Origin of the sequence: Mesorhizobium sp. ESP-6-2 (genome assembly GCF_020164675.1) — a bacterium.
In the GTDB taxonomy this organism is placed as follows: domain Bacteria; phylum Pseudomonadota; class Alphaproteobacteria; order Rhizobiales; family Rhizobiaceae; genus Mesorhizobium.
Genome location: NZ_JAIUGT010000002.1, coordinates 674,425 through 873,141, shown reverse-complemented (window position 1 = coordinate 873,141; position 198,717 = coordinate 674,425). Strand labels below are relative to the sequence as shown.

The 198,717-nt window shown below is 63.3% G+C and carries 181 protein-coding genes, 4 tRNA genes, 1 pseudogene and 1 riboswitch (1 of these 187 only partly in view); of the genes and pseudogenes, 73 read left to right on the top strand and 113 right to left on the bottom strand.

Annotated features, from left to right (window positions below):
• Positions 1–3,540: pseudogene (locus LB532_RS09335) on the top strand (kinesin); the annotation flags it as partial.
• A gap of 96 nt (positions 3,541–3,636) precedes the next feature.
• Entirely contained in the window at positions 3,637–4,251 is a 615-nt protein-coding gene (locus LB532_RS09330; protein ID WP_140638839.1) for a 3'-5' exonuclease, read from the top strand.
• A gap of 31 nt (positions 4,252–4,282) precedes the next feature.
• On the opposite strand, the gene LB532_RS09325 is transcribed toward LB532_RS09330, so the two are convergent.
• From LB532_RS09325 to LB532_RS09310, 4 genes are all read right to left on the bottom strand, one after another.
• Positions 4,283–4,882 carry an ABC-type transport auxiliary lipoprotein family protein gene (locus LB532_RS09325; protein ID WP_224518948.1) on the bottom strand — a complete coding sequence of 200 codons (600 nt, stop codon included), beginning with the start codon at positions 4,880–4,882 and terminating at the stop codon, positions 4,283–4,285.
• A 94-nt stretch (positions 4,883–4,976) separates the two neighbouring features.
• Positions 4,977–6,350: an MCE family protein gene (locus tag LB532_RS09320; protein ID WP_140564477.1), complete on the bottom strand. Its 1,374-nt coding sequence runs from the start codon at positions 6,348–6,350 to the stop codon at positions 4,977–4,979.
• 14 nt (positions 6,351–6,364) lie between these two features.
• Positions 6,365–7,183 carry an ABC transporter ATP-binding protein gene (locus LB532_RS09315; protein WP_140638840.1) on the bottom strand — a complete coding sequence of 273 codons (819 nt, stop codon included), beginning with the start codon at positions 7,181–7,183 and terminating at the stop codon, positions 6,365–6,367.
• Between the two features lies 1 nt (position 7,184).
• On the bottom strand, positions 7,185–8,372 hold the full coding sequence (locus tag LB532_RS09310; RefSeq protein ID WP_140638841.1) for an ABC transporter permease: 1,188 nt from the start codon (positions 8,370–8,372) through the stop codon (positions 7,185–7,187).
• A gap of 77 nt (positions 8,373–8,449) precedes the next feature.
• Here LB532_RS09310 and dgcA point away from each other — a divergent pair, with 77 nt between their 5' ends.
• Positions 8,450–9,433 carry an N-acetyl-D-Glu racemase DgcA gene (gene dgcA / locus LB532_RS09305; RefSeq protein ID WP_140638842.1) on the top strand — a complete coding sequence of 328 codons (984 nt, stop codon included), beginning with the start codon at positions 8,450–8,452 and terminating at the stop codon, positions 9,431–9,433.
• Here the strand turns inward: dgcA and LB532_RS09300 are convergent.
• Both LB532_RS09300 and LB532_RS09295 read right to left on the bottom strand, forming a co-directional pair.
• Entirely contained in the window at positions 9,404–10,618 is a 1,215-nt protein-coding gene (locus LB532_RS09300) for an MFS transporter (protein WP_140638843.1), read from the bottom strand. The two genes, dgcA and LB532_RS09300, sit on opposite strands and share 30 nt — an antisense overlap.
• 129 nt (positions 10,619–10,747) lie before the next feature.
• Positions 10,748–11,530, bottom strand: coding sequence for a UDP-2,3-diacylglucosamine diphosphatase (locus tag LB532_RS09295; RefSeq protein WP_181169328.1), 783 nt, complete (start codon positions 11,528–11,530; stop codon positions 10,748–10,750).
• A gap of 151 nt (positions 11,531–11,681) precedes the next feature.
• On the opposite strand from LB532_RS09295, the gene LB532_RS09290 reads away from it, so the two are divergent.
• From LB532_RS09290 to LB532_RS09280, 3 genes are all read left to right on the top strand, one after another.
• The gene (locus LB532_RS09290; protein WP_140638845.1) at positions 11,682–12,461 is read left to right on the top strand and encodes an SDR family oxidoreductase; all 780 of its coding nucleotides are present in this window, start codon (positions 11,682–11,684) and stop codon (positions 12,459–12,461) included.
• 161 nt (positions 12,462–12,622) lie between these two features.
• Positions 12,623–14,947 (top strand): NADP-dependent malic enzyme, encoded by a 2,325-nt coding sequence (locus tag LB532_RS09285; RefSeq protein ID WP_140638846.1) that lies wholly within the window; start codon positions 12,623–12,625, stop codon positions 14,945–14,947.
• Positions 14,948–15,026: 79 nt separating this feature from the next.
• A complete protein-coding gene (locus LB532_RS09280; protein WP_140638847.1) occupies positions 15,027–16,223 on the top strand; it encodes a DUF2865 domain-containing protein in 1,197 nt (398 codons plus the stop codon).
• On the opposite strand, the gene gltX is transcribed toward LB532_RS09280, so the two are convergent.
• Positions 16,141–17,514 (bottom strand): glutamate--tRNA ligase, encoded by a 1,374-nt coding sequence (gene gltX, locus LB532_RS09275; RefSeq protein ID WP_140638848.1) that lies wholly within the window; start codon positions 17,512–17,514, stop codon positions 16,141–16,143. The genes LB532_RS09280 and gltX overlap by 83 nt on opposite strands.
• A gap of 199 nt (positions 17,515–17,713) precedes the next feature.
• Positions 17,714–19,519 (bottom strand): ABC transporter ATP-binding protein, encoded by a 1,806-nt coding sequence (locus LB532_RS09270; protein ID WP_140638849.1) that lies wholly within the window; start codon positions 19,517–19,519, stop codon positions 17,714–17,716.
• Here LB532_RS09270 and LB532_RS09265 point away from each other — a divergent pair.
• On the top strand, positions 19,416–19,868 hold the full coding sequence (locus LB532_RS09265; RefSeq protein ID WP_181169335.1) for a hypothetical protein: 453 nt from the start codon (positions 19,416–19,418) through the stop codon (positions 19,866–19,868). The two genes, LB532_RS09270 and LB532_RS09265, sit on opposite strands and share 104 nt — an antisense overlap.
• Positions 19,869–19,895: 27 nt before the next feature.
• Here the strand turns inward: LB532_RS09265 and LB532_RS09260 are convergent, their stop codons facing one another.
• From LB532_RS09260 to LB532_RS09250, 3 genes are all read right to left on the bottom strand, one after another.
• The gene (locus tag LB532_RS09260; RefSeq protein WP_140638850.1) at positions 19,896–20,309 is read right to left on the bottom strand and encodes a GNAT family N-acetyltransferase; all 414 of its coding nucleotides are present in this window, start codon (positions 20,307–20,309) and stop codon (positions 19,896–19,898) included.
• A 47-nt stretch (positions 20,310–20,356) separates the two neighbouring features.
• The gene (locus tag LB532_RS09255; RefSeq protein ID WP_140638851.1) at positions 20,357–22,033 is read right to left on the bottom strand and encodes an NAD+ synthase; all 1,677 of its coding nucleotides are present in this window, start codon (positions 22,031–22,033) and stop codon (positions 20,357–20,359) included.
• A 62-nt stretch (positions 22,034–22,095) separates the two neighbouring features.
• The gene (locus LB532_RS09250; protein WP_140638852.1) at positions 22,096–22,812 is read right to left on the bottom strand and encodes a DNA-3-methyladenine glycosylase I; all 717 of its coding nucleotides are present in this window, start codon (positions 22,810–22,812) and stop codon (positions 22,096–22,098) included.
• Between the two features lie 89 nt (positions 22,813–22,901).
• Here LB532_RS09250 and LB532_RS09245 point away from each other — a divergent pair, with 89 nt between their 5' ends.
• Both LB532_RS09245 and LB532_RS09240 read left to right on the top strand, forming a co-directional pair.
• The gene (locus tag LB532_RS09245) at positions 22,902–23,462 is read left to right on the top strand and encodes a DUF1003 domain-containing protein (protein ID WP_140548156.1); all 561 of its coding nucleotides are present in this window, start codon (positions 22,902–22,904) and stop codon (positions 23,460–23,462) included.
• The gene (locus tag LB532_RS09240; RefSeq protein ID WP_140638853.1) at positions 23,459–24,046 is read left to right on the top strand and encodes a DedA family protein; all 588 of its coding nucleotides are present in this window, start codon (positions 23,459–23,461) and stop codon (positions 24,044–24,046) included. Before LB532_RS09245 ends, LB532_RS09240 begins: the two co-directional genes overlap by 4 nt.
• A 22-nt stretch (positions 24,047–24,068) precedes the next feature.
• Here the strand turns inward: LB532_RS09240 and LB532_RS09235 are convergent, their stop codons facing one another.
• On the bottom strand, positions 24,069–24,428 hold the full coding sequence (locus tag LB532_RS09235) for a diacylglycerol kinase (protein WP_140548152.1): 360 nt from the start codon (positions 24,426–24,428) through the stop codon (positions 24,069–24,071).
• Positions 24,429–24,505: 77 nt separating this feature from the next.
• Positions 24,506–24,925: a GFA family protein gene (locus LB532_RS09230; protein ID WP_140548150.1), complete on the bottom strand. Its 420-nt coding sequence runs from the start codon at positions 24,923–24,925 to the stop codon at positions 24,506–24,508.
• 328 nt (positions 24,926–25,253) lie between these two features.
• Between LB532_RS09230 and LB532_RS09225 the strand changes: the two genes are divergently transcribed.
• On the top strand, positions 25,254–26,324 hold the full coding sequence (locus LB532_RS09225) for a GGDEF domain-containing protein (protein ID WP_140638854.1): 1,071 nt from the start codon (positions 25,254–25,256) through the stop codon (positions 26,322–26,324).
• A 46-nt stretch (positions 26,325–26,370) separates the two neighbouring features.
• Here the strand turns inward: LB532_RS09225 and LB532_RS09220 are convergent, their stop codons facing one another.
• The 3 genes from LB532_RS09220 to LB532_RS09210 all read right to left on the bottom strand — a co-directional run bounded on the left by LB532_RS09220 (position 26,371) and on the right by LB532_RS09210 (position 31,677).
• A complete protein-coding gene (locus tag LB532_RS09220) occupies positions 26,371–27,744 on the bottom strand; it encodes a class II 3-deoxy-7-phosphoheptulonate synthase (RefSeq protein WP_140638855.1) in 1,374 nt (457 codons plus the stop codon).
• 136 nt (positions 27,745–27,880) lie between these two features.
• Entirely contained in the window at positions 27,881–31,378 is a 3,498-nt protein-coding gene (gene mfd, locus LB532_RS09215) for a transcription-repair coupling factor (protein ID WP_140638856.1), read from the bottom strand.
• Between the two features lie 11 nt (positions 31,379–31,389).
• Positions 31,390–31,677, bottom strand: coding sequence for a succinate dehydrogenase assembly factor 2 (locus LB532_RS09210; protein WP_140638857.1), 288 nt, complete (start codon positions 31,675–31,677; stop codon positions 31,390–31,392).
• A gap of 92 nt (positions 31,678–31,769) precedes the next feature.
• Here LB532_RS09210 and recG point away from each other — a divergent pair, with 92 nt between their 5' ends.
• A complete protein-coding gene (gene recG / locus LB532_RS09205) occupies positions 31,770–33,878 on the top strand; it encodes an ATP-dependent DNA helicase RecG (protein ID WP_140638858.1) in 2,109 nt (702 codons plus the stop codon).
• Here recG and LB532_RS09200 read toward each other — a convergent pair.
• The 4 genes from LB532_RS09200 to LB532_RS09185 form a co-directional block, all read right to left on the bottom strand.
• Positions 33,830–34,582 (bottom strand): DUF502 domain-containing protein, encoded by a 753-nt coding sequence (locus tag LB532_RS09200; protein ID WP_140638859.1) that lies wholly within the window; start codon positions 34,580–34,582, stop codon positions 33,830–33,832. The two genes, recG and LB532_RS09200, sit on opposite strands and share 49 nt — an antisense overlap.
• A gap of 93 nt (positions 34,583–34,675) precedes the next feature.
• Positions 34,676–36,499, bottom strand: a complete 1,824-nt coding sequence (gene glmS / locus LB532_RS09195; RefSeq protein ID WP_140638860.1) for a glutamine--fructose-6-phosphate transaminase (isomerizing) — start codon at positions 36,497–36,499, stop codon at positions 34,676–34,678.
• 172 nt (positions 36,500–36,671) lie between these two features.
• Positions 36,672–38,030, bottom strand: coding sequence for a bifunctional UDP-N-acetylglucosamine diphosphorylase/glucosamine-1-phosphate N-acetyltransferase GlmU (gene glmU / locus LB532_RS09190; protein ID WP_140638861.1), 1,359 nt, complete (start codon positions 38,028–38,030; stop codon positions 36,672–36,674).
• Positions 38,031–38,168: 138 nt separating this feature from the next.
• The gene (locus LB532_RS09185) at positions 38,169–38,915 is read right to left on the bottom strand and encodes a cytochrome c biogenesis CcdA family protein (protein ID WP_140638862.1); all 747 of its coding nucleotides are present in this window, start codon (positions 38,913–38,915) and stop codon (positions 38,169–38,171) included.
• A gap of 157 nt (positions 38,916–39,072) precedes the next feature.
• Here LB532_RS09185 and LB532_RS09180 point away from each other — a divergent pair, with 157 nt between their 5' ends.
• From LB532_RS09180 to rpmG, 8 genes are all read left to right on the top strand, one after another.
• Complete coding sequence (locus tag LB532_RS09180) at positions 39,073–39,450, top strand: hypothetical protein (protein ID WP_140525400.1); 378 nt, start codon at positions 39,073–39,075, stop codon at positions 39,448–39,450.
• Positions 39,451–39,795: 345 nt separating this feature from the next.
• Positions 39,796–42,417: a type I DNA topoisomerase gene (topA, locus tag LB532_RS09175; RefSeq protein WP_140638863.1), complete on the top strand. Its 2,622-nt coding sequence runs from the start codon at positions 39,796–39,798 to the stop codon at positions 42,415–42,417.
• Between the two features lie 6 nt (positions 42,418–42,423).
• Positions 42,424–44,742, top strand: coding sequence for a ribonuclease R (rnr, locus tag LB532_RS09170; protein ID WP_140638864.1), 2,319 nt, complete (start codon positions 42,424–42,426; stop codon positions 44,740–44,742).
• Positions 44,742–45,188: a DUF983 domain-containing protein gene (locus LB532_RS09165; RefSeq protein ID WP_140638865.1), complete on the top strand. Its 447-nt coding sequence runs from the start codon at positions 44,742–44,744 to the stop codon at positions 45,186–45,188. The genes rnr and LB532_RS09165 overlap by 1 nt, the downstream gene beginning before the upstream one ends.
• A 73-nt stretch (positions 45,189–45,261) precedes the next feature.
• Entirely contained in the window at positions 45,262–46,002 is a 741-nt protein-coding gene (locus LB532_RS09160) for an NUDIX hydrolase (RefSeq protein WP_140638866.1), read from the top strand.
• A 23-nt stretch (positions 46,003–46,025) separates the two neighbouring features.
• Complete coding sequence (locus LB532_RS09155; RefSeq protein ID WP_140638867.1) at positions 46,026–47,201, top strand: MFS transporter; 1,176 nt, start codon at positions 46,026–46,028, stop codon at positions 47,199–47,201.
• 149 nt (positions 47,202–47,350) lie between these two features.
• Positions 47,351–47,809, top strand: a complete 459-nt coding sequence (locus LB532_RS09150) for a hypothetical protein (RefSeq protein WP_140638868.1) — start codon at positions 47,351–47,353, stop codon at positions 47,807–47,809.
• 152 nt (positions 47,810–47,961) lie between these two features.
• A complete protein-coding gene (rpmG, locus tag LB532_RS09145; protein WP_006201775.1) occupies positions 47,962–48,129 on the top strand; it encodes a 50S ribosomal protein L33 in 168 nt (55 codons plus the stop codon).
• Positions 48,130–48,216: 87 nt separating this feature from the next.
• Here the strand turns inward: rpmG and LB532_RS09140 are convergent, their stop codons facing one another.
• The 9 genes from LB532_RS09140 to LB532_RS09100 all read right to left on the bottom strand — a co-directional run bounded on the left by LB532_RS09140 (position 48,217) and on the right by LB532_RS09100 (position 58,419).
• Positions 48,217–49,284 (bottom strand): ABC transporter ATP-binding protein, encoded by a 1,068-nt coding sequence (locus LB532_RS09140; RefSeq protein WP_140638869.1) that lies wholly within the window; start codon positions 49,282–49,284, stop codon positions 48,217–48,219.
• 3 nt (positions 49,285–49,287) lie between these two features.
• Positions 49,288–50,136, bottom strand: a complete 849-nt coding sequence (locus tag LB532_RS09135; RefSeq protein WP_140638870.1) for a carbohydrate ABC transporter permease — start codon at positions 50,134–50,136, stop codon at positions 49,288–49,290.
• On the bottom strand, positions 50,136–51,059 hold the full coding sequence (locus LB532_RS09130) for a carbohydrate ABC transporter permease (RefSeq protein WP_140548113.1): 924 nt from the start codon (positions 51,057–51,059) through the stop codon (positions 50,136–50,138). Before LB532_RS09130 ends, LB532_RS09135 begins: the two co-directional genes overlap by 1 nt.
• A gap of 178 nt (positions 51,060–51,237) precedes the next feature.
• Positions 51,238–52,515: an ABC transporter substrate-binding protein gene (locus LB532_RS09125; RefSeq protein WP_140638872.1), complete on the bottom strand. Its 1,278-nt coding sequence runs from the start codon at positions 52,513–52,515 to the stop codon at positions 51,238–51,240.
• A 29-nt stretch (positions 52,516–52,544) separates the two neighbouring features.
• Positions 52,545–53,732 (bottom strand): PLP-dependent transferase, encoded by a 1,188-nt coding sequence (locus LB532_RS09120; RefSeq protein WP_224556632.1) that lies wholly within the window; start codon positions 53,730–53,732, stop codon positions 52,545–52,547.
• Positions 53,729–54,463, bottom strand: a complete 735-nt coding sequence (locus LB532_RS09115) for a FadR/GntR family transcriptional regulator (protein WP_140501544.1) — start codon at positions 54,461–54,463, stop codon at positions 53,729–53,731. Before LB532_RS09115 ends, LB532_RS09120 begins: the two co-directional genes overlap by 4 nt.
• A 157-nt stretch (positions 54,464–54,620) precedes the next feature.
• Complete coding sequence (locus LB532_RS09110) at positions 54,621–56,114, bottom strand: FAD-dependent monooxygenase (protein ID WP_140638874.1); 1,494 nt, start codon at positions 56,112–56,114, stop codon at positions 54,621–54,623.
• A 526-nt stretch (positions 56,115–56,640) separates the two neighbouring features.
• Entirely contained in the window at positions 56,641–58,014 is a 1,374-nt protein-coding gene (locus tag LB532_RS09105) for a PleD family two-component system response regulator (protein ID WP_140638875.1), read from the bottom strand.
• Between the two features lie 33 nt (positions 58,015–58,047).
• Positions 58,048–58,419: a response regulator gene (locus tag LB532_RS09100; RefSeq protein WP_140501538.1), complete on the bottom strand. Its 372-nt coding sequence runs from the start codon at positions 58,417–58,419 to the stop codon at positions 58,048–58,050.
• 235 nt (positions 58,420–58,654) lie between these two features.
• Between LB532_RS09100 and LB532_RS09095 the strand changes: the two genes are divergently transcribed.
• Entirely contained in the window at positions 58,655–58,954 is a 300-nt protein-coding gene (locus tag LB532_RS09095; protein ID WP_140501536.1) for a DUF3572 domain-containing protein, read from the top strand.
• A 160-nt stretch (positions 58,955–59,114) separates the two neighbouring features.
• Here the strand turns inward: LB532_RS09095 and LB532_RS09090 are convergent, their stop codons facing one another.
• Together LB532_RS09090 and LB532_RS09085 are read right to left on the bottom strand one after the other, a co-directional pair.
• Positions 59,115–60,617: a hypothetical protein gene (locus LB532_RS09090; protein ID WP_140639217.1), complete on the bottom strand. Its 1,503-nt coding sequence runs from the start codon at positions 60,615–60,617 to the stop codon at positions 59,115–59,117.
• A 94-nt stretch (positions 60,618–60,711) separates the two neighbouring features.
• Positions 60,712–61,299, bottom strand: a complete 588-nt coding sequence (locus tag LB532_RS09085) for a GNAT family N-acetyltransferase (protein WP_140638876.1) — start codon at positions 61,297–61,299, stop codon at positions 60,712–60,714.
• A 65-nt stretch (positions 61,300–61,364) separates the two neighbouring features.
• Between LB532_RS09085 and LB532_RS09080 the strand changes: the two genes are divergently transcribed.
• Positions 61,365–62,693 (top strand): DNA polymerase IV, encoded by a 1,329-nt coding sequence (locus LB532_RS09080; RefSeq protein WP_140638877.1) that lies wholly within the window; start codon positions 61,365–61,367, stop codon positions 62,691–62,693.
• A gap of 232 nt (positions 62,694–62,925) precedes the next feature.
• Here LB532_RS09080 and LB532_RS09075 read toward each other — a convergent pair whose 3' ends face one another.
• Positions 62,926–63,432, bottom strand: a complete 507-nt coding sequence (locus tag LB532_RS09075) for a hypothetical protein (protein ID WP_140638878.1) — start codon at positions 63,430–63,432, stop codon at positions 62,926–62,928.
• 179 nt (positions 63,433–63,611) lie between these two features.
• Between LB532_RS09075 and LB532_RS09070 the strand changes: the two genes are divergently transcribed.
• Positions 63,612–64,493 carry a DMT family transporter gene (locus tag LB532_RS09070; RefSeq protein ID WP_140562437.1) on the top strand — a complete coding sequence of 294 codons (882 nt, stop codon included), beginning with the start codon at positions 63,612–63,614 and terminating at the stop codon, positions 64,491–64,493.
• Between the two features lie 28 nt (positions 64,494–64,521).
• Here LB532_RS09070 and LB532_RS09065 read toward each other — a convergent pair whose 3' ends face one another.
• The 3 genes from LB532_RS09065 to LB532_RS09055 all read right to left on the bottom strand — a co-directional run bounded on the left by LB532_RS09065 (position 64,522) and on the right by LB532_RS09055 (position 71,045).
• On the bottom strand, positions 64,522–65,325 hold the full coding sequence (locus LB532_RS09065; protein WP_140638879.1) for a potassium channel family protein: 804 nt from the start codon (positions 65,323–65,325) through the stop codon (positions 64,522–64,524).
• Between the two features lie 67 nt (positions 65,326–65,392).
• On the bottom strand, positions 65,393–68,920 hold the full coding sequence (gene dnaE, locus LB532_RS09060; RefSeq protein ID WP_140638880.1) for a DNA polymerase III subunit alpha: 3,528 nt from the start codon (positions 68,918–68,920) through the stop codon (positions 65,393–65,395).
• Positions 68,921–69,032: 112 nt separating this feature from the next.
• Positions 69,033–71,045: an acetyl/propionyl/methylcrotonyl-CoA carboxylase subunit alpha gene (locus LB532_RS09055; protein ID WP_140638881.1), complete on the bottom strand. Its 2,013-nt coding sequence runs from the start codon at positions 71,043–71,045 to the stop codon at positions 69,033–69,035.
• 202 nt (positions 71,046–71,247) lie between these two features.
• Here LB532_RS09055 and LB532_RS09050 point away from each other — a divergent pair, with 202 nt between their 5' ends.
• From LB532_RS09050 to gcvP, 9 genes are all read left to right on the top strand, one after another.
• Positions 71,248–72,375: an S-(hydroxymethyl)glutathione dehydrogenase/class III alcohol dehydrogenase gene (locus tag LB532_RS09050; RefSeq protein WP_140638882.1), complete on the top strand. Its 1,128-nt coding sequence runs from the start codon at positions 71,248–71,250 to the stop codon at positions 72,373–72,375.
• 63 nt (positions 72,376–72,438) lie between these two features.
• Positions 72,439–73,008: an S-(hydroxymethyl)glutathione synthase gene (gene gfa / locus LB532_RS09045; RefSeq protein WP_140638883.1), complete on the top strand. Its 570-nt coding sequence runs from the start codon at positions 72,439–72,441 to the stop codon at positions 73,006–73,008.
• Between the two features lie 63 nt (positions 73,009–73,071).
• Positions 73,072–73,539, top strand: a complete 468-nt coding sequence (locus tag LB532_RS09040; RefSeq protein WP_140638884.1) for a YaiI/YqxD family protein — start codon at positions 73,072–73,074, stop codon at positions 73,537–73,539.
• Between the two features lie 25 nt (positions 73,540–73,564).
• Positions 73,565–74,242 (top strand): DUF1345 domain-containing protein, encoded by a 678-nt coding sequence (locus LB532_RS09035; RefSeq protein ID WP_140638885.1) that lies wholly within the window; start codon positions 73,565–73,567, stop codon positions 74,240–74,242.
• A gap of 116 nt (positions 74,243–74,358) precedes the next feature.
• Positions 74,359–75,237, top strand: coding sequence for a cytochrome b/b6 domain-containing protein (locus tag LB532_RS09030; protein WP_140639218.1), 879 nt, complete (start codon positions 74,359–74,361; stop codon positions 75,235–75,237).
• Between the two features lies 1 nt (position 75,238).
• Positions 75,239–76,030 (top strand): molybdopterin-binding protein, encoded by a 792-nt coding sequence (locus tag LB532_RS09025; protein ID WP_140638886.1) that lies wholly within the window; start codon positions 75,239–75,241, stop codon positions 76,028–76,030.
• A 222-nt stretch (positions 76,031–76,252) separates the two neighbouring features.
• A riboswitch (glycine riboswitch) is annotated at positions 76,253–76,339 on the top strand.
• Positions 76,340–76,487: 148 nt separating this feature from the next.
• Positions 76,488–77,585 carry a glycine cleavage system aminomethyltransferase GcvT gene (gene gcvT / locus LB532_RS09020; RefSeq protein WP_140638887.1) on the top strand — a complete coding sequence of 366 codons (1,098 nt, stop codon included), beginning with the start codon at positions 76,488–76,490 and terminating at the stop codon, positions 77,583–77,585.
• Positions 77,586–77,592: 7 nt separating this feature from the next.
• Positions 77,593–77,961: a glycine cleavage system protein GcvH gene (gene gcvH, locus LB532_RS09015; RefSeq protein ID WP_140495853.1), complete on the top strand. Its 369-nt coding sequence runs from the start codon at positions 77,593–77,595 to the stop codon at positions 77,959–77,961.
• Between the two features lie 17 nt (positions 77,962–77,978).
• Positions 77,979–80,789 (top strand): aminomethyl-transferring glycine dehydrogenase, encoded by a 2,811-nt coding sequence (gene gcvP / locus LB532_RS09010; protein WP_140638888.1) that lies wholly within the window; start codon positions 77,979–77,981, stop codon positions 80,787–80,789.
• Positions 80,790–80,798: 9 nt separating this feature from the next.
• On the opposite strand, the gene LB532_RS09005 is transcribed toward gcvP, so the two are convergent.
• The 10 genes from LB532_RS09005 to cpaB form a co-directional block, all read right to left on the bottom strand.
• The gene (locus LB532_RS09005) at positions 80,799–81,974 is read right to left on the bottom strand and encodes a GGDEF domain-containing protein (protein ID WP_140638889.1); all 1,176 of its coding nucleotides are present in this window, start codon (positions 81,972–81,974) and stop codon (positions 80,799–80,801) included.
• A gap of 174 nt (positions 81,975–82,148) precedes the next feature.
• Positions 82,149–82,619 (bottom strand): tetratricopeptide repeat protein, encoded by a 471-nt coding sequence (locus tag LB532_RS09000; RefSeq protein ID WP_140638890.1) that lies wholly within the window; start codon positions 82,617–82,619, stop codon positions 82,149–82,151.
• A gap of 161 nt (positions 82,620–82,780) precedes the next feature.
• Positions 82,781–83,626 (bottom strand): hypothetical protein, encoded by an 846-nt coding sequence (locus LB532_RS08995; RefSeq protein ID WP_224556630.1) that lies wholly within the window; start codon positions 83,624–83,626, stop codon positions 82,781–82,783.
• A gap of 51 nt (positions 83,627–83,677) precedes the next feature.
• Positions 83,678–84,640 (bottom strand): type II secretion system F family protein, encoded by a 963-nt coding sequence (locus tag LB532_RS08990; protein ID WP_140638891.1) that lies wholly within the window; start codon positions 84,638–84,640, stop codon positions 83,678–83,680.
• A gap of 1 nt (position 84,641) precedes the next feature.
• On the bottom strand, positions 84,642–85,607 hold the full coding sequence (locus LB532_RS08985; protein WP_140638892.1) for a type II secretion system F family protein: 966 nt from the start codon (positions 85,605–85,607) through the stop codon (positions 84,642–84,644).
• 4 nt (positions 85,608–85,611) lie between these two features.
• Positions 85,612–87,033 (bottom strand): CpaF family protein, encoded by a 1,422-nt coding sequence (locus LB532_RS08980; protein WP_140638893.1) that lies wholly within the window; start codon positions 87,031–87,033, stop codon positions 85,612–85,614.
• Positions 87,030–88,244: a CpaE family protein gene (locus tag LB532_RS08975; protein ID WP_140638894.1), complete on the bottom strand. Its 1,215-nt coding sequence runs from the start codon at positions 88,242–88,244 to the stop codon at positions 87,030–87,032. The genes LB532_RS08980 and LB532_RS08975 overlap by 4 nt, the downstream gene beginning before the upstream one ends.
• A 24-nt stretch (positions 88,245–88,268) precedes the next feature.
• Positions 88,269–88,538, bottom strand: a complete 270-nt coding sequence (locus tag LB532_RS08970; RefSeq protein WP_140638895.1) for a hypothetical protein — start codon at positions 88,536–88,538, stop codon at positions 88,269–88,271.
• Between the two features lie 4 nt (positions 88,539–88,542).
• A complete protein-coding gene (locus LB532_RS08965; protein WP_140638896.1) occupies positions 88,543–89,982 on the bottom strand; it encodes a type II and III secretion system protein family protein in 1,440 nt (479 codons plus the stop codon).
• Between the two features lie 62 nt (positions 89,983–90,044).
• The gene (gene cpaB / locus LB532_RS08960) at positions 90,045–90,971 is read right to left on the bottom strand and encodes a Flp pilus assembly protein CpaB (protein ID WP_246674427.1); all 927 of its coding nucleotides are present in this window, start codon (positions 90,969–90,971) and stop codon (positions 90,045–90,047) included.
• Between the two features lie 235 nt (positions 90,972–91,206).
• Between cpaB and parE the strand changes: the two genes are divergently transcribed.
• Both parE and LB532_RS08950 read left to right on the top strand, forming a co-directional pair.
• On the top strand, positions 91,207–93,267 hold the full coding sequence (parE, locus tag LB532_RS08955; protein WP_140638897.1) for a DNA topoisomerase IV subunit B: 2,061 nt from the start codon (positions 91,207–91,209) through the stop codon (positions 93,265–93,267).
• A 38-nt stretch (positions 93,268–93,305) separates the two neighbouring features.
• Positions 93,306–95,372: an FUSC family protein gene (locus LB532_RS08950; protein WP_140638898.1), complete on the top strand. Its 2,067-nt coding sequence runs from the start codon at positions 93,306–93,308 to the stop codon at positions 95,370–95,372.
• Positions 95,373–95,387: 15 nt separating this feature from the next.
• On the opposite strand, the gene LB532_RS08945 is transcribed toward LB532_RS08950, so the two are convergent.
• Complete coding sequence (locus tag LB532_RS08945; RefSeq protein WP_140638899.1) at positions 95,388–96,512, bottom strand: DUF2336 domain-containing protein; 1,125 nt, start codon at positions 96,510–96,512, stop codon at positions 95,388–95,390.
• A gap of 150 nt (positions 96,513–96,662) precedes the next feature.
• Between LB532_RS08945 and LB532_RS08940 the strand changes: the two genes are divergently transcribed.
• Together LB532_RS08940 and LB532_RS08935 are read left to right on the top strand one after the other, a co-directional pair.
• Entirely contained in the window at positions 96,663–97,115 is a 453-nt protein-coding gene (locus tag LB532_RS08940; RefSeq protein ID WP_140551514.1) for a MaoC family dehydratase, read from the top strand.
• The gene (locus tag LB532_RS08935) at positions 97,115–97,996 is read left to right on the top strand and encodes an HpcH/HpaI aldolase/citrate lyase family protein (protein WP_140638900.1); all 882 of its coding nucleotides are present in this window, start codon (positions 97,115–97,117) and stop codon (positions 97,994–97,996) included. The genes LB532_RS08940 and LB532_RS08935 overlap by 1 nt, the downstream gene beginning before the upstream one ends.
• 3 nt (positions 97,997–97,999) lie before the next feature.
• On the opposite strand, the gene LB532_RS08930 is transcribed toward LB532_RS08935, so the two are convergent.
• The 3 genes from LB532_RS08930 to LB532_RS08920 all read right to left on the bottom strand — a co-directional run bounded on the left by LB532_RS08930 (position 98,000) and on the right by LB532_RS08920 (position 100,070).
• Entirely contained in the window at positions 98,000–98,674 is a 675-nt protein-coding gene (locus tag LB532_RS08930) for a methyltransferase family protein (protein WP_140638901.1), read from the bottom strand.
• 202 nt (positions 98,675–98,876) lie between these two features.
• On the bottom strand, positions 98,877–99,485 hold the full coding sequence (locus LB532_RS08925; RefSeq protein ID WP_224556627.1) for a flavin reductase family protein: 609 nt from the start codon (positions 99,483–99,485) through the stop codon (positions 98,877–98,879).
• Entirely contained in the window at positions 99,486–100,070 is a 585-nt protein-coding gene (locus LB532_RS08920) for a nitroreductase (RefSeq protein ID WP_140638903.1), read from the bottom strand.
• A gap of 154 nt (positions 100,071–100,224) precedes the next feature.
• Here LB532_RS08920 and LB532_RS08915 point away from each other — a divergent pair, with 154 nt between their 5' ends.
• Positions 100,225–101,184 carry a hypothetical protein gene (locus tag LB532_RS08915; RefSeq protein ID WP_140638904.1) on the top strand — a complete coding sequence of 320 codons (960 nt, stop codon included), beginning with the start codon at positions 100,225–100,227 and terminating at the stop codon, positions 101,182–101,184.
• Between the two features lie 55 nt (positions 101,185–101,239).
• Here the strand turns inward: LB532_RS08915 and LB532_RS08910 are convergent, their stop codons facing one another.
• The 4 genes from LB532_RS08910 to yidD all read right to left on the bottom strand — a co-directional run bounded on the left by LB532_RS08910 (position 101,240) and on the right by yidD (position 105,755).
• Positions 101,240–102,178, bottom strand: a complete 939-nt coding sequence (locus LB532_RS08910) for a lysophospholipid acyltransferase family protein (RefSeq protein ID WP_140638905.1) — start codon at positions 102,176–102,178, stop codon at positions 101,240–101,242.
• A 101-nt stretch (positions 102,179–102,279) separates the two neighbouring features.
• On the bottom strand, positions 102,280–104,256 hold the full coding sequence (gene thrS / locus LB532_RS08905; protein ID WP_224556624.1) for a threonine--tRNA ligase: 1,977 nt from the start codon (positions 104,254–104,256) through the stop codon (positions 102,280–102,282).
• 165 nt (positions 104,257–104,421) lie between these two features.
• Positions 104,422–105,240: a class D beta-lactamase gene (gene blaOXA, locus LB532_RS08900; RefSeq protein ID WP_140638907.1), complete on the bottom strand. Its 819-nt coding sequence runs from the start codon at positions 105,238–105,240 to the stop codon at positions 104,422–104,424.
• Between the two features lie 140 nt (positions 105,241–105,380).
• Positions 105,381–105,755: a membrane protein insertion efficiency factor YidD gene (gene yidD / locus LB532_RS08895; RefSeq protein WP_140638908.1), complete on the bottom strand. Its 375-nt coding sequence runs from the start codon at positions 105,753–105,755 to the stop codon at positions 105,381–105,383.
• 326 nt (positions 105,756–106,081) lie between these two features.
• Between yidD and LB532_RS08890 the strand changes: the two genes are divergently transcribed.
• A complete protein-coding gene (locus tag LB532_RS08890; protein WP_140638909.1) occupies positions 106,082–106,987 on the top strand; it encodes a LysR substrate-binding domain-containing protein in 906 nt (301 codons plus the stop codon).
• 16 nt (positions 106,988–107,003) lie between these two features.
• On the opposite strand, the gene LB532_RS08885 is transcribed toward LB532_RS08890, so the two are convergent.
• The gene (locus tag LB532_RS08885; protein ID WP_140495827.1) at positions 107,004–107,450 is read right to left on the bottom strand and encodes an iron-sulfur cluster assembly scaffold protein; all 447 of its coding nucleotides are present in this window, start codon (positions 107,448–107,450) and stop codon (positions 107,004–107,006) included.
• A 241-nt stretch (positions 107,451–107,691) separates the two neighbouring features.
• On the opposite strand from LB532_RS08885, the gene folE reads away from it, so the two are divergent.
• The 3 genes from folE (at position 107,692) to LB532_RS08870 (ending at position 109,945) form a co-directional block, all read left to right on the top strand.
• A complete protein-coding gene (gene folE / locus LB532_RS08880) occupies positions 107,692–108,327 on the top strand; it encodes a GTP cyclohydrolase I FolE (RefSeq protein WP_140517057.1) in 636 nt (211 codons plus the stop codon).
• 90 nt (positions 108,328–108,417) lie between these two features.
• Positions 108,418–108,876, top strand: a complete 459-nt coding sequence (gene hisI / locus LB532_RS08875) for a phosphoribosyl-AMP cyclohydrolase (protein ID WP_140639221.1) — start codon at positions 108,418–108,420, stop codon at positions 108,874–108,876.
• Positions 108,877–108,973: 97 nt separating this feature from the next.
• Positions 108,974–109,945, top strand: coding sequence for a patatin family protein (locus tag LB532_RS08870; protein ID WP_140638910.1), 972 nt, complete (start codon positions 108,974–108,976; stop codon positions 109,943–109,945).
• Between the two features lie 11 nt (positions 109,946–109,956).
• On the opposite strand, the gene recJ is transcribed toward LB532_RS08870, so the two are convergent.
• The 7 genes from recJ to LB532_RS08835 all read right to left on the bottom strand — a co-directional run bounded on the left by recJ (position 109,957) and on the right by LB532_RS08835 (position 116,739).
• Positions 109,957–111,741, bottom strand: coding sequence for a single-stranded-DNA-specific exonuclease RecJ (gene recJ / locus LB532_RS08865; RefSeq protein WP_140638911.1), 1,785 nt, complete (start codon positions 111,739–111,741; stop codon positions 109,957–109,959).
• A 60-nt stretch (positions 111,742–111,801) separates the two neighbouring features.
• Complete coding sequence (gene glpX / locus LB532_RS08860; protein ID WP_140638912.1) at positions 111,802–112,785, bottom strand: class II fructose-bisphosphatase; 984 nt, start codon at positions 112,783–112,785, stop codon at positions 111,802–111,804.
• A gap of 177 nt (positions 112,786–112,962) precedes the next feature.
• A complete protein-coding gene (locus LB532_RS08855; protein ID WP_140551503.1) occupies positions 112,963–113,130 on the bottom strand; it encodes a Thivi_2564 family membrane protein in 168 nt (55 codons plus the stop codon).
• A gap of 65 nt (positions 113,131–113,195) precedes the next feature.
• The gene (locus LB532_RS08850) at positions 113,196–113,564 is read right to left on the bottom strand and encodes a hypothetical protein (protein ID WP_140639222.1); all 369 of its coding nucleotides are present in this window, start codon (positions 113,562–113,564) and stop codon (positions 113,196–113,198) included.
• A gap of 128 nt (positions 113,565–113,692) precedes the next feature.
• Positions 113,693–115,006 (bottom strand): homoserine dehydrogenase, encoded by a 1,314-nt coding sequence (locus tag LB532_RS08845; protein WP_140638913.1) that lies wholly within the window; start codon positions 115,004–115,006, stop codon positions 113,693–113,695.
• Positions 115,007–115,054: 48 nt separating this feature from the next.
• Entirely contained in the window at positions 115,055–116,272 is a 1,218-nt protein-coding gene (locus LB532_RS08840; RefSeq protein WP_140638914.1) for an LL-diaminopimelate aminotransferase, read from the bottom strand.
• A 74-nt stretch (positions 116,273–116,346) separates the two neighbouring features.
• On the bottom strand, positions 116,347–116,739 hold the full coding sequence (locus LB532_RS08835) for a hypothetical protein (RefSeq protein WP_140638915.1): 393 nt from the start codon (positions 116,737–116,739) through the stop codon (positions 116,347–116,349).
• 98 nt (positions 116,740–116,837) lie between these two features.
• On the opposite strand from LB532_RS08835, the gene LB532_RS08830 reads away from it, so the two are divergent.
• From LB532_RS08830 to LB532_RS08815, 4 genes are all read left to right on the top strand, one after another.
• Entirely contained in the window at positions 116,838–118,673 is a 1,836-nt protein-coding gene (locus tag LB532_RS08830; RefSeq protein ID WP_140638916.1) for a PHA/PHB synthase family protein, read from the top strand.
• 216 nt (positions 118,674–118,889) lie between these two features.
• Positions 118,890–120,137: a YcbK family protein gene (locus tag LB532_RS08825; protein ID WP_140638917.1), complete on the top strand. Its 1,248-nt coding sequence runs from the start codon at positions 118,890–118,892 to the stop codon at positions 120,135–120,137.
• Between the two features lie 222 nt (positions 120,138–120,359).
• Positions 120,360–120,434, top strand: a tRNA-Glu gene (locus tag LB532_RS08820).
• Between the two features lie 168 nt (positions 120,435–120,602).
• Positions 120,603–121,745 carry a hypothetical protein gene (locus LB532_RS08815; RefSeq protein WP_140638918.1) on the top strand — a complete coding sequence of 381 codons (1,143 nt, stop codon included), beginning with the start codon at positions 120,603–120,605 and terminating at the stop codon, positions 121,743–121,745.
• A 42-nt stretch (positions 121,746–121,787) separates the two neighbouring features.
• On the opposite strand, the gene LB532_RS08810 is transcribed toward LB532_RS08815, so the two are convergent.
• The 4 genes from LB532_RS08810 to LB532_RS08795 all read right to left on the bottom strand — a co-directional run bounded on the left by LB532_RS08810 (position 121,788) and on the right by LB532_RS08795 (position 123,407).
• Positions 121,788–122,147, bottom strand: a complete 360-nt coding sequence (locus tag LB532_RS08810; protein WP_224556621.1) for a DUF6074 family protein — start codon at positions 122,145–122,147, stop codon at positions 121,788–121,790.
• A gap of 43 nt (positions 122,148–122,190) precedes the next feature.
• Positions 122,191–122,487: a DUF982 domain-containing protein gene (locus tag LB532_RS08805; protein ID WP_140551494.1), complete on the bottom strand. Its 297-nt coding sequence runs from the start codon at positions 122,485–122,487 to the stop codon at positions 122,191–122,193.
• Positions 122,488–122,664: 177 nt separating this feature from the next.
• Positions 122,665–122,901, bottom strand: coding sequence for a hypothetical protein (locus LB532_RS08800; RefSeq protein WP_140638919.1), 237 nt, complete (start codon positions 122,899–122,901; stop codon positions 122,665–122,667).
• A 107-nt stretch (positions 122,902–123,008) separates the two neighbouring features.
• Positions 123,009–123,407 (bottom strand): hypothetical protein, encoded by a 399-nt coding sequence (locus LB532_RS08795; RefSeq protein ID WP_140638920.1) that lies wholly within the window; start codon positions 123,405–123,407, stop codon positions 123,009–123,011.
• A 209-nt stretch (positions 123,408–123,616) separates the two neighbouring features.
• Here LB532_RS08795 and map point away from each other — a divergent pair, with 209 nt between their 5' ends.
• The 9 genes from map to LB532_RS08750 all read left to right on the top strand — a co-directional run bounded on the left by map (position 123,617) and on the right by LB532_RS08750 (position 132,590).
• Positions 123,617–124,444, top strand: coding sequence for a type I methionyl aminopeptidase (map, locus tag LB532_RS08790; protein ID WP_140638921.1), 828 nt, complete (start codon positions 123,617–123,619; stop codon positions 124,442–124,444).
• A 49-nt stretch (positions 124,445–124,493) separates the two neighbouring features.
• The gene (radC, locus tag LB532_RS08785; protein ID WP_140638922.1) at positions 124,494–125,282 is read left to right on the top strand and encodes a RadC family protein; all 789 of its coding nucleotides are present in this window, start codon (positions 124,494–124,496) and stop codon (positions 125,280–125,282) included.
• A gap of 230 nt (positions 125,283–125,512) precedes the next feature.
• The gene (locus tag LB532_RS08780) at positions 125,513–126,694 is read left to right on the top strand and encodes a carbohydrate kinase family protein (protein WP_140521013.1); all 1,182 of its coding nucleotides are present in this window, start codon (positions 125,513–125,515) and stop codon (positions 126,692–126,694) included.
• A gap of 36 nt (positions 126,695–126,730) precedes the next feature.
• On the top strand, positions 126,731–127,507 hold the full coding sequence (locus LB532_RS08775; protein ID WP_140638923.1) for a glutamine amidotransferase: 777 nt from the start codon (positions 126,731–126,733) through the stop codon (positions 127,505–127,507).
• 27 nt (positions 127,508–127,534) lie between these two features.
• Complete coding sequence (locus LB532_RS08770) at positions 127,535–128,305, top strand: ATP-binding cassette domain-containing protein (RefSeq protein ID WP_140638924.1); 771 nt, start codon at positions 127,535–127,537, stop codon at positions 128,303–128,305.
• A gap of 31 nt (positions 128,306–128,336) precedes the next feature.
• On the top strand, positions 128,337–129,323 hold the full coding sequence (locus LB532_RS08765; RefSeq protein WP_140638925.1) for an autoinducer 2 ABC transporter substrate-binding protein: 987 nt from the start codon (positions 128,337–128,339) through the stop codon (positions 129,321–129,323).
• Positions 129,324–129,370: 47 nt separating this feature from the next.
• Complete coding sequence (locus LB532_RS08760; RefSeq protein WP_224556619.1) at positions 129,371–130,318, top strand: ABC transporter permease; 948 nt, start codon at positions 129,371–129,373, stop codon at positions 130,316–130,318.
• Positions 130,315–131,271, top strand: a complete 957-nt coding sequence (locus LB532_RS08755; RefSeq protein ID WP_140638926.1) for an ABC transporter permease — start codon at positions 130,315–130,317, stop codon at positions 131,269–131,271. The genes LB532_RS08760 and LB532_RS08755 overlap by 4 nt, the downstream gene beginning before the upstream one ends.
• A gap of 2 nt (positions 131,272–131,273) precedes the next feature.
• On the top strand, positions 131,274–132,590 hold the full coding sequence (locus LB532_RS08750) for a M20 family metallopeptidase (protein WP_140638927.1): 1,317 nt from the start codon (positions 131,274–131,276) through the stop codon (positions 132,588–132,590).
• 67 nt (positions 132,591–132,657) lie between these two features.
• Here the strand turns inward: LB532_RS08750 and LB532_RS08745 are convergent, their stop codons facing one another.
• From LB532_RS08745 to LB532_RS08715, 7 genes are all read right to left on the bottom strand, one after another.
• Positions 132,658–133,536: an SMP-30/gluconolactonase/LRE family protein gene (locus LB532_RS08745; RefSeq protein ID WP_140638928.1), complete on the bottom strand. Its 879-nt coding sequence runs from the start codon at positions 133,534–133,536 to the stop codon at positions 132,658–132,660.
• Positions 133,537–133,577: 41 nt separating this feature from the next.
• Entirely contained in the window at positions 133,578–134,540 is a 963-nt protein-coding gene (locus LB532_RS08740) for a 3-keto-5-aminohexanoate cleavage protein (RefSeq protein WP_140638929.1), read from the bottom strand.
• Positions 134,537–135,484, bottom strand: a complete 948-nt coding sequence (locus tag LB532_RS08735; protein WP_140638930.1) for a 3-hydroxyacyl-CoA dehydrogenase — start codon at positions 135,482–135,484, stop codon at positions 134,537–134,539. The genes LB532_RS08740 and LB532_RS08735 overlap by 4 nt, the downstream gene beginning before the upstream one ends.
• Before the next feature lie 10 nt (positions 135,485–135,494).
• The gene (locus tag LB532_RS08730; RefSeq protein ID WP_140638931.1) at positions 135,495–136,301 is read right to left on the bottom strand and encodes an SDR family oxidoreductase; all 807 of its coding nucleotides are present in this window, start codon (positions 136,299–136,301) and stop codon (positions 135,495–135,497) included.
• A gap of 13 nt (positions 136,302–136,314) precedes the next feature.
• Positions 136,315–138,381: an ABC transporter permease gene (locus LB532_RS08725; protein ID WP_140638932.1), complete on the bottom strand. Its 2,067-nt coding sequence runs from the start codon at positions 138,379–138,381 to the stop codon at positions 136,315–136,317.
• Positions 138,378–139,919 (bottom strand): sugar ABC transporter ATP-binding protein, encoded by a 1,542-nt coding sequence (locus LB532_RS08720; protein ID WP_140639225.1) that lies wholly within the window; start codon positions 139,917–139,919, stop codon positions 138,378–138,380. The genes LB532_RS08725 and LB532_RS08720 overlap by 4 nt, the downstream gene beginning before the upstream one ends.
• Positions 139,920–139,995: 76 nt before the next feature.
• Positions 139,996–141,123: a sugar ABC transporter substrate-binding protein gene (locus LB532_RS08715; protein WP_140638933.1), complete on the bottom strand. Its 1,128-nt coding sequence runs from the start codon at positions 141,121–141,123 to the stop codon at positions 139,996–139,998.
• A gap of 216 nt (positions 141,124–141,339) precedes the next feature.
• Between LB532_RS08715 and LB532_RS08710 the strand changes: the two genes are divergently transcribed.
• The gene (locus tag LB532_RS08710) at positions 141,340–142,020 is read left to right on the top strand and encodes a GntR family transcriptional regulator (protein WP_140638934.1); all 681 of its coding nucleotides are present in this window, start codon (positions 141,340–141,342) and stop codon (positions 142,018–142,020) included.
• A 44-nt stretch (positions 142,021–142,064) separates the two neighbouring features.
• Here LB532_RS08710 and LB532_RS08705 read toward each other — a convergent pair whose 3' ends face one another.
• Both LB532_RS08705 and tig read right to left on the bottom strand, forming a co-directional pair.
• Positions 142,065–142,583 carry a hypothetical protein gene (locus tag LB532_RS08705; protein WP_140638935.1) on the bottom strand — a complete coding sequence of 173 codons (519 nt, stop codon included), beginning with the start codon at positions 142,581–142,583 and terminating at the stop codon, positions 142,065–142,067.
• 163 nt (positions 142,584–142,746) lie between these two features.
• Entirely contained in the window at positions 142,747–144,222 is a 1,476-nt protein-coding gene (gene tig / locus LB532_RS08700) for a trigger factor (RefSeq protein WP_140551476.1), read from the bottom strand.
• Between the two features lie 436 nt (positions 144,223–144,658).
• Between tig and LB532_RS08695 the strand changes: the two genes are divergently transcribed.
• Positions 144,659–144,743 (top strand) — tRNA-Leu (locus tag LB532_RS08695).
• A gap of 67 nt (positions 144,744–144,810) precedes the next feature.
• On the opposite strand, the gene LB532_RS08690 is transcribed toward LB532_RS08695, so the two are convergent.
• From LB532_RS08690 to LB532_RS08680, 3 genes are read right to left on the bottom strand one after another with little or no spacing between them, the layout of a single operon-like run.
• Positions 144,811–145,221: a hypothetical protein gene (locus tag LB532_RS08690; RefSeq protein WP_224556618.1), complete on the bottom strand. Its 411-nt coding sequence runs from the start codon at positions 145,219–145,221 to the stop codon at positions 144,811–144,813.
• A gap of 13 nt (positions 145,222–145,234) precedes the next feature.
• Positions 145,235–145,819 carry a GDYXXLXY domain-containing protein gene (locus LB532_RS08685; RefSeq protein ID WP_140638936.1) on the bottom strand — a complete coding sequence of 195 codons (585 nt, stop codon included), beginning with the start codon at positions 145,817–145,819 and terminating at the stop codon, positions 145,235–145,237.
• Positions 145,816–146,934, bottom strand: a complete 1,119-nt coding sequence (locus LB532_RS08680) for a DUF2157 domain-containing protein (RefSeq protein ID WP_140638937.1) — start codon at positions 146,932–146,934, stop codon at positions 145,816–145,818. The genes LB532_RS08685 and LB532_RS08680 overlap by 4 nt, the downstream gene beginning before the upstream one ends.
• Before the next feature lie 235 nt (positions 146,935–147,169).
• On the opposite strand from LB532_RS08680, the gene LB532_RS08675 reads away from it, so the two are divergent.
• From LB532_RS08675 to LB532_RS08655, 5 genes are all read left to right on the top strand, one after another.
• Complete coding sequence (locus tag LB532_RS08675; protein WP_013531315.1) at positions 147,170–147,310, top strand: DUF1127 domain-containing protein; 141 nt, start codon at positions 147,170–147,172, stop codon at positions 147,308–147,310.
• A gap of 48 nt (positions 147,311–147,358) precedes the next feature.
• Complete coding sequence (locus LB532_RS08670; protein WP_013531314.1) at positions 147,359–147,499, top strand: DUF1127 domain-containing protein; 141 nt, start codon at positions 147,359–147,361, stop codon at positions 147,497–147,499.
• Between the two features lie 569 nt (positions 147,500–148,068).
• Positions 148,069–149,481, top strand: a complete 1,413-nt coding sequence (gene trmFO / locus LB532_RS08665) for a methylenetetrahydrofolate--tRNA-(uracil(54)-C(5))-methyltransferase (FADH(2)-oxidizing) TrmFO (RefSeq protein WP_140638938.1) — start codon at positions 148,069–148,071, stop codon at positions 149,479–149,481.
• A gap of 72 nt (positions 149,482–149,553) precedes the next feature.
• Positions 149,554–149,844: a type II toxin-antitoxin system ParD family antitoxin gene (locus tag LB532_RS08660; RefSeq protein ID WP_140638939.1), complete on the top strand. Its 291-nt coding sequence runs from the start codon at positions 149,554–149,556 to the stop codon at positions 149,842–149,844.
• The gene (locus LB532_RS08655; RefSeq protein WP_140638940.1) at positions 149,828–150,160 is read left to right on the top strand and encodes a type II toxin-antitoxin system RelE/ParE family toxin; all 333 of its coding nucleotides are present in this window, start codon (positions 149,828–149,830) and stop codon (positions 150,158–150,160) included. Before LB532_RS08660 ends, LB532_RS08655 begins: the two co-directional genes overlap by 17 nt.
• 17 nt (positions 150,161–150,177) lie before the next feature.
• Here LB532_RS08655 and LB532_RS08650 read toward each other — a convergent pair whose 3' ends face one another.
• The 6 genes from LB532_RS08650 to yajC form a co-directional block, all read right to left on the bottom strand.
• On the bottom strand, positions 150,178–151,128 hold the full coding sequence (locus LB532_RS08650; RefSeq protein WP_140638941.1) for a sterol desaturase family protein: 951 nt from the start codon (positions 151,126–151,128) through the stop codon (positions 150,178–150,180).
• The gene (locus LB532_RS08645; protein WP_140638942.1) at positions 151,128–151,562 is read right to left on the bottom strand and encodes a type II secretion system protein; all 435 of its coding nucleotides are present in this window, start codon (positions 151,560–151,562) and stop codon (positions 151,128–151,130) included. The genes LB532_RS08650 and LB532_RS08645 overlap by 1 nt, the downstream gene beginning before the upstream one ends.
• Before the next feature lie 82 nt (positions 151,563–151,644).
• Positions 151,645–152,463: a phytoene/squalene synthase family protein gene (locus LB532_RS08640; RefSeq protein WP_140638943.1), complete on the bottom strand. Its 819-nt coding sequence runs from the start codon at positions 152,461–152,463 to the stop codon at positions 151,645–151,647.
• Between the two features lie 25 nt (positions 152,464–152,488).
• Positions 152,489–152,878: an Mth938-like domain-containing protein gene (locus LB532_RS08635; RefSeq protein ID WP_140638944.1), complete on the bottom strand. Its 390-nt coding sequence runs from the start codon at positions 152,876–152,878 to the stop codon at positions 152,489–152,491.
• 29 nt (positions 152,879–152,907) lie between these two features.
• Positions 152,908–155,460 carry a protein translocase subunit SecDF gene (secDF, locus tag LB532_RS08630; protein ID WP_140638945.1) on the bottom strand — a complete coding sequence of 851 codons (2,553 nt, stop codon included), beginning with the start codon at positions 155,458–155,460 and terminating at the stop codon, positions 152,908–152,910.
• 51 nt (positions 155,461–155,511) lie between these two features.
• Complete coding sequence (yajC, locus tag LB532_RS08625; RefSeq protein ID WP_027024896.1) at positions 155,512–155,850, bottom strand: preprotein translocase subunit YajC; 339 nt, start codon at positions 155,848–155,850, stop codon at positions 155,512–155,514.
• Between the two features lie 278 nt (positions 155,851–156,128).
• On the opposite strand from yajC, the gene LB532_RS08620 reads away from it, so the two are divergent.
• The gene (locus tag LB532_RS08620; RefSeq protein ID WP_224556617.1) at positions 156,129–157,004 is read left to right on the top strand and encodes an ATP-binding protein; all 876 of its coding nucleotides are present in this window, start codon (positions 156,129–156,131) and stop codon (positions 157,002–157,004) included.
• 83 nt (positions 157,005–157,087) lie between these two features.
• Here LB532_RS08620 and LB532_RS08615 read toward each other — a convergent pair whose 3' ends face one another.
• From LB532_RS08615 to LB532_RS08550, 14 genes are all read right to left on the bottom strand, one after another.
• Positions 157,088–157,393 (bottom strand): hypothetical protein, encoded by a 306-nt coding sequence (locus LB532_RS08615; protein ID WP_140638947.1) that lies wholly within the window; start codon positions 157,391–157,393, stop codon positions 157,088–157,090.
• Between the two features lie 237 nt (positions 157,394–157,630).
• Positions 157,631–159,160: a LysM peptidoglycan-binding domain-containing M23 family metallopeptidase gene (locus LB532_RS08610; RefSeq protein WP_140638948.1), complete on the bottom strand. Its 1,530-nt coding sequence runs from the start codon at positions 159,158–159,160 to the stop codon at positions 157,631–157,633.
• Between the two features lie 177 nt (positions 159,161–159,337).
• Positions 159,338–159,991 (bottom strand): protein-L-isoaspartate(D-aspartate) O-methyltransferase, encoded by a 654-nt coding sequence (locus tag LB532_RS08605; RefSeq protein WP_140551462.1) that lies wholly within the window; start codon positions 159,989–159,991, stop codon positions 159,338–159,340.
• Positions 159,988–160,746 (bottom strand): 5'/3'-nucleotidase SurE, encoded by a 759-nt coding sequence (gene surE, locus LB532_RS08600; protein WP_140638949.1) that lies wholly within the window; start codon positions 160,744–160,746, stop codon positions 159,988–159,990. Before surE ends, LB532_RS08605 begins: the two co-directional genes overlap by 4 nt.
• Positions 160,746–162,050: a serine--tRNA ligase gene (gene serS, locus LB532_RS08595; protein WP_140638950.1), complete on the bottom strand. Its 1,305-nt coding sequence runs from the start codon at positions 162,048–162,050 to the stop codon at positions 160,746–160,748. Before serS ends, surE begins: the two co-directional genes overlap by 1 nt.
• Before the next feature lie 375 nt (positions 162,051–162,425).
• Positions 162,426–163,289 (bottom strand): twin-arginine translocase subunit TatC, encoded by an 864-nt coding sequence (gene tatC, locus LB532_RS08590; protein ID WP_140495766.1) that lies wholly within the window; start codon positions 163,287–163,289, stop codon positions 162,426–162,428.
• On the bottom strand, positions 163,286–164,020 hold the full coding sequence (tatB, locus tag LB532_RS08585) for a Sec-independent protein translocase protein TatB (RefSeq protein ID WP_140638951.1): 735 nt from the start codon (positions 164,018–164,020) through the stop codon (positions 163,286–163,288). The genes tatC and tatB overlap by 4 nt, the downstream gene beginning before the upstream one ends.
• 88 nt (positions 164,021–164,108) lie before the next feature.
• Positions 164,109–164,330 (bottom strand): twin-arginine translocase TatA/TatE family subunit, encoded by a 222-nt coding sequence (locus LB532_RS08580; RefSeq protein ID WP_015317533.1) that lies wholly within the window; start codon positions 164,328–164,330, stop codon positions 164,109–164,111.
• A 179-nt stretch (positions 164,331–164,509) separates the two neighbouring features.
• Entirely contained in the window at positions 164,510–165,289 is a 780-nt protein-coding gene (gene scpB, locus LB532_RS08575) for an SMC-Scp complex subunit ScpB (protein ID WP_140638952.1), read from the bottom strand.
• Positions 165,286–166,089 carry a segregation and condensation protein A gene (locus tag LB532_RS08570; RefSeq protein WP_140639226.1) on the bottom strand — a complete coding sequence of 268 codons (804 nt, stop codon included), beginning with the start codon at positions 166,087–166,089 and terminating at the stop codon, positions 165,286–165,288. The genes scpB and LB532_RS08570 overlap by 4 nt, the downstream gene beginning before the upstream one ends.
• A 60-nt stretch (positions 166,090–166,149) precedes the next feature.
• Positions 166,150–167,169, bottom strand: a complete 1,020-nt coding sequence (gene nagZ, locus LB532_RS08565) for a beta-N-acetylhexosaminidase (protein ID WP_140517130.1) — start codon at positions 167,167–167,169, stop codon at positions 166,150–166,152.
• Positions 167,170–167,295: 126 nt separating this feature from the next.
• Positions 167,296–170,634, bottom strand: coding sequence for an SPOR domain-containing protein (locus LB532_RS08560; RefSeq protein WP_140638953.1), 3,339 nt, complete (start codon positions 170,632–170,634; stop codon positions 167,296–167,298).
• Between the two features lie 103 nt (positions 170,635–170,737).
• On the bottom strand, positions 170,738–172,495 hold the full coding sequence (gene argS, locus LB532_RS08555) for an arginine--tRNA ligase (RefSeq protein ID WP_140638954.1): 1,758 nt from the start codon (positions 172,493–172,495) through the stop codon (positions 170,738–170,740).
• A 62-nt stretch (positions 172,496–172,557) separates the two neighbouring features.
• Entirely contained in the window at positions 172,558–173,772 is a 1,215-nt protein-coding gene (locus LB532_RS08550; RefSeq protein WP_140638955.1) for a deoxyguanosinetriphosphate triphosphohydrolase, read from the bottom strand.
• A 140-nt stretch (positions 173,773–173,912) separates the two neighbouring features.
• Here LB532_RS08550 and erpA point away from each other — a divergent pair, with 140 nt between their 5' ends.
• From erpA to LB532_RS08530, 4 genes are all read left to right on the top strand, one after another.
• Positions 173,913–174,260: an iron-sulfur cluster insertion protein ErpA gene (erpA, locus tag LB532_RS08545; RefSeq protein WP_140551452.1), complete on the top strand. Its 348-nt coding sequence runs from the start codon at positions 173,913–173,915 to the stop codon at positions 174,258–174,260.
• A gap of 7 nt (positions 174,261–174,267) precedes the next feature.
• Complete coding sequence (locus tag LB532_RS08540; RefSeq protein ID WP_140638956.1) at positions 174,268–174,660, top strand: VOC family protein; 393 nt, start codon at positions 174,268–174,270, stop codon at positions 174,658–174,660.
• A 7-nt stretch (positions 174,661–174,667) separates the two neighbouring features.
• Positions 174,668–175,462, top strand: coding sequence for an exodeoxyribonuclease III (xth, locus tag LB532_RS08535; RefSeq protein ID WP_140495757.1), 795 nt, complete (start codon positions 174,668–174,670; stop codon positions 175,460–175,462).
• A 69-nt stretch (positions 175,463–175,531) separates the two neighbouring features.
• Positions 175,532–175,849, top strand: coding sequence for a hypothetical protein (locus tag LB532_RS08530; RefSeq protein WP_210239872.1), 318 nt, complete (start codon positions 175,532–175,534; stop codon positions 175,847–175,849).
• A gap of 36 nt (positions 175,850–175,885) precedes the next feature.
• Here the strand turns inward: LB532_RS08530 and LB532_RS08525 are convergent, their stop codons facing one another.
• The 5 genes from LB532_RS08525 to LB532_RS08505 form a co-directional block, all read right to left on the bottom strand.
• Positions 175,886–176,734, bottom strand: a complete 849-nt coding sequence (locus LB532_RS08525) for a tetratricopeptide repeat protein (RefSeq protein ID WP_140638958.1) — start codon at positions 176,732–176,734, stop codon at positions 175,886–175,888.
• A complete protein-coding gene (gene ilvD, locus LB532_RS08520; RefSeq protein WP_140638959.1) occupies positions 176,721–178,445 on the bottom strand; it encodes a dihydroxy-acid dehydratase in 1,725 nt (574 codons plus the stop codon). The genes LB532_RS08525 and ilvD overlap by 14 nt, the downstream gene beginning before the upstream one ends.
• Before the next feature lie 307 nt (positions 178,446–178,752).
• Complete coding sequence (locus LB532_RS08515; protein ID WP_140638960.1) at positions 178,753–179,982, bottom strand: OmpP1/FadL family transporter; 1,230 nt, start codon at positions 179,980–179,982, stop codon at positions 178,753–178,755.
• 361 nt (positions 179,983–180,343) lie between these two features.
• A complete protein-coding gene (locus tag LB532_RS08510; protein ID WP_140638961.1) occupies positions 180,344–183,127 on the bottom strand; it encodes a valine--tRNA ligase in 2,784 nt (927 codons plus the stop codon).
• A gap of 252 nt (positions 183,128–183,379) precedes the next feature.
• Positions 183,380–183,877, bottom strand: coding sequence for a MarR family winged helix-turn-helix transcriptional regulator (locus tag LB532_RS08505; protein WP_140638962.1), 498 nt, complete (start codon positions 183,875–183,877; stop codon positions 183,380–183,382).
• A 44-nt stretch (positions 183,878–183,921) separates the two neighbouring features.
• Between LB532_RS08505 and LB532_RS08500 the strand changes: the two genes are divergently transcribed.
• Positions 183,922–185,442 (top strand): FAD-dependent oxidoreductase, encoded by a 1,521-nt coding sequence (locus LB532_RS08500; RefSeq protein ID WP_140638963.1) that lies wholly within the window; start codon positions 183,922–183,924, stop codon positions 185,440–185,442.
• Between the two features lie 216 nt (positions 185,443–185,658).
• On the opposite strand, the gene LB532_RS08495 is transcribed toward LB532_RS08500, so the two are convergent.
• The 4 genes from LB532_RS08495 to LB532_RS08480 form a co-directional block, all read right to left on the bottom strand.
• Entirely contained in the window at positions 185,659–186,498 is an 840-nt protein-coding gene (locus tag LB532_RS08495; RefSeq protein ID WP_140638964.1) for a PopZ family protein, read from the bottom strand.
• Positions 186,499–186,747: 249 nt separating this feature from the next.
• Positions 186,748–188,127, bottom strand: coding sequence for a TolC family outer membrane protein (locus LB532_RS08490; RefSeq protein WP_140639227.1), 1,380 nt, complete (start codon positions 188,125–188,127; stop codon positions 186,748–186,750).
• Positions 188,128–188,305: 178 nt separating this feature from the next.
• On the bottom strand, positions 188,306–188,974 hold the full coding sequence (locus tag LB532_RS08485; protein ID WP_140638965.1) for a protein-L-isoaspartate O-methyltransferase family protein: 669 nt from the start codon (positions 188,972–188,974) through the stop codon (positions 188,306–188,308).
• 89 nt (positions 188,975–189,063) lie between these two features.
• Positions 189,064–189,137: transfer RNA gene (locus LB532_RS08480), tRNA-Cys, on the bottom strand.
• A 158-nt stretch (positions 189,138–189,295) separates the two neighbouring features.
• Here LB532_RS08480 and LB532_RS08475 point away from each other — a divergent pair.
• Positions 189,296–189,613, top strand: a complete 318-nt coding sequence (locus LB532_RS08475) for a hypothetical protein (RefSeq protein WP_140638966.1) — start codon at positions 189,296–189,298, stop codon at positions 189,611–189,613.
• 48 nt (positions 189,614–189,661) lie between these two features.
• Here LB532_RS08475 and LB532_RS08470 read toward each other — a convergent pair whose 3' ends face one another.
• A complete protein-coding gene (locus tag LB532_RS08470; RefSeq protein ID WP_140638967.1) occupies positions 189,662–189,922 on the bottom strand; it encodes a hypothetical protein in 261 nt (86 codons plus the stop codon).
• 221 nt (positions 189,923–190,143) lie between these two features.
• On the opposite strand from LB532_RS08470, the gene LB532_RS08465 reads away from it, so the two are divergent.
• The 4 genes from LB532_RS08465 to LB532_RS08450 all read left to right on the top strand — a co-directional run bounded on the left by LB532_RS08465 (position 190,144) and on the right by LB532_RS08450 (position 191,615).
• Positions 190,144–190,218 (top strand) — tRNA-Asn (locus tag LB532_RS08465).
• A 365-nt stretch (positions 190,219–190,583) separates the two neighbouring features.
• On the top strand, positions 190,584–190,829 hold the full coding sequence (locus LB532_RS08460) for a hypothetical protein (RefSeq protein WP_140638968.1): 246 nt from the start codon (positions 190,584–190,586) through the stop codon (positions 190,827–190,829).
• Between the two features lie 60 nt (positions 190,830–190,889).
• Positions 190,890–191,039 carry a hypothetical protein gene (locus tag LB532_RS08455; protein ID WP_224556616.1) on the top strand — a complete coding sequence of 50 codons (150 nt, stop codon included), beginning with the start codon at positions 190,890–190,892 and terminating at the stop codon, positions 191,037–191,039.
• A gap of 129 nt (positions 191,040–191,168) precedes the next feature.
• Positions 191,169–191,615 (top strand): hypothetical protein, encoded by a 447-nt coding sequence (locus LB532_RS08450; protein WP_140639228.1) that lies wholly within the window; start codon positions 191,169–191,171, stop codon positions 191,613–191,615.
• A gap of 70 nt (positions 191,616–191,685) precedes the next feature.
• Here LB532_RS08450 and LB532_RS08445 read toward each other — a convergent pair whose 3' ends face one another.
• Both LB532_RS08445 and LB532_RS08440 read right to left on the bottom strand, forming a co-directional pair.
• Positions 191,686–192,141, bottom strand: a complete 456-nt coding sequence (locus LB532_RS08445) for a carboxymuconolactone decarboxylase family protein (protein ID WP_140638969.1) — start codon at positions 192,139–192,141, stop codon at positions 191,686–191,688.
• Positions 192,142–192,264: 123 nt separating this feature from the next.
• Positions 192,265–192,678 carry an SRPBCC family protein gene (locus LB532_RS08440; protein ID WP_140638970.1) on the bottom strand — a complete coding sequence of 138 codons (414 nt, stop codon included), beginning with the start codon at positions 192,676–192,678 and terminating at the stop codon, positions 192,265–192,267.
• 199 nt (positions 192,679–192,877) lie between these two features.
• Between LB532_RS08440 and LB532_RS08435 the strand changes: the two genes are divergently transcribed.
• Together LB532_RS08435 and LB532_RS08430 are read left to right on the top strand one after the other, a co-directional pair.
• Positions 192,878–193,636: a copper homeostasis protein CutC gene (locus LB532_RS08435; protein ID WP_140638971.1), complete on the top strand. Its 759-nt coding sequence runs from the start codon at positions 192,878–192,880 to the stop codon at positions 193,634–193,636.
• Positions 193,633–194,127 (top strand): GNAT family N-acetyltransferase, encoded by a 495-nt coding sequence (locus LB532_RS08430; RefSeq protein ID WP_140638972.1) that lies wholly within the window; start codon positions 193,633–193,635, stop codon positions 194,125–194,127. The genes LB532_RS08435 and LB532_RS08430 overlap by 4 nt, the downstream gene beginning before the upstream one ends.
• A 155-nt stretch (positions 194,128–194,282) precedes the next feature.
• On the opposite strand, the gene LB532_RS08425 is transcribed toward LB532_RS08430, so the two are convergent.
• From LB532_RS08425 to LB532_RS08410, 4 genes are all read right to left on the bottom strand, one after another.
• On the bottom strand, positions 194,283–195,662 hold the full coding sequence (locus LB532_RS08425; protein WP_140551427.1) for an OFA family MFS transporter: 1,380 nt from the start codon (positions 195,660–195,662) through the stop codon (positions 194,283–194,285).
• A gap of 239 nt (positions 195,663–195,901) precedes the next feature.
• On the bottom strand, positions 195,902–196,924 hold the full coding sequence (locus LB532_RS08420) for an acyltransferase family protein (RefSeq protein ID WP_140638973.1): 1,023 nt from the start codon (positions 196,922–196,924) through the stop codon (positions 195,902–195,904).
• Positions 196,925–197,116: 192 nt separating this feature from the next.
• The gene (locus LB532_RS08415; protein WP_140638974.1) at positions 197,117–197,914 is read right to left on the bottom strand and encodes an FAD binding domain-containing protein; all 798 of its coding nucleotides are present in this window, start codon (positions 197,912–197,914) and stop codon (positions 197,117–197,119) included.
• Between the two features lie 106 nt (positions 197,915–198,020).
• Positions 198,021–198,717, bottom strand: partial view of a xanthine dehydrogenase family protein molybdopterin-binding subunit gene (locus LB532_RS08410; RefSeq protein WP_140638975.1) — the 3' portion only. 1,652 nt of this gene lie beyond the right edge of the window; 697 of the gene's 2,349 nt are visible here — the last part of the coding sequence; its start codon lies beyond the right edge, outside the window — the gene reads right to left on this strand; it ends in the stop codon at positions 198,021–198,023.

The window sequence follows — 198,717 nt, the reverse complement described above, 5'->3', positions numbered from 1 at the left end:
CTGGCCGAAAGCCGCTCGAGCATCGACGGCCTTGTCGCCGGCCAGGTCGAGAAGCTGGCCGAAGGCCGCGACATCCTGCGCCGTGCGCTGGAAGCCGATCTCAATACGATCAAGAGCACCGTCGCCGACCAGTCCCAGAAACTGGTCGAAGATCGGGGACAATTCGCCCGGGCGCTCGAAGCCGATCTCGAAAACGTCAACACTCTTGTCAACAGCCACTCCGAAAGGCTTGTCCAGGACCGTTCGGCGCTGTCGAAGGCACTCGAAGACGATCTCGAAAACGTCAACGGATTGGTCAACAGCCACTCCGAGCGGCTTGTCCAGGAGCGTTCGGTGCTGTCGAAGGCGCTCGAGGACGATCTCGCCAAGCTGGCCGAAAGCCGCTCGAGCATCGACGGCCTTGTCGCCGGCCAGGTCGAGAAGCTGGCCGAAGGCCGCGACATCCTCAAGCGCGCGCTGGAGGCCGATTTGCAGAAGCTGTCGGAGAGCCGTGGCGATCTCGACGGCATCATCGCCGGACATGTCGGCAAGCTGGCCGAAGGCCGCGACGTGCTCAGCCGCGCGCTGGAAGACGATCTCGGCAGGCTCGCCGAGACCCGCAAGGATATCGATCGTTCGCTGTCGGGTCACATCGACCAGATCGCGGCGAGGAGCACCGACATCTCCGCTGCGATCGCCGCCGACGTGGACAAGATCGAGCAGGCGTTCAGTCGCCAGACCGGCATCATCGAGGAGCGTGCGGGCACCATGGAGCGTGCGCTGTCGACAGGCGTCGACAATGTGCGCAACGTGCTCGAGAAGAGCGCCGTCTTCGTGGCCGGCGCCTTGCGCGAAAAGGTCCTGGAAGTCACCAGCGTCCTGCATGAGCAGGCGGGCCAAGCCTTCTCCGATGCGGATCGCAAGATTGCCGAGCGCGCCGAGCAGACCTCGGCCGCCCTGCTGGCTCGGGCCGAAGACATCGCCCGCACCTTCGAGGAGGCGGATCGCCGTCTCCACGCCCGTGCGGAAGACACGTCGAGCGCCTTGCTTGCCCGCGCGGACGATGCGTCCAGTTCCTTGCTGGCGCGAGCCCATGAAACCGCCGATCAACTTGCCGCCCGGGCAAGCGAAATCGCCGGCACGTTCGACGCGGCCGACCAGAAGCTGGCCGCCCGCGCCAAGGAAACCGCCGACCAGTTGGCGGCTCGGGTGAGCGAGATTGCCGGCACCTTCGACGCGGCCGACCAGAAGCTGGTTGCCCGGGCCGTCGAAACGGCACAGTCGCTGGCCGCGCGCGCCGGCGATATCCTGCGCAATTTCGAAGGCGCCGATCAGCGGCTCGGCATGCGCATCGGCGAATCGGCCGAAGCTCTTGCCGCGCGTGCAGCGGATCTCGGCCGCATCTTCGATGCCGCCGACCAGCACTTGGTCTCGCGCATCGCCGAAGGTTCGGAAGCGCTGTCAGGCCGCGCCTCCGAAATCGCCCGCATCTTCGACGATGCCGATCAACGTCTGGTGTCGCGCATCGCCACCAGCACCTCGACCATCGGCGAACATGCGCAGAGCATCGTTGGTGCCTTCACCAGCACAGAGCAGAGGGTCGCCGACCGTGCGCGCCAGACCGGCCAGGAACTGGCCGCGCATGCCCGTGAAATCGAGCAGGCGCTCGCCGGCGCCGACGAGCGGCTCGCATCCACCGCCGCAACGGCTGCTGCCCGCGTCGAAGAGCAGATCGCCAGCGTCGAGAACCGACTCGCCCATACCGCCGAGACGATGGGCCAGAAGCTTAACGAGCAGGTGTCAAGCGCCGAGGCGCAACTCGTGTCGCGCGCCAATGTCATCGCGGAGACCTTCACCGCGGTCGGCCAGCATATCGGCCAGAGCACCAACGACGCCGCCAAGACGATCGGCGCCAACACCCGCGAGCTCAACACTATGCTTGCGGCACGGTCGGCGGAGATGTCGAAGATCCTCGACGAGACCGCGCGGCCGCTGGTCGAGCGTTTCGCCCAAGGCGGCTCGGAACTGCAAAAGAGCATGGAAGAGGTCACCGAACGTGCCGCCGAGAAGCTGCGCAGCGAAAACGCAGCCCTCGTCAACGCGCTCGCCAGCCGCACCGCCGAGACCCTGTCCGCGGTCGAAGGTGCCCGCTCGTCGCTGTCCGACAGTGTCGCCGACCTGATCGGCCGCATGACCACGTCGAGCGCGCAGCTCGGTCAGCTGATCGAACAGGCCGCGCTCAATCTCGGCCAGGTCGACGAACGCCTGACCGGCAGCACGCAAAGCTTCGCGGCAACCACCGAGAAAGCGGCGCAGACCTTCGCCAGCTCGGCAAGGCTGGTCGATTCGAACACGACAAGGCTGACGGAACTGTCGTCGTCGACCTTGCGCGAAGTCGCGTCGATCGCCACCAAGTTCGATGAACACAGCCGCCTGCTCGCCGGTGCTTCGGACCTCCTGAGCTCGGCCCAGAGCAACCTCGAACACACGCTCGAAAGGCAGTCTTCGCTCGAGGATCTCGCCGTCGGCCTGGTCAAGAAGTCCGAAGACCTGGAAAAGGTCATGCGTTCGTTCGAGAATCTGGTCGGTCAGACGCTGCAGAACGCCGAAGGCAAGACGCTGGAATCGGCCGACAAGATCCGCAACGCCATCACCGACGTCGTCGATTCGGCCACCAAGCGCTTCGCCGACGCCACCGAGGAGATGCGGCGCACCGCGAGTTCGATCAAGAGCGAGCTCGACCTCACCCGCGCCGAGCTCAAGAAAGGCGTCATCGAGATGCCGGAAGAGGCCAAGGAATCGACCTCGGCCATCCGCCGCGCGGTTTCCGAGCAGATCAACGCCCTGAAGGAGCTTTCGGACATCGTTGCGAAGTCCGGCCGCAGTGGTGGAGAGCCCTCGGAATCGCGCAATTTGCGCCCGGCGCCGCAAGTCCCGGCCGCGCCGCGCGCGGCAGAGCCGCCGCGCCGCGCTCCCGCGCCACAGCCGGAACTTCGCGCGCCGCAGGCGCCGTCGGGCGGCACGGCGCTACGCGGCACACTTGACCTGGAGCGTCCAGCCGACACGGCGCCGCGCCCGCGTTCCGACGCCGGCGCCCGCACGCAACAGGGCGGCTGGGTGCGCGATCTCCTGAGCGGGGCGTCACGCGAGGACGAAGCCAAGCCGGCAACACCCGCCGACGCACCGCGCGCCGCCCCTGCCCAGCGCTCGCCGCTTCACGTCGTGGAATCGCTGAACTCGCTGTCCGTCGACATCGCACGGGCCATCGATCACGATGCGTCGATCGAATTGTGGAACCGGTACCGGCGCGGCGAGCGTGACGTGTTCACGCGGCGGCTCTATACGCTGAAGGGCCAGCAGACGTTCGACGAGATCCGTCGCAAGTACCAGACGGAGGCAGAGTTCCGCGCCGCCGTCGACCGCTATTGCGATGATTTCGAGAAGCTGCTGAAGGACGTGTCGCGCAACGACCGCGACAACATCATGGCGCAGACCTACCTGACATCGGATACAGGCAAGGTCTACACCATGCTGGCCCACGCCAGCGGCCGCCTGCACTAGCCAGCGGCAGACAGTCAATGAAAAAAGGCGGGGGACTTGTCTCCCGCCTTTTGGCTTGGAAGGGTGGACGTCGCATCCGGAACTGGATCCTGACCTGTGAAGACGGCGATCATATTCGACTGCGAGTTTCTTTGTCTTGAGGGCTCGCAACGTCGATTCTGGTGCGCGGCCCACGATCCGGATCCGGTCATCGCGCAGATCGGCGCGGTCAGGCTTGGGCTCGAAGACGACTTTCCTGTCCTGGGCACGCACAAGGCCTATGTCAGACCGATCGACCGGTTTGGCAGGAGATACGCGCTCGACCCTTTCTTCACCGAACTGACTGGCATCACAGAAGAAAAGCTGGAGATCGAGGGGATCGCGTTAGGAGAAGCCCTTGTTGATCTCGATCGTTTCTCGGGTGGGGCGCGATTCTGGTCCTGGGGCAAGGACGAACTGAACATGATGGGCATCAGCTGCTATATCGCAGGCATTCCTGCTCTCATCCCGGCGGTCCGTTTTGACAATGCCGTAAAGCTGCTGATCTCGGCCGGGATGCCGATCGAGGACCTGGCAAGGACGCCGAGCAACAAGCTTGCCGACTATTATGACGTTCAACACCCGCCATTGCAGGGACACGATGCGCTCGATGACGCGCTGTCCGTAGCCTACACCCTGCAGTACCTGATGAAGGCCGGAAAGCTGCGGCCGGACGCCTTCGACCGCTTGTAGCCTGGTGGCTGGCGCCGCCCGGGATCGCCGCTCAGATCGCCGAATCGGTCCAGCGCACGATCTGTTTGGCCGCGTCGCCGAAGGCAGCATCGAGCGCACCGACATAGCCTTGGTTGCCGCTGCCCGAGACGGGCGCGGTCGCCGTAAAGCTCTTGGACGCACGCACCTCGCCATTGCGGTCGTTGAGGATGCGCACGAACAGGTCGACTTCGGCATGATCGCCGCCGTCGACACGGACTTCGAACGAACGGATCTCGACGATGACCTGGTAGTCGATCGCCAGCCCCTCGCCCGGCTTGCCCACGCCGGCGAAGCTGCCAGAGCGCTGGAACGTCTCCGCCAGCCGTGCCTGCACGATCAGCGGCAGCCGGTCCGCCCATTGCGCGCCCTTGAGGTACTGGATCGAGCGTGGGGACGGTTTTATGACGATGTTCTGGCTGTCCAGCGCCTTGAGCGCGGACGGCTGGGCGATCAGGATCTGGCGGCGGCTGTGGCCATGCGCCTCGACCGACGGCGCCGACAGTTCGAACGTGTCAAGCGGCGCAGGCCCGCCGCCCGGCAGCGCGGCACAACCGGCAAGGGTCAAGGCAAGCAAGGCCACGCCCGATCTGAACACAATCGTCGACTTCACGCGCGATCCCTGCTGTCCCCGGCCTCACTATCCCTGGATTGTAAAAACAACCCGCGGATGCAGACACTGTTTCTGGGGCGAGCCGAGACCGAAGTCAACGCCGCGCCCTGCCATCATACTGCCGAACCTCGCCCTCGCCGCCCGACAGGATGCGCTGCGGATTGCGGCTGAGGTCGGTAACCGCCTCCTCGATGCGGCTGATCGAACGGCGGCTGTCCTGAACCAGCGCCTCGACATTCGAAAGGCCTTGGCCGGAAAACCGGGCTATATTGTCGGTGATGACGCCAAGCCGCGAATTCAGCGTATCGGCAACCTGCTTGAACGACCTCAGCGTGTCCCTGGCGTCGGCCATCACGCCGTCCGCCTGGCCCGAGCCGAGCAGCTTATCGACTTTGGCCAGGATGCCGTCGACGCGCACCGAGGCGTCGTTGAGCCGCTGCGCGAGCTGCCTCGCATCCTTGATCGTCTCGTCTATGTCGTCCGCCCTGTTCGCGAATTTGCCGGTCACCTCGGCAATGTCCGAGGCGGCCTTGTCGGCGCTTTCGCTTGCCTTCTGGATGTTGGCCAGCGCCGTGCGCACTTGCGCCGGATCGATGCCGTCGAGCACGCCGTCGACCTTGGCCAGCGTACCTTGCGTCTGCTTGGCGAAATCATTGACCGATCCCACGGCCGTATCGACGTTCCTGATCACCCCATCGAGCTGTTTGGACGTTTCCTTGAGGTTGCCGGTCACCGTATCGACATTGGCGACGATGCTCTTGATCTTGTCCTTGTCGACGGCATTGAGCAGCCCTTCGGCCGCCTTCAGCGTGCCGTCGAGCTTGCCCGAGACGCCCTTCAGCTCATCGGACAGCGCGCTGACCGCGGACAGGAACTTGTCGACGCCGTCGGAATTCCTGGCCAGCGCGTCGGAGAACGTCTGCACATTCTGCACGGTCTGCGTCAGCGGCCCGCGCACATCCTTGGTGAACCCCTCCAGCTGCGTCAGTACCGTGTCGGCGCGCGTGAAGATGTTCTGCGCCGTCTGCAAAAGATTGGTCACCGCCGAAGGGTTGGCCACGATCTCGGCGACCTTGCCTTCCTTCTCGGCCTGGTCGAGAAGTTTCACTTCCTTGGGGTCGGCGCCCTTGAGTTCGATATTGGCCTGTCCGGTCAGGCCCGCCAGGCCGATATCGGCCTGCGTCGATTTGGTGATCGGCGTCATGCGGTCGATCTCGGTATCGGCGATGGCGACCGTCGGATTGTCGACATCGATATAGACGCGCCTGACGTCGCCGACCTTGACGCCGTTGAACAGCACGAAGCTGCCGCGGCCAAGTCCGGAAGCCGAGCCAGGGATGCGCACGCGCAACAATGTGGTCTCGCCTTTGTCGCCGATCGCCGCCGTCCAATAGACGAAGCCGAACGCCGCCAGGATCGCCACCAGCGTGAAGATGCCGACAATAACGTAGTTGGCTCTGGTTTCCATTGCTTCACTTATGGCTATGCGCGCGCGGCAAGATCAAGTTGCCGGGCTCGTTTTCCGCGGAAATACGATTTTACCCACGGTTCTTCACTCTTCAGCATGTCGTCGATGGTGCCTTCGACCAGCACTTTCTTCTTGCCGAGCACGGCCACGCGGTCGCAAGCGGTAAAAAGCGTGTCTAGATCGTGGGTCACCATGTAGACGGTCAGGTCCATCGTATCGCGCAGCTTGACCACCAGCTCGTCGAATTCCGCCGCGCTGATCGGATCGAGACCCGACGTCGGCTCGTCGAGGAAGACGATGTCGGGATCGAGCGCCAGCGCGCGAGCCAGTGCCGCGCGCTTGATCATGCCGCCCGACAGCTCGGACGGGAATTTCTGCGCCGCGTCCGGCGGCAGCCCGACCAGTTCGACCTTGAGCATCGCCAGTTCGTCCATCAGCTTGCGCGGCAGGTCGAGATATTCGCGCATCGGCACCTGCACGTTTTCCAGCACCGTCAGCGCCGAGAACAGCGCGCCGTGCTGGAACAGCACCCCAAGACGCATGTCGATGCGCAGCCGTTCCGCATCGTCGGCCTTTTCGATATCGACGCCGAACAGCTTGATCGTGCCGGACTGCTTGCGCGTCAAACCAAGGATGGTGCGTAGCAGAACTGATTTGCCGGCGCCCGAAGCGCCGACGAAACCGAGGATCTCGCCGCGCCAGATATCGAGCGACAGTTTGTCGAGGATCAGGTTGTCGCCGAAGGAAACGGTGATGTCATGCGCCGAAAGCACGACCTCGCTGTCATCCGCGCCCTCCTTCGCCCTGGTCTCGATGCCGTTTCCCACCGCCATTTCAGAACTCGATCGCTGCATAGAACATGGCGAAAAGCCCGTCGAGGATGATGACGACGAAGATCGATTTCACCACCGAGGCGGTCACGTGCTGGCCGAGCGATTCGGCGCTGCCGCCGACCTTCATGCCCTCGACCGAGGCGATGGTGCCGATGATCATGGCCATGAACGGCGCCTTGATCAGGCCGGCGAAAATGGTGCTGAGGTCGATGGCGACGCGCAGCCGGTCGATGAAGGCGGCGGGTGCGATGTCGGAATAGAGCCAAGCCGCGAGGATACCGCCGCCGAGTGCGGCAAAATTAGCGATGATGGTCAAGCAAGGCAGGGCGATCACCAGCGCAACCAGGCGCGGAAAGACCAGCACGCCGATGGGGTTGAGCCCGATGACCTTCAGCGCATCCACTTCCTCGCGCATCTTCATCGAGCCGATTTCGGCAGTGATGGCGCTGCCCGAGCGGCCGGCGATCATGATTGCCGTCATCAGCACGCCGAGTTCGCGCAGGATCAGCACGCCGACGAGGTCGACGACGAAAATGTCGGCGCCGAAATAGCTGAGCTGGTAGGCGCCCTGCTGGGCAACGATGGCGCCGACGATCGCCGACATCAGCACCACCACCGGAATGGCTCCGACGCCCATGCGGTCGATCTGGTTGAAGATCGCCGCCGGATTGACGGCATGGCCGCGGCCGAGCTTCATCTGCGCGCCACGGATCGTGGCGCCCAGTATGTTCATCGAGGCGAGAAAATCGTCGCGCATTTCGTAGACGCGGCGCCCGACCGCCTCCAGCGCGCGAATGACGATGTTGGGCGGCCCGACCGGTCCCGATTCGGGCTCGCGCCGCACCGCGTCGCCGACCGCGCCGAGCAGGATCGAGGCAACGTCGCTCTGGCCCTGCAGCCTGACCTCGACACCCTTCTTCTCGAAAGCGCTGACCAGGCGGTCGATCAGCCAGGCACCGGCGGTGTCGATCTTCTCGATATGCGAAAGATCGAGCGCCAAGGTCTTGAAACCGCTTCGTTTCTCGATTTTGCGCATCTCTGCGTCGATCACGGCCACGGTGCGCGTCGTCCAGATTCCTGAGAAGGCGCACCCGAGAACGCCTGCTTCCTCACCGACCGCCACGCGCGGTTCGTGGTCAGCCTCCGAGGCGGTCTTGCCGCTTGCGTCGCGCTTGCCGATGGTCAACATGGCGTCCTGTTTAGCCTGACGGGTCCGGCCTTGTCGATTTGCCGACGACCCTTCTCGCACAGCCGGAGCAGAAAATTATGGCGCGTGTCATTTCGGTCGAGGCCGAGCGTTTTCCGATCGCCGGCACCTTCACCATCTCGCGTGGTTCGAAGACCGAAGCCGAAGTGATCACCTGTACGATCAGCGAAGGCGATTACACGGGCCGTGGCGAATGCGTGCCGTACAAACGCTATGGCGAAACCATGGATGGGGTTCGCGCCGCGATAGAGGCCATGCGCGGGCAAATCTCCGCCGGCATCGATCGGACCGCCCTGCTCGGCGCCATGCCGGCGGGCGCGGCGCGCAACGCCATCGATTGCGCTTTGTGGGACCTGGAAGCCAAGATCGGCGGCAAGGCGGTGGCGGACGTAGTCTGGCCGGCTCCTTTGCATCAGCTCGAGACGGCCTACACGCTGTCGCTGGGCGAACCCGAGGCGATGGCGGCGCAGGCCCGTGCCAATGCGGCGCGGCCGCTGCTCAAGGTCAAGATCGGCGGCGACAACGACATTGCCCGCATCCGCGCCGTCCGGCAGGCCGCGCCCGACAGCCGCATCATCCTCGACGCCAACGAGGGCTGGAACGACGACACCATCGCCGCGAACCTCGCCTTTGCCGCCGAGCAAGGCATCGCGCTTATCGAACAGCCGCTGCCGGCGGGCCATGACGGCATCCTGCGCCACATCGCCCATCCGGTGCCGATCTGCGCGGACGAGAGCGTGCATGAGGCGGGGGATCTGGCCGCGCTCGCCGGTCTCTACGATGCCGTCAACATCAAGCTCGACAAGTCGGGCGGGCTGACGGCGGCGCTCGTGCTGCGCGACCGCGCCCGTGAACTGGGCTTCGGTGTCATGGTCGGCTGCATGGTCGGCACGTCGCTGGCGATGGCGCCGGCGGTGCTGCTCGCCCAGGACGCCGACTTCGTCGACCTCGACGGACCGCTGCTGCTTGCGCGGGATCGTGTGCCCGGCCTCGCCTATGAGGGATCGCTGGTTTCACCGCCCGATCCGGCGCTTTGGGGCTGAGCGCGCCGCGAGCCCGATCAGCACCAGGCCGATGATCGCGATCGGGATCATGGCCAGGAAGCCGTCGACTCCGAAACGGTCGTAGAGCGGGCCGGAGGCGAGCGTCACGGCGGCCATGAAGAAGCCGTTGAAGAAATAGGCAATGCCTTGCGCGGCACCGGTGCGCTCTTCCGAGACCGTTTCGCCGATCATCTTCTGCAGGCCGATCAGCACCATGGCCACCGACACCGAATGCAGGGTCTGGACGCCGAAAAACCCGGCGACGCCGAGGCCAAGCGGCCAGATCAGCGGAAAGGCGATCCAGCGCACGACCGCGCCGACGCCGGCAATCACCATCACCCTGACGACCGACACGGAGGCGAATATGCGGTTGAAAAACACGAACATGCAGACTTCGGCCACCACGCCCCAGGCCCACAGAAGCCCGACGACGGTGTCGCCGATGCCGATCGACTTCCAGTAGATCGACACGAAGCCATAAAGGAAGGCGTGGCTGGCGGTGAGGATGCCGACGCCGAGGGTGAAATAGACGAAATAGGCATTGAAGAGACTTGGTGCCGAGTGCTGGATCTCCGCGGCCGAAAGCGGCGAGGCAAGGCGGGGCCGGCCAAGGCGCGGTGCCAGCAGCGCGGCAGCGAGCGCGGCACCCAGTGCCGCGAAAATGATCGCCGGAACGGCCTGCGCCCCAGCCGCGGTCAGGATGAAACCACCGGCCACGTTGGCGCAGAGATAGGAGATCGAACCCCACTTGCGCATGCTGGTGTAGTTGGAACCGAAGCGGCGCACGCCCGAAAGCGCGAGCGAATCGGCCATCGGCGAATGCGGCGTCCATACGATCGTCAGCGCCAGAGATACCGCAAGCACGACGGCGTAGGAGGCCGGCAGAAAATAGCCGGCGGAAATGATCATCGATGCCGCGACGAGCGCGATATAGACGTCGGCGCGGTCCCTCGCCCGGTCCGCGAGCGCGGTGAGCAGCGGCGTCGTCACGACGCGCAGGAACATCGGAGCCGCCAGGATGACGGCGATCTGCTCGGCGTGAAAACCTTTCGCCTGCAGCCACAGCGGGAAGTAGGGCAGATGCGTGCCCTGCGACACGAACAATGTCGCGAAAATCAGGCTCATGCGCAGTTCGAAATGGCGTGGTTTGACGAGCTGTTCGGGTGGAAGCGGCGGCAGCGGCATGAATCGATCCAATATCGCTGCCGTCCACGAACGGCGAGCAGTGTGGATTGACCCTTAACATGAGGAAAAACCGGACGAAACCGATTGGCCTGATCGATTAACACCGGAATCTGTGCCTGGCACCGGCAGTCAGGCGGCCTGCACCACCCGGTCCTCGATCAGCATCGGGATGAAGGGTTCGTCCGGCGCCTCGGGCAAGACATGCGCCCAGGTCAGGATTTCCATCCGGCCGTCGAAATGCTCGACCACCGCCGTGCAGCTTTCCACCCAGTCGCCGGTGTTGATGTACTGGACGTCGCCATAGCTTTCGATCGCGGCATGATGGATATGGCCGCAGATGACGCCGTCGACATGCGAGCGACGCGCCTCTTCGCTGAGTACCGTCTGGAACGAGCCTATGAAGTTCACCGCCTTCTTGACCTTGACCTTGGCCCAGGACGAAAACGACCAGTAAGGCAGGCCGAGCAACTGGCGCAGCCGGGTGATCACCCGGTTGACCTGCATGGCGGCGTCGTAGGCATGGTCGCCGAGATAGGCGAGCCAGCGCTGATTGTGCACGACCGTGTCGAACTGGTCGCCATGGATGACGAGCAGCCGCCTGCCGTCGGCGGTTTCGTGAATGGCGCGGTCGGCGACGACGATGCCGCCGAAATGCACGCCCTGGAACTGGCGGGCGAATTCGTCGTGATTGCCGGCGATGTAGGTGATGGTGGCGCCCTTGCGCGCCTTGCGCAGCAATTTCTGCACGACGTCATTGTGGCTCTGCGGCCAATGCCAGTTGCGCCTCAGGCGCCACCCATCGACGATATCGCCGACGAGATAAATGATGTCGGCATCGTGATGTCTAAGGAAATCGATCAGGAAATCGGCCTTTGCCGCCTTCGATCCGAGATGGACGTCGGAGATGAACATGCTGCGGAACGTGCGGGGCTCTTGGCCGGACATCGCGAATTCACCGTTGCTTTCGCCAGCCTATGCCCCGATTCATGCAACAATCGTATGACGGTTGCGGTTGGTCCAGCCCAAGAGCTAGCCTGCCGGGCGAATCACAGGAGAAATCGTCATGGATCTCGGTATCCGCGGAAAGAAGGCCATCGTCTGCGCTTCGAGCAAGGGGCTCGGAAAAGGCTGCGCCATGGCGCTGGCCGAGGCTGGTTGCGACGTCGTCGTCAACGGGCGCAACGCCGAACTGGTGGCCAAAACCGCTGCGGAGCTGCGTGAGCGTTACGGGGTAACTGTCACGGAAGTCGTCGGCGACGTTTCGAAGCCCGAGGTGCAGAAAGCGCTTCTCGCCGCCTGTCCCGAACCCGACATCCTCGTCAACAACAATGGCGGCCCGCCGTTCCGCGATTTCCGCGAACTCGATCGCGCCAAAATCCTCGAAGGCGTCACCCAGAACATGGTGACACCGATCGAGTTGGTGCAGGCCGTGATCGACGGCATGGCCGCGCGCGGTTTCGGCCGCATCGTCAACATCACTTCGCTCTCGGTCTATGTCCCCATTCCCGGCCTTGATCTGTCGTCCGGCGCGCGCGCCGGCCTGACCTCCTTTCTTGCCGGCGTGGCGCGCACGGTGGTCGACCGCAACGTGACCATCAACAGCCTGATGCCCGGCAAGCTGGATACCGACCGGCTGCGCGGTCCGCACGAGGCCGGCAGCGTTGAAGACTCGGCCGCGGCAGCCGCCCGCAAGGCGCGCATCAGTGCCGATGTGCCGGCCAAGCGGCTCGGCACGCCGGAGGAATTCGGCCAGATCTGTGCCTTCCTGTGCTCGGTCCATGCCGGCTACCTGACCGGCCAGAACATACCGGTGGACGGCGGCCTCTATGTCAGCGCCTTCTGAGACCCGGTAGCGCCGGCGCCGACGAAATTCCGCTCAAGCCGTTGAAATAGATCGCTTATCCCTGCTTCGTCGATGTGAATGGCGATTGCGTCATTTGGCGTCGCGAAAAACCTTGGACGCATGCTAAGAAGGCGGCACGCAGGATCGCAGGGAGGCCCGGAATGAACGGCGAGAGCAAGAAAACGGCACGTTCGGACCTCGACGAAGCCGCGCTCTACTTCCACAAGCACCCGACGCCGGGCAAGCTCGAAATCCAGGCCACCAAGCCGCTCGGCAACCAGCGCGACCTGGCGCTCGCCTATTCGCCGGGCGTGGCGGCCCCTTGCCTCGAAATCCGCGACGATCCGGCGACCGCGGCCGACTACACGGCGCGCGCCAATCTGGTCGGCGTCGTTTCCAACGGCTCGGCCGTGCTCGGCCTGGGCGATATCGGCCCTCTGGCTTCCAAGCCGGTCATGGAAGGCAAAGCGGTCCTGTTCAAGAAATTCGCCGGCATCGACGTCTTCGACATCGAGATCGACGCGCCCGAGATCGATCGCATGGTCGAAACGGTGGCGGCGCTGGAACCGACCTTCGGCGGCATCAACCTCGAGGACATCAAGGCGCCGGAATGCTTCGAGGTCGAAGAGCGACTGAAGGCCCGGATGAGCATACCGGTTTTCCATGACGACCAGCACGGCACCGCCATTATCGTCGCCGCCGCCGTGCTCAACGGCCTGGAATTCGCCGGCAAAACCATTGCCGACATCAAGATCGTCACTTCAGGCGCCGGCGCGGCGGCATTGGCCTGCCTCAATCTGCTGGTCTCGCTCGGCGCCAAAGTCGAGAACATCTGGGTCACCGACCGTTTCGGCGTCGCTTATAGGGGGCGCACGGATGAGATGGACCGCTGGAAAGATCCTTATGTGAAGGACACGGAGGCACGCACGCTGGCCGACGTCATATCGGGCGCAGACGTGTTCCTCGGACTTTCGGCCGCCGGCGTGCTGAAGCCGGAATTGCTCCAGCACATGGCGCCGAAGCCGTTGATCCTGGCGCTGGCCAATCCCAATCCGGAAATCATGCCGGAAGTGGCGCGGGCGGCGCGCCCCGACGCGATGATCTGCACGGGCCGGTCGGATTTTCCCAATCAGGTCAATAACGTACTGTGTTTTCCTTACATCTTCCGCGGCGCGCTGGACTGTGGCGCCAGCGCCATCAATGAGGAGATGAAGATGGCCGCGGTGCGGGCCATCGCCGCCCTCGCCCGCGAAGAACCTTCGGATGTCGCCGCGCGCGCCTATTCCGGCGAGACGCCGGTGTTCGGACCCGAATTCCTGATCCCCTCGCCCTTCGATCCGCGCCTCATCCTGCGCATCGCCCCGGCCGTCGCCAAGGCGGCCTGCGACACCGGTGTCGCGACAAGGCCGATCAGCGACTTCTCCGCCTATATCGACAAGCTCAACCGCTTCGTCTTCCGCTCCGGCCTGGTGATGAAGCCGGTGTTCTCCTCGGCCAAGGCGTCGAGCGCCAAGCGCGTCATCTACGCCGACGGCGAGGACGAGCGCGTGCTGCGCGCCGCGCAGGTGGTTTTGGAGGAAGGCATCGCCGAGCCGATCCTGATCGGCCGTCCGCACGTCATCGAGGTGCGCTTGAAGCGCTACGGACTGCGCATCAAGCCAGGCGTCGACTTCGGCCTGATCAACCCGGAGGACGATCCGCGCTACCGCCATTACGTCGACCTCCTGATCGAGCTGGCCGGCCGGCGCGGCGTGACAACGGAGGCTGCGCGCACCATGGTGCGCACCGACAACACCGTGATCGCGGCCCTCGCATTGAAGCGCGGCGACGCCGACGCCATGGTCTGCGGCCTCGAAGGGCGTTTCGAGCGGCACCTGCGCAACGTCACGCTGATCATCGGACCACGAACCGGCATCAAGGACCGGGATCTGTCGACGCTGTCCATGCTGATCTCGCAACGCGGCATCATCTTCCTGACCGACACTCATGTTTCCGTCGACCCCACGGCCGACGAGATCGCCGAAATGACCGTGCTGGCGGCCGAGGAGATCCAGCGCTTCGGCATCGAGCCCAAGGCGGCACTGCTGTCGCATTCGGATTTCGGCTCGCGCGATTCGCCGAGTGCGCTCAAGATGCGGCAGGCGGCGGCGATCCTGGCGCGCATCGCGCCAGAGCTGCAATGCGATGGCGAGATGCATGCCGATTCCGCGCTGTCGGAACATCTGCGCCAGCGTGTTTATCCGCATTCGCGCCTGAAGGGCGAAGCCAATCTCCTAGTATTCCCCAACCTCGATTCCGCCAACATCACGCTGACCGCGCTCAGGACCATGATGGATGCCCTGCATGTCGGCCCGATCCTGCTCGGCACCGACAAGCCGGCGCATATCCTGACGCCCTCGGTGACCTCGCGCGGCGTCGTCAACATGACAGCGCTGGCGGTGGTCGAGGCCGCCCACAAGGCGCAGGCAGTCGTCGATCTGGGCTGAACGCCGATTCGGGGGTAAACTGCGGTTTAACCACGAGCACGTAGCGTGCGGCGGAACAACCAAGCAGGGTTTCGGGCGGATGATGGGCGAAGGGTGGAAGCAGGCGCATCTTGCCGTGCTGCTTGGCCTGCTGCTTTCGGGCGCCGCCGTCTCCGAGCCGCAGGCTGCCTCGCGTGTCTGCCGCCAGCTCGAGGCCGATCTTGCCGCGACCTCGCGCGGCAGCGGCGGTCCGGCCCTGATCCGGAAATATGACGCCGCGATCGACCGACAACGCGAGCAGATTTCAAAGGCGCGCGGCCAGTCCAGCAGCGCCGGCTGCGGCTTCTCTCTGTTCAGCCGCAATGTCAGCCAATGCGCCGGGTTCAACGCCACCATCGATCGCATGAACGCCAATCTCGATAGCTTGCAGGCCAAGCGCGCCCGCCTCGCCGGCGGCGGATCGCGCCGCGATCGCGCACGCATCCTGGCCGCGCTCGACGCCAATGGCTGCCGCGGGGACGCGGGGGCGCCGCGCCGCGAACCCCTGCGCGAAGCGAAACGGGAACAAGGCAACGGCAATCTGTTCGATCAGCTGTTCGGCGGCGACACACACCGGCTCGACACGCTCGACCATGCTGACGATCCCGGTGAGGAGCGCAATGTCCGCCGCGTGCCGGGCCGGTCCGGCATACCGGACTTTCCAGGCGTCGGCGGCGAGTTCCGTACCACCTGCGTGCGCACCTGCGACGGCTACTTCTTCCCGATGTCGAATGCCGCCTCGGTCGGCGATTTCGAGCGCGACCAGAAGAACTGCGAATCGAGCTGTCCCGGCACCGAGATCCAGGTCTTCTATTCGCGCGGCATGGGCGACGATTCGGCCGACATGACATCGTCGGTCACCGGCCGGCCCTACAGCGAGCTGCCGACGGCCTATCTTTACAAGCAGCCCAACCTGTCGCGGCCGCCGGCCTGCGGCTGCAACGCCGCGCAGAACTTCCAGATCATCGGCGGCAATCCGCCAAGCCAGCAACAGTCGCAGCCGCAAACGGAGGGCGCCCCGTTCATTCCGGTGCCTGCCTCCAAACCCGATCCAGGTGCCGATCCCGAGACGCTGGCAAACGCCGCGGGCGGGCTGGACCGCGACGCCATCAAGCGGCTTGCGGTCAAACCGGTCACATCGCCGGTCTCGGTGTTGCCGCCGGAACAGCGGAAGGTCAGGGTCGTCGGGCCAACGTTCCTTCCCGACCCATCAGCGGCAATAGATCTGCAAGCTCCGGTCCCGAAGTCAGTCCGGTAAGGGCAAGCCTCAGCGGCATGAACAGCGCCTTGCCCTTGCGGCCGGTCGCTTCCCTGATCCTGGCCGTCCAGTCCTTCCAGACGGTCCCGCTCCAAGGCTCCTCGGGCAGCAGATCGATGGCCTGGTGAAGAAAATCTCGATCGGCGTCGGAAAATTCCGGCTTCTCCTGCGGCCCTTCGCGCAGGATGCGCCACCAGCCGACAGCATCGGCCAGCCTGTCGAGATTGCCGCGCACAGCCAGCCAGAACGGTTCCGCCTGCTCGCCCGATATGCCGAGCACCACCAGCCGATTCTGCGCTTCGGAGAAGGGCATTTGATGCAGCAGCGTCCGGTTGAGCACGAAAAGCTCGTCCGGATCGAATTTTGCCGCCGACTTCGAGGTCGCAGCCGGGTCGAAACGGCTGGCGAGTTCGGCCAGGTCATGCGCGGCGGCGACATTTTCCGACGTGCCGACCAGCACGGCCAGCGAAGCGACCGCCATCGGCTCGATGCCGTCCTCGCGCAGGCTTTCGATGGAGAGTGCGCCAGTGCGCTTCGACAGCCCCTCGCCCGACACCGTGGTCAGCAGATTGTGGTGGCCGAATTCCGGCGGCTCGACACCCAGCGCCCGGAACAGCGCGATCTGCACGCCGGTGTTGGTGACGTGGTCGTCGCCGCGGATGATATGGCTGACGCCCATCTCGATATCGTCGACGACGGATGGCAGCGTATAGAGATAGGTGCCGTCCTCGCGCACCAGCACCGGGTCCGACAGCGAGGCGAGATCGACGGTTTCCTGCCCGCGCACCAGGTCGTTCCAATGGATTTCGGTGCGCTCCGGCTGCTGCGGATCGCCGGTGAAATTGGGCAGCAGGAAACGCCAGTGCGGCCGGCGGCCATCGGCCTGATATTCGGCGATCTGTTCCGACGTCAGCGTCAGCGCCTCGCGGCCATAGACCGGCGGCAGGCCGCGCGTGCGGCGCACCTTGCGCCTGAGGTCGAGCTCCTCCGGTGTTTCATAGCAGGCATAGAGAACGCCCGCCGCCTTCAGCCGCTCGACCGCCGCGTCATAGATATCGAAGCGACGCGACTGGTATTCGGTGGTGTCGGGAAAGATGCCAAGCCAATGCAGGTCGTAAAGGATGGCGTCGGAAAATTCCTGCTTCGAGCGCGCGACATCGGTGTCGTCGAAGCGCTGGATGAAGCGCCCCTTATGGTTCATGGCGAACAGCCAGTTGAACAGGGCGGTGCGCGCATTGCCGATATGGATGCGGCCTGTCGGTGAAGGAGCGAAACGAACGGTAACTGTCATGAGCGGGGCGTACCGGATGCTTTTGTAATTGACAAGACGCGTCCCCGTGCCGTGCCGCAGACATAGAACATGGCGCAAGCAATGAAAAGACTTGGCGGACGCGGCTCCGCCAGCGATCGCATGTCCCGCACCGCCCGCCCGTCAGGCCGCCGGCGCCTGACGGGATGGCCTCCGGGCCAGAGCCGGAGGCCATCCCCGATCAGGTGACAAGTCCCTTGGTCAATTCGAGCGCCTGACGCTCGAACAGGCGGCGGTAGATGCCGCCCGGCAGCCGGATCAGCGCGTCATGCGAGCCTTCCTCGGCGATCTTGCCGCGATCGAAGACCAACAGCCTGTCGAGCGCCCGCACCGTCGAAAGCCGGTGCGCGATGACCAGCGTGGTGCGGCCGACCATCAGCCGCTCCATCGCCTGCTGGATCAGCACCTCCGATTCCGAATCGAGGCTCGACGTCGCTTCGTCCAGGATCAGGATGCGCGCATCGGCGAGGAACGCACGTGCGATCGCCACGCGCTGGCGCTCACCGCCCGACAGTTTCACGCCGCGCTCGCCGACGAGCGTGCCGTAGCCCTTCGGCAGGTTGACGATGAAGTCGTGCGCGCTCGCCAGCTTCGCGGCGTGCTCGATCTCGGCCTGCGTGGCGCCGGGCCGGGCATAGGCGATGTTTTCGGCCAGCGAGCGGTGGAACAGGATCGGCTCCTGCTGCACGATGGCGATCTGCGCACGCAGCGACGCCTGCGCCACCTCGGAAATGTCCTGGCCGTCGATCAGGATCCGGCCGGCGTTTACGTCATAGAGCCTCTGGATCAGCTTGACGAAAGTCGTCTTGCCCGACCCGGAATGGCCGACCAGCCCGACCCGCTCGCCCGGCGCGATATCGACCGAGAAATCGCGATAGAGCGGCGAACGGTGACTGCCGTAATGGAAGGTAACGTCGTCGAAGGCGATGCCCCCTTGCGTGATACGGATCGGCCCGGCGCCGGGCCGGTCCTCGATGCCAAGCGGTTCGGACTGGAAATCGACCAGTTCTTCCATGTCGTTGATCGAGCGCTGCAGGTTGCGGATATGCGTTCCGATATCCCTGAGATAGCCTTGCAGGACGAAGAAAGAAGTCAGCACGAAGGCGACGTCGCCGGCGGTTGCCTGTCCCCACGACCACAGCATCAGCGCCAGCCCGATGACCGCCGCTCTCATCACCAGCAGCAGCGCCCCTTGCGTGGTTCCGTTGATGGTGCCGCGAACCCAGGTGCGCCGCGTGCGGGCACGCCATTTGGCGACGACCTTGGCAAGCCGGTTCTCCTCGCGCTCCTCGGCGCCAAACCCTTTGACCACGGCGTTGCAGCTCACCGCGTCGGCCAGCGAGCCGCCAAGGCGTGTGTCCCAGGTGTTGGCGAGCCTGGCCGCCGGCGCGACATAGCCCAGCGACAGCATCGCCGTGACGGCGATGAACAGCACCGAGCCGGCGGCGACAACCGCTCCCATCAGCGGCCAGAACCAGCCCAGCAGCAGCGTCGAGCCGACCAGCATGACGACGGACGGCAGCAGCGCAATCAGGATCGTGTCGTTGAGCAGGTCCAACGCCCACATGCCGCGGGTCACCTTGCGCACGGTCGAACCGGCGAAGCTGTTGGCATGCCAGTCGGTGGAAAAGCGCTGGACACGATGAAAGGCGTCGGCGGCGATGTCGGCCATCATCTTCAGCGTCAGTTCGACGATACCCATGAAGGCCAAATTGCGCAGGACAACACCTGCCAGCGCCAACGCCATCAGCATGGAAAACGCGGTTATCGCGGCATTCCAGGCGATCTCGTCGGCGCCGGCGCTGCTGGCGACGGCATCGACCAGCCGGCCGGAATAGAGCGGCGTCAGCACATCGGCCAGCGTCGACAGCAGGAAACCAGCCATGATCAGCGAAAGCCGCCAGGGCTGGCGCCGCCAATGGGTGAAAGTAAAGCCAAGAACGCTGCGAAAGGCGCTCGCGCGCAAATCGATTCGAAAACGAGCCATGATGTCATTCGGGCGCAAAAAGCCCGATCCCGGTAAGGTCGAAAATGAAAAAACCGCGCAAGGGGCTCAATGCCCGGGAATGCGGAGGTTCGGTTATGAATGGCCGCTTGCCCGAAGGCGGCGACCGGCATCGGCAAAGGCCTGTTCTCGATCCGGCTTCGTTCCGAGGGTGAAAACCCTGCGGCGCGCCGGTCGGGACCTAGGCTTCGCGGCCTCGCATAACGATGTCAAATCCTGGCATTCGGTCCTCCCTAAAGGGAATCGCGGAGAGGCCCTTATAGAGATGCCTCATCGCATCGCCAAGGCTGGCGGTCACCAAAAACGCCATCTGGTCCAAGCACTGGGATAAATTTGCAACAACGGCAATGGCGCTTGGTCAGGGGATTGGCTTACGATCGAGGCGCATGTACCGGCCGTCGGTCGACGGCTTGAATCCCAGTCTTTCATAAACCCCATGCGCGTCGTTGGTCGACAGGCTCCAGTGCGAAACGCTACCGAGCTCGGGGTGATCGATCAGCGCCTGCACCAGCCGCGAGCCGATGCCCTGCCCGCGATGCTGCGGCCAGACGATGATATCGGCCAGATAGGCAAACACCGTGCGGTCGGTGATTGCCCTGCCGAATCCCACCTGGCTGCCGTCGATATAAGCCGCGGCGCAGAGCGAATTGGCAAAGGCGCGGCGGTGCGTTTCGTCGCTGCGCCCGCCGCCCCAATAGCTTGCCATCAACAGGTCGGATGTCGCCCTGAAGTCGATCCGTGACAGGTCGAAGCTGATTTCACACTCAGGCATCGCTACCCTCGCCTGCGGCATGACAAGACCTTTCGGCGGAACCGTGTCTAGCCGCGATCCCGGAACCGGTTGGTGATGGGATAGCGGCGGTCGCGGCCGAAATTCTTCCTGGTGATCTTCACACCGGGGGCCGCCTGCCGGCGCTTGTATTCGGCGACGTAGAGCAGGTGCTCGATGCGCGTCACCGTCGCCCGGTCATGGCCGCGCGCGACGATGTCGTCGACGCCCATCTCGTTCTCGACCAGGCATTCGAGGATGTCGTCCAGCACCGGATAGGGCGGCAGCGAATCCTGATCGGTCTGGTTCTCCCGCAGTTCCGCCGAAGGCGCCTTGTCGATGATGTTCTTCGGGATCACCTCGCCCGACGGTCCGAGCGCGCCCGGCGGCACATGGCTGTTGCGCCAGCGCGACAGCGCGTAGACCTGCATCTTGTACAGGTCCTTGATCGGATTGAAGCCGCCGTTCATGTCGCCGTAGAGCGTGGCATAGCCGACCGACATCTCGCTCTTGTTGCCTGTCGTAACCACCATCGAGCCGAATTTGTTGGAAATCGCCATCAGGATGGTGCCGCGGGCGCGGCTCTGCAAATTCTCCTCGGTAATGCCTTCCTTGGTGCCCTCGAAAAGCTGCGTCAGCGCATGAAGGAAACCTTCGACCGGCTCGAAGATCGGCACTATGTCATAACGGCAGCCGAGTGCGCGGGCACAGTCTTCAGCGTCCTTGAGCGAATCGTTCGACGTATAGCGGTAAGGCATCATCACCGCGCGCAGCCGCTCCTCGCCCAGCGCGTCGACGGCAAGGGCCGCGCAGATGGCCGAATCGATGCCGCCCGACAGGCCGAGCACGACGTTCTTGAACCCGTTCTTGTTGACGTAGTCGCGCAAGCCCAGCATGCAGGCGCGGTAATCGGCCTCCTCCCGTTCGGGGATCTTCGACATCGGTCCTTCCGAACAGACCCAGTCTTCGCCCTGTCTCCTCCAGGTGGTGATGTCGACCGCCTCCTCGAACTGGCTCATCTGGAAGGCGAGCCGCTTGTCGGCACCTATGGCAAACGACGCGCCGTCGAAGATCAGCTCGTCCTGGCCGCCGAGCTGGTTTGCATAGATCATCGGCAGCCCGCATTCGATAACCTGGCGGATGACGACCTGGTGGCGCACATCGATCTTGGCGCGGTAATAGGGCGAGCCGTTCGGCACAAGCAGGATTTCCGCGCCGCTCTCGGCCAGCGTCTCGCAGACGCCGACCTCGCCCCAGATGTCCTCGCAGATCGGGATTCCCAGACGCACGCCGCGGAAATTGACGGGCCCCTGGATCTCCGGTCCGGCCTGGAAGACGCGCTTCTCGTCGAACTCGCCATAGTTCGGCAGATCGAGCTTATAGCGCTCGGCGATGATCTTGCCGCCATCGGCGAAGACGATCGAATTGTGGGTGCCCGTCTTGCGCTTCAGCGGCGTGCCGATAATGATGCCGGGACCGCCATCGGCGGTGTCGGCGGCGATCTCCTGCGCCGCCCGCTCGCAGGCCTTCAGGAAGGCCGGCTTCAGCACCAGATCCTCCGGCGGATAGCCGGCGAGGAAAAGCTCGGTGTAGAGCACGAGGTCGGCGCCTTGACGCGCGGCATCCGCCCTCGCCTCGCGGGCCTTGGCGAGATTGCCGGCGACGTCGCCGACTGTCGGATTGAGCTGGGCAACGGCGATGCGCAGTATGTCGGGCTTCTTGGTCATGCTGCTGACTTAGCGCGGCAAAATTCGCCCCGCAATGGCGTTTGCTTGGGCCAATTTCGGTATCAGTCGTCGCCCATATAGTCGCGCAGCGCTTGAGGCGAATGGTTCTCGCCGATTGACATCGCCAGAATGCGCGAAATGTGCCGGCGCGGCAGACCGGTATCCGCAACCCATCGGTTGACCTGGGCCTGGATCTTGTCGAGATCCTTCTTCGACGTCGGGCTTTCGGCGATATCGAGCCCGGCGTCGCGAAGGGCGGCCGCCATGTCGGCCGAAATGACGAAGGCGTCCCAACCCAGCCAGCGCATGAAATACTGGCCGGTATTGCCGCCGAGCCGGCTGCCATGCTTGCCGAGATAGGCCATCAGCCCGACCTGGTCGTCGGCGGGCCACTCGGCGAGGAATGTGCCGAAGCCGCCATGCTCTTTCGACACGCGCTCGACGAAGGCAGCGTTGTCGCGAACGGATTTGATCTTCTGCGGATTGCGCACGATGCGCTGGTCGGACGCCAGTTCGTGCCAGAAATCGTCAGGCTGGAACAGCAACCGCTTGGGCTCGAAGCGCAGGAACGCCTCTTCGAATCCGGGCCATTTCTGCTCGATGACGCGCCAGACGAAACCGGCGGCGAAGACGCGCTCGGCCATCGCCGACAGAATACGGTCATCCCCGATATCGGCCACGGCGGCGTTGTCGGGAATCGGCCCGAGCAGCGAGACCAGCTCCTCCTCGCCGCCCTTGCGCTTTGCGGCGCGAGCGCGAATTTTCTTGAAGTCGGCCATAAGTCCCTCCGGTTCCCATCAAATCTAGCACTTCCCGCGCGGGCCGGCAGCCTCTACCTCTATCGCCAGCCAAGCCCTTGGAGACGGCCATGAACAAGACGATCGACGATCTAGCGAACCGCTGGCTGAGACGAAAGCCGGACGGTCTCAGCGCCCTGGAGAATCGGGTGCTGCAGTCGACGCTTGAGCGCACCACAATCTCGAGGGACACCAACAAGGCCGTCGCCTTCCATCAGACCTTTGGCGACCGCCTTGCCGATACCATCGCCCGCATCGGCGGTTCCTGGACCTTCATCCTCGGTTTCATTGCCTTCCTGATCGTCTGGACATCAGGTAATGCCTGGCTTCTGACGCGCGACGCCTTCGATCCCTACCCCTTCATCTTCCTCAATCTCGTCCTGTCCATGGTCGCGGCGCTGCAGGCGCCGGTGATCATGATGGCGCAGAACCGCCAGACCGAGCGCGACCGCATCGATGCTGCCCACGACTACGAGGTCAATCTGAAGGCCGAGATCGAGATCATGGCGCTGCACGAAAAGCTGGACGAAATGCGCCACGGCCAGATTATAGGCATGCGCGACGAAATCGTGCGGTTGGCCGAGCTGGTCAAGCGGATCGACGACAGGCTGTCGCAGCAATCGCCGTCATGAGCGACGCGATCCATCATTTCATCGAACAATACGGGCTGATCGCCGTTTTTCTGGGCTGTGTCGCCGAGGGCGAGAGTGCCGCCATACTCGGCGGCTTCTTCGCCCATCAGCATATCTTCGTCCTCTGGCAGACTATCGTCGTGGCAGCGCTTGGGGCCTTCGCCGGCGACACCTGCTTCTTTATCCTGGGGAGAAGTTTCGCGGACCATCGCTATGTCGTCGGGTTGCGCAAGCGGCCCGGCTTCCGCCGCGCCTATCGTCTGCTCAACACCCATCCCAACATCTTCGTGCTGTCGAACCGCTACGTCTATGGCATGCGCCTGGTCGGTGGTATCGCGGCCGGCCTGTCGAACATCGCAGCACCCCGCTTCATCGTCTTGAACGCCATTTCCTCGGCGGTCTGGGCGGTGTTGTTCAGCACCATCGGCTATGTCTTCGGGTTGGGCGCCGAGCATTTCATCGGCCAGGCGCTGCTTCGCCATGAGCGGATATTGGTGGGCCTAGCTATCGGCCTGGCCGTGGCCGTACTCGCCTGGCTCATCGCCCGCCATTTCGCCCGAAAGGAACGCGCCAGGGAAAACTGACCGCCGGCCGGCGGTCGAAAGCTCAGATCGGCAGCCCGACGATACGCTCGATGATCGCGATGCCCCAAACGCCGGCGACGATCGCCACGGAGATCAGTACCGCCAGCGAACCGCAGTCTTTGGCCAGCTGAATGTCGACATTGAATTCGCGGCTGAAGGCATCGCAGGCCGCTTCGATGCCCGTGTTCAGCACCTCGACCATGATCAACAGCAGCACCGCTCCGATCAGCAGCGCGTAGCCGCGCCACGACACCGAAACGAACCAGCCGAGCGGAAAGGCAAGGGCGAGCAGCGCCAGCTCCTGCTGGAAGGCTTTTTCAGTTGCAGCCAGCTTGCGGAACGCCCGCAGCGAGTTGAAATAAGCGTCGATCAGCCGCTGCATGCCAAACCCCTTTGCGAATCACCGGCACGGGATAAAGCAATGGCCCGATCAATGGAATAAGCTGGCTCACCCAAAATTCATTCGTCGGCGACCTTCACCGAAGGGGTCGACTTCTCGAATTGAGGCAGCGCGTCGTCGATCGAATAATAATCGCCCTTGTCACCCACGAAGATGTGGCATTGGCCTTCGAGCCCTGTCGGTTCATCGAACGATCCCGCCAGAACCGAAACATAGGCGTCGTCCCGTGGTTTCCAGAAAAGCAGCGATCCGCATGTCTTGCAAAAACCGCGGCCGGCGAAGGCGGACGCCTCATACCAGGTGATGTTGTCGGCGCCGTCGATATCGATATTGGCGTCCGGGACATTGGTTGCGGCATAGAAATGTCCACTCTGCTTGCGACATTGCGAGCAATGGCAATAGATGACGCCGCGCAACGGCCCTCGCGTCCTGAAGCGAACCGCTCCGCAGAGACACGATCCCGTATGATTTTCACTCATCGCACCATCCCAAAAGAAATCGCTGCTGACAGGATCCCAGCTTTTCGGTGGCTGTGCGCAAGAAAATGCGACATGCATTTGGCGCGCTCGGGAATTGTTTGTTCACAGATGAAGGCCTGTACAGCCGGAATCAGCGGAAAACAGGCCGGATTCAGCGGATTAAGGAAACTTTAGCGCTGCTGCATTTATGATCCTCACAAGCGAAAGTCGTGAGTGGGGACGCGCCTTTTTTTCGCAAGATGGACTGGTATGGCCAGCGTCCCCCAGGTCGGCGACATTGGATGCCTGCGAATGTCGCAGCGTGTTCCCGGGGAAGAGTGAACAGAACATGCAGCCGGCAGCCGTCCAGAGCGAACGAAGCACCGATATTGCGAGCACCGTCCTCGCCACAATGCGCCAGCTCGGCGTGCTCGGCCTGCCACGCAATTACGAGATCTTCTACGAGGCCTTGAGCGGATCCAATCGCGAGCTCAGCCTTGCCGTCGTGTCGCTGAGCGGCCGACCGACGCAGGACGACCTCGACCGAATCGGACGCGCTTTCTTTGCCCAGAACCATGGCTCCGGCATCGTCGAGCACGCCAGGGAAGTCATCGCCAACGAGCTCGAGGACATCGCTTCGCTGCTGAGGAGCGAGCGCAGCCACATCGAGAAATATGGTAGGATCCTCAACGAAACGTCGAGCGGACTCGGCAGAAACAGCCTGCTGTCGCCGGATGTTCTGCAGAAGATCGTCAACGCCATGGCGGTCGCCACCAATTCGACGATCGATCATGGCCGGCAGGTTGCCTCGACGCTCAGCGACAAGACCGCGGAACTGGAAAGCGTCAAGTCGAAGCTCGAGGAATATAAGCGCCTGGCCGACACCGATCCCCTGACGCAAATCTGGAACCGTCGCGCCTTCGACAAGGAAATCACCAGGATCTACAACAGCAACAAAGGCATCCTGTTCAACGCATTGATCCTCGCCGACATCGATCGGTTCAAGGACATCAACGACAGGTACGGCCATCCTGTCGGCGACAAGATCCTTCAGATCATCGCCGATATATTCCAGTCCAGCATTCGCGCCGACATGTTCGTCGCCCGCACCGGCGGCGAGGAATTCGCGCTGATCGTCGAGGGCGCAAGCGAGGACGCCACCTACGAAATCGCCGAACGCCTTCGCGCGCTGATCGAACAGTCGCCTTTCACCAGCAGCCAGACCGGCATGAACTACGGCACCGTCACCGTCTCGATGGGCATCTGCATGGCATCCGAAGCCGAGGGCCCTGAAGACCTCTACAGCAAGGCAGACCGGGCGCTTTACCGCTCAAAGGTCAGCGGACGTAACCGCGTGACCAGGCATTCGACAATGGCGGGCCGCGCCGGCAAGAGCTGGCTGCTCTACAAGCAAGACTGATTTTTCGGCAGGAAGCGCTTTTCCTGTGAACTGCTTTGGACGAGGTTCAGCCGTTGGCGACCTGCTTGTGTTGCACCGGGTGGCTTTTCTTGAGCAGGTCCGACACCAGGAACGCCAGTTCGATGGCCTGGTCGGCATTGAGACGCGGATCGCAATGGGTGTGGTAGCGGTCTTGCAACTCCTCGGCCGTGATGGCGCGGGCCCCACCGGTGCATTCCGTCACGTTCTTGCCGGTCATCTCGACATGGATGCCGCCCGGATGCGTGCCTTCGGCGCGGTGCACCTCGAAGAAAGTCTGCACCTCCTTCAGGATGCGGTCGAACGGCCGCGTCTTGTAGCCGGCCGCCTCGATCGTGTTGCCATGCATCGGGTCGGACGACCAGACGACGCTGCGGCCCTCCTTCTGCACGGCCCGCACCAGCTTCGGCAGATGGTCGGCGACCTTGTCGGAGCCGAAGCGGGCGATCAGCGTCAGCCTGCCCGGCTCGTTCTCGGGGTTGAGCAGATCGATCAGTTCCAGCAAGCCGTCAGGCGTCAGCGATGGGCCGCATTTCAGGCCGAGCGGGTTCTTGATGCCGCGGCAATATTCGACATGCGCATGGTCCGGCTGGCGGGTGCGGTCGCCGATCCAGATCATGTGGCCAGACGTCGCGTACCAGTCGCCCGAGGTGGAATCGACACGCGTCAGCGCCTCCTCATAGCCGAGCAGCAGCGCCTCATGGCTGGTATAGAAATCGGTCTCGCGCAGCGCGAAATTGGTTTCGGAGGTGATGCCGACCGCGCGCATGAAATCCATCGTCTCGGTGATGCGATTGGCGAGCGACTCGTATTTCTCGCCTTGCGGGCTGTCGGAGACGAAGCCGAGCATCCAGCGATGCACATTCTCCAGGCTGGCGTAGCCGCCTTGTGCGAAGGCGCGCAGAAGGTTGAGCGTTGCCGCCGACTGGCGGTACGCCATCTCCTGGCGGGCAGGATCGGGAATGCGCGACTTGGCGTCGAATTCGATGCCGTTGATGATGTCGCCGCGATAGCTCGGCAGCGTCACCTCCCCCTTGGTCTCGTTGTCGGACGAGCGCGGTTTGGCGAACTGGCCCGCAACGCGGCCGATCTTCACCACCGGCTGCGCACCGGCGAAGGTCAGCACCACAGACATTTGCAGGAAGACGCGGAAGAAGTCGCGGATATTGTCCGCGCCATGTTCGGCAAAGCTTTCGGCGCAATCGCCGCCTTGGAGCAGGAATGCCTCGCCGGCAGCGACGCTGGCCAGCTGCTTCTTCAGCTTGCGCGCTTCACCGGCAAAAACCAGCGGCGGAAAGGTGGCGAGCTGGGCCTCCGTGTTCCTCAGCGCGGCAAGATCGGGATAAGCAGGCACCTGCTTGATCGGCTTTGCCCTCCACGAATTTGGCGACCATTTCGTCATCGCTGCACCCAACGCTCTTTCCGGCGAGCACCCTCGCCCGCCATTTCCAGCCCCCATGTGGGGTGGCGGCTCCATACACGAAGCCGATTTCCTATTCTAGACCGGAATTTCAGCGCTGGCGAATGGGCCGGGCTGGCTACGCCGCCTTCTCCACCAGCCGCGCCAGTTGCGTCATGACGACAGCCGAGCCTGCCAAACGCTTTTCCGCCGTTGGCCAGTCGCGGGTGAAGACGACGCTTTGGTCCGGCCGGATCTTGGCCAGCGAACCCTGCTCGCCGATGAACTTGACCAGCCCGACCGGGTTCGGAAATTCGCGCTTGCGGAAATGGATGACCACGCCCTTCGGCCCCGCATCAAGCTTCTCGACATTGGCCTTGCGGCAGAGCGCCTTGATGAAGACGATCTTGAGGAGATGCTTCACCTCCTCCGGCAGCGGGCCGAAACGGTCGATCAGCTCGGCGCCGAAAGCATCGATTTCCTCGGTGGTCTCGAGGTCGCCGAGACGCCGATAGAGCGCCAGCCTGAGCTGCAGGTCCGGCACATAGCTCTCCGGGATCATCACCGCCGTGCCCACGGCGATCTGCGGCGACCAGCCGCCATCCGGCACCTCGCCGGAATCCTTCACCTCCGCGACCGCCTCCTCCAGCATCTGCTGGTAGAGTTCGAACCCGACCTCCTTGATGTGGCCGGACTGCTCTTCGCCGAGCAGATTGCCTGCGCCTCTGATATCGAGGTCGTGGCTGGCAAGCTGGAAGCCGGCGCCCAGCGTATCGAGCGACTGCAGCACCTTCAGCCGGCGTTCGGCGGTGTCGGTCAGCTTGCGGTTGGCCGGCAGCGTGAACAGTGCATAGGCGCGCACTTTCGAGCGCCCGACACGGCCGCGCAACTGATAGAGCTGCGACAGGCCGAACATGTCGGCGCGATGGACGATCAGCGTGTTGGCGGTCGGGATGTCGAGGCCCGATTCGACGATGGTGGTCGACAAGAGAACGTCGTACTGGCCGTCGTAGAAGGCGTTCATGATGTCGTCGAGCTCGCCCGGCGGCATCTGGCCATGGGCCACTGCCACCTTCAGTTCCGGCACGGATTGGTTCAGGAAATCATGGATTTCCGCCAGATCGCTGATGCGCGGCACGACATAGAAGGAATGGCCGCCGCGATAACGCTCGCGCAATAACGTCTCGCGAATGACCAGCGGATCGAAGGGCGAGATGAAGGTGCGCACCGCCATGCGGTCGACCGGCGGCGTGGCGATCAGCGACAGTTCGCGCACGCCGGTCAATGCCAGTTGCAGCGTGCGCGGGATAGGCGTCGCCGACAGCGTCAGCACGTGGACGTCGGTCTTCAGGTCCTTCAGCCGCTCCTTGTGCTTGACGCCAAAATGCTGCTCTTCATCGATGATCAGGAGGCCGAGATTCTTGAACGAGATCGCACTGCCGAGCAGTGCGTGGGTGCCGACCACGATATCCACCGTCCCTTCGGCGATCCCCTTCTTGGTCTCTGCCAAGTCCTTTGCGCCGACCAGCCGCGATGCCTGGGCGACGCGGATCGGCAGGCCGGAAAAGCGCTGCGAGAAGGTCTTGAAATGCTGGCGCGACAACAGCGTTGTCGGCACCACCACCGCGACCTGGAACCCTTCCATCGCCGCAATGAAGGCAGCGCGCAGCGCCACTTCCGTCTTGCCGAAGCCGACATCGCCGCAGATCAGCCGGTCCATCGGCTTGCCGGCCGCCAGATCGTCCCTGACGGAATCGATCGCCGTCTGCTGGTCATCGGTCTCCTCATAGGGGAAGCGCGCGGCGAACTCGCCGTAGAGGCCTTCCGCCGGCACCAGCGGAGGTGCAGCGCGCATCTGCCGTTCGGCGGCGATGCGGATCAACTGCCCGGCCATGTCGAGCAGGCGTTTCTTCAGCCGCGCCTTGCGCGATTGCCAGGCGCCACCGCCGAGCTTGTCGAGTGTCGCCTCGGCTGTATCGGAGCCGTAGCGCGACAGGAGCTCGATGTTTTCCACCGGCAGGAACAGCCGGTCGTCGCCGGCATAGTGGATTTCCAGGCAATCATGCGGCGCCCCGACGGCTTCGATTGTGCGCAGGCCGATGAAGCGGCCAATGCCGTGGTCGGCATGGACGACGATGTCGCCAGCCGACAGGGCCGAGGCTTCGGCAATGAAGTCGGACGCGCGCTTCTTGCGCTTGGAGCGCCGGATCAGCCGATCGCCCAAAATGTCCTGTTCGGCGACGACGACCAGTCTTTCGGTCTCGAAACCGGATTCCAGCGGCAGCACGGCCAATGCCGCCTGCCCCGGCTCGAGTTTCTCCGCCTCCGCCAAGGTCGCCACCGGCGCAAGATTGCCCAGACGATGTTCGGCGAGAATTTGGCCGAGCCGGTCGAGCGAGCCCTCGGTCCAGCCGGCGACAATGACGCGGCGGCGTGCCGCACGTTCGTCGGCGATGTGCTTCACCACGACGTCGAAGACATTGACGTTCGGGTCGGCGCGCTCTTCCGCGAAGCTGCGGCCATGGCGCGAGCCGGCATGGAAGACCTTTTTGGCGCCCGCATCGGGAGCGTCGAAGGCCGTGAAGTCGATCGCTTCGCGCGGTCCGAGCGAAGCGACGAGATTTTCCGGCGAAAGGTAAAGCAGGTCCGGCGCCACCGGCTTGTAGGGCACCGCGTCCTTCAGCGCACCTTCGGTCTGCTTCTTGCGCGCCTCGTAATGGTCGAGGATCAGCGTGTGGCGTTCGGCAAGCGCTTCATGCGCCAGATGGTCGAAAACGACGGGCGTGTCCGGCAGATAGTCGAACACGGTCTCCAGCCGCTCATAGAAGAATGGCAGCCAGTGTTCCATGCCCGCGAAGCGCCGGCCTTCGCTAACCGCGGCGTAAAGCCCATCGTCACGCGACGGCGCCCCGAACGCTTCGATATAGGCGCGGCGGAAGCGGCTGATCGTCTCGGGCGTCAGCGCCACCTCGCTCATCGCCTGCAGCGCCATGGACTTGCGCTGCCCGGTGGTGCGCTGCGTGGCCACATCGAAGACGCGGATCGATTCCAGCGTATCGCCAAAAAAATCGAGCCTCAGCGCCTCGGTCCAGCCGGGTGCGAAAAGGTCAAGGATGCCGCCGCGTACGGCGAACTCGCCGATGCCGCGCACCGTTGGCACCCGCTCGAAGCCCGATGTCTCCAGCCGCGACACCAGCCCGTTCATATCGATCTGGTTGCCAGGTTTGGCGTGAAAGGTCTGCGCCTCGATGAGATCCGCGGGCGGAATGCGCTGGAGCAGCGCATTGGCGGTGGTGAGAATGACGGCGCGATGCGGCTTCCTCGCCAGCGCGATCATGGCGGCGAGCGCGTCGAGCCGCCGGGCGGCCGCATCCGAGCCGGGCGAGACGCGGTCATAGGGCAGGCAGTCCCAAGCGGGCAGTTCCAGCACCGGCAGGCCGGGCGCGGCAAAGGCCAGCGCCTCTGTGATTGCCGGCAGGCGCTGCCCGTCGCGCGCCACGAACAGCACGGGCTTGTCGGGCGCGATTTCGCGCGCCGCCTGCACCAGCGCGAAGGCTTCATAGCCGTCGGCGACGCCGTCGACGATGAACTGGCCGGCGCGGCCTTTCGGCAAGCCGATGGTGGGAATGAGGCTCATGGAAACGTTCTTCAAAAGGTCATTGTCCGGCGCGAAGCCATGATTTTTTGCAGGACCGCACAATCGATGTCGGCGGGAACAGAACGTTCGCCGGTGATCAAGGGCAGGAATTCGGTGTCGGGAATATCGAGAAGCTTCTCATATTGGTCGATTTCGTCGCCGGTCAAGGCGCCGATCTCGGCATCGGCGAAAGTGCCGAGGATAAGGTCCATCTCGCGCATGCCACGGTGCCAGGAGCGGAACAAGAGCTTGCGGCGGCGGGCATCGAGCCCCTCGCTTGATCGTTTCGTTCCTGTCATTGTGCCGCATCCTCACTTGCTGCGGCGCATATAGCGTGGATAGAAGGGGCTGTCAGCCTTGCGCTGCAGCCGTCGCGACATAAGCTGACATCATGCGTCCTTCCATCCTCGACCCGCTTTTCGTCCCGATCACGTCGCTTGCAGGTGTCGGGCCGAAGGTCGGCGCGCTGATCGAAAAGGTCGTCGCGGCCGATCTCGGCGACCGCGCGGCGCGCGCCGGCGATCTCCTGTTCGTGCTGCCGCATACCGTCATCGACCGCCGCAACCGGCCGGGCATTGCCGGCTCGGCCGAAGGCGCCATCGTAACGCTCGACGTGCGCATCGACCGCCACCAGCCGCCGCCGCGCGGCAACAGGTCGGTGCCTTACCGGGTCTACGCGCATGACGATACCGGCGAAGTGGCGCTGACCTTCTTCCACGCCCACGCTGCGTATCTGGAAAAATCGATGCCGGTGGGCGAGCATGTCGTGGTTTCCGGCCGCATGGAATGGTTCAACGGGCGCCCGACCATGGTCCATCCGGATCATATTGCCTTGGCCAGCGACGCCGAAAACCTGCCGCTGGTCGAGCCTGTCTATCCCCTCACGGCAGGACTGTCCGGCAAGGTGCTGCGCCGCGCCATCGGCCAGGCGCTCGGCCGTCTGCCGGAGCTGCCCGAGTGGCAGGATGGAGCTTTCATGCGCCGCCAGAGCTTCCCGTCTTTCGGTGACGCGCTGGCCCGCATCCATCATCCCACGGACCCGATCGATGTCGCCATCGAAGGCGCCGCGTGGCGGCGCCTCGCCTATGACGAGTTGCTGGCGGGCCAGGTCTCGCTGGCCCTGGTCCGGTCGAAGGTCCGCAGGCTGTCCGGCCGGCCACTCACCGGCGACGGCCAGGTTGTCGAGAAGCTGCGCGCGGCCCTGCCCTATTCGTTGACCGCGTCCCAGGAATTCGCGCTCGCCGAAATCAATGCAGACCTCGCCGACCCCGAGCGCATGCTGCGCCTCCTGCAAGGCGACGTCGGCTCCGGCAAGACGGTCGTCGCGCTGCTGGCCATGGCGCGGGCCGTCGAGGCTGGCGGCCAGGCTGCCCTGATGGCGCCGACCGAAATCCTGGCGCGCCAGCATCTGGCGACGATCGCCCCTTTGGCGGAACAGGCAGGCATGCGCACGGCCATCCTCACCGGTCGCGAAAAGGGCCGCGAACGCGCCGAAACGCTGGCGGGACTGGCAGGCGGCGAGATCGACATCGTCATCGGCACCCACGCGCTGTTCCAGGAAGCGGTGGCGTTCCACGACCTCGTCCTCGCCGTCGTGGACGAGCAGCATCGCTTCGGCGTTCACCAGCGGCTTGCCATCACCGCCAAGGGCGACGCGCCAGACATGCTGGTGATGACGGCAACCCCCATTCCGCGCACGCTGGTGCTGACCGCCTTCGGCGATATGGACGTCTCCAAGCTGACGGAAAAGCCGGTCGGCCGCCAGCCGATCCGCACCGTCACGCTGCCGCTTGAGCGGCTGGACGAACTCGTCGATCGCATGGTGGAAGCCGTGGCCGGCGGCCAGAAAATCTACTGGATATGCCCGCTTGTGGAAGAATCCGAAGAGATAAAGCTGATGTCGGCCGAGGACCGCTTTGCTTTATTGAAGCCGCTGTTCGGCGACCGGATCGGCCTTGTCCACGGCCGCATGAAGGGCGCCGAGAAGGACGAAGCGATGCGCGCCTTCAAGCAGGGCGAGACACGTATCCTGATTGCCACGACCGTCATCGAGGTCGGCGTCGACGTGCCGGACGCGACCATCATGGTCATCGAACACGCCGAACGTTTCGGCCTCGCCCAGTTGCACCAGTTGCGCGGCCGCGTCGGGCGCGGCGACAAGCCTTCGTCATGCGTATTGCTCTACAAGGATCCGCTCGGCGAAACGGCCAAGCGGCGCCTGTCGGTGATGCGCGAGACCGAGGATGGCTTCGTAATCGCCGAGGAGGACCTGAAGCTGCGCGGCGAAGGCGAATTGCTTGGCACCCGTCAGTCCGGTACGCCGGGCTTCCAGGTCGCGCGCATCGAGGCGCATGCGGACCTGCTCGAGGCGGCGCGCGATGACGCAAGGCTGATCCTGTCACAGGATCCGGACCTGCAGACCGAGCGCGGCGAAGCGCTGCGCCTGCTGCTCTACTTGTTCGGCCGCGACGAGGCGGTGCGGCTCCTGCGGGCGGGATAAGGCCCGAGCGGCGGATTGGCCAGGGTGCCCGTGATCGGCTCGCCATTCAGCGTCACAAGCTTCGTTTTCACCTCCGGCGCCACCAGCCCGGCCGAGACGATCAGCTTGGCGCCATCCTCGATCGTCATGTCGAGCAGCACGATGTCCGACTTCGGCACATACATCAGGAAACCCGTCGTTGGATTGGGTGTGCAGGGCATGAAGACAGCAGTCAGCGGGTCGCCTTCCTGGTCGAGCTTCTGGTTGATCTCGGTTTCCTTTTCGCTGGCCACGAACACCAGCGACCAGACCCCCTTGCGCGGATATTCGACCAAGCCGACCTGACGGAACACGTCGCCTTTGTTCGACAGCACGGTCTCGAAAATCTGCTTCAGCGAGCGATAGATGCCCCGCACCAGCGGCATGCGGCCAAGCAGGCGCTCGCCGAAATTGACGATGGCGCGGCCCACTATATTGGCAGTCATGAACCCGATCAGCGTGATCAGGACGAGCGCCACGATCAGTCCAAACCCCGGAACCGGGAATGGCAGGTAGGTATCGGGACTATAGCGTGCCGGAATATAGGGTTTGACCCAGGAATCCACCCAGCCGATGAAGGACCACGCGATATAGGCGGTGATCGCAAGCGGCGCGCAGACGACGAAGCCCGTGAGGAAATAGTTCCTCAGCCGGGTCATGCCGGAGGTCTTGAGAGCATCTGACATGGTTCACCGGGCGCGAGTTGCAGCGCAAACATTAGTGAACCGGAAGGCGCTTTGGAACTGCGAAGTTTTTAAAGCACCTGTTTAAAAAAACACCTACTCCACCGTCACCGATTTCGCCAGATTGCGCGGCTGATCGACATCGGTGCCCATGAACACGGCGGCGAAATAGGCCAGCATCTGGATCGGCAGCGCGTAGATGATCGGCGAGATGATTTCCGGCACGTCCGGAAGGATGATCGTCTCCATCGTCTTCACGCTCGCCTGCGCGGCGCCCTTGGCGTCGGTGATCAGGATGATCTTGCCGCCGCGCGCCGCCACTTCCTGCATGTTGGACACGGTCTTCTCGAAGATGCGGTCATGCGGCGCGATGACGATGACCGGCATGTTCTCGTCGATGAGGGCGATCGGCCCGTGCTTCAACTCGCCCGCCGCATAGCCTTCGGCGTGGATGTAGGAGATCTCCTTGAGCTTCAGCGCGCCTTCCATGGCGAGCGGGAAATTGGTGTCGCGTCCGAGATAGAGCACGTCCTTGTAGCGCGACAGTTCCCGCGCGATCCGTTCGATCTGCTCTTCGAGCTTGAGCACCTGGTTGGCATAGCGAGGCGCCTCGGAAAGCGCCCGGACCAGCGACTTTTCCTCGTCCCGCGAGATCGTGCCGCGCGCCACGCCCGCCCGGACGGCAAGCGAGGCCAGCACCGACAACTGGCAGGTGAAGGCCTTGGTCGAGGCGACGCCGATCTCCGGCCCGGCCAGCGTCGGCAGGATCACGTCGGATTCACGCGCCATGGTCGATTCCCGCACGTTGACGACGGCGCCGATCTTCATGCCGGCCTTGCGGCAATAGCGCAGCGAGGCCAGCGTGTCGGCGGTCTCGCCCGACTGCGAGATGAAGAAGGCGGCGTCGTTCTTCGACAGCGGCATTTCGCGGTAGCGAAATTCGGAGGCGACATCGATGTCGACCGGCAGCCGCGCGTAGCGCTCGAACCAGTATTTGCTGATCAGTCCGGCCAGATAAGCAGTGCCGCAGGCCGAAATCGCCAGCCGGTCGATGGTGGCGAAGTCGAATGGCAGGTCGAGCGGCTTGGAGACGCCGGAAACAAAATCAACATAATGCGCCAGCGTGTGCGAGATCACCTCCGGCTGCTCATGGATTTCCTTCTCCATGAAGTGGCGGCGATTGCCCTTGTCGACCATGAAGCTGGTCGAGAGCGACTGCTGGCGCTTGCGGTCGACCTTTTTGCCGTCGATGTCGAAGATGGCGACGCCGCTGCGGCGCACCACCGCCCAGTCGCCATCTTCCAGATAAGTGATCGAATTGGTGAACGGGGCAAGCGCGATGGCGTCGGAGCCCAGGAACATCTCGCCGTCGCCATGGCCGACCGCCAGTGGCGGGCCGTTGCGGGCGCCGACGATGAGGTCCTCGTCGCCCGTGAACATAATCGCCAGCGCAAAGGCGCCTTCCAGCCGCTTGAGCGCCTTGTGCGCGGCATCGACCGGCTTCAAGCCTTTGGCGACTTCCCGCGCCACCAGATGCGCGACGACCTCGGTGTCGGTCTGCGACGAGAAGGAATAGCCGTCGCGGATCAGTTCGTCGCGCAGCTCGGCGAAATTCTCGATGATGCCGTTGTGGACGATGGCGACGCCATCGGAAAAATGCGGATGCGCGTTGATCTCGTTCGGCACGCCATGCGTGGCCCAGCGGGTGTGACCGATGCCGATCGTGCCGTCGAGCGGCTCGTCCTTCAGCCGGCGTTCGAGATTGACCAGCTTGCCTTCGGCGCGGCGGCGGCCAAGCGCCCCCTTCTCTATGGTGGCAACGCCGGCCGAATCGTAGCCGCGATATTCAAGCCGCTTCAGCGCATCGACGATGAGCGGCGCAACCTGCGAATGGCCGACAATTCCAACGATACCGCACATGCAGACAGTCCCCAATCCCCTGCAGAACCCGGCGCTATCTACGGATTGCCGGGCTCCCGCGAAAGTCACTTTGCGTTTCGTTCCGTGTAGGGAACAGTCTCGTACGCATGCATCATGACACAGCGCACTTGCAATCCAGTTACTGCAATCGTTCAGTTTTTGAAGACCGGTTTTACCTCTTTTTGGCAACCGCGGCCGACGCGAAGCGCTCGCGCAATTCCTTCCCTTTGCCGGGGATCGTCTTCTGGCGGGCACGCCCGAAGGCCAGCGCATCATCGGGCACGCTCTCGGTGATGACGCTGCCCGAGGCGATGTAGCCGCCCTTGCCAATGGTGACCGGCGCCACCAGCGAGGTATTCGAGCCGACAAAGGCACCCTCGCCGATATCGGTGAAGTGCTTCAGATACCCGTCATAATTGCAGGTGATCGTGCCGGCGCCGATATTGGCCCCGGCGCCCACTCGTGCGTCGCCGATATAGGTCAGATGGTTGACCTTGGCGCCCTCCTCGATGACAGCCTGCTTGACCTCGCAGAAATTGCCGACCTTGGCTTTTTGTCCGAGATCGGCGCCCGGTCGCAGCCGCGCGAAGGGGCCGACATCGCAATGAGCGGCGACGATGGCGCCCTCGATATGGCTGAAGGCGTGAATCCTGGCGCCGCCGGCGATCTTCACACCCGGCCCGAACCAGACGTTCGGCTCGACAATGGTATCGGCGCCGATCTCGGTGTCGTGGGAGAAGAAAACGGTCTCCGGCGCGATCAGCGTCACGCCCGAAAGCATCGCCTCATGGCGACGGCGCTGCTGCCAAATGCCTTCGGCTTGCGCCAGTTCGGCGCGGTTGTTGATACCGAGCGCGTTCTCGAACGTGGCTTCCGTCGCGACGACATCAAGGCCTTGTTCGCTGGCAAACTCGACGATATCGGTGAGGTAATACTCGCCCTTGGCGTTCTTGTTGCCGACCGCGTCGAGCAGTTTCAGCGCCTGGCTGCCGGCAATCGCCATCAGCCCGCCATTGCAGAAGGTGATCTTCTTCTCCTCGTCGGAGCAGTCCTTTTCCTCGCGGATGGCGACGAGCTTGCCACCTTTTTCGATCAGGCGGCCATAGCCGGTGGGGTTCGCCGTGCGGAAGCCGATGACGACGACGGCAGCACCTTGCGCCAGCTTCAGGCGCGCCGCCGTGAGCGCGCCCGGATCGATCAGCGGCGTATCGCCGAACATGACGAGAATATCGTCGTAACCCTTTGATATCGCGGCGCGCGCGGCAAGCACAGCATGCGCGGTGCCGAGGCGCTTTTCCTGAACGAAAGCCTCTGCCTTCGGCGCGAATTTCTGCGCCGCCTTGCGCATCTCCTCGGCGCCGTGGCCGATCACCAGCGCTAGGTCGCCAGCACCCGCCGCCTCGGCCGCCTTGACCACATGCGCGACCATCGGCAGCCCGGCGATCTGGTGCAGCACCTTGGGCAGCGCGCTCTTCATGCGCGTGCCTTCGCCGGCGGCGAGGATGATGGACAGGCATGTTCTCTGGCTCATGGAAGGACAACCATAGGAAAAGCGTTGGGACTCAAATCATGCTAGCAGCGGCGCCATGCTGCACCAATGCGGTTAAATTCCGGTGAGATGGCTGAGCAATTGACTTTTAATCAGTAAGCGCACCGCCTGTTGAGTTACTTACCCCAGGCGACCCAGCACCGGAAAATTCTCCAGCAGCCAATAGGATACGGTCTGCACGCCGCCGGTGAGGAAAAACACGCCGGCGACGACCAGCAACGCGCCGATCGCCTTCTCCACGCGGCCGAGATGGACGCGGAATTTGCCGAGAAAGCGCATGAAGGCGCCGGAAAACAGTGCCGCTATCAGGAACGGAATGCCCAGCCCGAGCGAATAGGCGGCGAGCAGCAATGCGCCCTCGCCCACCGTCTCGCGGCCGCCGGCCAGCGTCAGGATCGGCCCCAGCACCGGGCCGATGCACGGCGTCCAGCCGAATGCGAAGGCCAGCCCCATGACATAGGCCGCTACCGCGCTTGCCGGTTTGCCCTGTGACTGGAAACGCGCCTCGCGCGACAAAAGCGGAATGCGCAGGATGCCGAGGAAATTCAGGCCCATCAGGATGATCAGCACGCCGGCGCCCATCGCCAGCGGCTCCTGCCACACGCGCAGGAGGCGGCCAATGGTCGAGGCGCCGGCGCCCAGCGCGACGAACACGGTCGAGAAGCCGAGCACGAAGGCAATCGAGGAATAAAGCAGCGCGGTGCGGGCGCCGGCTTTGGCGGCCGCTCCGGCATTGCCGCGAAAATCGTCGACCGACACACCAGCCATGTAGCAGAGATAGGGCGGCACCAGCGGCAGCACGCAAGGCGACAGGAACGAGATCGCCCCTGCCCCGACCGCGCTGACATAGCCTATATCCAGTGCCATTCCAGAACTCCGACTTTACGGCGCCGATATAGCGACGCCCCGGGCCCTCTGCCAATCACCATTGTGTTGGCATGCCCGGGAATAAACATCGGTGCCCGCGCGTTGATCGAGCGAGGCCGCGATTGCCGCGCATCCTCGGATCAGCAGGGAGATTTCGATGAAAACCGTGACACTAGGGTTGGCCGCGCTTTTGCTCAGCACCGCCGCGTCTTTCGCAGCAGAGGCCTGGAAGGAGGCCGAGGTCGGCGGCACCAAGATCTACACCGATGCCAACGGCATGACGCTCTATACCTATGACAAGGACGAGAAAGGCAAGACCAACTGCTATGACAAATGCGCCACAAACTGGCCGCCGCTGAAGGCCGAGGCCGGCGCCAAGGCGGACGATGAATGGACCGTCGTCGACCGCACCGACGGCACCAAGATGTGGGCCTATGACGGCAAGCCCGTCTACACATTCATCAAGGACAAGAAGGCCGGCGATGTGTCGGGCGATGGCGTCGGCGGCGTCTGGCATATCGTAAAGGCCGACTAAGGCTGCCACCTTAACTTCGACGTTGCTGCCGGGCGGGCCTCCAACGCCTGGCAGCCCGCATCAGACACGCTGGCGCGGCATTTGGCCCAATCCATAGGGGCGCCGGCGACTCATCGGCGCCAATTTGAGCCGCTCCTCACCGCTCCAGCCATTTGTCTCAGTTACCCCTCAACAATGTGATCTTCTCCATACACTCTTAGAGTGTATCGCTGTCGGCACTCTTGCAATTTGGCCGCTTCCCCTTGACCGGATGCAAAAGCGCGGCCATGTGAGCGACGAACAGAACCGAGATTTCGTCGCGCGCAGCGGAATTCTTCTGCCGCATCACAGCTGATATGAGCCCTCATGGACGTCGTCGTCGTCGAATCGCCGGCCAAGGCGAAGACAATCAACAAATACCTCGGCAGGAACTACAAGGTTCTGGCCTCGTTCGGCCATGTCCGTGATTTGCCGGCCAAGGACGGCTCGGTGCGACCGGACGAGGATTTCGCCATGTCCTGGGCGGTCGACACGGCCTCCGGCAAGCGCCTCGCCGACATCGCCAAGGCGGTCAAGGACGCCGACGGCCTGATCCTCGCCACCGACCCGGACCGCGAGGGCGAAGCCATTTCCTGGCACGTGCTGGAAGTCTTGCGGCAGAAGCGCGCGCTGAAGGACAAGCCGGTCAGCCGCGTCGTCTTCAACGCCATCACCAAGAGCTCGGTGCTCGAGGCGATGGCCAATCCACGCCAGATCGATGCACCGCTGGTCGACGCCTATCTCGCCCGCCGGGCACTGGACTATCTCGTCGGCTTCACGCTCTCGCCGGTACTGTGGCGCAAGCTCCCCGGAGCCCGTTCCGCCGGCCGCGTCCAGTCGGTCGCCTTGCGGCTGGTCTGCGACCGCGAATCCGAGATCGAACGCTTCATCCGCGAGGAATACTGGCAGATCGCTGCCATCCTCGGCACGCCGCGCAACGAAAATTTCGAGGCGCGCCTGACCGCTTTCGAGCGCAAGAAATTGCAAAAGCTCGACATCGCCAACAAGGCGCAGGCCGACGACATCAAGGCCATGCTCGAGGGCGCGGCCTTCAAGGCGCTGTCCGTCGAGGCAAAACCCACCAAGCGCAATCCAGGCCCGCCCTTCACCACCTCGACATTGCAGCAGGCCGCCTCCTCGGGCCTCGGCTTTTCGGCCAACCGCACGATGCAGGTGGCGCAGCGCCTCTATGAGGGAATGGAGATCGGCGGCGAGACCACCGGCCTGATCACCTATATGCGAACCGACGGCGTGCAGATGGCGCCCGAGGCGATCGACGCCGCACGCGATGCCATCGCCAAGGAATTCGGCCCGAAATACCTGCCGGAGAAGCCGCGTTTTTACACGACCAAGGCCAAGAATGCCCAGGAAGCGCACGAAGCGATCCGCCCGACCGACTTCATGCGCACGCCGGCATCGGTCAGGCAATATCTCGATGCCGACCAGATGCGGCTCTACGAATTGATCTGGAAGCGCGCCATCGCCAGCCAGATGCAGCCGGCCGAGATCGAGCGCACCACGGTCGAGATCGAGGCGGTCAACGGCACGCGCACAGCCGAGTTGCGCGCCGTCGGTTCAGTCGTGCGCTTCGATGGTTTCATCGCCGCCTATACCGACCAGAAGGACGATGATTCCGAGGACGAGGAAAACCGCCGCCTGCCCGAAATCCGCGCCGGCGAGCAGCTTGCCCGCCAGGCGATCAACGCCACCCAGCACACGACCGAACCGCCGCCGCGCTATTCCGAAGCTTCGCTGATCAAGAAGCTGGAGGAGCTCGGCATCGGCCGGCCGTCGACCTACACGGCGATCCTGAAGACGCTCGAGGACCGCGATTATGTCACCATCGACAAGCGCCGGCTTGTGCCGCAGGCAAAGGGCCGGCTGCTGTCCGCCTTCCTGGAAAGCTTCTTCGAGCGTTATGTCGAATACGATTTCACCGCATCGCTCGAGGAAAAGCTCGACGAGATCTCCGACGGCAAGCTCGCCTGGAAGGACGTCCTGCGCGATTTCTGGAATGATTTTTCCGGCGCCGTCGCCGACATCAAGGAACTGCGCGTCACCGACGTGCTCGATGCGCTGAACGAGGAACTGGCGCCGCTGGTCTTCCCTGCCCGGGAGGACGGCTCCAATCCGCGCATCTGCCCCAAATGCGGCACCGGCAATTTGTCGCTCAAGCTCGGCAAGTTCGGCGCCTTCGTCGGCTGTTCGAACTATCCCGAATGCTCCTTCACCCGCCAGCTTGGCGACGCCGCCAACCCCAATGGCGAGAATGGCGGCGGCGAAGACGGCACCAAAGTGCTCGGCAAGGATCCCTACACGGCTGAGGAGATCACGCTGCGCAGCGGCCGCTTCGGTCCCTACATCCAGCGCGGCGACGGCAAGGAAGCCAAGCGTTCCAGCTTGCCCAAGGGCTGGACGCCTGATTCGATCGACCATGAGAAGGCGCTTGCCCTGCTTTCCCTGCCGCGCGATGTCGGCAAGCATCCGGAAACCGGCAAGATGATCTCGGCCGGGCTTGGCCGCTACGGGCCTTTCGTGCTGCATGACGGTACCTACGCCAATCTCGACAGCATCGAGGATGTGTTCTCGATCGGGCTCAACCGCGCCGTTTCGGTGATCGCCGAGAAGCAGTTGAAGGGCAAGGGCGGCCGTAATGGCGGCACTGCGGCAGCCCTCAAGGAGCTTGGCGATCATCCCGACGGCGGCGGCAAGATCGTCGTGCGCGACGGCAAGTACGGGCCTTACGTCAATTTCGGCAAGGTCAATGCCACGCTGCCCAAGGGCAAGGATCCGCAATCGGTGACGATGGAGGATGCGCTGGCGCTGATCGCCGAGAAGGAAGCCAAGGGCGGCGGCGGCAAGAAGCCTTTCCGCAAGGCGGCGGCGGCCAAGGCCCCCGCTACCAAGAAGACGGCGGCCAAGAAGCCTGCCGCCAACAAAAAGGGATAGAACGGCGTGGCGCGCAGGATCTCCGCAAGAACCCACGGCGACCCGCGCACCGCCGGCACAACGGCCAAGGTCAAGGGCGACTACAGGCCCTCGCGTGACGAAATCCTGCGCTACATCGCCGAAAATCCGGATCGCGCTGGAAAACGCGACATCGCGAAGGCATTCGCGCTGCGCGGCCCGGACCGCATCTGGCTGAAGGATCTCCTGCGCGACCTGCAGGACGAAGGCGTCCTGACCAAGGAGCGTAAGCGGCTGGCCCGCGTTGGCGCCCTGCCCCATGTCACGGTGCTCGACATTTTCGACCGCGACGCCGACGGCGTGCTGCTGGCGCGTCCCACCGAACACACTGCCAATGGACCGCCCCCCATCGTTTCCATCCGCCTGTCGCGCAGTGGCGGCGGACCGGCGCCTGGCATTGGCGATCGCGTGCTGGCCAAGACCTTTCCCGCCGACGACACGAACGTCGCCTTGGGCGGCCCGGCCTACACAGGGCGGGTGATGAAGATATTCGAGAAGCGCACGGATGCCGTTCTCGGCGTCTTTCGGGTGCTTCAGGACGGCAGTTTCCGCATCGAGCCGGTGGAGCGCCGGCAACCCGAACTGATCGTCGACAAGGAATTCCAGAACGGAGCCAGGAACGGCGATCTCGTCGAGGTCGAGCCCGCCCGGGCCTCGCGCTATGGCTTGCCGAGGGCGAAAGTACTCAACGTGCTGGGCTCGCTGACCAGCGAAAAGGCGGTCTCGATGATCGCCATCCACGCGCATGACATTCCGCATGTCTTCCCGGCCGACGTCATCGCCGAAGCCGAAGCCGTCAAGCCTGCGACGATGGCGAACCGGGAGGACTGGCGCGAACTGCCGCTGGTCACCATCGACCCGGCCGATGCCAAGGACCACGACGACGCGGTGTTCGCTACGCCCGATCTCGACGAGAAGAACCCCGGCGGCGTGGTCATCACGGTCGCCATCGCCGACGTGGCTGCTTACGTCCGCTACGGCACGGCACTCGACCGCGAAGCGCTGAAGCGCGGCAACTCGGTCTATTTCCCCGATCGCGTCGTGCCGATGCTGCCCGAGCGCATCTCCAACGATCTCTGCTCACTGCGCGAAGGCCAGGATCGCCCGGCTCTCGCCGTGCGCATGACCTTCTCGGCGGACGGGCGCAAGATCAGGCATTCCTTCCATCGCGTGATGATGAAATCGGCGGCCAAGCTCGCCTATCCACAGGCGCAAGCCGCAATCGACGGCGCGCCTGACGACAAGACCGGCCCGATCCTCGACACGGTGCTGAAGCCGCTATGGGACGCCTATGCGATCCTCAAGCGCGGACGCGATGGCCGCCAGCCGCTCGAACTCGACCTGCCCGAGCGCAAGATCCTGCTGAAGCCCGACGGCACGGTCGATCGCGTCGTCGTGCCGGAACGGCTCGATGCCCATAAGCTCATCGAAGAATTCATGATCCAGGCCAATGTCGCCGCCGCCGAGACACTCGAGGCGAAGAAGCAGGCGCTGGTGTACCGCACCCACGACGCGCCCTCGCTGGCCAAGCAGGAATCGCTGCGCGAATTTCTGCAGACCCTGGGCCTGTCGCTGGCGCGCGGTGCGCAGATGCGGCCCGCCCAGTTCAACGGCATTCTCGAGCGCGTGCGCGGCGCCGACAACGAAGGCCTGGTCAACGAGGTGGTGCTGCGCTCGCAGAGCCAGGCCGAATATTCGCCCAAGAACATCGGCCATTTCGGCCTCAACCTGAACCGTTATGCGCATTTCACCTCACCGATCCGCCGTTACGCCGACCTCATCGTGCACCGCGGGCTTATCGCCGCACTCGGCCTGGGCCCAGGGGGCCTGACGCAGGAGGAGGAAGCGCGGCTCGAGGATGTTTCGGTGCTGATTTCCGGCACAGAACGCCGTGCGATGGCGGCCGAACGCGACACGGTCGACCGGCTGATCGCCGCTTATCTCGCCGAGCGCATCGACGACCGTTTCGACGCCCGCATTTCCGGCGTCACCAAATCGGGACTATTTGTCCAATTGCCGCAGTATGGCGCGGATGGTTTCATCCCCGTGTCAACTCTGGGCGGCGATTACTATATATACGACGAAACGGCCCGCTCGCTCTACGGAGACCGCTCGGGCAAGGGTTATCAGCTGGCGGACCGTGTCGAGGTCCGTCTCGTCGAGGTGGCGCCGATGGCCGGCGCGATGCGCTTTGAGATGTTGACCGACCCGAAGCCCCTGCCTGGCTCCGTCAGGTCGTTTCACAAGGCAAAAGGCCGCGCCCGTGCGTCACAATCGCGCCCTGGCTCGCGCGGCAGGAGACGATGATGGCAAAGGGCATGGAAGAACAGGTTTTCGGCGGCGAACTTCATTCGGGCCGGGTCGCGCGTCCGCTATGGACGGCGATGAAGCGCGGCATGCTCGGCCGCTGCCCGCATTGCGGCGAAGGCAAGCTGTTTCGCGGCTTCACCAAGACCGTCGAGACATGCAGCGTCTGCGGCGAGGAGATACACCATCACCGCGCCGACGATCTGCCTGCCTATCTGGTCATCGTCATCGTCGGCCACATCGTGCTCGGCGCCTTCATGGGCGTCGAGGCGACGTCGACCCTTTCCACCTGGCAGCACATCGCCATCTGGGTACCCTTGACGATCCTGCTGTCGGTTGCACTGCTGCAGCCGGTGAAAGGTGCCGTCATCGGATTGCAATGGGCATTCTATATGCACGGTTTTGCTGGCGAACACGACGTGGCTGAATCCCATCCCGGTGCCTGAGGTGCTGGCTGGCGCAACATGCCAACCGTCAAGGCTACTTTCGCATGCAAGACGTTTCCGCTAGGTCCTGTGCATGGAAGGAATGACCAAGGCGGACGTCGACAGGCTCGACACGGGTCTGGCCACGCATCGCGGCAGGGCGATTCGTCCACGTGATGCCGCGACTCTGATCCTGCTCGACGGCAAGGCCAACGACTTGCGGGTCTTGATGGGTCGCCGTCATGCCGGTCACGCCTTCATGCCAGGCAAGTTCGTTTTTCCCGGCGGCCGTACCGACCCGGCGGACAGCCGCATCCCCACCGCCACCGCGCTGCATCCCGAGCAGGAAGCAAAGCTCATCGCCGGCCCCGGCCGCACGAGCGAGGCGCGTGCCCGCGCCATCGCCTTGTCGGCCATCCGCGAGACCTATGAGGAAGCCGGGCTGCTGATCGGTCGCAAAGGCGCCTTCGCCACGACAAGGTCTGATTGGCAAGGCTTTGCCGAACATGGAGTGCAACCTGCCCTGGACATGCTGCGCTTCATTGCGCGCGCCATCACGCCGCCCAACCGGGTGCGCCGCTTCGACACTCGCTTCTTCTGCGCCTGGCGCGGCGACGTCGCCGTCGAACTGCCAGGCGGCGGTCCGACCAACGAACTCGAGGAACTGGTCTGGCTGCCGCTTGCCAAGGCCAGGGAAGCCGACATTCCCGACATCACCCGGATGATCCTGGACGAGCTGGAAAGCCGCCTCGCCCACGATCCGCTGTTGCGTCCGGGCGGTCCCGTGCCCTTCTACCGGCTTGTCCGCAACCACTTCACCCGCGAAATTCTGTAGAACATCGAGTATTCAGACATAACATGACGGTCGATACCCAACCAAAGGGCGACGAGCGCGTACACTGGCTGCCGATGGTGGCGGCGATCTCGTCGATCAGCGTCGTCGGCATTGCCATCGGCCTCGGCATGCCGCTGCTCAGCGTCATCCTGGAGACGCGCGGCCATTCGGCCTCGATGATCGGCCTCAACACCGCGGTCGCCGGCCTGGCCTCGATCGCCGGTGCCCCGCTCGCTACGCCGCTCGCCATGCGCTTCGGCGTTGCCTGGACGATGATCGCCATGATTGCCGCCGGCGCACTCGCCTTCGTCGGCTTCCATTTCGCGCCCGATTTCTGGATGTGGTTTCCGCTGCGTGTCGTGCTGCACATCGCGCTGACGGTGCTGTTCATCCTGTCGGAATTCTGGATCAGCACCTCGGCGCCGCCGCATCGGCGAGGCCTTGTGCTCGGCATCTACGCCACCGTGCTGTCGCTCGGCTTTGCCGCGGGGCCGTGGCTGTTCGCCCATCTCGGCAGCAGTGGCTTCCGGCCCTTCGGCGTCATCATAGCGCTGGTGGCACTGGCCGCGATCCCGGTGCTGGCGGCGCGCAACGAGAGCCCGACGATTGTATCCGACGGTGAAACCAGCAATTTCCTGCGCTATATCTGGCTGGTGCCGACCGCCACCGCCGCCGTTCTGGTGTTTGGCGCCGTCGAAACCGGCGGTTTCGCCCTGTTCCCTGTCTATGGCAGCCGCATCGGCTATTCCGAAGCCGACGCAGCCTTGCTGCTCACCATGATCGGCCTTGGCAACGTCCTCTTGCAGATCCCGATCGGCATGATCAGCGATCGCGTCTCGGACCGCCGCTACCTGCTTCTGGCCTGCGCCACTGTCGGCCTTGCCGGCACGATCTTCATGCCGCATCTGGCCGGCAACTGGCACCTGATGGCGGGCCTCCTGTTCGTCTGGGGCGGCGTGGTCGCGGCCATGTACACGATCGGGCTCGCCCATCTCGGCTCGCAGCTTTCGGGCCATGAGCTGGCTTCGGCCAATGCCGCCTTCGTGCTGTGCTACGGTGTCGGCATGGTGCTCGGCCCGCAGGCGATAGGCATCGGCATGGATGCGTTCGGCCCTTCTGGCTTCGGCTGGTCGCTCGGGCTGTTCTTCGCCGCCTACATGGCCCTTGCCAGCGTCAGGCTGGTCCGCAAGATCTTGTAAGCCGCCATCGGCGCAAACCGGATTCGCGATCGCCCACTACCGGCTGGCCCCATAACTGGCTACCCCAGATGACTGGCTGCTGACAGAACCGTGTCAGCAGCCAAGGTTTATACGGAGACCTCAAAACACTTGAAGTTGAGGAGACTCCGATGATCGACAGCGGCTTTGAAACCACATCATTGCGGATGACGCTGCTCCTGCTTGTCACTTTCCAGGCGCCGGCTGCGGATGTCGACCGCATCATGGACGCAGTGGTCGCGCTGGCGCCGCTGGCCATGGGTACATATGACCGCAACGCCTACCAGTCGGCGCACGGCATCGAGCGCTACCGGCCACTTGACGGCGCAGCCGCCGGCGCCGAGACCGAATTGCGGCGGCGCCCCGGCACGGTCGAGGTTTCATTCGAACTGCCCGATGACCAGGAATTGGCGGCGCGGGTCGTCGAAGCGATCTTTCAGGCGCACAGCTACCAGGAGCCGGTGATCCGCATTCAGCCGGTCCTTGCCAGCCGTTCCAAGGGGCTGGACGATCGCGCCAATCCGAATCGCTGGTGGAACACCACGGGAGATTGGAAGAAAACCATCGTTCTGGAGGCGGAACACGTGTGAATGCCGACAGGCATTGGCTTCCGTGACGGCCGCAAGGCGCGTCGGGCTTGACTTTCCGGGCGCGTTCTTTATGTGTCGCGGCAAGTTTCCCGCGTCCGGGTGTTTTCCCGTGCTCCAGCGGCCAAAACCCCACGAACAAACGGACTGATACCATGGCCAAAGCCGCAAACATCAAGATCAAGCTTCTGTCGACCGCCGACACCGGTTTCTTCTACGTGACCAGCAAGAACAGCCGCACCAAGACGGACAAGCTGTCGTTCCGCAAATACGACCCGGTCGCCAAGAAGCACGTCGAGTTCAAGGAAACCAAGATCAAGTAATCTGTTTTTCCGAGAGAATGCCGAAACGCCGCCCATCGGGCGGCGTTTTTGCATGCAATATGTCTTGGCCGCTCGGCGGCCGCGCCCCTATCCTACCCGGCCGCCGCTTTTCGGTTCGAAAACATGCAGCGCCGCGGGATCGGCCGATAGCCGCACTGTCTCGCCAGGCTTCACGCCGGCGCGGCCCATGGCGAACACGCAAAGCTGCTGGCCGGCCAGCTTGACGTAGAATTGCGTCGAGAGCCCGAGCGGCTCGACCACCACCACTTCGCCTTGCAGCGGACCGTCATCCGCCAGCCTCATATGCTCCGGCCGCAAGCCGACGGTAACCGCATCGCCCTCCCTGAGCGGCAGGCCATCCTGCAATCGCAGTTTCTGGCCATCGGACAGCACTGCATCCGCCTTGCCGCCCTTTTCGACCCTTGCCGGCAGGAAATTCATGCCGGGCGAGCCGATGAATCCGGCGACGAACATGTTGGCCGGCCGGTCGTAGAGGTCGAGCGGCGCACCGACCTGCTGGACGACGCCGTCATGCATGACGACGATGCGATCGGCCATGGTCATGGCTTCGATCTGGTCATGCGTGACATAGACCGATGTGGTCTTCAGTTGCTGGTGAAGGGCCTTGATCTCGGCGCGCATGTGCACGCGCAGCTTGGCGTCGAGGTTCGAAAGCGGCTCGTCGAAAAGAAAGACCTTGGGATCGCGCACGATGGCCCGACCCATGGCGACGCGCTGGCGCTGGCCGCCGGAAAGCTGGCGCGGCAGGCGTTGCAGGAAATTGTTCAGCCCAAGCCGTCTGGCGGCGCCGTCGACACGCGCGTCGATCGCCTGCTTCTCTGCCTTCCTCAGCATCAGGCTGAAGCCCATGTTCTTCGACACGTCCATATGCGGATAGAGCGCGTAGGACTGGAACACCATGGCGATGTCGCGGTCTTTCGGCGCGACGTCGTTGACCAGCCGCTCGCCGATACGAATCTCGCCATCGGAAACCTCCTCCAGGCCGGCGATCATGCGCAGAAGCGTCGATTTCCCGCAGCCGGACGGACCGACGAGGACGACGAACTCGCCGTCGGCGATGTCGAGGTCGACCGCGTGCAGCACACGCACGGCGCCATAATCTTTGCGGACCTTTTCCAGCGTAACGGAAGCCATCGATTATCCCTTCACGGCGCCGGCGGTGAGGCCGGTGACGAGATAGCGTTGCAGGAAGCCGAAGAAGATGCAGACCGGGATCAGCGCCAGGATCGACGCCGCCATCATCTGCCCCCAGTCGACGGCGAACTTGCCGATGAAGGTGAGCAGGCCGACGGCGAAGGTCTTCTTATCATCGCTGGAGATCAGCATCAGCGCGAACAGGAGTTCACTCCAGGCAGCGGTGAAGACAAAGCCGAGCGTGGCGCCCATGCCGGGCAGCGTCAGCGGCACGATCACCCGGCGCATCGCCTGCGCGCGTGTGCAGCCGTCGATCATCGCCGCCTCCTCCAGGTCCTTCGGTATGCCGTCGAAGAAGGACTGCATCAGGAAGGTTGCAAACGCGGTGTTGAAGGCGGTGTAGATGATGATCAGTCCGGTCAGGCTGTTGATCAGGCCGATCTGGCCCATCACGCGATAGATCGGTGGAATGACCATGACTAGCGGGAAAGTCTGGGTCAAAAGCAGCATCAGCGCCAGTGCCGCCTTGCCGCGAAAGGTGAAGCGCGACATGGCGTAGCCGGCGAGCGTCGCGACGACAGTCACCAGTGCCGCCGTCGAAACCGAGACGATGACGCTGTTGAGGAAATAGCGCGGAAAGTCGGTGGCCTCGAGCACGGTGACAAAGTTCTGCAACGTCATCTTCGACGGCCAGAAGGTGATGCCTTCGGAATAGAGAAGCCGTTCCGGTGTAACCGATATCTTCAGGGTCCAGAAGATCGGGAACAGGGCGAAGATCACATAGGCCGCGATGGCCGCATAAAGCCCGACGCCGCCGAAGAAGCGTTGCGAAGATGAGCGTCCCGCGATCATCAGACGTGCCTCACCAGAGAGCGACGGATGGCGATCAGCGCAATCGCATAGGCTATGAGCAGGACGAGCAGCAGCACGGCAACCGCCGATGCGTAGCCCTTGTCCAGCGACTTGAAGGCGCTGACATAGATGTAGACCGGCACCGTATTGGTCGACCCGGCCGGCCCGCCCTCGGTCATGACGAAGATCAGGTCGGCGAAAGTGGCGATCCAGATGGTGCGCAGCATCACCGTGATGGCGATGGTCGGCGCCAGGAACGGCAGTGTCACCTTGGTGAAACGTTGCCAGGGCGAGGCGCCGTCGATCGCCGCCGCCTCATGCAGTTCCGCGGGAATGGATTTCAGTGCTGCCAAAAGCGTGATGGCAAAGAACGGAATACCGAACCAGACATTGGCGACGATCGGCCCCCACATGGCCGTCGCGGGATCGGAGAGAATGTTGGTCGGCTCGGCCTTCAGCCCTAACGCGAACAGCCAGTGCGGCAGCGGCCCGATGATCGGATTGAACAGCCAGGCCCAGGTCAGGCCCGACAGGAAGGACGGCACCGCCCAGGGCAGGAACACCAGCGCTTGCACGAGTTTACGGCCGTGAAACGGCTTGTCGAGCAGCAGCGCCAGGCCAAGGCCGAGGAAGAACTGGAAGAACAGGCTGGAGACCGTCCACCACAGCGTATTGACCAGCGCCTGGCCGAGCACGGCATCCGACAGCATAGCCTGATACTGCCCGAGCCCGACATATTCCGACTTGAAAGCCGAAAACTTACGGAAGGAATAGCTGATGCCGATGACCAGCGGCACCAGAAGTACCACGACCAGCAGGATGATCGCCGGGCTGAGATATAGCCAGGGTTCGGTGGCAGCGTGCGTCAGCCGCTTCTTTCGAGGCTTGCCGGCGGGTCGTATTTCGGAAACGGCATAGGTCATTGGCGCTCGCGGTGAAGGGTGGATGCCGGCGTGGCAACAGCACCCTTCTCCCCGTTTACGGGGAGAAGATGCCGGCAGGCAGATGAGGGGAGCACTGAGTTGACAGAACCTGGCGCCGCCCCTCATCCGGCCCGATCGGGCCACCTTCTCCCCGTAAACGGGGAGAAGGGAAGAAAAGCTACTTCTTGTTCTTCGCCATCCAGTCCTGCTGTTCCTTGGTCAGGAAAGCGGCCCATTGATCGGCAACTTCCTTGGCCGTCTTTTGGCCAAGCAGCACTTCCTGGAAATTCTTGATCGCCACCTGGTCGACGAAATTGCCGAGGTTCTCCAGATGCGTCGGCGGCGTCACCATTTCATATTTGGCGCTGTCGCTGAGCTCGGTGAACCAGCCCTTGAACTGCTCGGTCTTGAAATGCGGATCCTGGTCGGCGCCGTTGTGGATGGGGACGACGCCGACTTCCTTTGCCCATTCCAGATTGTCCTTGGGCGACAAAAGCGTCGCCATCAGCTTCCAGGCGTCGTCCTTGTGCTGCGAATTGGCGAACATCGCCCAGCCGGCATAGCCGAGCGTCGGATAGGATTTGCCGCTCGGCCCGACCGGCAGCGGCGCCACGGCGAAGTCGTCTGCGCTCATCTTGTCGGCGATGCCGAGAAGCGCGTCGGGATCCTGGTTCAGCATGGCGCAGGTTCCGGAATAGAAGCCGGTGACGGTTTCGTTGAACCCCCAGCTCACCGCGTCCTTGGGCGCCAGGCCCTGCTTGTACATGTCGGCCAGCATCTGCAGGCCCTTGACCGAGCCCTCCTCGTTGATGGTCGAGGTGCCGTCCTCGTTGAAGTAGCCGCCCTTGCCCTGAGCGATGTTCATGAACATGTGCATGCCGTTGAAGGCGCCGGGGCCGCCGCGCAGGCAGTAGCCGTATTTGCCCGGAATGGCGGAGATCTTCTTGGAATCGGCGACGAATTCGTCGAGCGTTGCCGGCGGGCCGTCGAGGCCGGCTTCCTTGAACAGCTTCTTGTTCCAGAACAGCGCGTTCACATAGTAGCCGTAGGGGATCATGAACTGGGTGTTGTTGACGGTCGAGCCGAACTGCTTGGCTCGGTCCCCGAGCGTCTTGGCATCATCCCACTTGGCCATGTACGGACCGAGATCCTCCAGCTGGGCATTGTTGGCGTAGAGGCCCATCCAGCGTTCCGGCATCTCGACCACGTCGGGCGTATCGCCCGCCTGCACCATGGTCAGGAACTTTTCGAAAGCCTGCCCCCAGGGCAGCGAGATCAGCTCGACCTTGATGCCGGGATTGGCCTTTTCGAATTCGGCGATCTGCTTCTTCAGGAACTCCGTGCGCGGCGGGCTGGTGATGACTTCGACCATTTTCAGGGTCGAATCGGCCAGCGCGCTTCCGGCGGAAATCGCCAATCCCGCGGCTGTGGCAAGCATGACGGTCAGTTTTTTCATCTTCAAGACTCCCATTTTGAAGCGGCTTGTTATTTTCTGGCTTTTTCGAAGGCCTGCGCCACGTCGGCCCACAGATCCTCGACACTTTCCAATCCGACATTGAAGCGGATGGTTCGGGGGCTGACGCCGAAGCGCGCCATCGAATTCAGTCCCGGCGTCTGCTCCAGCGACGCCTTGGCCGGCACGACCAGGCTCTCATGGCCGCCCCAGCTCACGCCGATGCGGAAATATTTCAACGCATCGACGAAGACGGGGATGTCGATATCCTCGGTGACCTCGAAGGAGAACAACCCCGCGTAACCAGCAAGCGTCGCCTTGCCCGGATGGTTCGAATAGGCGGGGTGGTTGACGCGCTCGACATTGCCATGCGCCTTCAGCCGCTCGGCGATGGCGAGCCCGCTCTTCATGTGGTGCGGCAGGCGCAGCGGCAGCGTGCGCAACCCGCGCAGCAAGAGCCAGGCCTCGAAGGGCGAAAGCTTGCCGCCGAGATAGGAATAGGTCTGCTCGTTGATGTGCTTGATGTGGGCGGCCGAGCCTGCCACCACGCCGGCGACCGTATCGCTGTGGCCGCCGAGATATTTCGAAGCCGAATGCAGCACCAGATCGACGCCATGCGCGATCGGCTTCTGGAACACAGGCGTTGCCCAGGAATTGTCGATCGTGGTGACGATGCCCTGCTCCTTCGCCAGCCGGGTCAGGTGAGCCAGGTCCTGCAGCTCGAACATCATCGAGGTCGGGCTCTCCAGATAGAGCAGCCTGGCGCCCGGAAGGGCCGCCGCCACCGCATCCGGATCGGAGCCGTCGACATAATCGACCCTGATGTTGAGCCGCGGCAAAAGCCGCTCGAACAGCCGGTAGGCATCACCATAGCAATTGCGCACCGCAACGATGCGCTCGCCGGCACCGACGAAGGCGAGCACCGTGGCGCTGATCGCCGCCATGCCGCTGGAAAAGCCGCGCGCGGCCTCGGCGCCCTCGAGCGCGGCGACGCGTGCCTCGAACTCCATCACCGTCGGATTGTCGCCGCGCGAATAGATCGGCTGCTTCCGTTTGCCGGCAAAAGTATCCGCCATCTCGGCATAGTTGGCGAAGGTGAACAGCGATGTTTGGTAGATCGGCGGCACCACCGCCCCACCTGGGAAAGGCTCGTCATGCGCCAGAAGCGTCGCCGCCTCGGCAAGATAGTCGTGATCGAAACCTGAGGGATGTTCGTTCATGTCTGGCTCGAAAGTTTGAGTTTTGCCGCGCCGCGCTTGAGGTCGTCCTCGACGGTGGCGATCAGCTTGAGCGCCTCGGCGCGGGCGCCGTGCGGGTCGCGCGCGGCGATGCGCTCGTAAATGGTCCGATGGTAGGGAAAGCTGGCGTGGCCGAAGTCGCGCACGCCGAGCGGATGCTCCCAGAAGCGGTGGAACAATTCGTGCATGGCGGCGATGATCTGCTCGAACAGCGGGTTGCCGGAAACCCTGTAGATCGCTTGGTGGAACTCCCAGTCCTCTTCCGAAGACATGCCCTCGCGCGTGCGGAACGCCTGCTCCATGATGTCGAGCTTGCGCTCGATTTCGGCGATATCGGTCTGGCTCGCGCGTTCGGCGCAAAGGGCGGCGGCTTCCGCCTCCAGCGCGCGGCGGATTTCAAGCGTCTGCATCAGGCTGGTGAAGTCGTTGCCGCCCGCAAGCGTCAGCGGCAGATGCAACATGTCCGGCGAAACGGCTGCCTTGAGATAGGTGCCGCTGCCTTGCCGGCGCTCGACCAGCCCGAGCCCTTCCCACCGCGTCAGCGCCTCGCGCACCGTGTTGCGGCTGACCTTCAGCCGCTCGGCCAGGATGCGTTCCGTTGGCAGCCGCTCGCCCGGCTGGAGGGCCTCGGCACGAACAAAGCCTACCAACGCCTTCAGCACGGCGTCGTCACGCGCCGTCGTCTGAATAGGTGGCAGGCTGTTTTGATCCACAATTCCTCCCGAACCGCTGGCAAGTGGTTCAATGGTCCAACCAATTCGTGCACAGATCGCACCTCCTGTCAATCTGATGTCAGGAGACCTTCCACCGTAAAGCTCGCAACGCTTGCCAAGCACGCGCGGGCGGGGCGCCAGGCCGGCGTCGGCCCTGCTACGCCACAGCAGCGGGCGGCCCGAACCAGGTGGTCAGCGCATCGGCCAGTCCCTGTTGGCTTCCGGAACCAACCCATGCCACGTACCCGTCGGGGCGGATCAGCACCGCGTCTGGTCCGGCGACGGCCCCGAGAACTGGCAGCTCCCAGTCGCCGTCGTACACGGCGTCGACCTGCTGGACCCGATTCGCCCATGGCTTGATGTCCAGCCTGCCGGGCGTGCCGAGGTTGATCAGCACCGGCCGGGCATGGTGTAGCAAGGTAAACAGCCGCGCCGGCCCGCTGGCGGTGAGCAGATCGAGATCGGGCATTCGCCGCCCAAGCAATGGATGCCGCTCGCCCAAGTCGTAACGAACATCCAGGCCGGACATTTCGGCCGCGATGCGTTTGCGAGGCTCCTCCATGCCGAGCAGTTCGGCAATGGTGTCGCCCAGAGCCTTGGTGCGGTCATCCGTGCGCCGAAGCGCGACCTGTGCCATCGTGTTGCGCAACACACGGGCGGCGACCGGATGGCGCTCGGCTTGATAGCTGTCGAGCAGGTTGTCGGGTGATGTCCGCTGGACGACGCGGGCCAGTTTCCATCCCAGGTTGACCGCGTCCTGCACACCGATATTGAGCCCCTGCCCGCCCATCGGAGGATGCACATGCGCCGCGTCGCCGGCCAGCAGGACACGCCCGACGCGGTAAGCGGCAGCCTGACGCGTCATATCGGTGAACCGCGATATCCAGGTCGGATTGTGGACGCCGAAATCGGTGCCATAGATAACGGTGAGCGCCTCGCGGAGATCGTCCAATGTCGGTTCACCACCGATGATCAGTTGTCTCTCGGTCAGCACGACACCCACCCTATCGCCTTCCTCGATCTTGCCTATCGCATGGGTTCCGTGGGCGTCGCTGCGAAAGCCCAATGGCGGTTCTTCCGACATCTCGACCTCGGCGATCATCCAGCTCATCGTCGGATCCCATCCGGCGAACTCGATGCCCGCCGCCTTGCGGATCGTGCTGCGTCCACCGTCGCATCCCACGAGGTACTGCGCTTTCATCCGTCGGCCATCCGACAGCCCCACATCCACGCCACTGTCGTCCTGCATGAAATCCGTGACTTCCTGTCCGCGATGAATCGGCACCCCCAACTCGCTGATCCAGTCGGCCAATATCCGCTCGATGTGGTTTTGCCGCAGTGCCAGCAGATAGTTGTGCCGGCTGGGAAAGTCGCTGATGTACAAACGGATCATGTGGAAGCCGACGGTCGGGAAGCATTGCCCCTGGGAGAGGAACCGGTCGGCGATCCCGCGCTGGTCGAGCACCTCGATTGTGCGTGCGTGCAGGCCACCCGCGCGCAAGCCAATCAGTTCCTGGGTCGGGCGCCGCTCGACAATGGCGACGTCGATGCCCGCCAATGCGAGTTCGCCTGCCAGCATCAATCCTGTCGGGCCGCCCCCGGCGACAATCACCGCATGATTTCGACGCGATCCATCTGTCGGTGCACGCATTCCCGTCACTCCGCTCCCATTGGCCAGGCTGCGGTTTTACGGGAGGAACCCAGGCTTGAAGCAAGCCCCCTGGGCGCCATATCTATGAAGTGAGGAGCAACGCCCTCTGCCGAATGGCAAGAGAGCGTGCGGCGCAGCTCTTCACATCGGGGCTCGCCTTTAAGTCCAAAAAGCGCTGTCGACATCTCGCGCGCAAAAACCCCTGATTTCCGGAGCTTGGCGCAGAATCCTGATGCTATTTTGAAAGGGGGCCGGTCGGCGTTTGGCAGCGGTACGAGGAGGCCACTATGTGCCAGCGCCGGCCGGCCGACCCCACGGACCCAGGAGATGCGGCGGACCTGAGCATCATGGGGTATTTTTGATCGACCCGACTGTCTGTCCTCGTGCCGGCGTCGCTCTGTCTGTGGCCGCACATTTGCGCAAGAGCTTATGAAAATCAACAGTTTCTTAACCAAGCCTCGCGAATCGCTTGGATTAAGGTAAATGGGTAACCTTGCCGGATTGACGGATACTCTTATCCGGTCCGTCAGGCAGCCTTGGCGACGACGCGGTTGCGGCCACCGCTCTTGGCTTCATAGAGCGCCAAATCGGCGCGTTTCATCAACGCCGCCACCGTATCCACTCCCTTCAGCACCGAGGAAACGCCGACGCTGACGGTGACCTCGATGACCTTGCCGTCAGGCCCGATGGCGAACGGCATCTGGGCGATTTCGGCGCGGATGCGTTCGGCCACCTTTTCGGCGATCGCTCCATCGGTGTCTGGCATGACCACCACGAACTCCTCACCGCCGAACCGGCAGGCCAGATCGATGCCGCGCACGTTCTTGCGCAGCCGCCGCGCGAATTCCCGCAGCACCTCGTCGCCACCGTCATGGCCATGCGTGTCGTTGATCGACTTGAAGCGATCGAGGTCGGTGATCATCACCGACAGCGGCCGACGCCGCGCCACGGCGCGGTCGAACAGCGTCTGGAGATGGCTGTCGAGATAGCGGCGATTGTGCAGCCCGGTCAGCCCGTCGGTCACCGCCATTTCGATCGTCTGCGTCACGCTGGCGCGCAATTGGTCGTTGTAGCGCTTGCGGCGCACCTGGGTGCGCAACCGCGCCGTCAGTTCCTGCTGGTCGATCGGCCGCATCAGATAGTCGTTGATGCCGAGTTCGAGGCCACGAATGATGCGCTCCTCCTCGCCCTCCTCCGCCAGCAGGATGATCGGCAGGAAGCGTGTGCGATCGAGCGAGCGCAGTTGCGAGCAGAGCCGAAGCGGATCGAAATCGGCAAAGCTCGTCGAGATCATCACGCATTCATAGGGGGTCTCCGCCGCCTGGAAGAAGCCGGCATGCGGATCGCTGGCGACATCCAGGTCAGCACAGTCGCGCAGCATCTTCTGGACGCGCTCGATCGACGATTTGCGCTCGTCGATCAGAAGCACTTTCGGCGTCGTGTCCTCGGAGGCGAAATTGCGGCTGAGCAACTCTTCGATGCCGATGTTGCGCGTGGTCGAGGCGCGCAGCCGCAACTCGTCGGTCAGCGACTTCAGCCTGACGAGGCTTTTGACGCGCGTCATCAGTTGCAGGTCGTTGACGGGTTTGGTCAGGAAATCGTCGGCACCTGCCTGCAGCCCGCGCACCCTGTCGGAAACCTGGTCGAGTGCGGTGATCATCACCACTGGAATATGCGACGTCGCCGGATCGCTCTTCAGGCGGCGGCAGACCTCGAAGCCGTCCATATCCGGCATCATGACGTCGAGCAGCACGACGTCGACCTTGCCGTTCTCGCAGGTCTCGATTGCATCCGGGCCGTTGGTGGCGGTCAACACCTCGAAATATTCGGCCAGCAGCCGAACCTCCAGCAGCCTCACATTGGCAGGGATGTCGTCGACGACGAGAATCCGAGCGGTCATTTCACAAGGCTCCGGCTTTGGCGGCAAGGTGCATCAGGAATCACCCAGGTAGGACTTGATGGTTTCGATGAAGCGCGGCACCGAGATCGGCTTGGAGATATAAGCCTCGCAGCCGCCCTGGCGAATGCGCTCCTCGTCGCCCTTCATCGCGAAGGCGGTGACGGCAATGACCGGGATGACGTGCAGGTCGTCATCTTCCTTCAGCCATTTCGTCACCTCCAGTCCCGACACTTCAGGCAACTGGATGTCCATCAAAATGAGATCCGGCCGGTGCTGACGCGCCAGATCGAGCGCTTCCAGACCGTTGCGGGTGCGAACTGTCTCGTAACCGCTTGCTTCGATGAGGTCCCGAAAGAGCTTCATGTTGAGCTCATTGTCCTCGACGATCATGACCTTCTTAGGCATCGATATCCCGTCCCGGCCGCTGTTCCGATCGAAGCGGCCGTTATGCGCCCTTCCGGAACGCACCAAACCCTAGTCGACTGTACGGCAATATGATTGACGAAACGGAAACCTGCGGCGAGAAAAGCTGCTCCGCTTCCACCTCGGGCCCCGCACTGAAGAGGTAGTGACTTGCCGCAAGCGACGCTTGCCATTACTGCGGAAGAGACTCACATTCCGCATACCCTGAAAGGTAATGATGGCAAACGCAGCGTCAATGCGCGAAGAGGCCGAAACCATTGCCGTGAAGGCTCTGGCCTTCGTCGCCTCAGATCCCGAACTGCTGCCTCGCTTCCTGGCGATCACCGGCATCGAGGCGCATTCGATCCGCAAAGCTGCCGGCGAGCCGGGATTTCTGGCCGGTGTGCTGCAGTTCGTTCTCGCCCACGAACCCACATTGCTGCGTTTTGCCGAGGAAACCGGCACGCCACCGGCCTCCGTCGGCAAAGCATTGCGCGCGCTGCCGCTGGGCGACGACAACCACGAGCATTCGATATGAGTGACAATCCCAAGACGGCGCCGCCGATCGCCAGGTCGCGCGAAGTTTGACGCTTGTCGACCAACGGATTTCGGTTTGGGAGACGACATGCACAAAATCACGGCTTGAAGCGCGTCGCCTGAATCTGTTCGAACGCGACGCGCTTTGGTGAGCCGAGTGGTTACTGTGCCGGATCCGCCTGGTCCGTCTCGTCGCCGCCATCGTCAATGCTGTCGTCCTCGGCAGGATCGGCCGGCTTCAGCATGACGCCATTGACAATGACCGAACCGTCCGGCTTGGCGTTGATAACCCATTCCATACGGCCGTCCGTCAAAGTCTTGCCGAACCCTTTCACCATCAGGGCCACAGGCACGTACTGCGCCACTTCCGGTTCCGATTTCGCCGCTTCCTGCAGGCTTTCGACGATCTTGTCGAAGCCGGCGACGTCCACCGTCACATTGGCTTCCGGCTTCTCGCTAGGAAACGTCATTTCGCCTTCCAAGGCGATTTCGGTATCCTTGTTCTTGATGGTGCTATGGCCAATGACGACCTTCGGCGTCTTGGCCATGAAGTCGGTTTTGAGCTGCTCTCCGAATTCGGCCGACAGCGGCGGGTTCTTATTGAGATCAAAGGCTTCGATTGCCTTCTTCGCCATGCTGTCGAGATCGATATTGGCGCCGCCGAAGTTCAGATCGATATCGGTCGGCAGCAGCGCCATGCTCCAGCTCGGCAGAAGCTGCTGCGGCACGGTCAACCCCGACGCCTTGATGCCGTAGCCGAGCGTACCGCTCTGGGCGACGCCATCCATTCCGAAGGCGGTGCTGAGCTGCGCCGCGCCGAACGTGCCGACCGGGCTCTCGACCGCGAAATCCTTGAACCCGTATGTCCCGTCGATGCGCTCCCACACGGGTAATGCGGCGAGCAGAAGCGATTTGAGCTGCGCCTGGTTGGCTTTCAGCGTGGCTTCGTTCTCATTGGCGACGGCAAATGCCAGGAGATTAAGCAGCGGCTTCGTCTGCACGCCCTTGCCGTTGGCCTCGACAGACAGTTCCGGTGATTTGACCGTGACCGGGAATTTCAATCCGCTTTCAGGATCGTCGAACTTGATCGCCTCGACAAAGTTCGAGACTTTTTGCGACATCGTGAAATCGACGCCGCCATTGGCAGCCTTGGTGGCGGCCATGGTCGCGGTGCCGGCGTCTGCGCTGATTTCCATGTGCTGCTTGGCATCTTGCGAGGCCATCGTCATGCCCGCCATCGAACTGGTGCCGCTGGTAAAGGCCGCCAGATTGGGATCGTAGACACCGGAACCCTTGCCGTCCTTGATCGAAAATTGCGTGCTTTGCAGCCTCTGCGGCCCGTTAAACGCGAAGGACGCGCTTTGCGAAAGATCCATCGAGACATCCCAGGTCCCGTCACTGCGCGGCTTGACCAGCAGGGCGTAGGGCGCAAAGTCGAATTTCAACAGCTTCTGGTCGGGCAAGGTGCCGGCGAGCGCCTTGAAATCGAACACGATCTTGTAGGCGCCGCCTTCGACCGAAACCTTCAGAATGCCCTTGTCGAGTGCCTGTTTGCCGACATAGCGGGACAGGTCCTCGGATAGTTGCCTTGCACCCTGGCTGTCGACGCTCTGGCCGAAAGCGGGCGCGCTGAGCAGAAGCGCGGTAAAGGCGATTGGCAACATCCGGTTCACGTAGAATTCTCCGTTTGGTCGAAAAGGCAAAATCGTATCCTGCCTGTGGTAGGGAATGACCGTCGCAACTGCAAGACGGAGAAGTTCAGGCGCTCGGCTCCAGCACCAGCCGCATCAACGGCCGGCCCGCCTTGCGTTCCAGGAGCCGCTCAAACCCGGCCTTCTCGAACACGCGCGATGAGCCCACGAACAGCCCGATGGAGCGTGAATCCTTCGATAGGTCTATCGGGCAGGCTTCGACCATTCGCGCGCCGTTCCTGCGGGCGAAATCGATGCCGCCTTCGACCAGGCGATGGCTGATGCCCCGGCCCCGCGCCTTGGCGCGGATGAAGAAACAGGAAATCGCCCAGACGCCCGGATCCGACGCATCCGCGGGATCGACCGGAGCCGAGCCCCGGCCCCGGTTGTTCCATTCGGGCACGTCGGCGCGCGGCCCGATCTGCATCCAGCCGACTGCTTTGCCGTCCTCGAACGCCAGCATGCCCGGTGGCGGGCCTGCTTCGATGCGTGCCCGGATGTGGTCCTTGTTGCGTTCGCGGCTGCTTTCGCGACGGACCGCCGGCGTCAACCGGAAATGCGTGCACCAGCAGCCGTAGCAGGCGCCCTGCTTGCCGAAGAGATCTTCGAATTCAGGCCAGAGCTCAGGCGTCAGCGGCACTATGGTCGTGCTCATGCATTCTCCCCAGGCCAAGCTTGTCGCTAGCCTTGCACTGTCGTACCATTGCATTTGTTCTCTTTATGTTCGCAGCGATGGCGGCTCCTGTCAATAATCCTGATCACGGTTTCTGCCGCGACTGCCTGGCCCTTCAGCGCAGCGATGCCAGGCGCTGCGAGCGATGCGGCAGCCCCAGGCTTGCTCGTCATCCCGAGCTGTACCGGCTGCATCTGGCCCATATCGACTGCGACGCTTTCTATGCGGCGATCGAAAAACGCGACAACCCGGCACTGAAGGACAAGCCGCTGATCATCGGCGGCGGCAAGCGCGGCGTCGTCTCCACCGCCTGCTACATCGCCCGGATAAGGGGCGTGCGTTCCGCCATGCCCATGTTCAAGGCGCTCGAGGCTTGCCCCGAAGCGGTGGTTATTCCGCCTAACATGGAAAAATACGTGGCCGTCGGGCGCGAGGTGCGCGCCATGATGCAAGCGCTGACGCCGCTGGTCGAGCCGCTCTCGATCGACGAGGCGTTTCTCGACCTTGCCGGAACCGAACGGCTGCACGGCCTGCCGCCGGCGGTGGTGCTGGCCCGTTTCGCGCTGGCCGTCGAGAAGGAGATCGGCATCACCGTTTCGTCAGGTCTGTCCTACTGTAAGTTCCTGGCCAAGGTGGCGTCGGATTTCCGCAAACCGCGCGGCTTCTCGGTTATCGGCGAAGCGGAAGCCGTGGGCTTCCTCGCCGCACAGCCGGTGAGCATGATCTGGGGTGTCGGCAAGGCATTCAACGCCACGCTCGAACAGGACGGCATCCGCACTATCGGCCAGATCCAGAAGATGGACCGCGGCGACCTCATGCGCCGCTATGGCGTGATGGGCGACCGGCTTTACCGGCTCTCGCGCGGTGAGGACGTTCGCCGCGTCGATCCCGACCAGGACGCCAAGAGCGTATCGGCCGAAACCACTTTCGACACCGATATAGCTTCGCTGGACGAGCTGCTCTCGGTACTGCGGGGCCTTTCGGAAAAGGTCTCGGCACGATTGAAGAAATCCGGTATCGCCGGACGCACGGTGGTGCTCAAGCTGAAGACGCAGGATTTCAAGATCCGCACCCGCAACCGCCAGCTCGGCGACCCGACCCGGCTCGCCGACCGCATCTTTTCGACCGGGGTCGAGCTGCTGCGCAAGGAAACCGACGGCACCAAATACCGGCTGCTCGGCATCGGCGTCAGCGATCTTTCCCCCGATGACAAGGCCGATCCGCCCGATCTGGTCGATATCCAGTCGCGCAAGCGGGCCATGGCCGAAGGCGCCATCGACGCGCTGCGCGACAAGTTCGGCCGCAAGGCGGTGGAAACCGGCTATACGTTCGGCAAGGGCCGCGACACCCACCCGCCGGAGCCGCTGGAAGACTAAGCTTTAATGGGCTGATGAAGAAGGTCCACCAGTGTGGCAAAGCGCGTCACACCGCTACCACCTCCGTCATCCTCGGGCTTGTCCCGAGGGTCTACGTGCCTGGAAAGAAAAGCTATTACATCCAGTTAGTTGTGGTGATGATGGCAGGTCCTCGGGACAAGCCCGAGGATGACGGGAATCGCGGTGCACTCCTGGCGCCGGTTTGAAATTTAGAGCCTCTTTCAGCAGCCCACTAAGTTCGGGTTAGGTCTATCCTGCTCGTCACCATGCTCTTGCCGGTTTTCGGATCAGTGTCGATCACCGTCAGCCGCATGCCGTTCTCGCCTCGTTTCTCGACCTTCATCTGCGCCTTCCGGTCACCATTGACTTCCTTGGCCCAACGGATGCCGAGATTGATCGCGTTGCCCGAACGGGTGCCGTTCAATTGCGCAGGCCCGGTACGAGACCCGACATAAGTGCCGCTATATTTCGCTCCGGCAGTCCTCAGGTCCGCGCTGATGGCGCGGGTCACCACGATAAGCCCTCGGCAATTGCCATCGAGCGACAATGAGGTCGACGTCGCGTTTGACCTGAACGTGCAGGACACATTCACCGTCGGCGCGTCGGTGGTTACCTTGACGATACCCTTGCCGGTGAAATTGCCCTTGAACGACTGGAGAAATCTGGACTCGTCGGCATGTGCCGCGCCTGCCGTGACCACCAGGCAGCCAGCAAGCGCAAATTGCGCAAATGATCTCATCGAAGTTCTCCTATCGACATTGAAAGGCACCTGCGAAGCACTTCCGATATTCGGAGCTCAACGCCCCCTGCCGTGCCAGGTTCCGCCTTCAACATGACTGTTTTGCAACATCCGGCTGGCCCAGAAGAATGCGGCTGCTAGCGGTTGCAGCAAAAGCCACGGCCTGCGACATAGCGGAGATGGCACCCACCCCTTCCATCCCCAAGGCCGCGTTCTGGATGGCGCTGTCGATCGCCTCGTTCCTGGCGATGTCGGTCGCGGGCCGTGCCACCACGGCCGAGCTCAACGTTTTCCAAGTGCTGGAGCTGCGCTCGGTGATCGGCTTTTTCATCCTGCTGCCGCTGGTCATGCAAAATGGCGGCTTTGCCGCCATGCGCACTGGGCGGCCGCTCGCCCATGTCACGCGCAACGTGGTTCACTATACGGGCCAGGCGGCGTGGCTCTACGCTCTGACGCTGATCCCATTGGCGGTACTGATCTCGATCGAATTCACGACACCGATCTGGACGGCGATCCTGGCGGTCACCTTTCTCGGCGAAAGGCTCACCCGGCCGAAGCTCGGGGCCGTGGCGCTCGGGCTGATCGGTGTTGTGATTATTGTGCGCCCCGGCGTCGGCTCGGTCGATCCGGGACATCTGGTCGTGCTGGGCGCGGCAATGTGCTTCGGCATCTCGCTGGTCCTGGTCAAGTCGCTGACGCGGACCGACAGCGTTGTGCGAATCATCTTCTGGATGCTGATCATCCAGTCGGTGCTCGGCCTGATCCCGGCGCTCTACGAATGGCGTAACCCGTCGCTCGAGCTGTGGCCGTGGATCCTGCTGATCGCCTTCACCGGCATGTCGTCGCATTTCTGCATGGCCTGGGCGCTGAGCTACGCCGATGCCACTGTCATTTCGCCGATGGATTTCCTGCGCGTGCCGCTGTCGGCATTGATCGGCTGGCTGCTCTACCAGGAGCAGATCGACGCCTTCACCGCAGGCGGGGCATTGCTGATCCTCATGGGCAATATGCTCAACCTGCAGCGCCGGCAGCCAAAGCCGGCGCAAGCGGCGGCATCGTAGCGCGCCTCAATCGCCCCTCAACCTCCCCTCAATCACCACTGTCGGGTATGTTGAGGAGGTGGCCGCAGGCCTTGCAGTGAACGGCGTCCGGCTCGTGCCGTTGCAGGCCGCATTGTGGACAGGGAAAGAACACCTTGGCCGGTCGGAAGATCGCCTGCGCCAGCCTGACGAACAGCGATATGCCGATGATCATGGTCACGATCGCCGTCAGTTTGCCGGCCATTCCCGGCAGCACGATGTCGCCGAACCCGGTCGTGGTTACCGTCGCGACGGTAAAGTAAAGCGCGTCGATGTAGCTTTCCAGCCCCGCTCCGCTGCGGAAGAAGAAAGTGTAGACGAAACCGGTGATCACGAAGAGGAACGTCAAGAGATTGATCACCGCGTGGCTCGCTTCGCGCCAGGGCCGCAGGCCCTGCATCTCGAAATGGCGCCAGAGCGAACCGCTGCGCGACAGCGACCATAGCCGCAGGATGCGCAGAAAGCCGAGATTGGCGAGCGCCGTCGGCATCAGCAGCGTCAAAAGGATGAAAATGTCCACCCAGGAGGTCGGCTGCTTCATCAGCCGCAGCATGTCATTCGAGGCAAGCAGCCTGGCAACCAGGTCGGCGGCGACCAGAGCCGCCACCGCATAGTCGAGCCACAGGAATGAGGCCGACTGCTGGATGACGGGCGTTGCGATGAAGAAGGCGATGATGGCTAGGTCGATGATGATCGCAACCAGCTGAAACCAAAAGGCCGCCGGCGTGCGGCCGTGGTAGAGCTTGCGCAACGTGTCGCGCAGCCGCGCCGTTGTGGAACGGTCCTGCAATCCGTCGCTGTCTTTCGTCTTCATGGCAATTGCGGTGATTTGAGCGGCGGATGCCGCCCGGCGGATTGCCACCAGTCCCCGGACGGGGCGATCACACCAGCTCCACTTCGACCACGCCTGGCACGGCGCGCATCGCCGAGGCGATTTGCGGCGAGACGCGGTAGCCCCCCTGCAGGGCAATCTCCACCTCGCCCTGCGCTTCTTCCTTGATAACGATGATGCTCACCTGACTTTCACCGCGCTGGGTAAGCTGCGACTGAATGATCGAGGCAGGCGCATCGTTTCTGACGAAGATGCGCAGCGCCTTCTGGATGCGGCTGGCCTCGTCCTCAAGCGACTGCACGGTCTGTATGCGCAGGTTGACGCCTTCCGGCCTGTCTTCCGCCGCCACGGTGATGACGACGGAGCGGCCCGGCTCCAGCATGTCGCGATACTGCGCCAATCCTTCGGAAAACAGCACCGCCTCATACTGGCCGGACGTGTCCGAGAACTGCACCACGCCCATCTTGTTGCCGGTCCGCGTCTTGCGCTCCTGCTTGGTGGTCACGGTGCCGGCGAGGCGCCCTGCGGTGGCACCGCGCTTGACCGCGGCCGAAAACTCCGCCCAGTTCTGCACCCGCATCTTCTGCAGCGCCGCCTTGTACTCGTCCAGCGGATGGGCGGAGAGATAGAAACCGACCACCTGGAATTCGCGGTGCAGGCGGTCGGCGGCGAGCCACGGTTCGGTCACGGGCAAGTTGAGCGCCTGCGACTGTGCCCCTAGAGACGCGCCGAAAATGTCGGCCTGGCCTGAGACGGCGTTCTGCTGCGCCAGTGACGCCAGCCCCATCATCCGCTCGACGCCAGCCATCATCGCGGCGCGGTCATGGCCGAAACAGTCTAGCGCTCCGGCCATGATCAGGCTTTCGAAGACGCGCTTGCCGACGATTTTCGGATCGACCCTTTCGCAGAAATCGGCCAGGCTCTTGAACGGCTTCTCGCCGCGCATGGCGACGATATGCTCAACCGCCGCGTCGCCGACGCCCTTGAGCGCGGCCATCGAATAGTAGATGCGGTTCTCGCCGACCTCGAAGGGACGAAAGCTTGATATCACCGACGGCGCCACCACCTCGATGCCGAGGCGCAGCGCATCCTGGCGAAAGTCGGCGAGCTTGTCGGTGTTGCCCATGTCGAGCGTCATCGACGCCGCCAGGAATTCGACCGGATAATGCGCCTTGAGATAGGCGGTCTGGTAGGAGACGACGGCGTAGGCGGCCGCGTGCGATTTGTTGAAACCGTAGTCGGCGAACTTTGCCAGCAGATCGAAGATGAAGTCGGCCTGCGGCTTTGCGACGCCACGTTCGACCGCGCCCGAGACAAAGCGCTCACGCTGCTTGTCCATCTCGGCGCGGATCTTCTTGCCCATGGCACGGCGCAGAAGGTCGGCTTCGCCGAGCGAATAGCCGGACAGCTCCTGCGCGATCTGCATCACCTGTTCCTGGTAGACGATGACGCCTTGCGTTTCCTTCACCAGATGGTCGATCTTGGGATGGATCGACGCCATCTCCTCCTCGCCATGCTTTCTGGCGTTGTAGGTCGGGATGTTCTCCATCGGCCCCGGCCGGTAGAGCGCCACCAGCGCGATGATGTCCTCGATGCAGTCGGGTCGCATGCCGATCAGCGCCTTGCGCATGCCGGCACTTTCCACCTGGAACACGCCGACCACTTCGCCGCGCGACAGCATCGCGTAGGTGTCGGGATCGTCGAGCGGGATCGTCGCCAGGTCGATGTCGATGCCGCGGCGGCGAATCAGCTTCACCGCCGTCTCCAGCACGGTCAGCGTCTTCAGGCCGAGAAAGTCGAACTTCACGAGCCCGGCCTGCTCGACATATTTCATGTTGAACTGGGTGACCGGCATGTCCGAACGAGGATCGCGGTACATCGGCACCAGCTCCGACAGCGGCCGGTCCCCGATGACGATGCCGGCGGCGTGCGTCGACGCGTGGCGATAAAGGCCTTCCAGCTTCTGTGCCATGTCGAGCAGCGTCTGGACGATCGGCTCCTTTTCGGCCTCCTCGGCGAAACGCGGCTCGTTGGCGATGGCGTCCGCCAGTTTTACCGGATTGGCCGGGTTCTGCGGCACCATCTTGGACAGCTTATCGACCTGGCCGTAAGGCATCTGCAGCACGCGGCCGACGTCGCGCAGCACGGCGCGGGCTTGCAGCGTTCCAAAGGTGATGATCTGGCCGACCTGGTCGCGTCCATATTTCTGCTGGACGTAGCGGATCACCTCTTCGCGGCGGTCCTGGCAGAAGTCGATGTCGAAATCGGGCATCGACACGCGGTCCGGATTGAGGAAGCGCTCGAACAGCAGCGAGAAACGCAGCGGATCGATGTCGGTGATGGTGGTGGAATAGGCGACCAGCGAGCCCGCACCCGAGCCGCGCCCCGGCCCCACTGGAATGCCTTGCGACTTGGCCCATTTGATGAAGTCGGCAACGATCAGGAAGTAGCCCGGGAATTTCATCTTCTCGATGATGCCGAGCTCGAATTCGAGCCTCTCGCGGTATTGCTCGACCGTATACCCCGGCGTCGGTCCGTGCGCGGCAAGCCGGGCCTCCAGCCCTTCACGCGCCTGGCGGGCGAGTTCGGCGGCCTCGGCCTTCTCGGCTGCGTCCTTGTCGGACGCGTCGCCGCCGGTGAATCGCGGCAGGATCGGGCTGCGGGTTTTCGGATAATAGGAGCAGCGCAACGCGATCTCGACCGTGTTGTCGATCGCTTCCGGCAGGTCGGCGAACAACGCTGCCATCTCAGCCTGGCTACGCAGGAAATTGTCCGGCGAAAGCCGGCGGCGATTGTCCACGGCGACGACCGAGCCCTCCGCTATGGCGATCAGCGCATCATGCGCCTCATAGTCGTCGCGCGACGAGAAGAACGCCTCGTTGGTGGCGACGAGCGGCAATTCGTGGGCATAGGCGAGATCGATCGTGGAATGTTCTATCAGCCGGTCGTAACCGGAAACTCGTTCCAGTTCGACATAGAGCCGATCGCCGAACAGGGCTTTCAGGGTCGACAGCCGGGTCTCCGCGAGATCGCGTCGATCCTCCTTCAGAGCCGCGCCGATAGGGCCGCGGGGACCGCCGCTGAGGCAGATCAACCCCTCGGCCTGGCCCTCCAGCATCTCGCTGGTCAGATGCACCGCCTCGCCGGGCGGCGTCTCCAGGTAAACGCGGCTCACCAGCCTGACCAGATTGGAATAGCCGGCTTCGGTCGCCGCGATAAGCACGACTGGTCGCATCTCGGGCCCCTGCCGTCGGCGGTCGCGCTGGCCGTCAACGTTCTCGCCGGAAAAGGCGAGCGCGATCTGGCAGCCGATGATCGGCTGGATGCCGTCCTTCACCGCCTTCTGCGCGAATTCGAGCGCGCCGAACAGATTGTTGGTATCGGTGACCGCGATAGCCGGACACTCGTCCTTGACCGCATGGCCGACGATCTTCCCGAGCTGGAGCGCGCCTTCCAGCAGCGAATAGGCCGAATGCACGCGAAGATGCACGAAAGGACGCGCCGGCGCTTCGGGCGCCGCCGCCTTCACGGCCGCTTCGCGCAGCAAGGGGTCGCGTGGAAGTCTATCATCCGCCATGGTTTTTCGCGTTTCCCGAAGGACTTGAGTCGATCAAGATGTATTGTCCGGCACCGGGCGATGCCAGTCCAGCACAAACGAACATCGGCCACAGGCTTCCGCCCGCCCCGCTTCAGGCGAATTCCATGATCACTGCGTCGACGGCCAGGCTGTCGCCCGGCTTGGCGTTGAGTTTCGCCACCACGAGATCGCGCTCGGCGCGCAGCACGTTCTCCATCTTCATCGCCTCGACGACGGCCAGAGTCTCGCCGGCCTTGACCTCCTGGCCCTCGGCGACGGCGATCGACACGACGAGGCCGGGCATGGGACATAGCAGCAGGTTGGACGTGTCGGGCGCCAGCTTTTCCGGCATCAGCCTTTCCAGCGCGGCAATGCGCGGCAGCATGGCGCGCGCCGTCACCGAAAGCCCTTTCCAGGCGATGCGAAGGCCGTTTGGCGCCGGGCGCAGTTGCGCCACCATTTCACGCCCGCCGACGATGCCGCGCCAGACCAGTTCGCCCGGCCGCCAGGCCGATGAAACCGTCAGCGGCTTGCCGCCCTCGATGGACAAGTCGACTTCCATCGGAATGGAGATCATGCCCTCCAGGATGCACGCGGACAAATAGTCCTTGCCAATCTTCACCACCCAGTCGCGCTTGAGTGTTCCCGAATGCGGCGCCAAGCGCCCGCCCAGCCGGTCGAGCCGGTCGCGGCGCAGCAATTCGATCACGGTGGCGACCGCCGCCAACACGGCCTTGTCGTCATGATCGGGCAGGATCGGCGCAAAGCCGTCGGGATATTCCTCCGCGATGAATCCGGTCGAAATCCGCCCTTCCCGCCAGCGCGGATGCTGCATGAGCGCCGCCAGGAATGGAATGTTGTGCTCGATGCCGTCGACGACAAAACTGTCCAACGCTTCGGACATCGCGTCGATTGCCTCCAGCCGGGTCGGCGCCCAGGTGCACAGCTTGGCAATCATCGGGTCGTAGAACATCGAAATCTCCGATCCCTCGGTGACGCCGGTGTCGTTGCGGATGACGACGTCGCCGACTTGCCCTTCCTGTGGCGGTCGATAGCGCGTCAGGCGACCGATCGACGGCAGGAAGTTGCGGTAGGGATCCTCGGCATAAAGCCGGCTCTCCACCGCCCAGCCATTCAGTTTCACGTCGCTTTGCTTCAAGGCGAGCTTCTCGCCGGCTGCCACACGGATCATCTGCTCGACCAGATCGACACCGGTGACAAGCTCCGTCACCGGATGCTCGACCTGCAATCGTGTATTCATTTCAAGAAAATAGAAGTTTTTCTCAGCGTCGACGATGAATTCCACCGTGCCGGCGCTCTGGTAGTCGACGGCCCTGGCCAGCGCCACCGACTGCTCGCCCATGGCCTTACGCGTCCTGGCATCGAGAAAAGGCGATGGCGCCTCCTCGGCTACCTTCTGGTTGCGGCGCTGGATCGAGCATTCGCGCTCGCCGAGATAGAGTGCGTTGCCATGCGCGTCGGCCAGCACCTGGATCTCGATGTGGCGTGGATCGACGATGAACTTCTCGATGAACACGCGATCGTCGCCGAACGAGCTCTTGGCCTCCGAACGCGCCCGGTCGAAGCCGTCGCGCACTTCCGATCGGTTCCAGGCGATGCGCATGCCCTTACCGCCGCCGCCGGCCGAGGCCTTGATCATCACGGGATAGCCGATCTCTCCGGCGATCTTCTGAGCGTGGTCGGCGTTCTCGACGACGCCGAGCCAGCCGGGAACCGTCGAAACATTGGCGGCGTTGGCGAATTTCTTCGATTCGATTTTGTCGCCCATGGCCTTGATGGCCTTCGGCTTCGGCCCGATGAAGACGATGCCCTCCTTCTCTAGCGCCTCGCAGAAGGATGCGCGCTCAGACAGGAAGCCATAGCCGGGATGCACAGCCTGAGCGCCGGTCGCCTTGCACGCCGCGATGATTTTCTCAGGCACGAGATAGCTCTGCGCGGCTGGCGACGGTCCGATATGCACCGCCTCGTCGGCCATCTCGACATGCACGGCATCGCGATCGGCGTCGGAATAGACAGCGACCGTGGCGATGCCCATCCTGCGCGCGGTCTTGATGACGCGGCAGGCGATCTCGCCACGGTTGGCGATCAGGATTTTGGTGAACATGCGGGCAAATTCCCCTCCTGCGGACGGTCCAGTTCTATGTATTATGTCGCTATGTCTCAAGTACCGTGTGCGTGGCACGAACGCCTGCGGTCAAGGGTGTGCTACCTGCGTCAAGAAAGCCGATATTTCGTCTCATCTGACGGTTGATGAGCAGGCCAAAACCTGAAAGCCTGAGCGCAAAATTGCGTTGGAGGATTGCCAGATGAAAACCCGCGCCGCCGTTGCCGTTGCTGCCGGAAAGCCGCTTGAGATCATGGAGGTCGACCTTGACGGTCCGCGCGAGGGCGAGGTGCTGGTCGAGATCAAGGCGACCGGCATCTGCCACACCGACGAGTTCACGCTGTCGGGTGCCGATCCCGAGGGCCTGTTCCCGGCCATTCTCGGCCATGAGGGCGCCGGCGTGGTGGTCGATGTCGGCAAGGGCGTCACCTCGGTCAAAAAGGGCGACCATGTGATCCCGCTCTATACGCCCGAATGCCGGCAGTGCCCGTCCTGTTTGTCGCGGAAGACCAATCTGTGCACCGCCATCCGCGCCACGCAGGGCCAAGGCCTGATGCCGGACGGCACTTCGCGCTTCTCGATTGAGGGCGAGAAATTGTTTCACTATATGGGCTGCTCGACCTTCTCCAACTTTACCGTGCTGCCGGAGATCGCGGTCGCCAAGGTCAATCCCGACGCGCCCTTCGACAAGATCTGCTACATCGGCTGCGGGGTGACCACCGGCGTGGGTGCCGTCATCAACACCGCCAAGGTCGAGCAAGGCGCGACCGCGGTGGTCTTCGGCCTCGGCGGCATCGGGCTGAATGTCATCCAGGGCCTGAGGCTTGCCGGCGCCGACATGATCATCGGTGTCGATCTCAACAACGACAGACGAGCCTGGGGCGAAAAATTCGGCATGACGCATTTCGTCAATCCGAAGGAGATCGACGGCGACATCGTGCCTTACCTGGTCAACATGACCAAGCGGGGCGCCGACCAGATCGGTGGCGCCGACTACACGTTCGACTGCACCGGCAACACCAAGGTGATGCGCCAGGCGCTGGAAGCTTCGCATCGCGGCTGGGGCAAGTCGGTGGTCATCGGCGTCGCCGGCGCCGGCCAGGAGATCTCGACCCGGCCCTTCCAGCTGGTTACCGGCCGGACCTGGATGGGCACCGCCTTCGGCGGCGCGCGCGGCCGCACCGACGTGCCCAGGATCGTCGACTGGTACATGGACGGCAAGATCGAGATCGACCCGATGATCACCCACACGCTCAAGCTCGAGGACATCAACAAGGGGTTCGACCTCATGCATGAGGGCAAGTCGATCAGGAGTGTCGTGGTTTATTGAGGGCGGCCACACGCCGCGGGCAACGGCCCCCGACCTTTGTGGTCAAAAACGGGAGGAGAAAGCATGGCGGAAAAACTGCATCCGAAAATCGACAATGGTCTGCCCAGGGAGAGTGCGAGCTTTACCGGCGGCACGCTGGTCTGCGCCTGTACCAGCAATCCGGTCAAGGTGAAGGTAAAGGGTCAGATCGCCCACAACCACGCTTGCGGCTGCACCAAATGCTGGAAGCCCGAAGGAGCGATCTTCTCGGTGGTGGCGGTAGCCGGGACCGCCGACGTGACCGTAACCGAGAACGGCGACAAGCTGAAGGTGGTTGACCCCTCAGCGCTGATCCAGCGCCATGCCTGCACCGGCTGCGGCGTCCATATGCATGGACCCGTCGAGCGCGACCATCCGTTCAAGGGCCTGTCCTTCATCCATCCCGAGCGCTTCGAGGAGGATGGCTGGTCGCCGCCGGGCTTTACCGCCTTTGTTTCTTCGATCATCGAATCCGGTGTGGACCCGAGCCGCATGGACGGCATTCGCGGCCAGCTGAAGTCGATCGGGCTCGAACCTTACGATTGCCTCAACCCCGGCCTGATGGATTATATCGCCACCTGGACCGCCAAGAGGTCGGGAGCGCTTCCGGCCTGACGATCATGAGATCTTGAGCATGGGGCCGGACGGGTTACCGGCCCCATGCTCATTGGAGAGACAATGCCCGCACCCGCCATCCTCGTCGACGCAGACGCTTGCCCGGTCAAAGCCGAAGTGGAAAGGGTTGCCGAGCGCCACGGCGTCGTCGTCACCTACGTTTCCAATGGCGGCCTGCGTCCTTCCCGCGATCCGATGATCCGCAATGTCGTCGTCTCCAAAAGCGCCGACGCTGCCGACGACTGGATCGTCGAAAACGCAAAACCCAACGACATCGTGGTGACCGCGGACATTCCACTGGCCGCACGCACGGTGGCGCTCGGCGCGCATGTGCTCGGCCCAACCGGGCGCCCCTTCACGCCGGAAACGATTGGCATGGCGGTGGCGATGCGCGACCTCAAACAGCATCTGCGCGAGACCGGCGAAAGCAAGGGCTACAATGCCAGCTTCGCGCCGCAGGACCGCTCCCGGTTTCTCGGCGAACTCGACCGCATCTTGCGGCGTGCGCTGAAATCCGCCACACCGCAGTAGAAGCCCAGCGCCATTCGGAACCGTCATGGCCGCCGAAATCCCGTCCAGGACGCCCATGCACCGGCACATGCTGTTCGCGGTGTCGGCTTGTGTCGGCGTCTTTGCGCTTCTGATGGCGTTGCTGCTTCACGCGCCGCTCGCTTATTCGATCGGCGCCAACGCTTTTTTTGCCGCCTATGTCACGCTGGTTGTCGCGCAGATGCCCAAATTCACTGGCACCTATCTCAGCAAGAATGCGCGCGCCACCGATCAGCCCGTTCTGGTCATCTTCGCCGTAACGCTCGTCGTCGTTGGCGTTGCCCTTGTCTCATTGTTCCTGCTGATCAACCAGAAGGACAAGGGCCATCCCATCGAGCTCACCTTCGCGCTGCTGTCGATACCCCTCGGCTGGTTCACAATCCACGCCATGGCGGCGTTGCACTATGCGCATGTGTACTGGATGGACGGCGACCTGGTCGATGCCGGAACCAAGAAGAAAATCCCGGTCGGCGGCTTGCTGTTCCCCGGCGACAAACGGCCGGAAGGCTGGGATTTTCTGTACTTCTCGACGGTCATCGGCATGACGGCGCAGACCGCCGACACCAACATCTCGACAACCCACATGCGCCGCGTCGTGCTTGTTCATTCGATCCTTTCGTTCTTCTTCAACACGGTCATCGTCGCCGCCGCCGTCAATCTCGCCGTCAGCCTGGGCGGGCCTTGAGCTTAGATCTGATATTTTCGTGATCGATGAAACATCGGCTTGGCTGGCGACGTATCAGGAGGAGAATGATGCGAACAGCGGCCGCGCCGGATGGAACGGCCAGGAAGCGAGACCAGATGGAATCGGTTGCCATGAACCAACCCGCCGCCAGCGCGGACAGTGACGCTCCGAAGGCCACGACATTGATCTACCGGCAATCGGCCTGGACGCGGCTGACGCACTGGCTGTGGGCCATCTCGCTATTCTTCATGCTGCTTTCCGGCCTCCAGATCTTCAACGCCCGTCCGCAGCTCTATCTCGGCAAGCAGTCCGGCTTCGACTACAACAACACCATCTTGGCTATCGGCGCCGAGAACACGAATGCCGGGCCGCGCGGCTATACAGAAATCCTCGGACACCGCTTCGACACCACTGGCGTGCTCGGCTGGTCCGGGGCGGCAGGACAGGAGACGCCCCGCGCCTTCCCCTCCTGGGCGACGATCCCGTCATACTACGACCTCGGAACGGCACGCGTCGTGCATTTCTTCTTCGCCTGGGTGCTGACGACGACGCTGCTTGTATGGCTGGTCGCCAGCCTGGCCAACGGCCACATCAGACGTGACCTCGCCCCTCGCCTGGACGATCTCAGGCGGCTGCCGCAGGATATCGCCAATCACGCCAGGCTGAAGTTCCACCACACGCGCGAATACAACACACTGCAGAAAATGGCCTATGGCGGCGTGCTGTTCGTGCTGTTGCCGCTGATGATCCTCACCGGGCTCGCAATGTCGCCAAGCATGAATTCGGTGCTGCCGTTCCTCAACGACTTGCTCGGCGGCCGGCAGACGGCGCGCACCATCCATTTCACCGTCATGGTGCTGCTCGTTGGTTTCTTCATCATCCATATTCTGATGATCGTCGCCGCCGGTCCGATCAACGAACTGCGCTCGATCGTCACCGGATGGTACCGGACCGATCCGCCGCATCACGCAAAATCCTCCGAAAGGAGCGCCTGACATGGCAAAATTCGAGATCAACCGCAGGAAATTCCTGACCGCGGCCAGCCTTGGCCTTTCCGGCATCACACTTTCAGGGTGCGACGCCTTCGACAGCCAGCTCGGCGTGGGCGACGGCCTGCGCAGCTTCCTCGAAAACGCCAACGATCTCACGCACCGCGCGCAACGTCTGCTCGCGGGCCGCGATTCGCTGGCGCCGGAGTTCACTGAAGCCGATATCCGTCAGCCGATGCGCCCCAACGGCGTGACGTCACCCGACGACGATACCTACAAGGCCCTGCTCGCCAACAACTTCGCCGACTGGCGACTGGCGGTTTCGGGTCTGGTCGAAAAGCCGCTGTCGCTGACCCGCGAGCAGCTCATGAACATGCCGAGCCGAACGCAGATCACCCGCCATGATTGTGTCGAAGGCTGGAGCTGCATCGCCAAATGGACCGGCACGCCGCTGTCGCTGGTGCTCGACCAGGCGGTGGTCAAACCCGAGGCGCGCTACGTCATGTTCCATTGCCTGGACACGATCGACCGCAGCCTTTCGGGCGACATCAAATATTACGGCAGCATCGACCTCATCGACGCCCGCCACCCGCAAACGATCCTGGCCTACGGCGTCAACGGCAAGCCGCTGCCGGTCGAGAACGGCGCGCCGCTGCGTGTCCGGGTCGAGCGCCAGCTCGGCTACAAGATGCCGAAATATCTCTACAAGATCGAGCTGGTCGACGGCTTCGCCGCCGTAGGAGGCGGACGTGGCGGTTATTGGGAAGACAATGGCTACGACTGGTATGGCGGGATCTGATCGCAATCGGCACGCTGCTACCGAGCCAGGCATTGCCTAAGCGGCCCTGCCTCGTCGTCAGGAGCTGGGCCGGCCCGCACAGCCTCGCAATCCCAGCGATATCGGCCATGTCTTGACCAGCAAACAGCCTGGTTAGCGAAGACTGTCAGCAACAGGTCGCCGGCAGGTGACAATCTGTCGTTGACGGGCTATGGATAACGAGTCGAGGGCTTTTGCGAGCCCTACCTGTTTGCGGGAGAGAGCAGCGAAAGCTGTCGCCGAAGGGGAAATCGCCCGAAATCTCTCAGGCAAAAGAACCGTAGACGGGAAAGACACTCTGGAAAGTCGGGGCCTGCCCCCGCGCCGAAGGTGTAAGCGCTGCCGACAGAGTTACGGGGCGCGAGTCTCTCAGGCTTCAGACAGAGGGGCACGGACTGGTCGCCATTCGCGACCGATTGCGTGCGACTCTGGAGAACACATGACGGGCGACACCAAACACCTTCCTCTCGAAGACGTCCATGCAGCTGCCGGTGCGCGCTTTGGCGCCTTTGCCGGCTGGTCGATGCCGCTGACCTACCCGGCCGGTGTCATGAAGGAGCATCTTCACACCCGTGAACATGCGGGCCTGTTCGACATCTCGCACATGAAACTGTTCAGGGTCAGCGGGCCGGGCGCGATTCCCCTGCTCAACCGTGCCTGTCCGCTCGATGCGGGCGCCCTCGAAATCTCACAGTCGAAGCTGACGTTTTTCCTGAACGAGGCCGCGGGCATCCTGGACGATCTGATCGTCACCCGGCTGGGCGATAGCAACTTCATGATCGTCGCCAATGCCGGCAATGCGATCGCCGACGAGAAGCATTTGCGCGACCTTGCGACCGGCTTCGATGTCAAGGTCGAACCGCTCGACCGGGTCTTCCTCGCCATCCAGGGTCCCGAGGCCTGGGCGGCACTTTCGCGCGCCGGTATCGAGACCGGGTCGCTGCTTTTCATGCATGGCATCGAACCGCGAAAGAACTGGTTCATGAGCCGGTCCGGCTACACCGGCGAGGACGGCTTTGAGATCGGCCTGCCTGAGGCAGACGCGCGCGGTCTCGTCGCGAAGCTGCTCGAAGACGAGCGCGTGCTATGGATCGGCCTTGCCGCCCGTGACAGCCTGCGGCTGGAAGCCGGCCTCTGCCTGCACGGCCAGGACATCACCGCGCAAACCGATCCGGCAAGCGCGACGCTGATGTGGGCCATCCCGAAGGACATCCGCGCCAACGGCACGTTTATCGGCGCCGGTGCGCTGCGCGCCGCCGTCGAGCGCGGCACCGCCCAGAAGCGCGTCGGCCTGAGGCCGGACGCCCGCCAGCCGGTGCGCGCCGGCGCCACGCTCTTTGATGCCGACGGCAATCCCGTCGGCCACGTCACCTCGGGCGGCTTCGGCCCGTCTGCCGGCCATCCCGTCGCCATGGGTTATGTCCCGACACCGCTGGCAAAACCCGGAACTCGGGTTTTCGCCGACGTACGCGGAACGAAGATACCTGTCGACGTTTCTTCCCTGCCCTTCGTCCCGCACCGCTATCGCAAAGGATAATTTTCAGATGGCAAAGACCTATTTCACCGCCGATCACGAGTGGCTCAGCGTCGAGGGCGGCATCGCCACCGTCGGCATCACCGACTACGCGCAGGAGCAGCTGGGCGACCTCGTTTTCGTCGAACTGCCCGAAACAGGCAAGAAGCTCGCCAAGGGCGACACCGCCGTCGTGGTCGAATCCGTCAAGGCGGCCTCCGACGTCTACGCGCCGGTCGACGGCGAGATCACCGAGGCCAACGCAACGCTTTCGTCCGATCCGTCGCTGGTCAATTCGGCAGCGACCGGCGCCGGATGGCTGTGGAAAATGAAGCTTGCCGACGAAAGCCAGCTCGCCAGCCTCATGGATGAGGCCGCCTACAAAGCCCATATCGGCTGAAATCAGGACGCATTGACATGACCGCAGCACCCTACCCCTTCTCGGCCCGCCATATCGGACCCGGCATTGCCGATGTGAGAGCCATGCTGGCCGTCATCGGCGTGCCCTCGGTCGAGACGCTGATCAGCCAGGCCGTGCCGAGATCGATCCGCCTCGACCAGCCGCTGTCCCTGCCCGCGCCGGCCAGCGAAGCCGAAGCGCTGGCCGAATTGTCGGCGACCATGGCCCGGAATACGGTGCTGAAGAGCTTCATCGGCGCCGGATATCACGGCGTCCACGTGCCGCCGGTCATCCAGCGCAACCTGTTCGAGAACCCGGCCTGGTACACGGCCTATACGCCCTACCAGGCGGAGATCAGCCAGGGCCGCCTGGAAATGCTGTTCAATTTCCAGACCTTGGTCGCGGAATTGACCGGCCTGCCGGTAGCGTCGGCTTCGTTGCTCGACGAGGCGACAGCGGTCGCCGAAGCGATCGGCATCGCATTGCGCCATCACCGCGACAAGCGCACCAAGGTGGCTCTCGCCGGCACGCCGCACCCGCAGACGCTGGATGTGGCGCGCACCCGCGCCGAACCGCTCGGCATCGAGATCGACGGCGAGGAGATCGACGACAACACAGCCGCCCTGCTCGTCTCCTGGCCGGACACTTTCGGCGTCTATGGTGACCACAAGGCCGCCATCGACAAGGCCCGCGCGGCCGGCGCGCTGGTCGTCTTCATCGCCGACCCGCTCGGCCTGGCGCTGACCGACGCGCCTGCGAAACTCGGCGCCGACATTGCCGTCGGTCCGATGCAGCGCTTTGGCGTGCCGATGGGCTTTGGCGGCCCGCACGCCGCCTACTGCGCAGTTGCCGACAAATTGACCCGATTGATGCCCGGCCGCCTGGTCGGCCAGTCGACCGACAGCAAGGGCCGTCCCGGCTACAGGCTTGCCCTGCAGACGCGCGAGCAGCACATCCGCCGCGACAAGGCGACGTCCAACATCTGCACCGCCCAGGCGCTGCTTGCCAACATGGCGACAGCCTACGCCATCTGGCACGGCCCCGCCGGCCTGCAGGCGATCGCCGGGCGCATCCACACACTGGCCAACCGCCTGGCGGCCGGTCTCAAGGCGGGCGGCTTGCCGGTAATCGGCACGAGCCGCTTCGATACGGTGACGGTGGAGACGAAGGGCAAGGCCGCACAGATCGCCGCCGCCGCCGAAAAGGGCGGCCGGCTTCTGCGCGTCATCGATGCCGACCGTGTCGGCGTCGCCTTCGACGAGACCTCTGACGAAGCCGACCTGGAGGCCATTGCCGCCTTGTTTGGGGCAAAGCCAGGCGTGGAGGCCGCCGCCACCATGCCCGGCAAGCCGCGCGGCAAGGAGTTTCTCACCCAGCCAGTCTTCCACGAGAACAAGTCGGAAACCGAGATGATGCGCTTCCTGCGCAGGCTGGCCGACAAGGACTTGGCGCTTGACCGCGCGATGATCCCGCTGGGATCCTGCACGATGAAGCTCAATGCCGCTGCCGAGATGATGCCGGTGAGTTGGCCTGAAATCGCCAACATGCACCCATTCGCACCGGCCGCGCACTCGGCAGGCTACCGCGCCATGATCGATGACCTCGAAGGCTGGCTTTCGGAGATTACCGGCTTCGATGCGGTAAGCCTCCAGCCCAACGCCGGCAGCCAGGGCGAATATGCCGGATTGCTGGCCATCCGCGCCTATCACCGCTCGCGCGGCGAGGGCCATCGCACGGTCTGCCTGATCCCGTCCTCCGCGCACGGCACCAATCCGGCGAGCGCGGCGATGGCCGGCATGAGCGTGGTCGTCGTTCGCTGCCTGGAAGACGGTAATATCGACATGGACGACATGAGGGCCAAGGCCAACGAGCATTCCAGGAATCTCGCGGCGCTGATGTTCACCTATCCCTCGACGCATGGCGTCTATGAAGAGGGAGCGCGACATCTCTGTGCCCTCATTCATGAGCATGGCGGCCAGGTCTATTTCGACGGCGCCAACCTCAACGCCCTGGTCGGCCTCGCCCGCCCGGGCGACATCGGCGCCGACGTCTGCCACATGAACCTGCATAAGACCTTCTGCATCCCCCATGGCGGCGGCGGCCCGGGTGTCGGCCCGATCGGCGTCAGGGCGCATCTGAAGCCCTATCTGCCGGGCCATGTCACCGAAGGCTCCGCGCATGCCGTGGCCGCCGCCCCTTTCGGTAGCGCCTCCATTCTGCCCATCACCTGGATGTACATCCGCATGATGGGCGCTTCCGGCCTGAAGCAGGCGACCGAGACGGCGATCGTTTCGGCCAACTACGTCGCGACGCGGCTCGCCCCACACTTCCCGCTTCTTTACAGGGGCAGGAGCGACCGCGTTGCCCATGAGTGTATCCTCGACACCCGCGTGCTCAAGGAGAGCGCCGGCATCAGTGTCGAGGACATCGCCAAACGCTTGATCGATTACGGTTTCCATGCGCCGACCATGTCGTTCCCGGTCGCCGGCACGCTGATGGTGGAACCGACCGAATCCGAGCCCAAGCGCGAGCTCGACCGCTTCTGCGAGGCGATGATCGCCATCGCGGGCGAAGCGGCCAAGGTTGCGAGGGGCGAGTGGCCCCTGGCTGACAATCCCCTGGTCAATGCGCCGCACACCGCCGCGGAGGCGTTGGCCGGCCAGTGGAGCCATCCCTATTCGCGTCTGGAAGCGGCCTACCCCGCCGGAGACGCCGACATGGCGGCGAAATACTGGCCGCCGGTATCGCGCATCGACAATGTCGCCGGAGACCGCAACCTGGTCTGTTCCTGCCCGCCGCTGTCGGACTATTTGGGCGCCGCCGAATAGTCTCGCAAATTATGCTGAGCGCAAGGCCGGCTTGATCGGCTCGGCCTTGCCCATCCTTTTGTGGCTGACGACGCAATTGCGGCCCGCGCGCTTGGCGGCATAGAGCGCTGCGTCCGCCTCGGCCAGCACCTCGCCGAGGCTGTTGCCGTTGGCGCCGCCAAAGCCGATGCCTCCGCTGACGGTGCTGCGCAATGGACCGCGAGGGGTGGCGACGATCTCGGTGCCGAAGGCGACGCCGATCTTGCTTGCGATCTCGTAAGCCCTCTCTTCGGTCACCCGGGACATGACGATCGCGAATTCCTCGCCGCCGAGACGAAAGGCGTCGACGCCCGTTCTGGCGTATTTTCTGATGACTGCGGCGAACCGGCACAGAACCTGATCCCCAACCGGGTGACCATAGATGTCGTTCGTCCTCTTGAAATGATCGAGGTCGAACATGACGACCGCCATGAAAGGACCGAAGGTCCGTTCGCCATGGAGCGACATCAATCCCCGGCGGTTCATCAGACCGGTCAACGGATCGGTCATCGTCTCGGCCTTCAGCTCGATCTGCGCCTGCAGGTGATGCAGGGAAAGCGTCAATGCGCCGAGGCCGGTCATGCAGGCCACAGCCACGACCGAGTTCAGGCGTTCGGCCCAATTATCGGGGGCTGCCCCGAGCGTCCATTGCCCCTTGGCTATCAGGACGACCGCGCAAAGCGCAAACGACACTGCACAGGTGCCGCCCAGGAACGAAACCACCAGCAGGATTTTGCGATCGTGACTGCCGTTGAGCCAGAACATGGTTCCGATCGCCGAGAGCAGCACAGTCACAGTTGCGTAGGTAACGATGAAGCCTACCCCGTCGAGACCGAGGGAAGTCACCGCCGCGCAGACCGTCATGGCGGCCAATGTCGGCAAAATGGCACGCCGGTAATCCGGCACGCCGAGATACTGCATGGCCGACAGGCAGATGACCAGGAAACCGAGGCTGAGCAGCGCCAGCGCGATCTGGCAAAGCAGCGGATCAGGCTCCTTCGTGTATCGCCAGAACAGGATGACATGCACAACGAGCACGAGAATGCCGCACCCCACCGTCAGCACGAAGCTGGCCCGGGGCGCGGCGAACCAGATCGCGAACATGGTGATGCTGAGGCAGATGCCCGACAGCGCGGCTGCGAGCAGGAGCGAACTGAAATCCAGCATATTGGGCGGGGGTTCCCTGAGCGTCGGCCTTGGTGCTGCATTCTAGGTCAGCGACAGCCATCGGACATGTTTTTCAGCCGACCTTTCGGCCGAGACTTCGGATAGGGTTTACAAAGCGTCGACGCCGGGTGTCCCAAAATCGTCCTCGCGACGATCATGGCCGCCGAACAGCCGTCAGCCCTTGTTCAGGAGGGCAAGATTGGCATCGACGACCGTGGGGTCGGCCATGCCGGCCTTGGCTTCGAGCAGCAGCGCCCTTGCCTTTTTCCTGTTGCCGCGCAGCAATTGCGAATAGCCCATATTGTTGACGATCTGCGGTTTGCGCCCGGCGACCCTGAGCAATTGGTCGTAGGCACGATCGGCAAAATCGAAGCGGCCGAGTTCGTCATAAGAAGCGGCGAGCCCCATCCAGGCTTCCGCATTGTCGGCCTTCAACTCGACGGCCTTGCGGAAATGCTGTTCGGCAAGACCGTAATTCGCGTCGCGAAACTGCGCCTTGCCTTCCGCCAGATCGGATGTGCTGACGTTCTTCGCGGCCGGTTGAATGGCGGTGGTTTTGGTGGTGTCGACGCCACTCGTCGTACAACCAGACATCATCAAGACGGCCGCCATCGCGGCCATTGCCGTTAAATTACTGTGACGCATGCCCCTGCCCCATCGCCCGGTTTTCGCCGGGCCGTTCTTCAGAAAACACACTATACCAGAGCAATTAAACTTGGGTGCCGAAACGCCGCCAAAATTAGGCCTCGGGTACACCAGTTGTTAACCACCAGGCCGCAACGCCTCAATCACGGCCAGCGGCGTTCTCACGGTTCCAGGGCCTTGAGCCTCGCCGGAACCGTATACCGGCTGCCGTCATAGCGCAGCCGGTAGGTTTGGCTCACGGACTTGCCGGGGTAGGACTGGCACTCGCCATTGCTGTCGGGCAACGGATTGTCGGTATCCATTCGTTCGACCACCGCGATGTCGTGGTAGCCATGATGTTTGGCCGGGCTCATCGCCAGGCTCACCTGACTGGTATGGAAGGATCCGGCGCAATTGGTATCGCCCTCGCCGCCATTGCCGGCCACGACCAGGCCATCGAGCACCATCCGCAGGGCATCGCCGTCGACGGCATAGAGCCGCAGGTCGGTTTCACTGAAAGGGTTAGGCAGCGAATTGTTCGCCATTTCGATCCGCAGGCCGAAGGCGGAGACATCGGGCGCCAGCGCATACCGGCCGGTATCGAGTTCGACCTTGCGGATGGCGATGGCATCATCATCCATCAGCCCGGGCTGCAGCAGGCGCTGGCGCACCTGCCGGCTCTTCCGGTCGATGACCAGAAGCTCGATATCGCCGGCATGCGCGTAGCCGCTGGGTTGGGAAGTGTCCATCAGCGGCACGGCGACCAATAGCAGGTCGTCATGGGCGGGCCAGATCTTGCAGACCAGCCCCGGCGGGTCGCCATATGCAGACGTCAGAGCAATGCTGGTGTGGGGTTCGAGCGTGAACGAAGCACCGTCAGCGCTCTTGCGGGCCCTGGGATAGGCCTGCTGCACCAGGGCGGCGGCATCGCCGCAATCATCGGCCTCAGCCCAGGCAGGCGACAGACTGGCCGCGGCAAGGACGAGGACGAGGGCGCGCGACAGCATTCGCATGGACTTCTCACTCATTTGCGGACTTTGCAGATCGCTCAGGCGGCCCTCACTGAATATCAGCAAATCCTAATGGCCGGTCATTTTGACGATGATCGGAATGACCGCGATCATCAGCACCACCGGCAGGATGCAAACCACGACCGGCACCGACATCTTGGCAGGCAAGGCATGCGCCTTTTCCTCGGCCAGCGACATGCGCTTGTGGCGCATCTCGTCGGAAAAGACGCGCAGCGCCCCCGACAGGCTGGTGCCAAGCTCCTTGGACTGTTGCAGCAGCGTGGCGAAGGAACGCACCTCGTCCAGGCTCAGGCGGTCGGCGAGCGCCTTCAGCGCATCGTCGAGGCTGCGCCCGGCCCGCAGCTCCAGCGACACGAGCTGCAGGTTCTGGCTGAGCGACGGATAGGTCCTGGCGAGTTCCTTCGAAACGCGCTCGACGCCCGCTTCCATGCTCATGCCGGCATCCGAACAGACGATCATCAGGTCCATGAAATCGGGGAAGCCGTTGCGGTATTCGCGCATCTTTTCCCGTATCTTCTGGGTCAGCACCAGCCCAGGCAGGAAATAGCCGGCCACGCCCGACAGCACGACGAAGGCCCAGCGGCTGGCCATCGTGGCGTCGGGGCTGGCCATCCAGCGGTTGAGCACGAAGACGGCGAGCGCGATGCCCACCATCGCCGTGAAACGGATGAGGAAGAACATCCCGACGGCGCGCGGCTCCATGTAGCCCGCCTGGATGAGTTTCAAGCGCAGGCGGGCGACATTTTCGGGATCGCTTTTGGCGTAGAATTCCTGCGCCTTCTTCACCGCCTTCTCGCGAACGACACCGGTATTCTTCTTCTGGGCCGGTTCCGGCCTGGCGGCCACTGGACTCTCATCGACCTTGAGCCTGCGCCTGACTTCGTTGCGATCGCCCTTTGCCACCACCATCGGCCAGGCAAAAGCGGCAGCGCCCACGGCCAGCAGCAGGACAGCCACCGGCATCAGCGAGGTCGGCGCGAGCGAGGCGAGGAATTCGACGACCTTCTGCATGTCAGAATTTGAAGTTCGACATTTTGAACATGATCAGATTGCCCAGCATCAGCCAGGTGACCGAGCCACCAACCATGTACCACGTCTTCGGCACGCCCCAGACGTCGCTGTAATATCCCGGCATGAATGCCATGATGGTCGTGAACAGCAGCGCCGGCACGGCCGTCAGGATATAGGCCGACAGGCGGCCTTCGGTTGAAATGGCGCGCACCTTGCGGCGCAGCTTGCCGCGCTCGCGGATCGTCGTCGACAGCCCGTCGAGGATTTCGCGGAGATTGCCGCCAGAACTCGTCTGGATCGACACGGCGGTGACGAACAGCGGCAGATCCTCATGGCCGACCCTGTCGAAGAGCGAATTCAGCGCCGAAACCAGATCCGAACCAAAAGTCACCTCATCGGCAATCACGCCGAACTCGGTGCCGATCGGGTCGGGCATTTCGCGCGACACCATGGCGATGGCCACCGGCACCGGATGGCCGGCCTTGAGGCCGCGCGTGATCAGTTCCAGCGCTTCCGGCAACTGCATGCCGAACCGCTTCAGCCTGCGCTTGCGCATGGAGCGCATCGCCATCACCGGCAGCACCGGCACCAGCACGACAAACAGAATGGCGCCCATCAGCAGCGGCAAGCCATACCAGATGGCGACAAGGGCCGCCGCCAGCGCCAGCCCCGAAGTGATCATCAGGAACTTCGACAGCGGCATGATCATGCCCGACTGGGCGCGCAGCGCGCGAAAACGGTCAGGCGAGAACAGCGACGTGCCCGCATCGAGACCACGCTCCTTACGCAATTGGATCAGCACCTGTTCCTGGCTGATCTTGTTTTCCTGCAGCTTCATGCGCCGGTTGATGGCAGTGCGCCTGTCGCTGCGGCCGGCATAGAGCAGGTAAACGGCCTCGGCGATCATGATGCCGGTCAATGCAGCCCCGGCATAGACGACATAGATCGCGCTGAACCCATCCAACACCGGGTTACTCCTGCAGCCGGCCGGGTTCGAAATAGCGCCCGGGAAACTCGATGCCCATGGCGCGCAGGTCCTCCAGGAAGCGCGGCCGGATCCCGGTCGCTTCGAAATGGCCGAGGATTGTGCCATCGGCGTCCATGCCGGTGCGCACGAAGCGGAAGATCTCCTGCATCTGGATGACGTCGCCTTCCATGCCCGTCACCTCGGCGACGCTCGTCACCTTGCGCTTGCCGTCGGAGAGCCGGGTCAACTGGACGATGATGTCGATGGCGCTGGCGATCTGGCTGCGGATCGACTGCACCGTCATCGGCATGCCGGTCATGCCCAGCATCTGCTCGAGCCGCGAAATGGCATCGCGCGGCGTGTTGGCGTGAATGGTGGCCATCGATCCTTCGTGGCCGGTGTTCATGGCCTGAAGCATATCGAAGGCCTCCTCGCCGCGGCACTCGCCGAGGATGACGCGATCGGGCCGCATGCGCAGCGCGTTTTTGACAAGATCGCGTTGCTTGAGTTCGCCATGGCCTTCGATGTTGGCCGGCCGGGTTTCCATGCGCGCGACATGCGGCTGCTGCAACTGAAGCTCCGCCGCGTCCTCTATGGTGATCAGCCGCTCGTCCTCGGGAATGAAGGCCGACAGGGCGTTGAGCATGGTCGTCTTGCCGGTGCCGGTGCCGCCCGAAATGATCGTCGTCTTGCGGGCATGCACTGCCGCAGCAAGCACTTCGGCCATGTTCTGGGTGATGGCGCCGAATTCGACCAGCCGGTGCAGGCCGAGCTTGTTCTTGGAAAATTTGCGGATCGACACCAGCGGCCCGTCGACCGCCACCGGACGGATGGCGGCGTTGAAACGCGAGCCATCCAGCATGCGGGCGTCGACCATCGGCTGCGATTCGTCGACGCGGCGGCCGACTGCGGCAACGATTTTGTTTATGATTCTAAGCAGATGCGCCTCATCCTTGAACGGGATGTGGACCTGCTGCAGCTTGCCCTTCTTTTCGACGAAGCAGTTCTGATGGCCGTTGATCAGTATGTCGTTGATATCGGGGTCCTTGAGCAGCGGCTCGAGCGGGCCGAGCCCGACCATCTCGTCGACGATGTCGTCGACCAGGGCATCGAGTTCGACGGTGTTGATCGCCATCCGCTCTTCGCGCGTCTTTTCCGACACGAAATCATGCACCTGCCGGCGCATCTCGTCCCTGGGCAGCCGCTCCAGCGCGACAAGATTGATCTCTTCGAGCAGCAACCGGTGGATGCGCACGCGCGCATCGAGCACCTTGTTGGCGCTCTTGCCCGGCACGGCTTCGACTTTCGCCGGCAAGACCTTCCGGCTCGTCGGGATGACGACCGCGTGGTGCGCAACCGCCGTCGGCTCGGCGGAGCGCTGCGGACGCGCATCGCGGTTCTGCAAGGTGGAAAAGCGGCTGCTCATCCGGCCTTCCTCTTCAAAAGGCTCTTGCCGAAGCCGAACAGCGATTTCGATTTGCCCGGCGCCGTCGCCACTTCATCCGGAAGGATGATCTTCTTCAGGTCGTTGACGACGTTGGCATTGGCATCGATCTCGTGCAGCGGCACGCCGCGATCGACAGCCTCGCGCACCAGCCGGTAATTGTTGGCGATGCCGCCGACGAAATGCTCGCCGAGGATTTCCTGGACATCCGCCTGCTTGATGCCGCTGTCGAACATCTTCTGCTCGAAACGGTTGACGATGACGTTCGGCTTCACTTCCTTGCCCGCGGTCTCGTAGACCGCCTGGATCAGCCGTTGCGTGTGGCGCAGGCACGGCACCGTCATTTCGGCGACGATGTAGAGCTTGTTTGAGCCGAGCAGCACCGTCTCCGTCCACGGAAACCAGGTGCGAGGCATGTCGATGACGACATTGTCGAAATAGGCCGAGACGAGGTCCAGCATCCGCACCACGACATCGGTCTTGAACGAGCGCATCTCCGCCGGCTGCGTCGGTGCGGCCAGAACACAAAGTCCGCTGGCATGCTTCGACAGCATCACGTCGAGCAATTGCCTGTCGAGACGCTCCGGCTGGTTCTCGATTTCGGTGATGTCGAAACGCGGCTCCAGGTCGAGATATTCGGCGCAGGCGCCCTGCTGGAAATTGAGGTCGACCACGCAGGTCGAGGCGCCGCGCGTCACTGAATGATGCAGTTGGAACGCGGTCTGCAAAGCCAGCGTGGTGGTGCCGACGCCGCCTGCCGCGGGCATGAAGGTGTAGATTTGCGACTCGGTGTTTTCCTCGCGCCCCGGCCCCTGCAGCGCACGCACCACCGAACGTACGAGATCGGCCGTGGTGATCGGCTTGACCAGGAAATCCGCGACCTTGAGCTGCACGAGGATGCGCGCGGCGGCGGCGTTGAACTCCTGGGTGACGACTACGACCGGCGCCTTGCCTTCCAGACGACGCATAACGCGTTGCAGCGCATCGATCTCCTCAAGCTTCGCCGCATCCATATCGACGATGATCGCGCCGAGATCGGCCTCCTGGACCTCGCCGCGAAGTTCGGTGATGTTCTTTTCCACCGTCGAGAGCTGGATGATCTCCGAGGCGGCAAATGCCGTCCGCGTGTCCTGCACGAAGGTTCTGTCCGTCGATATGAGCAGGATTTTCCTGGTCTTGATGCCGTTTGCCATTTCTTCTCAGCCTGTGATCCCGGATCAATTGTCGGCGCTTGCTTGCGATGCCTTGGCGCTGGCCGCCTGCTCGGCGGTGGCGGGTTCCGTGCTGCCGCGCTGGGCAGGCACGAGAAGCCTGGTGTTCTGGACGCCGTATTTCCAGGGATCGACCATCTGCATGACGGTGTTGGCGGCCTGGGCTTCCCCGACGCCGCTCGTCACGCCTTCGCTGCGCATATAGTCGTCGCTCGTGCAGCCGGCGGTGAAGCCGGCAAGCAGCAAGGCGACGCTCGAGCTCAAGACCATACGCATGGCTTCAGTCCTTCGGCAGGTCGAGAAAATGCCCGACTTTGGTGGCGGGAGCGGCACGCGCGGCGCTGCCATCAGCCAGCGCCAGCGCGCGATTGGTGTCCGACGCCCTCACCTCCTCGGTATTGTTGAGGAAATAATCGACATTGCTGGCAGGCTGCGTGCCATCGGTCGGCTCGGCCATTTTCTTCGATGGATCCACCGGCTTGACCAGGTAAGGCGTGACGATGATCACCAGGTCCGTCTCTCGCCGCTGGTAGGATTTCGACGAGAACAGGGGCCCGAGCACAGGCATCTTGCCGAGGCCCGGTATGCGCGAGGTGGTGATGTCGTTCTGCGACTGCAGCAGCCCCGCGATCATGAAGCTCTGGCCGTTCTTTAGGTCGACCGACGTCCTGGCGCGGCGCACGATGAAGCCGGGCACCGAGATGCTGCCGATATTGTAGGAAGCCGACGCGTCGATCGAGGAGACTTCCGGCGCGATATCGAGGCTGACCAGCCCGTCCTTCAGAACCGTGGGCGTGAAATCCAGGCTGACGCCGTACTTCTTGTAGCTGACGGAAATCTTGCCGTTGTCTTCGGAAACCGGGATCGGAAACTCGCCGCCGGCCAGGAAGCTCGCCGTCTCGCCGGACCGGGCGATCAGGTTCGGCTCGGCCAGCCGACGAGCCAGGCCACGCTCTTCCAGTGCCTTGATGGCGATGTCGATGGAAACGCCGTTCGACAGAAGCCTGCCGATGATCTCGCCGGTCCCCGCCGGCTCAATGGTGCCGGGAGCAATCGTAACGTCGCGTCCGCCCATGCCATAAGCGAAATTGGCGCTGTATTTGGCGCCGAGGTCCTGTCCGGCCTGACGGTTGATCTCGACGAAGCGGACATTGAGCTGGACCTGCTGCGAGGACGAGATGTTGACCGAATTGATCACCTCCTCATTGCCGGAGAAGCGGGTGGCGATCTTGTTTGCCTTTTCGGCGGCGACCGCGTCATCCGCCTCGCCCGACAGCACGACACGGCCATTGGCGGAGCCGACCTTGATTTTGGCGTCCGGCACGCTGGCGCGGATGGTGTCGGCCAACTGGTCGGTATCGAGCGTCACTTCGATGTCTACGGTGCCGACGAGCTGCTTGTTCTCGTTGAACAGGGCGATGCCGGTGGTGCCGAGATTGTTGCCCAGCACATAGAAGGATTTGTCGGTCAGCGGGTTGACGTTGGCGATCTCCGGATCGCCGATGACGATCTGGTAGAAGGCAGCACTGGTCATGATCGTCTTGGGCTTGCCCTTGGCGACCTTGATCGAGGCGTTCTTGGTCGCCGAGACATAGACGATGTCATTGTCCGCCCTGGCCGGGCCGGCGAAGATGCCGGCCGCCGCCATCGTCACCGCCATCGCCACGGCCCGCGCGACGTGCAACCGGCCTGCCACTCGATATTGAAGTTGCCTGAACATTGTTCCCGTCCCGTCCGGTCCCCACCGGTCCTGCTCTGGTCCCACTCAGGAACCTGATATTCCTATTTCTGGTCCCGCGCAGGAACCTGATATTCCTCGGCCGTCGTTCCACGTGTCACGATGACCGTCTTGAATTTCGGCTGCTCCGGCTCCTTTGCCATGGCGTCGAACAGCGAGCCGGCTGCGGCTTGCGCCTTGCCCGCCACCGATCCGCCAAAGGAGGAGATGGTGGTGACACCGTTCTTGCCGTCGCCACCTTCGCTGGCGGAGCGAAGCGACAGCGACAGCGTGCCGACCGTGCGGGCCAGCGCCACTTTCTGCGCGCCTTCGGTGGTCACCTCGATGGTTATGGAATTGGCCACCTGCGGGGTCGTTTGGCGCTCGTCGGCGCCCTGCCCGACGCTCAGCACCTTCGCGTCGGCAACGACGATCTCGGAGGTGATGGTCGAGCCGGCGGCGCCTTGCGCATTCTTGGCCACTTCCTGGATTTCGCCGGCATCGCGCGTCAGCACGACATCGACCCGATCGCCTGGCGTGACGAAGCCGCCGACGCCCGCGATCTCGTCGGTGCGGATGGTGACCGCCCGCATCCCGGGCGTCAGCATGTTGGAGAGCGTGGCGCGGCCATTCGGGCCGGACAGCTTGGTCAGCAGCACCGGTTCGTTGACTTCGATCGGCGACAGCACCACGCGGCTGCCGTCCCCGAGCAGTCCATCGATGGTGGCGAAGGCGCCCTGCGGCAGCGAATCCTGCGGCCACGGGATTTCGTTGAGTTTCGCGCGGTCGAGATCCATCCCGTACCGCAACGGTGCATTCGCCACCACGATTGTCTTGAATTCAACCCTGGGTGCGGCCGGAGCGGTGATCGACGCGGTTTTCTCCTCGGCGTCGGCCCTGGCCTGGCGCTTGACCCAGAAATCGGCGGCAAAGATCGAAATCGCGCCGAAAACGGCGGCGATGCCGATCATCGTTATGGCCTTGCCCCTCACGCCCAAACCCCTGATGCCCGTAGTTTCTTGTTATGTTGGCTCACGCTAGGCGGCATTGTTAAAGAATCAGGAATCTTCTCGCTGGCTATCCGCCCGATTTCCGCCGGCTTGGTTATCGAATGGTTTTAGGATAAGAGGGGGTTAATCCCCGAACGTAACAGGAACCTCCGTCGCTTGGCGCTGAAAAGCGTGGCAGTATCAGCGGGTGATTCGCAGCTTGGGCTCTATGGCAGGCATGGACGACAACAACGATCTTTTCGGCAATCTGGAGAAGCAGCCGCAACCGGTTCGCACACCGGCGCGTCCGGCCGATCCGCTGGTGCAGGCGGCAGCCAAGCGTCCGGCGGCCGCGTCTCGTGATGGCTCAGAGGGCTACAGCGCCGCCGATATCGAGGTGCTCGAAGGCCTGGAGCCGGTGCGGCGCCGTCCGGGCATGTATATTGGCGGCACCGACGACAAGGCCATGCACCATCTGTTCGCCGAGGTCATCGACAACTCGATGGACGAGGCAGTTGCCGGCCATGCCACATTCATCGATGTCGAGCTTTCGGCTGACGGCTTTCTCACCGTGACCGACAATGGCCGCGGCATTCCCGTCGATCCGCATCCGAAATTCAAGAAGCCGGCGCTCGAAGTGATCATGACGACGCTGCATTCGGGCGGTAAGTTCGATAGCAAGGTCTATGAAACCTCGGGCGGCCTGCACGGCGTCGGCGTCTCCGTGGTCAACGCGCTGTCGGATCATCTCGAAGTCGAAGTCGCGCGCGGACGGCAACTTTACCGGCAGCGCTTCTCGCGCGGCATTCCGGTCAGCGGCCTCGAGCATCTTGGCGAAGTTCACAACCGGCGCGGCACCAGGACCCGTTTCCACCCCGACGAGCAGATCTTCGGCAAGGGCGCCGCGTTCGAGCCGGCGCGGCTCTACCGCATGACGCGCTCGAAGGCCTATCTCTTCGGCGGCGTCGAAATCCGCTGGACCTGCGATCCCTCGCTGATCAAGGAAAAGGACACCACTCCGGCCAAGGCTGAATTCCATTTTCCCGGCGGCCTCAAGGACTATCTGAAAGCGTCGCTCGGCGACGAATTCCAGGTGACGCGCGAAATCTTCGCCGGCAAGAGCGACAGGCAAGGCGGCCATGGCTCGCTGGAATGGGCAGTGACCTGGTTCGGCGGTGACGGCTTCATCAACTCCTACTGCAACACCATCCCGACCGGCGAAGGCGGCACCCACGAGGCCGGCTTCCGCAACGTCTTGACGCGCGGCCTGCGCGCCTATGCCGACCTCGTCGGCAACAAGCGCGCCTCGATCGTCACGTCGGAAGACGTCATGATCTCGGCGGCGGGCATGCTGTCGGTGTTCATACGCGAGCCTGAATTCGTCGGCCAGACCAAGGACAGGCTGGCGACCATCGAGGCGATGCGCATCGTCGAGACGGCGATCCGCGACCCGTTCGACCATTGGCTGGCCGACAATCCGCAGGAAGCCTCGAAGCTGCTCGAATGGGTGATCGCGCGCGCCGACGAGCGGGTACGACGCCGCCAGGAAAAGGAAGTGTCGCGCAAGAGCGCGGTGCGCAAGCTGCGCCTGCCGGGCAAGCTTGCCGATTGCACGCAGAATGCGGCCGCCGGCGCCGAACTCTTCATCGTCGAAGGCGATTCGGCCGGCGGCTCTGCCAAGCAGGCGCGCGACCGCGCCAGCCAGGCGGTGCTGCCGTTGCGCGGCAAGATTCTCAACGTCGCCAGTGCCGGCAACGACAAGCTGGCCGCCAACCAGCAGATTTCCGACCTGATCCAGGCGCTTGGTTGCGGCACGCGGTCGAAATACCGCGACGAGGATCTTCGCTACGACCGCGTCATCATCATGACCGACGCCGACGTCGACGGCGCTCACATCGCCTCGCTGCTGATCACCTTCTTCTACCAGGAGATGCCGAATCTGGTTCGCGGCGGACATCTCTATCTGGCGGTGCCGCCGCTCTACTCGATCCGGCAGGGCGGCAAGGTCGCCTATGCGCGTGACGACGCGCACAAGGACGAATTGCTGCGCACCGAGTTCACCGGGCGCGGCAAGGTCGAGATCGGTCGCTTCAAGGGCCTGGGCGAAATGATGGCCGCGCAGCTCAAGGAGACAACCATGGATCCGAGGAAGCGTACGCTGCTCCGCGTCGATGTGATCGATGCCGAGGCCGCTACCAAGGACGCGGTCGATGCGCTGATGGGCACCAAGCCGGAGGCTCGTTTCCGGTTCATTCAGGAACGCGCCGAATTCGCGGAAACGGAAGTGCTGGATATCTGAGCGCAGGCCGGCCGATCAAGGCTTGCGGAGACGCGCGTGTGAGCTGGCAACGGCTGAAAGGCTATTTCGAAGCGGGTCTTGCCGGGCTGACGCAGCCGACCCGGTCGGACTGGGTCTTCGCCTTGCGTACGGTCTCGGCCGGCCTGATCGCGCTTATGGTCGCCTACGCCCTCAAGCTCGATCACCCGCAATGGGCGATGATGACGGTGTTCATCGTTGCCCAGCCGGTCGCAGGCATGGTGTTGGCGAAAGGCTTTTATCGGTTGCTCGGCACGCTGGCGGGCGGTGTTGCCGCAATTGCCATCACCACTGTCTTCGGCACGAATCCCTGGGTGCTGGTGACGGTGCTTGCCCTATGGATCGGCATTTGCACCTTCGTGTCGTCGCTGCTGCGCAACCCGGAAGCCTACGGGGCGGCGCTGGCCGGCTACACCGCCATGATCATCAGCCTGCCGGCGTTTGGCCAGCCGCATCTCGTTGTCGACCTCGCGGTCGCGCGCTGTGCCGAGATCGTGCTCGGCATTCTCTGCGCCGGCCTGACCAGCCGGCTGATCCTGCCCAAATTGGCCAGCGAGGCCATCATCTCGCGGCTGAAGCGCTGCATTCTCGACCTTGCCACCTATGCCGGCGGCGCCTTTTCCGGCGGCGACACGGCAATGCTTTCCGGCCTGCATCGGAAGCTGGTCGCCGACACCCAGACGCTCGCCGAGATGCGCGCCTATGCCAGGCTGGAGGCCCCGAGCTTCGCGCCGCGCGCCCATCCGGTCCGGCGCACCATTGGACAACTGCTTTCAGCCCTGTCCGCGGCCCGCGCGCTGCATTCACACGCCGCACCGAAGAACGCGGCGCTCATTCCGATGCGCTCGGAGCTGCAAGCCCTCGTCACTGAATTGGCAGCGACGCCGGGCGCACTCGACGACACGGCGCCCTGGCTGGCACGGCTCGACGCGATCGGCGCCAAAGCGACGCAAATGCCCGGCGCCTTGGCCGACCAGGACGGCGACAGGGTCGGCACCGTCACCCGGCTCACCATCGCCGCCGATTTCGCCGAAGCGCTGAAGCAGGCGCTGCGCGGTCTCGATGCCTTGCGTGCGCCCGTTACGCGGCCTTCACGCGAACGCAGGCCCCCGGCGCTGGTGGTGCATCGCGACTATCACGGGGCGAGCCGCAACGCGGTCCGCGCGGCACTTGCAACGCTGCTGGTCGCCGCTTTCTGGCTGACGACGAGATGGTCGGAAGCCGCCGGCACGGTCATTCTGGTTGCCGTCGTGTCGAGCTTGTTTGCCGCCCGCCCCGATCCGGTGCGGGTAGCCTGGGGCTTCTTCGAGGGAACACTGTTGGCCCTGCCCTTTGCCTTTCTCGTCGGCGAGATCGCGCTTCCCGTTTTTCCTGGTTTCGGCTGGTTCATGCTGTTCGTCGTACCGATCCTGGTGCCGGCGGCGCTCGCCATGGCCAATCCCCGCTATGTCGGCGTGGCGACGGCCTTCGCCATCAATTTTCTTGCTTTCCTCAGCCCGCACCAGGCGATGACCTACGATCCCGGCCCGTTCTTCGCCGGCTCGGCCTCGATCCTGGTCGGCATCCTTTTGGCAATCGGCGTCTTCATCGTCGTGCTGCCCGCCGACCCATGGCTCGCAGCGCACCGCATCGTGCGGGCCATGCGCGAGGATCTGGCGCGGCTTTGCCTGCACGAGCGCGTGCCGCGGCGTTCAGCCTTCGAGAGCCTCGCCTATGACCGCATCAACCAGCTGATGCCGCTGGTGCAGACCAGCGGCAGGAAGGGTGAAGCGGTTCTGGGCGGCAGTGTCGCCGCCGTCACCGTCGGTCTGGAGATCCTGCGGCTGCGCGCTGCCGGGCAAAGCTCCGCGATCCCGTCCGAAACCGCGCTTTCGATTGCCAACTTCCTCAAGGGATTGGCGCGCGAACTGCTTTTTCGCCAGCCCGGCGATCCGCAGACATCGACCGTCGCCGTCGCCCGGCAATATGCGGCGGGCATCGCTCAGCGCAACGGCGCCGGCGACATGCTCCAGATCGCGGCATCGCTGCGCATCATCGCTGCGGCCATGGAGGATTTTCCTGAATTCTTCGCCCGGCAGCGAAGCTAGGCCCGTTCGCCGATCCTATGCGGCGGCGATAGCCAGCGCGTGTCCGCGCGCGTTTTCGCGCAGTGCGTCGAGATGGATCGAGCGGACCAGCCCGGCGAGCTCGCCCTGAGTGGCTTCCCCGCCGAGTTCCTTCAGCATCAGCCAGCTGACCTCCTGGACGCCGGCAACACGCTTGCCATTGGCCACTTCCCGCCAGATTTTCAGCGCGCGCAAGATGACCGCGTGCGTGGCGGCAGCCAGGCCGGCACTGCGGAACAGCGCCTGCAAGGCCACGTCGTGTCCGCCGGCCAGCAGTGCCCTCACTCTTTGGGCGGACTGCTGGCTGAGCGCGACCAGCGCCGAGCCGAAGAAGTCGACCTTGCCATGTGCGATGGTGCGGATGAGGAAGCTCGCGGTGAGATCGCCGCGTAGCCTGAGATGCTCGATCAACGCCGCATGTTCTTCCTGGCGCGTGCCCTCGATCAGCGTCACGCAGGCCTTAACGCAGGCGTCGCGCATGACGCGGTCGGCCCGGGCGGCTCCCATCAAGGCCATGACCAGCGGCGAGGTCTTGAGCATCTCACCGAGTTTGACGAGCAGCATGTGCCGGCAGTCGGCAGGCAGGCGTGCATCCGATATAAGCGCCTCGCGCACCAGCGGCAGATGGCCGTGGCGCTCGGCCATGCGGCGGAAACTCAACGAAGCGATATCGGCGCCGCTGTTGGCCAAAAGCACGGCGCAGGCCTCCGCCTCGCCGATCTCTGCGATAGCCGCCGACAGCGCCATCGAGACCACTGGCCGATCGGCGATCAGTTTTTGCGTCGCCTTCGCACCTGAAGCCACGCGATTGATCAGGTCTGCGTCGGTAAGCAGTGGCGATCGCGTCAGCACGACGCCGGCGACTTCCGGCTGGTCGGAAGCAAGCGCGCTGATGATCTGGGGCGGTGCGTGATGGCTCATGGACAGCGCCTCGGCCACCGCCAGCCGTACCTTCGACGATGCGTCGTCGAGCAGCAAGGTCAGCGCCGCCTCTGCGGCGCAGCGATCCTCGAACGGCAATTCCGCGTCGACATAGGCGCGGGCGAGCGCGCTTGCCGCCGCGGCGCGCTCCGATACCCTGGCCGTGTAGATCCATTTCAGGAAATGCGAGACAACAATCATACCGCCTGCTTACGCCCTTGCCGGAAGGTTTCCGACCCCGTGCCGGACGTTAGGCCGAATTGGTTTATGAAGCGTTCACCATGTTCGTTAACTGGCTTGCGAGCGCTGGATACAGCGCCTATCAACCGTCAGCAGCGGAGGAGACCGAAAATGGCTGGGCTTTATCTCGAGGAGTTCGTCGTCGGCCATGTCTTCCAGCACACGCTGCGCAAGACCGTCACCGAGAGCGACAACATGCTGTTCTCGGTGATGACCCTGAACCCGCAGCCGCTGCATATCGACTTCGATTTCGCCGCCAGGAGCGAATGGGGCAAGCCGCTTGTCAACTCGCTGTTCACGCTCGGCCTGATGATCGGCATTTCGGTCAACGACATCACCGTCGGTACGACGGTCGCCAATCTCGGCATGAAGGAAACGGTGTTTCCGCATCCGGTCTTCCATGGCGACACCATTCGCGTCGAGACCACTGTCGTCTCGGTGCGTGAATCCAGGTCGAAGCCCGATCGCGGCATCGTCGAGTTCGAACATCGGGCCTATAACCAGAACGGCGACCTCGTCGCCAAATGCACGAGACAGGCCATGATGCTGAAGAAGGCAGCCTGATGCGTTCGCTGCTGTTCGTCCCAGGCGATTCCGAGAGGAAGCTGGAGAAAGGCTTTGGCGCCGGCGCCGACGTGGTCATTGTCGACCTCGAGGATTCGGTGGCGCCCCACAGCAAGGCATCGGCGCGAAAGATCGCGGCGCGCTTCATCGTCAACCACCGGGCGCAAACAAGATCGGCGATCTACGTCAGGGTCAACGACCTGTCGACCGGACTGACGGACGACGACCTTGCGGCGCTCATCCCGGCAAAGCCCGACGGCGTCATGCTGCCCAAATCGGCTGGCGGCCAGGATGTCCAGCACCTCTCGGCAAAGCTCAGGCTGAGCGAAGCGGAGAACGGCCTGGCCGACGGCGCGACAAAAATTCTGCCGATCATCACCGAAACACCGGCGGCCGTGCTGGCAGCGGCGAGCTACGCCGGGGCAAGCGCGCGGCTTGCCGGGCTGACTTGGGGCGCGGAAGACCTGTCGGCGGCGATCGGCGCGCGCACCAGCCGCGACCAGCATGGTCGCTATACCGACGTGTTTCGCCACGCTCGCCTGATGACCATCCTCGCAGCGGGCGCGGCGGAAGTCGCGGCGATCGACACCGTCTTCCCGAATTTCCGCGACATGGCGGCCTTCCAGGCCGAATGCAGGGAGGCCGAACGTGACGGCTTCACCGGCAAGATGGCGATCCACCCTGATCAGGTGCCGGTCATAAACGCCGCCTTCACGCCCTCGGTGGAAGCGGTGCAACAGTCGGCGGCAATTGTCGCGGCGTTCCAGGCGGCGGGAAATCCCGGCGTCGTCGGCATTGACGGCAAGATGTATGACCGGCCGCATCTGCGGCTGGCCGAGCGGCTTCTGGCACGCGCCCGGGCAGCCGGAATCTCCGCCTGACCGCTACCAGACCAGCGGGATCAGGCGGTAGCGGACATGGGCCGCATAGTCGTCATAGCCGCGCAGGCCGGTGCGAAGCGTCTTCTCCTCGATGAATGTGCGGATGGCCAGGAGAACGATGAACACGACCACCAGTGCCAGCCCCCACCAGGAGCCAAGCAGGAGAGCCGTGCCGGCAAAGAAGAGGATGGCGCCGGCATACATGGGGTGGCGCACATAGCTATAGGGACCCGTTGTGATCACTTGCTGGCCGCGTTCGGCCTGGATTTTCACGACCGGCGCCGCGAAGCTGTTCTCCAGCATCGTCAGATAGCTGATCCATAGTCCGACCAGCAGGACGAGCGCACCGATCAGTTGTACCCAGACCGGAACCGCGGACCAGCCGAAGCGGTGATCGAAACCCGTGAAGGCCAGCCAGGCAAAGATGCCGAGCAGGAGCATGCTCAACAGAACCTTGTCGGCCGCGGTCTGGTCCTCCTGGATGGGAGAGCTCAGCCGTTCGTTCATCAGGCCGGGATCGCGCCGGGCCAGCGTCACGCCAAGGGTCAGGCTTAGCCCGACCATCACCGCCAGATACACCCAGGCTCCCGGCCAGGTCAGCGTGCCCGCTGTCAGGAAAAGCAGCGCGCCCATGGCGCCGAACCACAGGAACGTCTGGAGAATCAATCTCGAGACCATGACCAACCTTCCACAATATTTGCCGCAGGCATCTACCAGCAACAGAGTACCGCCGACGCTCAGCGGGCTCTCGCCCATCACGCGCCTGGACGAAACGGTCCTGGTGTGCAGAAGGTTTCGTCATGCCGCGTCATCAAGCTCAGGCGCGTCGTGATGACGGCTCGCCGTCAGGAAAGCACAGTGACTGGGCGCCCCTTGCGGGCTAATCCTTGCCCCAACGCGGCCGGCGCATCGAAAACACCTCGTTGACGCTGGCATAGTCCATGTAGCCGAGGCGAGCGACATTGCCGGCTTTGCTGATATCGAACAGGCCGTCCTTCAGGTAGGCATCGTCAATATGCACGCCGATCACTTCGCCGGCCACGACGACGGCGCTGGTCGGCGTTCCGTCCAAAGCCTTTGGCCGGAACACTTCGGTCACCTTGCATTCGAGTGCGGCGGGTGCGGCCGCCACGCGCGGCGGCGCGACAAGACGCGACGGCGCCATGGCGAGATCGGCATAGACGAACTCGTTGACGCCGCGCGGCGCGGCGACCGACGTCCGGTTCATCTTCTCGGCGAGATCGCGGCCGACCAGATTGGCGACGAACTCGCCGGTCTCCTGGGCGAAGGAGGCGCTGTCCTTCTCGCCCTCGGAGGAAAACCAGGCGATGAAGGGCCTTGTCGAAACGGCATTAAAGAAGGAATAGGGCGCGAGGTTGATCTCGCCAGCCCCGTTCAGGGTCGAGATCCAGCCGATCGGGCGCGGCGCCACGATCGCCTTCGACGGATCGTGCGGCAGTCCGTGCCCCTTTGACGGCTCGTAGAACACTTAGCCCGCCCAGGGCCCGGCATAGTCCGCATAAAGCTTTGCCGGATCGGGGCGCGGCCGCTCCGGCGCCGGGCCGCCATAGGAGCCGATATGGACGAAGCCGATGACGCGCTCCTGCGGCGCCAGCCCCAGGATCGCCCTGCCCTCCGGCACGTCCGAATACCAGTTGCTGATCATGTTGGTGCCATAGCCCAGTGCGTTGGCGGCAATCATCAGGTTCATCGCCGCCATGCCGCCGGACAGGAACATCTCCCATTGCGGGATTTTCGGATTTTCCTTCGGCACCGACACGACGCCGATCACCAGCGGCGCGCGCGAGAAGCGCGCCAGCTCCTGGTTGCGGCGGCCATCCGGTAAAGGTCCCTCCCGCTGTTCGGCAAGGGCCGCCAGCTTCCTGCCGATCTCGATGCGGGCATCGCCGCGATAAAGAATGAAGCGCCAGGGCTCGAGCCGGCCATGATCGGGCACGCGCGTGGCGGCGGCGATCATCGTGGCGATCTCGGCGTGGCCGGGCGCAGGCTCCTTCAACTCCGGTATCGGCGCTGAATTGCGGGTCAGCAGGAAGTCGATGATCGGGGACGCCATGGGCGCAAGTCTCCTAAGTTCGATTTTGAGCTGAAGCGCGCCATGGGGATGCGGGGCGGCTCGGGCATCGACGCGGGCGCGCCAGGCTGGAGAGTCGTATCGGTCGGACTCTTAAGCCTTGAAATTGCCACCGCCATGGGCTTCAACGCAAGGCATGTTTGAGGGGACTTTGCGTCTTTTCCTGATCTGGGTCTGCACCCTGCTGCTCATGGCGCCGGTTTCCTTTGCCGTGGCACAGAATGTGGATGGCGTCAGCGACCTGAAGCTTCCCGGAATTTCGAACTACGCGACGCCGAAAGGCGAGACATCGCTGGCGCTGGGCGGCGGCGCCATCACCTTGTCCGCGCAGTTGACCGACAAGGGAGGCGATATCACTCGCGGCATCGTCTGGCGCGTCTTCAAGCCGGAGGCCGTCAACGGCAAATTGCCGATGGTGGCTTCCGCCCATGGCGGCACGGCGGTCTTCCAGCTCGAACCCGGCAGCTATCTGGTTCACGCTTCCTACGGCCGGGCCGGCGCCACCAAGCGCATCACCGTCGGCAAGGACGCCAAGCGCGAGAGCCTCGTGCTCGATGCCGGCGGGCTGAAGCTCGATGCCGTCCTTTCCGGAGGGGCGCGCATTCCACCAAAGAAGCTGCGCTTCTCGATCTATGAGGGCAATGCCGAACCCAATGGCGATCGCGCGCTGATCATTCCCGACGTCGAGCCCAACAGCGTCGTGCGTCTCAATGCCGGTATCTACCACGTGGTCTCGACCTATGGCGCGGTCAATGCCGTTATCCGCTCCGACATCCGCGTCGAGGCCGGCAAGCTGACCGAAGCCACCGTCGAGCATCACGCCGCCGAGATTACCTTGAAGCTGGTGCGTGAAGCGGGCGGCGAAGCGATCGCCGACACATCATGGTCGCTGCTCAATGAATCGGGCGATCCGATCAAGGAAACCGTCGGCGCCTTCGCCTCCATGGTTCTGGCCGAAGGCGATTACACGATCATCGCCAAGAACCGCGACCGGATCTACCAGAAGGATTTCACTGTCGTGGCCGGACAGAACCAGGAAATCGAGGTTCTCGCGACGGAAGCCGCCGCGATGGATCCGGAAGAAGGCGCGGATTAGTCAAAACCCCGGGTAAGCCTGAGGCGGTTTCCTTCGGATCGTCGACGAAATGGACCTAGGCCGCCAGCTTGGCCCGTGCCGGCAGGAATGGAATCCGGCGGCGAGGCACCGGCGGCGCCAGATCGAAGACGCCTTTATAGAGACGCTCGAGCAGCGCCTTGCGGTCGCGCACGGGCTCCAGTTCGTTCCAGCTCAGCACATCGCCGACACGCACGTCGATCGACTTGCCGGAAAGCCGGGCGAACTCGTGGATAAGCAACGAAATGCGCAGCGTCAGCGATGCCTTGCCGACGAACTTCGCCACGCGTCCGTCGCGCTCGGCCATGTTCATGGGACCGCTGACCAGATGGAACAGCCTGCCGTTCTGGCCGGAGAAATGCATCGGCACTACGGAAGCCTTGGCATCCTGCACCAGACGCGCCGGAAACATCTTCCATGGCAGGTCGCGTGCCTGGCCAAAACCTTTCGGCGCGGTGGCGACGCCGCCGGCCGGAAATACCACGATGGTGACACGTTCTTTCAGGAGCCGCACAGCCTCATGACGCACCGCCATGTTGTTCTTCAGAGCGTCCTTGGTCTCGGAAAAGTCGATCGGCAGCGAGTAGGGCTCCATCTCGCTGATCTTGAGCAGATCCTTGTGGATCATGACCCGGAACGGCCGCCCAAGCTGCTCGGCCAGCGACAGCGCGGCAATGCCGTCGCCGATGCCGAAGGGATGATTGGCGACGATCACCAGCGGCGTGTCGGGCAGGTTCTTCGGGGGCCATTGGTCGGGGGTTCGTACCCGCACGTCGATCAATTCGAGCATGCGACTGAACACGCGCTCGCCGGTCGGGATCACCTGGCGGCGCCAAAAATCATAAAGCGCCGCAAAACGGTCGCGTCCGGACAGGCCCTCGATGGAATGGATGACCCACCGCGTCAGCACCGGCTGTCGTGGATTGGCATAGGAAAGCTCGGGAAACGGTTTTTCGCGCAATTTCAGCTTGAGCATGAGAGCTTGTTACAAGACTGCCGTGACAAGGATGTGAAAACGGCGAGATGTGAAATGGCGGTGGACTGCTCCACCGCCATTTCGCTTGAAATACTACCGGATCAGGTCGCGCGTTTGCGCCGGCGATCGGGCGTGATCGCTTCTTCGGTCAGTTGCGCGACCGCTTGGGCGAGACCCAGCGATTCCTGGTCGCGCGAGCCGAGCCGGCGCATGTTGACCGTCTGCTCCTCCGCCTCGCGCTTGCCGCAGACAAGAATGACCGGAACCTTGGCCAGCGAGTGCTCGCGGACCTTATAGTTGATCTTCTCGTTGCGCAGATCCGCCTCGGCGGACAAGCCCGCGGCTTTCAGCTTCGCCACTACTTCGTTCGCATAGCCGTCGGCGTCCGAAGTGATCGTCGCCACCACCACCTGCAGCGGCGCGAACCACAGCGGGAAATGGCCGGAATAGTTCTCGATCAGGATGCCGAGAAAGCGCTCCATCGAGCCGCAGATGGCACGGTGCACCATAACAGGCTGTTTCTTCTCGGAATCCGAGCCGATGTAGAAGGCGCCGAAACGCTCCGGCAGGTTGAAGTCGACCTGCGTGGTACCGCATTGCCATTCGCGGCCGATGGCATCCTTCAGCACATATTCGAACTTCGGCCCGTAGAAGGCGCCCTCGCCAGGATTGATCGAGGTCTTGATGCGGTTGCCCGATCGCGTCCTGATCGTCTCCAGCACGCCGCCCATGATCGCTTCGGCGTGATCCCAGGCCTCGTCGGTGCCGACGCGCTTGTCCGGCCGGGTCGACAGCTTCACGCTAATTTCGTCGAAGCCGAAATCAGCGTAGGTCGACAGAATCAGATCGTTGATACGCAGGCACTCCGACGCCAGCTGCTCCTCGGTGCAGAAAATATGCGCGTCATCCTGCGTGAAGCCGCGCACCCGCATCAGCCCGTGCAGCGCACCCGACGGCTCGTAGCGATGCACATTTCCGAATTCCGCAAGCTTTACCGGCAGGTCGCGATAGGATTTCAACCCATGCTTGAAAATCTGCACATGGCCGGGACAGTTCATCGGCTTCAGCGCGAACACGCGGTCGTCATCAGTGTCGTCGCCGGCGACCGTCACCTTGAACATGGCGTCGCGATACCAGCCCCAGTGACCCGACGTTTCCCACAGGCTCTTGTCGAGCACCTGCGGCGCGTTGACCTCCTGGTAGCCCTGCTCGTCGAGGCGGCGGCGCATGTAGTTGACCAGGTTCTGGAACATCTTCCAGCCTTTGGCATGCCAGAAGACGACGCCCGGCCCCTCTTCCTGGAAGTGGAACAGATCCATCTCGCGGCCGAGTTTTCGGTGGTCGCGCTTTTCGGCTTCCTCCAGCATTGTCTGGTAGGCGTCGAGCTGCGCCTGATCAGCCCATGCCGTGCCGTAGATGCGCGTCAGCATCGGGTTATTCGAATCTCCGCGCCAATAGGCGCCCGCCACCTTCATCAGCTTGAAGGCATTGCCGATCTGCCCGGTCGAGGCCATGTGCGGACCGCGGCAGAGGTCGAACCAGTCACCTTGCGCATAGATCTTGAGATCCTGATCGTCAGGAATGGCATCGATCAGTTCCAGCTTGTAGCGCTCGCCCTTGTCGGCGAAGACCTTTTTGGCCTTGTCGCGCGACCAGACCTCTTTGGTGAATGGCTTGTTGCGCGCAATGATCTCGCGCATCTTCTTCTCGATCACGGGGAAGTCGTCCGGGGTGAACGGCTCGGTGCGGGCGAAGTCGTAGTAGAATCCGTTCTCGATCACCGGCCCGATGGTCACCTGCGTTCCCGGCCATATCTCCTGCACGGCCTCCGCCAGCACGTGTGCCGCATCATGGCGGATGAGTTCCAGCGCGCGCGGATCGTCGCGGGTGATGATCTCGATCTTGCCGGACTTGCCGAGCGGATCGGAGAGATCGCGCACGGTGCCGTCGATGGCATAGGCCACGGCCTTCTTGGCCAGCGACTTGGAGATCGATTCGGCAAGTCCGGCACCGGTCATCGCCGCGTCGTAGTCGCGCACGGAGCCATCGGGAAATGTCAGGGAAACGGAATTCAGCATCAGGTATCTCCTATCCAGTCCCGCAAACGAGCGCGGGTGGTGAAATGCAGGTCGTCAGCGGTTCGAAGGCCAAGACATGCGCGGGTAAGCCGGAAGCGTCCGGCGGCGGGGCTGTCTTTTATGGGCAGTTTCCGCCGCCGTAAAGCCGGATTGGCACCCAGCGTTTCATTTGATGAGTTGCGGCAGGTCCTTCAGGAAGGCGGCACGCGTCGCAAGCCCCTTCGGCATGTCGCTCCGCTTCGTATCGACCATGAGCCGAGCAAACACGATCTGGCGGCCGTCCTTCTGCGCCCAGCCGACGAACCAACCAAGCGAGTGCCTGTCCTTGCCACCCTCACCGAGCCTGGTGCTGCCGGTCTTGCCCTGAACGGTCCAGGCGCCGGCCTTGAAGCTCGGTATGATGGCTTTCGTCATGTCGTGGGCCTTGGCCGAGACCGGCATCTTGCCGGCGAGGAGCTTACGCAGGAAATCGACCTGTTCGACCGGCGTGATCTTGAGCGAGGAGTTCACCCAGGAATGGGTCAGGCCGTCATTCTTGCCGGGATTGCCGGAAACGTCCGCATTGCCATAGCCGAACTTCGAGACGTAGCCGGCAAAGCTCTCCGGTCCAAGCCGGCGGGTGATCTCGCGCGAATACCACAGCACCGAGTCCCGCTCCCAGATCGTCGGATCGACGGTCTTGTGGTCCCGCTTGACCGCCTTGAATTCAGGCTTGTAGTCCCAGCTCGGCGTGTGTTCGTCGCTGAGTATGCCGGCATCGTAACCGATCAGCGACAGCGGCACCTTGAACGTCGAGGCCGGGCTGAATCGCTGGTCGCAGGCGCCGTTCTGGTAAAGAGTCTTGCCGCTCTGCGCATCGGCGATCAGCGTGCATTGCACATCCCCGAGCGGCGCCGATTGCGCGCGCATCGGAAATCCCAGAAGCCAGGCAAGCAGGAACAGGACTCCGGCAAGTATGAAGGGAAGACGGTCGACATTGCGCATTGATGCTCGCTCCAGAGGGGGTTCGGCGAGCGGTTTAGCGAGGTCTGTTGTCTCGATTTTGTCTCAAATTCGCAGTTGTTGTGGAGGCTGCCGTTAACCCTACCAGATCGTAAACGGTTGCCGTGAAGACTGATCGGGACTCAGCTTCGCGCATCGTCGCGATTGCCGCCGATCCGCCAATATCGCCACGGCGCGAACCAGACATAGCGACCCGCCAGAACCTCCGGAACAAGGTCGACGCCATGGGTGCCGAATGGGCCGCAGCGCAGAACCCTGAAAAATCCCATCCAGCCGCCGGCCCAAAGACCATGGCGGGCGATCGCCTCATGCGCATATTCCGAGCAGGTCGGCAGATGACGGCAGGAACTGCCGATGAAGCCGGACAGCGTCAGTTGATAGAGGCGCACCAGCGACGTGCCCAACACCCGGCCAGGGGTCTTGCGCCACGGGCCGGGCCAGTTGCGGCCGTGCCGCGGCGGCCCGGCTGTATGTGCATGCCCATGCTGGTCGCCCACTGCGATCTCCGTCTTTCCACACGATAGATGTGGGCTTCATCGGGAGAACGCAATCCCGCCCCTGCTTGCTGAGCTTTCACGGGCGGAAGCGGCGGAGTGGCTGTCGATCAACCGGCGGTGCCCACCGGCAGGGGCTAGACTGCTCCTCGTAATGCTTTCGACAGGTTCTTTCGTCACGCCACTGAAAGGTTGCAATCCGCATCACATCGCCAAAAATCTCCAGCAACTGGGTCATGGCCGCATCTCCTTGGCGACGAGTAGACCGCCGCTGGCCTTCGCCTTCAAACGAGTATAATTTCCACTTCGGATAATCCTGGGTTATGCGAATGAAGCGCGGGCGACTGCCGCTGACGGCTTTGAGGAGCTTTGAAGCAGCCGGGCGGCACCTGAGCTTCAGCAGGGCGGCCGAGGAGCTTTTCGTATCGCAGGCGGCGATCAGCCGGCAGATCCGCGAGATCGAGGTCTTTCTGCGCCGGCCCCTGTTCGAACGTCACCATCGCCGCGTCGAACTGACCGACGCGGGCCGCCGCCTGCTCAGTCAACTGGTCAGGAGTTTCGACGCCATCGACGCGCTGCTTTCCGAGTTGGTGGTGGCCCCCGCGCAGACAGTGGTTCGTGTCAGCGTCGAGCCGTCGCTGGCATCGGTATGGCTGGTGCCGCGGCTCAACCGTTTTCGCCAATTGCGGCCCGATATCGACGTCGCGCTCGAAGTCGATCCAAGGCTGATTGAGTTTCGCGGCGACCAGCCTGAACTTGCCTTGCGCTTCAGTGCGCATGCTGTCGCATGGCCGCGCAGCGAGGCCGAGCGGCTTGCCTCGACGGTCGATTCACCGGTCCTGTCGCCGGCGCTGCTTGCCGCGGGACCTCCCCTCGACAAGCCGGCCGACCTTGGCCGCTACACGCTGTTGCATGAGGAAAACCGACAGGGTTGGGCGCGCTGGTTCGAGGCGGCCGGCGTGCCTGCCGATGTGGTGCCCGCGCGCGGTCCCATGTTGGCGGATGCCTCGCTTTCGAAGCAGGCCGCCCTGCTCGGACACGGCGTGGCGCTGGGCGATCTCCTGCAGATCGGCGAAGAGCTCGCCTCCGGCACGCTGATCAAGCCGTTCGACATCGACGTCGCGTCCGGCGCCTATTGGCTGGTGGCCAGAAGCCTGCGTGATCTCCCCGAGCCAGCCGCCGCTTTCGCCGATTGGGTGAGAAGCGAATTCGCCGAAAGCAGGCGGCCCCGATAGGCCGCCAAGTGGGCTATCAGGCGGCTTCTTCGGCGCGCTTCTTCTCGATCTGGCCGATCGCGTCGACCACGGCGTCGAAGGTCAACATGGTCGAGGCATGGCGCGCCTTGTAGTCGCGCACCGGTTCCAGATATTTGAGATCGGCGAAGCGGCCTTCCGGCGGCGCTCCGTTCTCTTTCAGCATTTTCAGCATGGTCTCGCGCACCGCGCGCAATTCGTCGGCCGTAGCGCCAACCACATGCTGCGCCATGATCGAAGACGAGGCCTGGCCGAGCGCGCAAGCCTTCACGTCATGGGCGAAATCGGTAACCACGCCGTCCGCCATGTTGAGATCGACGGTAACGGTAGAGCCGCACAATTTGGAATGCGCCCTCGCGCTGGCGTCGGGATGATCGAGCCGGCCGATCCGCGTGATGTTTCCGGCAAAACCGAGAATTTTCGCATTATAGACGTCGTTGATCATTATTTTCCAGTCCGTCGCCGCCAAGCGAACAGCGTTTGCCGCTGACGCGTCTTCCTTTCGCTCGTCATGACCATATATAATGGTGGCAGTCCGGTATCGACAAGGCGACGAAAGTCCGCGTCTTTGCCGCAGTTTGCTCACGCCGCTTACGGGGCTGGAAACGGGGCGAGTTTCCGACGCCGAAAGGTCGTGGTCCGTTCAACTCGTTCCTCCTGAGAGAGGGACTACGGGAGACGCCTTTATGGATGCCGTTATCAAGAAGTTCATGCCCCAGTCGGCCTACATGGAAAAGCCTGTCACCGACAGGCCGAGCGAGGCCGAGGTCGAGGCCGCGGTGCGCACGCTTTTGCGCTGGACCGGCGACAACCCCGATCGCGAAGGCCTGGTCGACACCCCCAAGCGCGTGGCCAAGGCCTATCGGGAAATGTTCGGCGGCTATGACATGTGCCCGGCCGAAGAGCTTGGCCGCACCTTTGAGGAAGTGGCCGGCTATGACGATCTTGTCATCGTCAAGGACATCCAGTTTCATTCGCATTGCGAGCATCACATGGTGCCGATCATCGGCAAGGCCCATGTCGGCTATCTGCCGGACGGCAAGGTCGTCGGCCTGTCCAAGATCGCACGCGTGGTCGACATCTTCGCCCATCGCCTGCAGACCCAGGAGGCCATGACCGCGCAGATCGCGGGCGTCATCCAGGACGTGCTCAATCCGCGCGGCGTCGCCGTGATGATCGAGGCCGAGCATATGTGCATGGCCATGCGCGGCATCCGCAAGCAGGGCTCCACCACGCTGACCTCGACCTTCACCGGCGTGTTCAAGGATACTCCAGAAGAACAGGTTCGTTTCGTCACCATGGTGCGCGGCGGTGGGGTGTAAGCTCCCTCGCCCGGCATCGCCGGACCATGATTCCGAAAGGCGGATACTGGTTTTCGGATGATCATGGTCAAACAGGAAGATAGCCCGGCGATGTCGGCACTGGAATTTCCGAAGGCTCCCTCAGACAAGAAAGCGCTGGAAGAAGGCGCGGTGTTTTCACCGCGCTTCGATGCCGCCGGCTTGGTCACCGTCGTCGTCACCGATGCGGCGGACGGCATGCTTTTGATGGTCGCGCACATGGATGCGCAGGCTCTGGCGTTGACGCTTGAAACAGGTATCGCCCACTACTGGTCGCGTTCGCGCAATGCGCTGTGGAAGAAGGGCGAGACGTCAGGCAATCTCCAGCATGTCGTCGAGGTGCTCACGGATTGTGACCAGGACGCCATATGGTTGCGCGTCAAAGTGCTAGGCCACGACGCAACTTGTCACACGGGCCGGCGTTCCTGCTTCTATCGGACGGTGGGGTTGATCGACGGCAAGGCGACGCTTGCCGACGATGGCAGCGAGCCCTTGTTCGATGCGGAAAAAACGTATCGGAAGCTCCCGTGAATGACCAGCTTGAACCTTCTTCCCGCAGCCAACCACATAGATTCACCATTTCGATACGGCCCGCCTGTATATTAGCCGTGGGACAAGGGAGATCATGATGCTCGAGTGGGCGTCATTGCGTAACAGAGCGGACGTACGAGAGGCGAATGGTCCCGCTTCGTCCGGCGGCGCGTCCGAAATAACATCACCAAAGAAAACTGGCATTTCGCTTGCCTTGGGCGGCGGTTGCGCAAGAGGCTGGGCGCACATTGGCGTGCTGCGCGCGCTCGATGAAGCCGGCATCGAGGTTTCGATGATTGCCGGCACCTCGATCGGCGCGCTGGTCGGCGGCTGTTACCTCGCCGGAAAACTGGACGAGCTGGAAGAGTTCGCCCGCAGCCTGACCAGGCGGCGCATCTTCGGCCTGCTCGATCTCAACCTGCGCGGCAGCGGTCTGTTCGGCGGCATGAAGCTGGATGCTCGCCTGCGTGAGCATGTGGCCGGCATTCGCTTTGAGGATTTGTCCAAGCCGTTCGTCGCGGTCGCTTCCGAAATCCGCACCGGCCATGAGATCTGGCTGTCGAACGGCTCGCTGATAACAGCCATGCGCGCTTCCTATGCCTTGCCCGGAGTGTTCGAGCCGGTGACTTGCAATGGTCGAGTGCTGGTCGACGGAGCTTTGGTCAATCCGGTGCCGGTATCGGTCTGCCGCGCCTATGAGCAGCCGCTGGTTGTCGCGGTCAACCTTCATTACGACCTGTTCGGCCGTGCCGCCGTCATCAAGCATAGCGCCGGCGAACTGGTCGTCGAGAACGATGCGCCGCGCAGTGGCCAATCCGACCCGGAGCACCGGGCGCATCAGACGCGGCTTGGCATCACCGGCGTCATGGTCGAGGCCTTCAACATCATCCAGGATCGAATCTCGCGCGCCAGGCTTGCCGGCGATCCGCCCGACATGTCGCTGCAGCCCAAGCTCAGCCACATCGGTCTGACCGAATTCCACCGCGCCGACGAGGCGATCCAGATCGGCTATCGGGCAACGATGGCACAGATCGGCGAACTGACCCGGCTTCAGACGGTTCTCGCCTGATCAAAGACGCATCAGGCCCGTGCCGCGTCGACGATACGGAACTGCACGCTGCGATTGCCGTTCCAGTAATTGCCCGACAACGAGCCGGCGACGTGGATCGTCTTGCCGCGGTTCTTGAACAGGAAGTCGCCGAGAACGGTGTCGACGGCACGAAAGGCGATCGCCTGGATGCGGCCGCCGCTGCCCGACTGCAGGTCGGCGCGGATGTGGTTGGTGCCGACCAGCCGGGCGTCGGCCAGCCGATGGCGAGGCAGCGCGAAAACAGGCGCGACATGTCCCGCACCGAACGGGCCGGCCTTGTCCAGCGCATCCAGCAAAGCCAGCGTCGCACCCTCGGCGGCAAGCGCGCCGTCGATCGCCAGGCTTTCCTCGCCCTGCAGTCGGAACACGTCGGCTGCTGCGCGTTCCTCGAAAAATGCCCTGAGCTCGCCGAGCCGCGTGCGCTCAACGGTAATGCCGGCCGCCATGCCATGGCCGCCGCCCTTGACGATCAGCCCGGCATCTGCGGCCTCGCGCACCAGCCGGCCGAGATCGAAGCCCGACACCGAACGGCCCGAACCGGTGCCGGTGCCGGTGGCGTTGAAGGCGATGGCGAAGGCGGGCCGGCGCGCATGGTCCTTGAGCCTGGAGGCGAGCAGGCCGACGATGCCGGGATGCCAGTTGGTGCTGGCGGTGACGACGATGGCCGGCCCGCTGCCGCCGGCAAGCTCGGCATCGGCCTCGGCACGCGCCGCGGCCAGCATCTCCTGCTCCATCAGCTGCCGCTCCTGGTTGAGCCGGTCGAGCGTCTCGGCGATGGTGCGGGCCTCGACTGGATCGTCGGTCGCAAGCAGCCGGCTGCCGAGGGCGGCGTCGCCGATGCGTCCGCCGGCGTTGATGCGCGGTCCGATCAGGTAGGCTAGATGGAAGGTGCTGAGCGGCTCGCCGACGCGTGAGACCCGCGCCAGCGCAGCCATCCCCTCATTCTTCTGCTGGCGTGCCACTTGCAAGCCCTTGACGACGAAGGCGCGATTGACGCCGGTAAGCGGCACCACATCGCAGACCGTGGCCAGCGCCACGAGATCGAGCAGCGAGAGCAGGTCCGGCGGCGTGGCGTCGGCCAGCCGGCCGCGCAGGACCTTGGCGGTCTGCACCAGCGCGAGAAAAACCACGCCGGCGGCGCAGAGATGGCCCTGCCCGGAAAGGTCGTCGTCGCGGTTGGGGTTCACCACCGCGTGTGCCGCCGGCAAAGCGCCGCCGACCTGGTGATGGTCGAGCACCACGACATCGGCACCGGCGGCATTGGCCGCGTCGATGGAAGCCGCGCTGTTGGTGCCGCAATCGACGGTGACGATCAGCGTCGCGCCGCGCGAGACGAGCTCGCGCATGGCTTCGGGATTGGGACCGTAACCCTCGAAGATTCGATCGGGAATGTAGATTTCCGACGATATCGAGAAATGCGCGAGGAAGCGTTTGAGCAAGGCCGATGAGGCGGCCCCATCGACGTCGTAGTCGCCGAAGATCGCCACCTTCTCCCGGGCCATCACCGCGGCGGCTATGCGAATGGCCGCCTTGTCCATGTCGGTCAGCGATGCCGGGTCCGGCAGCAGGTCGCGGATCGTCGGGTCGAGAAAGCGCTCCGCCTGTTCCATCGTCACGCCACGTCCGGCAAGCACGCGCGCGACGATATCGGGCACGCCGTGCCCCTGTGCGATGGCAAGCGCGACCATGTCCTGCCGCTCGGTCAGCCGATGTTCCCAGGAAACACCGGTGGCCGACTGCCGGACATCGAGAAAAAGGCGTCTTTCGCCCGTCATGCGAGGCGGCGTTTGCGGATGGTCATTGCCCACAATATGTGATGGCCAGTCAGGAATGCATCAAAACTTTTCCAGGTCCTGATGCCGGGCCTTGATCTCGCGCACGGTGCGCGACGACGAGCGCAGCACGATGGTGTGCGTGGTAATGTAGTTGCGGCCGAACTTGACCCCTGCCAGCATGTTGCCATCGGTGACGCCGGTGGCCGCGAACAACACATCGCCGCGCGCCATGTCCTCGGCCCGGTAGACCCGCTTCGGGTCGGCAATACCCATCTTGCCAGCGCGAGCGACCTTTTCGGGCGTGTCGAGGATCAAGCGGCCCTGCATCTGGCCACCCGTGCAGCGCAGCGCCGCCGCGGCCAGCACGCCCTCCGGCGCGCCGCCAGTGCCGAGATAGATGTCGATGCCGGTTTCCTCGGGATCGGTGGTGTGGATGACACCGGCGACGTCGCCATCGCCGATCAGCCGGATCGCTGCCCCGGTGGCGCGCACCGCGTCGATCAGCTTGCCATGGCGCGGGCGGTCGAGGATGCAGGCGGTGACGTCGGACACCGCGACGCCCTTGGCCTTGGCCAAGCTGGCGATATTTTCGGCCGGCGAGGCATCGATGTCGATGACGCCCTCGGCATAGCCCGGACCGATGGCGATCTTGTCCATGTAGACGTCGGGCGCGAACAGCAGGCTGCCCTTCTCGGCGATGGCGATGACGGCCAGCGCGTTGGGCAGGTTCTTGGCGCAGATCGTGGTGCCTTCCAGCGGGTCGAGCGCGATGTCGACCGCCGGGCCTTTGCCGGTGCCGACCTCCTCGCCGATATAGAGCATCGGCGCCTCGTCCCGCTCGCCCTCGCCGATCACCACCGTGCCTTTGATGGCGAGGCGATTGAGCTCCTGGCGCATGGCGTCCACCGCGACCTGGTCGGCGGCCTTTTCGTCACCGCGTCCGCGCAGCCTGGCGGCCGCGACGGCGGCGCGTTCGGTGACGCGCACCAGTTCCATGGTGAGTATCCGGTCAAGTCCGGCGACAATGTTGGGGGCCACGTTCATCTGGTTGATCCTCGTTCGCATGCCGCCTCCCGCCGGAGGCGCGCCTCTTGTGTCAAACGAGCATGACAACGGCAAGACCTCTCGAAGGTTTTCTCGAAGCCTGCAATATCAATCGATTAAACTAATGGACAACACGATTTGCAGCGAACCGGGGGCTTCCCTTACAAGGAACGCGATCTAGAACACGGCCAGATATTTGAGCAGCGAAACGATGCCGATAATGATGACGATGATCTGCGCGATCTGCCGCATCCTGCCGTCCAGCGGCAGACGCTGGATCAGATAGAGCACGAGAATGATCACCAGGAACGTGATCAGGATGCCGATCAGGACGGAAGAAGCCATGGTGCTCCCGTGGACATTGAGGGACGGATGAGTAAGCCGGCCAAACCGGCTCCGTCGTTACCGGATCAATACCAGCGGCGCTGGGTGTCATTCATCGACTGGCCAACGACGATGCCGGCCAGAAAACCCAAGAGGCCGATGACGCCGACCACTGCCGTCGTGGTGCCCGGATTTTCGCGCGCGACCTCCGAGACCGCCTGGGCTTGGCTGCGCAGCTGCTGCGCCGTTCGCGACGCACGGCTCGTCGCGCTGTCGTACACATCCGATGCCCGCGCCGAGGCGTCGTCAACCAGTTCCGCGGCTCGTTCCGAAAGGCTCTTGTTGATCTTGGTAATTTCCTTGCGCAGATCGGCGATCTGCTTTTCGAGCGCCTTCTGGATATCGTCGATCTGGGGAGTATCCCGGGGGGTCTCGGATTTCGATGTTTCGGCCATAAGCATCCCCTTGGTTTGCACCTCGGGAGAACGGCGCTGGCCGGGATTGGTTCCGGCGAGCCAGGCAGCGGCATCCCCGGAACACTTTCGGTCGCGGCAATGCAGTGGCACGCGACCGAAAGAAATATCTATCCTGCCCGTTCGATCCGGATGACCTGCGGCTTGTCGGTCAGGTGACCATCCTTGGTAATGCCGTCAACAGCCTTGCGCACGGCAGCCTCGGTGGTCTCGTGGGTGACCAGGATCACCGTCTTTTGCGCCGCCGCTTCGCCGTTGATCGCGTGCTGGACGATCGATTCCAGCGAGATATCGTTGTCGGCCATGCGCTTGGCGATGGCCGCGAACACGCCGATGCGGTCATGCACGGTCAGCCGGATGAAATAGCCGCCGGCATGGCTGCGCATCTGTGCCTTCTTGTAAGGCTTCAACTCCTTCGCCGGCCTTCCGAAGACCGGGCCGTGCTGGAAGCCGGGCCGGCTCTTGGCGATATCGGCGATGTCGCCGATGACGGCCGAGGCGGTGGCATTGCCGCCGGCGCCGGGGCCGGAGAGCAGCAGTTCGCCGAGGATGTCGGTTTCGATCGCCACCGCATTGATGACGCCGTGGACCTGCGCGATCACCGAGGCCGTCGGCACCATGGTCGGATGCACGCGCTGCTCGATGCCGCTGTCGGTGCGCTGGGCGACGCCAAGCAGCTTGATCCGGTAGCCGAGATCGCCGGCCGCACGTATATCGGCCTGGGTGATGTTCGAGATGCCTTCCATGTAGATGTCATTGGCGGCGATCTTGGTGCCGAAGGCCAAGCTGGTCAGGATCGACAGCTTGTGCGCGGTGTCATGGCCCTCGATGTCGAAGGTCGGGTCGGCCTCGGCATAGCCCAGCCGCTGCGCGTCCTTGAGGCAGGCGTCGAACGAGATGCCTTCGGCCTCCATACGGGTCAGGATATAGTTGCAGGTACCGTTGAGAATGCCGAAGACGCGGGTGACCGAGTTGCCGGCCATCGCTTCGCGCATCGTCTTGATGACGGGAATGCCGCCCGCAACCGCGGCCTCGTAGTTGAGCAGCACGCCCTTCTTCTCGGCGATCTCGGCCAGTGCGACACCATGTTTGGCCAGCAGCGCCTTGTTCGCGGTAACGACATGACGGCCGGCCTCGAGCGCCGTCTTCACAGCCGCGAACGCCGGCCCCTCGTCGCCGCCGATCAGCTCGACGAAAACGTCGATCTCGGCGGTCTGCGCCATCTTGGCCGGATCGTCGAACCATTTCGCGGTATTGAGATCGACGCCGCGGTCGCGCTTGGGATCACGCGCCGAAACCGCCGACACGACGATGTCGCGCCCGCACTGCCGTGTCAGCTCCGCCGCCTTGTCGCGCAGCACGCGCGCCACCGACGCGCCGACCGTGCCGAGGCCGGCAATTCCAACACGCAGAGCTTCAGCCATGGCCAGCGATGTCCCCTGAAAGATCAAACGAAATTGTGTGCGGAAAGCTTACCGATGGGCGGAAAGCGGCACGACATTGTTGGGTTGCTTGGCGCTGGTCGCCAGGAAGCGCTTGATGTTGCGCGCCGCCTGTCGGATCCGGTGCTCGTTCTCGACCAGCGCGACACGCACGAAATCATCGCCATGTTCGCCGAAGCCGACGCCTGGCGCCACCGCAACGTCGGCATGTTCGATGAGCAGCTTGGAGAATTCGAGCGAGCCGAGATGGCGGAACGGCTCGGGAATCGGCGCCCAGGCGAACATGGACGCAGCCGGAGCCGGAATGGTCCAGCCCGCGCGGCCGAAGGCGTCGACCATCACATCGCGCCGCTTGTGGTAGATGTCGCGCACTTCGGCGATGTCGGCGCCATCGCCATTGAGCGCGTGTGCGGCCGCCACCTGGATCGGCGTGAAGGCGCCGTAATCGAGATAGGATTTCACCCGGGTCAGCGCCGAGATCAGCCGCTCGTTGCCGACGGCAAAGCCCATGCGCCAGCCGGGCATGGAGAACGTCTTCGACATGGAGGTGAACTCGACGCAAACGTCGATCGCACCCGGCACCTCGAGCACCGAAGGCGGCGGATTGCCGTCGAAATAGATCTCGGAATAGGCAAGGTCCGACAGGATGATGATGTCGTTCTTCTTGGCGAACGCCACCACGTCCTTGTAGAAATCGAGCGAGGCGACCAGCGCCGTCGGGTTCGACGGATAGTTGAGGATCAGCGCCAGCGGCTTCGGGATCGAATGGCGGATGCCGCGCTCGACCGCCGGGATGAAGTGGTCATCGGGCTCCACCTGCAGCGAGCGGATGACGCCGCCCGACATGATGAAGCCGAAAGCATGGATCGGGTAGGTTGGATTCGGACACAGGATCACGTCGCCCGGCGCGGTGATCGCCTGCGCCATGTTGGCGAAGCCCTCTTTCGAACCCAGAGTTGCCACCACTTGCGTATCGGGATTGAGCTTCACGCCGAAGCGGCGCTGATAGTAAGCGGCCTGCGCGCGGCGCAGGCCCGGAATGCCGCGCGAGGAGGAATAGCGATGGGTGCGCGGATCGCGCACCACTTCGCACAATTTGTCGACGATTGCCTTGGGCGTCGGCAGGTCCGGATTGCCCATGCCGAGGTCGATGATGTCGGCCCCGCGCGAGCGGGCACTGGCCTTGAGCCGGTTGACCTGCTCGAAGACATAGGGCGGAAGCCGACGGACCTTGTGAAACTCTTCCATGGCAGTTCCAGACATCACTTGGCGTTTGGCAAGGCGCGCCGTGTCGGCAAGTGCCTTGGGCGCGCGCTATATACTTATTTGCAGGTAGGGTCGAGGGCGGGGTCGCATTTGCCTTCGATCTGCTTCAGTGTCTGCGCACCATGCTTGCTGGCCAGGTCCGTCAGCGCCGCCTGGTTTGTGACTTTGGGGGCGCCGCCATTGGCTGCCTGCGCGCTCTCGTCCCCCTTCAATTCCGCGAGCCTGGCGTTCCTCTCGGCATCGGTGAACTGTTTGGCCGCCACTTTCGGCGGGATGTTCAGGTTCGGAAAGGTGCCGGTATCCTTCGGTCCCGCTGATGTGGCGATGGGCACCGGGCCGCTGGTATCGGTGCTCGAGCAGGCCCCAAGGCACAGCAGGGCAATTGCCGCACCGATGCGGCAAAAACGACAGGCGCCGAAAAAAACAGTCTCGCCAATGTTAATCGTCATATTGTTTCCTTGGCAGCCGGGGTAGAGCGAGGTTGGACCCGTTCGGATGTCCCATGGTAATATGTCAAGAAAACGCTTCGGGAGGAACCCCGCGCACCATGTCCAAAACACCCGATTCGGGCAAAACGGAAGATGGCGGACCTTCGACGGTCGAGCAATATCTGGTGAAGGATCCGGAGCGCTTCGCCCTGAACATGGCGCGCATGATCGAGCAGGCCGGCAAGGCGGCTTCCGCCTGGGCCGAGCCGCGCGAGAAGGGCGAAGTGCGCGACCATGTCGCCGAACCGGTCGTCGACATGGTGAAGACCTTCTCCAAGCTCAGCGAATACTGGCTTGCCGACCCGCAACGCGCGCTCGAAGCTCAGACGCGGCTGTTCGCCGGCTATATGACGGTATGGGCGAACGCCATCCAGCGCGTCAGCCCCGATGCCGAGCGAACCGAGGACGCGGTCAAGCCGGAGCGCGGCGACAAGCGTTTCCAGGATCCGGAATGGGGCCGCAACGCCTTCTTCGATTTCTTGAAACAAGCCTATCTCGTCACCTCGCGCTGGGCGGCTGATCTTGTCGAGCACGCCGAAGGTCTGGACGAGCACACCCGCCACAAGGCGAGCTTCTACGTCAAGCAGGTGTCCAACGCCATCTCGCCGTCGAATTTCATCCTGACCAATCCGGAACTGTTTCGCGAAACCATCGCCTCGAACGGCGAAAACCTTGTGCGAGGCATGAAGATGCTGGCCGAGGACATCGCCGCCGGCAAGGGCGACCTGAAGCTGCGCCAGGCCGACTACTCGCCCTTCGAGATCGGCCGCAACATCGCCACCACCCCCGGCAAGGTGGTCGGCCGCAGCGACGTCGCCGAGATCATCCAATACGATCCCGCCACCGAGACGGTGCTGAAACGGCCGCTGCTGATCTGCCCGCCCTGGATCAACAAGTTCTACATACTCGACCTCAACCCGCAGAAATCCTTCATCCGCTGGGCGATCGAACAGGGCCACACCGTGTTCGTCATCTCCTGGATCAACCCTGATGAACGCCACGGCATGAAGAACTGGGAAGCTTATACAAGAGAGGGGCTGCAATACGGCCTCGACACTATCGAGAAGGCCACAGGCGAGAAGGAGGTCAACGCTATCGGCTACTGCGTCGGCGGCACGTTGCTGGCGGCGGCACTTGCCCTACTGGCGCAGGAGGGTGACGATCGCATCAAATCGGCGACCTTCTTCACCACCCAGGTCGATTTCACCTATGCCGGCGACCTCAAGGTGTTCGTCGACGAGGAACAGGTCGCGGCAGTGGAAAAGGCCATGAACGAAAAGGGCTATCTGGACGGCACCAAGATGGCGACCGCCTTCAACATGCTGCGCTCGGGCGACCTGATCTGGCCCTATGTCGTCAACAACTACATGCGCGGCAAGGATCCCCTGCCCTTCGATCTGCTTTACTGGAATGCCGATTCGACACGCATGGCGGCGGCCAACCACTCCTTCTATTTGCGCAACTGCTATCTCGAGAACAACCTCTCGCGCGGCAGAATGGAACTTGCCGGCCGCACCGTTTCGCTCGCCGACATCAAGATCCCCGTCTACAACCTCGCGTCCAGGGAAGACCACATCGCTCCCGCGCTGTCCGTTTTCCTCGGCTCGAAATATTTCGGTGGCGAGGTCGAATACGTGATGGCGGGCTCCGGTCATATCGCCGGCGTCGTCAACCCGCCCGCATCGGGCAAGTACCAGTACTGGACCGGCGGCAAGCCGGAGGGCGACTTCGGCGAGTGGATCGCCAAGGCCGCCGACCATCCTGGCTCCTGGTGGCCGCACTGGCAGAGCTGGATAGAGGCCAGGGACAACAATCGCGTGCCTGCCCGCAAAGCAGGCAAGCATATGAAAACCTTTGGTGATGCCCCCGGTACCTATGTCAAGGTGCGTGTGTAACCGACTGTAATGTCTGGTGAGTTGACGGACCCGTAAAAGCGGGCGAAATGGTGTCGTCAACCATCTTGCCGCCTAAATTCGGCAATTGCCGCAAAAATACTTCCAGGCTTGCTGATTTGACACAGGTCTCGTTTCCGGATCGGAGACAAGGGGCACCTCGACGCAGCCGTTCGGACGCCGCGCCAAGGATATACCGATCGGATATCGAGGGGGAATTTGACTTTGAAATCAGCAGGGTGGAGCCTCGCGAAGGGAGAACGCCGCACCATTGCGGCGGCGCTCTGCTCCGTGCTCCTGGCCTCCTGCACCTCGGCCGGCGACCCCACAATGTCGGTTGGCATGCCCGGCTACAATGCCTCCGCATCGGACATCAAGGCAGCCTCGACAAACAAGCCGATCGTGGCCGGCGATTCGTCGTCGCAGACGGCGACCACGCAAACCACCGTGATGGCGGAAGGCGACACAGCGCTGCCCGAGACGGTCGCCTACGTGCCGATTGCCAAGCCGCAGGCGGCCTTCCCGCTCACCGCGCCGGCTGAAGCTGAAACGATTGCCGGAAACACGCCGCAATCGCTGGAGCAGCAGCCGCAGACGACGCAGCAGACCGATGCGGCGGCGCAGAAGATCGCCGCCGCCGACGCGGCCGTGACGGCGCCGAAGCAGGCCGCCACACCGGCGATGAACAATCCGGTCTATGTGACCGCTGGCGAGGCGCCGCAAGCCGAGGCGCCGAAGAAAAGGGGTTTCCTGGCCTCGATGTTTGGCGCCACGCCGGCTTCGGCGAAGCCCGCTCCACTGGTCAACACGCGCGCAGGCGAACAGCCGGCCGTGCAGGCCAAGCCCGCCCCGGCGGCGGCAAAGCCGATCATTACACTGGCCTCGGCCGATTCCACGGCGAAACCGGTGCAACTGGCTTCGCTCGGCGACGACTCAGGTCACATCACCGGCAGCGATGCCCTGCCGGGCGTCCGCCAGACGGCCCTGTTCGAGATCAAGCGCAAATCTGGCCTCGACGACGAAAGCGACGTCGACCTCAACGAGGATGAAGGTTCGGGCGGCCTCTACCAGGTAGCTTCCGCCGCCGGCATGGCGCGCCTGGCGCCCAACGGGCTCTTGAAGCAGAACGAGAGTGTCGACGTGGCGTGCCTCAAGCCCTCGCTGGTGCGCGTGCTCAAGACGATCGAAGGCCATTACGGCCGCAAGATGGTCGTCACCTCCGGCTATCGCGACCCCGCCCGCAACCGCCGTGCCAATGGCGCCAAGAATTCGCTGCACATGTATTGCGCCGCCGCCGACATCCAGGTGCCGGGCGTCTCGAAATGGGAGCTGGCGAGCTACGTCAGGACGATGCCCGGCCGCGGCGGCGTCGGCACCTACTGTCACACCGAATCGGTCCACGTCGACGTCGGCCCCGAGCGCGACTGGAACTGGCGCTGCCGCCGGCGCAGCGGTGGCGAAGGCTGACCAGCGCCGGTTCGGCTGGGACCTCCTGACCTCAGGCCGCTTCCGCAATCGTCTGAAAAGTGCCCGCAAATCCACGCGCCGGCTGGGGACGGCCGCCAGAAAAATTGCCGCCGGCGCTGCGTGAATCACTCGCTTCGGCAGGCAGGAAAAAAGTTGTCCAAGCCGGCACCTGACGGGTTGCCGGTTGCGCACAACGCCAGTATAAGCCGCTTTCATCTGAGCGCGCCCATCGTCTAGCGGTCAGGACACCGCCCTTTCACGGCGGTAACAGGGGTTCGATTCCCCTTGGGCGTACCAGCTTCACTCGAAGTCTCCTTCGCTCCCTTTCGGCGTCAAGAGCTATCGCGCCGGACAGGGTAACACCCCCTTCCGAAACGTCATTTTACGTGTTGACCATTCCGTCGCCTCGACCTTGTCGAGGGCAAGGCTCGATGGTTAAATCGGCTTTCCCAGGGGGATGCTAATATGGCAGTTCACCTTTCGGCGGATGCTCGAGCTCCTGCGGCGAGGCCGCCACAAAGATATCTCTTTGGCCCGCTGACGGACTTCCTCATGCTTGGCGGGAGCGCATTCCTGATTTTGCCAGCCCTGTTCTTCGTGCCGCTCAAATACGAAGGCGCCGTGGCTGCGGTGATGCTTTTCCTGGCTTATCTGATCAACTATCCACACTTCGCCCACTCCTACCAAATCTTCTATCGCAATTTTGGAAGCAAGGCGCGCGGCGACGGATACGACAGGGGCCTCCAGATCCGCTACATTTTCGCCGGCATTGTCGTTCCCCTGCTCATGGGCGGGTTTTTTGCTTACGGCTCGATAACGGCGAACGCCAGGCTGCTCGGAAACGCAGCCAACGCGATGTTCTTTTTCGTGGGCTGGCACTACGTCAAGCAAGGCTACGGCATGTTGATGGTGGACGCCGTGTTGAAGCGCAGGTTCTTCACCAATCCGGACAAGAAAATCCTGCTGGTCAACAGCTATGCCGTATGGCTGTTTGCATGGCTCCAGACGAACACGGCGGTCAGCCAAGCAAAATATTACGGTCTGGAATATTACACGTTTGCCACGCCTGCGTGGCTCAACACGATCGCGCTGTCGGCCGCGGCCGCTTCCACGGCCGCCACCGTTGTGATGCTGGTCAATCGCTGGAGTAAAAATGGCGGTAGCCTGCCGTATAACGGCGTCGTCGCTTATATCGCGTCCCTATACCTCTGGATTCTGGTCGTCAGAATAAATCCGCTCTGGCTGCTCGTGGTGCCGGCACTCCATTCGCTGCAGTACCTGGCCGTGGTCTGGCGCTATCAAAGCAATGTCGAGCGTGACGGGCCCGATTCAGAAAGGGTTCCGGACTCCAGAATCCTGTCCATTCTTGGTCCGATCTACAGGATGCGTGTCCTGGGGTTCGTCATCGCCGGCGGGGTCCTCGGCAGTCTCGGTTTCTGGCTGGTTCCGGCGGCACTGACTGCCTTGATCCCTTACGACAAGGAAGTCCTGGGTTCGTCGCTGTTCTTCTTCATAGTGCTGATCTTCATCAACGTGCACCACTACTTCCTTGACAATGTCATGTGGCGACGCAGCAACCCCGAAGTTTCAAAATATCTGTTCCGCTAGCGGTTGGCATGGAACTAATGGGGGGACGCCTTGCGGAGCACTTCAGGCGGAAAGAATTGGCATCGGCTCAGTTGCCGCGCCGGCCGATATCTCTTGTTGCACGGCGAAGAAGAACCTGCGCACCTCGTCGCTGGCCGCCGCCCTGTCCCTGCCTGACCTGACGACGAGATCGAACAACTCCGTTGCCTTGGCCCTCCAGAACGAGGTGGCGCTGTCGCCATGCAAACTGTCGAGCCTTGCAGCCACCTCCCGAACCAGGAATGCCTGACGGTCGATCGGGAATGCACGGATTTTTTCTGGGGACATCTTCCGAACCACGAGACTGACGCAACGAATCAACCATTGCCGAACAAGCATGGCGTAGCCGCGAAAGTGGAAACGGAAGCTTAATGGCATCGGCATCGATGCGCCGTTCGGCCATGAGAACGAAGAGCGCAGCGCACCCTCAGGCTTGCAGCCCTCTCGCCTGGCCACCGCGCTTGCGCGGTGCCATCATGTCCCGGGCCATCAGCCCGGTCACCCGGCAGAACGCCATGAACGCCCGGCAGGCATCCTCGGTCTTGACCACGTCCACGGTGGCGCCGAAGCAGGCGTTGAAGGCCTTCTGGTAAATCGGGCCTTGCCGGCGCAGCGGCCAGTCCTGGAGAAAATCAAGGGCCTGTTCGACGCTGTAGATCTCCTCGACAGGCAGGCCGGGTCCGGGCGCGATACGCACCGGCACCTCGAATTGCAGTCTGTCCATCCGCCATCTCCCGAACTGTCGTCACCAGCGGCAACGCCATCCGTCGTAAAAAGTTGCTTGGCCGGCCGCTACCGCAGGAATGTGGCGTCTCCGCGGTCATGGACGTTTTGCCGCAGCCACCGCAAGCAAGCGCCAAGGCGCTCGACCGTGTCGAACGCGGGCGCCTTGGCGATCCGGCTACTGGTTGGCAGGATCGGTCTCCGCATCGAAGGCCATGCGCACCGCCGTAAGCAGCACGAAGGCCGACGGCACAGCGAAAATCCCGCCAAGGACAAGTGCCCCTGTCGCCGAAAGGCCGAGCGTCTCCGTCAGCGCCCAGTAGACGGTTCCGATACAGATGAGCGCCTGGACGGAAAGGAAAATGGCGGCGCAGGCCGCGCGTGAAAGGCTCTTGAATGTCTTGATACGTTGCATGGAAACAATCCGGAAATGACGCGCCACACACCGCTGCGCGACCGAGGCCGCCGCACGGATCGCGACGCGAACAGGAAGTGATTTGAGTGAAGGAGCGGTTGAACCGCTCAGGCCGGAAGCGACGGCGGTGCGCGCGGCTGATTGGCAGTCGCCCAAGATGTACGGGCCAACTCGCCAGCAGCGACGATCTCCGCCGGCGGAACCGAAACAAACCAGGAAAAGACGGTGTCCCGAGCCGGCAGGGCCGGATGGCCGCCGGCGAACTTGACCAGGGCCGGCCGGCCGGAACGAACTTCCAGCGCCTGCGCCTTGCCGGTGATGCGCAGCAGCGCCGCCGCTTCGCCAGACCGCTCCACGCCGGCGCTGGCGACACCGGAGGCTGCTCCGGCAGGGACGGGCACCTCCGGCCGGCCAAGGGACAGCATCGCCAGCAGCACCAGGCTCATCAGCAATGAGCAGGCCGCCTTCAACGGCGCTTCCGGCAGTCTGGCGTGTCTGACCCTCATGAAATCTCCAAAAACCTCCCTCGCCCTACCGCACGGTCGACTGAAAGGGAAGGAACAAGGGCGTCAAAGACACCGGGGCGCGCCGAATATCCCTCCCGCTTGGTCGTGTCCGGGCAGTTCTTCCTTGAACCTTTTGCCCTCAAGTGCCAAATCTGGGGAGATTTTCACGCCGGCTCCCCTGCAGAGCCACACCCGCAAGACGGACACCAATGGTCACCTATCTCGACGCCGCCACGGCACCGCTTAGAAACACCGGCCAGATCCGCCTCTATGGCGAGGAAGGTTTTGCCGGCATGCGCAAGGCATGCGACCTCACGGCGCGCTGCCTCGACGAACTGGTGCCGATGGTTGCGCCCGGCGTCACCACCGACACCATCGATCGCTTCGTTTTCGAGTTCGGCATGGACCATGGCGCGCTGCCGGCGACGCTCAACTACCGCGGTTACACCAAGTCTTCCTGCACCTCGATCAACCATGTCGTCTGCCATGGCATCCCCGACAACAAGCCGCTGAAGGATGGCGACATCGTCAACATCGACGTCACCTACATCCTCGACGGCTGGCACGGCGATTCCTCGCGCATGTACCCTGTCGGCACCATAAAACGCGCGGCTGAACGCCTGCTCGAAGTCACCCACGAATGCCTGATGCGCGGCATTGCCGCGATCAGGCCCGGCGCCCGCACCGGCGCCATTGGCGCGGCCATCCAGAGCTATGCCGAGGGCGAGCGCTGCTCGGTGGTGCGCGACTTCTGCGGCCACGGCGTCGGCCAGTTGTTCCACGACGCGCCCAACATCCTGCATTACGGCAGCGCCAATGAGGGCATCGAGATGCGGCCCGGCATGATCTTCACCGTCGAGCCGATGATCAACCTCGGACGGCCGCATGTGAAAGTCCTGTCGGACGGCTGGACGGCGGTGACGCGCGACCGCTCGTTGTCGGCGCAATACGAGCACACGATCGGCGTGACCGACACCGGCTGCGAGATCTTCACGCTATCCCCCAAAAAGCTCGACCGCCCCGGCCTGCCGGCATAATGTTTCGTCCTGCCGGACCTCGCGGTCGGGAGAGTTGGGGGCAGACGATATGTCAGGTGACGACGACGAGCGCAGTTTCTTTGCAGAAAAGCCTGCGCAGCTTTCCGCGACCATGCACTCTCCTGCGAAAGCCGGGCCTGCCGCGAAGGCCAGGGGGATCGAGGAGAAGCCGCATTATCTCGGCCATCGCGACCGTTTGCGCGAACGCTTCGCCTCGGCAGGTCCGGACGCCCTACCCGATTATGAGCTTCTGGAACTCCTCCTCTTCCGCCTGATTCCCCGTGCCGACACCAAGCCGGTCGCCAAGGCACTGCTCTCTCGCTTCGGTAACCTGGCCGAGGTGCTTGGCGCGCCTGTCGGCCTCCTCCAGGAGGTCAAGGGCGTGGGCTCGGCGGTGGCGCTTGACCTGAAAGTCATTGCGGCGACGGCCCAGCGCATGGCGCGCAGCGAGGTCCATGGCCGCGAAATCCTCTCCTCCTGGCAGCAGCTTCTCGACTATTGCCGGTCAGCCATGGCCTTCGAGGCGCGCGAGCAGTTCCGCATCCTGTTCCTCGACAAGAAGAACACGCTGATTGCCGACGAGGTGCAACAGACCGGCACCGTCGACCATACGCCCGTCTATCCGCGTGAGGTGGTCAAGCGCGCTCTCGAACTGTCGGCGACGGCAATCATCCTGGTGCACAACCATCCGTCGGGCGATCCTACGCCATCGCGTGCCGATATCGAGATGACCAAGGAGATCATCGACGCTGCCAAGCGGCTGGGCATTTCCGTGCATGACCACATCATCATCGGTCGCAAGGGCTATTCCAGTATGAAGGGGCTGCTGCTGATCTAGATCATCGGCTCGGCGAAGCCACCCGAACGAAAGCAGGCAATCGCCGGTGCGGTCTTCGGCTCAAGAATTTGAAAATCGTTCAATTCTGGAGCGAATGGCCCCTAAATTCAGGCCATCTTGGCACAAGTTTCCAAATTCTCCTGCAAATTCCCGGTCTTTTAGAAGATAATTCCGTTGAGGGTCGGCTTTTCCGTTGATACCGTTTGAAACGCTTCAATTGGAACCTGCCATTGCAACGCAAGCGCCCAACCATAGCGGATGTCGCGCGCGCCGCCGGTGTCTCCATCGGAACGGTGTCGAACTTCATCAATGGGACCGCCGGCCTGAAGGAGGCCACGCGCGAACGCATTGAAAAGGCGATCGCCACGCTGATGTACCGGCCGAGTTCGTTTGCGCGTTCGCTGCCGGGCCGCGCGCCCCACAGGCCGAAGAATCTCGATCATCTGCCGAGGCTCCTGGTCGCGGGCCGGGTCAGCGTCGACTTTCTCTGCCGCGTCGACGTCCTGCCGCATCGCGACGACCGCATCACCGCCAGCCATATCGAGAAGGCGCTGGGCGGGCCTGCGGCCAATCTCGCGGTTGCCGCCGCCGGTGTTGGGGCGCCCTACGCTCTCGACGTGGAACTGGCGACGGCGGTCGGCGAAGACCCGGAGAGTGACTGGGCGCTCGGCGCGCTTTCCAAACTGGGCGTCCACGCACTGCCGATCCGCAACACCCCCAACAACCGCCTTTCGCAGGCCATCGTGATCATCGAGCGCAATGGCAGCCGCACGATCATCAGTGAACCGTTCGAACTCGGCGAAATCGATCTGACTGCCAATCTGGACATCCAGCCCGAACCGCGCCCGGCCTGTCTTCACATCGAAGGCTTCCACTACGAAACGATGACCGCTTCCATCGCGCGCTTTCATCAGGCCGGCTGGAGGGTGAGCCTGCATTCGGCCGGCCTGCCCAAGAGCGCACGCACGCCCGAAACGTTCACGCAGATGGTCCGGCACATCGATCTGACCTTCATCAACGACGTGATGATGCGGGAGATTTTCGACTTTCGCTCCAGGATGGCGACAATGATCGAAGAGGTGCGGCTGATGCTGGCGCGCATCAAGCCGCGCGGAACGGTCGTGCTCACTCTCGGCGAGTTTGGCGCGGTCGTCTTTCCGGCGAATGGCGGGCCGCAGATCGAGGTGCCGGCACTGCCTGTCGACCGCGTCGATGCGACGGGCGCTGGCGACAGCTTCGCCGGCATATTCCTAAGCCTCTGGCTGCATGGTGCGTCGCTGGACGACGCCGCCCGCCATGCGGCGATCGGCGCGAGCCTGACGACCACGGTCGAAGGCGCACAGGGCTACATCGCGGATTTCGCGACTTTGAAGGCTGCCGCCTTGGCGAACAACGCCATGTTGGCAAGCTGAACCGACAACTTACGGGAACCCAGGAGAGTATTGATCATGGCGAAAACAAGAGTGCTTCTGGTCGGCGAGAGCTGGATGAGTTCGGCGACCCACTACAAGGGGTTCGATCAGTTCGGCAGCGTCACCTTTCACCTGGGCGCGACGCCGCTGGTCGATGCCTTGAAGGGCAGCGAATTCGACCTCGACTACATGCCGGCCCATGAAGCCGTCGAAAAGCTGCCCTTCACCATGGAGGGCCTGTCGCAATACAAGGCCATCATCCTCTCCGACATCGGCGCGAACTCGCTGCTGCTTCACCCCGATGTCTGGCTGCACGGCAAGACAGTGCCCAACCGGCTCAAGCTTCTGCGCGACTGGACCCAGGCCGGCGGCGGCCTGGTCATGATCGGTGGTTATTTCTCCTTCCAGGGTATCGACGGCAAGGCGCGCTGGCACCGCACGGCCGTCGAGGAGGCGCTGCCGGTGACCTGCCTTCCCTATGACGACCGGCTCGAGATTCCCGAAGGGTTCCGGCCTGAAATCACCGGCCCCAAGGATCACCCGATCTTTGCCGGCATCGAAGGCGAATGGCCGCTGCTGCTCGGCGCCAACGAGGTCATTGCTCGCGATCGCGACGACGTCGAAATCCTCGCACGGTTGCCGCAGGATCAGGGCGGCCATCCGCTGCTGGTCACCGGCCGCCATGGCCAGGGCCGCACGCTGGCCTGGACGTCGGATATCGGCCCGCATTGGCTGCCCAACAGCTTCGTGGAATGGCCGGGCTATGCGCATCTTTGGACCAACGTGCTGCGCTGGGTCAGCAAGGCCGTCTAGCCGACCAGCAACCGCCGGGGAACCGCCATGACAGAACCGTTTCTTGTCGCCAGAAATATCGCCAAGCGCTTCGGCGCTCTGACCGCGCTTGCCGATGTCGACCTGGAGATCCGCTCCGGCGAGGTGCTGGCGCTTCTCGGCGACAACGGCGCCGGCAAATCCACCTTCATCAAGATCCTGGCGGGCGCCCATCCGCCCAGCGATGGAAAGCTTCTCATCGAGGGCAATCCGGTGGCTTTCTCCTCGCCCAAGGACGCAGCATCGTCGGGGATCGCGACGATCTTTCAGGAACTGGCGCTCTCGGAAAACCTGTCGATTGCCGAAAACGTCTTTCTCGGCCGCGAATTGAAACGCTCCATTTTGGGTATTCCCTTCCTGAAGCGCAAGGAGATGCGCCAGCGCGTCGATGGCCTGTTGAAAGAGCTCGACGCGCATATTTCCGATCCGGAAGCACCCGTCGGCAGCCTGTCCGGCGGTCAGCGCCAGGCCGTGGCCATCTGCCGGGCGCTTAATCTGAATGCCAGGCTGGTCATCATGGACGAGCCCACGGCGGCACTCGCCGTCGCCGAAACCCGCAAGGTCCTGGCACTGACGCGGCGGCTTGCCGCGCGCGGTTGCGCCGTCGTCCTCATCAGCCACAACATTTCCGAAGTGTTCGAGGTTGCCGACCGCATCGTGGTGTTCCGGCGCGGCCGCAAGGTGGCCGAGCGGCTGGCGGCCGAGACCAGTCACGAGGAAGTCGTTTCGCTCATAACAGGCGCCCATCCCGACGTGCGGGCGCTTGAAAAATCAAACTGAAATGCACGTCCATTCCAGAGAGGATAAACCAATGCTTTCTCAACTCAAAAAGGCGCTCGCCGTTTCCGTGCTGTCACTCGTGGTCGCCACGGCGGCCCATGCCGCCGACAAGCCCAAGGTCGCCTTCGTCCCGCAATTGATCGGCATCCCCTACTTCAATGCCATGGAAGCCGGCGGCAATCGCGCCGCCAAGGACCTGGGCGTCGATTTCATTTATTCCGGCCCCGTCGACACCAACCCGGTCGATCAGTTGCAGATCGTGCAGAACCTGATCGACCAGGGTGTCCAGGCGATCTCGGTCAGCGTGCTGGATGCCTCCAGCATCGCGCCCGTCGTCGAGAGCGCCAAGGCCAAGGGCATCAAGCTTTTCACCAGCGACAGCGATGCACCCGACAGCGGCCGTGCCGTCTATGTGGCGCAAGCGACCGACGAAGGGCTCGGCACGACGATCATCGACGAGCTGGTGAAGCGCGTCGGCGAGGACGCCACGATCGGCATCGTCTCCGGCGAGGCGACGGCGTCCAATCTCAACGCCTGGATCGGCTTCATGCAGAAAGAGGCCAGCACCAAATATCCGAAGCTGAAACTGCTTGCTCCGCAATTTGCCGGCGGCACGGCCGAGCGCGCCGCGCAGATATCAGGCGATCTCATGGCCGCCAATCCCGACATCAAGGCCATCATCGCCGTCGCATCCTCGACCTGTCCGGGCGTTGCCCAAGCCATCGAAACCGCCGGTAAGATCGGCTCCGTCATCGGCACGGGCTATTGCAGTCCGAACACGGCGCGATCCTACCTGAAGAGCGGCGCCTTCGGCTTTACCGTGCTGTGGGATCCCGAGCAACTGGGCTATCTCACGGTCTGGGCCGGCAAGCAGTTGATCGACGGCAAGAGCTTCGAAGCCGAGAACAAGATCGCCGGCCTCGAAAAGCCCGCCACCTATGATGCTACCAAGGGCATCCTGCTGCTGGGGCCGCCGGCTGTCTTCACCAAGGACAATGTCGACAAGTTCAACTTCTGAGCCTTGGGATGAACACGGTGCGACAGTTTGGAAACGGCGTTTTGGCCATGAACGGGCGGGAGTGGTCCCTGCTTGCCGCCTGTCTCCTGGCGATCGTCATCTTTTCTGTCGCATCGCCCCACTACGCGACGCCAGGCAATGCGGCGACCGTCCTGCGCAACAGCGTCGAACTGCTGTTGATCGGCCTTGGCATGACCTTGCTGCTTGCCATGGGCGGCATCGACGTCTCGATCGGCATCGTCATGGGCCTGGCGGCAATAGCAATCGGCCGTGTGCTCGGAGCCGAGGGCAATCCGCTGCTGGCGATCATCGCTGGCCCTGCGGTCGGTGCGCTGCTCGGCTGCGTGACGGCCACCGTCGTCGTCCTCGGCCGCGTCCCGGCAATCGTGGGAACGCTCGGCCTGCTTGGCGTCTACCGCACCGCCGTCTTTGTCCTTCTCGGCGGGCAGTGGCTCTCCGGCCTGCCCTCGAGTCTCACCAATCTTCTGGCAACCACCGTACTCGGCATTCCGGTCCCAGCCATCGTCATCGCCGTCGCCTATCTGGTCGTCTGGCTGGCGTTGCGGCGAACCCCCTACGGGCCGCACCTGCTGGCGATCGGCAATTCCGAGGAAAAGGCGCGGCTGTCGGGAATCCCCGTGGTCAAGGTGCGCTTCATGACCTTCGTCATCAGCGGCGTCCTGACCGGCATTGCCGCCACGTTCTACGTCGCCACCTACCGCAATGTGGAGATGACGATCGGCAGCACGCTGGCCCTCGATGCCATCGCCGCGGTCATTCTCGGCGGCACGAGCATATTGGGCGGCAGATGCAGCTTGATCGGCACGGTCTTCGGCGTACTGCTTCTGAGAATTCTCCAGAATGGATTGCTCTTGATCGGCGTTCCCTCGCTTTGGCAGCCTGTGGTTACCGGTGTTCTCATCATCGGCGTGCTCGGCTTCGAAGCCGTCTCCAACCGGCTGCCGTTTGCCCAATTCCTGCGAGCCCGCGCATGAACAGGATCCGGAACCTGCAGGGCCCCGCCCTCACCTTGGCTCTGCTGTGCGGTCTCTGGCTGGTCGTTATTGTCGGCCTGCTGGCGCTCAAGCCTTCGGTCTTCAATCTCGGCACCGTCACCACAATTTTGCAATTTTCGACGATCCTGGCCCTGGTCGGCCTTGGACAGGCGCTGGTCGTCCTGGCCGGGGGCGCGGGCATCGACCTGTCCGTTGGCGGCGCCGTTTCGCTCTCGGCGATCGTTGCCATGCTTTCCCTGAAGCTGGGGTTGCCGCCCCTTCTGTTGCCAGTCGTCTGCATCCTGGCCGGCGCCGTGCTCGGTGCCTTGAACGGATGGCTGGTGAACGGGCTCGCCCTTCTCCCCTTCATCGCGACGCTGGGAACATTCTTCGTCTATTCCGGCCTGGCGCTTGCCGCCACCGGCGGTGCGGCGCAGTCCGGCGTGCCCGCCTGGCTGCTCGTTTGGGGGCGCGGTGCGATCATGGGCATCCCCGTGCCTTTCCTTACGCTCGCCGTCCCCTGTTTCGCGCTTGCCGGTCTCGTGCTGCTCTCGACGGCTTGGGGACGCTGGATCTACGCCATGGGCTTCAATGAACGTTCGGCCAAACTGGTCGGCATTCCGGTCGATCGCGTGCGCTTCATCCTTTATGTGCTGAGCGGCGCGCTTGCCGGTGCGGCCGGGCTCGTCTCTCTCGCCTGGCTCGGCAGCGGCAGGCCCAATATCGGCCAGAACCTCGAACTGGAATCCCTGACCGCAGCCATGCTGGGAGGCATCGTCATCACTGGCGGGCGCGGTGGCGTCGGCGGCGTGTTCGCAGCCGTCCTGCTGCTGGTCACGCTGAAGACCGGCCTTTTGCAATTGAACATCAACACGGTCTGGCAGGTGGGGATTGTCGGCGCCCTTCTGGTTTTCGTCCTTCTCGCCGACCGACTTTCCCAACGTTGGAGATAACAATGCCTTCCATGGAAGAGACCATCGCCGCGCGCGTCGAGGCAGCCGCCGAGCGCATCGTGAAGACGCTGAGCGATCTCGTCGCCTTCCCCTCGATCGTGAAATCGAATCCGAAGGAGGCCGGCCCCGGCGAGCGGGATTGCCAGCTCTACCTGCAAAAGCGCCTTGAGGCGCTCGGCTTCTCGACCGATCTCTGGGATCCGGACGGCCCGGCGCTCTACGAAAAATACAAGGGACGTGCCGGCGCCAACAAGGGCAGGACGTTCGAGGGCCGGCCCAATCTCGGCGGCGTTTTGAAAGGCACCGGCGGCGGGCGATCCATCATGCTGACCGGCCATATCGACGTCGTGCCGCCGGGTGCCGCCGGCCACTGGACCACCGATCCCTTCCAGCCTGTCCTGAAGGACGGATACCTGCACGGTCGCGGCACGGTCGACATGAAGGGCGGCGTCGCCTGCATGCTGATGGCCGTCGAGATCCTGAAGGAGCTCGAGGTTCCCTTGTCTGGGGACGTCGTCTTCACCACCGTCGTTGACGAGGAAATCGGCGGCATGGGCTCGCTCGCCATGGTCGATCGGGGCTTTCGCGCCGACGCCGGCATCATGACGGAACCGACGGCGAACAGGATCGCACCGCTTTGTCACGGCATTCTGTGGGGCAAGATCATCATAGACGGCATAGGCGGCCATGCCGAACTGACGCCGAACTCCTGGTATTCGAGCGGCCCGGTCGACGCCGTCCAGCTTTGCCGGCAGATCCTCGACGGCATCGACATCCTCAACCGGCGCTGGATGTTCGATCCCAGGAAGAACCACCCGCTGATGGACCTGCCCAACCAGATCATCGTCACCCAGATCAATGCCGGCGAACATCCATCCTCCATGGCGGGACGCGGCGAGATCATCATCGACGCACAGTATCTGCCGAGCGAGCATGACGAGTTCAGGCTGGGTGGCAACGTCAAACGCGAAATCGAAGAGCACATCGCCAATGTCTGTCAGGCGGATCCTTATCTGCGAAAGCGCCCTGCCCGTGTCGAATGGATCCTCGATGCCGATTGCGCCGAGATCCCGGCGGACAACCCCTTTGTCGGCCTGTTCCAGGAGGCCGTCAAAGCAGCCGACCTGTCGCCGGCCCTGAGCGGCTTCGGCGCACACAGCGACATCGGCCTGCCGACCGGCCTGGGCCACACCCCGACCGTCAACTTCGGTCCTGGCGATCCGGCGCAGGCGCATCAGCCGAACGAGCGCGTTTCGGTGCGCGATCTCGTCGACTGTACGAAGGCCATCGCCATCGCGGTGGAGAAATGGTGCCGCTAGCGTAGCCGGCTGCGAGCGGCGGGGGAGCTTGCGGAAGCAATCCGGGGCTTAGCAAAGCAGTTCCCCGTCACCCGCCAAAGCGCGGTTCGGGAACGCCGGTCACGCCAAGGCCGGTGATGGCGAACAGGCTGCCGCGCAGCACGCCATCGCCGGGAAAACGCGGCAGCGGTGGCTTGGCCATGGAGGTGACGTAGAGCGTGTCGAGCTTCGGTCCGCCGAACATGGCGCTGGTGATCTTCTTCACCGGCATGTCGATGATACGGTCTATGCTGCCGTCCGGCGCATAGCGCACCAGGCGGCCATCATAGACCAGCGCATTCCACAGACAGCCTTCGGCATCGACGGTCGAGCCGTCGGCGGCACCACCGCGGCTGGTGTCGACGCGAGCGAAGGTGCGGCGGTTGGTGGCCGCACCTGTCGCGAGGTCGTAATCATAGGCCCAGATCTCACCGGTCCAGGTGTCGGCGAAATAGAAGGTGCGGTCGTCGGGGCTCCAGCATGGACCGTTGGAGCAGATGATGCCGGAATCGATCCTGGTGACGGAAAAATCCGGGTCGAGCCGATAGAGACCGCCGGACGGCCCCTCCTCCATAGTGTCCATCGAGCCGGCGAAGAAGCGGCCGCGCCGGTCGACCTTGCCGTCGTTGAGACGGTTCATCGGCTTGTCCGGCTCCGGATCATGGATCAACGTCACCTCGCCGGTGGCGAAATCGAGCAGATGGAAACCGCGCTGCAACGAGACGACAGCGCCGCCGCCATCCTTGCGCAGCGCCATCGAGCCGATTTTCATCGGCACGTCCCAGCAGCGGATCTCGCGCCCGTCGGCAGTCGCGCGGAACACGCGCCCATCGAAACTGTCGATCCAGTAGAGACGCTCCTGCTCGACGTCCCAGAGCGGTCCCTCGCCAAGCGTGGTCTTCACGTCCACCACGACTTCGATCTTCATGCCATCCTCCTCTTTGTTGGCTCGCGCAGCGATTGGGTGCGTCAGAAAGCGACCTTGTCGCCGCCCTTCAGCGACAGGATCTCGCGCGCTTCGTCCGGTGTCGCCACCTCCATGCCGAGCCCCTCGATGATCTTGCGCGCCAGCACGACCTGCTCGGCATTCGACTTGGCAAGCTTGCCCCTGCCGGCCCACAGGCTGTCCTCCAGCCCGACCCTTATGTTGCCGCCGAGTGCTGCCGATTGCGCGGCGATGCGTAACTGGCTAGCGCCGGCGCCGAGCACCGACCAGCGGAACTGGTTGCCGAACAGCCGGTCCGCCGTGCGCTTCATATGCGCGACATCCTCCGGATGCGTGCCGATGCCGCCCAGCAGACCGAACACCGACTGCACGAAGAAGGGCGGCTTCACCAGCCCGCGGTCGGCGAAATGGGCGAGGTTGTAGAGATGCGCAATGTCGTAGCACTCGAACTCGAAGCGCGTGCCATTCTCGTAGCAGGTGGCAAGGATGTACTCGATATCCTTGAACGAGTTGCGGAAGACGAGATCGCGCGTCGCTTCCAGATGAGGCTTTTCCCAGTCGAACTTGAAGGTCTCGTATTTGTCGGCGAGGTGATAGAGCCCGAAATTGATCGAGCCCATATTGAGCGAGGCCACCTCCGGCTTGAACTGGGCGGCCGGGCGCACCCGCTCCTCGACCTTCATATAGGGGCTGCCGCCGGTAGTGATGTTGATGGCGGCATTGGTGCCTTGCTTGACGCGGGGCAGGAAACGGGCAAAGGCCTCCGGCGTCTGGTCGGGCTTGCCGGTCTCCGGATCGCGGGCATGCAGATGCAGGATCGCCGCACCCGCTTCCGCGGCGGCGATTGCCTCCGAGGCGATCTGGTCCGGCGTGATCGGCAGGTAAGGCGACATGGTCGGCGTGTGGATCGCCCCCGTCACCGCGCAGGTGATGATGACCTTGCCCCTGGCCGTCGTGGCGCCGGGCTTGCGGCTGGTTTCCTTCATTGTCCGAACTCCTGATCCGATTTCTTCTTGTGCGCCGCCAGCGCCATCAGCCGGCGATCCCGCCATACCTGCCGATCACCCAGCTTCTCCCGGGGCAAGCGCCTGCTACGTTCGGCCTCGACGGTTTCCATCACCTCGCCCGCCCAGTCGACGCGGCGCAGCATCTGCGGAAAAATATTGGAATAGATGCCCTGGTAGCGCTCGGCATAGTCGCGCACGCCGCCCGGCGCGTTGAGGTCGATGGTCTCGAAGGGCCCCATGAACGACCAGCGCAGCGCCAGCCCGTCGCGGATGCCGATATCGACGTCCTCGACGCTGGCATAGCCGTCGGCGACAAGCCGGAAAGCTTCCTCGAGCAGCGCCCCTTGCAGCCGGTTCATGATGAAGCCGTCGAGCTCGCGCTTCATCACCAGCGGCGCGTGGCCGGCATCGATGAGGAAGGCCCGCGTTCTTTCGAGCGTCTCGGCGGACGTCCACGGCGCCGGCACCACCTCCGCCGCCGGAATGAGGTAGGGCGGGTTGATCGGATGCACGACCAGGCAGCGGTGCCGCCCCGGGAGATGATCGGTGAATCTCGACGGCAGCAGCGCCGAGGTGGAACTGGCGATCACCGCCTGCGGATCAGAGAGGGAATCGATCCGCGAAAACACCTCGCGCTTCACCTCGAGATTTTCCGGCGTATTCTCCTGGACATGCACGGCACCGGCCAGCGCCGCGTCCATATCCCCCACGACGGAGATACGCTCGAGCACCGCGTGCGCGGACTGTCCGCGCAGCAGGTCGTTCGAAGCTAGATCGCCGAGCACGCCTTCTATGTAGTCGCGTGCGCCGCCGGCCGCGACCGGCGACTGGTCCCACATGCGCACATCATGGCCGGCGCGCGCGAAGCTGATCGCCCAGGCCCGTCCGATGAACCCGCTTCCGACAATTGCAACCTTGGCCATTGCTTGCTCCTCAAAGCGTTTCGACGTTGCCGTCGACGCCGAGCGACTGGCCTGAAATGTTGATGCCCGCGTCGGACAGCAGGAAGGCGACCATCGACGCCACGTCATACGGGCTGGTCATGCGGCGCAACGAGATGTTCTGCAGATAGCGTTCGGTCATCTCCTGGTGGCTGATGCCGACCTGTTTGGCCCGTGCCGAGATGACGCTCTCGATGCGCGGCCCCTCTATGATGCCCGGCAAGATGGCGTTGACCCTGATGCCGTGCGGCCCGAGCTCCTTGGCAAGGCTCTGCGTGAAGCCGATGACACCGAATTTGGCCGCAGAATAGGGCGTGCGGAACGCATAGCCGTGGCGGCCGGCCGCCGACGACATCGAGACGATCGAACCACCGCCGGCCGCCTTGATGAGCGGCACGGCGCGCCGCGCGCACAGGAACTGGCCGGTCAGGCCGATGTCGAGACAGCGCCGCCAGTCGGCCGGATCGATTTCGTCGACGCCGCCGGTCGGCCCGGCGATGCCGGCATTGTTGATCAGAGCGTCGAGGCCGCCGAGTTTCTCCTTCACCGCCTCGAACAGCCGGTCGACATCCTCGTCGCGCGAGACGTCGGCCTTGACCGCCGCGACAAGCGTCATCTTCTTGGGAGCGGCCGCCAAGGCTTCGTCGGATACATCGCACACGACGATGCGCGCACCAAGCCGCGACAGTGTTTCGGCAATGGCGAAGCCAATGCCGCCGGCGCCCGCCGTTACCAGGACACGTTGCCCTTTGAGCCCTGCCAGGAATTCGGCCGGCGATTTGGGTGCGCTCGTGCTCATCATTCCATTCCCTTCATTGAATGCGTCTTTCGCGCAGCGCCATGACGGCACCGAGCACCACCAGCCCGAACAGGATCGCCCGTGTGGCGTAGGGCAGCGTCGTGCCGGCCAGCAGCATCTGCAGCGCCGTCAGCAGCAGCACGCCGCCGAGCATACCGAGATAGTGCCCGCGCCCGCCCGTGATCAGCGCGCCGCCGACCACGACAACGGCGATGGACGGCAGGAGATAGTCGTCGCCCATGCCGAGGCTGGCCTGGCCGGAAAAGCCGGTCAGCATGACGCCGACGATCGCCGCGCACAGCGCCGACAGCATATAAACGAAGATCAGCGTCCGTCCGACGGCAATGCCCGAAAGCTGGGCGGCGCGCGGGCTGTTGCCGATGCCGTAGACCTTGCGGCCGAAGGCGGTGCGACCGAGCAGCAGCACCGCAAGGGCCACGAAGACGACCATGAACGGCACGACGGGCGTTACCACCCATATCTTGCCGGTCATGAACCAGCGCAGCATCGGCGAGGAGAAGCCGGCCGGCGTGCCTTGCGAATAGAGAAGCGCGAAACCTTGCAGGATGCCGTTGGTGGCGAGCGTCATGACGATCGGTGAGATGCCGAGGAAAACGATGCCGATGCCGTTCGCCAGTCCGATAAGACAGGCGATGGCGAGCACCACCGGCAGCGCATAGACGAGTGCCGCGTCCGATCCGTTCACCAAGCCGGCAAGGAGGATGCCCGACAGGCCGATCGTCCACGGCACCGACAAGTCGAGCCCGCCGGTGAGGATGACGCTGCCCTGCCCGAGCGCAAGCACGGCAAGGAAACTCGACAGCACGAACAGCGAGTTCCAGTAGGTGGGATTGAAGATGGCCCGGCCGAGCCAGACCTGGGTGACGATCATGACGACGGCCAGGCAGACATAGGCCGGCAGCGCGTAGCGGAGCGCCTCGGCATTGCGCACGCGAAAGCCGGGCGCCTGTCCTGGAACGGCCGTTTTGTGCGTGATGCGCAGCCTGCGGTCGCGGGGATCGAGTTGTGACGGCAGCATGCCGGCGCGCCAGGCGGCAAGCCGCGCGCGCAAGGCGCGGACCTGGTAGGCCAGCACGGAGCCATGCGACAGCGAGCCCGCGAGCACGGCAAGGATCAGGATAGTGCCCTCGGCAATGGTCGAATAATAGGCCGAGACGTTGAGCACGAGCAGGACGTTGACGACCATCATCAGGATATAGGCGCCGAAGACGGTGCCGAAGGGGCCGCCCTGCCCGCCGCCGAGCCGCGTGCCGCCGACCACGACGGCGGCGAACATCGACAACAGCAGCGGATTGCCGACCAGCGGATCGCCGCTGCCGGTCTGGGCGCTGATGAACACGCCCGCAAGCCCGTAGCAGCCGCCGGCGATGACATAGACGAGGAAGCGCACGAGAACGACGCGCACGCCGACCGCGGCCGCGGCATCTGGATCGCTGCCGACCGCGTAGAGCGCCGTACCGAACCGCGTGCCCTTCAGCCAGAACCATGCCAGCAGGACCGCGCCGATGACGACCAGCGGCATGGGCAACCAGCCCGGGATCGCATCGCCGAGATAGAAAGTGCCGAGATCGGGCGAGACGAAGCCGCCGGGCTTGTCCATGACCAGCAGTGTGATGCCTTGCAAGATGAACATGGTCGACAGCGTGACGACGATGGGCTGCATGCGCAGCACCGCGATGAAGAAGCCGTTGAATGCCCCGACGAGCATGCCGACGCCAATGCCGGCCAGCGTCCACAGCCAGACGCTCGTTCCGGTCGCCATCGGATCCATCGACGTGGCCAACACTACGTTGACCAGCGAAACCACGGCGCCCGCCGACAGGTCGAAGCCGCCGGACAGGATGACGATGGTCTGGCCCATCGCCGCCAGCGCCGAGGTGGCGCCGCCGCTCGACAGGAACGAGATATCGAAATAGGTGAGCCGCCCGGCGCTGATCAGGTCGACGACGACGAGCAGCACTGCAAAGACGATCGCCGCGATAATAGCGCCGCGATGCCGCGCCAGAAGGCGCACCAGGGATCCGGCCTGTCCGGTTGTTAACGAACCGACCGCGCTCACTGTGCTGCCTCCAGCATATTGCCGCCATGTCCCAGCGCCGGCCGCATGATCGCGCTCTCGGTGATCTCGTCGCCGGCGAGCTCGGCCACCAGCCGTCCGTCATAGAGAACGAGCACGCGGTCGCATTGATGGACGAGTTCGGGAATTTCGGTCGAATGCAGCAGGATCGACCCGCCGGCCGCCACATAGTCGCGCATCATCACGTAGAGCTCGTGCTTGGTGCCCACATCGATGCCGCGGGTCGGGTCGAAGAGCAGCAGGATGCGGCTTTCGGCAACCAGCCATTTGGCGATGGCGATCTTCTGCTGGTTGCCGCCGGAAAAGGCGCCTGCTCTTGTCCACAGCGCACGCCTGTCCACCTCGACCGTCGAGAAGGCCGCCTGCACGGCCCGTGCTTCCTCTTCCTCGCGGATCAAGCCGAGCCGGGTGAAGCGGCCGACCACCGGCAGCGATGCGTTCTGCCGGCCTGACAATTTCAGGAACAGGCCTTCGGTCTTGCGATCCTCCGGCACCAGCCCGATCGCCATGTTGGGCCTCAGCGCATCGGCCGGCGAGCCGAGCCACACTTTGCGGCCGTCGACCATGACGTGGCCGCGTTGGATCTCGGCCATGCCGAAGCAGGCGAGGAACAGGTCTAGCTGGCCCATGCCCTGAAGTCCGGCGATCCCGACGATTTCGCCCTTGCGCAGGTCGAAACTGGCGCCGTCGAGTTTTCTGCCCGCCTTGAGATCGCGTACGCCGAGCACCGGCGGACCGAAGACCGCCGCACCCTCGGGCTTTGGCGGAAAGGTCTGCGCGAGAGCGCGGCCGATGATCTTCTCGATCACATCCTCGTCCGAGATGTCGGCCACAGGTGCCGTGACGATGTGGCGGCCATTCCGCAGGATGGTCAACGTATCGCAGAACGCCCGCACCTCGCGCATGCGGTGGGTAATGAACACGACCGTCGTTCCGGCGGCCTTGAGCCGCGCGATGATCGTTCCCAGCCATTCGACGTCGCCGCCCGAAAGCGTCGAGGTCGGCTCGTCCAGCAGCAGGATGCGCGGCTTCCGGTAGACGGCGCGCGCGATCTCGATCTTCTGGCGGACCGCGAGATCGAGCGTCGCCACCTCGGCATCAAGATCGACCGAAAAACCGAGATCGGCGATGTGCCGTCCGACCGCCTTGCGCGCGGCCGACCGCCTGATCAATCCGGTCGGGCCGGATGGCGCGTAGGGCAGCAGCATATTGTCGAGAACGCTAAGGTCGCGGACCAGCGTCATCTCCTGGAACGCCGTCTGCACCCCGCGATCGTGCGCGGCGCGCGGCGAACCGAGCGCGGCCGGCGCGCCAAGGATGCTGATCTGGCCCTGATCGGGCCGCACCAGTCCCGATAGGAGCTTGACCAGCGTCGACTTGCCGGCGCCGTTCTCTCCCAGCAAGGCGTGCACGCTGCCGGGCGCGATCGCGAAAGAGACGTCGTCGAGCGCGACGGTCGCCCCAAACGCCTTGCGTATGCCGTTGACGGCAATAGCCGGCACATGCGTTGTTGAAGTCATCATTCCCGGTTCCGGCATGCCATGCCTGCATGCGCGTGGAGCCACACAGCGCGCCACGCGCACGGACTGCTGAAGCTTACTCTTCGGGTTGGCCGACGAGCGCCGCGTTGAGACCGATCTCGGGCGTCTGGTCGGAGAAGATCGAGGCGAACCAGCCTGGGTTGGAAACCAGCGACGGCTTGAAGGTGTTGCATCCGGCCTTCATTTCCGCCCAGGTGCCCTCGTTGCAAAGCTTGATCGTCTCGTTGGTGACGATCGGCAGCGGCAGGATGGTCGCTTTCGGCACATCCTTGCCCTCGATCGCCTCGATGGCGAGCTTCAAGGCGAGCGCGCCGGAATAAGGCGGCGAGGCATAGGAAATGCGCGGCGCGCCGAGTGGCGCGTAGGGAGAAGCGGCGCCCTCGACCTCCGTGCCTTCCGGCAGCATCTGGATGCGGCCGCCATTGGAGCCTTCGCCGGCGCAAGGCAGAAGCTCGCTGGCCTTCTTGCCCGCCTCGAGCTGCATCGAATTGGCGGTGAAGCAGCCGACCTGCATCCACAGCCCGTTGATATCGCTCCAGTTGCGCGTGGCGAGAATTTTGGAAAGTTCGGTGCGGGCGACCGCCTGGCTCCACATGCCGACAGCCTCGCCGACGATCTTGATGTCGGGGTACTTGGCGAAAACCTCCTTGGCGGCCTTCGTCCGTTGGTCGTCGACGGATGTTCCGGGAACGCCCGTGACGGCGATGATGTTGCCCTTGCCATTGAGCTTCTTCACGAGCCATTCGGCGGTCACCCGGCCCGCTTCCAACTGGTCGATATGGACGTTGTAGGCGCAGGGTTCCGTGATCTCGGCGTCGTAGGCGAAGACCTTGACCCCCTTGTCGCAGGCATTCTTCACGACCTGATTGAGTGCGGTCGGCGAGATCGGATAGACGACGATCGCCTCGGCGCCGCTTTGCACCATGGCGTTGATCTGCTGGATCTGGCGTTGCGCATTGGGCCCGGCGACCTGGACTTGCAGGTCGACCTTGTCGGCAAGGCTTTTGTGAGCGGCCATGGCCTTGACCATGTTGGCCGCCTCGGCCTGCCAATCGTTGCCGATGTAGCTCATGCTCAGAAATATCTTGTGCCTTTCGGCGGCCTCGGCCGCGGAAATGCCAAAGGCGCAGGCAGCCATGCCGGCCAGCAGCGCAAGCCGCCGGGCTTTCAATCCGATACCCATTATGAAACTCCTCCCGATCCGAACGATCGGATGCCTCCCAAGGGCACGAGACGTGACCTTGCCATCCGATATCCCAACCGTATCATCATTTGATCAAAGATCAATGATGAAATATGCTCATGACAGGCGACGGCCGGGGCGCTTGACGCCGCAGCCGGAAGCCTGCATTCCGGATACGGGTTATGGCGCAGCTTGCGCGGGAAGGTTGAGGGGGAGATGGCTGGAGCGGCGTTCAGAAAGCCGGGTGTCGAGATCGCGCCCCTGTCCAAGGAGACCTTGCAGGACAGGGTCTATCGCCATGTCACCGAATTGATCCTCGACGGCAGCATCGTGCCGGGCGAGATGGTAACGGTGCAAAGCCTTGCCGATGCTTTCGGCGTCAGTCCGATGCCGGTCAGGGAGGCGCTGCGGCGGCTGACCGCCGCCAACGCGCTGATGGTGGTTTCAGGCCGCTCGATCGGCATTCCCGCACTCAGCCGCACACGCCTCGTCGATCTGAGAAACGTCCGCTTCGAGATCGAGGCGATCGCCGCTGCATGGGCAGCCGAGCGCATGGACGACCAGGCTATCGCCCGGTTGCGCCAGCATCTGGACGCGCTCGAACAGGCCAATGCGGCGGGAGACGTCAAGTCCTATCTGCGCGCCAACTACGCCTTTCATTTTTCCATCTACCGGGCGGCCGGCTCCGAGAACATCCTCAACATCATCGAGAACCTGTGGCTGCAGATCAGTCCTTATTTCAACATGCTGCATGATTCCGGAAACTACTCGACTGCCAACGCGCACCATCAAAAGATGTTCGCCGCGTTGCGCGACCGGGACGCGGAAGCGGTCAAGGCCGCGGTCCGCGCCGACATCGACGCCGCCTTCGACGTTCTGGTCGGTCTGCTGAAATAGCCCAAATGAGTTCCGTCGGCGCCCAAAGCGCGCAGCGGACACGTTCAAGGCATAGAGGTGTTGCAACTGCCGGCAAGCTGGCTGACCGCTTCATCGAATCCGGCCAGGTCGAAATCGGCCTGGCCGCGTCCCGACAGCAGCCCGAAGCGCCACGAAAGCTGGAGCCGGTTCGCGGCGGCAAGGCGCTTTATGCCGTCGGCGCCATCGCGCACCAGCATGCGGCCGCGCGGGCCGACCAACCAGCTCTCGTCGAACTTGTTGTCGCCGTCGACGGTGACCGACATGGTGATCTTGCGATTGGCCGTGACGGTGTCGTTCAATTGCAACCATTCGGTCCAGCGCGGTTGGCTGTCCGGGCGGCAGGCGATGGTCAGGATCGGGCTATAGCTCAGGGCGCCACCGCCGGTGATCAGCTTGTTGGTGGCATGAACCGAAGCCGTGACGAGGCCGTCATCGTCCGTGCCGATGCGCCAGGTGCCGGCATCGGCCTGGGCGAAATCGCAGGCAAAGGCCAGGACGATCGCCAAGGCGACGACGCGTCGCGTTCCGAAGAATAGGCTCAACCGCCCCTCCAACAACCCTGTGGTTTGCAGCAGGAGCGCAGATAGTGATCAATGCTTGGTATCGACAATGGTCACCGTCCGCGAAACGGATTGGCTGTTGCAATTTCGCAACGAAAAAGGCCGCCTCGAGGGGCGGCCTTCGTCAGTTCCATCAAGTCGGGACTTATTCGGCGTCCTTGGCGGCCTTCTTCTTCGGCGCTGCCTTCTTCTTCGGCTCTTCCGCGTCGTCGCTCTTCTTGTCTTCAGTCTTCTTCGACGCGGCCTTCTTCGCCGGCTTCGCCTTGGTCGCGGTCTCGGCTTCCTCGTCGTCGGCCATCAGCTCTTCCTTGCTGACCTTGACGTCGGTGACCGAGATCTGCCCGAGCAGGTGATCGACCACCTTCTCCTCGAACATCGGCGCGCGCAGCGCATTCAGCGCCTCGGGATTGTTGCGGTAGAACTCGAAGGCTTCCTGCTGCTGGTTGGCCGGAAAGCGACGAACCTGCTCGAACAGGCCGCGCTGCAATTCCTCGTCCGACACGGTGACCCCGGCCTTCTCGCCGATCTCGGCCAGCACGAGGCCAAGGCGCACGCGGCGCTCGGCGAGCCGCATATATTCGGCGCGGGCTTCTTCCTCGGTCGTCTCTTCATCGGCGAAGGTGCGGCCAGCCGCTTCCAGATCGCGGTTGACCTGCGCCCAGATGTTGTTGAACTCGGCCTCGACGAGCTTCGACGGCGCCTCGAACGAATAGGCGGCGTCGAGCTGGTCGAGCAGCTGGCGCTTGACCTTCTGGCGCGTCATCGAGCCGAACTGGCTCTCTATCTGGCCGCGCACGATCTCGCGCAGGCGTTCCAGCGACTCCAGACCGAGATTCTTCGCGGTCTCGTCATTGATTTCCAGCTCACCCGGCTTGGACACTTCCTTGACCGTGACGTCGAAGGTCGCTTCCTTGCCGGCCAGATGCGCCGCCTGGTAGTTTTCCGGGAAGGTCACGGTGACCTGCTTCTCGTCGCCCGCCTTGCTGCCGATGAGCTGATCCTCGAAGCCCGGAATGAATTCCTTGGAGCCAAGCACCAGCGGCTGATCGGTGCCGGCGCCGCCGGCAAAGGCCTCGCCATCGATCTTGCCGACATAGTCGATGCTGACACGGTCGCCTTCGGCCGCCTTGCCGGTCTTCGGCTCGTAGCTGCGCGCCGATTCAGCGACGCGCTTGACCTGCTCGTCGATCTCGGCCTCAGGCACGTCGAACACCTGGCGTGTCACCTTGATGTCGGAAAAATCCTTGATCTCGATGGCCGGGATGATCTCGTAATTGAGGCGGAATTCGAAGTCGGCGCCGCCGGCCAGGATCTTCTCGGCTTCCTTCTCGTCCTCGGTCATGATGACTTCGGGCTGCATGGCGGCTTTTTCGCCGCGGCCCGAAATGATCGACCGGGTCGAATCGTTGAGGATCTCGTTGACCACCTCGGCCATGAACGACTTGCCATAGACCTTGCGCAGGTGCTGCACCGGCACCTTGCCGGGACGGAAGCCGTTGATGCGAACCTTGTTCCTGGCGTCGGTCAACCGCGCCATCAGCTTGGCTTCCATGTCACCAGCCGGCACGGTGATCTTGATCTCGCGCTTGAGACCGGAATTGAGTGTTTCGGTGACCTGCATCGTAAAACCTTTGTTTCCACCAATGAGGCTGCCAAACGGCTCTCCGCCGTTCACAGCCTGCCGGTATAATCTTGCCGGGAATGGCTTTTGGTACGGAACCTGGCGATTTGACCGGAAATACGGCTCAAACTCTTCCAAACTGCGTTCCAAAATGTGAATAAGTCTTTGTTTTTCCTACTTCTTATCACATTTTGCAGAAGCGGATCGTCGCGTCCCGTCACATTCGACACGCCTTTTGTCACAGGCGAGGCCAATTTTCAACCATCTTCGCGTTTAGGCGAATAACCATCATTTCGGCCCTGACATTGACAGAATGATGGCTATCGCCGGAACCATGCGGACGTGACGAACCGGCAGGGATGGCGACGATGCGGTATCTCACCTCACTCCCGAGACCTCGACAAGTCCGCCGAGGCTCTGCTACAGCCCGCCTGAGGCGCGTGTGGTGGAACTGGTAGACACAGCAGGTTTAGGTCCTGCCGCCGCAAGGCTTGGGGGTTCGAGTCCCTTCACGCGCACCACTGAATGCCGGCATGACAATGTTTCGCGGCTAGTCCGCGGCTCCCGGCAAAAAATCAGGAAACCGTCTTAGGCGAGCTTCTTGATGCGCCCCTTGTCGAGGCGGAAGATGCCGTCATTACCGCCTTGGCGCTGGAAATCATCCTGCAGCTCGTCCCATGTACCAAGATACTGACCGCAGTCGTCGCACCGGATGCTCGTCGAAGGTTCGGCATCGGCAGGAATCCGCAGTCTTATCGTGCCGCAAAAGGGGCACTCCAACTGGTGGTCCAAGTACCCCGTCGCCATGGGCTTTCCATCTTTCTGAATACCACCGCCAGCGTTGAGCGTATACCGATCATGCAACACAATCCAGTGGCGAGACGCGAATGCCGGAAATGGCCCTGGGATCGATCGACGTTCAGGACGTTCCAGCCACTCCACGGCGTGAGCTTCGAGGCCGCGCCGCCCTTCGCTCTTCAAGCTATGGATGGCGGCCACCCCGTAGCACACCTTAATATAGCGGCTCCTGAAACAGTGTCTTGTCGCCGTCCACCAGCGCCTTGATCTGGGCGGTGCCGTCGCTGGCCAGCGCAAGACGGATCCCGAACGGGCGTACCCGCATGTCGTTCTGGATTGCCATCCCTGCGCCTTCCGGCAGGTAGAACCGTTCGATGCCGTAATCCGGCGCGATCGTCATTCCCTCGCCGCGAAGATCCCAACCTTCTGCTACATGACCGCGAATATCGGCCTCGTTGGCACCGGCCGGTGTCGGCGCGGCGCCGAACCAGGCGGCGCTCGGCGTCCAGTAGCCGTCGGCGTTCTTCTTCAGGCGGACGACGATCGAGGTGTCGTCGCTGGAAAGTTTTCCGGCCGGGATGTTGGCGATCATCGTCACGGGTATGCGCGAGATCTCGTAGGCGAGCATGACATAGTCGCCGCGCAGCAGGTCGCGCGGATCGACAGGCTCGATCTTCAGCAGCACTTCCTTGCCGCTGCGCAGGATCGCCGCCCGGCCGGCGATGATCCACCCCAGAAAGCCGATCTGGACAAGCGCCAGGACCAGCGCCGAGATAACAAGCCTCTTCCCGGTCATCATGCCGTGGCTCCTCCGGTGGCCGGATCCTTCATGCGTTTCTCCACGCGGATGATGACGATCGCCAGGATGCCAAGCAGCACCGCCGCGGCAAGGAAGAAGCCGGCCGTGTCGAGCATCGATTGCAGGGTCACGACATAGATCATGGCGAGTTCGAAGGCGAAACCGAGATAGGCAAGCCAGCGCAGGCCACGGCTTTCACGCCCTGCGAGCACAATGGCGGCGACGATGCCGGCCAGCGCGACGACCGAGGCAATGGCGAAACCGCTGTTGTAGCTGCTTTCGTCGGCCAGTTCGAACTGGATGATGGCCAGGCCGGTGAGGAAGCCAAGCAGCGCATGTAGCGGCAAGCGGCCGCCAAGCTGCACGATCCTGTCGACCGGTTCCGGCGCGAAGACGGAAGCCACGAACAACAATACCGACACGATGACCAGCGGGATCGCCACCGGCAGCGTCTCGTGATCCACGGCGACCAGCACAAGATAGAAGAGCAGAGACAGGATGATCAGGTGCCGCGCCGCCTGGCTGCGGGTCCAGAACGAGACGGCGAACAGCACAGCCGCCATGACGAGGAAGAGGTGCGGAAACTGGCTGCGGTTGAAATAGTCGAACCCTTTCAGGAACAGCCAGGCATCGGCGATGCCGACCGCGGCGACGGTCAGCGGGTTGGACCGCAGCGCCACCGCCGCCAATGCGGTGCCAGCGCCCCAGGTGATCAAGGCCGAGGCCTCGTCCCCCGACAGATGGTACATCTGGCCGATCAGCGCGATCGACCCGCCGAAAGCAGCAGCCGCCACGATCCACAACGCCTCGCCGATCGCCGCATGGTCGCGGGTTTTCAGCACCGCACCGCCGACATAGCCGCCAAGGATGACGGCAAAGAGCGCGGCAACGCGCGCCAGCCGCGGAATGGCTTCCCAGTTGGCGGCGATGAAGATCAGGATGGCCGCGCCGAACAGCAGCGCCGCCATCATCGCCAGAATCGAACCGAAGCTCAATGACTGGCGGGCGTTGATCTCGACATCGCGCCTCAATGCATCGGCCGTCGGGGCGTCGATCAGTCCGGCCTCGAGCCATCGCGCAATGTCCGACCTGACCCGTGTCGCGTAGCCCGCCATGCCTTCCCCCGCTGCTTGGTCGGTTTTTCAGCTGGAGCTGCCAAACCGTTGACGTCACGGCACTTTCTGATTCTGGCTTCTTTGTGTCAGGTCCGTGAAGGCTTGTTAATGTTGCATTGCACAATTTGCATTGCTGCCATGCAGCCATAGCGCTTTTAAATCGATATGGGCCCGCCTATTTATGGTTTGTACACAAACGGAATGATCCGCAAGAAAAGACGAAACGAGAAATACCATGAACCTGATCCGCAACTACCGCAACTGGCGCCGCTACCGGGACACCGTTTCCGAGCTGAGCCGCCTGAGCAACCGTGAACTGACCGACCTCGGCATCAGCCGCAGCGACATTCCTTACGTCGCTCGCAAGGCGGTCTAATCCTTCGGACCGCGAATGGTCCGAACCAGTTTTGAGAAGAGCATGACAATGAACCTGATCCGCAACTATCGTAACTGGCGCGTTTATCGCGAGACGGTTACCGAGCTGGGTCGCCTTTCCAACCGCCAGCTGCATGATCTCGGCATCGTCCGCGACGAAATCAAGATCATCGCCCGCCAGGCGATCTAACAACGGAATTTCGCCAGGGTCGACCTCCTCCCCGACCCTGACGAATACGGTCACCCCTTACCTCCTCCCAAGGGTTGACCACCAAAACGGCGCCCGCCGCACCTCCTCCCGCGGCGGGCGTTGTTTCCCCGGAGCAAAAGGAATTTTGCTCTGTAGGTTTCGCCCCTCTTCAAAATGGCGAATAGAATTTCGTCAAAGCCGACCTCCTCCCCGGCGATGACGAATACGGTCGGCCTTCACCTCCTCCCGAAGGTTGGCCACCCAAACGGCGCCCGCCGCACCTCCTCCCGCGGCGGGCGTTGTTTCCCCGGAGCAAATGAGTTTTGCTCCAGAGGGCTTTGCCCCCTTCCAAAATGGCAAAAAGAATTTCGTCAGAGCCGACCTCCTCCCCGGCGATGACGAATACGGTCGGCCTTCACCTCCTCCCGAGGGTCGACCCCCAAAACGACACCCGCCGGACCTCCTCCCCCGGCGGGTGTTGTTGTTTCAGGGCAGCCTTCACCGCCGTGGCCATGTCGTTCCAGGCGCGGCAATTGCAATCGTTCCGCCAAGCGATTATTCCGGCGCTCATGAGCAAAAACCCAATCCACATCATCGGCGGTGGCCTCGCCGGATCCGAAGCCGCATGGCAGGCGGCGCAAGCCGGCGTTCCCGTTGTGCTGCACGAAATGCGGCCCGTTCGCGGTACCGAGGCGCACAAGACCGACGGCCTGGCCGAACTCGTCTGCTCCAATTCCTTCCGCTCCGACGACGCCGAGAACAACGCCGTCGGTCTTTTGCATGCCGAAATGCGGCTGGCCGGCTCGCTGATCATGAGCGCCGGCGACGCGAACCAGGTGCCGGCCGGCGGCGCGCTGGCCGTGGACCGCGACGGATTTTCCGACGCGGTGACGGCCAGGATCGAGGCACATCCGCTGATCTCCATCCAGCGCGAGGAAGTTCCCGGCTTGCCGCCGGTCGAATGGGATCAGGCCATCATCGCCACCGGCCCGCTGACCGCACCCTCGCTCGCACAGTCGATTGCCGAAGCGACGGGCGCCGATGCGCTCGCCTTCTTCGATGCGATCGCGCCCATCATCCATTTCGACACGATCGACATGGACACCTGCTGGTTCCAGTCCCGCTACGACAAGGTCGGGCCCGGCGGCACCGGCAAGGACTACATCAACTGTCCCTTGGACAAGGACCAGTATCTTGCCTTCGTGCAGGCACTGGTGGAGGGCCAGAAAACAGAATTCAAGCAATGGGAAGGCACGCCCTATTTCGACGGCTGCCTGCCGATCGAGATCATGGCCGAGCGTGGCGTCGAGACGCTGCGCTACGGGCCGATGAAGCCGATGGGCCTCACCAACGCGCACAATCCGACTGTCAAGGCCTACGCCGTCGTGCAACTGCGGCAGGACAATGCGCTGGGCACGCTCTACAACATGGTCGGCTTTCAGACCAAATTGAAGCATGCCGAGCAGGTGCGCATTTTCCGCACGATTCCTGGCCTGGAGAACGCCGAATTCGCCCGCCTCGGCGGCCTCCATCGCAACACCTACATCAACTCGCCGACCTTGCTCGACGGCTCGCTGCAGCTTAAGTCGCGGCCCGGTCTGCGTTTCGCCGGCCAGATCACCGGCTGCGAGGGCTATGTCGAAAGCGCCGCCATCGGCCTGCTCGCCGGCCGCTTCGCCGCCGCCGAGCGGCTCGGCCATGCACCGTCGCTGCCGCCGCTCACCACCGCCTTCGGCGCCTTGCTCAACCACATCACCGGCGGCCACATCGTTTCTGACGACGAACCGGGAAAACGCTCCTTCCAGCCGATGAACGTCAATTTCGGCCTGTTCCCACCGGTGGAAGCGCCAAAGGCCGACGGCAAGCGCCTGCGCGGCAAGGACAAGACATCAGCCAAGCGCCATGCGATCACGTCGCGTGCGCGGGCTGACTGTCGGCAATGGCTGGGACTACCGTCCGAGACGGCCCAAGCGGCAGAGTAACGGGGTGCTCGTTCGGATTGGATCAGGACGTAAAGTAGTATAGTATCCCACTTTTCGCCCGGGAGCCGACCAATGGAAGCCGCCGAGAAACTTTCCATCACCGTAACGCCCGCCATGGCGCGCATGATCCGCGAAAGGGTCGATGACGGTTCTTTCGGCTCGGCAAGCGAAGTCATCCGTGCAGCACTCCGCGCCTTCCAGCGCGAAGAGGAGGAACACGCCGAGCGGATGGCATCGATCCGGGCGCGGGTGAAGGCTTCGATCGAGGACACGAGACCGAACCTTTCCGGAGAGCAGGTTCGCGACCGGCTTAAGAAATTGGCTGAGCAATATTCGAGCCGTGCCGATGATTCGGCGGCTTGAAGTCGAGTATCGCGAAAGTGCCAACAACGATCTTGCCAACATTTTCAAACACATCGTCGAAGCTGGCGGGAATCCGGATGTAGCGCTGAGGTTCGTTCTGCGCATCGAAGACCGCTGCCACAACATCGGCAATGCACCTCGCGGTGGTCGCTCGCGCGACGACATGGCGCCGGGACTGCGAACCGTCCCGTTCGAGCACTCCGCCGTCATCGCCTACGTGATCGAGAGTGATGTCATCAGCATCGTCAATATCTTCTATGGCGGCCGCGATTACGAGACATTGATGCGCGACGGCGGTTCGAGTGACCCTTCTTAGCTGCCGCGACGAAACATCTACTCCGCCGGCTCGGTAACCGCCATCGGTAACCCTGGCCGACCTGCCTCACCCGGGTTTCTCCTGACATAGGCTGCTTTCAGGCTTTCCGACGTTTCGCGCGAGCCGTCATGGCTCCAACCTGGCGGCTTGATCAGATAGTTCAGGCGGTCCCCAAGGCCCAACCCCGGCATCAGCGCATCCCGGAACATGCCGATCCATTCATGGAACGCCACTTTCAGCGGATTGAAGGTGCCTAGATTCTTGACGATGCCGTAGCGCGGCCGGTCTTCCTCCAATTCCGGAACGAAGGTGCCGAACATGCGATCCCAGATGATCAGCGTGCCGGCATAGTTGGCGTCGAGATAGCGAGGATTGGTGGCGTGGTGGACGCGGTGATGCGACGGCGTGTTGAAGATGAATTCGAACCAGCCCCACATCTTGCCGATCGTCTCGGTGTGTATCCAGAACTGCCAGACCAGATTGAAGCCGAAGGTGAAGGCAATCACCGCCGGATGGAAACCGAGCAGCACCAGCGGCGCCTGCAGCACGAACATGAAGGTGAACAGGCCCGTCCAGCTCTGCCTGAGTGCCGTCGACAGATTGTAGTGCTGGCTGGAATGGTGGTTGACGTGCTCGGCCCACACCCAGCGCACCCGGTGCGCAATGCGGTGGTAGATGTAGTAGCGCAGGTCATCGAGCAGAAAAGCGGCCAGGAACACCCAGAACGACAGGCCGAGATTGAACAACCGGAATTGCCAGAGCCACAGCAGCGCCCAGTAGGAGACGACGCCGAGCAGCAGCCCGGCGACGACATTGCCGGTGCCCATCATCAGGCTGGTCAGCGTGTCGCGCGTCTCGAACGAGCCCTTGGCCCGGCCGGTACGCACCAGCCACAGCTCGATCAGGATCGCGGCAACGAAGAACGGGATGGCGAGTTGGGTAACCTGCGGAAAATTGTAATCGCCCATTACGCGGCCTCCCTGGTCGAACGAGGATGCTGCGGCTGAAGAACTCTAAGCACAGCATGCGCGTCGGCAGCGTTTGCGAAAGTGAAGCGGCCGCCTTTCCAGGTGAAATCGGCAAGGCGCAGCGCAATCGTGCCGGCACTATCGTCACTCCACGCCAATACATCGCGCGGCGTGACGATCCGCGTCAGGAAACAGTCCCCGATGGTCTGCACGATGCCAAGGCGCCGTCGCCCGAGTTCCAGGAACGCGGTCCGACCGTCGGTTGTGAGACGGATGGCGGCCGCCGGTTCATCCGGAAAATCCTCGGCAAAACGCTCTCGCGCCTGCTCCGCATCGGCCAGCCTGGCCTTCCGGCTGCCGCCGGAGAAATGAACGGCGGCGACCGACAGCGCGATGCCGAATACGACGATCACGACCAGCACGGGCAGGCTCATGGACAGGCATCTCCTCCAGCCGGCCTGTTGTCTTGGCAACAATTCCCGGTTGAGCGATTCCTTAGCACAATTGACGTTTACGTCAAAGTGCTGGCCAGCCCACCATCGCGTGACGCAGCATGAGCCAGTGGCGGCGCATGGTCGAGAGTCGCACCGTGCCGTCGAGCGGCGAACCGCGTTCCATTTTCGCCAGGTAGGCTCGCGACAGGACCAGCGGCAGAAAGGCCGGGCGCAGCGAAGCCGGCAAATCCGATGCGCCTTTCTCGAAGGCCGAGAGATGCTCCCGCGCCAGCGCGATCATGGCGGCGGCGGCGCGCTGCGCACCTGGTCCACCATCGTCGGTGACGAATTCCTCCGGAGACGAACCCGCCGCGGCCAGGATGTCGGCCGGAACAAAACACTGCCCGCGCCTGCGATGCAGCGGCAGCAGGAGCAACAGTCCCGTAATCGCCTGCGCGCAACCCGCCCTACCGGCCAGTTCGGCGAAACGTGGGGCCACTCCTGGATCCAGCACCATTGCCGCCAGTTGAATGAGCGCGGCTGCCGTTTCGCCGCAATAGCCTTCGAGATCGGTTCGCGACGGCATCGGGTCGTCATAGAGGTCGAAGATCCTGGCCTCGAGCATGTTCTCGAATGCCGGTTTCGGCAGGCTGTACCTGGAAATCGTGGCCTTCAGCGCATCCGCGATCGGATGGCCCGTCTCGGACCCTTCGGCTGCTGCGATGACATCGCGCCACCATTGCAACCGCACCTCGCCCGGCAAGGCCTCGCGGATGCGGTCGCGAATGCCCGCGATTTCGGCGTTGAAGGCGTAGAGCGAAAACAGCGCGACGCGCTTGTCGGTCGGCGCATAGAGCGCACTGAGATAGCGGTCATGGTCGGCGGCGCGGACCGCGCCCATGACGATTTCGCCTCTGTGGTCCACGTCAGTCGACGGCGATCAGCGCGGCGGCGACCGCGCGATCCTCGGCGAGCAGGACATTATATGTCCGCACCGCCGCACCCGTCGCCATCGGGTCGGCGGCTATGCCTGCCGCCTTCAAGGCGGCGCGAAGCCCCGCCGGCAAGGGTCGTAAATCCTTGCCCGTGCCGACCAGCAGGATTTCGATCTTCTCGGCCTGGGCCAGCAGCCGTTCGAAATCCGCCACCGTCAGCGCAGATGGGTCCGCCGGCTCCCAGCCATGGATGCCCGACGGCAGGCATAGAAGCGAACCGCGATGCGACATGTCGGCGAAACGGAAGCCGCCATTGCCATAGGCCTCGATCGGCGCGCGGCCGGGGAAATGCGCCTCGCGGATGACGATACCTTTGGCCATCCCTGCCGATCCGCCCTTCGGGTCGCGCGTCAGGTCGCGACCGCCTTGCCGCCGCCGACCGGCTTTTCCTCGTCCGATCTCGTGGCCTGCGGCCGCAGCTTGAACAGGATCAGCAGCGGCGCGGCGATGAAGATCGACGAATAGGTGCCGAAGATGACGCCGAACAGCATTGCCATCGTGAACGAGCGGATCACCTCGCCGCCGAACAGCACCAGCGCCAGGAGCGCCAGGATCGTCGTCACCGAGGTCAGCGTCGTTCGCGACAGCGTCTCGTTGATGGCGTTGTTGAGGAGCTGCGGCAGCGGCATCTTCTTGTATTTCCTGAGATCCTCGCGAACGCGGTCATAGACCACGATCGTATCGTTCAGCGAGTAGCCGATGATGGTCAGGATCGCTGCCAGCGACGATTGGTTGAACTCCAGCCCGGTGATAACGAAGAAGCCTATGGTCATGACCACGTCGTGGACGGTCGCCACGATGGCGCCGACCGCGAACTGCCATTCGAAGCGGAACCAGACATAGATCAGGATGCCCACCAGCGCGACCAGCATGGCGATCGTGCCTTGCTTGGCCAGTTCCCCCGACACGGTCGGTCCCACCACCTCGACGCGGCGGAAATCGTAATTGTCCTGCAACTCGCCACGAACCTTGTCGATGACGGTCTGCTCGGCATTCTCGCCGCCGTCCTGGGTGCCGACGCGGATCAGCACGTCGTTCGGCTCGCCGAACTGCTGCACCTGAACTTCGCCGATATTCAGTTCCGAGAGCCTGGCTCTGATGTCGGCAAGATCGGCATTACCGCTCTTGGACTTCACCTCGATCAGCGATCCGCCCTTGAAATCGATGCCGTAGTTGATGTCGACGGTCATGAACAGCACCACCGACAGGACCGACAGCAGGCTCGACAGCGCGAAGGTCCAGCGGCGAATGCCCATGAACGGAATCTTCGTGCCGGGCGGAACGAAGGTCACCGGCGCCTTCGGCAATTCCTTCGGGCGGGCGCGGCGCAGCCAGATGGACACCAGCAGCCGGGTAAAGGTGAAAGCGGTGAACACCGTGGTCAGGATGCCGATGGCGTAGGTGATGGCAAAGCCCTTCACCGGCCCGGTTCCGAGATAGAACAGCACCACGGTCGCGATCAGCGAGGTGACGTTGGAATCGACGATCGTCGCCAGCGCCTTCGAGAAGCCGGTGTCGATCGCCTGGATCACCGAGCGTCCGGCGCGCCGCTCCTCGCGGATGCGCTCATAAATCAACACGTTGGAATCGACGGCCATGCCGATGGTCAGCACGATACCGGCAATGCCTGGCAAGGTCAGCGTCGCGCCAAGCAGCGACAGCAATCCGACGATCATCGCGACGTGTACCGCGAGCGCGATGTTGGCGAGGAAGCCGAGCAAGCCGTAGGCTACGAACATGAAGGCGACGACAAGGATAGAGCCGATGATGCCGGCGACCTTGCCGGCATGAATCGAATCCTGGCCGAGGCCCGGGCCCACCGTGCGCTCCTCGATCACGGTCAGCTTTGCCGGCAGCGCGCCTGCGCGCAGCAGGACCGCGAGGTCGTTGGCGCTCTCGGCCGTGAAATTGCCTGAGATCTGGCCGGAGCCGCCCAGGATCGGCTCGCGGATCTGCGGCGCCGAAATCACCTGGTTGTCGAGGATGATGGCGAACAGCTTGCCGACATTCTGCGATGTCGCCTGCCCGAACCGGGTCGCGCCGCGCGAGTTGAAGGTGAAGGAAACCACCGGCTCGTTGGTCTGCGAGTTGTAGGTTGCGGTCGCTTTTGAGAGGTCTTCGCCGGAAACGATTACGCGGTTTTCGATCAGGTAGGGAACCGGCGGATCGTCCTGCGAATAGAGGATCGATGAACCGGCCGGCGGACGGCCCTTCAGCGCATCCTGCACCGGCATCGACTGGTCCACCATCTGGAAGGTCAGCTTGGCGGTCTGGCCGATGATTTCCTTCAGCCTTTGCGGGTCCTGCAAACCGGGCACCTGCACCAGGATGCGGTCATCGCCCTGCCGCTGCACGATCGGTTCGGTGGTGCCGAGTTCGTTGACGCGGCGTTCGACGACTTCGATCGACTGTGCCAACGCAGCCGAGGTGCGATATTTTATGCCGGCGTCGGTGACGGTGAATTTGAGCAGGCCGGGCTCGGAATCATCCAGCGCCATCTCCTGGACGGACCCGCCGGTGAACAGGCTTGCGGCGACCGGATCGGTCAGCGGCTTCAGTGCGGTCTTGGCCGCATCGAGCTGGTTCGGGTCCTGTATGCGGACCTGTACGGTCCTGCCCGTGCCCGCCAGGCCGGTATAGCCGATCTTGGCCTCGCGCAGCAGCGTCCTGATCTCGTCACGCGTCGTCTCCAGCTGCGCCTTGACCAGATCGTTCTGATCCATCTGGAGCAGGATGTGCGAGCCGCCCTGCAGGTCCAGGCCGAGCGTCATCTGCCGCTTGGGCACCCAGCTCGGAAGCTGCGCCAGCGTCCTTGCGGGAATGAGATTGGGCGCGGCGAGGACCACTGTGGCGGCCACGGCCAGCCAGATCAGGATCATCTTGAAGCGCGAGAAATAAAGCATATAGCGTCGTCCGTCAGAGCGTGTCCGCGGATCGCTCCGCCTGGAATTTGGTTATTTCTTGGCGTTCTGGTTCGCCACCGGCTCGCCCTTGACGCGCACGTCGGCGATCGTCGAGCGCAACGCCGTCACCTTGGTGCCGCCGCCGAGGTCGATCTCGAGCTCATTGTCGTCGATCACCTTGGTCACCTTGCCGACGAAGCCGCCGCCGGTGACGACCGTGTCGCCGCGGCGCACGGCCGCCAGCATCTCGCCGCGCTTCTTCAGCTGCGTGCGCTGCGGCCGGATAATGAGAAAATACATGATCACGAAGATCAGGACGAACGGCAAAATGCTGATGAACATGTCGGGAGAAGCCCCAATGCCTTGGGCATATGCCGGTGTCACGAACATCGAGGTACTCCTGAATTTTGAAAACAGCCGCCAAACGGTTCAGTGGATTTGGCAGCCCCGCGAAATTTGGCCGGAATATAGTCGGTAAAGTTGCCAATGCAACTGCGTGGCCAGGCAAATCGGCTGCTTTTCCGGCTTGTTCGCCCGTGTTAGAGCATGACCGCGAAAAGCGCGAGCGGGTTTTCGCAAAAGATCACGCTCGAACAAACGGTTGCAGCCGATTTCGAAGCCGCCGAGGTCGAACCTGCCCCACGCAAGAACCGAAGCAAAGACCAGAGATGACCGATAGCAGCATCGACGCCTTGAACCAGAAACTCGACCGCCTGATCGAGGCGGTCAGCCGCCTCGCCCCGCCGCCTGTGCCCGAAACCGACCTTGGCGGAGCCGATTGCTTCGTCTGGCAGGCGGATCCGGGTTATCTGGAGCCGGTGCGCAAGGTGAACCGCGTCGACATCGGCCTGATCCGCGGCGTCGACCGGGTGCGCGACATCCTCGTCGACAACACAGAGCGCTTCGCCTCCGGCTATGCCGCCAACAACGTGCTTTTGTGGGGCGCGCGCGGCATGGGCAAATCGTCGCTGGTCAAGGCTGTGCATGCCGCAATCAACGCCTCGCCGAAACTCGACCGCCCGCTCAAGCTGATAGAGATCCATCGCGAGGATATCGATACGCTGCCGAAGCTGATGACGCTGCTGAAGGCCGCGCGTTATCGCTTCATCCTGTTTTGCGACGATCTCTCCTTCGACCATGACGATACCTCCTACAAATCATTGAAGGCAGCGCTCGAAGGCGGCGTCGAGGGCCGCCCGGCCAATGTCATCTTCTACGCCACATCGAACCGCCGCCATCTTCTGCCGCGCGACATGATCGACAATGAGCGCTCGACCGCCATCAATCCGTCCGAGGCGGTCGAGGAGAAGGTTTCGCTCTCCGATCGCTTCGGCTTGTGGCTTGGCTTCCACAAATGTTCGCAGGACGAATATCTCGAAATGGTCAACGGCTACGCCAGCCATCATGGGCTCGACATCGACCCCGACCAGTTGAGCGCCGAGGCGCTGGAATGGGCAACGACGCGCGGCAGCCGCTCCGGTCGCGTCGCCTGGCAGTTCACGCAGGACCTCGCAGGCCGGCTCGGCAAGGCGTTGAAGGACTAGGCGGGGTACAACGGGTGGACAGGAGCCGGCCACAAAAGTTTCGTGGCCGACCCCGTCCGGGGACGCTGGTTTCTATATCGTGTTCATTGCCGCACAGGCTTTATGCTTCCCAGAACCATGGGAATATCGGTTTGTATCCCGAGTGTATCGGTTGCCCAGGCCTGCATTTCTGGTGAAGAATCACCTGATTTCAGGATGGAAATGGCCAGCCTGGACATGTCTGTGGGCGGCTTGGTATTGATCACTGCATAGGAGAAATAGCCGGCCAGAGCGGCACTTGCGATCGAAATGACCGGCGCAACGATCAAAGCAGTTGCTCGCACATGCGATTGCCAGCGATGCGTTGGGCTGGCAGACGGAAGTTCATCCTCTTCGACAGATTCAGTCATTCCACTCTCCTTGCAGAGCGTCGAGAATGACTTTCCTCTATATTAGTTAAAATGCAGATAACCGCTTTTCTGACGGCGGCCCCGGTTTTGGAACGACGACATGCGTGGAAACAACGACGTGGATCCCGCAACCAACTGAAAAAGCCCGCTCCTTGCGGGGCGGGCTGAGCCGGCGGGCCGGACTGGAGGTCAGGCGGCCCGCAATCGCTTTTTTTATTCTATTCCAGGTAGCCCCGACTATTCGAGATAGCCGGAGGGATCGACCGGGGCAGAGTTCTTGCGCACTTCGAAGTGCAGCTTCGGCGAGTCCGTCGTGCCGCTCATGCCCGACAGCGCGATTTCCTGGCCGCGCTTGACCTTCTGGCCGCGCTGCACTTCGATCGAACTGGCGTGACCATAGACGGTGACCAGGCCATTCTCGTGGCGCACCAGCACCGTATTGCCGAATTCCTTGAGACCGTCGCCGGCATAGATGACGACGCCGTTCTCGGCCGCCTTGACCGGCGTGCCCGTCGGCACGGCGATGTCGACGCCGTCCTTGCCGGAACCGAAACCGGAGATGACGCGGCCGCGCACCGGCCAGCGCATCTTGCCTATGCCGGTGGCGTCCGGCGCCACAGCGTCGTCGTCCTCGGCCTGCTGGATGACCTTGGCGTCCTTCTTCGGCGGCGTGTAGGACGCCAGCGTTTGCGAAGGCGTAGTCTTGGCCGCCGGCTGCGTCGTGGCTGTCGTCACCGGGTCTACCGCCGCGGGCTTTGCGACGGCTACCGTGGCCGTTCCGCCGGCCGGCACCTTCAGCGTCTGGCCGATCTTCAGCAAGCCGTCCTGCATGCCGTTCGCCTGCTTGATGGCGACGACGCCGACACCGGTCTTCCTGGCGATCGAGGAAAGCGTATCGCCCGACTGCACCGTATAGGTGCCGGCGCCGGCCTTGGGCGCGGCGGCGGCCACTTGCGGCGCGGGCTTGTTGTCCTTGGGCTTGTTCGCCGCCGCCGATGCATCGACCTGCGCGGCCGGCTTGCCCTCCTTGAGCTTCGGCTGCTGCGGCAGCACGGCGACCTTTTCCGGCGCGGTGGCCGGCAAGTCGCGCTTGCCATTGGCTGGCTTGGCGTCGGCCACCTTGGGCTCGGCTTTGCTGGAATAGCCATAGGCCGGAATGACGATCTTCTGCCCGGTCTTCAGTCCCTTGGTCGGGCTCAGCCCGTTGACCTTCATGATCACGTCGGCCGGCACTTTGTAGTGCTGCGCCAGGCCGGAGATCGTTTCACCGTCCCTGACGACGATCTCGGTGGCGTGCGGCGTACCGGCTGCCTTGGCGTCGGGCTGGGCATCCTTGAAGGGCTTGGCCGCGGGAGCAACCGTGCCGGTCGTCGTCCGGTCGACATGCGGCGCCGGACGCACCAGAGCGGGCGCCGATGCAACGCGCACCGGGTTGGCGGCGGGTGCCAGCGCCGGAGCCGGCTGCGCCTGGGCGACCGGGGGCGGCAGCGGCCGCGTCGACACCGGTTCGAGGCTGGAGCGACTGACCGACTGCGTGTGGGTGCCATCGAGCGGCGCGGCCGCGACATCCCCCGGATAGGGCTGCTGCACGGCGTCCTGCTTGTTGATGATGGCGCGCTGATTGTTTGTCGAGGAGGTGAAGACGTCGTCGACGCCGTTGAACCGCGACACCTGCGAGCTGCACCCAGCCGCAGCACCCGCGATCATGAGAACAGCGCAGCCCCGCGCCAAATTGCGACTGTTCGCCTTCAAAACACTGAGTTGCATCGCACTAACCCGCACAAACTCTGCACCAACTGGACAGGATTAAAGCGCGTTAATGTTACTGGTCGGTTAACCCCTTAGAATCAGACGGAAATTTTCTTAAAATATTTGGGGCGGCCCAGACTGCCCATATAGAGGCACGCGCAGCCGCCGTTGCAGGCCGGCTGACATGGACAATCCCTAGATAACGGCCGCCAGGCTGCGCAATACCGGCTGCAGGCGCACGAGGCCGATATCCTCGCGCTCGAAACGGCTGCCGACCTTGGTGAGCTTGGCCAGCACCTGCTCGCCCTCCTCCGGTCCGATCGGCGCGATCACGATGCCGCCGCTCGACAACTGGTCGAGCAGGAAACGCGGCAGGCTGTCGAAGGCGGCCCAGGCGACGATCCGGTCGAACGGGCCTTCTGCGGCCAAACCGGAGGAACCATCCACCTGGCGCGCGATGACGTTGCCGATGCCGAGCGCCTCGAAACGCTGCCGCGCCTGTTCGACCAGCGTCTTGTAGCGGTCGATGGTGACAACCCGGCCTGCCAGGCGCGACATCACCGCTGCCGTATAGCCGGAGCCGGTACCGATCTCGAGCACGCGGTTCCCGACTTCGATGGCGAGTGCGGCGATCACCGCCGCCTGCATGTCCGCGCCCTCGATCGCTTCGCCGCATTCGATCGGCAGCATGCGGTCCGACCAGGCGATGGAATGGAACTGGGCGGCCAGGAAGCCGCGCCGCGGCGTCGCCTCGAAGGCCGCGATCAGCGCCTTCGGCACGGTCCCCCTGCCGCGCAGGCGCAGCAGGAAGGCGGCAAATCCTTCTCGGTCATCGATTGGCAGGTTCATGCAAGGGCCTTGCTCAGCTGGTCACGAATCTCATGCGCCGTGAGGTCGAGCTGCAGCGGCGTCACCGACACCAGGCGATTGCGCAGCGCGAAGAGGTCAGTGCCCTGCTTGCCCTCGACCGGTTCGCGGCCGAAGCGCAGCCAGTAGTAAGGCAGGCCGCGCCCATCGCGCCGCTCGTCGACCCACAGGCTGTGCACGAGCTTGCCTTGCGAGGTGACCACCGTGCCGGCGACTTCTTCGGGCAGGCAGTTTGGGAAATTGACGTTGAGCAGCACGCCGTCCGGCAATGGCGTCGCGACGAGCTTGTTGAGCAGTGCCGGCGCCAGCGCCTCAGTGGTCTCATAGGGAACGACGCGGTCCTCGCCAACAGTGCTGTAGCCTTGGCTGAGCGCGATCGAGCGTATGCCGAGCAGCGCGCCCTCCATGGCGCCGGCGACGGTTCCCGAATAGGTGACGTCGTCAGCAATGTTGGCGCCGGAATTGATGCCCGACAGGATCAGGTCGGGCGCGCCGGGCAGGATCTTCTTCACGCCCATGATGACGCAGTCGGTCGGCGTGCCGCGCACGGCAAAGTGCTTCTCGCCGATTTTCCTCAACCGCAGCGGCTCCGAGATCGACAGCGAGTGCGCATAGCCGGATTGGTCCTGCTCCGGCGCCACCACCCAGACATCGTCGGACAATGTGCGCGCGACGCGCTCGAGTGATGCCAGGCCCTCGGCGTGAATGCCGTCGTCATTGGTCAGGAGAATGCGCATTATTTCGATTCGATCTTTTTCAGCCCGCCCATGTAAGGCCGCAGCACTTCAGGAATGGTTACGCTGCCATCCTCATTCTGGTAGTTTTCGATGACAGCGATAAGTGCGCGCCCGACAGCCGTGCCTGAGCCGTTCAGCGTATGGACGAAGCGGTTGCCCTTGCCGTCCTTGTCCTTGTAGCGGGCGTCCATGCGCCTGGCCTGGAAATCGCCGCAGACAGAGCAGGACGAGATCTCACGATAGGCGTTCTGGCCAGGCAGCCACACCTCGATATCATAGGTTTTTCGCGCGCCAAAACCCATGTCGCCGGTGCACAGCACCATGGTGCGGAATGGCAACTCTAGCCGCTTCAGCACTTCCTCGGCACACTCCGTCATCCGCTCATGCTCGGCGAGCGAGGACTCCTGATCGGTGATCGATACCAGCTCGACCTTGTAGAACTGGTGCTGGCGCAGCATGCCGCGCGTGTCGCGGCCTGCCGAGCCGGCCTCCGACCGGAAGCACGGCGTCAGCGCGGTGTAGCGCAGCGGCAGTTTTTCATGCGCGGTGATCTCCTCGCGTACGAGGTTGGTGAGCGGCACTTCGGCGGTGGGGATCAGGCCAAGCCTGCCATCTCCATGCGGCGTGAAGAACAGATCCTCCTCAAACTTCGGCAGCTGGTTGGTGCCGAAAAGAACATCGTCCTTGACCATCAGCGGCGGGATGACTTCCTCATAGCCATGCTCGGTCGTGTGCAGGTCGAGCATGAACTGGCCGATCGCGCGTTCCATCCGCGCCAGCCCGCTCTTCAGCACGGTGAAGCGCGAGCCCGAGAGTTTCGCGGCGCGCTCGAAATCCATCATGCCGAGCGCTTCGCCGATCTCGAAATGCTCCTTCACCCAGTTCGGCCGCGTCGGCACCTTGCCGACAATGTGCTTGACCACATTGTCGTGCTCGTCCTTGCCGACCGGCACATCGTCGAGCGGCACATTGGGCAGCACCGCCAGCGCGTCGTTGAGCGCCTTGTCGAGCTCGCGTTCGCGCGCCTCGCCGTTCTGGATGAAGGTTTTTATCTCGCCGACTTCGGCTTTCAGCTTTTCGGCAAGGGCCGCATCGCCCGAGCGCATGGCGTTGCCGATCTCCTTCGAGGCGGCGTTGCGGCGTTCCTGCTTGGTCTGCAGCTCGGTGACATGTTCGCGCCGTGCCTCGTCCCTGGCGATCAGGTCATCGACGGTGGACTGCGCTTCCTCGGCCGACCACGAGCGCTTCGCCAGCGCCTCGACAAGGGCCCTCGGGTTGTCGCGAATCCATTTGATGTCAAGCATGGTCTGAAAGCTCCTGCGGTAGCTTGCCGCCCAAAGCGCGCGACGGTCTGCGCTACGATATGCTCAAGAATAAAGCCCGAAACGCATCGTGGGTTTCGCGATGCGTTTCAGGCCAGAGGGGGTAAACCGCATCTCTGATCGATGCAAGATCGGGCTTGCTGACGGCAAGGCCGCAGGCCCGCTTTCGACTGGTGAGGGATAGCGCGACAGCCCAACATAAAAAACCCGCCTCGGCGGCGGGGCGTTGGCGCAAATCAGCACCATAGGTAAATATCTACCATAGTGGCGGGCACGAGGTCAAGAAAAAATTCCTATCGACATCGGGCCGCACACCGATTCCGAGCCCGGCAGCCCGCAGGGGCGACGCGCCCTGCCCTATGTGGAGGATGCGTCCGCCGGCTTTTCCGCCACCTCTTCCTCGGATTGCTGCTTCTCCCGCGCCAGGCGCTCGCGCTCCTGGCTGCGTTCGATCATCCGCGCCGACCAGATGGCGACCTCGTAGAGCAGGATGGTCGGGATGGCGAGGCCGATCTGGCTCATCGGATCGGGCGGCGTCAGGACCGCCGCGACGACGAAGGCGATGACGATTGCCCATTTGCGTTTCTCGGCCAGCGCCTTGGATGACAGCATGCCGACGCGCGTCATCAGGCTGGTTACCACCGGCAGTTGGAACACCAGGCCGAAGGAGAAGATCAGCGTCATGATCAGGCTGAGATATTCCGACACCTTCGGCAGCAGCGAAATCTGCACCTGGTCGTTGGTGCCCGACTGCTGCATGGCGAGGAAGAACCACATCACCATCGGCGTGAAGAAGAAATAAACCAGCGAGGCGCCCATCAGGAACAGGATGGGCGACGCGATCAGGAACGGCAGGAAGGCGTTGCGCTCGTTCTTGTAGAGGCCGGGCGCGATGAACTTGTAGATCTGCGTGGCGATCAGCGGAAAGGCGATCACCATGCCGCCGAACATGGCGAGCTTGACCTGGGTGAAGAAGAATTCCTGCGGTGCGGTGTAGATCAGCTCGACCTTGTGCGGATCGAGCCCCGCCCATTGCGTCGCCCATTTGAACGGCACGACAAGCAGGTTGAACAGCTTCTTGGCAAAGAAGAAGCAGACCAGGAACGCGGCGAAGAAGCCGCCGAGCGACCAGATCAGCCTGCGGCGCAACTCAATGAGATGCTCCATCAGCGGCGCCGAGGATTTCTCGATCTCGTCCTTTTCCTTGTCCGAAACGCTCACTTGGCGGCTCCCGCCGTCTTTTTGGCCACCGGCTTCTTCGCTGGCGCCGGTTTCGCCTCGGCCTTCGTCGTCGCCGTCTTGGCTGCTGCCGGTTTGGCAGCCTTGGCAGCCTTTGACGCCGCCACGGGCTTCGCCGGCGCTTTGGGCGCTGGCGCGGGTTTGGCGGTCGCCGCTTTCGCAGGCGTGGAAGCTTTCGCGCCATTCGCCAAAGCCTTGGCCGCCTTCCCTGCCGCGGGTGCCTTTGGCGTCAGCTCTGTCGGCACTGAAGACGCCACCACCGATTCATCCGTCATGACCGGGAAGATCGGCGCGGCCGGCGTGGCATCGGGGTCATTGGGCCCCGGCATGGTGGTCGCACCGTTCTTCAGCGGTTCGGCCGCCTGCGGTACCGGGCCCGCGGGCGCCGCCGTATCGACGGCCGGCTTCGGCTTCATCGCCGCGTCGACGCCGGAACGCACATCCGCGGCCGCCTGCTCGAACGGATTGAGCTGTTTCCTGATCTCGGCAACCGGGCTGAGCCCCCTTAGCTCGTCGACCGACTTCTTGACGTCGTCGAGCTCCGCTTCCTTCAGTGCCTCGTTGAACTGCTTCTGGAAATCGGCCGCCATGGCACGCAGCTTCGCCGTCGTGCGGCCGAAGGTGCGCAGCATGTTGGGCAAATCCTTCGGCCCGACGACCACGATCATAACGATCGCGATCACCAGCATTTCGGTCCAGCCGACTTCAAACATGGCTATCCGTTCCGACTAATGCATGCCGCCCAAAAGTGCGAAGCGGTTTTGGGACAACGACACACACACAAAAGCAACAACCCTTGGCTCAGCTCTTGCTGGCCTTTTCCTTCGCTGCCGAAACGGTTTCGTCGGCGCGATGTTCGACGGTACGCTTGTCGTCGGCAACGTCGTCGTCGGCCATGCCCTTCTTGAAGCTCTTGATGCCCTTGGCCATGTCACCCATCAGCTCGGGTATCTTGCCGCGGCCGAACACCAGAAGCACGATGACCAGCACGATCATCCAGTGCCAAATCGAAAATGAACCCATAGCAACTCTCTCTCGAATGGTTTCCCTGGCGATGATCTATGCGTTTTCGCGTTGGGATTCAAACACAACCGCGACAGAGTTTATGAAAGGGTGTCGGATGTCACGCATTTTCGGCGATGCGGTCCGCTACCAATGGGCGCATCTAGCCCGTGAAAGCCTCCAGGAACAGAGGCTTGCGGTCAATCTTCCGTGACGCGCGGCGTCAGCAGGCCGAGTTCCTCGAGATCGATATCGGTCAGCGGATCCTCGTCTTCGGTCAGCGCATCCGGATCGGCCGGCGGCTGCGGAATGGAGAAATTCGACGGCATGCGGCCCGAAAGCAGGCCGGCGCCCTTCAATTCCTCCATGCCGGGGAGATCGCGGATCTCCTCGAGCGCGAAATGATCGAGGAAGGTTTCGGTGGTGCCATAGGTCACGGGACGGCCCGGCGTTTTGCGCCGGCCGCGCATGCGCACCCATTCCGTTTCCAAGAGCGTATCCAGCGTGCCTTTCGAGGTTTCGACGCCTCTGATGTCCTCGATCTCGGCGCGCGTCACCGGCTGGTGATAGGCGATGATCGCCAGAACTTCGAGCGCCGCGCGCGACAGCTTGCGCTGTTGCACGGTGTCACGGCTCATCAGGAAGGCAAGATCGCCGGCGGTGCGAAACGCCCAGGCATCGCCGACCCGCACCAGGTTGACGCCGCGGCGCGCATAAATCTGCTGCAGCTCGGCCATCGCGAGCGCGATGTTGATGCCATCGGGAAGGCGCGCGGCCAACTGCTTTTCACTGACCGGCTCGGCACTGGCGAAGACGATCGCTTCGGCCATGCGCACCGCCTCCGCCATATGCAGCCGCTCGGCGGGATTCTGCGCCGGATTCTGGGCCGGATTCGGAACCGAAGCCTGGTCGATCTCGCCCTCCTCCGGTTCGTTGTCCATCTTGAACGGGACAACCGAAGCGTTGGCGCGTTCGCTCATGATGCCACCTCGACTGCCTTGATTGCCGGTGCGCGGTGATCGCGCAGATAGATCGGCGCGAACACCTCGTCCTGCCGCACATCCATCTTGCCCTCGCGCACCAGTTCTAGTGTCGCCGCGAACGAGCTGGCGATCGCGGTGCGCCGCTCTTCCGGGCTGGACAGATATTGGATGAGAAAACTGTCGAGCGCCGTCCAGTCCCGCAAGCTTCCGATCAGGCGGGTCAGGATGTCGCGAGCGTCCTTGAGCGACCAGACGCCGCGCCTGGCGATCGTGACATTGGTGATTGCCTGCTTCTGCCGCTGCTGGGCATAGGCGGTGAGCAGATCGTAGAGCGACGCCGAATAGGCATTGCGCTTCTCGATGATGACCATTTCCGGCATGCCGCGCGCGAACACGTCGCGGCCGAGGCGGTTTCGGTTGACCAGCCGCGCCGATGCATCGCGCATGGCTTCCAACCGCTTGAGCCGGAATTGCAGCACCGCCGCCAGTTCCTCGCCGCTTTCGCCTTCCTCGCCCGGCTGCTTCGGGATCAAAAGCTTCGATTTGAGGAAGGCGAGCCACGCCGCCATCACCAGATAGTCCGCGGCGAGCTCAAGTCTCAGTGCCCTCGCCGTCTCGACGAAGGCCAAATACTGCTCGGCCAGCGCCAGGATGGAGATGCGCGCGAGATCGACCTTCTGGTTGCGGGCAAGATGCAGCAGAAGATCGAGCGGGCCCTCGAATCCTGCGACGTCGACGACCAGCGACGGATCGCCGGTCAGCCGGGTATCGTCGCCTTCGGCCCACAGGCGGTCCATCGGTGCGGCCTTCCCGGCCTTGCTTTCCAATGCTTCCGCCACGTCCCGTTCTTCCCTCTGTCAGGCCACCGCATCGAAATAGGTGGCGAATTCGGCGCGTATCTCGGTTTCTTCAGCCGCGTCGCGTTTTTCTATATAGGTCATTGCCCGGTTTGCGCGCTCAAGCGACTTGCCCTCGAGCCCTTTGGTTCGCGATGCGATGCCCGCCATCTCCTCGAAAACGCCGTTGCAGTGAAGGACCAGATCGCAGCCGGCCGCAAGGATCGAGGCCGCCTTTGTCGGGAAATCCCCAGAAAGTGCCTTCATCGAGGTGTCGTCGCTCATCAGCAGCCCATCGAAGCCGATCTCGCGGCGAATGATCTCGTCGATGACCTTGCCGGAGGTGGTTGCCGGGTTCTTCGGGTCGATCGCGCTGTAGACGACATGGGCGGTCATCGCCATCGGCAGGTGGTTGAGTTCCCTGAACGGCGCAAAATCGTGCCGCTGCAGCTCGCTCATCGAAGCGTCGACGACAGGCAGTTCGAAATGCGTGTCCGCGAAAGCGCGGCCATGGCCGGGAATATGCTTCATGACCGGCAGCACGCCGCCAGACATCAGGCCTTCCGCCGCGGCGCGGCCCAGCTCGATGACCGGGCGCGGCTCCTTGCCATAGGCGCGCGCGCCGATGACGTCGCTCGCCCCTTCGATCGGCACGTCGAGCACCGGCAGGCAATCCGCCGTGATGCCGTAGCGCAGAAGGTCGAAAGCGTGCAGCCGCGCCATCAGCCAGGCAGCGCGGGCTCCGGCGTCGTGGTCGTCGCGCCACAGCGCACCGAGCGCGCCGCCGGCTGGATAGTTCGGCGCCAGCGGCGGCCGCAGCCGCTGCACCCTGCCGCCTTCCTGGTCGATGAACACCAGCGCGTCCGGGCGTCCGATGCAGTCGCGCATCTCGGCGACCAGATCGCGGATCTGCTCGGTCTCGCTGATGTTGCGGGCAAACAGGATGAAGGCCCACGGGCATTCATTGCGATAGAAACTGATTTCTTCGCGGGTGAGCGATTTCCCGGCACAGCCAAGGATCATGGATTTTGATTCGGTCATGCTGACGAGTCTAGAATCTTCCGCGGCCAAAGGGAATCACGTCGAAAAGTGCAAAAAGAAAACCGGCGCGGCGTTGAGGCCGCGCCGGTTTTCGAACCGCTCTCCTCCGACACGGGAGGTGAATGACTACCTCGACACGAAGCAGTTGCCGCCGGCAGCCTTATAGCTGGTGCACAGATTGATGGCATCGTTGCGCGACTGCGCAGGCACGCGGACCCGGTAGAACGTCCCCTTGCCGGCGATCTCCGCCTTGACGATGTTGGCGGTACGGCCGGAAAGCACGCCACCGTAGCGGCGCTGCAGATCCTGATAAGTCGACTGCGCGCTTTCGACCGTCGGCTGCGAGGCGATCTGCATCGACCACGAACCGCCGCCGGTCGAGGGCGCCGCGGGACTGATGGAGGCAACCTGATCGGGCTTGACCTCGCCGACCACGTCGACCGGCTGGTCGGACGGGCGCTGCGGCGCGACCGGAACCTTGGCCGGCGTGTTGGCCGACTGGGCCTTGGCTTCCGCCTTGGGCTCGGCCACCGGTTTCAGGGCTGGCTCATCGTCCGCCTGCGCGGCGTCCGGCGCCACCGTGCCGGTTTGGTCAGCATCAGCCTGAGCCGACGGCGCGACATGTTGCGGCGCCGGATCGACCGGCTCCACGGCAGCCACTTGCGGTGCGGCGGGCGCCGGATCCTCACGCGGCACCAGCGACCCGTCCGATTTGACCACCATGGTCCTGACCTTGCGCGGCGCCACGGCGACGACGTCGGGATTCGTGCCCTTGTTGGCATCCTGTAGAACCTGCGCGATACGGTCCTCGGACTTGGGTGCGGGCGCGGCGTTGTCGGCTGGCGCCGCAACGGCGGTTGGAGCATCGCCGCCGTCGGCGTCGGTCGCGCCGGCTGCGGTCTGGTCGGGCGAGAGATCGATGGCGCGAGCCGGATCTTTCGCCGCCACATCGACCGGTTCCTCGACATTGGTGACGAGCTTCTGCTGGACCGGCTCGGCGGGTTTGGCGCCCTTGGCCACCGCGTCGTAGACCTTGTTGTCCTGGTTCGGCACCACGGCGCCGCCCGGGTTTTCCGGCTTGACCTTGATCGGTGCGTTGTCCGCCTTGACCAGGACCGGGGCGTCACTGCCGCCCTGGCCGCCCGGAGACAGCGCGAAGGCGCCGAGGCCTCCAGTGACAACGACTGCACCGACAATGGCGGCGATGAGCAGGCCGCGCCTGCGCGGCGACCCGCTGGCCTCGCGTTCGGCGAGACCAGGAACCGACATCGCCTCATCCAGTTCGGGATCGTAGTCGAGCTCGTCGACGGCAAAATCGTCGGCCTGTGAAACCGGCTGGCTGCCCGGCAAGTCGTCGACGTCGAAACCATTGGTGGCATCGGCATAACCTGCCGGCGCTGTCGCGCGGGCAGACATTTCCGCTGGCCGTGCCGCATAGGTGCGCGCCTCGGGCTGATAGCCCGGCTTGAGCCCCTCATAGCCCGGTTCAAAGGCATCGTATCCCGACTTGAAGCCGGGATTGTAGGAGTCGTCGGCATAGGACGCGCTGGTGTTTGCGGGAGCCGCAGCGACATCCACTGTATTCATCTCGGTCAGCAGATTGGAGAATTCGGCGTCGAGATCGTCGTAGCCGGGCGCGGCCGGCTCGTCCTCTTCGAAGTGCAATTCCGGAATGTCGAGATCATCCTGAAGCGCCACGACGCGCTCCGGCACATCGACGGTCTCGACGTCGGGCATCTCGTCATAGGACGCGGACTGCTCGCGCTGCGCGCCGGCCGGCGCCGCATAAGCGGCAGGCTCAGCTGCACGATAGGTCGGCGGGACCGCGGCAGCCGGCGCCGCAGCCATGGGGGCCGCCGAAGCCATCGGCTGGGCGGTAAAACTCGCCTGTTGCGGCTGCGGGACCGGCGTAACCCGGCTCCACGAGCGGGCCGGCTCGGGCGGCGTGGACTGCGTCGTCAGCCAATCGAGGGAATCGTCGCGGAAAGTTTCCGGCGCGGCGGGATCCGCGGCGACGTCTTCATCCCGGTCGATGCTTTCGGCCAGGTCGATGCTTGCGGCGAGTTCCGCTTCGAAATCATCGTCTTCAGAGGCAGTGGCATGCGCGCCGAGGTCCTGGTCCTGAAGCTCATCGAGCATGAGATCGTCAAGATCGACGTCAGCGGTCGAGACCGCCTGATGCTGCTGCGCCGCCGCAGGTTCGTCCAGGTTCCAGTCGAGGTCACCGGCAGCCGGTTCTTCGTCGGGTTTCGCGGTCGCGGCGACAGGCTGCTGAACCGCGACCTCCTCTTTGGCCACCGGCGCCGGGCGTGCGCTCATAGCGCCCAACAGCGCGTTCAACTCGTCTTCAAGGCTACGCTCGTCGGCGGCGGCATGCACCGGTTCGGCCATAGCCGGGCCGGCCGGCTGAACGGGGGCAGCCACAGGCTCAGCAGCCGGCTCGTCCGTCGCTTCGGCAAGCGCGTCGTTGAAATCCTGCTCGAAAGCATCGTCCAGCGGCTCATCGGCGGCCAGGTCTGCCGCCTCGCCTTCCGCATCGGTCGCCTCGGCGAACACGTCATCCATTTCGTGCGCATCGGCCGTCTCGGCGGTCACCTCGTGCGCGTCAAGGGCATCCGTCCCCGCAGCCACGGGCGCATCGGTCGCGACCGAGTGATCGGCAGGTAGATCGAAATCGATATCCGCCAACGCGTCGTCGAAAGCCGTGGCGTCATCAAGCCGATCGCCAAAATCCTCTTCGGAAACCGCATGGTTCGCGTTCAGCACCGCCTCGACGGGAGGCTCAACCGGAGCCGCGGCCGCTTCAGGCTGCTGCTCCGCCACGTGACCATCGAGCATCAGTTCGTCTTCGAGCGAAAGAGCAAAGCCATCGTCGAATTCATGATCGACGGTCCGCTCCGCGACAGGCTCCGCCACGTCGGCGGCCAGGGCGGGCTCGGCCGCATCGATCGCGTCATCGAGCCGGAAGTCCTGATCGAGCGATGCCGCAAGCTCGTCCGCCATGGGCAGATCGTCATCGAGCGGCGAAACGCCATCGAGGGAGCTGGCTACCGCATCGTCGAAATCCGTATCGAAAGCGGGATCGACGGTTGGCGCGGCCTCGGCAACGACACCTGCGTCATCGACGCCATGCTCATCGTCGAGCTGCATGTCGTCAAACGCCATGGCGAGTTCGTCATCCGTGCCGTCGGTAGCGGCGGCGTCGAACGCCGGCTCATCAACATCGGCGACCGTCGCAGCGTCGCCTTCGGCAAAGTCGAAGTCGCCCATCAACTCCTTTTCGAGATCGATGTCGAAATCGCCCTCCTGCGCCTGCTGATCAGCGGCGGCTTTCGGCTGGGCGGGCGCCTGTGGCCTGACCGGCTGGCGGGGGTCGAATCCCATGATCCTGGTCAGTTCCGCGAACGGATCATCGTTGGCGATGTCGTTGTTGTCGGCTATTCTCAGCTGGGTTCTGTCTGCCATTATTGTTCCCGAACTCGCACTCATTCGGACGCCATGGACGTCGCGCAGGGTTGGCCCTTACCAGCGCAATGTGGGCAAAAGGTGACAGGTTTTTTAGTCAAACCTAACGCATTTCGGTGGGCGCCGCGGCGCCGATCAGCGTCAGGCCGGACGTCAAGACATCCGAAACAGCCTGCACCAGCCCTAGTCTGGCATGCGTCAATTGTCGGTCGTTAACCTTAACAAAACGTAAGTCCGGATTATCGGTGCCACGGTTCCAATGCCCGTGGAAGCTGGAGGCGAGATCGTAGAGATAGAATGCCAGCCGGTGCGGCTCGAGCGCAAGTGCCGCCGACTCGATCAACCGTGGATATTCAGCGAGTTTCCTGATCAGGCCGATCTCGCCTTCGTCAGTCAGCGACGCAACGGCAGCCGCCAGGCTGTTGCGATCGAAATTGGCCTCGCCCAACTGCTCGCTCGCCTGCCGGAACACCGAATGGCAGCGCGCCGAAGCGTATTGCACATAGAACACCGGATTGTCCTTGGACTGCTCGGTCACCTTGGCGAAGTCGAAATCGAGCGGCGCATCGTTCTTGCGATAGAGCATCATGAAGCGGATGGGGTCGCGGCCGACTTCCTCCACCACCTCGCGCAGCGTGACGAAATCGCCGGACCGCTTGGACATGCGCACCGGCTCGCCATCGCGAAACAGCTTCACCAGGTTGCACAGAAGAACCGTGAGCTTCACCTCGTCGCCGGCGATTGCCCGCGCCAGCGCTTCCAGCCGCTTGACATAGCCGCCATGATCGGCGCCGAGCACGTAGATCAGCTCGACGAAGCCGCGATCGACCTTGTCCTTGAGATAGGCGACGTCGGCGGCGAAATAGGTGAACGAACCATCCGACTTGACCAGCGCCCGGTCCATGTCGTCGCCGACCGCCGTCGAACGGAACAGGGTCTGTTCGCGATCTTCCCAGTCGTCCGGCCTCTCGCCCTTGGGCGGCGGCAGCTTGCCTTTGTAGATATGGCCCTTCAGCGTCAGGTCGTTGATCGCCGAGCGGATCTTCCTGGCATTGTCGGCGTGCAGCGTGCGCTCGGAGAAGAACACGTCGTGATGCACGTTGAGCAGCGCCAGATCCTCGCGGATCATCGCCATCATCGCGTCGATGGTGCGGTCCTTGACGATGGCGAGCGCCTCTTCGTCCGGCATCTGCAGCAAGGACCGGCCGAATTCCTTGGCCAGCGCCTGCCCGACCGGGACCAGATAGTCGCCTGGATAGAGCCCGGCCGGGATCTCGCCGACCTCGTCGCCAAGCGCTTCGCGATAACGCAGCATCACCGAGCGCCCGAGAACGTCGATCTGCGAGCCGGCGTCATTGATGACATATTCCTTGGTCACGTCGTAACCGGCAAAGGCCATCAGATTGGCAAGCGCATCGCCAACCACGGCGCCACGGCAATGGCCGACATGCATTGGTCCCGTCGGGTTGGCCGATACATATTCGACATTGGCCTTCCTGCCGCCGCCGATGCTGGAGCGGCCGTAATTGCGGCCCTCGCCCAGAAGCGTCGTGAGATGTGCCTGCCAAAAACCGTCCTTGAGCCGCAAATTGACGAAGCCCGGACCCGCAACTTCGGCGGCCGCGACATCCTTGTCGTCCCGCAGTGCGAGCGCCAGGCGCTCAGCCAGCGCCCGCGGGTTCTGGCCGGTGGGCTTGGCCAGCACCATCGCCGCATTGGTCGCGAGATCGCCATGACTGGCATCGCGCGGCGGCTCGACGGCGATGCGCGACAGGTCGGGCGAAACGCCGTCATTGTCTTTCAGGTCAAGCGCTTCGACGGCTTTTATGATTCGCGCGGTGAAGTCGGCGAAGATGTTCATGGGTACGACTCTGGCGGCTTTGCAGGGAATCCGGCTTGTTGGCCGGCAAAAACGAGCCCGCCCTAGCTCAAATCCGGCGTATGGTCAAACAAACGGCGGTGTTCCTTCAGCGCGTAGGTGTCGGTCATCCCCGCCAGGAAGTCGGCCACGCTGCGCGCCTTGATGCGATCCTCGGCCCGGTCGAGCCCCTCGCGCCAGCCGTCCGGCATAGCGCGCGGGTCGGCGAAATAGACGTCGAACAGGTCCCTGACGATCCGCTCGGCATCGGCGCGCACGCGCATGACTTCCTCGTGCCGGTAGAGGTGCTTGTAGAGAAAGGCCTTCAGCTCTTTCTCGGCGACGGCCATTTCGGCGGAAAAGGTCACCATCGTCTCGCCCGCCGCCCTCACCGCATCGGCGCTCCGCGGTCCGGTGCGTTCCAGATTGGCGGTGGTCGACCTGATCACGTCCTCGACCATGGCGGTGATCTGGCGCCGCATCAGCTCGTGGCCGGTGCGCACCTCGTCGAGATTGGGATAGCGCGCGCGCACCCCCTCCAGGATCGTGCCCGGCAGCGAGACGGCCTTCAGCATGTCCAGCGTCAGCAGGCCCGCCCTCAGGCCGTCGTCGATGTCATGGGTGTTGTAGGCGATGTCGTCGGCGATCGCAGCACACTGCGCCTCGATGCCGGCGAACCGGTCGAGTTCGAGGTCGTGCAGTTCCGAATAGTCGCGGATCGCCTGCGGCACCGGGCCCTTCAGGCCCTTGCCTTTGGCGTCCGTCAGCGGTCCATTGTGCTTGACCAGGCCCTCCAGCGTTTCCCAGGTCAGGTTCAGCCCGTCGAACTCGGCATAGCGCGCTTCCAGCCTCGTCACGATGCGCAGCGATTGCGCGTTGTGGTCGAAGCCACCCCAATCAGCCATTTTCTCGTTGAGGGCGTCCTCGCCGGTGTGGCCGAAGGGCGTGTGGCCGAAATCATGCACCAGCGCCACCGCTTCAGCCAGATCCTCGTCGCCGCGCAGCGCCCGCGCCAGGGCGCGTGCGATCTGCGCCACCTCGATCGAATGGGTCAGCCGGGTGCGATAATGATCGCCTTCATGGGCGATGAAGACCTGCGTCTTGTGCTTCAGCCGCCGGAACGCGGTGGAATGGATGATGCGGTCGCGGTCGCGCTGGAATGGCGTGCGGGTCGGGCTTTCGACCTCTTCGAACAGGCGCCCGCGCGAGCGCGCCGGATCGCTGGCATAGGCCGCGCGGGGCCTATAGCCGAATCCGATGTCGCCCAACTCGTTGGTCATGGTCGATGCCGCCTGACTTTGGTCGCCTGACTTTGGCCGCTAGACTTTGGCTGCTAGACTTGGCCGCCAGACTATGGCCGGTTGACTTGGCCCTTCGCGCTTCATACCTATCATGTGAAACCGAAAGCAAGGTGACGCCCATGGGCGCGGATGCCAAGACTGCCATGAAAGTCGAGATGACCGATGCTGCCGCCAGGCGGATCGCCAAGATTGTGTCGGGCGAGGCCGGCAAGACGGCGTTGCGCGTTTCCGTCGAAGGCGGCGGCTGCTCCGGCTTTTCCTACAAGTTCGATCTGGTCGATGCACGCAACGACGACGATGTCGCCATCGAGAAGGACGGCGCCACGGTTCTGATCGACGATTTGTCGCTTGTCTATATGGGCGGGTCGGTGATCGATTTCGTCGACGACCTGATGGGCCAGTCGTTCCAGATCCGCAACCCGAATGCGGTCGCCTCCTGCGGCTGCGGCACAAGCTTCTCCATTTAGGAACAACATGCCTGCCATCGGCGCGGTTCGTCAGGTCGCGCTCTCGGCCGGGCGAGACCTCGACGCGACACTGGCCTTCTGGCGCGACGTGCTCGGGATGAGCGTGCATGCGCGTTACGATCCGCCGGGCATCGCCTTCATCATGGCCGGCAGCGTGCGGCTGCTGTTCACCGACGGCATTCCGGCCGGAACCGTCTATTTCGACATATCAGGTCTCGAGGATTTCCACGCCGGCGCGAAAGCTGCGGGCGTTCCCTTCACCGCGCCTCCGACGCTTGTTCATCGCGACACCGAGGGCCAGTTCGGCCCGGCGGGGGAAAGCGAGTGGATGGCCTTTCTAAAGGATCCCGCAGGCAATACGATCGGTCTGGTCGAACGTCTCGCCCCGGAAGAACATTGAGGCCGCCATGAAGATCGTCACCTGGAACATCAACGGCATTCGCGCCCGCATTGGCAACCTCACCCATTGGCTGACCGAAAGCGCCCCCGACATCGTCTGCCTGCAGGAGATCAAGACGGTCGACGAGCAGTTCCCGCGCGCCGAGATCGAGGCGCTTGGCTACAATGTGGAAACCCACGGCCAGAAGGGTTTCAACGGCGTCGCCCTGCTCTCGAAACTGCGCTTCGACGAGGTCATCAGAGGTCTGCCCGGCGACGACGCCGACGAGCATGCGCGCTTCATCGAAGGCGTGTTCTCGACCGACAAGGGCGCATTGCGCGTCGCCTCGCTCTATCTGCCGAACGGCAATCCGATCGATGATGAGAGGAAATTCTCCTACAAGCTGTCCTGGATGGCGCGGCTGGAGCGCTGGGCCGAGGAGCGGCTGAGGCTGGAGGAAGCCCTGGTGCTGGCCGGTGACTACAATGTCATTCCCGAACCTGTCGACGCGAAGTTCCCGGAGAACTGGCTGAATGATGCGCTGTTCCAGCCGCAGACGCGGCAGGCGTTCCGCAGGCTGAAGAATCTCGGCTTCACCGAAGCGGTGCGTTCGGTCACCGATGCGGGCGACACCTTCACCTTCTGGGACTACCAGGCCGGCGCCTGGCAGAAGAACAACGGCATCCGCATCGACCACCTGCTGCTGTCGCCCGAGGCCGCCAACCGGTTTTCATCGGCCTCGATCGAAAAGCATGTGCGCGCCTGGGAAAAACCGTCCGACCACGTGCCGGTGGCCATAGATCTCGATTTGCTGCCGGCCTGACGGAGACCCCTGCCCCTGCTGACGGCGGACCTTGTATCGCCATAATCAGGCGCATGATGGAAGATCATCATGGCGGCCGGGGTTCCCATGACCAGACGATTTGTCCTTTGTCCGATCGGCCTGGTGTTCGCCATGGCCGTCCCCGCGGCGGCCTTGGCCGACCAGGAATGCCTGGCCAATGGAAAATCATATCAAGTCGGCCAGGTCGCCTGCCTGACGATTGCGGACAAGAGCCACCTCGCCCGCTGCGAGATGGTGCTGAACAACACCTCATGGACAAAGGTTCAGGACGGCTGCCCGCAAGACACGCTGGCGCCTCACCTGCACGCCACGCCGATCTCGGCGCCGGCTCCCAGCATGGTGCCGGCGGAGCCGGCCGAGAATTGAGTTCTGATTAGCGATCTCCTCGTGGGGAGATCATCCTTACTGATCGGCGCTGTTGCCTTTGGTCAGGATATCGTCGGCCAGTGAAATCGCAGTGCGGCGGTCGGCTTCGCCGGCGGCGGCAAACGCTTCTTCCTGCATACCGCGGATCCAGGGCTGATCGGCGGGCGCCGCACGTTCGAGTGCTGCCGTCATCATCGCCAGGCCGCGCACGATCTTGCCGCTCTGAAACAAAAGATGGCCGAGCGTCGCCTGCGCGCCGGCATGGCCTTTTTCGGCGGCGAGCTGGAACCAGCGCCCGGCCTGCTTGACGCTGGCCTTCACGCCGCCCTCGCCCTTCAGGAACATCTGCCCCATCTCGAACTGGGCATTCGGGTTGCGGTAGTTGGCGGCTGCGCGCATGTAATATTCCTGGGCCGCCACTTCGTTCTCGGTCACCGGGCTGCCGGGAATGCCCTTGCGCAGGTAGTCGCCCAGCGCCACCAGCGCGTCGGAGACGTAGCTTTCTTCCGGTGAGCCGGGTTCGACGTCCTGATCGACAATCTCGGAGAAGAACTTGAACGCCTCGTAATCGTCGCGCGCCACGCCGTCGCCTTCGGCATACATGCGCGCAAGCTTCCAGGTGGCGCCGATCTGCCCGTTTTCGGCCGCGTATTTATAGGCCTCCGCGGCCTGTTCCTTGTGGCCGTTCTTGTAGGCGGAGTAGCCGAACTGGAACACCGCCCAGGGGCTCGACTGCGGCTTCACGCCGGTCTTGTCGTCGAACACCTTGTCGTCGAAGGCCATGGCCTGGCCGACGGCGCCAAAGATCGCTAACGCGACCAGTGCCGGAAGGACAGACGACCTCAACAACTCTGGTGTTGACTTCAACAACTCAGATGTCCGCATAGCAGTGTGTTTCTTTCGCACCGCCCGGATGGGTGACTGCGCCATCGCGCGCCGACCCTACCGTCTGTGCGTATTTCCATATCGCGCCGGACTGATAGTCGGTCGTGCGCGCCTTCCAACTCTTTGCCCTCGCAGCCAGTTCCCTATCGGACAACGCCACATCGATCGTGCCGTTCACGGCATCGATAGAGATCACATCGCCGTCCCGGATGAGGCCGATCGGACCACCAACGGCTGCCTCCGGCCCGACATGGCCGATGCAGAAGCCGCGCGTCGCGCCCGAGAAACGGCCGTCTGTGATCAGCGCCACCTTGCCACCCATGCCCTGGCCGTAGAGTGCCGCCGTCGTCGACAGCATCTCGCGCATGCCAGGTCCGCCGCGCGGCCCTTCGTAGCGGATGACGAGAACTTCGCCTTCCCGGTAGTTGCGATGCGTCACCGCTTCGAAACATTCCTCTTCCGAATCGAAGCAGCGCGCCGGGCCGGAGAATTTCAACTCCGTCATGCCCGCGACCTTCACGATCGCGCCTTCGGGGGCAAGGTTTCCTTTCAAGCCCACGACACCGCCGGTTTGGGTAATAGGTCTGTCGGCCGGGCGGACCACATCCTGGTGTTCATTCCAGGCAACATGCTCCATATTTTCGGCCAAAGTGCGGCCAGTGACCGTCAGGCAATCGCCATGCAGGTAGCCGTGGTCGAGCAGCGTCTTCATCAACAGCGGGATGCCGCCGGCCTCGAACATGTCCTTGGCGACATATTTGCCGCCGGGCTTGAGGTCCGCGATATATGGCGTCTTCTCGAAAATCCGGGCGACATCGAACAGGTCGAATTTGATGCCGGCCTCATGCGCTATGGCCGGCAAATGCAGCGCTGCATTGGTCGAGCCGCCGGTGGCCGAAACCACCGTCGCCGCGTTCTCCAGGGCTTTCAGCGTGACGATGTCGCGCGGCCGGATATTCCTGGCGATCAGTTCCATGATCTTTTCGCCGGAGGCGAAGTTGAAACGGTCGCGCATTTCATAAGGCGCCGGCGCGCCGCAGGAATAGGGCAGTGCCAGGCCGATCGCCTCGGCCACGGTCGCCATCGTGTTGGCGGTGAACTGGGCGCCGCAGGAGCCGGCCGACGGACAGGCCGCCTGCTCGATTTCAAGCAGTTCGGCATCGCCGATCGTGCCGACCGAGTGCTGGCCCACCGCCTCGAACACATCCTGCACGGTGATCTGGCGGCCGCGATAGCTGCCGGGCAGGATCGAGCCGCCATAGATGAAGATCGACGGCACGTTGAGCCGCACCATGGCCATCATCATGCCGGGCAGCGACTTGTCGCAGCCGGCGAGCCCGACCAGCGCGTCGTAGCAATGGCCGCGCATGGTGAGCTCGACCGAATCAGCGATGACCTCGCGCGACACCAGCGACGACTTCATGCCCTGGTGGCCCATGGCGATGCCGTCGGTGACGGTGATGGTGCAGAATTCGCGCGGCGTGCCGTTGGCGGCCGCGACGCCCTTCTTGACCACTTGCGCCTGGCGCATCAGCGAAATGTTGCAGGGCGCCGCTTCATTCCAGCAGGAGGCGACGCCGACCAGCGGCTGTGCGATCTCGGCCGCCGACAGGCCCATGGCGTAGAGATAGGAGCGATGAGGCGCACGCGCCGGACCCACGGTCACATAGCGGCTGGGGAGCTTGGCCTTGGAGATGACTTTGGCGTCCATACTCTTCCTTGCCCCACATCTTCCTCGCAAGGGGGCGGTGCGGCCTGCTCCCATCGCCGAGCCTTTTGGCGCGTGTCCCGAGACAAGATCGAGGTGCGCCGGGTTTATGGCGGGAAATGGGCAATTTCCTCGGCCTGACTTTTAGTGCAGGGGTTGTTCAGAAAGTGTTGCCAAAACGTCACAACCGCACGAGGCGGAGCCGGTGCGGTTTATCTGCAACGCAGCCCTGCGGCCGACAGGCTCGGCCGCAGCCCCGCAACGAAAAAGGCCGGGCATTGCCCGGCCTTTCATTGGATTTTACAAAGGCTTAGAACTTGATCTTCACTCCACCAGAGATCGCCGTGATCAGATCATTCCCGAAATCGTAGCTGGCATCCTCGCCTGCAACATAGCCGTTCTCACCAGCCAATGTTCCCGAGTGGCCGCTGGTCAGAACGCCGACCGCTCCAGCGAGCCGCACTTCGATGTTGGGCTGCGGCGTATAGGCGACGCCGCCGCCCAGGGTCCACGTATCGGTCTGCGCACCATAGCCATGCGAGGTACCACGATCCCAAGTCAATTGACCGGCGGCACTCCATTGATCATTGAACTTGTGGCCGATACCACCTGAAACGGTCCAGCCGTCACGATACATCAGGTCGAGCGACGTCACTTGACCGGGACCGTTCGTGAAGCATGCCGCCCCAGGCGCAACTGTTGGGCAGATCGGAACGCTCTGCAGCACGCTCCAGTTGACCCACTTGATTGAACCGAAGGCCAGCCAGCCAGGCGCAATACCGGACTGCAGTTTCAGCTCCAGCGAATCCGGCATCGACTCCTCTGCGCCATAGATCGGCACAGAACCTCCAAGAATAGCTGGCAAGGTGAGTGTGCCCGAAATGTTGTCAAGCTTGACCTTCGAATTGTAGACCAAGCTGGCGCGGAGCGCGATATCAGGGATTTCGTAGGCAACGCCGGCGCGCCAGCCCCAACCGTTGGCCTCCAGATCGACACGACCAAGCAGCGGTTGTCCGAGGGGAGTAAAACCAACCAAGCTTTCCTTGAAGCCTGAAATATCCTGATAGAACAACCCGCCGATAAAGCGGAGCTGGCCCTTGCCAGCGTCAAACTTGTAGGAACAGGTGCCGGCGTAATTGTTGCTCTTGATATCGGTCTCGACGTTAGAAAGCGCTCCGTTCCACATACCTGGTGCGGTATGCGCACCCCAAGGCTGCGAATAATCGACCATGCAGTCGATGCCCTGCACAACCTGGGCCTTCATTCCTATGCGCGGCACCCAATAGCCCTCGGCTCCGTCGGCCGAGGTACCAAGGCCGAGATTGGCTCCGCCGGGACCACGCGCATTCTCGTACTTACGGTCCGGCATCACATAGGTTGCTTCCGCATCCGTCGCGAACGGCGCCGGATCAAACAGCAGGTCGATATCGTAGCCGCCGCGTTCCAGGCCGCCGGCATGTGCCGAGCTCATTGCCGTCCCCAGCAAAGCCAGCGAAAAGCACCCTGCCCCCAGCAGTGCTTTCAGACGCAGATTGTTCATGGATGTCCTCCCCGAATAGTCAGTGCATCCAGCTAGAACCAATTCGGGTTAACGGTGCAACAACGAATTCTTGGGGCGTACATGTACATGTCCACCGGACGCATTCCGGACAAAATGCAGACCAGCGCAGCAAGGCAAAAAAACGGTTCGCAGGGCGTGTCTCCCTCAAAAAAACGGGAGAAAATCGGCCAAAAAGGCCATAAATAAGGAGTTTTGAGCAGTCAAACCGCCCCATTGTTACATTATGGCAACAATGGGGCGAAAACTTCCGTTTACGTCAACATTAACGCTACGGAATGCCGGTTTTCGAAGCAAAAAGCCACCCCATTTTAGAGGGCCCTAAAGTCTCCCGAATCTGCCTTCAACCCGCTTCGCGAACCCTGGCCAACGCCACGGAAAGCTTGCCCTGCGCCTCGCGGTATTCGGCCAGCTTTTCACGCTCGGCTTCCACGATCTCGGCCGGCGCGCTGGCGACGAATCTTTCGTTCGACAGCTTCTTGTGCAGGCGCGCGATCTCCTCGGTCACCTTGGCCAGTTCTTTCTGCAAGCGCGCGGCCTCGGCGGCGAGATCGATTAGGCTGCCGAGCGGCAGGCAGACCGTTGCCTCGTTGAGCACGATCTGCGCCGAGCCCTTGGGTGCGGCGTCAACCTGCGAGATGTCGCCGACGCGCGCCAGCCGCTTGATCGCGGCGGCGTGGCGCTCAAGCCGTTCGCGGGTAAGCGTGTTGGCTCCGATCACCATCAGCGGCGCGATGGCTGCCGGCGGCACGTTCATTTCCGAACGCACGGAACGAATGCCGGAGACGAGATCAACCAGCCAGTTGATGTCGGCGGCCGCTTCAGCGTCCTCGAAATCCGGCGACGGCCACGCGGCATGGCAAAGCAGCGAAGCGCGCTCCTTGCCCTCGCCCGCGGTCTGCGCCCAAAGTTCCTCGGTCATGAACGGCATCATCGGATGCAGGAGCTTGTAAATTTCGTCGAGCACGAAGGCGACGCAGGCGCGGCTTTCGGCCTTGGCCGCCTCGTCCGTGCCCATGAACACCGGCTTCAGCAGCTCCAGATACCAGTCGCAGAACAGGTTCCAGACGAAGCGGTAAGCCGCCCCCGCCGCCTCGTTGAAGCGATATGAGGTGATGCCCTCCGTGACCTCTCGCGCGGCGCGCGTCAGCTCGGTCAGGATCCAGCGGTTGACCGCCAGCTTGGCGTCGTTCAGCCAGAAATCGTCATTGCGCGCGACTTCGTTCATCTCGGCGAAGCGCGTCGCGTTCCACAGCTTGGTGCCGAAATTGCGGTAGCCGGCAATGCGCGCCGGGTCGAGCTTCACATCACGTCCCTGCGCCGCCATCACCGTCAGCGTGAAGCGCAGCGCGTCGGCGCCATATTCGTCGATGAGGTCGAGCGGGTCGACGACGTTGCCTTTCGACTTCGACATCTTCTGCCCGTTCTTGTCGCGCACCAGCGCGTGCATGTAGACGGTGTGGAACGGCTCTTCGTCCATGAAGTGCAGGCCCATCATCATCATGCGGGCGACCCAGAAGAAGATCAGGTCGAAGCCCGTTACCAGCACGTCCGTCTGGTAGTAGGTCTTCAGCTCCGGCGTCTCATCCGGCCAGCCCAGCGTCGAGAACGGCCACAGCGCCGAGGAAAACCAGGTGTCGAGCACGTCCTCGTCGCGGGTCAGGATTTCGCCTGGCTGGAAATTCTCGAGCTTGTCCTCGACCCAGGCCTTCCAGGGTCCTTCGAGCGCCAGATAATATTCGATCGCGGCACTCAGCGCTTCTTCCTCGGTCTTCTCGACGAAGACGCGCCCGTCCGGCCCATACCATGCCGGAATCTGGTGACCCCACCAAAGCTGGCGCGAGATGCACCAGGGTTCAATGTTCTCCATCCACTGGAAGTAAGTCTTTTCCCAATTCGCGGGTATGATCTTGGTGCGCCCCTCTCGCACCGAGGCGATGGCCGGCTTGGCGAGTTCGGCGGCGTTTGCATACCACTGCTCGGTCAGGAACGGCTCGATCGGCACGCCACCGCGATCGCCATGCGGCACGGCGTGGCGATGCGGTTCCACCTTGTCGAGGAAGCCGCCTTCTTCCATCAGTTCGACGATCTTCTTGCGCGCGACAAAGCGGTCGAGGCCGTTGAGTTCGTCCCATACCGCCTGGCGCTCCGGCGTCACCTCGAGCCCGGCGAGGAAATCCTCGTTGTCCCTGAGGTTTACCGCCGCCTCGACGGTGAGGATATTGATCGCCGGCAGCTTGTGGCGCTTGCCGACCTCGAAGTCGTTGAAGTCGTGCGCCGGCGTGATCTTGACCGCGCCGGAGCCCTTCTCCGGGTCGGAATACTCATCCGCCACCACGGGAATCTTGCGGCCGACGATCGGCAGGACGACATTCTTGCCGACCAGGTGCTGGAAGCGCTCGTCGTCCGGATGCACGGCGACGGCCGTGTCGCCCAGCATCGTCTCGGGGCGCGTCGTTGCCACGATGATGAAGGTCTTCGGGTTTTCCGGATCGAAGGCCACGCCTTCGACGGGGTAGCGGAAGTGCCAGAGATTGCCGTTGACCTCTTGCTGCTCGACCTCGAGATCGGAAATCGCGGTGAGCAGCTTGGGATCCCAGTTCACAAGGCGCTTGTCCTTGTAGATCAGGCCTTCCCTGTAGAGCGTGACGAACACTTCGAGCACGGCCTTGGACAGGCCCTCGTCCATGGTGAAGCGTTCGCGCGACCAGTCGGCCGAGGCGCCGAGCCGCTTCAGCTGGTTGAGGATCGCGCCCCCGGATTCGGCTTTCCACTCCCACACTTTCTCGATGAACTGTTCACGAGTGAGGTCGCGGCGATGGATCTGCTTTTCCATCAACTGCCGCTCGACCACCATCTGCGTGGCGATGCCGGCATGGTCCATGCCCGGCTGCCACAGCACGTTCTTGCCGCGCATGCGCTCGAAGCGCACGAGAATATCCTGCAACGTGTTGTTGAGGGCATGGCCCATATGCAGCGAGCCGGTGACGTTGGGCGGCGGGATGACGATGGTGAAGGCCTCAGCCCCCTCCTCGGCGCCGGCGCCGGCGCGAAACGCGTCGGCCTCTTCCCACACCTTGGCAATCTTCGGTTCGACGGTTTTGGCGTCGTAGGTCTTTTCAAGCATGGGAAAACGGTCCGCGCTGTCGGATTTTTGCTGGTCCGGTGTAAATCGGAAGGCTTTGATCGAGTCAACCGTAGGGCCGCCTCGGCAACCGGCACAACAGAAAGAGGATCACCGTTCAGATAGTGTCTGTCCCGTATGCGACAACCTTGGTGGCGTCGGCACTGTCACCGGTTCCAGCCGGAGAGGCATTGCACACCTAGGCCGCCCAATCCCAAATGCCAGCTCGGGTCGTACGAGGAATAGTGCGACGTCTCAGGGCGCGCTGGAGTCCTCCGGCTTTTCTTTCATAGCGTCGGCGAACTTGCGCATAAGCCGCACGAGTTCGTCGACGTCGTGTGCGTCCCAGTTTTCGAAAACGGCGCGAGCGTTTCTCTCTCGTGCAGCGTCGATCTTGTCGGTCATCGCCTTGCCCTTGGGCGTGACGACGGCCTCATTCACGCGGCGGTCTGTCTCGCTCTGCCGGCGCACGGCCAGGCCAAGGCTTTCGAGCTTCGCCACCTGACGGCTGACAGTGGTGTAATCGCGGCCAGCCCGGTCGGCGAGGTCCACTATCCCGATCGGCCCAAGCCGCTCTATCCCGACCAGCAGAGGAAACAGTGCGCGGTCGAGCGCAATTCCGGCCTCCTTTACCATCTGCTCATCGCGCTGAGGCCGGTTCATAAGGCTGGCAATCTCGATCAGCGCTCCGTGGAGCTCGCGAATCTGATGACTTCCAATATGTGTATTTTTCACATTTTTCATTGACGGCACTCCGACTCTCCTATTATGTGCATTTTACACACAAGGAAATCGGTATGACAAACGGATTTGCGGCAGATGTGCTCATCTGCGGCGCGGGAGCGGCTGGCCTGACGCTGGGGATCGAGCTTGCACGGCGCGGTATACCTTTTCAGCTCATTGAGAAGATGAGCGAACCTTTCCGTGGCTCGCGCGGCAAGGGCATCCAGCCGAGGACACAGGAGATTTTCGAAGACCTCGGCATTCTCGACAGGGTCGTTGCCGCAGGCGGCGTCTATCCGCCGATGCGCGTGTATGGCGATGACGGCAGCTATATCGAAAAGGATACCGGCGAGCGCCCCGATCCCACGCCGGCGGAGCCTTACGCTATCGCGCTGATGATTCCGCAATTCCTCACCGAGCGGATCATGCGAGAGCGGCTGGCAGAACTAGGCCATAGGGTCGAGTACGGATGTGAGTTGGTTGGGTTCGAGCAAGGCGAAAACGGTGTCATGGCACGTCTTGCAGGGACGAATGGCGAGCAAACCGTTCGCGCACGCTATCTTGTCGGAGCGGACGGCGGGCGCAGCTTCGTGCGCGGCGCGCTCGGCTTGAATTTCCCCGGCAAGACGCTGGGCGTGCGTGCGGTCGTGGCGGATGTGCTGTTGACCGGGCTGGACCGCGATGCGTGGCACCAGTTCAGCGACGGTGACATGGAGCGAATGGTCGCGATTTGCCCGCTCGCCGGAACCGATCTCTTCCAGATTCAGGCACCCGTTCCGCTAGACGGCGAAGTGGACCTCTCGGCAGAACAACTGGGGCGCTTGATTAATGAGCGGACAGGCCGCGCCGACGTGCAGGTGGATTCGGTCGCCTGGGCGTCGGCCTACCTGATGAACGCCCGGCTTGCCGATCGCTACCGGGTCGATCGGGTATTCCTCGTTGGCGATGCGGCTCATATCCATCCGCCAACCGGCGGCCAGGGCCTGAACACCAGCGTGCAGGATGCCTATAATCTGGGCTGGAAACTCGCCGCCGTGCTTGGCGGCGCGGATGATTGCCTGCTCGACACCTATGAGCAGGAACGGCGTCCGGTCGCGGAATCGGTCCTCGGCCTTTCGACGCGGCTGCTCGACGCCCAGAAACAGGGTGGAATGCACCGCGGCCGCGAGGTGCGCCAGCTCGATATCGGCTATCCGGACTCGCCGCTCTCCAGGGAACTGGCCGAACGCAGCAGCGGCCCGCGTGCGGGGGACCGCGCGCCGGATGCCCAAATCAGGGGCGCGGCGGGCCAACCATGGCGACTGTTCCAACTGCTCAAAGGGCCGCATTGGACGTTGCTTGTTCATCAAGCCGGGAGAGAGACGGTTGCGCCACGCCAGGGGCTGCATGTCCACCACATCGGCCCGCAAGGCGATGTCATCGATGCCTGGGGACACCTTCGCGATGCTTATGCACTGGCACCGGGCGAGTGTGTGCTGATCCGGCCGGACGGGTATGTCGGTGCGATCGCGATTCTTGGCGCGGACCGGACCGCGGAGCTCGAAATCTATTTGGACCGCATGGGCGTAGTCCAACCCGGAGAAGACCCGAAATGACTGTCGAGCTATGTCCGAACAATGAGGTTGGCGGGCTCTATGCTTGGATCGGGCCTATATGAAGCGTGGAGCGGCGTGGTCGTGGCAATCGCCATCATCGGAGCCATTATTGCGGCCACCCGCCTCCCTCGACCTGCCGATCCTGAGATTAGCGTGCCTGCGCCAGGGTGAAGGCGCAACGGTGTCCAACTAGCCACCTAAGGCGACCCGGGAAAATCATTGCGCGCCGCGCGCCACGCGCTCGATCTCCTCGCGCACCAGGCGCTCGACCAGCGTTGGCAGGTTGTTGTCCAGCCAGTCCTGCAGCATCGGCCGCAGCATCTCCTCGGCCATCTCGTCGAATGTCTTCTTGCTGCGGCTGGCAAAGGCGTCGGAGAGCTCGCCAAAGGCCGCGGCGACCTGCCGGCCCGTATGCTCGGAAAGGATTGCCGGACGGGCCGCAGGCGTTTCATCCGCCGCCTTGCGCGCCTCATCGGTGGTCGCCGGGGCGGCGATCGAAGGGGCCCGCTCGAACGCCGGCTCCGGTATCGGCTCGTCCACCGGCGCTTCGGGCTGGGCAACCGGTTTGCGAATGCCTGGTATCGCCTTCGCCTGCTCGCCGACCGCCGCGATCTCGCGGCGCCAATCGGCGACGATGGCATCGCTTGCCGCGCCGGCCTCGGGCGCCGCGGGCCTGTCGGTCCTTTCGGCGGGCAGCGGCTCGGCAGCGATCCGGGCGCTCACGTCGGCAAGCGTCATCGACGCCCTTGGCGCCACGGGATCGGTTCGCTCCGGCGCGTCCATGCGCGCGACCCTTGGTTCGGCCGCCGATGTCTGTGCCTGCACCTCCGCCAGCGTGACCGGCTTCCTGACCTCAAGGCTTGGACGCAGTTCGGCGCGAAACGCGTCGACGTCGGCGGCTGGAGCCTCGCTCGCCGCCGGCTTAAGGTCCTGGCGCAGGTCATCGGCATCGTCCGGCTGCTTGCGGCCGCTGTCGCTGTCCTCGATGATCCTCCTGATGGAAGCCAGTATCTCTTCCATCGAAGGTTCGCGCTGTGCGCTGCTTGCCGTTGCCATCGTCACATCCGCCGCCCTTGTGACCTGTTGCAGATTTCCGCTCCGGAAAAAGCCGGATTCGAATCATGGCGACAGCGTAACCGACGGATCGCCGTACGAGAATCCCCATTCTGGGGACATGTGGGATTTCAACAGATTAGCGAAATTCGTCGTGACGGCTTGCCGGCGCAGTTGCGCAAACAATGAAGCGGCCCCGCGGTTCGATCGAACGCCGGCCCGCTTCTAGAGAATTACTCGAACCTGTGGAGCTTAGCGGCCGTCCGGCGTGCGCAGGCCGATCCACTTGTCCTTGACGGCGTTGTAATGCTCTTCAGGCCTGTACTTCGTCGCCTGCAGCGCAAGGCGCTCGGCCGAGAGGCGGCCGATCGCCGACAGGATGGCATAGCTTGCCACCACCACGTCGTGCTCGGAATTTGCCTGGTTGATCTTGGCGGTGATGACGGTGGCCTGCGCGTTGAGCACGTCCAGCGTGGTGCGCTGGCCGACATTGCGTTCCTCGATGACACCGTTCAGCGCCAGTTGCGCGGCGTCGATCACCTGCCTGTTGGCGGCGACGCTCTGCTGCGCGGCGGTGTATTGCGACCACGCCGAGGCGACGGCCTGGCGCACCTGGTCGCGGCTGACATCGACCTGGATGCGGGCCTCGCCAAGCGATTCCTTGTTCTGTCGCACAACCGCCGAGGTGCGGCCGCCCGAATAGATCGGGATCGTCAGTGTCGCACCGATGTTGGCCGAGGTCGAACCGCCGTTGCTCCCCTGGAGGTCGGGATTGCGATGCAGATAATCCTCCGAAATGCCGGCCGACGCGGAAAGCTGCGGCAGCAATGCGCCCTCGGACGATTTCACCGAAAACGCGGCCGCATCGACCAGATGCTGGGTGGCGAGGATCGCCGGATGTTCGGCCGAGGCGATGGCAATCGCCGAATCGAGGCTCGGCGGCAGCAGCCTGGCCAATGGCGAGGCAGGCCTGAGCTTGCCCGGCTCGTCACCGACGATCTGGTGATAGCTCGCCGCACTTGCCAGCGCCTGCGCGCGGGCGGCGCTGAGCGACGCCACGGCGGAAGCGCGCGACGCATCGGCCTGCGCAACGTCGGTGCGCGTGCCTTCGCCGACCTCGAACCGCGAGCGCGCGGCGCGCGCCTGCTCGGTCAGGAACTGCAGATTCTGCTCCGTCAGCACCGCGATCTGCCGGTCGCGTATCACGTCCATATAGGCCGTGGCCGCGCTCAACAGCGTGTTCTCCTCGGTGTTGCGCAGGCTTTCGACTGATGCCTTGACCCGCGATTCGGCTGCCGCCACATTGTTTCTCGTCTGGAAGCCGTCGAACAGGCTCTGGTTTATGACGATGCCCACACTGGCCGACCCCGTCTTGACGTTGGCGCCGCTGGCACGGGTATTCACATAATTCGTGTCGGCCGTCCCGGTGATGGTCGGGCGCCAGCCGGACTTGGCGATGGCCACGCTCTCGTCGGTGACGCGTACGCCGGCTCGGGAGGCATTCAGCGAGGAATTGTATTGGTAGGCCTTTGCAAGCGCGCCGGAGATGGTTTCGGCCGAGGCGGCCAGCGGGGAAAGCGCGGTCGCCGAAACGAGGACGGCGGTGAAAAGTGACTTGCGTAGAGACGGCACCATTAAACCCTCATTCGTTTTCCATGGGAACCACACCGCACCGGCTTCTCCTTTGAGAACCGGAGCGGCGTGTCAGAATGTTCCCTGTCGCTCGGCCCAAAGTGCCCCCATTGGGATCAGCAACGATTGTTCAAATGCAAGCGACCATGACAAAGCCTCTGCTGCAAGGCCAAATCATTCAGAATTCGAAAGCATGCTCACGTTCGAACCCGGGTAGTGGCTTAATTGCCGCATTAAATGCCCGTCTACCGGTTACAACCCCCCCTGCTTTGAAAAAAAGCCGCGCCACGCCGGAATTGCCCTGGCCTTCGACCGCGACGAGGCGGCCGCCTTCGGCGAGCTGGTCGAGCAGCGCCGCCGGCACTTTGCCGACGCTGCCGCCGACGAAGACGACATCGTAGGGCGCCTTGGCCGCATGTCCCTGCGGCAGCGGGCCCTGGACCACGGTCACATTGCCGCAGCCCAGCGATGAAAGCACCGACTTTGCGGTTTCGGCCAGCGCCGAATCACTTTCAAGCGCCACCACGGATCCCGCCAGTCGCGACAGGATGGCCGAGGCATAGCCGGTGCCGCAGCCGACATCGAGGACCGAATCGGCCTGACTGATTTCGGCCAGTTGCATCAGCTTGGCCAGCGGCGAAGGCTCCATCAGATATCGCGCGCCGCCAGGGCCGTCCGCGATGCGGATGTCTTCGTCGATGTAGGCGAGATTGCGCTGGCGTTCGTCGACGAAAAGCTCGCGCGGCACGGAAAGCATGGCGTCGAGCAGCGGCGTGCTGGTCACGTCGGTGGTGCGGATCTGGCCATCGACCATCTTGACGCGAAGCTCGGAGAAATCAGCGCTCATGTCCCAACCAATCCGCTTGCCGCGCCACATCGCGGTTCATCTAGACGGGAACGGCGAGCCCCTGCGCTGACGCGCGGGAGCCCGGAGATTGGAGGCCTCGCCCGGAATCGAACCGGGGTGCAAGGATTTGCAGTCCTCTGCGTAACCACTCCGCCACGAGGCCTCGTTGCTCCCGGCGTTCCACCCGGTTCCAATAGGTTGCGGCGAAAAAGCCGTCAAGCGGCGACAATGCATTCGCGACGGTTTCGCCTGCGCCAGTCCCGGCACCCCGCCCCAAATGCGAGACAGGGCGGTTCGAGCTGCATTAGCAAGCCGTTAAGCATGGCGGATGATCGAGAGAAACTCCGCGCATCGGGCTGCGTTGAAGTGCAGGAGGACTGCGCCATGCAGCTGGCTAAAAAACCTGACGAGTCGACCAACAATGCGGACAGCTCGCCGCTGCTGGGGTGCGAGGAGCTGGTGCGCTACGCCATGGATTGCCTCAAGATAGAAGGCACCGGCCGGCTTTCGCCGCGCGACCGCGCGCGCCTTGCCTCGGCTTCCGCCGTCCTGAAGGAAATCAGCGAGGATCTGAAAGCAGGCCAGCAGGACGTCCCGGAGGAGGCGAGCACTGGAACGCAGGATAGCGCTGCGATTTGATTCGGCCCCTAAGGTCGCCGCGACGAAACCGGGCAAGGCCCCGGCCGATCAATCCGGCCGGCGCCGTCGTTCCCACCAGACGACGAACCGGCGCCGATGGCGCCGCACCATGGCGAATTCGTAGGAGAGCACCAAAAGTCCGAGCGGCACCATCCAGAAACCGAGAACAGGCAAGAACCCCAGAATGCCGCCGATCGTCAAAAGCACGCCGATCGCAATCCTGAGGCCGCGCGAACGCGGCATGGTGAACTTGCGTCCGAAGACCGATATCTTTCGCGCCGGTGCCTGGTTTTCTTCTGCTGCCGTCATCTCGAATGGCTGGTCCGTCTGGTGGCTTGAGGGTGTCACTTGAGGAAAGCCGCGACTGCACATTCGGTTCCGCGCCCCTCGCAAGGAGGCTAATATGAGGACGAACGCCGCCGATTGCGAGAAACGCCTGAGCGAAAAAGTCTCGGAAAAATGCGAAATGGTTCTTTGCAAAGCCGAAAAGGGTTTGCTATAGGCTGCGCCACTCGCATGAGAGCCTCTGTTCCCCGGTAGCTCAGTGGTAGAGCAACCGGCTGTTAACCGGTTGGTCGCTGGTTCGAATCCGGCCCGGGGAGCCAACAATTTCAAAGACATCGCGGCCTGAGCCCAAATCGCGAATTTTGCGATTTGCGTATCAGGGCGACATCTGCGGCAACAGAAGGTTTGCAGCGCGCTGGACAATCGGCCGTTCTGCCGAGCCTTCCACATGGCCAAGGCGAGGCCGCCGCTCGGCAAATCGAAGCGGCTATCGCACGCATGAAGCTCACCAAGGGATCATGCGCTGCTCCTTCGCGGAATCGAGCGAAAGCAAAAGAGCCCTGCTCACCGAAGCAGCCGAAGCCACAAAATCTAAGCCCAGGAAGCAGACTGTCCCAGCGCGTTGACGGTTGGTTAACGTTACGTTACCCTCCATAATTAGCTTAAGCTAAAAAAGGGGGATCTGATGAAAACGACTATCGTTTGCGCGGCTATCGTCCTTGCCACCTCAAGTGCCGCTGTGGCCCACGAGAAGAAGAAAACGGTCAACGCCGACGCATGTGCCGGCCTGTCGATCAAGGCGGCAGTGGCGGCGAAATTGGACTGCACTGCAACGGGTACCGGTATTTCACCACAGACTGACGCAGCTAAACCCAAGGCGCGCCTTGGGTACGACGATGCCAGCCCTGGGATGCCCTCTTTCGGGCTTTAATTTTTCCGCTTCAGTCGCCATGCTCGCGCGCCACGCGCTGGTGCAGGGCTGGAGCGAATGATGCGAAAAATTTTGATATCGGTGCTGCTGCTGAGGGCCGCCTTTTCCATAAACGCCGCCCTCGCGCTGGACAGCAGCGGCACGCCTGTCGTGGTCACGCCGCTTGCCTCGCGCACGACCACCGCATCCGGTTCCGCTCGGCCGGACTGACATGCCGTGCCGGTCGCCGATCTTTATCGATGGAACCCGATTCCTCGGGCTGGGTTCTTCGCGAAATCCCTTTGCTTGGTGAATGCCTTTTCCTGGAGCAAACTCCCTGCCGGGGCTCAAGGAGCAGAAATGAGAGCACGAACAGCGACGGTCGGCGATCTGGAAGACGTGTTTCGCCATTTGTCCAAGCGGATGTCCGACGAATACATCGCCGCCGGCAAGGACAGCAAGGTCGCCTACGACAATCTGATGATGAACCTGAAGGAGGGCCGCGCCCATGCCCTTGTCGACAGCGACGGGACCGTAGCGATCATCGCCTGGCATGAACATGGGGACGCCGCGGACACGCTGTTCGCCGCGCGCGAGGGCTTTTTCAGGGTCGCGACCGTGCGTTTCTGCAGGCGGCATATCAGGCAGATCCAGGCGCTCGCCGGCAATCTCCCTATTCACTCCCGCAGCTGGCTTACGGGACCGGAAATCGCAAAATGGTTTCGCACCATCGGCTATGTCGAGCGCGGCGAGGAAAACGGCGCCAAACTGTTCGAACTGCCGCCGGCCGCGACCCGGCCGGGCTAGGCAAGCGGCTTCGGTGCACCGCGGTTCCAGCGTCCATTGCACCGTGGCACGGCTCGCCTTGGCGGCGGCCCTAGCCCCAGGCGCGGACCATTTGCCGCGTCGTGGCGTTCAGCCGGTTGAAGGCGTTGATCACGGCGATCTGGATGACGAGCCCGGCAAGCGCCTTTTCGTCATGGTGCCGGGCGGCCTCGTCCCATACCTCGTCCGTCACGGCATCCGTTCTGTCGGCCAGCCTTGTGCCGGCCTCGGCAAGGGCAAGCGCGGCGCGTTCGGCATCGGTGAAGTACGGCGTTTCCCGCCAGGCCGACAAGGCAAAGATGCGTTCGTCCTTCTCGCCGGCCTTCTTGAGTTCGCGCGCATGCATGTCGACGCAGACCGAGCAGCCATTGATCTGGCTGGCGCGCAGATGGACGAGCTTGCGCGTCACATAGGGCAAATCGGCCGCGTCGGTCGACTTGTCCAGCGCCAGCAGTGCCTGCAGGGCGCCGGGGATGAGCATCACGGGGTTCTTGAGCCTGGCTTCCATGGTCTTTCTCCGTTTTGAAACGTTTGTCCAGGGCGTGGTTTGCCATGCCCGCAAGCGGCGCATCCGGGAGACTTGTTGTGGTTCGCCGGCCATGCCCGCCGAGTGGTCGAGGAGAGTCGGCGCTCAGCCTTGCTTCGCAGCCACCTGCTCAAGCCGCTCAAGAATACGCGGCCAGCCGCTTCCCATGCCGACATATCCACGCTCGTCGGCCGGCCGGAATCCCGAGTGCTCCATCCGCACCCGGGTCGCCGCGCCCTCAGGCGTGAGCGACCAGGTCACCACGGTTTTCAGCCCGCTGTCGGATTCGCTTCCGTCACCCCAGCTATAGGCAAGCAGGCGTGGCGCCTCGACCTTCGTCACCCCCGACCAGCCCGGTACCGGTGAAGCGCGGAACGTGAAGCGATGCCCCTCTTGCGGCGCGAAGTCGTTCTGCATGAGCCATTCTGCGACAAGTTCGGGCACCGTCAGCGCACGCCATATCTTCTCCGCCGAATGCGGAATCAGCCGTTCAACGACGATCGATTTGGTCTGCGTCATGCCCTGCTCCTCTTAGTCGTTGTCGAGCGGCCGCTCGGGATCAATAACCCGATGGCTATGGGTTAACTCATAACCACGTAGTTATAAGACTGTCAAGCAGGGAAATGTCCCCTGGTCCAATGCGACGTGCTGTTCCTGCTTTCGCGCCCGCCGCCCGGGTGCTACGGGCTTCTCACAACATCATGGACAGGATCACACCTTGACTGAAGAAGTCCGCCCGCCGCTGATCGAAATCTGTGTCGAGGGCATTGATGGCCTCCTGGCAGCACAGGCCGGCGGCGCCGACAGGGTCGAACTGTGCGCCAGCCTCGTCGAAGGCGGCATCACGCCGAGCCTGGGAACCGTGCGCGCCGCCCTCGACCAGGCGACCGTGCCGTTCCATGTCATGGTGCGGCCGCGTGGCGGCGATTTTCTCTACAGCGAAACCGAGTACCGTTCGATGCTGGCCGACGTAGCCGCCCTGCGCGACCTCGGTGTATCAGGCGTGGTGTTCGGCTGCCTCACCGCCGAAGGCACCATCGACGAGCGCCGTATGAGCGAATTGACGGAGGCCGCCGGTGGCCTCAACGTCACTTGTCACCGCGCTTTCGACATGACGCGCGACCCGGCCGAGGCGTTGGAAGCGTTGATCCGTTGCAAGGTCGGCCGCGTGCTGACCAGCGGCCAACGCGACACGGCGATGGAGGGCTTGTCGCTGTTGGCGGACCTGGTGCGACAGGGGGGCGACCGCATCGTCATTCTCGGCTGCGGCGGGCTCGATCTCGGCAACATTGCCGAGGTGCGGCAAAGGACTGGACTATCCGAAATGCATTTCGCCGCCCTCAAGGGCGTGCCCAGCGCAATGCGCTACCGCAATCCAAAGGTCGGCATGGGCGGCTCCGATCTCGACCGCGAGTATCGCAACACGCTAACCGATACGCCGCTTGTGGCAGCGACGATCGCGGCGGCCAAGGCATGACCGCCCTCTCCCCGATCAGCCGTGTCTCGCGAAGCGACGAAGCGGCCATACTCGCGCTCAACAACGAGCATGCCGCCGAATTGTCGTGGCTTGAGCCCGAGCGCCTGTCTTTCCTGCTTGGCGAGGCGTTCTATGCGCGCCGCATCGGCGCGCTCGAAGCCTTCATCATGACCTTCGATCAGGGGGCCCGGTACGACAGTCCGAATTTTCTCTGGTTTCGCGAACGCTACGAGCGCTTCGTCTATGTCGATCGTGTGGTGGTGGCGGCGCAAGCCCGTGGCCGCGGCCATGCCCGCCTGCTCTACCAGGACCTGTTTGAGCACGCCACGCGCGCCGGCCACGCACTGGTCGCATGCGAGGTCAATGCCGAACCGCCCAACCCGGCTTCGGACGCCTTCCATGCCGCGCTCGGCTTCACCGAGGTCGGCGACGCGGTGATCCACGGCGGCAAGAAGGCTGTGCGCTACTACGTCAGGCCGATCATCGCCTGAGCGCTGCTCCTTTCCAGGTCTCCACCATTACTGGAACAGCGCCGCCGCACTGACCAGCGTCGTCCAGAACCCCCACAACAGCGGGATGCCGACCAGCAGCCAGGCAAGGACCAATTTGACAGAATTGCTGTTGTCTTGCGCCATGGTCACTCTCCTTACGCTGCAGCCGGTTCGGCCTTCATGTGGAACCGTGCATTCACCGGCCGCATCATCAGGTTGAGCAGGAAACCGACGACGAGCAGGCCGGCCATGATGTACATGGTGACCGTGTAGGCATCGGCCTTCGCCACCCCGGCATCGATCTGGTACTGCCTGATGTAGTTGACCAGGACCGGCCCCAGCACGCCGGCCACCGACCACGCCGTCAGCAGGCGGCCATGGATGGCGCCGACATACCGCACGCCGAAGACATCGCGCAGATAGGCCGGAATGGTGGAAAAGCCGCCGCCATACATGCTCAAGATGACGCCATAGAACAGCACGAAAAGGAACACGTTGCCCGACTGGCCCGTCCACGGCACCACCGCATAAAGGATCACGCCCAGCACGAAGAAGACCGCGTAGGTCGTCTTGCGGCCGATATAGTCGCTGGTCGACGCCCAGAAGAAGCGGCCGAGCATGTTGAAGATCGACAGCAGGCCGACGAAGCCGGCGGCAGCCGCCGGCGTGATGCGTCCCGGGAACATCTCCTGGCTCATGGCGGAGGCTTGGCCGAGGACGCCGATGCCGGCCGTCACATTGAGGCACAGCACGCCCCACAGCAGCCAGAACTGCGGTGTCTTCAACGCGTCGTCGAGATGGACGTTGGCGGTTGTGACCATCGTGTTTTGTGTCGCCGGCGGCGTCCAGCCGGCCGGACGCCAGCCATCGGGCGGCACCCTGACGATGACAGCGCCGATCAGCATGAAGATGAAGTAGACGATGCCCAGCACGATGAAGGTTTCGGCGACACCGATATGCTGCGGGGTCGAAAACAGCTTCAACAGATAGACCGAAAGCGGCGAAGCGATGAAGGCTCCGCCGCCAAACCCCATGATCGCCATGCCTGTCGCCATGCCCGGCCGGTCGGGAAACCAGGTGATCAGCGTCTTGACCGGCGAGATGTAGCCGAGCCCGAGGCCGATGCCGCCCAGGACGCCGTAGCCGAGATAGATGATCCACAATTGATGCAAGGTGACGCCGAGCGCCGACACGATGAAACCGCCGCCGAAACAGCAGGCGGCCGCGACCATCGCCTTGCGCGGGCCGACGCGATCCAGCCAACCGCCGCCGAAGGCTGCCGCGAGGCCAAGAAACAGGATCGCGATCGAAAAAATCCAGCCGAGTCCGGTCAGCTTCCAATCATCGGGCGCCGAATCGGTGATACCGATCAGTTTCGACATCGGCAGGTTGAAGACGCTGAACGCGTAGGCCTGACCGATGCAGAGATGAATGCACAACGCCGCCGGCGGCACCATCCATCTGCTGAAACCGGGCTCGGCGATCGTGCGCGAGCGGTCGAGCCAGCCGCCGGCGTTTTCCCTGGTCGTTGCCATTCCATCCTCCCATGCAATGCTCCGATTCGAATAAACTAGGCGGAGCACGGGGCGGGACAACAAGGAAGAGCTGCCATAATACCAATGTCTAAGGACATCGGGCTATCCGGCAAGCAGATCGCCAGGTCACCCCTGGCTATATTAGGACGAACTTACCAAACAAGCTGCCGAACAGGCGGCATCAAGCGAGGCTGACCTTGGCCGCTATGCAACGCAAGGGAGGGACACTGCGGCGTCACTCACCAGTTGCGGTTCAGCCACTCACGCGACGGCCGCTCGATGACATAATAGCTGCAGAGCGCGCAGGCAAAGACCCCAGCCAGCATCAGCCAAGGGTCGCTGCCTCGCTCATAGACGAATTTGTAGAATGGCTGCTGCCACAGATAGAGCGAATAGGACCATAGGCCCAGCGTCGCCATAGGCCAGGACGACAGCAGTCCGGAAAACAATCTCGTGCTGAAATCGAGAGCGTTGACGGCAAGCGCCAGCAGCGGCACGGCGACCAGATAGTGGATCGGGGTCGGTACCGGGTCCATGAACAGAAGCACCGCCGCGATCGCTGCCGCCACCGCCACATAGGGGCCCTTCAACAGGGCCGGCAGCTTGCCGTCGGTCTTCAGCAGGCAGATGGCGGCCGACAGCAGGATCGACGCAATATGCACGTCGGTGCGCCAATATGTGGTTTCGTAATCCATGTGCAGGAACCAGTACGAAACGGCACCGTTTGCCATGGCCAGCACCGCCAGCACCAGGAGCAGCGGGATGACGCGGCTGCGGCTTGCGACGAACGCGCTGATCGCGGCCAGGATGATGTAGGCATGCTCTTCGACACAGAGCGACCAGATGTGGTCGAGCGCGCCGGCGCGATTCACGAGAATTCCGGCATAGTTGTAGGTGAATGTCAGCGCCGTCAGCGCCGCCTTCCATTTGAAGGCGATGAACGTGCCCGACAGCGCAATCATGGAAACGATCACGAACACCAGCAGTGCGGGATAGATGCGGGAGAAGCGGCGCTTGAAGAACTTCTTCAGCGGGTAGCGCTCGACGAACAGGATCTCGGCCATCAGCCGGCCGCTGAGCACGAAGAAAAATTCGACGCCCAGCACGCCGAGATTGATCCCTGCAACGGGAAAGAAATGGCCAATGAGCACCAGCGCGATCGAAAGTCCGCGCCAGCCGTCGAGATAGGCCAGTCTTGTCCTGGCGGATCTGTCGGCGACGGGTCTTGGCGGCACAACATGCGTCGCGGAGATGTCGGTCATGCCGCTCCCTTCGCATTGAAACATGCGAATAGGGTCGCAGGTCGTGATGAACACTCCGAACCCGGCTCGCGTTTGATCGCCGGCATAGTGCAGTGCAATATCGCTTTGTGCAAGTGCGAGATTGCCACAATGCGCTGTCTGCGGAAAAGGGGCGCGAAGTCCCTCTCCCGCCTGACAGGGATCAGAAAGGAATCAGGCGTTCGCGGCGGCCACCGCGCGCTTGGCCATGACCGCGACCAGATTGGCACGGTAGTCGGCGGAAGCGTGGATATCGCTCATCAGCTTGGTCGCCGGCACCTTGACGCCGTCGAGCGCCGAAGCCACGAAGTCCTTCGCAAGCGCGGCCTCGATCTCCTTCGAGCGGAAGACGCCATCGTCGCCGGCGCCGGTCACGGCCACGCGGATGCCGTCCTCACCCTTGGCCACGAACACGCCGACAATGGCGTAGCGGGAGGCCGGATTGCGGAATTTTTCATAGGCTGCTTTTGCCGGCGCGGTGAAGGTGACGGCCGTGATGATTTCGCCGTCCTCCAGCGCCGTCTCGAACAGGCCCGTGAAGAACTTGTCGGCGGCGATCTGGCGCGTGTTGGTAGTGATGGTGGCATTTAGCGCCAGCATGGCCGCTGGATAATCGGCCGCCGGGTCGTTGTTGGCGATCGAGCCGCCGATTGTGCCCCTATAGCGGACCGCCGGATCACCGATCAGCGATGCCAGATGCGCGAGCGCCGGGCAGGCCTGTTTCAATTTGTCGTCGCTGGCAACATCGAAATGCGTGGTGGCGGCGCCGATCGTGACTGTCCTGCCGGACACTGTCACGCCTTGCAACTCCTTGATCCGCGACAGGTCGACGACATCGGAAGGGGCCGCCAGCCGCGTCTTCATGGCCGGGATCAGGGTCATGCCGCCCGACAGCAACTTGGCGTCGCCGCCCGTGACGAGCTTCGCAGCATCGGCGACCGAGGCGGCGCGGTGGTAATTGACTGCGTACATTGTCTCTCTCCCTTCGGGAAAGAGCGAATAGGGTAGAGCGAGTTAGCGAATAGGACCTTCCCTTCGCATCACGCTTTTCCCCCACTCGCTACTCCCTACTCGCTTTTCAATGCTTCGCCGCACGGATCGCGGCCCACACCGTAGACGGCGAAGCCGGCATGGCGATATCCGCGATTCCTATGGCGTCAGTGATGGCGTTGATCACCGCCGGCGGCGAGCCGATAGCGCCGGCCTCGCCGCAGCCCTTGATGCCGAGCGGATTGCCTGGACACGGCGTGTTCGAGGTCGAGACCTTGAACGAAGGCAGGTCGTCCGCGCGCGGCATGGTGTAGTCCATGTAGCTCGCGGTCAGAAGCTGGCCGTCGGCATCATAGTGGGCGCCTTCGAGCAGTGCCTGGCCGATACCCTGCGCGATGCCGCCATGCACCTGGCCCTCGACGATCATCGGGTTGATGATGTTGCCGAAATCGTCGGCTGCGACGAACTGGATGATCTCGGTCGTTCCGGTATCCGGATCGATCTCGACCTCGCAGATGTAGCAGCCGGCCGGAAAGGTGAAATTGGACGGGTCGTAAAACGCCGTCTCCTTCAATCCCGGCTCCATGCCACCGGGCAAATTATGAGCGGTATAGGCCGCCAGCGCCATCTGGAACCACGGCACGTTTTTGTCGGTGCCGGCGACCTTCAGCGCGCCGTTCTCGATGACGATGTCGCCCTCGTCGGCTTCGAGCAGATGCGCCGCGATCTTCTTGGCCTTGGCCTCGACCTTGTCGAGCGCCTTGGCAATCGCCGACATTCCGACC

Excerpts from the sequence above, each read along its gene's own strand:
- LB532_RS08580 (WP_015317533.1), bottom strand. The coding sequence starts at position 164,330 with ATGGGTTCATTTTCGATTTGGCACTGGATGATCGTGCTGGTCATCGTG.
- LB532_RS09150 (WP_140638868.1), top strand. The coding sequence starts at position 47,351 with ATGATCGACAGCGGCTTTGAAACCACATCATTGCGGATGACGCTGCTC.
- LB532_RS09245 (WP_140548156.1), top strand. The coding sequence starts at position 22,902 with ATGAACAAGACGATCGACGATCTAGCGAACCGCTGGCTGAGACGAAAG.
- radC (WP_140638922.1), top strand. The coding sequence starts at position 124,494 with ATGTCAGGTGACGACGACGAGCGCAGTTTCTTTGCAGAAAAGCCTGCG.
- tig (WP_140551476.1), bottom strand. The coding sequence starts at position 144,222 with ATGCAGGTCACCGAAACACTCAATTCCGGTCTCAAGCGCGAGATCAAG.
- LB532_RS09185 (WP_140638862.1), bottom strand. The coding sequence starts at position 38,915 with ATGGCACTGGATATAGGCTATGTCAGCGCGGTCGGGGCAGGGGCGATC.
- LB532_RS09085 (WP_140638876.1), bottom strand. The coding sequence starts at position 61,299 with ATGAGCACGACCATAGTGCCGCTGACGCCTGAGCTCTGGCCTGAATTC.
- LB532_RS08440 (WP_140638970.1), bottom strand. The coding sequence starts at position 192,678 with ATGACGCAGACCAAATCGATCGTCGTTGAACGGCTGATTCCGCATTCG.
- LB532_RS09180 (WP_140525400.1), top strand. The coding sequence starts at position 39,073 with ATGAAAACCGTGACACTAGGGTTGGCCGCGCTTTTGCTCAGCACCGCC.
- LB532_RS09120 (WP_224556632.1), bottom strand. The coding sequence starts at position 53,732 with ATGAACGAACATCCCTCAGGTTTCGATCACGACTATCTTGCCGAGGCG.
- LB532_RS08640 (WP_140638943.1), bottom strand. The coding sequence starts at position 152,463 with ATGGGCGCGGTCCGCGCCGCCGACCATGACCGCTATCTCAGTGCGCTC.
- dnaE (WP_140638880.1), bottom strand. The coding sequence starts at position 68,920 with ATGGCGGATGATAGACTTCCACGCGACCCCTTGCTGCGCGAAGCGGCC.
- xth (WP_140495757.1), top strand. The coding sequence starts at position 174,668 with ATGAAGATCGTCACCTGGAACATCAACGGCATTCGCGCCCGCATTGGC.
- LB532_RS08710 (WP_140638934.1), top strand. The coding sequence starts at position 141,340 with ATGGCTGGAGCGGCGTTCAGAAAGCCGGGTGTCGAGATCGCGCCCCTG.
- LB532_RS08610 (WP_140638948.1), bottom strand. The coding sequence starts at position 159,160 with ATGCAACTCAGTGTTTTGAAGGCGAACAGTCGCAATTTGGCGCGGGGC.
- LB532_RS09105 (WP_140638875.1), bottom strand. The coding sequence starts at position 58,014 with ATGACCGCTCGGATTCTCGTCGTCGACGACATCCCTGCCAATGTGAGG.
- LB532_RS09040 (WP_140638884.1), top strand. The coding sequence starts at position 73,072 with ATGCCCGCACCCGCCATCCTCGTCGACGCAGACGCTTGCCCGGTCAAA.
- LB532_RS09200 (WP_140638859.1), bottom strand. The coding sequence starts at position 34,582 with ATGTCAGATGCTCTCAAGACCTCCGGCATGACCCGGCTGAGGAACTAT.
- LB532_RS08740 (WP_140638929.1), bottom strand. The coding sequence starts at position 134,540 with ATGAAGGAAACCAGCCGCAAGCCCGGCGCCACGACGGCCAGGGGCAAG.
- LB532_RS08990 (WP_140638891.1), bottom strand. The coding sequence starts at position 84,640 with ATGCAGAAGGTCGTCGAATTCCTCGCCTCGCTCGCGCCGACCTCGCTG.
- LB532_RS08830 (WP_140638916.1), top strand. The coding sequence starts at position 116,838 with ATGTCCAAAACACCCGATTCGGGCAAAACGGAAGATGGCGGACCTTCG.
- recJ (WP_140638911.1), bottom strand. The coding sequence starts at position 111,741 with ATGACGGGCGAAAGACGCCTTTTTCTCGATGTCCGGCAGTCGGCCACC.
- LB532_RS09000 (WP_140638890.1), bottom strand. The coding sequence starts at position 82,619 with ATGCGTCACAGTAATTTAACGGCAATGGCCGCGATGGCGGCCGTCTTG.
- LB532_RS09265 (WP_181169335.1), top strand. The coding sequence starts at position 19,416 with ATGATCAGCGAAAGCCGCCAGGGCTGGCGCCGCCAATGGGTGAAAGTA.
- LB532_RS08730 (WP_140638931.1), bottom strand. The coding sequence starts at position 136,301 with ATGAGCACGAGCGCACCCAAATCGCCGGCCGAATTCCTGGCAGGGCTC.
- glmU (WP_140638861.1), bottom strand. The coding sequence starts at position 38,030 with ATGAGCCAGAGAACATGCCTGTCCATCATCCTCGCCGCCGGCGAAGGC.
- LB532_RS08620 (WP_224556617.1), top strand. The coding sequence starts at position 156,129 with ATGACCGATAGCAGCATCGACGCCTTGAACCAGAAACTCGACCGCCTG.
- LB532_RS08470 (WP_140638967.1), bottom strand. The coding sequence starts at position 189,922 with ATGACGGCAGCAGAAGAAAACCAGGCACCGGCGCGAAAGATATCGGTC.
- trmFO (WP_140638938.1), top strand. The coding sequence starts at position 148,069 with ATGAGCAAAAACCCAATCCACATCATCGGCGGTGGCCTCGCCGGATCC.
- LB532_RS08460 (WP_140638968.1), top strand. The coding sequence starts at position 190,584 with ATGAAAACGACTATCGTTTGCGCGGCTATCGTCCTTGCCACCTCAAGT.
- LB532_RS09255 (WP_140638851.1), bottom strand. The coding sequence starts at position 22,033 with ATGACCAAGAAGCCCGACATACTGCGCATCGCCGTTGCCCAGCTCAAT.
- LB532_RS08645 (WP_140638942.1), bottom strand. The coding sequence starts at position 151,562 with ATGAGCCTGCCCGTGCTGGTCGTGATCGTCGTATTCGGCATCGCGCTG.
- erpA (WP_140551452.1), top strand. The coding sequence starts at position 173,913 with ATGGGCGCGGATGCCAAGACTGCCATGAAAGTCGAGATGACCGATGCT.
- LB532_RS08650 (WP_140638941.1), bottom strand. The coding sequence starts at position 151,128 with ATGGGCGATTACAATTTTCCGCAGGTTACCCAACTCGCCATCCCGTTC.
- LB532_RS08850 (WP_140639222.1), bottom strand. The coding sequence starts at position 113,564 with ATGGCCGAAACATCGAAATCCGAGACCCCCCGGGATACTCCCCAGATC.
- hisI (WP_140639221.1), top strand. The coding sequence starts at position 108,418 with ATGTCGGCACTGGAATTTCCGAAGGCTCCCTCAGACAAGAAAGCGCTG.
- LB532_RS09110 (WP_140638874.1), bottom strand. The coding sequence starts at position 56,114 with ATGCGTGCACCGACAGATGGATCGCGTCGAAATCATGCGGTGATTGTC.
- LB532_RS08980 (WP_140638893.1), bottom strand. The coding sequence starts at position 87,033 with ATGAGCAGCCGCTTTTCCACCTTGCAGAACCGCGATGCGCGTCCGCAG.
- LB532_RS09130 (WP_140548113.1), bottom strand. The coding sequence starts at position 51,059 with ATGACCTATGCCGTTTCCGAAATACGACCCGCCGGCAAGCCTCGAAAG.
- LB532_RS08770 (WP_140638924.1), top strand. The coding sequence starts at position 127,535 with ATGACAGAACCGTTTCTTGTCGCCAGAAATATCGCCAAGCGCTTCGGC.
- LB532_RS09290 (WP_140638845.1), top strand. The coding sequence starts at position 11,682 with ATGGATCTCGGTATCCGCGGAAAGAAGGCCATCGTCTGCGCTTCGAGC.
- LB532_RS09165 (WP_140638865.1), top strand. The coding sequence starts at position 44,742 with ATGGCAAAGGGCATGGAAGAACAGGTTTTCGGCGGCGAACTTCATTCG.
- surE (WP_140638949.1), bottom strand. The coding sequence starts at position 160,746 with ATGCGCATTCTCCTGACCAATGACGACGGCATTCACGCCGAGGGCCTG.
- LB532_RS08795 (WP_140638920.1), bottom strand. The coding sequence starts at position 123,407 with ATGAGGGTCAGACACGCCAGACTGCCGGAAGCGCCGTTGAAGGCGGCC.
- LB532_RS09210 (WP_140638857.1), bottom strand. The coding sequence starts at position 31,677 with ATGACAGGAACGAAACGATCAAGCGAGGGGCTCGATGCCCGCCGCCGC.
- nagZ (WP_140517130.1), bottom strand. The coding sequence starts at position 167,169 with ATGACCGAATCAAAATCCATGATCCTTGGCTGTGCCGGGAAATCGCTC.
- LB532_RS08885 (WP_140495827.1), bottom strand. The coding sequence starts at position 107,450 with ATGATCAACGACGTCTATAATGCGAAAATTCTCGGTTTTGCCGGAAAC.
- scpB (WP_140638952.1), bottom strand. The coding sequence starts at position 165,289 with ATGAGCGAACGCGCCAACGCTTCGGTTGTCCCGTTCAAGATGGACAAC.
- LB532_RS09030 (WP_140639218.1), top strand. The coding sequence starts at position 74,359 with ATGGAATCGGTTGCCATGAACCAACCCGCCGCCAGCGCGGACAGTGAC.
- LB532_RS08655 (WP_140638940.1), top strand. The coding sequence starts at position 149,828 with ATGATTCGGCGGCTTGAAGTCGAGTATCGCGAAAGTGCCAACAACGAT.
- LB532_RS09315 (WP_140638840.1), bottom strand. The coding sequence starts at position 7,183 with ATGGCGGTGGGAAACGGCATCGAGACCAGGGCGAAGGAGGGCGCGGAT.
- LB532_RS09160 (WP_140638866.1), top strand. The coding sequence starts at position 45,262 with ATGGAAGGAATGACCAAGGCGGACGTCGACAGGCTCGACACGGGTCTG.
- LB532_RS09055 (WP_140638881.1), bottom strand. The coding sequence starts at position 71,045 with ATGTTCACCAAAATCCTGATCGCCAACCGTGGCGAGATCGCCTGCCGC.
- LB532_RS08805 (WP_140551494.1), bottom strand. The coding sequence starts at position 122,487 with ATGGACAGACTGCAATTCGAGGTGCCGGTGCGTATCGCGCCCGGACCC.
- LB532_RS08775 (WP_140638923.1), top strand. The coding sequence starts at position 126,731 with ATGGCGAAAACAAGAGTGCTTCTGGTCGGCGAGAGCTGGATGAGTTCG.
- recG (WP_140638858.1), top strand. The coding sequence starts at position 31,770 with ATGCGTCCTTCCATCCTCGACCCGCTTTTCGTCCCGATCACGTCGCTT.
- LB532_RS08920 (WP_140638903.1), bottom strand. The coding sequence starts at position 100,070 with ATGGCGTCCCCGATCATCGACTTCCTGCTGACCCGCAATTCAGCGCCG.
- LB532_RS08855 (WP_140551503.1), bottom strand. The coding sequence starts at position 113,130 with ATGGCTTCTTCCGTCCTGATCGGCATCCTGATCACGTTCCTGGTGATC.
- LB532_RS08475 (WP_140638966.1), top strand. The coding sequence starts at position 189,296 with ATGGCGGATGATCGAGAGAAACTCCGCGCATCGGGCTGCGTTGAAGTG.
- folE (WP_140517057.1), top strand. The coding sequence starts at position 107,692 with ATGGATGCCGTTATCAAGAAGTTCATGCCCCAGTCGGCCTACATGGAA.
- LB532_RS09095 (WP_140501536.1), top strand. The coding sequence starts at position 58,655 with ATGGCAAACGCAGCGTCAATGCGCGAAGAGGCCGAAACCATTGCCGTG.
- LB532_RS09100 (WP_140501538.1), bottom strand. The coding sequence starts at position 58,419 with ATGCCTAAGAAGGTCATGATCGTCGAGGACAATGAGCTCAACATGAAG.
- LB532_RS09065 (WP_140638879.1), bottom strand. The coding sequence starts at position 65,325 with ATGAAGACGAAAGACAGCGACGGATTGCAGGACCGTTCCACAACGGCG.
- gltX (WP_140638848.1), bottom strand. The coding sequence starts at position 17,514 with ATGACAGTTACCGTTCGTTTCGCTCCTTCACCGACAGGCCGCATCCAT.
- yajC (WP_027024896.1), bottom strand. The coding sequence starts at position 155,850 with ATGTTCGTGACACCGGCATATGCCCAAGGCATTGGGGCTTCTCCCGAC.
- LB532_RS08810 (WP_224556621.1), bottom strand. The coding sequence starts at position 122,147 with ATGCCGATGCCATTAAGCTTCCGTTTCCACTTTCGCGGCTACGCCATG.
- LB532_RS08485 (WP_140638965.1), bottom strand. The coding sequence starts at position 188,974 with ATGAGCGCTGATTTCTCCGAGCTTCGCGTCAAGATGGTCGATGGCCAG.
- LB532_RS08605 (WP_140551462.1), bottom strand. The coding sequence starts at position 159,991 with ATGAACCTGCCAATCGATGACCGAGAAGGATTTGCCGCCTTCCTGCTG.
- LB532_RS08945 (WP_140638899.1), bottom strand. The coding sequence starts at position 96,512 with ATGATTGTTGTCTCGCATTTCCTGAAATGGATCTACACGGCCAGGGTA.
- LB532_RS08680 (WP_140638937.1), bottom strand. The coding sequence starts at position 146,934 with ATGGCGGGCTACGCGACACGGGTCAGGTCGGACATTGCGCGATGGCTC.
- LB532_RS08745 (WP_140638928.1), bottom strand. The coding sequence starts at position 133,536 with ATGAAGATCGAAGTCGTGGTGGACGTGAAGACCACGCTTGGCGAGGGA.
- LB532_RS08455 (WP_224556616.1), top strand. The coding sequence starts at position 190,890 with ATGCGAAAAATTTTGATATCGGTGCTGCTGCTGAGGGCCGCCTTTTCC.
- thrS (WP_224556624.1), bottom strand. The coding sequence starts at position 104,256 with ATGCTGAATTCCGTTTCCCTGACATTTCCCGATGGCTCCGTGCGCGAC.
- tatB (WP_140638951.1), bottom strand. The coding sequence starts at position 164,020 with ATGTTTGAAGTCGGCTGGACCGAAATGCTGGTGATCGCGATCGTTATG.
- LB532_RS08930 (WP_140638901.1), bottom strand. The coding sequence starts at position 98,674 with ATGGTCTCGAGATTGATTCTCCAGACGTTCCTGTGGTTCGGCGCCATG.
- LB532_RS09125 (WP_140638872.1), bottom strand. The coding sequence starts at position 52,515 with ATGAAAAAACTGACCGTCATGCTTGCCACAGCCGCGGGATTGGCGATT.
- LB532_RS08445 (WP_140638969.1), bottom strand. The coding sequence starts at position 192,141 with ATGGAAGCCAGGCTCAAGAACCCCGTGATGCTCATCCCCGGCGCCCTG.
- LB532_RS09235 (WP_140548152.1), bottom strand. The coding sequence starts at position 24,428 with ATGCAGCGGCTGATCGACGCTTATTTCAACTCGCTGCGGGCGTTCCGC.
- argS (WP_140638954.1), bottom strand. The coding sequence starts at position 172,495 with ATGAACATCTTCGCCGACTTCACCGCGCGAATCATAAAAGCCGTCGAA.
- LB532_RS08510 (WP_140638961.1), bottom strand. The coding sequence starts at position 183,127 with ATGCTTGAAAAGACCTACGACGCCAAAACCGTCGAACCGAAGATTGCC.
- glpX (WP_140638912.1), bottom strand. The coding sequence starts at position 112,785 with ATGAACGTGGCCCCCAACATTGTCGCCGGACTTGACCGGATACTCACC.
- LB532_RS08415 (WP_140638974.1), bottom strand. The coding sequence starts at position 197,914 with ATGTACGCAGTCAATTACCACCGCGCCGCCTCGGTCGCCGATGCTGCG.
- LB532_RS08755 (WP_140638926.1), top strand. The coding sequence starts at position 130,315 with ATGAACAGGATCCGGAACCTGCAGGGCCCCGCCCTCACCTTGGCTCTG.
- gcvH (WP_140495853.1), top strand. The coding sequence starts at position 77,593 with ATGGCAAAGACCTATTTCACCGCCGATCACGAGTGGCTCAGCGTCGAG.
- map (WP_140638921.1), top strand. The coding sequence starts at position 123,617 with ATGGTCACCTATCTCGACGCCGCCACGGCACCGCTTAGAAACACCGGC.
- serS (WP_140638950.1), bottom strand. The coding sequence starts at position 162,050 with ATGCTTGACATCAAATGGATTCGCGACAACCCGAGGGCCCTTGTCGAG.
- LB532_RS09250 (WP_140638852.1), bottom strand. The coding sequence starts at position 22,812 with ATGGCCGACTTCAAGAAAATTCGCGCTCGCGCCGCAAAGCGCAAGGGC.
- LB532_RS08910 (WP_140638905.1), bottom strand. The coding sequence starts at position 102,178 with ATGCTCAAGCTGAAATTGCGCGAAAAACCGTTTCCCGAGCTTTCCTAT.
- LB532_RS08890 (WP_140638909.1), top strand. The coding sequence starts at position 106,082 with ATGAAGCGCGGGCGACTGCCGCTGACGGCTTTGAGGAGCTTTGAAGCA.
- LB532_RS08915 (WP_140638904.1), top strand. The coding sequence starts at position 100,225 with ATGTTTGAGGGGACTTTGCGTCTTTTCCTGATCTGGGTCTGCACCCTG.
- LB532_RS09025 (WP_140638886.1), top strand. The coding sequence starts at position 75,239 with ATGGCAAAATTCGAGATCAACCGCAGGAAATTCCTGACCGCGGCCAGC.
- LB532_RS09090 (WP_140639217.1), bottom strand. The coding sequence starts at position 60,617 with ATGTTGCCAATCGCCTTTACCGCGCTTCTGCTCAGCGCGCCCGCTTTC.
- LB532_RS08450 (WP_140639228.1), top strand. The coding sequence starts at position 191,169 with ATGAGAGCACGAACAGCGACGGTCGGCGATCTGGAAGACGTGTTTCGC.
- LB532_RS08425 (WP_140551427.1), bottom strand. The coding sequence starts at position 195,662 with ATGGCAACGACCAGGGAAAACGCCGGCGGCTGGCTCGACCGCTCGCGC.
- LB532_RS08765 (WP_140638925.1), top strand. The coding sequence starts at position 128,337 with ATGCTTTCTCAACTCAAAAAGGCGCTCGCCGTTTCCGTGCTGTCACTC.
- LB532_RS08940 (WP_140551514.1), top strand. The coding sequence starts at position 96,663 with ATGGCTGGGCTTTATCTCGAGGAGTTCGTCGTCGGCCATGTCTTCCAG.
- LB532_RS09005 (WP_140638889.1), bottom strand. The coding sequence starts at position 81,974 with ATGCTGGATTTCAGTTCGCTCCTGCTCGCAGCCGCGCTGTCGGGCATC.
- LB532_RS08685 (WP_140638936.1), bottom strand. The coding sequence starts at position 145,819 with ATGATGACCGGGAAGAGGCTTGTTATCTCGGCGCTGGTCCTGGCGCTT.
- LB532_RS08675 (WP_013531315.1), top strand. The coding sequence starts at position 147,170 with ATGAACCTGATCCGCAACTACCGCAACTGGCGCCGCTACCGGGACACC.
- LB532_RS09070 (WP_140562437.1), top strand. The coding sequence starts at position 63,612 with ATGGCACCCACCCCTTCCATCCCCAAGGCCGCGTTCTGGATGGCGCTG.
- LB532_RS08570 (WP_140639226.1), bottom strand. The coding sequence starts at position 166,089 with ATGGACCGCCTGTGGGCCGAAGGCGACGATACCCGGCTGACCGGCGAT.
- LB532_RS08530 (WP_210239872.1), top strand. The coding sequence starts at position 175,532 with ATGGCGGCCGGGGTTCCCATGACCAGACGATTTGTCCTTTGTCCGATC.
- LB532_RS09155 (WP_140638867.1), top strand. The coding sequence starts at position 46,026 with ATGACGGTCGATACCCAACCAAAGGGCGACGAGCGCGTACACTGGCTG.
- LB532_RS08870 (WP_140638910.1), top strand. The coding sequence starts at position 108,974 with ATGCTCGAGTGGGCGTCATTGCGTAACAGAGCGGACGTACGAGAGGCG.
- LB532_RS08735 (WP_140638930.1), bottom strand. The coding sequence starts at position 135,484 with ATGGCCAAGGTTGCAATTGTCGGAAGCGGGTTCATCGGACGGGCCTGG.
- secDF (WP_140638945.1), bottom strand. The coding sequence starts at position 155,460 with ATGCTTTATTTCTCGCGCTTCAAGATGATCCTGATCTGGCTGGCCGTG.
- topA (WP_140638863.1), top strand. The coding sequence starts at position 39,796 with ATGGACGTCGTCGTCGTCGAATCGCCGGCCAAGGCGAAGACAATCAAC.
- LB532_RS09225 (WP_140638854.1), top strand. The coding sequence starts at position 25,254 with ATGCAGCCGGCAGCCGTCCAGAGCGAACGAAGCACCGATATTGCGAGC.
- LB532_RS08995 (WP_224556630.1), bottom strand. The coding sequence starts at position 83,626 with ATGAGTGAGAAGTCCATGCGAATGCTGTCGCGCGCCCTCGTCCTCGTC.
- LB532_RS08840 (WP_140638914.1), bottom strand. The coding sequence starts at position 116,272 with ATGGAAGAGTTTCACAAGGTCCGTCGGCTTCCGCCCTATGTCTTCGAG.
- gcvP (WP_140638888.1), top strand. The coding sequence starts at position 77,979 with ATGACCGCAGCACCCTACCCCTTCTCGGCCCGCCATATCGGACCCGGC.
- LB532_RS08965 (WP_140638896.1), bottom strand. The coding sequence starts at position 89,982 with ATGTTCAGGCAACTTCAATATCGAGTGGCAGGCCGGTTGCACGTCGCG.
- LB532_RS09300 (WP_140638843.1), bottom strand. The coding sequence starts at position 10,618 with ATGCCGCTGCCGCCGCTTCCACCCGAACAGCTCGTCAAACCACGCCAT.
- LB532_RS09260 (WP_140638850.1), bottom strand. The coding sequence starts at position 20,309 with ATGCCTGAGTGTGAAATCAGCTTCGACCTGTCACGGATCGACTTCAGG.
- LB532_RS08515 (WP_140638960.1), bottom strand. The coding sequence starts at position 179,982 with ATGAACAATCTGCGTCTGAAAGCACTGCTGGGGGCAGGGTGCTTTTCG.
- LB532_RS08800 (WP_140638919.1), bottom strand. The coding sequence starts at position 122,901 with ATGCAACGTATCAAGACATTCAAGAGCCTTTCACGCGCGGCCTGCGCC.
- gcvT (WP_140638887.1), top strand. The coding sequence starts at position 76,488 with ATGACGGGCGACACCAAACACCTTCCTCTCGAAGACGTCCATGCAGCT.
- LB532_RS08615 (WP_140638947.1), bottom strand. The coding sequence starts at position 157,393 with ATGACTGAATCTGTCGAAGAGGATGAACTTCCGTCTGCCAGCCCAACG.
- LB532_RS09075 (WP_140638878.1), bottom strand. The coding sequence starts at position 63,432 with ATGAGATCATTTGCGCAATTTGCGCTTGCTGGCTGCCTGGTGGTCACG.
- LB532_RS08550 (WP_140638955.1), bottom strand. The coding sequence starts at position 173,772 with ATGACCAACGAGTTGGGCGACATCGGATTCGGCTATAGGCCCCGCGCG.
- LB532_RS08815 (WP_140638918.1), top strand. The coding sequence starts at position 120,603 with ATGGCAGTTCACCTTTCGGCGGATGCTCGAGCTCCTGCGGCGAGGCCG.
- LB532_RS09080 (WP_140638877.1), top strand. The coding sequence starts at position 61,365 with ATGTTCGCAGCGATGGCGGCTCCTGTCAATAATCCTGATCACGGTTTC.
- LB532_RS08760 (WP_224556619.1), top strand. The coding sequence starts at position 129,371 with ATGAACGGGCGGGAGTGGTCCCTGCTTGCCGCCTGTCTCCTGGCGATC.
- LB532_RS08845 (WP_140638913.1), bottom strand. The coding sequence starts at position 115,006 with ATGGCTGAAGCTCTGCGTGTTGGAATTGCCGGCCTCGGCACGGTCGGC.
- LB532_RS08670 (WP_013531314.1), top strand. The coding sequence starts at position 147,359 with ATGAACCTGATCCGCAACTATCGTAACTGGCGCGTTTATCGCGAGACG.
- LB532_RS09220 (WP_140638855.1), bottom strand. The coding sequence starts at position 27,744 with ATGACGAAATGGTCGCCAAATTCGTGGAGGGCAAAGCCGATCAAGCAG.
- LB532_RS09240 (WP_140638853.1), top strand. The coding sequence starts at position 23,459 with ATGAGCGACGCGATCCATCATTTCATCGAACAATACGGGCTGATCGCC.
- LB532_RS08420 (WP_140638973.1), bottom strand. The coding sequence starts at position 196,924 with ATGACCGACATCTCCGCGACGCATGTTGTGCCGCCAAGACCCGTCGCC.
- LB532_RS09230 (WP_140548150.1), bottom strand. The coding sequence starts at position 24,925 with ATGAGTGAAAATCATACGGGATCGTGTCTCTGCGGAGCGGTTCGCTTC.
- LB532_RS08935 (WP_140638900.1), top strand. The coding sequence starts at position 97,115 with ATGCGTTCGCTGCTGTTCGTCCCAGGCGATTCCGAGAGGAAGCTGGAG.
- LB532_RS09050 (WP_140638882.1), top strand. The coding sequence starts at position 71,248 with ATGAAAACCCGCGCCGCCGTTGCCGTTGCTGCCGGAAAGCCGCTTGAG.
- LB532_RS08715 (WP_140638933.1), bottom strand. The coding sequence starts at position 141,123 with ATGGGTATCGGATTGAAAGCCCGGCGGCTTGCGCTGCTGGCCGGCATG.
- gfa (WP_140638883.1), top strand. The coding sequence starts at position 72,439 with ATGGCGGAAAAACTGCATCCGAAAATCGACAATGGTCTGCCCAGGGAG.
- LB532_RS08560 (WP_140638953.1), bottom strand. The coding sequence starts at position 170,634 with ATGGCAGACAGAACCCAGCTGAGAATAGCCGACAACAACGACATCGCC.
- mfd (WP_140638856.1), bottom strand. The coding sequence starts at position 31,378 with ATGAGCCTCATTCCCACCATCGGCTTGCCGAAAGGCCGCGCCGGCCAG.
- LB532_RS08525 (WP_140638958.1), bottom strand. The coding sequence starts at position 176,734 with ATGCGGACATCTGAGTTGTTGAAGTCAACACCAGAGTTGTTGAGGTCG.
- rpmG (WP_006201775.1), top strand. The coding sequence starts at position 47,962 with ATGGCCAAAGCCGCAAACATCAAGATCAAGCTTCTGTCGACCGCCGAC.
- LB532_RS08660 (WP_140638939.1), top strand. The coding sequence starts at position 149,554 with ATGGAAGCCGCCGAGAAACTTTCCATCACCGTAACGCCCGCCATGGCG.
- LB532_RS08635 (WP_140638944.1), bottom strand. The coding sequence starts at position 152,878 with ATGGCCAAAGGTATCGTCATCCGCGAGGCGCATTTCCCCGGCCGCGCG.
- LB532_RS09320 (WP_140564477.1), bottom strand. The coding sequence starts at position 6,350 with ATGGAAACCAGAGCCAACTACGTTATTGTCGGCATCTTCACGCTGGTG.
- LB532_RS09295 (WP_181169328.1), bottom strand. The coding sequence starts at position 11,530 with ATGTTCATCTCCGACGTCCATCTCGGATCGAAGGCGGCAAAGGCCGAT.
- glmS (WP_140638860.1), bottom strand. The coding sequence starts at position 36,499 with ATGTGCGGTATCGTTGGAATTGTCGGCCATTCGCAGGTTGCGCCGCTC.
- LB532_RS09310 (WP_140638841.1), bottom strand. The coding sequence starts at position 8,372 with ATGTTGACCATCGGCAAGCGCGACGCAAGCGGCAAGACCGCCTCGGAG.
- parE (WP_140638897.1), top strand. The coding sequence starts at position 91,207 with ATGGACGACAACAACGATCTTTTCGGCAATCTGGAGAAGCAGCCGCAA.
- blaOXA (WP_140638907.1), bottom strand. The coding sequence starts at position 105,240 with ATGCGCAATGTCGACCGTCTTCCCTTCATACTTGCCGGAGTCCTGTTC.
- LB532_RS09285 (WP_140638846.1), top strand. The coding sequence starts at position 12,623 with ATGAACGGCGAGAGCAAGAAAACGGCACGTTCGGACCTCGACGAAGCC.
- LB532_RS09140 (WP_140638869.1), bottom strand. The coding sequence starts at position 49,284 with ATGGCTTCCGTTACGCTGGAAAAGGTCCGCAAAGATTATGGCGCCGTG.
- ilvD (WP_140638959.1), bottom strand. The coding sequence starts at position 178,445 with ATGGACGCCAAAGTCATCTCCAAGGCCAAGCTCCCCAGCCGCTATGTG.
- LB532_RS09035 (WP_140638885.1), top strand. The coding sequence starts at position 73,565 with ATGGCCGCCGAAATCCCGTCCAGGACGCCCATGCACCGGCACATGCTG.
- LB532_RS08975 (WP_140638894.1), bottom strand. The coding sequence starts at position 88,244 with ATGGCAAACGGCATCAAGACCAGGAAAATCCTGCTCATATCGACGGAC.
- LB532_RS08495 (WP_140638964.1), bottom strand. The coding sequence starts at position 186,498 with ATGGCAACGGCAAGCAGCGCACAGCGCGAACCTTCGATGGAAGAGATA.
- LB532_RS08500 (WP_140638963.1), top strand. The coding sequence starts at position 183,922 with ATGACAAACGGATTTGCGGCAGATGTGCTCATCTGCGGCGCGGGAGCG.
- LB532_RS08540 (WP_140638956.1), top strand. The coding sequence starts at position 174,268 with ATGCCTGCCATCGGCGCGGTTCGTCAGGTCGCGCTCTCGGCCGGGCGA.
- LB532_RS08430 (WP_140638972.1), top strand. The coding sequence starts at position 193,633 with ATGACCGCCCTCTCCCCGATCAGCCGTGTCTCGCGAAGCGACGAAGCG.
- dgcA (WP_140638842.1), top strand. The coding sequence starts at position 8,450 with ATGGCGCGTGTCATTTCGGTCGAGGCCGAGCGTTTTCCGATCGCCGGC.
- LB532_RS08835 (WP_140638915.1), bottom strand. The coding sequence starts at position 116,739 with ATGACGATTAACATTGGCGAGACTGTTTTTTTCGGCGCCTGTCGTTTT.
- LB532_RS09135 (WP_140638870.1), bottom strand. The coding sequence starts at position 50,136 with ATGATCGCGGGACGCTCATCTTCGCAACGCTTCTTCGGCGGCGTCGGG.
- LB532_RS09270 (WP_140638849.1), bottom strand. The coding sequence starts at position 19,519 with ATGGCTCGTTTTCGAATCGATTTGCGCGCGAGCGCCTTTCGCAGCGTT.
- LB532_RS08970 (WP_140638895.1), bottom strand. The coding sequence starts at position 88,538 with ATGCGTATGGTCTTGAGCTCGAGCGTCGCCTTGCTGCTTGCCGGCTTC.
- LB532_RS08720 (WP_140639225.1), bottom strand. The coding sequence starts at position 139,919 with ATGACTTCAACAACGCATGTGCCGGCTATTGCCGTCAACGGCATACGC.
- LB532_RS08750 (WP_140638927.1), top strand. The coding sequence starts at position 131,274 with ATGCCTTCCATGGAAGAGACCATCGCCGCGCGCGTCGAGGCAGCCGCC.
- LB532_RS09280 (WP_140638847.1), top strand. The coding sequence starts at position 15,027 with ATGATGGGCGAAGGGTGGAAGCAGGCGCATCTTGCCGTGCTGCTTGGC.